This window comes from Desulforapulum autotrophicum HRM2, assembly GCF_000020365.1.
GTDB lineage: Bacteria > Desulfobacterota > Desulfobacteria > Desulfobacterales > Desulfobacteraceae > Desulforapulum > Desulforapulum autotrophicum.
This window is the reverse complement of record NC_012108.1, coordinates 1,556,285-1,786,970: the sequence shown is the minus strand read 5'-3', so window position 1 is coordinate 1,786,970 and position 230,686 is coordinate 1,556,285. Positions and strand designations below refer to the sequence as shown.

Sequence of the window (230,686 nt, the reverse complement as noted above, 5' to 3'; positions counted from 1 at the left end):
GGGCACGGTACAGTCTTACAATCTCACCAAGCTCAAACTGCTTTGCCAGAATCAGTTCGTCCTGGACTTTTATCTGTTCACGCTGGGCATCAATCAGCTCAAAAAGGCTGCCAAGTCCAATCCGGTAAAGCTGATCAGCCAACCTCACTGAACGAATCGCATTCTCCAGGGCAGCCCCCAGGAAACCGACTCGTTCCTGATTATGAACGATGCCAACAACACTATTTTCAACCTCACCAACAGCAGTCAACAGGGTCTTTTCCAATTCCAAACGGGCCTGCTCCGCCTGGGACCCACGAATTTCAACCTTGGTCTGCAGCTTACCTGCGTCAAACAACGGAAAGGAAAGCCTTGGTCCCAGGGAATAAACAATGGATTCGGGCTGGAACAGAATACCCAGGTCGTCGGTCTGAAAATAGATGGAGCCGGTAATGGATAACCGCGGATATTTGTCCGCCTTTGCCGAACCAATCATGGCTACTGCTGCTGCATACTGCCTTTCCAACCGGCGTACATCTGCACGCCTTGTCAAAAGATCCACTGGAAGTCCAATCCCCATCATCTCCGGCACATGCATATGTGTTCCTTCTGCAAGATGATTTTCAGCCGGCACCTGACCCCGAAGAATGGCTATCGTGTTTGCAGCAACGGATCGTGCCCGGCGCAATTCAGGACCCAGGGCACGGGTTTGATTCAACTGGCGCCGGATCTGTTTTACTTCAAGTTCAGTGGATGTTCCCGTTCGATATCTGAGTTCCACCAACTCAAGGGATTTAGTCAACAGTTCAATATTTTTTTCAAGCGCCCCCAGCCGCTCCTCAAGGGTACGTACATCAATATAGGCAAGAACCAGTTCAGCAGTAAGGGAAACAGAGACATAACGATAGGTTTCAAGCTCTGCTTCGTAGCTGCGATTCGCAGCCTCCACAAGTCTTGCAACCCGCCCCCAGAGATCCAGTTCCCACCCGGAAAAACCACCGGCGGAAAAAAGGGTTGCTTCTTCGCCGGGGGACGGGCCCTCACGATTCACCGCTTTTTCACCAGTCCCGGCCTGGACAATTTTTCCATCAAGATTAACGTAGGGCATACGATCTGCACCCGTCAGACGGCGCCTGAGCCCCGCTTCCACAATGCGTTCCCTGGCTTTGGAAAGATCAAGATTTGCCTCAACCACTTCACCCACAAGCCTTGTAAGCTCAGGATCATCAAACTGTTCCCACCACCTTGCAACGGGTGCGTCCATGGAAAATGAAGTACGCTCTCCAGCCCCTGGTTGGCCAAGCCATCCCGCACCATGTGCCTTTGTCAGGTCAGGTGTCTGGTAATCAGGACCCACCACGGAACAGCCGCCCACAAAAAGCAGGACCGGCAACAACATGAGCAGCATGGACCAGCCCGGTCTATTTTTCCTCATCTGCCTTTCCTCCCCCACTTGCAGTGCTGTTCTTTTCCGGCAGGGACTGGGCAAGCCGTTCAAACCCACCAATAATTTTTTCCAAGGAGCCAAACATTTGTGCAACCTCATCCTCCTGTAATCCTGAACTGATTTTTTTGACGTTTTCCACATGGGTGGGAAGAAAATCAATGATAAATTTTCGCCCTTTTTCAGAAAGCCGAATATTTACCCTGCGTCTGTCTTCAGGATTGGCACACCGCTCAACCATGCCGTCCTTTTCCAGGGTATCCAGCACTCCAGACATGGCCGCGTAGGAGATTGGATAAAACGGCCGCAGGTCGGAAATACTATCTCCACTTGACGCGTCTGACAGAAGAAGCCGGGTCAGAATCAGAACCCGCCCCTTTGCAGTACCCATTCTCTGAAAATAGGCATCACTCACCACAACAACCCGGTGCAGCATTAGCATCGTATCGGCAAATTTCATCATGAATTCAACATCCTGCTCGGGCAAAAACGCCTTAAATTTTGGAAGAAAAGCTTTCATTTCCGGCAGGCTATCTGTTCTGTTTTGTTCCATGGCACCATCCTTGGGACTGTTGCACCTAAAAGTTTCGATCTGTGCGGATAACTTTTTTTACATGAAACTCGTATAAGTCCGGCGAACGGGAACAGGTATAACCCTAGGCTCATTCTCGCAGCCCGTCCATGGGCTGCTGCGAGGGAAATGGCAGCTCCTTCAGCGTCCATGCTGACCGCTGCCATTTAACCCGCTTCGGGTAATACCTGTTCCCGTTCACCTCTGTTATCGAATTTTATTTTTTGTCGTACCAGCCGGAAAGCTAACCGCACAGGTCGAAAAGTTTTAGGTTACATTTTATCTAGGCACATAAATAAAATAAAAAGAAAAAGGAACAAATGTCAACGAAAAAAGACCACCGTAATGCGATGCAACGCGATGCAACGCGCTTTCATTGCTACATATTTTTTCATATGAAACACTTGCCAAAGCATTGTCAATGAAGGTGTTTCAAAATTCGTTGAGGCCGGAGCTATACCTCGCTCCGGCCGTGCCGGTTTTATAAGAAACTCGCTTCGACCGGCCGGCGGAAACGGGTGTTGCACTTCACTCATTCTCGCAGGCCGTCCATGGCCTGCTCCGAGGAAAATGGCAACTCCTTGGGCGTCCATGCCCACCGTTGCCATTTAATCCGTTCAGTGCAACACCCGTTCCCACCGGCCTAATACTGTTGAGTTTCATGCTTCGTTGTGTCCGCCAGGACATGTGGGTTTTTATATGAAACACTCGCCAAAGCATTGTCAATGAAGGTGTTTCAAAATTCGTTGAGGCTGGAGCCATACCTCGCTCCGGCCGTACCGGTTTATAAGAAACTCCTGTCGAAACATCATTGTGAAAGTCTCGACTTTCGAGCCCTCTTTGGTTTCCCTGACCGGAACATTGTAAACCAAAGGGGTAGGATTTTTGCCCTTCCAGGCGTTAAAAAGCGCAGGCTGTTTGAGGACTTTAGCCCGCAGTTCCTGCGCTTTAGTCTGGAAGGGCAAAAATCCCCCCGACGTTTACCGTTCCGGTCAGGGTAACCAAAGAGGGCGGAATGGTACTATTGCCTGCCCGGTATTATCGTGTTTCATGCTTCGTTGTGTCGGCAGGCCGACATGGCCGTTTTATATGTAACACTCCCCTCGAAAAAGGGAATAGTATCCTGTTGGTTTTTGGGTCTTGTCCCAAGAACACTTTGATTGACGCTACAGATTGAAAATATCAAATCGATAGAATTCTTCCTGTCGGGTTAATAATTCAGGCACGGAAGACAAGTTTTTAAATCATCAGTAGTGGTCGGTTTATTTTAGATAAGTTTTATATGCGTAGTTCCCCCGATGGAGGACTAACAGTTTGTTGTGCAAAAAACCGACCCGTCATGTTATATTCGCGCTCTAAGGCTTCATTTGATCATCCGACGTTTGTTTACCGAATCAATAATTTCTTTGTCTGCTGTCCTTCTCTAAACAATACCTGTTAAAAACGTGCTGTCAATTCGATTAATTTCCACAAGGCACAAGTTTCATGCCTAATTCATCAGCCTTTTTTGCTAAATTTTTTAATACTCTTTGCTTGTTGGGCTTGCTCAGGTACTCTTCGCCAAGATCTTTATACGTGTCTGCATTTTTAATGATGCTGTAAATGGCTTTTGCAATTCTATGGGCTATAGCAACAATGGCCTTTCTGGCACCTCTCCTGGATTTCAGTTTGTAATATTTGGCCTTGTAATAAGAGCCTTTTTTCTTGATTGCTGCCCATGCAACCTGGACTAAAATCGTTTTGAATGGATGATTTCTAACTGCATTTCTGCCACTTTTCCGTTTTCCTGCACTTTCATTATTCCCGGGGCACAGGCCTGCCCATGAAACAAATGCTGACATAGTTTTGAATTCATTTAGCGTAACCCCGACTTCTCCTATAATGGATTGTGCCGATTTTTTATCAACACCTGGAATTTCGTCTAAACGCTCCAATAAATCTTTGTGCTCACGTGTAAGAGATTCCAATCGAGTATTAACTTGTTCAATCATTTTTTTAAAAATATTGATAATTTCCATCATCTCAACAAGTTGAAAACGATGGTGATCTTTGAAATATCCATTAAGGCTTTTATGCAGTTCCTGCGTTTTTTTCTTAAGGCCGCCTTTGGTGCACTCCTGGACCTTTTCCAAGCTTAGTTCACTATTATTGCATAATAAATTGATCAGGTTCGTGCCTGTCAAACCAAACAAATCCGAAACTATTGAATCAATTTTTATATTTGCAGTAATGAACAGCTTGTGAACACGTCTTTTATAATCGGCAAGGGATTCGGTGTATGTTTTTCTCAATCGGCTTAATTCTCGCCATTCCCGGACATTCCCCGGAGGGATGAAACTACCTCTTACTAAACCGTGTCGAAGCAGTCCGGCAAGCCACTTGCTGTCACAGATATCAGTTTTTCGGCCAGGAACGTTTTTAATATGTCTGGCATTCACCAAAACGACTTCAATTTTATCTTCAATGGTATTATAAACCGGATGCCAGTATACCCCGGTACTTTCCATTGCTATAATTGGGCAATTATTATCAAGCAGCCATTTTTTCATTTCTTGCAGATCGTGAGTGAATGTTGAAAACTCTCGAATCTCATGGTGCTCACCTCCTGCATTATTCAAAGTGATTAAACAAGCTGAAATTTTGTCTTTATGAACATCCAAACCACAACAAATAGGGTGAACGATTTGGATTAATGTGCTATTTGATCTCTTGGTCATGACTATCCTTTCGCTTTTGTTTGGGAAGATAAAAAAAATTGGATAGTTATGACCATTTTTCATTTTTTGCAAGTGTTTCATGCTTCGTTGTGTCCGCTAGGACATGTGGGTTATATGAAACACTCGCCAAAGCATTGTCAATGAAGGTGTTTCAAAATTCGTTGAGGCTGGAGCCATACCTCGCTCCGGCCGTACCGGTTATATGAAACTCTCGTCGGACCGGTAGACGGGAACGGGTATAACCCTCCGCTCATTCTCGCAGCCCGTCCTGGGCTGCTCCGAGGGAAACGGCAGCTCTTTCAGCGTCCATGCTGACCGCTGCCGTTTAATCCGCTGCGGGCAATACCCGTTCCCGCCCACCTCTGCTGTCGAGTTTCTATATTCGTTGTGGCCAGAGCCGATACTTCACTCCGGCCGTACCGGTTTATAAGAAACTCATGTCGAAACATCATTGTGAAAGTCTCGACTTTCGAGCCCTCTTTGGTTTCCCTGATCGGAACATTGTAAACCAAAGGGGATAGGATTTTTGCCCTTCCAGGCGTTAAGAAGCGCAGGCTGTTTGAGGACTTTAGCCCGCAGTTCCTGCGCTTTAGTCTGGAAGGGCAAAAATCCCCCCGACGTTTACCGTTCCGGTCAGGGTAACCAAAGGGGGCGGAATGGTACTATCGCCTGCCCTGTATCATCGTGTTTCATATTTCGTTGTGTCCGCTAGGACATGTGGGTTATATGGGACTGCATCTTTTTTTTAAAAAATCATACCACAAAGTGGCATTCCTGAATTGAAGTCCTATCTTATTATAGTTATGACTCAATTCATTTTTATACAATAAACAAACAAGACCTCAGGAGTTATCACAATGGCACATACTTTATCAGCAGCACCCACAGCCAAAGCTGAGGGCCCATTTTCCCATATTCCCCACCCCGGGACACAGCTCTATGATAAAAATCTGATCCAAAGACTGGAAAACGCCAGAAAAGTCCATGGCCGGACATATCGTCCACGGACAAAACACCTGCATCCGGACGGCTCTGCTAAATATACAAACCGCCTGTTTCTGGAATCCAGTCCTTACCTTCTGCAGCATGCCCATAACCCGGTCAACTGGTATCCATGGGGGGATGAGGCATTTGAAACCGCTAGAAAACTGAATCGACCCGTTTTCTTAAGCGTGGGATACGCCACCTGTCACTGGTGCCACGTCATGGAAGAAGAATCCTTTGAGAATGAAGAAATCGCCCGGTATCTAAATGAGAACTATCTCTGCGTGAAAGTCGATCGGGAAGAACGGCCGGACATTGACTCTATTTATATGAGTGCCGTTCAGGCTCTAACAGGCCGGGGAGGATGGCCCATGAACGTATGGCTGACTTGCGACCGCAAACCTTTCTATGGTGGAACTTATTTTCCGCCCAGAGACGGTGATCGGGGCGCTGATATTGGTTTTCTGACCCTCCTTGAAAAGCTCATCCAAAGCTTCCATGCACAGGATGGGCGGGTGGAAAACGCAGGCAGGCAGATTACCGCTGCCATCCAGCAGATGATGTCTCCCAAACCCGGCACCCGGCTTCCCGGTAAAGAAACGATACAAAATGCAGTATCCTTTTACCGGCAGAGCTATGACTCTCGATTCGGAGGACTTTCCGGCTCCCCAAAATTTCCCAGCAGCCTGCCGGTGCGTTTGCTGCTGCGCCATAACCGCAATACCTTTGAAAAGGTCAAACAGGATACGAACATCCTTGAAATGATTGACCACTCTCTCGCCCAAATGGCCGGCGGCGGAATGTATGATCATGTTGGCGGGGGATTTCACAGGTACTCCACAGATGAACACTGGCTGGTCCCTCATTTTGAAAAGATGCTTTATGATAATGCACTGCTGGCAGTGGTCTATCTTGAGGCCTGGCAGGCAACAGACAACGCGGATTTTAAACGGGTGGTCAATGAAATATTGAGCTATGTTATTCAGGATATGACCTCTGCTGATGGGGCATTTTATTCAGCAACGGATGCCGACAGTATAACGCCCCGGGGCCATATGGAAGAGGGGTGGTATTTTACCTGGACACCGGAAGAACTGGACGCTATTTTAGGTAAAGAAAACAGCAAAATCATAAAGAGATACTACTCCGTGGGAGTGACTCCCAATTTTGAAAAACGCCATATTCTGCATACAACCAAAAGCCGGGCAGAGACAGCATCAGCATTAAATATAACAGAGGAGAAACTGGCAAAGATTATAGAAACATCCAGAGAACTTCTTTACTTGGAAAGAAATAAGCGCCCTGCCCCTTTGCGGGATGAAAAAGTTCTTACCGCGTGGAACGCACTGATGATTTCCGCATTTGCCCGGGCCGGATTTACGCTTAACAATACGGTCTATATTGACCAGGCAGTCAGGGCGGCCCGGTTTATCATGGAAAATTTATACATCGACAACCGACTGTTTCGAAGTTATAAAGATGGAAAAGCCCGTCACAATGCGTATCTCGAGGATTATGCCTTTTTCATCGCAGCACTCATTGATCTTTATGAAGCCACCCATGATATCGAGTGGCTTAAAAAAGCTCTGGAACTCGATGATGTACTGAAAACATTTTATGAGGATCGAAAGAACGGCGCTTTTTTCATGACAAGCTCTGATCATGAGGCTCTGATCTCCCGGGAAAAACCTTATTATGACAATGCCACGCCTTCAGGAAACGCCATTGCCATATTAAACCTGCTGCGACTGCATTCTTTTACCACGGACTACAGATACAAACAACGGGCGGAAAAAGCGCTTAAATTCTTTTCTGAACGTTTGAACACCGCACCTTCAGCCCTATCTGAAATGCTGCTGGCAATTGATTATTATTTTGATAATCCTAAAGAAATTATCGTGATTGCCCCAACAGAAAAACCGGATGCCGGTGATTGTTTACTGGAAACATTCCGGAATCTCTTTATTCCCAACCGGATTCTAATGGTGGCGGATGAAAAACAGGCGGCCGACCACGCAAAGATCATCCCCCTGGCCCAAGGAAAGAAAGCGATAAACGGCAAGGCCACCGCCTATGTGTGCGAAAACGGAACGTGCAAACTGCCGACCAGCGATCCTGAAGTGTTTGACAAACAGCTTCAACCGGACGGTCCAACTTTGTTAAAAGTATCGTAAGATATTGACCATGGGGAAGATATAAGATATTTTGCTTTAAATTAATTTCAGATTAGGATTAGGAACCCATGATGGTATGGGGTCTCCAAAAAACAATTTTTTGTCACTTTTTAATGAGGTCTAATCAAATGAAAAAGAGTCTTAAAACCTTGTTATGGCTTGTAATTGCCCTGGCAGTGATTCCCAATTTTGCCATTGCAGCAGAATGTCCCTCTGACATTAAAGCGATAACAAATGATGATCCAAACATTCCCATCAAAGTGCTGGCACAACGTGTTAAGCCATTGACAAAATGCGAACTTGAAGTTGAGGCCCAGGCCTGGGTATTGTTGCTGCAAAAAAAAATTACAGAAATAAGTAATGCTGAAGTGGCAGCACTCTACAAAAAGGATGAAATCCAAAAGGCCGAAAAAGTTGAGGAGGCGCTGGAAGATGCAAACAAAGTAAAAGAAGGCGGTGACAGTGAAGAGGCTAAAAAGGCGTCCCAGGAAGCAAAAAAAGCTTTGAAAGAAGCTGAAGAAAAATTATCCGAGGATAAAACCCTTCAAAAGGCCGTTGAAATTGCAGCAACCAAGGCAAAGGAAGAGGGAAAATCGGCCACACCATCAGAGACGTCAAAAGAGGGGAAGGCTGAGCTTAAAACAGCATTAATCGAACATATTAATTCGTTAATAGCTGAGCGAACAGCGCTGATAGACAGATTTAATATTGTATTGACTGAATTGACGGCCAAGGGTGGTACAACAGTAGAATATGATGCTTACATTAAAGCAGTTTCAGGCATTAAGGTTGATGTGACTGATGCCGGGGCCACTTGGACGACAATTACCGGCTGGTTGATGTCAGAAGAAGGGGGATTTCGCTGGGCAGTTAACCTGATCCAGTTTTTAGTCATCATTATTTTATTTTATCTGCTCTCGATTATTGCAGGAAAAGCGGCTCAAAAAGCTTTCTCAAAGATGAAACAGTTTTCAACACTACTGCGAGACTTCCTGGTGCTGACTACGCGCCGACTGACATTGCTTGTTGGATTGTTTGTCGGACTGTCGGCACTGGAAATTAATATTGGACCGGTACTCGCCATCATCGGCGCCGCCGGTTTCGTCATTGCCTTTGCATTACAAAACTCCCTGAGTAATTTTGCCAGTGGTATCCTCATGTTGCTGTATCGGCCATTTGATATTGGTGAAGTGGTCAAAGTGGCGGGTACGCTGGGGAGTGTTGAATCGATGAATCTATTGTCCACACAATTGAGAACGCCTGATAACCAGCTTGTTATTGTTCCCAACAATTCAGTCTGGGGCGATGTCATTGTTAATGTTACCGGCATCACGGAACGCCGCATCGACCTGGTGTTTGGCATTGGATATAGCGATGACATTGATAAGGCACAGAGAATTCTGGAAGAAATTGTCAGTGAACATAAATTAATCCTGAAGAATCCTGGAGCAAAAGTAAAACTCCACGAACTCGCAGACTCATCGGTTAATTTTATTTGCCGCCCATGGGTCAGGCCTGATGATTACTGGGATGTTTACTGGGATATTACGCGGGAAGTTAAACGCCGCTTTGATGCTGAAGGGATTTCCATACCCTTCCCGCAGCATGATGTTCACCTTTACCAGGTAGCAAACAGCTAACGGCAGATAAAAAGAGTAAAATAAAATTATGAAAAGGGGGTGCAGATTTACGTTGTTAAATCTGCACCCCCTTATTTTTTGCATACTCCTCGTGCCAGGTTGCCGGTACAGGCATTGCCCCATAGAGGTTTTTTCTTTCGGCTTCCAGGAGCAGACGTTTTCTGCCCATGAAGTCTGCGGCGCAATAGATTTGTCTGCCGACTGCAGCGGAAAGGTCTGCCAGCCATACAGGCCCCTGTTGATCACGCATCAGGTGATGATCAAGAATGAGGGTTTCTACATTTTGAGCCAGACGAAAACCATTTTCCCATGCAACTTGACGCATTGCAGGTGAAAGCCTCTCAAGATATAAAGGTGGCCCTGCTGCAAGAACGATATCCGGTTCCCAGGCAATGATATAATCAATGGTTTCAGCATCGAGTAACTGAATATCCGAGGCATGGACAAAAACGGCATTGCCCACATCAATGCGAGTCATCATAACCATGTCGCTTCCGGAATTTCTACCACCCCCATGGTTCACTGCCTTAGAAAAACAGAGGGGGCCATCCTTGAGATTTTCAGCACTGTGAAAATTGCTGCCTATATATTCCTTTAAATCCTGGGCGCGCTGCTTCATTTTAGTGCCAAGGGCATCCATGGATTTACTCCAGCAGCAAATCTTCTGAAAATTTGGGGGAAGCTGTCGGATTGCCATTTGATATGGATTTGCATCGCGTAACGGAACGTGATCACCATGGAAATGACTGAATACCACATCTGTTGCTGTCGTTAATGCTGTGATAATTCGCTGTCGCAGGTGTTCTCCTTCAGCGATCTGCAATGGATGGGGCAAAAAGCCGTGGCGTAAATACCCCAGAGCAATTCCAGGATCAATGACGATCCGCCGTTCTCCTGCGTGAACCAGGCAACTCAACCCCCTTACCCCCAGCGATTCAGTACCGATTATTTCAATTGATCTGTTCATTATTCACCATCCAAGCGTATATCCGGTGAATCCCGTCAATATTCCCACGGCAAAATTAATTGCCTTTACCTTTAAAAAATCTCGACGAGATTCAGCAAGTAACGGCAACATTCCATGACCATCCTGCACAATGGAACTGGCCATAAAAATGCTGAAGGGGATAGTCCCTTCAACAAACAGCGTAAGAAAGAGAAGGTGGGGCCCTGATTCAGGAATAAGCCCGACAAGGCAGGCGATCATCAGAATAATCAGTTGATTGTTCTGTATCCACCCCTCAAGGTGAAGGGAATCAACCAATATCGACATCAGCAACAGGGCACCAAAAGTCCAGAGAAACACCTTGGGGACATGGTCCTTTACCACATGGTTCCAGAGATGCTCTTCCAAAAAATGATCAGGAACCGTTGCAACAATGAAAAATCCCACAAGGGCAAGGACGACCAATGTTACCCGAAGCCAGTTCCAGTTTGCCGGTCCCAGCTGTCCACAGCACACCGCAAATACGAACAAAAGCAAAGTGCATCCAAGGACACCACGGGCAGAAGAACAGTGTCTCCACTGCCTACGAAGGTTTCCCCAGGGAAAGCAATGACATATCTCCTGCCCATGAACGTTAAAGGTATTGTGGCCAATGACCGGATCCGCTGGTTGTTTGCCAAACAGCGCATCGGTGAAATAGCCAGCAGCAATGCCAACAACAAACAACAGTACAAAAACGATTGCAGCCTTTTGTGGGATCAAAGACAGCATAACAAAGGATTCATCACCACTTGTAGCAACCATCGCCACCACCAGTGCCCCAAGACTGACCTCCCGGTGCAGATACAAAGAGACGACGGCAAAGGCGCCTAAACAACCTGGCGTTGCGCCAAGAAAAGCTGCCAGAAAATATTGCCGCCAGCGGCCACCGCGCAACCCACTTTGCCAGACGCCACGGGACAGGACATTAAGGTATTCAATGATCAACATCATCATGAACACAAAGCCGGTTATCAGTACGGCGTGTGTCATTGTCTGCTGCAGCATATTTATTATGTTTATTTGCGTCGTCCCCCCCCACCTCCCATACCCCGACCCTTGCCGCTTTGGCCGCCCATACCCTGGCCACCGCCACCGCCCATGCCACGGCCACCGCCGGCTATACCCCGCCCTCTTCCGCCACCCTGACCGCGGGGAGAGGGCGTTGGTTCGCCGTTCTGGGTGGTCTTGCCAAAGGCACCTTGTTTAAATTTAGCCAGGGCCTGCTCAACGGTGTCCTGGGAAGACACACCTTCAAAAACGCTGACCCCGGTAGTTTGAAATAACTGGGCGGCATTGGGGCCGACCGTGCCGGTGAGAACCGCATCAATATTTTTAGCTGTCACAAGCTTAGTCGCGGCAATCCCAGCTCCCTGTCCCTGGGCGACAGCCGTATTTTCAACCGCCTCAATAATGGTGCCTGTATCTGTATCGACAATTAGAAACCAGGGTGCCCTGCCAAATCGGGTATCGATATTGGCATCAATGCTTTTTCCTGCTGCTGTTATACAAAGTTTCATGTCCTCCTCCTTTGATTGTTTGATATCAAGAGAGTCTCTTTTATTGTTAGCACCATGAATGATTGACAGCAACAGTAAACTTTTCCAGGGGCCCTTATGCCATCATCTCGTAACTGCTGGCGGTCACCGGTGCCCTTAAGTTTGTGAGCACTCTTTCCAGAAGAACCCCTTCCCGGCTGGGATAATTGTAACCAAAGGTGGACCGTATGGCCATGGATACGAATTGAACGGCCCGGTCCAGGGCAATGGGAAGGCTGTCTCCCTGTAAAAGGCCACCCACAATAACACTGGCAAAGGCATCCCCTGTGCCCGGGTAATGGGCCGGGATATAGGCACAGTCTACCTTCCAGAAGCGGCCATCGTCACGGTCAAAGGCCACCACCCCCGATAAATTTTTTCGCCCTGCAACAGGTACACTGGTTATGATAACCTTTCCTGGTCCTTTCTCGCAAAGCCTTAAAATCCATTCTTTGATCTGCCGCTCATCAAGGTAGTCAGTATAGGGCTCATCCAACAAAAACGCAGCTTCAGTAAAATTTGGGGTAATAATGTCGGCATGGCTCACCAGTGACTGCATCTGCCGGATCATTTCCGGCCCCATTGTTTTATAGGGTTTCCCGTCATCTCCCATTACCGGATCCACAACAACAAACTGTTCGGGGCGGGCAAAGGTGCCAATAAAGTCCATGACGATATCAACCTGCCGGGGGGAACCTAAGAATCCGCTGTAAATCGCATCAAATGCAATATCCAGCGCCTTCCAGTGGTCAATAATTTTGACCATGTCTTCGGTCATGTCTACAAAATGATAATCATTGAAACCGCCGGTATGGCTGGAAAGAACGGCCGTGGGCAGGGGGCAGGTCTGGACTCCCATGGTGGATAAAATTGGAATGATAACCGTCAGTGACGCCCTCCCAAACCCGGAAAGGTCATGGATGGCGGCCACCCGGGGGACTGGATTGTGCATTGATTTACTCCTTGGTTGTGCAACATGAAAATTACAATTTATGGTTTGCACCGAGTAATAGGGAAAACCTGCAGGGTTGTCAATATTTATGAAGACTTAAAAAAAAAGATGTTTTTTATCAAAAAGCATGAAAAATTATTAGCACACCCACACCTGGAGGGCCAGTTTATCCATCGGCTACCTCACTTGTCCCGGCTTGGTTGGCAACGGCTGCTGCGGCCTTCTTTGCAACTTCTGGATCACCCAGGTAGGTCTTGCCAAGGGGTTTAAGATTGTCGTCCAGGTCATAGCTCAGGGGGATTCCGGTGGGTATATTCAATCCCACAATCTCCTCCTCTGAAAGACAATCAAGATGTTTGACTAGTGCACGGAGGCTGTTGCCGTGGGCGACAATGAGTACACGCTTACCACTTTTGATTTGCGGTGCAATCGTGTCCAGCCAGTAGGGAATAAAACGGGCTACAGTATCTTTGAGGCTCTCTGCCAGCGGGATTTCCCCTTGAGAAAGGTCGGCATAGCGTCGATCACGACCGGGATACCTGTCGTCATTTTCCGTAAGCGCAGGGGGTGGGGTCGCGTAAGAGCGGCGCCATATTTTCACCTGTTCTGCACCGTACTTGTTTGCCGTTACCGCCTTTTCGAGCCCCTGCAGCGCGCCGTAATGCCGCTCATTCAAACGCCAATGCCGCACAACCGGCACCCACATCTGGTCCAGCTCATCAAGCACATCCCACATCGTTCGAATCGCACGCTTCAAAAGAGAGGTATAGACCAGGTCGAACTTGTAGCCTCCTTCCTGCAAGAGCTTGCCCGCATTCCTGGCTTCCAGGGTACCTTGTTCACTTAAGTCAACATCTGCCCATCCCGTGAAACGATTCTGCAGGTTCCACTCGCTCTGGCCATGCCGTAGTAAAATTAATTTATACATACGCGGCAAAGTCCAGCATTTGTTCTCCATAGCCAATCCCATTGTCATACCCGACCAGCACCTTGTTGACCACCCGGTTCATGACCACCTTTGTGGAAGGGACATCAACAATACCTGAGTGTGGATTTCCAATAATATCGGCAGATACGATTCCAAGGTCATTATAATCCATGATATCCTTTTTACGCATTTTTTGAAACCACGGGATCCATTGAGCCTGCTTTTGCCAACTGAGAGTAAATCGGTTTACCCCCCAGACGATTTGCCACCAGACTTGCACTGAGGCAGGTCATCATCAGGGGAAGTATCAGTTCATAGCTGCGGGTCATTTCCACAATGAGAATAATACCGGTAATGGGAGCCTGCACAGTGGCTGCAAACAAAGCGCCCATGCCGCCAATGGCGAATATCCCGGAATTTTCAACCAAGGCAGGGAAAAAAACCACGACAAGCTGACCATACCAAAGCCCCAGGAAGGTTCCTATGGCTAACATGGGTGCAAAAATACCACCCGGAGTGCCAACGGCATATGAAACAATTGTAAACAGAAAACGAAGAAAAGATAAAACCAGCAAAATTGTTGTACTGAACTCATGGTGCAAAGCAAGCTCAAGCGCCCCATGACCACCACCTACCGCACTGGGCATTAGACTCCCGACAACGGCAATAATTAAAGCAATACTAAGGGCAAGCATATATGGTTTGCGTCCTTTTTGCTTTTTACTGAACAGAACCCCTTTAAGCATAAGATTATTAAACAAGGTACCAAGCAATCCAAAAATGACTCCAAGAATTACAAATAACGGCAAGGTCACAAGCTTAGGAGCTTGAAAAGCCGCATTCAGGATGTCTGGTTGATGGCCGTTTAAAACTTGCACCACTATGATGGATATACAACTGGCAAAAATCACAGCCATAAGGGACTGGAAATTATATTCAAAACGGTCCCGCATTTCCTCTGTAACAAAAATGAGCCCAGCAAGGGGAGCATTAAAAGCGGCGGCAAGCCCGGCAGCAGCCCCTGCTGCCACTAAAACATGGTGCTGAAAGCTATCATGGGATGTTCCAACCATATCACCAAAGGCACCTCCCATATGAATTGTCGGTCCTTCCCTGCCAAGGACCAGGCCGGAACCGACGGCCAGCACCCCTCCAACAAATTTAACAGGAAGAACGCGTTGCCAATGAATCTTTGTATCTTCTTTTAAAGTAATTTCAACCTGCGGAATCCCTGAACCTGCTGCCTCTGGTGCAAACTTTCGAACCAAAAAAACAGAAAGAACAACGGCAGCACAAGTCAACACGATGAAAAGAAGCCATAAGCCCATGGATCCGTCGATATTATCAACAAAGGTATTTCGCCAGCTATTTGCCTGGTTAAGGCAAGTATGAAACAGCGCCCCGACCAAACCGGAAAGAAGGCCGACCAATCCACTTTTGAGAATTAAAATGTTGAAAAATTTTCTATTTGTATCTAATTTCATCATTCATTGCACCGCGTTCCTGCATATTTCTTAAATCTGCCGTAACAAACAACAGGTCATGGGATCAAACCTTTTACGGAGGTCCCCATTTTTTTCAAAACACCAATTCGTTCTAAAATAGGTGGGTGGGAATAGTTTAAAAAGACATAAAATGGATGGGGGGTAAGGTTAGCCAGATTGTGGACACTTAGTTGTTTCAATGCCGTAACAAGGTGATGGGGGGATCCGGTGGTAATCGCAGCAAATCGATCTGCTTCATATTCATCCCTTCGGGAGTAAAACTGCATGATCAGCGACAGAAACAGATCAATGGGAGAAAAGAGCATGCCAAAAAAGACCAGGCCGGCATAGATGGAAATATTGTCCACAAAAAAGGCATGAAACAGCCCTTCCTGGGAGATGAACAGAGAAATGAGAAAGAAAATGACTCCCATCTGAAGGATACTTACCATAAGGCGCCTGAGAATATGTTTTTTTTTGAAATGCCCCATTTCATGGGCAATAACGGACACCAGTTCTTCAACACTCTGCTGCTTGATCAAGGTATCAAACAGAACGATTCGTTTGTTTTTCCCAAAACCTGTAAAAAAGGCATTTGCTTTGCCGCTTCTTTTGGAACCGTCCATGACAAAAATGTGGGAAAGTGAAAAATCAATGGACCTGGCATAGCGGAAAATGGCATCTTTTAAAGTTCCCTGTTCCAGGGGGATGAATTTGTTGAAAAGCGGCATGATCCAGGTGGGGACCAGGTATTGAATCCCAATGATGAACAGGATGCTTGCCATCCAGCACAGAATCCAGGCCAGGGGTCCGAAGGATTCAAAGAACCAGAGAATCAGGGAGAGTAAAAAACCGCCAAGAATCAGTGACAGAAGAATAGACGTCACAAGGTCTTTAAAAAACAATCCAGGGGTTGTTCGATTAAACCCGAATTTTTCCTCGATGACAAAGGTGGAATACAGACTGAAAGGCAAGGAGATCAGGAGCTTTAAAAGCAGTAAAATCCCAATAAATACAAGACCTGTGACAATTGTGTTTTGTCCAAGTCCTCTGACAAAGGTATCTAAAACACCAAATCCTCCCCCAAACCAAAAGATCAGCAAAATGGTAAGATCAAAACTTGCAGTAATGAATCCAAACCGTGTATTGACCTTCAGGTACTCTTGGGATCTGGCATATTTATCCGTGTCATAAACATCTGAGAACTCATGGGGCAGGTTTGGGTTCAGGTGTCGAATGTTTAAATATTCTGCCAGGCTGTCAATCAAATATCCGCCTATCAGAGTTACCAGGATAAGGGTGGTAATGAAGTGCTCTGAAAAAAACATGAAGTTCAGCTATCCTTTTTAAGAATTGATAAAATTTCTGATGTCCTAGGTATTGATTTTGGGCAAATTCAGATTTTCTTGTATCTTCTCAGCAATGCTATTTTTTGTTAATGTCATAAGATTATTATGGCAAGACATTTGCCTTTTTTATGACTTGATCGCTAAAATACGTTAAACCCCCGGGGGTTGTCAAGGAATCCCGCCCGAACATCCATGGGCAACCTAAACGTTTTTAGGGATCAAGTTTTTTTAGGCTCACTCCAAACCGGCAGGCGAAAACAGGTATTGTCCTTCTCTCATTCCCACAGCCAGTCCATGGACTGCGCAGATCTTGTTTTAAGCCGCTACATATGTTAACTATACAGAAATGTTGACAATATACAGGGAGGAATATTTTTTTCTCCACTAAAGAGGACCGACAACCGCACCAACTCCAGAAGGCATTTATATGGGTATCTTGAAATTCTCTGTTCCGGAAATTTTCTTCGGGTCAGGCAGCTTGAAATATACGGGAATGTGCGCCAGCCATCTGGGGGCAGAAAAAATATTTCTGGTCTCTGACCCGGGCCTGGAAAAATCCGGGTGGGTGAACCAGGTATTTGAAATTTTAGACAAACAACATCTCAAATGGGTTTACTATTCCGAGATATCTGCAAATCCCAGGGACTGGCAGATAGAAAAAGGGGCGCTTTTATACAAAGAACATGGATGTGATGTGGTCATCGCTTTAGGGGGCGGAAGCCCCATGGATGCAGCCAAGGGAATTGCACTTGTTGCCAGCAACGGTGGCCGGGTCAATGACTATGAAGGGGCCAACCGCATAGAGCATCCCCTTCCCCCCATGATCTTCATTCCATCAACGGCAAGCAGTGGATCCGATATTTCACAATTTGCCATTATAACGGACATGGAACGGCAGATTAAGATGTCAATAATCAGCCGGACACTGGTTCCCAATATATCCATCATAGACCCGACACTTCTGACCACTAAATCGCGGGAACTCATGATTGCCGCTGCTGTGGACGCGCTGTCCCATGCCATTGAGGCCCATGTCTCAAAAATTGCCTCTCCCCTGACGGAAGTTCACTCCCTTAAAGCCATTGAACACATAATAAAATATCTGCCCCTGGCCCTGGAGAACGGTTCATTAGAATACCTTGAAAAATTGAGCATGGCCGGAACATCCTCAGCCCTGGCCTTCAGCAATGCAAGCTTAGGGCTTGACCACGCCCTTGCCCACAGTCTCGGGGGAATGCTGGATGCGGTTCACGGCACCATTCACCCCATACTTCTTCCCCAGGTGATGCGGTATAATCTTTGTGAATGTACCGATAAACTAGCTGAAATAGGCCGGGTGGTACTGGGCAGGGATTTGGAATCACCCAGTGCAACAGCCCTTGCCGGCATTGAAAAACTTGAAAGGTATTTTAAAAGCCTCGGGGTGAGCACCCGGTTGCGGGACATTGTACCAGACCAGTCGGTCCTGCCCAGGATCTGCCAGATGGCCACCTTTGATTCTTGTCTTTTGAGCAACCCCAGGACGGCAGGTGTTGAAGATATGATGCAGATATGTAATGGGGTATGGTAATGAACAATCCAACAACCCTGGAAGACATCATTGGCCTTGAATCCACCAAGCTGGGTTTTTTTGGTGAGGTAAAAAACAAGGTTGTCGAACTCCAGACAACAAACCTGAAACTTGAGCGCAAACAGCGTCAACTCCAGGCCATTTTAGATGGGATCTCGGATGTGATGGTCATTGTCTCATTGAACTTCACCATAATATCGGTAAACCGGCTGTTTTCTGAGATTTTCAAATCTGCATCCCCTGAGGGACATTTCTGCTATGAAATTTTTAATAACCAGACGGGTCCCTGCCCTGACTGCCCCATCATCACCGCCAGAAAGACCGCCAGGGTCTGCCGTAAAATGCTTGTGTACCAGATTGACAATAAAAACCATCAATTTGAAGTTGCAGTATCCCCCATGCTGGACTCGAACAAACGAACATTCAGGTTCCTTGTTCTCATGCGGGATGTAACCCGGGAAAAAGAGTACCAGGAGCAATATCAATATTCAAAAAAAATGGCCACCGTCGGACTGCTCGCCGCCGGGGTTGCCCATGAGATAAACAATCCGTTGACCTCCATCAGCGGATTTTCAGAGGGGCTCAAGCGGCGGCTGCCAAGGCTCAAAAGCTGCCTGGAAAACAACCCGGAAAATTTTGAACTCATGGCTGATTTCAATGAATACATTGAAACCATTATTGCCGAATGCAACCGGTGCCATGATATTGTAAAGAGTCTGCTGACATTCAGTCCCAGGAAAAAAATTGTATTTATTCCTGTGGATCTTAAGAACCTGATCAACGATGTTCTCACCCTCCTGCGATACCGCCTGAAAAACTTTCCCCTACTGAGAATTGATCTTGAATTCAATACTGACATCCCAAAGGTTCAAGGCAATGCAGCTGAGCTCAAACAGGTGATGCTCAACATCATATGCAATGCCCTTGATGCCATTGATCCAGACGGCAGGATACAAATTTATGCAAAAAAGGCAAACCAATGGGTGACTCTTTCGGTCAAAGACAACGGCAGCGGCATTACCCCGGAAACGATGGATAGAATGTTTGACCCTTTTTTCACCACAAAACCCGTGGACAAGGGAACCGGTGTAGGCCTGTCCACCTGTTATAATATTATCAAACAGCACAGGGGAGAAATAGTCGTAAACAGCAAGGAAAATATTGGAAGCGTTTTTAAAATAAAATTTCCAAACCCGGAATATGCAAAAAATGAATAAACACTCATGCCCCATCAATATTCTTGTGGTTGACGATGAAAAATCCATCCGCAGGCTGCTTGAAAAAGAGTTGGCCTCTGCGCGGCGATGTATCACAACGGCCGGTAATGGCAGGGAAGCCCTTATTGCCATACGAAAGAATGTATTTGATGTCATTGTCCTGGATATCAGCCTGCCAGATGCCAATGGAATTGAACTGATGTCCCGATTCCATGAAGAAATCCTGGGCGTTCAGATCATTTTAATTACAGGGTATGGCGATGTTGATGATGCTGTTGAAGCCATGAAGACAGGTGCCTGTGACTATATTACAAAGCCCTTTGACCTGGGAAGGTTGGAACAGGTCATTGAAAAGGCCTATCAGATAGGATCTCTTCACAAAAAAAAGTTCTTAAAACAGCAGGGGCTTCACAAGAAGAAGATTTTTCCAGACCAGATCGTGGGACACTCTGCCGCCATGGAAGAGGTCCGATTTCTCATCGGCAAGGTGGCACCGACCTCGGTTCCTGTGCTGGTCACCGGTGAGAGCGGCACCGGTAAGAATGTTGTGGCCAGACAATTGCATGGCCTGAGCCTGCGGGGGGAATACCCGCTGATAACAAAAAACTGTGCCACCCTCCAGGAAGAGCTGATACGAAGCGAACTCTTCGGGTACTGCAAGGGTGCGTTTACAGGGGCTGAGGATTCCAGGGACGGACTCCTTGACCTGGCAGACAAAGGTACCTTGTTCCTGGACGAAATAGGCGAACTTTCCGTGGGGGTACAGGCATCTTTGTTGCGTGTCATGGAGAATCAGACATTTCGCCCGGTGGGGGATAAGCATGAGAGAAAAGTTGATATCCGATTTGTTTTTGCAACCAACCGGGACCTCAAGGAAGAGGTCGCAAAGGGGAGGTTCAGTGAGGCGCTTTTTCACAGACTCAACGTTTTTGCCATAAAGATCCTTCCCCTGCGCAAACGCAAAGAGGAAATCCCTGTACTGATGGAATATTTTCTGGGCCAGATAAGTACCGGCAGCCCCCCCTGCATGGTGTCTAAAAATGCAATGAAACGCCTCATGGCCTATGACTGGCCGGGCAATGTGCGGGAACTTTACAATGTAATGGAGCGCGGTGTCATCCTTGCGGACAACAATATCATCACGGAACGCTGCCTGCCCCTTGAACTTCTTGAGACAACCGAAGGGACAGAAGACAAAAACTCAACCCTGTTCCCCACCCTTGAGGAGTTGGATAAAAACTATATCATGAAGGTGCTGGACCATGTGGATGGCAACAGATCAAAGGCCGCCGAAATCCTTGGTATCAGCCGGAAGACCCTGTACCGAAAATTATTGAACAGTGAAGAATAGCTATGGGAAGGGAGATGGATCTATTATACTGAGATTTCATATTGTCAGGGGGCATGGGAATTTAACTTCCATGCCCCGAAACAGCTATACGTTTACCTTTGGGTCAAGACCCGTTGGATAAACGATTACAATGCATTTGTGTAAATTTGAATAACATCCTCAAGGCTTGGACGTCTCGGATTAGTGGCACCGCAGGCATCTTTCTGGGCATTTTCAGCCATAATCTTGAGATCCTCTTTCTTAACACCCAGTTCTGTGAGATTTGCAGGAATGCCCACATCGGCAGAAAGGGTCTGGATTGCGGTCAAGGCTCGTTCTGCTGCGTCCCTGAGGGACAACCCTGTAATGTTTTCTCCCATGGCAACGGCAATGTCAGCAAATCGCTGGAGCTTGGCAATAAGGTTGAACCTTGAAACATGGGGAAGCAGAATGGCATTGCACACACCATGGGGAAGGTTGTAAAAACCACCCAGCTGATGGGCCATGGCATGGACATGGCCAAGGCTTGCATTGTTAAACGCCATACCTGCAAGATATTCCGCATAGGCCATTTTGTCCCTTGCCGCAAGATCATCACCATTGGCAACAGCCTGCCTCAAATTCTGGGCAACAAGCTCAATGGCCTTGATGGCACAGGCATCGGTTATGGGGGTTGCAATGGTTGAGACATAGGCTTCAACAGAATGGGTCAAAGCGTCCATACCGGTTGCAGCAGTCAGTCCAGCCGGCATGCCCATCATGAGAAGGGGGTCATTGATGGCAATATTGGGCGTGCAGCGCCAGTCAACAATGGCCATTTTAACCTTTCTGCTGGTATCTGTGATGATGCAGAAACGAGTCATCTCACTTCCGGTTCCAGCCGTGGTGTTGATGGCAATAAAGGGAGGCATTGCTTTTGTGGACTGATCAACGCCTTCCAGGTCATGGATGGTTCCGCCATTTGAAGCAACAAGACCAATGCCTTTTCCACAGTCGTGGGAGCTTCCACCACCCAGGGTGATGATCATGTCACAACCGCTCTTCTCATAAATAGCAACACCATCTGCAACATTTTTATCTGTGGGATTGGGAACGGTTTCATCGTATACTACCGCATCAACCCCCATCCCTTCTTTAATGATATCACAAATCTGCTTGGTGAGCCCGGCAGCGGTGATTCCCTTGTCTGCTACAAGAAAAGGTTTAGAGACTCCCAGGCTTTTCATCTGGTTGCAAATCTCTTTGTGTGAACCAATACCCATGAGTGAAACTGTAGGAATAAAAAATCCGTAAACTGCTTCTCCGTTTGACATGCTAGGCTCCTTAGTAAGGTCTGTTTGTTAAATTTAAAACAACAACACTTGTTTGAACTCTGATGCCTTTCATAGCAATAAATCTGCCAGACGGTTTGTTTCTGCCTGCAGTGCGTTCACCCATTCTGCTTTTCCCTGCTAAATGACTTAAATTATAAATTAAAATAAGTTAACATTTAATGAAATAAATTCAGCCGCCAGCAGCAGGGATTTAACTGACCCAGGAATTTCGGGACAATGTGACCCACAGCGCCTGCCGGATGAGTCGATGGGAAACACTGTCTCTTATTTTATCACCAACGGTTCTCCAGCCCTTGACAAACAAGTAGAAAATGCAATCTGGACATACAAAAACACATGGGATAAAGGTAAGGGATCAAGTGAACGGGGTCAGGCGCACCATAATAAGAGGTAGGGTGATGGAACAGACAAGACAACTCAATACAATGAAGCCGGTTAATCTTACAGAACATCCTGAAGGAGGCCGATTCCGGGAGGTATTCAGATCCAATGCAACCATCTCTACATCACAGGGAGAAATCAGATCGGCACTTACCCACATCTACTTTTCTTTAAATCCGGGAGAAACGAGCAATTTTCACAAAGTTTTGTCTGATGAAGTATGGAATCTATACCAGGGTACAGGCCTTCGTTTGTACTCCTGGGATGGATCCAGCACACCTCCCCAGTGCGTCACCCTTTCGGCTGCCGACAATATTTTCTGCCATGTCATTCCTGCAGGGATCTGGCAAGCCGCCGAACCCATATCCGATACAGTCCTGGTCGGGTGCTCCGTGGCTCCGGGATTTGAATTTCCAGATTTCACGCTCATTGATCCAGACTCAGACGACGGCAAACGGCTCGTTTCAATAGCCCCGGAATTTGCCAAGTTTACTATCTCATAGCAGAAACTTTCAGTGCAAGGCCCGCCATCTCCACGTTGACCTTCCACTCCGGTGGGGAGATTCCCCATTTTCTGCAGTCGTCCGGGTCCGCATCTCTGTTAAATGCGGATTTCAGCCATGAAAGATCCCTGTTGTCATAGCACCAGGCAGCAAAGGAGTCGTCCCTGAGAAAAATGGAAGGGGAAGTTCCCGGATTTTGGAGTACCATTTCCCTGAGGTCATCGGCTGTTTTAGCGAACATGATATACCTTTTATTTTACGTGTTAAAAAACAGGCGCTGACTATAATTTAAAAAGAACAATTTTACAATACCGAAGCATCATTTTAATTGACATTCCAATTCCGATTTTTCTGTTTCGCCAGAGATTTTGTAACAGATCCAACTCACACCACAAGTTACGCTTCCAGTTGAATGCAATTGCGGCCGTTAGTTTTAGCGCGATAGAGCGCTGCGTCAGCTTGTCGCACCAGTTCGACAGGAAGAAGCTGGTTTGATGGCTGGAGGATAGCCACACCAATACTCACAGTGACGATACCTAAAAGTGAGTCAGTGTGGGGGATTGCAAGTGACAAGACTCTTTGATGGATCTGTGTTGCAGTTTCCAATACGATTTGCTTGTCCATGTTTGGCAAAAGGATGGCAAATTCTTCACCGCCATAACGAGCTGCTAACTCACCTGCACGACGTCCCGATTCCGCTAACGCCTTGGCCAGTGCCTGCAGGCAAGCATCCCCGGCTAAGTGTCCATAGCGGTCGTTAAATCGTTTGAAGTGGTCAATATCCAGCATGATAAGCGCCAGAGGAGTACCGCCACGTTGGCCTCTACTCCATTCCTGAACAAGCATTTGATCAAAAAAGCGGCGGTTACCTATGTTGGTCAAACTATCTGTGTTTGTCTGTATTTGCAGCAACCTGTTAGCCTCAGCCAATTCTTTGGTCCTGTTTTCGACGACCTGCTCAAGTTCGAGGTTACGTTTCTCCAGTCGAGACACCGGATAGATTTCACTATCATTAGCCAAGCCATAAGGAATCGAGAGCCCGCTGTGCACAATTTTCCAATCGTTATCCTCGCACCGGAACATTAACACTAACCTGACGGTCTCCCGCGAAAGTATGTGCTCGGGTACTGGTAGGTTTATATTGAAAAAAGCAGTGATGGCCACAATGTCTTGAGCAAGGTCTTGTAATGACAAATTCAACATTTTTATATGAAGTCGTCCGGGTATTTGTGCAAAATCTTGCATTGTAATCCGGACCCACTCATCTTTGCTTGTGACGAGAACGTCGCTGCTGCCCGCATAACCACTAAAATTATCACTAAAGCGTGAGGTCAGTCGGTCATCGCGTGAAGCGTACATTTCAATGTACTCGTCAAATAATGAACGGATCAGTTGCTGACGTTCAAGCCGCATAAATCTATTCTCCATATTGGAAAAGTAAAAACGTTACTATAAATTTAAGAGACCTTACCCCACTGACTCTCAGAACCCAAACAATGCGTTTCGCATGTAATTTACTTCAGTCGACTAAAAAGGTCAACAAAATGCCGATTCACCTGATCTGGAACAAAATTGAACTGGCCCTTAAAAATGCCCTGGGAGACCTGCCTGAAAAATGGCATGCTCCCCCTGGCACATGGGGTTCATCAAACGGCCATGTACAGCATTTATCGAAATTGGTTGGAAAAATCGTTTCTTGTTGACATTCCCATTTCGATTTTTCATACTCCCGGGATATTTTGTACGTGCCGAAGGCTGTAAAAGTCTACCCCAAGACCCGGCTTTATTTTAAACCACACACAACCGCCATGGTATTGAAAACTCGAGAAAAGGAGATGTTCATGACAGCAAGATTAAACCCGGGAATCTACGGAATCCTGACAGAAAAATTTTCCAGGGGACGATCCAATATCCAGGTGGCTCAAGAGATGGTAAATGCAGGCGTAACCACCCTCCAGTACCGGGAGAAACCCGCCTCAAAATCCATGGGGGAAATGTACAAGGAGTGTGTTGCCATCAGGCAGATCACCAGGGATGCCGGGGTCACCTTTATCGTTAACGACCATGCCGACCTTGCCCTGATGGTGGAAGCCGACGGCATCCACACGGGCCAGGACGACCTTCCCTTAAGGCCGCTCAGAAAACTTGTGGGGGATATGATCATCGGCCGCTCCACCCATAGTCTGGATCAGGCCCGGCAGGCAGTCCTGGAAGGTGCCGACTACATCGGTGTGGGCCCGATTTTCACCACCCAGACCAAGGAAGGTGTCTGCGATGCCGTGGGACTTGCCTACCTTGACCATGTTGCAGCAAACATCGCCATCCCCTTTGTGGCCATTGGCGGCATCAAGGCGCACAACCTGGGCCAGGTGGTAAGCCACGGGGCCAGGACCGTCTGCATGATCACAGAAATTATCGGCGCCGAAGATATCAAGGCAACCATCCAAGGGCTTCAAACCATTTACAAGGACACTTCAGCCAAATTGTACCAGGCCTTGTGAAGCGTATGATCACCTCAGCAAAAGCGGCCGTACTGTTATTTTAACCTTTCTTCGTATTCTTATTCTTATCCATATCCTTTTTTACCCCACTCGTCTATTGATTGTGTGCCTGTATTTTGATACCCATCTATAGGTTCCTAGGGAACAAATTATGATCGAATACAGGGAAATTTATGAAAAAGACGATTTTCATACTGGTCCTGCTGGGATGTGCCGGACTTTTTTTTGGATATTTTAATAAATTTGACAAACAGGTTCAGGAGCAATTTCAGGGCAGGCTGTGGGAACTGCCGGCCCGGGTTTATGCCCGGCCCCTGGAAGTCTATCCCTCCATGCAACTGGTTCCTGAGTTGTTTGAAAAAGAATTGATCCTCATTGGGTACCGGAAACAGGATAATTCAAATGGGCTGGATACACCGGGTACCTACGCCCGCATGGGAAACACCTTTGACCTGTTTTTGCGGGCCTTTGATTTCGGGGATGAGACACTTCCCCTGCGCCGCACCCGGGTCCGTATCAAAGACAACAGGGTGATCCAGGTAAAAAATATCAAAACCGGCAGAGACAGGGAGATGGATCGGCTGGATCCGGTTATGGTGGGCCGGTTTTACCCGGCATCCATGGAGGATCGAGTTCTGGTAACTCTGGATCAGACGCCGCCCCTGCTGGGAAAATCCATTGTAGCTGTGGAAGACCGAAATTTTTACACCCATTACGGCATTGATCCCAAAGCTATTTTCCGGGCTATTCTGGTAAATATTAAAAATCGGCGGCTTTCCCAGGGGGCCTCCACCCTTACCCAGCAGCTGGCCAAAAATTTTTTTCTGACCCGGGAAAAAACCCTGGTCCGGAAGATCAACGAAACCTTTATGGCAGCGGCCCTGGAACTTCATTTTTCCAAGGATGAAATCCTGGAGGCTTATATAAACGAAGTCTACCTGGGCCAGGACGGCAAACGGTCCATCCATGGATTCGGCCTGGCCGCGGATTTTTATTTCGGTAAGTCCCCGGCCAATCTTGCCCCCCATGAAATCGCCCTGCTGGTGGGCATGCTCAAGGGCCCCTCCGCCTATAATCCCAGGACATATCCGGACCAGGCCAGGCAACGGCGAAATGTGGTCCTTAAATTAATGGCAGACCAGGGGCTGATCTCGCCCTCCCAGTTAAAACAAGGCCTGACAGCTTCCCTGGGAGTGATTCAAAAACCGACCCAGGGACACTCTCCATTTCCCTTTTACCTGGATCTGGTGAAACGGCAGCTGCTCAAAGAATACCGGGAAAACGATTTGAGAACCATGGGGCTGAGAATTTTTACGGCCCTGGATCCCCAGGTTCAGCTGGCTGCAGAACAGGCTGTCTCCGGCTTTTTGAAAAATAAAGACAGCCACCTGGAAGCCGGATTGGTATTTTCGGACACGGCCACCAATGAAATCCACGCCCTGGTGGGGGGCAAAGATTTCAGGTACATGGGGTTCAACCGGGCCTTGGATGCCCGGCGCCCCATAGGGTCCCTGGTCAAGCCGGCGGTATATCTTACGGCCCTGGCCCAGCCAGACACCTACACCCTGGTCTCCCGGGTCAACGACGGCCCCGTAAAAATCAAAAATTATGACGGCACTTTCTGGCAACCCCAAAATTTTGACAGAACATCCCACGGGCAGGTGGGGCTCTTTCAGGCCCTGGTTCATTCTTATAATACCGCAACGGTGAGGCTGGGCCTGGATTTGGGTCTTGAGAATGTCTCAAATACCCTGAAAAAATTAGGTGCAAATCCTGAACCCCCGGTTTTGCCTTCCATACTCCTGGGAAGCATGGATATGTCTCCCATCCAGGTGGCCCAGATGTACCACACCCTGGCATCTGGAGGATTTTACACGCCAGCCCGGGCCATTCGAACGATCTATACCCTTGAAGGGGAAGCCCTCCAGCGGTATGACTTGACCATTGAGCAGCGTATGAATCCAGGAGCGGTTTTTCTGGTAAATAAAATGCTCCAGGGAGTGGTTTCCCGGGGAACGGGAAAATCCTTGAATAAATGGCTGTCCCCGGATTATTCAATTGCCGGGAAAACAGGCACCACCAATGACCTCAAGGACAGCTGGTTTGCAGGATTTTCAGGCAATCATCTGGCTGTAGTATGGATCGGACGGGACGATAACCAGTCTACCGGCCTTACCGGTTCTTCCGGTGCCCTCCAGGTCTTTGGACGACTCATGTCAAAAATTTCCAACTCTCCTCTGGATCTGGCCGTTCCCGAAAATATTGAATGGGGAATCATTGATTCCAAAACCGGATACAGAACCAACGGGGATTGCCCCAATGCCGTGTCTGCTCCGTTCATCCGAGGGTCTGTTCCGGAAGAATTCCAGCCCTGTGAATCTGCTTTTTCACCTATCCAGACAGGTGATCAACCCGTTCCACGGTCTTCATCCAAGGCAGCCCCCCCAAAAAAAGTAAAAACCAAATATCTTATGGATTGGTTTAAAGAGGTCTTTAAATGAAACAGAACCTTTTTGTCCGCTGGGTAACCATTTGTTCAGTTCTATTGTTAATTCCTTTTTTCATGGCCTCCTGCGCCAAAAACAGGATTTCATCCATTCCCCAGACCCATGAGCCCCCCAAACAGGTGCCGGAAATCGGGGCCCCCCCACCGGGAAAGACAATCCAAAAGTCGGGCCAGCCTCAGCCTGAAAGGCTTTCGCGCCTGGTTCCCACAAAAAAGCCGCGACCAGCCATTCTGAACACCATGATCCGAAAGGCTGAAAGGCAGCTTTTCCTTCATAAGCCGGATCCTGCTTTCCAGACCCTGGAACGGGCCCTGACCATTGACGGACGGGATCCTGAAGTCTGGCATCTCATGGCAAAGGCCAGGCTGATGAAGGGTCAATACCGCCAGGCTGAATCCCTGGCCAGAAAGTCCAATACCCTGGCAGGTGATGATCGTTCCCTGAAAAAGAAAAACTGGAAGATAATTATCCACGCCCTTGAGGAGCAGGGCAGGATGGATGAAGCAGACCAGGCCCGGGCAAAGGCCGGAGCCTGAGCCTTGAGACCCCGTCCCCATCCTTTTTCCCCAGATCACCGGTATGGAACCAGCAATATGCCGGTGTGGCATCCCAGAATCAATTTGTTAACCGGGTTTTAGGTCAGCCACCAACGATACGGCCGAGGCAACTGCAATTTCAAAATTATCCTTCAAACGACCCGGATTGTGAGCCCAACTGACTTGACCATGCAAATAATTCCGGAGATCCGCCGGTATGCCAGAACAAGACGGTCTGGCCTTTTTTAAATACCCCTTGTTGGATCAGGTCCATCAGCCCCCCCATGGCACGGGCGGTATACACCGGACCAAGCAGAATGCCCTCGCACCTGGCCAGATCCCGAATGGCATTAAACTCCAGATCTGCCGGCACGGCATAGCCTGCACCCAGGTAATCACAATTAAGAGAAAAATCCTGTTCTGTCAACTCCGTACTGATACCAAGCCTTTGGGCCGTTGCCCTGGCAATTTCAAGGAGAACCGGGGGAAAAGGATTTTTTCCGGTTTTGACCTGATCAATACTGATGCCCAGGACCTGCCCCTTAAACCCTGTTAGCTCTGCACCCAGGGTCAGGCCTGCCTGGGTACCACCGGAACTTGTGGCAAACACAATGGCATCGGGCTGGACCTTCATCTGCGTAAGCTGGGCATGGAGTTCCACCATGGCGTTCACATAACCCACAGACCCCACGCCGTTGGATCCGCCAACGGGAATGACATAGGGACGTTTCCCCTGGTTTTGAAGGGTGTCCGCCACCTGGTAGAGTCGCTGGTCCCTGTCTTTCCTGTCACAATAATGGATCTGGGCCCCGAATATTTTATCCAGCAGCAGATTGCCGCTGGCCGTTTCAGGACAATTGCCGTTTAGAACCAGATGGCAGTCAAGGCCGGCTTTTCCGGCGGCAGCCGCTGTCAGACGGCAGTGGTTGGATTGCAGCCCTCCTGCGGTAACCAGGGTATCTTTACCCTGGTCCAGGGCTTCGCCAACGAGGAATTCAAGCTTCCTTGTTTTATTGCCGCCCATGCCCAGGGAAGTAAGGTCATCCCGCTTCATATATATTTTGGGTCCGTTGTTCAATTTTGAAAACGACTCAAGAAAATCAACCGGGGTTGGAAATTCAGCCAGGACATATCTTGGCAAACGATATAATTTCATGGGGCTTTCCTCCGTAAAGATTAATGGGTCAGTATCATGCTGATAAATCCCCGGGCCCTTTCTGTGGTCGGGTTATCAAAGAAATCAATGGGTTTCCCGGTTTCAATAATTTGCCCTTCATCCATGAACAGCACCCGGTCGGCCACTTTTCTGGCAAACCCCATTTCATGGGTAACCACACACATGGTCATGCCTTCGGATACCAGGTTGACCATGACGTCTAAAACCTCACCGATCATTTCCGGGTCCAGGGCAGAGGTGGGTTCGTCAAACAGCATGATGTCAGGAGACATGGCAAGGCCCCTTGCAATGGCCACCCGCTGCTGCTGGCCACCGGACAGCTGGATGGGGTAGGCATTGGCTTTTTCAGTCAATCCCACCTGGTCGAGTTTTTCCATGGCAATCTTTTCTGCCAGGGATCTGTTGATTTTTTTCACATGCATTGGCGCCAGGATAATGTTCTGCAGAACTGTCATATGGGGATAGAGGTGAAATTGCTGAAACACAAAACCGATATCAGCCCTGAGCTTGGTTAAATTTGCAGACTTGTCATGGACCTGCATCTTGTTTACATGGATCTCACCATCATGGATATTTTCAAGGCGGTTGATACACCGGATCAATGTGGATTTTCCCGATCCGCTGGGGCCACAGATCACCAGGACTTCCCCCCTGGCCACCTGAAGATTGATATTGTTCAATACGTGGAGCTTTCCAAACCATTTATTTACATTTTTAAATTCTATAATATTTTCCATGGATACTTCCTTAAGGTGTTAAACCGCCATTTTTCGTTCCAGATAGTTGGACAGAAGAATCAGGGGATAGGAGATGACAAAGTAGAGAATACCCACCAGGGAAAACACCATCAGCCCTTCGGGGATCCGGATTACGGTGATCCATCCCACCCGGGTCAGATCCATCACCCCGATCACCGATACCACCGAGGTATCTTTTATCAGCAGGACAAACTGCCCCACAAGGGGGGGAAGAATCACCCGCATGGCCTGGGGCAGAATAACCAGGCGCATCTGCTGAATCCGACTCAGGCCGGAAGATTCTGCGGCCTCCCACTGCCCCTTGGAAATGGACGCAATGCCACCGGCCACAATTTCACAGATAAAAGCCGAACCCATGATGGCCATGGCCAGAAGGGCTGCCGAAAAGGCTTCCAATTGAAGTCCCCATTCAGGAAAAATAAAAAAGATAATGAACACCTGGACGACAAAGGGGGTTCCCCTTACAAACGAGACATAGACCCCGATGATCCACTTGAGAATCACACTTTTACCGGACCTCAATATCCCCAGGCTGAATCCGAGCACCGTACAGACCCCCAGACTGATAAAGGCGATCTGTGTGGTCATCCACAGACCCTTTAGAAAAAGGGGCAAAATCTCCACAAGCCGGTTGAAATAAAATCCCATCATGATCAATACACCTCCCTGAAAATCAACTTTTTCTGGGACCAGTCGGCCAGGGATTTAAGCACAAAATAAATGCACATATAAAAAAAGGCAACCGTTAAGAAAGCCTCGGTGGGCATGAAACGTTCCGAAGTCAGGACCTGGCCGCACCGGGTCAATTCTGCCACTGAAATCAAGGAAAGCAGGGCTGAATCCTTGACCAGGACAATGGCCTGGCCCAGCAAAGGAGGAATGGTAGCCCCCAGAGCCTGGGGCAGGATGATAAACCGCATCCGCTGGACGTAATTCAAACCAGATGAAATCCCGGCTTCAATGTGACCTTCATCCACGGAACTGATCCCTGCCCGTATAATTTCAGCAATATAGGCCCCTGAGTTGAGCATCAGAGCAAGGATTCCAGTCTGTATCTCTGGAATTCTGACACCCAGGGTGGGTAACCCGAAATAGAAAAAATAAATCTGAACCAGAAGCGGGGTGGACCTGATCAGCTCAATATAGGCGATGGCGGGATACTTCAGGTATTTAATCTGTGAAATCCGGCATGCGCAGGCAATAACTCCGACGACCAGCGCCAGGAAAATAGACGCCGTGGAAATTAAAAAAGTGGCACCCAGCCCATGTAAAAAAAGCGGCAGGTACTCCATGATAATTCTAAAATTAAAATCAGCCAGCATATTACCATCCATTGGTAAATTCAGTATGCCTTCCCAAACAACTCAGGAAGGCACACCGTAATTATCGGTCTAACCCATGGCCTCAACGATACCCATGTGAAGATGATTTTTCCGGCCTAGTGATCTTTTTTCCAATCAATACCTTCCATCCAATAAGCGATATTTCTGTCATATTCGCCGCTGGAACGAATGGTCTGAAAATAAAGATTAATCCACTGCCACAGGTTCACAGCCTCATGACGGACGGCAAAGGCAAGGGGATCTTTTCCCTGGCCCAGTCGTTTGTCAAGCAAGCGGACTGAATTGGGGGGAAAGTCAGAAAGAACGGTAAGAACCGCCAGGTCATCATTTACACCGGCATCCACATGTCCGGCAACAAGGGCCTGGACAATCATCCGACCGCCGCCTTTGTAGGCCTTGATTTTGGCATTGGGCAGATACGTTCTGGCGATGTTCTCACCTGTGGAGCCCAGAAGAACACCCACCGTGACATCAGATTTATTCACATCTTCCAGGGTCTGGTACGCTTTGTCGGTGCGGGTAAAGATACAGGGCTGAACATAGATCCAGGGGTCGGTAAAGGTAATTTTCAACGACCGCTTCAGGGTCGGGGTCATATCCGCGGCCAGGATATCGGCCTTGCCGGAAAGAAGGGCAGGAATCAGTCCGTCCCAGTCAAAATCCAGTATTTTGAGCTTCACGCCCATGGCATCGGCCATTCCTTTAGTAAACTCAATCATGGATCCTGTGTGGTCACCGTTCTTATCAATAAAGGCATAGGGCGGGTTTCCTGACTGAACGGCGACCCTGAGTTCGCCTCGTTTCACGATATCCGTCAGGTTGTTGGCAAAGCTTAGTCCTGAAAAGGACAGCGCAATGAGAAAAGCAAGGGCCATGGTTAACATCTGTTTCAATTTCATTTTTTCTCCTTATTTTAGAGTCAATGACCTTCCGTCAAAGGCGGAGGCCGGTAATGTGAACCGCGCATATAGGGCCATGAAAATATTAAAACACGCCAATAGAATGCTGGATTTCTGCTTGGTTTTATTATTTCCATGGCCCCTATTCCAGAACAATAAATTCCTCATTAATTTGTATACCTCGATCTTTCAGGCCGGATAGTAATGGGACCACCGGAATATGATGCAGCGGGGAAAGCACACCTTTTTCCTTAATATCCCCCCTGGCGATCATCCGGGCTGTAATGGCGGCAGTATACCCCACACCCTTGCTCATGGCAGTGATTCCCGTTTCCAGGTCCCTTTCAATAAGCATGGTACTGGTGAACCGGGCCTTTTTACCCTCTTTTAGGCCTTCAAAGACGTTGATCATTGTAACCAGGTCTTTTTCATCTTTCTGGTATTCCAATTGGGGACCTAGGAATTTATCCAGAAAATCAATGGGAGAAATTGTTCCGGCAAGGCCTTTTACCGGTTCATCACTTAAGAACCCCAGTTGTTTCAAAGGCCGCCAGAAAGCACTCCAGCCCGGCCATCTCAAGGAATATCGCCCGGTTTCCACAATGGTGTCTGTGACACCCAGAAAATCTGTAAAAATAACAGCATCACCGTTGGGGATGGCCTCCAGGGGCCCCAGTCCCGGAAAATCAATGGTGTGGAGAAATCGTTCATCATGCTGATTCATGGCCGGGATATCGACTATTTTACCATCTTTGATGATTCGTCCCTGGCGCATGGTAGAGTTCAACACCCCTCTCCATATCCAGGATAATTTATAATTCAACGGGTTGGTACAGGCTTTTTTTTCCGGGAATCCACCGCAGTAGGAATTGATCAAATGGAGCTGGTCAAGTCGTCTGGTCGCATCTCCATAGATGACCAGATCAATACCCGGGTCCAGTCCACATTCGGGCATAATTGCAATCCCGGCCTGCTTTGCCTGGCTGTCCAGTTTTCTTAATTCGTGGCCATAGTTGGCATTGACAATGTCAACCTTTGCTTCCAGGGCCGCTTCATACACAGCCTCTTCAAAGGAACTTGGCAAAAGGTCAATGACGATATCCACTTTTCCATAAAGGTCGATCAATTGATCTTTTTGCCGGGCATCCAGGACCACGGTGGTAATTTTGGCCATGTCCACAAACGGTTTGATTTGCTCCAGCGCGTCAAACCGGATATCGGCGCAGATGATTTCACCAATGTCCGGATCTGGGGCCAGATCATACAAAACCGTTCGGCCCTGAATTCCACATCCACCAAGCACAAGAACTTTCATCTTTTCCTCTTTCATAATTCCATGGTTCTCCTGAAAACAATTCAACTTTCAAGTACCTGTCTGGTTGATCTTTTCCAAGGCAAACATCACTTGATTTTTATTTGAGACATTCACCAAAACATCTTCATTGGAAGAACTTCAAATTTCGTTGTGGCCGAGAACAAATCCCCCTGCTCCAGCCGTTCCGATTACTTCCCTTGATCCACCCCTTTAAAAAGAATAAAATGTATACATAAGAATCGTTCCCTTTATTTGTCAACATTTTTTTTGTTTCAATCACCCACGGCAAAGGCGGCCACCAGGACATATTCAGCTATAAAAGGGTTCTAACGCATTTCAATTCGGCAGCATCCAAACACAATGGCCCATCAATCCTCATTCCTCAATGGGTAAGGGCCATGGGTCTATTCAGAATATCAGGGGTGTCATTTATGTGCAGATGGGCTGGCTTAAAGTTTTATGAACAATTGTTCAAAGGTCGTTCTCACGTGTTGCCTCATGAGATGTTCGGCTTTTTCTTCATTCCGGTTTTCAATGGCAGCGGTAATTTCCAGATGCTGCTGGGGCTCTTGAACCTGACTATCCATGGTCAAACTACTGTAATATTTATCAAAAAAAAATATATAGACATTTGAACGGCAAAAAGCATGGCGACAATAGTGTTCAAGGTATTTGTTCTGGCTGAACCTGGCAATACTCAAATGAAAATCCTCATTGATCTCCACATAGAGTAGTTTGGATGCATGGTTGCCGAAATTTTGAACTTTGTTTTCTTTTTCAATCAGGCCGTAGAGATACTGAACCTCCTCATCTGTCGCACACCGCGCTGCTGAGGCTGCAGCAAGACCCTCAATATGCTCCCTGGCATAAAAAATATGACGGGCGTCTTCTGGAGTCGCCAAAGGGATAAAGCACCCTTTTTTCTTTTTTTTATCCAGAAAGCCTTCTGCGATAAGCTGCCCCAATGCATGGCGGACAGGTGTTCTGCTTAACCCAAGGGACTCTGAAAGTTCGGTTTCAAAAAGGAACTCACCGGGTTTAAAATGATTTTTAAAAATCAGGTCGAGAATGGCCTTGTATGCAAATTCATCCAGATTCGTTTTTGCCATTGCTCCTCCTTTTAGAAAATATTGATGTATACATAAATCAGAAAAAACCCCATTGTCAATTGTTTTTAACTCTAGTTTCAGACTTTAACTTTGATGATCAGGTCTTGTGTTATTGTGCTTTTGACAATGTCTTGTCCCTGTTTCCAAGCCGAACAAAAGTGCAAGCCCCATGCAACATGCCCCCATGTAACTGCCAATCCCGAAAATTGCGTTTTAAAAATAACATTAAAAGAAACATTTGCGATCCTTGTCTATCCATTCAGGTTACAAAATCAAAATTTGCGATTTACCATTTGCTTTGTTAAAGCGAAATTGATAAGGAACTAAATATCCTGAGAAATTTTAGCCATTACTGTGTGACAAAACACAATACGTATTTTTATCGTATAACAATTAATAATTCACCGTGTCCTTTGTTCAGGGCCTTGCGCGTATGCTTTTGTTCAACCTTGTCTTTGGTTTGATGCAGGCAGTAATTGATACTGTTTTGCTTTTTATAACAGACCCTTACCTAAAAGGAGAAAAGGATGATGAAAAAAAGCTTGGTATGGCTAATGTGTCTCGCATTTCTAAGTTTTCCCATTGGTGCCGCAGCAAAAATGGGATCCGGTCAGGTCATCACAAAAAGCAAGGATATTGATATCACCATGTTCGGCTCCCTGAAGGTGTTTCCCTTTTTTGTTGATAATGCCGATTTTAACAGCGACGATACGGGATATGATCGCCTTTTGGACGAATCGGGTTGGTTTGAAAATCACAGTGTCAGATCCGAAATCAGGGTCGGCTGGACCGCAAAAGCGGAAAATTGGGATTTTTTAATAATCCTTGAGTCTGATTTCAACATGAACAAGGCAAACGCGGACAGGGGGGCCGATGCTACCAGTCCGGATGACAGCGGCATGACAGGCGAAGACTTTGGTGTTGAAAAACTTAATTTCGGATACAATTTCGGACCCTTCAGGATTGATACCGGTTGGAATACCAAATTTCTGGATCTAAAAACCGGTGGCATCCTCTACGGAGATGACCATCCCTACATTGCCTTCAGCGGCAAGGTAAACGAGGCCATGGGCTGGGAAATCATGTATCTCATGATTCAGGATGAAATCGAGAACAATAACGGTATTTTCGATGGCGACAGCCTGGACTGGCGTGCCTATACATTTCGATTGAATTATGAACTCAACGATTTTACCCTGGCCCCCATTTATGCATTTAGCGATAATGAAGATCATGACGCACAAACCCATTATCTCGGATTTGAGGTTTATGGGAAAATCGGTGCCTTTACCCCCCGGTTTGAATTTGTTTACGCCACAGGCGACATAGGCAATGGGGATTCTGAAGCCGATATATCGGCATTCGGGGCATATGGATCACTGGAGATGGAAGTCAATAAAAAATTCAAGCCATATATCGGCGGTTACTTCATGACCGGTGATGATGACGCCAATGACAAAGATGTGGAAGCCTTTAATGGAATTACCAATATTTCCAGGTATAGCCCGACCTTTGGGATGGAAAATGCCATGATCTATCGATACATCCCTGCCATTGGATCCCACCTTTACAGCAACAACTTTGCCACCCTTGGAAATACGCCAGGGTACGGTGGGATATCAAACTCCTCCAAGGCCGACTCTCCGGGCATGATGATGCTGGGACTTGGGGCAAAAGGTGCCATGGGCGCATGGGGATACCAGGCCCAGGTCATGTATTTTCTTTTTGAGGAAACTGGTGCCCTTGAAGATTCCTACGGGACAGACATTGACAGTGAGGTGGGCACTGAAATGGACCTCCGTGTCACCTATGCGTTTAATGAACATTTCTCCCTTGGAAATGTAATCTCCGTCTTCATCCCGGGCGATGGGGTTCAAGATCTCCGGGGCGATGATTACGATGATACCGCATTTCTCAACACAATTGAAATAACCTGGAACTTTTAAGCAGCTCTTTAAATTGTTTTTTGACCGTCCGGCCCGTTCCCTTGAACGTGGCCGGGCAATTTTTTCCACGACTGGTTAAACCACGGGGGATAAATGAATAATAAAAAATCGTTTGCATGGTTCACTCTCTTCGTTTTGCTGCTCCTGTCCTATCCCAAAGCACCCCAGGCCAATGGGCTGGATTGGAGTGAAACCCTATCATTTCTCCGGGAAAAATTCCCCCGTGCATATGTACATATGGGCGATGTGGTCGAGACCAATGGCAATCGTGTGGTGTTTAATCTGAAAACAGGAACAACAGAACTTCCATCAAGGGGAAGTGAGTTGATGGTCACAAGCCATGAGCCTGGGGTACCGGTTTATTTACAAAAAGAATCCGGAATAATAAAGGTCATCTCTATTCTTGATGATAGGGTTCTTGCCCAGGGGGTGGCCTCCTTCAAAGGCAGTTTTGAAAAAGGAGATAGCATTGTGATGCCGGCATCCCCAACGGTCTATCTCTATACCCAGATAAGGGACAAGGAATCATTTTTGCCCTATAAAAACTTGCTCCAGGGACTCATTGACGAGCATCTGGAGGTCGTTGAAACCCATGATGCCACAATTTCAAACAATGGTGGTCCCTATGGGGTGCTATTGCGGTTGGATGCCGGCAATGGATATCTTGCAACAAAAATTCAGTCCATCTATTCCGGCAACACCTTTTATTCGGGTTCAGTTCCCCTTGAAACAGCCGTGGCCCTTTCAAACCCTGATGAAAACAAAGTCAACGTCAACATTCCGGAAAAGCAGGCGGTCGCGCCCATGGTGCTGGACGGGACCGTCCATCCCCGGAAAACGCAAACCCTGGATGGCGAAGGTTATTTATCCCTGGATGGTGAATATAAACGTCTTGTTTTTGCCGATATGGATGCAGATGGCAAGCAGGAGCTGATTCTGCTCAAAGACCAGGGAATCTTTGGTTTCAAGCCGGTTGATGGCAAATACCTGGCCTGGAAACACTTTTTGTTCAAAGGGTCTGACCTTTTGGGCATCCATCTCCATTGCGGAGACATGGACATGGATGGAAAAGATGAACTCCTTGTAACCCTTGTTGAAGAAACAGAGCACCTGGGGAAAAAAGACTCTATCCTTAAATCATTGATTCTCACATTTGCCAATGACACCCTTACGATTCTGGATGAGCACCTGCCGTTTTACCTTCGCACCATTCAGGACAGGGGTGGGAAAGTGGTCTTCATTGGCCAGGCAGGCGGGCAGTATGAACCCTACGCCGGTCCTATTTTTCAAATCCATTATGACAAAAACCAGAAAAAAGTCGTCAAGGGTCCATTGTACAAGCCTGCAGCCGAGGTTTTTTCATTGTATCAGTTTAACCTGGATCCCTTTGATGAGGATCGTTTGCTGATATTGGAACCCAACAATGACCTTTATGGATACCATGCCTCTTCTGAGAAAATCGGTACGATTTCACCACGGAACTACGGCGCCTATGAAGAGATATCCTATCCTGTAAAACTCAAGAAGGAAGTTTATTCACAAGGTGAATTTTATGGGATTGGATACAAAACCGTTTTTGCGCCAAGACGTTTTGTGTTGAACAAAGAACATGCCAATCTGGTCTTTTTGATCAATAAAGAGAGGGCCTCTAATATCGCAAGGGCTGCTTTCAATAAATTTCTGGGTAAATCCTCGGCAAAAGACCAGATCCTGGGGATCATGTGGCAGGGAGACAGGCTTATTGAACCCTGGAAATCCGAGGCAATGGAAAGGGACATTATCGATTTCTGCTTTGCAGGAGGTTACATCCATATCCTTGGCAGAAACACCAATGGTAATTGCTTTGTTTCGCCCATCCTTTAAAAACCGCAAAGGAGCAATAAATGGCCGAATGGATCGCAGATAAAAAAGAGATCGATTTCATCCTCTATGAAATGTTCGATGCGGAAACGTTGCTGCAGCATGACAAATTCAAAGATTTTTCAAAGAAAATGTTTGATATGGTCATTTCAGAAGCCAGGAAACTGGCCATCAAGGAAATCCTGCCGACCCTGGCGGACAGCGATCAAAACGGTGCCCGGTTTGAAAACGGACAGGTCAAAGCACCCGAGTCTTTTCACCGGGCGCGCAAAGCCGTCATTGAAGCAGAATTCACCTCCCCCACCGAAGACCCTGCCTGGGGCGGTCAGGGCCTGCCCTATCTCATCTCCATTGCCATGATGGAATATGTGATCGGCGCCAACTATGCCCTGAGCAGCTATGTCAACATGGGCCATGGCACAGGAAAAATGATCGAAATCTTTGGAACCGACCGGTTAAAGGCGCTTTTTGTTGAGAACCTCTATACGGCCCACTGGTCAGGAACCATGCTCCTCACAGAGCCTGAAGCAGGTTCGGATGTGGGGGCGCTTACAACGTCCGCAAAAAAGAATCCCGACGGTACCTATTCCATTACCGGTAACAAAATTTTCATAACCGGAGGGGATCATGACCTTGCTGAAAATATTATCCATCCAGTACTGGCACGGGTTGAAGGGGCGCCCAGCGGAAGCAAAGGTATTTCCATTTTTATTGTTCCAAAAATTTGGGTCAACGACGATAAAAGCCTTGGCAAAAACAATGATGTTCAGTGCACGGGTATCGAAGAAAAAATGGGGATGCACGGGTCTGCAACCTGCTCCATGTCCCTGGGTTCAAAAGGCAACTGCCGGGGATTCCTGCTGGGTCAGGAGAACCAGGGACTGGCCATCATGTTCCACATGATGAACGAAGCGCGCCTCAATGTCGGCTTCCAGGGAAGTTCTGCAGCGTCCATGGCCTATCTTTACGCCCTTGACTATGCAAAGCAAAGAATCCAGGGCAAAGCGCTCCATGACATGAAAAACCCTGAAGCCAAATCCGTTCCCATCATCCAGCACCCGGATGTCAGGCGCATGCTCACCTGGATGAAGGCCCATGTGGATGGCATGCGAAGTCTTGTTTTCTATGTGTCAAACCTGTTTGACACCCAGGGACTCTTCCCGGATACACCCGAAGGAGAGCAGGCAGGCAAACTCATTGAACTTCTGACCCCAATTGTTAAGGCCTATTGCGCCCAAAGAGGTTTTGAGGTGTGTGTTCAGGCAGTCCAGGTCCATGGCGGATACGGATATATCAGTGAATTTCCGGTGGAGCAACTGGTCCGGGATGTGAAAATCGCCTCGATCTATGAAGGGACCGATGGTATTCAGGCCATGGATCTTCTGGCCCGCAAACTCGGCATGGACGGCGGAAAAGTATTTACCGGACTGTTGGAAATAATAGGCAAGACCATTAAATCAGCACAGGACAACACAACACTTGCTCCCCTGGCAGACGAGCTCGAAAAAACGGTGAATGCCCTATGCCTTACAGCAATGGTTATCGGCGGTACAGCCAGGTCAAAGAAATATGCAACAGCCTTTGCCCATGCATATCCTTTTCTGGATGTGATCGGGGATGTTTGCCTTGGATGGATGCACCTGTGGCGGGCCAAGGCGGCAGCAGACGCCCTTGGGAACAATACCAAAGGAAAAAGTCGCCTCTTTTATGAAGGCATTATCCACACTGCACGATTTTACATCCAAACGGTTTTACCGGTAACCCTGGGAAAAATGAATTCAGTTCAGGCCCTTTGCGATGCCTCCTTGACCATAGATCAGACGGCCTTTTAATATGTGTCCTTCCCATCCCGGAAGGCTGCCACACAGGATTGATATCAAACGAAATATCATCATTGATTTTGTATTTTTTTATATGAAACACTCACCGAAGCATTGTCAATGAAGGTGTTTCAAAATTCGTTGTGGCCAGAGCAGACACCTCGCTCCGGCCGTGCCGGTTATAGGGTTATTTCCACTCCCTGTTTGCAGGTCATGGCAATATTTTCAGCCAAAGGAACAGATCATCTCACCTGTTGTACCGGATGAGATTCTGAGTGTCTGTCCTTAAAAACGGCAGTTCCATCTATTTTTCTATCCAGGAGCGATACTCCCCGACCTCAGCCACAGTCAAGCCACAGGAGGTCAGAATGGGAACAATGGAATCATGGGTACGTCTGGCATCCTCAATGTCAAGGGAGTTATGGGCCACACCGGCCAGGCCCTTTTGGGGGGGAACAATACTGGTGATGACATTGGCGCCAGCATCCAGTCTGGCTTTGAGCCCATCCAGCCCATCCACATCCAGGGATGCCGGAATTAATCTGTCTGGAAACAATAACCGCATGACGGCAATGATGATCAGCTCTTTCAGGTTCTCACTGGGAGGCACATCCACCATGGGGGTTCCCTTCTGGGGGACAAAGGTCATGACCCGGACCTGATGAGCATCCAAGTCTGCCATCATCTCCATGGAAGTGGCCAGATCATCCACGGATTCACCCACACCGGTGAGGAGCCCCTCTTCGATGAGCATACCAAGCTTCCTGGCCGTGCGTTTTCTGAGCATTCGTTCGTCAAAATCCTGGCCGGGTCGAAGGCGGTTGTAAAGTGACCGGGTGTGCGTCTCCTGGTAACAGGCATACCAGGTGACCCCGGCATCCGCCAGCATTTTAAGGGCATGATCCGGCATCACCCCCGGAGAAATCATCACCGGTAGCCCAGTCTCCTGCTGCACCTTGCGGCAAATGTCAGCAAGTCGTTCAAATCCTCTGTCACCATCGGCAAACAGTTCAGGATCTTCCCCCATTGTAAGATCAATAAGATGCACACCGGTGTCGGCCATTTCTCTTGCAGCGGCCAGAATCTCGGATTCGTTTTTTCGATACCGGGAAAGGGCATGATTCGCTTGTCTGTACTGGCAGAATCGACAATTATTTCGGCAAAAAGTACTGAAATAAAGGAATCCATACAAAAAGACCCTGTCTCCAAAATGCTTTCTACGAACTTCCCTGGCTGTTTTAAACAGCCTTTCAATCTCTTCATCATGGGAAAGGCTGAGCAAGAATTTGATTTGATTTCGGTCGGCCTTGCCACCACCCGCCAGATGATTTAAAAGTTCCGGCAAATAAAGAACTGCTGGCTCTGTCTGCATGATTTCCTCCACTGGTGTAACTTCTGCCAAATAAAAAATCAGGCTTTTTCAGAGTTTCTCGCTGAAAAAGCCTGACAATAACCCACTACCTCTAACCGAATAACCCAAAACACAACTTATGGTTCTATCTTCTATCAGTTGGTTTGTAACACGCTGGTATAAAGTACCGTAGAAAAGCCATCTGATGTTTAAAGTTGAGTATCATTTTGTTTGGGCGACCAAGTATCGTTATCACCTACTGCAAGGTGATATTGCCCTTTGTGTTCAAGAACTTGTTCGTCAAACTGAATGAATCAACCGGCCTAAGCCGGTCATGCATCTTTATCCCCCGTCAGCATGGAACCCTGATGCCGTTTAAACATGGTTGAAGAATATTTTTGAAGTTTCCAGTCAGGCACTCCGCATTTGGGGCAGACCTGGCTGAACCATTTATTCCGCAACCAGCGGGCCGCCCGGCTGTTCTGGGAATTTTTAATCAGAAATTCTTTGTTGCAGTGGGTGATGACACGGGCGGTGTCCCCTGCGATGACCACGGAACGGATACCATGAAGTTGACCGGTTCGAGATGGCCACAACTTGATCTTGTTAACAAGATTTAGCAGAGGGACCCGTTTCCTGTAGAACCGTTTCTTAATGGCCTTGGGTGGCCTTTCTTCCGTTGTCATTTTGCACTATCTCCTTCCATGGACAAAGCATTTTTTGATCTTACGGGATGTTTATACGCTGATTCCACTTGATTTTCAAGGACAAATCCTTTCACTATCTTGAACACCAAACAGGTTCACCCCAAGTATCCATTCAAGGGATTGGCGTAATTGGGCTTTGAGCATCATGGCACTGATGATTTTGAAGGGGCAAGCGGCAACACACCTGTCAATCCCGAAAATCACATCACCATGCACGAATCACAATCGCATCGAATAAGACATTTAAAGTTAATAAAAACTGTAGTACGTGAGTATTTCAGCTTTATGCAGCAACGCGGCAGGTGGGTAAAATTTCGTTCAAACACTAAATACGTGGAGCAACGGGATCATGTGGCCAGTGTTGTTGTCGGGCTTGACGTATGGGCATTTTTTGTGGCGGAGAGCCCGGGAGTCGCACCCGGCTGCATGGATTTAGAGTCCATGTGATCACATCCGATCCACCCTCCACTATTTAAGACTAAGACCGTGTTTAACAAGTATGCACATTAAATACAATACTTTGTTTGACCGATATTGAATTTCAGCATCTTTTACACAATGATTCTTTTTTCCCCACAGCACTGCTAACCGGGATCAGATTTATATGAGTACTGTTATTGACCGGAGCCGGTGCGAATCAAAAAAGACACTGATGATTCCAGTGCACCTATGCGGAGGGATTCAATGGTCTGAACGGCCTGCCTGCCTGGAAACCCATAGGCGTTTTTCGGGAACTGGACCTGTTTTTTGAAATGGAAAAATCCTGAATCGGTTCTAAAACCACACGTCAGTTTTTTTTACACTCTGGTAAATCCACAGCTTATTTCAGAAAAGAAAACCCCCGGTTGAAAAGATAGATTCCAGCCGTCTCCCCCATGGATCAAGGACTTTTATTTTTCAATAACACTGGCACACCACTTGCTACAATATAGAATTGAATAAAATTTAAAAGAATTAAGAGGCAACTATTAATTCTGAACAATCCATCATAGACAAAGGAGAATCCCAAATGAATAGAATAAAAAAGATATTGGCCTGTATTGACCTGTCACCTTATTCCTTGAACACGCTGAAATATGCGATAGAGTTTGCAAAGGACACGGGGGCTAAAGTCGTTGTATTTAACGTGATCAACCAGCATGAGATAAGCAGTATTGAAGCATACAATCTTCACTATCCCAGTTTTGTTGCCGAAAAAATCCCCACAAAAGAATATATAGACGAGATGCGAAAAGTACGGCTTGAAAAAATCGAAGCGCTGTTAAACGAGCATTTTGCGGATCACCGGTCACTGATAGAAGTCAAAATTGAAATAGGGGTTCCCTTTGAGGCTATTTTAGATGCCATTGAGACGGAAAAGGCGGATCTTGTCGTAATGGCCACCCAGGGCCGGGGAAATCTTTCCAGGGTCTTCTTTGGCAGCGTTGCTGAAAAAGTTTTCCGCCACTCCCCTGTTCCCGTGGTCAGTGTAAGGGACAATCAGAAACGCCATTAACAGGAGGGTATGGGTATAGGGCTTCGGCAGCAGTCTTTTAAACCATGATTAAACAGGCACGCCGAAAGCCTTGACCCCCAAAATTTAAAAGAGGTAACACCTGATCATAAAAGAATGAATGGATAAATGCTTTTTGTTAAGAAAAGTCATACTTGATTGGGATTAATGTTCCCATCATCCAGCACCCGGATGTCAGGCGTAGCCCACCTGGGGGCAGTCACACCTGCCCCCCCTGCCCTAAAGCTACACCTGACAGTTATTTTTATTCAGCAATCCATTTATTTTTCAGTTTAATAAATTCGCCTTTCTGGTGCATCTGATACATCCATAGGTTCATCCAATTCAAAAACGCAACGTCATCCCGCGGCAGCATGTAGCCAAAATCATCCTTGGTGAAGGTAATATCGGGTGTAACTGCATACAATTAAAAATAACAGAGACTGTAATTTCATGTCAATTTTTAATAAAAAGCCCAACCCCAAAAAAAATCAAATATTGGCAAGATCCCAAAGACTATGGTATCAGGGAAGGGTATTAACGTCTGAATCGATCCAACAAACAAAACGATTATAACTGGAGGTGTCACCTTGAAAAATGGCAATTGCCCCAAATGTGGTTCTGGTGAAGTCTACTCGGGTGTTGAGCTGATTCTGAAAGGAGGACCCTTTGCCAGTAATTCCATTCCTGTCAGCCTGACCAGCCTGGCCCCCATTGACAATTACGTCTGCGTCACCTGCGGATATGTGGAGCACTACATCTCAGATCCGTCAAAGCTTAAAGAGATCGCTAAGAAATGGGATAAGGCAGGATCTGAAGAAGACGAAGAGCAAGCCAAAGAATGAAACTGCTTAAATTGGGCTTGAATTTAAGGCTCCTCCGGCGATTTTTCACCATCATGGGGGTCCTTGTGTGGTTCGGGATCAAGGACATGGCCTCCCGCCTGGTCAGGCCGTTTCAACATCTCTTCAAACCATCGGATAAAGTCAGGCAGGTGGTTGAAACCGAGTTTCCCTCCCCCGGTATGATCCGTCTTGCCATGGAAAGACTGGGCCCCAGTTTTATCAAGCTCGGGCAGTTGCTCAGCACCCGGGATGATCTTTTACCCCCAGAATATGTCAGTGAGTTTAAAAAACTCCAGGACCAGATCCCCCCCCTGCCCCTGGAGACAATTGCCAGGGTACTGGAACGGGAACTGGATCGCCCCCTGGATCAAATTTTCAAGACATTCACCCCGGAAGCGATTGCAGCAGCCTCTGTGGCCCAGGTTCACGAAGCCTGGCTGTTTTCCGGTGAAAGGGTTGCCGTAAAGGTCATCCGGCCCGACATTGCCCCGATTATCCGCAAAGACATTCGCCTGATGTACTATATGGCCGAAAAACTGGAAAAATGGCTTGAAACCGGTCGAATACTGGGTGCGGTCAATCTGGTCAAAGAATTTGAGCGGACAATCTTTAATGAGCTGGACATGTTCATTGAAGCGGGAAATATCGAAAAATTTGCCGGCAATTTCAAAAACACCCCGACGATTCATATCTGCAGGGTATACCGGAAATTTACGACAAGATCCGTCCTGGTGATGGAATTTATTGACGGGTTCAAGGTGGACCAGGTGGCCGCCATAAAAGCCCACGGCATCGACCCGAAGAAGATTGCCCGGATCGGCCTGCAGTCCTTTTCCCGCCAGCTCATGGAATTTGGTTTCTTCCATGCCGACCCCCATCCCGGCAACACCATAGTCATGTTTGACGGCAGGGTAAGTATTATCGATTTCGGGCTTGTAAGTTATCTCGATGATGAGATGGTGGAGCATCTGGCCAATTTGTGCCTGGGTTTTGCAGACCGCGATTTCGATCTGGTGGTAAAGGCGCTCCAGGAGATGGGATTCCATGGAAAAAGAGGGGTAAACATCAAGGAGTTCCGGTCTGACATCAAGGATATCAGTGAGCCGTTTTATGGACGGGCCCTGACCACCATCTCAGTAAGGGAAGTTTATGACAAGGTGATGGCCCTGGTTCGAAAACACCGGATCACCATCCCCCGGAAAGTCCTTTTGATCTTGAAAACATTTGTTCAGAATGAAGCCATCGGCAAAAAGCTGGGCAGCAACACCAGTATTCTAAAGATTGCCAGACCCTATGCAGAGAAAGTTTTCCAGGAGCGCATTTCGCCTGAACGGCTGTTTAAAGATTTCGGCAATGAAGCAAAAATTGCGGCCGGCTATTTACAGAGTATGCCCAAAAGCCTCAATAAAATCCTTGAGACCGCATCCGGGGGAGATTTTGCCATAAAAGTGAGGCACACGGCGGAAAGCAAGCTTCATCAAACCCTGGAAAAAGGTCTCAACCGCATGATCGTTGGTATCATTGTTGCTGCATCAACCATTGCAGCCTCCCTGGTACTCAACTCCTCCCTGACAGTGATGGAAGTCAATCTGCCTGTTTTTGGGCTCTCCGGGATCCCCCTTACAGCCCTCCTTGGGGTGACGGGATATGTTATTTCGACATTTCTGGGACTCTGGCTGATCCTTTCCATATTGAGATCTGGTCGGCTGTGACAGCTGGTACGGTCAAGCAAAAAAATATTTTCATTTATTACGGCAAGTGCTATGACAACGACATCTTTCACATCACTATCAAATGGACCTGGACAAGAAAATGATCTTAGATTTGGATAAATGGTACAACAGAGAAAAACGACACGAACAGTTAGAAAGGCATGTATCCGAAACCCGGACGGCAACATTCGGGTTTACCGCCTATGCCGAATCCGATAAACGCCACCGGGTCAACCGGCATTTCGATACCATTGCGACAAAATATGATTTTATGAATACCCTCCTGAGCGGCGGGATTCATTATGCCTGGAAACGACGGGCCGTTGAAACACTGATGATCAAGCCCCAGGACAAAATTCTGGATGTATGCGGCGGAACAGGTGATATCGCCAGCTTGTCCGCATCCAGAACAGGCAAAAAGGGGATGTCCGTTGTATACGATATGAACCTTAAAATGATCGAACAGGGAAAACAAAAATCCATAAAAGGGGTAACCTTTGTCCAGGGGGATGCGGAAAGCATCTCTTTTCCAGATGATTCATTTGATGCGGTTTCCATTGGGTTTGGCATCCGAAACGTCACCCACCTTGAAACCGGTTTCCGGGAGATCTTCCGTGTGTTGAAAAAAGGCGGCACCATGTGCTGCCTGGAGTTCTCAAAACCTGACAATTCTGTTTTTAGATTTCTCTACGATCTGTATTCCTTCCGAATCATGCCCTTGATAGGCGGACTCATCACCGGTTCACAAGAGGCCTATACCGCATTCCCGGAATCCATAAGAGCCTTTCCCCTGCCTGAGGAGTTACGCCTGATCTTAAAAGATATCGGTTTTAAGGATATCAAAATCAGGAAACTGACCAACGGAATCGCCGTAATTCATTCAGCAAGGAAATAACGTAGACCTGCTGACCGTTGAAAATTATTGACAATCAAAAACCATTTCTATAGATTTGGACCTATAGCTTTTGGTCGTCAATTTGTGTTTTTTTGCAGACCGATGACCCCTCGATCCAAAACCGGTTTTCTCAACGGTCCTGCTGAACTGGAAAAATGTAAGAAAATTTATCCGAACCATTACCATAAAAGGATGCATAATGGATAGGCGAACATTTCTCAAGACCGCTGGAATCGGAAGCATCTCAGTTGCCTATGGCTGCAAGTCAGACTATGATAAAAACATTTTTTCCCTGGTAACGGCCCCGGAAGATTTTATTACAGGGCAGGCAGTCTGGTATGCCACAACCTGCACGGAATGCCCGGCTGGATGCGGTATCCTTGCAAAAAACCGCGAAGGCCGCGTCATTAAACTCGAAGGTAATCCCGCCCATCCGGTGAACCAGGGAAAGCTGTGCATCCGGGGACAGGCAGCCCTGCAGTCTGTATATGATCCAGACAGGCTGTTGACGCCCCAGCTCAAGACCGGCCAGACATTTAAACCCATCTCTTTTGATCAGGCCGTTGATATCCTCAAACAGCGAATGCAAGCCGCATCAGAGAGAGGAAACAACCGGGTCAAACTGTTGACCGGTATTACCTCTGATCCCCTTTGTGCCCTGCTTTCAACCACCCTGGAAGCATTTGGTGCAGGCCCTGCCGCCGTGTACGAACCCTTCGCCCACGACGCCCTGAGAAAAGCCCACGAGGCCATATTTTCAAAACCCATGCTGCCCTCTTTTCATATGGAAAAGGCCGATTTCATTCTGGGCTTTGGGGCGGATTTTATCGAGACCTGGCTGTCACCGGTTGAATATATCCGCAAATTCAAATCCATGCACAGCCTGGACAACGGTTCAAAGGGGATGTTTGTCCATGCCGGGCCTTACATGTCCCTGACCGCCGCCAATGCCGACAAGTTCATCCCCATCACTGCGGGCACAGAATATATGGTGGCCCTGGGGCTGATCCGCCAGATTCTGGAAACCCGAACCCCTGATCATCAATCTGATCAACGACTTGCCCATCTACCGGCACCGTTCGTAAAAGAACTTGCAGCGGTTGTCAAAACATACAAGGCCGACATTGTTCAAGAGTACACCGGTTTCCCGGCAGCAGACCAAAAACACCTGGCCGAATCCCTGCTCGCATCCCACAGCCCCCTGGTTCTGGGATCAACAGGCACAACGGCAGACACCTCCTTTGCCCTGGAAATGGCCGTGACCCTTTTGAATCTTCTGCTGGACAAGGATCTTTCCCTGTACGATTTTGAACAGAGGCACGCCCTTGAAAAGGTCATGACGGCAAAACAGACAGCAGATCTTTTTAAGACAGCCGTTACAGACCCCACAGATCTTTTTTTGTTCTATAACACCAATCCCCTGTTTACCTTTCCTGAAAACACGGATTTGACCGAAATCTTCAATCGCAAAGAGATCTTCAAGGTCAGTTTCTCAAATTTCATGGACGAGACCTCCCAGAACGCAGACCTTGTCTTCCCGGTCCAGCTGTCCCTGGAAACCTGGGACAGCTATGAGAGCAACACGGCATGCATTTCAACCCTCCAGCCTGCCATGGGACGACTCACCCAGGCGCCCTGCCTTGGCGATGTTTTCCTTGACCTGTCCGACGGAGAACGGAAATTTGAGGATTACTATCAATACCTTGCCGACTACCTGTATACAAATATGGCAGAAAAGAGCAAAGCAGCTTTTATTGAAACCATTCAAGCCGGCGGGATATTTCATTCCAGCAGCAAATCCGGGGCTGGCAGACCACCCCTTGATCCTGGATCGATCCAGGCACTCAAACGAGCACTTGATTCAATCGAACCTTCTGAAGCACCGGAATTAAAATTTCTGGCTGTTCCGTCAATTCGCCTCTATGACGGCCGGGGGGCCAACAAGTCCTGGCTCAATGAGATCCCCGATCCCGTGACCAGCATCGCCTGGGAAACCATGGTCATGATTCATCCGGCAACCCTTGAAGGACATGGCTTCGCCCACGGGGATATCCTGACCATTGAGTCCGGCGACCACGCCATTACAGCCCCGGTCTATTCCTACCAAGGAGTTGCCCCCGGGGTGATGGTCATGCAGACCGGCCAGGGACACAAAGCCTACGGCCGGTATGCCGCAGGATTTGGCAGCAGCCCCATTGATCTTTTGTCTGGCAGCCTTGAAACCTCTGATTTTCTCGCCTATCTAATCACACCCAGTTCGGTGAAACAGACCGGCAGGGTTGAAGCCCTTCCCCAGACAGACGGCAGCCGGTCCCAGTACAAAAGAAAAATCGCCCTGTCCATGACCGTGGGCAACAGCCATGGCGAATCTGCTGGCCATGGTGCATCCGACGGTCATGGGGAATCCGACGGCCATGGTGGAAAAGCGGGCGGGGGCCTGGATATGAACCAGTTCCCCTTAACCCTGCCAACCAAAGAAGGATACGATAAAAAACGGGATGTTTACGCGGCCCACGACCACGTGGGCTACCGGTGGGGAATGATCGTTGATCTGGACAAATGCGTGGGGTGCGGTTCCTGCGTGGCGGCCTGTTATGCGGAAAACAATATCGGCGTTGTGGGAAAAGAGCAGATCATAAACGGCCGGGAAATGGCCTGGCTGCGAATCGAACGATACCAGGACCAGAACATCGAGGACCGGCTGATTTTCCTTCCCATGATGTGCCAGCACTGCGATGATGCACCCTGCGAGTCCGTATGCCCCGTGTATGCCCCCCACCATTCCAAGGAAGGGCTCAACAACCAGGTTTACAACCGTTGTATCGGCACAAGGTTCTGTGCCCAGAACTGCCCGTACAAGGTGAGAAAATTCAACTGGTTTGACTGGGAACGTCCCAAGCCCCTCAACCTTCAGCTCAACCCCGATGTCACGGTCAGAAGCAAAGGGATCATGGAAAAATGCTCGTTCTGCATACAGAGAATAAAAAAAGCCCACGATCATGCCAAGAACGAAAACCGGGAAATCCGGGACGGGGAGATTCAGCCGGCATGCGTGCAGACCTGTCCTGCGGGGGCACTGACCTTTGGCAATTTCCTGGACAAGAACTCGGCTGTTTCCCGCCTTGCCCGGGATTTGCGGGCCTACCAGGTGCTGGGCTACCTGAATACCAAACCTGCCGTTATTTATTTGAAGAAAGTGGTGCAGGAATTATAACCGGCACGGCCGGAGCGAGAGGGGTATTTGGCCACAACGAACAATGAAACACGATAGCAGTAGGCAGGCGGGGACGGGTGTTGGCCTGAACGGGTTAAATGGCAACGGTGGACACGAGGTCCAAGGAGTTGCCATTTCCCTCGGAGCAGGCCATGGACGGCCTGCGAGAATGAGAGAAGGGTAACACCCGTCCCCGTCTGCCGGTCGAAACAAGTTTCTTATAAACCTTCAACCAGAGGTTTTAAACCTATGTCTTCTACGTCTCAATTGACCTTTGAAACAATCAACACCACGGTCCTGAACACGCTGACCCGTCCGGGAAAGGCCTATTGGTGCATCATCGCCCTGATGTTCTGCGGGGCAGTCATGGGCGCGTCCTGCTGGGCCTACCAGATCTTTGTGGGTGTGGGCGTGGCCGGCATGAACACACCGGTCCACTGGGGCACCTATCTGATCAACTTTGTCTTCTGGGTGGGAATTGCCCATTCCGGCACCCTGATTTCCGCCATCTTGTTCCTGTTCAGGGCAGGATGGAGAAACCCCATTGCCAGGGCTGCTGAGACCATGACCGTCTTTGCCGTGTGCATTGCAGGGCTTTTTCCCTTCATCCACCTGGGCCGTGCCTGGCTGGTGTTTTATATGCTGCCCCTTCCCAACCAGCGGACGTTGTGGCCCAACTTTCAATCGCCCCTGATGTTTGACGTTATTGCCATCAGTACCTATCTCACCGTGAGCAGTCTTTTCTGGTATACCGGCCTTATCCCGGATTTGGCCATTATCAGGGACAGGTCTGAAGGGGTACGCAAAAAGATCTTCAAGGTTCTCTCCCTTGGATGGTCCGGGAAAACCGGTCAATGGATGAACTATTCAAGGGCCTATCTGTTGTTTGCAGGCCTTGCCACCCCCCTGGTTATTTCCGTCCACAGTGTGGTGTCCTGGGACTTTGCCCTGAGCGTGATACCCGGCTGGCACACCACCATTTTTGCCCCCTACTTTGTGGCCGGCGCCATCCATTCAGGCCTTGCCATGGTGCTGACCCTGAGCATTCCCCTGAGGAAAATTCTCAAGTACGAAGCGCTGATCACCATGGACGTACTTGAAAGCATCGCAAAAACCATTGTTTTTACCGGCATCATTGTCGGCTTTGCCTATGGCACTGAATTGTTCATCGCCTGGTACAGCCGCAACACCATTGAGATGGAAACCTTCTGGTGGCGCGCCTTTGGCCATTATGCACCCGAATACTGGATCATGGTGGTCTGCAACACCGTCATCCCACTCTTGTATTTATCCAAAAAAATCAGAACCCACGTCATTCCTCTGTTCGTCATCTCGATTTTTGTCAATATCGGCATGTGGTTTGAGCGGTTCGTCATCATCGCCGGCAGCGTTGCCCATGACTTTCTGCCCAATGCCTGGGGGCATTACCGTCCCACATGGGTTGAGGGGGGCATCATGGTGGGGGCTTTCTGCCTTTTCTTTTTCCTGTTTCTGCTGTTTGTCAAGCACCTGCCATCGGTTTCCATGACTGAAATGAAAGAAATGATACATCACAAAACGGAGTAATTCATGAGCGCAGATGCCATCATTGTCACAGGTCTTTATCAAAACCAGGAAGAAACCCTGGCGGCTGTGGAGAAAATACAGGCCGAGGGCTTCACTGTCACCGAAGTGCACAGCCCTATTCCCAGCAACGCCCTTGCCCGGGCCCTGGGCACAAAAAAAAGCAGGATCGGGTGGTTTACCCTGACCGGCGGAATCATTGGATTTATTTCCGGGTTTTCCCTTGCCGTGTTCACGGCCACCCGTTGGAGCCTCATTGTCAGTGGAAAGCCTATTATCTCCTGGATACCGTTTTTTGTCATCGCTTTTGAGCTCACCATTTTGTTTGCCGTGCTGGGCAATGTCCTGGGCATTGTGACCCAGGTGGGGCTTCCTGACCCAGACTATGAAAAAAATTATGACCCGGAATGTTCAGGTTCTCTGTATGGGATTGAAGTGGCTTCAACCCCCGAAAATGCGGAATGCCTGAAAGATCTCCTCGTCCATACAGGGTCTATAAAAAAACAAAGGGAAAACAAATGACGTCCATGGATCCGGCATTACCAGAAGGTACGGCATTAACAGAACCGTCCGCACCTTTGAAAAAGAGTGTGTTCCTCATTCCTGCACTGGTTGCCGGTGGGGGATTTCTATTTTTCATTTTCATGGCTGCAGGCAGTCACCCGGAAAAAGCCTGGCTGGCTTACCTGACAAATTTCATGTTTTTTACCATCCTCTCCTGCGGGGGGCTTTTGTTCTCCACCCTCATGCACGTTACCAAGGCCCGCTGGAGCCACACCTTTGCGGCTGTTGCAGAGGCCTTTTCCGCCTTTTTCCCGGTTTCCTTTTTGCTGTTTCTCTTTCTTTTCATCGGAGAGGACCACGTATTTCCATGGATGGGACAAAATCTCCACGGCAAGGAGGTGTGGCTGAATCCTCAGTTTTTATTTGTCCGGGACGGTGCAGCGTTTCTAATTCTCTACGGCCTTGGGTTTGGTTACCTGTACAACTCACTTAAATTCAGATTAAAGACCGCCCCGAAAGATACCCGGCTGAAGACATTTTTATTCAACCGGTTTGAACAAAGCCTGCATGACACTGAAACCATCCGGCACCGGATGACGGTTTTGGGTGTCTGGTACATGTTTGCCTTTGCAATGTGCCTGTCGCTCGTGGGATTTGATCTGGTCATGAGCGCGGACCCCCACTGGTATTCCACCCTGTTTGGTGCCTACACTTTTATCAAAGCCATCTATGCCGGGTTCGGCGCCATTATCCTTTTAGTATCCATTCTTCACCTGACCCCAAGGGTTCCCTTTACCCTTACCCCGGCCCAGCTGGCCGACATGAGCACGCTTTTTTTCGGCTTCAGCATTGTATGGGGGGACTTTTTCTACTCCCAGTTCGTGGTCATCTGGTACGGAAACATTCCTGAAGAAACCGCCTATATCATTGAACGGACCATGACCCTTCCATGGAGTTATCTTGCCTGGACGGTTTTTATCGGCTGCTTTATCCTGCCGTTTATCATCCTTTTGAGCCGGAAAATCAAACAATCCCCCAGGATCATGATCGTCATCAGTTCCTGCGTACTGGCAGGACTCTGGATCGAACATTTTCTACTTCTCGGCCCCAGTTTCCTTGAACACGATCCAGGTGTATTTCCCATCGGCATCAGTGCAATCATCATTAGCCTTGGATTCTTCGGACTCATGATTATTTCCATTATCGCCTATTTCAAACAATTTCCTGAAGCATTGAAACCCGGTTCAGGGGAGGTGGTTCAATGGAAATAATACTGGCATCCCTGACTTTTCTGACCCTGGTGGTTCTGGTGGTTCTGGTGGGAACCAAGGGCCGCCCCCTGACCCTTGTTTCCCAGTTTAAGTTGTTTTCAGCCCAGGTGCGGGAGAACAAAATCCAGCTGTTTGTTTTAAGCACCCTGGTCATCCTGCTGGCCCTGTTTGCCTATTTTTATTATATCATGCCCAATGTGAATGCCGGGCCGACCCAGCCCATCGCTTTCAGCCACAGGCTCCATGCCGGCAACAAAAAGATTGACTGCCGTTTCTGCCATTCCTATGTGGACCGGTCGCCCCATCCCGGGATTCCGCCCGTGGAAAAATGCCTGTACTGCCACAACTTTATTATTCCCAACCACCCGGAAATAAGAAAAGAGCATGCGTATTTTAATACTCAGACGCCCACACCGTGGGAAAAAGTTTTTTATGTGCCCGAACATGTCATGTTCAACCATGAACGCCATATAAAACGAGAAATCCAGTGTGAAGCCTGCCACGGGGATGTCGCAGGAACCGACCGGCTTAAGCTTCACGAATTTAAAATGGGGTTTTGTATCCAATGTCACAGGAAGGAAAAAGCCAACCTGGACTGCTGGCTGTCCTGTCATAATTAATAGAGGAGTAATTGCTTTGCCCGAGAACCCAATCCAACCCGATACTGCCACCTACCTGACAGCCAGGGGATTTTGTTTGACCTCTGCCGTCTGGATGATGGTGGCCACCCTGGCAGGATTTATTGCGGCCATAGAACTTGTGGCCCCTGATTTAACCGGCAACATTGCCTGGCTTCTCTTTTCACGACTTCGCCCCATGCATGTCAACCTGGTATTGTTCGGGTTTGTAACCCCGGGCCTTTTAGCCAGTTCGTTTTATCTGGTTCCCCGGCTGCTTAGAACCCAACTGTACAGTGAACGGCTGGGGGTCTTCACCGTTGTCCTGTGGAACATTGCCATTGTGGCCCTGGTGGTCAGTCTGGCCGCAGGTTATACCCAGGGCCGGGAATACGCTGAAATGATCTGGCCCATTGATGTGGGTATTGTCATTGCATTCAGTTTGATTTTCTTTAATTTCATGATGACGGTAAAAAACAGGCAGGAAAAAATCCTGTACGTCTCGGTCTGGTATGTGCTGGCCGGGATTCTTCTCACCACCTGTACCTACAGCTTGGGCAACGTTATCTGGCAGCCGGACTCGGGAGCCCTTGTGGGCATTCCCGATGCCATTCTCCTCTGGTTTTACGGGCACAATGTGTTCGGGCTTTTGCTGACGCCCCTGGCTGCGGCCGTTGCCTATTACATCATCCCCCAGGTCTGCCGGGCCCCGCTCTACAGTCACACCCTGTCCCTGCTGGGTTTCTGGGCCCTGATCGTCATTTACACCCATATCGGCACCCATCACCTTTTACAGGTGCCGGTTCCCACCTGGCTCAAGGTGGTCGCCATTGTGGACAGTATTGCCATGGTGATTCCGGTCATGGCCTTTCTCATCAATATCTGGTACACGGCCCGGGGCAAGCTCGGATTGATCAGTGAAGATATTGGTGGCAAATTTGTGTTCACCGGCACCATCATGTATTTCATCGTCAGTATCCGCGGATCCATGATGGCGCTGCCCGATGTCCAGCGGGTGACCCACTTCAGCCACTGGGTGGTCGGCCATGCCCATGTGGGTGTCCTCGGATTTGCCGGAATGATTGCCCTGGGGGGGCTGTATTTCATCCTGCCTAAAATAACGGGCAGACCACTTTTCAGCCCCTTCCTGGCCAATTTCCAATACTGGATGGTATTGATCGGCGTGGTCGGGTTTACCATCGTGTTAACCATTTCCGGACTCATCCAGGGCAATGCCTGGCTCAACGGAGAAACCGTGTACCGCGTACTTCCTGAAATCCACATTTACAATATTGTCCGGGCGTCCCTGGGGCTGTTAATTTTTCTATCTGCCCTGTCAGGGTTTTATAATATTTTCCGATCACTCTTTTCAACCCCCGGAGAAACCCCATGAAAATGACACCTGCAGCCATTGTATTCGGCAGCCTTCTTATCCTCGTTGCCGTGGTATCGGTGGTCATCATTCTTCCCTATGCCAACACCAGCAAAACCATTCCTTCGGATCTGTTCAGAGACCGGACGGCCATGGAAGAAAAAGGGCGGGCCCTCTATATCAGCAACGGGTGCGTTTACTGCCATACCCAGTCCATCCGATCGATTGACTGGGGATTGGGCGCAGAAAGGCTGGCCCAGGCAGGAGACTACCTGAAGGATTACCCCATCCTACTGGGTTCCCAGAGAACAGGTCCGGATCTCTCCCAGGAAGGCGGAGAGCATCCCAATGACTGGCACCAGGCCCACTTTACCAACCCAAGATTTACACGGCCGTTGTCCATCATGCCCCCGTTTCTATTTCTAAAACAGGCCAACCTGGACGTATTGATCCAGTATACACAGAGCCTGGGACTCAAGAATGCAGACCTGAGAATGGAGAGGCAGACGCTCTGGAAAAAACGATCAATTGACGCATACGAGTCGGGTGTGAACGAAAACGTGGCATGGATTCATGCAAATGTCCCCAAGGGCTGGCACGACATCCCCACACCCTATCCCGCCTCGGAGGCGGGCCTTGCAAGGGGTGCAAAAATCTACCAGGATTTCTGTTTTGGCTGCCACGGGCCCGTGGGAGACGGCATGGGTCCGGCCCAGCCCTATCTGTATCCGCCGCCGTTGAACTTCACCATCCTCAAAGGCCGGGGGGTCAGCGGGGGCATTATCTACTATCAGATCATGAACGGCATTACCGGAACGGCCATGCCCTATTTTAAGCGGGAACTGGAATCTGAAAAGATATGGGATGTGGGAAACTATATTGCCAAATATTTCATTGGCGAGATCGATGCCAACAAAGAACCCAGGGGAATTGATGCCGCATATGAATAACCATTTGAATACCTATCGAGGCTGACCCATGTATTATCCATTTTTTGTGGCATATATTCTGACCGGACTGTTCATCGGCGTTGCCGTGTTTGTATGGGCGCTGAAAACCGGACAATTCTCCGACCAGCAGCGGGCAAGATTCCTGGCCATGGAGGAGGACACGACACCGGCAGCAGCAACCTCAGCCAAGGCCGGCCGTGATCTCTATTGTGTCTTTTACCTGGCCCTTGCAGCCATTGGGGCAAGCTTTGCCCTGGTGGGCTATGCTCTTTTTTTCAGATAGCCAGTAATTTGTCCGGGAGACAGACGTAAAACCCGAAACAGAGGGGATTGATAAATGAGATTTTTCGAACTTTTAAATACCCAGCATGTACTTGCCCTGATCATTCTGACCCTTATCTTTGCAGTCCTGTTTGCCGTGACCCTGTGGGTTCTGCCCATGTTCGGGCCCCGATCCAGGGTCTCCAACCTTAAAGCCGTCCAGCTGTTTGCCGACGGCATCGAAAAGGCAGACGGCCCGTTTCCCATGATCATCGCCCTGATCGTTGGCGGTATCGTTCTATGGACGATTTATTATATTCTGTTCTACGGCCTTACGGAGGTAATATTATAAAATGATGGACACACTTAAACCCAAAGAGTCTCTGTTGCGAACCTTTGTGTGGGTCACCACCATGGTGGCCATCATCCTCGGTGTGGGATATTTCTCTTTTGTGGTGGTGGGAGACAAGGGCATTCCGACCTGGGACTACCGGCCCGTGAATAGCCTTCCGTCAGCATCCCCCTATGCAGAATATCAGAAAAACCCCCTGGGCCAGCATGTCAGCGGCAAGGAGGCCAAATAGATGAAAAAGGTACTGATTCTTGCCGTTTTTGTGTCGCTGGTTTTAACCGGAGTCTATACGGTCATTACCCTGTACGATACAAACCTGAAAGCCGGGAGAATGTATCAAACCCCTGCGATCCGGCCCCATGAGGAACCCCAGCTTATAATGGACAAACGAACCATTGCCGACACAAAAAGTGAGGCCCTGATACGGGAACTCTTAAAAACCGATTTTACCCTGACACCCATTGGGCCTGCCCAGGCTGTGCTGGCCAAAGGGGAAAAGGATTACCAGGCCTTCTGTTCCCATTGCCACGGTCCCAAAATGGACGGACTTGGAACCGTGGGCCAGAGCTTTTTCCCCCTGCCTACAGACCTGACCGACGAGAAAACCGTGGCCATGACTGATACGCAATTGTTTGCCTCCATCAGCTATGGAAGCAAAAAGGCGCCAGCCCTGGCAAGCTCCATGTCTGTTGAAAGTCGGGAAGCGGTTATCCAATATATCCGGCACATCCAGCAAACAACCCTTTGATCATCTCCGGTTATAGGATGTATCCCCATCGTATGCCCTGCCTAAAAGGCAGGCAATGAAAACACGCGTTCCATGCACCCTTTGCGGCCTGGGCGTTAAGGTTTCCAAACCGACATCAAAGGACGTCTTCTGCTGCCAGGGCTGCAAAATGGTCCATGCCATGCTCATGGAATCGGACGAGTACAAAGATACCAAAGATTTCAAGGATACCGACCTGTACAAACAATGTGTTGCCGCAGGTATCGTGCCGGACACGACTAAAGAGACTTCGGAATCATGGGAAGCACGCCTTGAACCCCCTGCCCCAGAATTGTCCGGGACAGATAGTGAGGTTCCCATGGATGCCGGCAATTTTCTGACCCTTAATCTCCAGATTCAAAACATGTGGTGCCCGGCCTGTGCATGGCTGATTGAAACCACCCTCACCCGGTCAAAGGGCGTGGTAAACGCCTCGTGCAATTTTTCCAGCGACCGGGGAAGCGTGGTGTATGATCCAGTAAAAACATCCCCGGATAAAATTTATGCCGCCATTGAAAAACTGGGATACCCTGCTGCTGATATTAATCAGAAAGCCTCAAAGAGCAGAGCAGAATTTATCCGGATCTGTGTGACCCTGTTTTTAACCATGAACGTCATGATGCTCAGCTGGTCCATCTATTCGGGGTTCTTCATTGAGCTGTCCCCCCATGCCGTGCAGCTTCTGGCCTGGCCGGTTTTCCTCATGGCCACCGTTGTTGTTTTCTACGGCGGATATCCCATACACAAACGGGCCCTTGCCGGTATCACATCCGGATTTCCGGGAATGGAAACCCTGGTATCCACGGGATCCTTTTCAACCTATACCTACAGCCTGTTTCATTTTTACAGGGGAAGCATCCATCTCTATTTTGATGCCGCATCCATGCTGATCCTGCTGATCCTGACGGGAAAAATGCTCGAACAGACCGCAAAAAACAAAATTTCTGAAGGCCTGTGGAAATTTTTTTCCCTGGTTCCCCAGAAAGTCAGAATCTGTGCAGATCAGTTTCCCAGGGGACGGTATGTTTCCATCAAGCAATTGTCCCAGGGGGACGCGTTCCTGGCCGAAGAAGGAGAGATCCTGGCTGCAGACGGCATTGTCACCCGAGGGTCTGCCGTCATTGACGAGTCTTCCATCACCGGCGAGGCAAAACCGGCCAATGTCCGGCCCCAGGACACGGTCAAGAGCGGCACCCGGATCATTTCCGGCAAGATCCAGATAACAGCCGTAAAAGTGGGGGAAGACTCCATTCTCGGCAGAATGCTTGCCATCATGGAAAACAGTCTGTCCGAAAAAACCGCCCAGACCCAGCGGTTTGAGGACATCTTAAAATTTTTCGTCCCATCGGTCATCGGATTTTCCATTGTGACCTATTTTTTCTGGATGCTGTACGGGCTGACCTCCTACGAAGCCTTTAACCGGGGAATCTCCGTCATGGTCATTTCCTGCCCCTGCGCCCTTGGCATTGCCATTCCCCTTGCCCTTGTGGCCGGCGTGTCTGCCGCCGGGAAAAAAGGTATCCTGGTAAGGGATTTTGAAGCCTTTGAAAAGGTTAATGGACTGGATACCATTGTTTTTGACAAGACCGGCACACTGACCACTGGCAAGCTCAAGGTGCTGGGCATGGACACGGCAAACAATTTCCCAGCCCAAAAGGCCTGGCAGATCGTCCATGCCATGGAACAAGAATCGGACCACTACATTGCCCATACCATATCCGCCTTTGCCATGGCAATGAACCTCCCCCCCCTTGATCTGGAAGACCTCACTTACCATTCCAACGGGATCAGCTGCCAGTATCAGGATAAAATTTACTGCTTCGGCAGCAGGGATTTTGTGAATAAAAGCAATCCGGCAGACCCCTCTTTTATCTCGTTCGCCAGGCAAGGTGCCCAGGTCATATCAACGGTTTTTTTAGCTCAGGATGATACCATTGTAGCAGCTGTCCACCTGGGGGACGCAATGAAAACCGGCGTAAAGACCCTTGTTGCAGATCTTTATAAAAGGGGACTCACCTGTTATCTGATTTCAGGAGATGCTGAACGACCCACCCTCGCCGCCGGAGCCTTTGTGCAGATCCCGGCTGAAAACGCCCATGGGGGATTGCTGCCCCATGAAAAAGCTGAATTCATTAAAACCCTTAAACAATCGGGCAAAAAAGTTGCCATGGTGGGCGACGGCGTAAACGATGCGCCGGCCATGGGCCAGTCCGATATTGCCATGGCCGTTCATTCTGGCCTCAACCCGGGTGAAGGTGTTGCCGCCATTACCCTGATGCAGGAGACCCCGGTCCAGATCATCGATTTTATAGGGCTTGCCACACGCGTCAACCGGAAAGTAAAACAAAACCTCATATTTGCCCTGGTCTATAATATCATCAGCATCCCGGTGGCGGCCGGGGGATTTTTAAATCCCATCATTGCGGCAACGGCCATGCTCTTTAGCAGTCTTTCCGTGACATGCAATACCCTGCTCCTGGTAAAACAAGAATCCAAGAACAAGCCTGTGAGTTAAACATTAGGGAACTTGAATTATTTCAAAAAATCGCTCACCTTGTGGCCACTGAAGCTTTGCCGACAGACTTTACTCGCTTCCGGAGCATGGCAGAACGACGTGGCAGTTTGGGCGAAAGGAGCAAAAACAGGCAGTTTTACTCGGAGCGGTATTAAGGCCCATCGAAATAAAGTAGAGAACAAGCGGGTGATCCTTCCCCCAAGAAATTTGAGTTAGAATCAAACCATTTTCTAAACAGTTCTCAAACAAAAAAATTGGATCAGACAAGCTGGGTATTTTCTTGTTATCCAAACCCAGAGTATTGAGGGGCTCAAATCATTAAGGATACCAAAACAAACCGATAATTGCCTTGATAATAAAACTGTTCATGTTGATGTAAGTTATGGTTAAGTCTTGGACAAACCCAAAAGCGTGTACTGGAAGATGAATTAATGGACCCAAAATCAGATTCGACTACCGACTGATGATACCATTAGTCAACGCCTAAAATGTTATCAAGATTTGATCTGGTATCATTGATACTTTTGATGTTTTGTTGCAGTTATCCTTAGATAATTATCTTTGAGCAGAACCCTTGGCCTCATCCAACACTTTTCGAATTACTTTGGCAAGCTCCTTTATAATCATTGGTTTTTCAACATATTCAGTGATCCCAATTGAAAGCGCTTTTTCTCTGTCTATTGTTTCGCTGTACCCAGTACATAATACGATTGGTTGTTCAGGCCTCAGTTCTAAAATTCTCTGTGAAAGCTCCAATCCCGTCATGCCTGGCATGGTCATATCCGTAACCACAAGATCAAATCGACAAGGATCTTCATTATAGGTTTCGAATGCTTTTGGTCCGCTTGAGAGAGTGTGTACAGTATACCCGAATCCTTTCAAAATATCATGCGTCACCTCTCTCAATGCTTCCTCATCATCAACAAACATAATCGTTTCCTGACCGGATAAAGGGGTTTTTCCTTCATTTTCAGGTATATGGATAGCTAATGGCCCATCTACAATCGGAAGATAAACATGAAATGTCGAACCTTGGCCAGGTTCGCTGTGAACCGTGATATGTCCCTTGGATTCTTTAACAATTCCAAAAATAACAGCCAGGCCCAATCCTGTTCCTTTGCCAGGCTCTTTTGTAGTAAAATAAGGATCAAATATTTTTTGTAAGATCATCGAATCTATACCGTGACCTGTATCAGAAATTTCTAAATCAAGATACTTCCCAGGAACAATATTCAATTCAGGCACACAATCTTTCTTAGAAAACACAATTTCCTTTAAACTAATAAATAGAAAGCCACCGGTTTCACTCATTGCATGATAGGCGTTGGTACATAGGTTCATCACGATTTGATGAATCTGAGTTGGAACTGCCAAAATTTTTGCTTTTGAAACAATATTTTCTTTTATTGCTATGGTCGATGGTATTGTAGAACGAAGTAATTTAAGAGTCTCTTTTATCACGACGGAGGCTTCGAGAGGGTATTTTAAAGATTCAGACTGCCTGCTGAATGCAAGTATTTGCTGAACCAACTCGGTTGCTCTTTGAGCCCCTGTGATTATCTGATCAATATCCTTTTTTGCTTTTTCTGGATGATCTATGTGTGTTTTAGCTAACTGGGAAAATCCAAAAATACCAGATAAAATATTATTAAAATCATGTGCAATACCACCTGACAATGTACCGATGGCCTCCATTTTCTGTGCCTGATGAAGTTGTGCCTCCATTATTTTAAAATCTGTGATATCAGTTGCTATCTGGAGTTTGACCAGACGGCCGTCAGTCCATTCTATGGCCCGGTCATAATTAACATACCATTTTCCGGTTATCGGATTTTTATCTTGCCAGACAATGACACCAGTTGGTTCACCTTTGGCATCAATCAACTGTTCATTCGTACAATGTCTACAGGGCCCTGATTCACCCCTGAATATATCCCAGCATAGTTTACCTGTCATGTCATTGCCAAAACTTTCAATCATATATTTATTCATGAATAGTATTTGGTATGTATCTATATCCAGGACACAAATGGTCGCATCGATCCCGTCCAATACGGTCAGAAATCTTTTGTGAGATTCTTTTAGGGCATCTTCAGCTTTTTTCCTCTCTGTTAAATCCCGAACAACACTTAAAATTGCTTTTTGATCGTCGTATTCAATTGTCCGACTGCTAATCTCGACCGGTATCAAATCACCGGTCTTGGTCCTGTGTAAAGATTCAAAAATCAACTTTTCATCATGATTGACTTTTTCAATCCGAGATTGAACCACGGCAGCGGATTCAGGTGCATCAATGTCTGTAACTTTCATGTTCAGAAGCTCGTCGCGTTCATATCCTGAATAATCAAATGCTTTTTGATTTGCTTCAAGCAAGTTACCCTCTAAATCATGTATGTAAATGGCATCGCTGGCATTGTTAAAAAGTGTTCGGAATTTATTCTCTGACCTGCGGATCAAATCGTTTGTTCGATACAAGTCACTGTATAATCTGCTGTATTGAAAAGCCAACTGGCCGATTTCATCTTTAGGGAAACTTGAGGCCTGATCAGAGGCCATATCGATTTTACCGGATTGGATATGTTTAACCAATTTAAATAAAGGACTGATTGCTTTTTGAACAACAATCGCTGCAATGAAGAGGCTAATGCAAAAGCAACTGAGGATAATAAAAGTGATGAACCTTGCCTCTGCTTTAGCTTCCAGAATAATATTCTTGAGCGGTTGCTGAACAATTAATCCCCAGTTTGTAATATTAATGGGGTAAAATGCGGCAAGCCATAGCTTATCTTCATATGCGTAGCTTGTAATCCCTGATTGTCCTTTTAGTGCGTTTATTACAGGTTTATAACCCATCATGCTATAGGAGTTGAATTCTTTGTAGTTCAACTTTTGATTGCTTTGAGCGATCAGCCAACCGTCCGAAGAAACCAAGTAAGCGTGATATCCTTTTATGGTTTGAGTATTTTCAATCAATCTCACGAGAACGTTATTTTCAGAAATAACAAATACACTTCTTAGAAGGGCGATTGTTTTGTTCTCTTTATTTCTTATCTGTGTTGAAAATCCGCTAACAAGGGTTCCAAGTTTTGATTTTACAACGTCAAGAAAGACTGTTTTCTCGGATTTGAATGTTTTATTAACCCAACCCATATTTTCTGCAGGAATCGTTTTTCCGATCAGTTCTGGATGGGTGGGATAGGACAACCATTTGCCTTGCTTATCCATCACAAAATAATAATTAAAGAAATGGTTGGAATTGTTTATAGCTGTAATTGTTTCGTTCATAGACGTTTTGTATATAGAAACAATCTGTTGCAGCGAGGCGATTTCTTCAAGTTCTTTAATCGCCTCTTCTATTCTTGAGTTTATGTCACTGGCAAGATATTTGGCAAAGTTATCTTGCGATTTTGTAATACCTTCGATTTTTCTTTTTTGAAGTGTTGGAGCTATATAAGCAAATTGGAACAATAGGGCTATGCCCAAAAGAAAAAAGAATGCAAAAAGAAGCTTGCCTTTAATACTATGAAAAAGAAAATTAATCATTGGTTGCACATCAAAATAGTTTTAAGGGAAACATATTGGCTCATGAGATAACTTACATAACAATGCCTCAAATCCTCGATTAAAACAAGTTTTCAATTGTATTGTTGTCTTAAGATTTCCACCTTTTCATAGGCAACCTCAAAGGGCGTATTTGTTGGGATACCCAGATCAATTCCCCCGTAGAGATCATGGTGTCGTCCTTTACACTACTTAAGTCTGAGATGGGGACCGATATAGCCGATGAAAATCGTTTTGGAATGATGATCTGGGAAGAAATGAAGCCGGTAGCCTTTGTTTAATTTAACATGGCTTTGGAAAACTTCTTTCCGGCCCTTAGGCAACCAGAATTCCCGTTCCGCCTTCAACCGCGGATTATCCAGGACAGAGCTTGATTCCCCGCTGACCTCGTGATTTAATCCAAGGTCCCGTAAAACCTCATGCCGGTATTCCGGATACCCTGTTTCACCCCAGACCCCGCAAAATTGATTCAAAACAGTCAACGTCTCTTTGACCTGATCTAGGATGGCGAGCCCTGCAGACCAATGACGCAGCTGCTGGGGTGCTTTCCCACAGAAAATCAAACCGGAAAAAAGCCGTTCTTTTTCATCAAAAAGGGCTCTGCCTGTACGAATTAAATCGTTTCTTTTTTCCAGGAGTTCATTGCTGTGCTGTTCAAAGATTGCCAGGGAGAAAAAATTCATTAAATCAATGGATTTTTGCTTGATCTCACCTGCCTGATCAAGCTCTTCCACGGTCACGGTCAAAGGGGAATCCAGCCATGGTGAGCGGGTGGGAAAACCTGCCAGAGGCGCCTCATGCCAGGCTGCCGCCCGAAGCGCTGGAAAAGAGGCATCACCGTCAAGGCTGACCTCAAACAGGTCAACATGATTCTGAATATCCCTGGTGGAGAAAAAAGGCTGGCGGGTGGCGATGGATCGAAAGGCCCGGATCTGTTTTTCCGCATTCTTATTATTTCCTGACTGAATCTTTTGATACCAGTCCTGCCAGAAATAACTGCCGGACAACTCAAGGCGAAACCATCCCTTGTCAATGGATTCGTCCACCAGGATGGTATCAAGTCCGATATTCTGCGCCCGGAGACACAGCTTTAAGAAATCAGGCAGGGCCTCGTCCGCCATCCCAGGTGAATCAAAGGGAAGGCTGTGGTGGTTAAACACCATACAGGAGGTCATAACAGTTTCTCCAGCAGTATATCCGCTTCATCGAAAAAGCCCTTTGGCCAGATGTCGATCCGGCCCTGTTCATCAATCTGTGGGATGACCACCAGGGATTCGTGGACTGATGCATCATTTCGTTCCAGATAAAACAGGTTCACCTCTGTATTTTTAATTACCCCCTCTTTAACCGCCACCCGGACTCCATTAAGAAAATGGTCGGAATGGGTTTCAATGAACAGCTGCACCCCGTTGGCGGCGGCAATGGCGCAGAGTTTGCCCAAAACCGACTGCCCGCCCGGATGAAGATGGGCCTCGGGATTTTCAATGATGAGCATGTCCCCGGGTTCAGCCCTGAGTACCGAAACCAGAACCGGAAGCACAAAAGTCAGGCCAAAACCCACATTTTCCGGTTTGAACTCTGCCGTCACTTCAGATCCCTGCTCAAATGCGTAGCTTAATGAAACAGAATTGATGTGCGGATGGAGCCGGGCTTTAATCCGGATGCCGGGGGAAATTTCGGACATCCATTTATCCAGGTTGTCCAGCAGAGAAAATGAAGGGGCATTATGGTGTTTTAAGGCCTTAATGGACAGGGGGGTTAATCCGTTTTCCGCAATATAGTGGGCCGTGTACTCCCCGTGGTTGCCGATGGAATTTAAATCCTTGATATAATAATCCGAAGCTTCATAGGCGGCTTTGGGACTGATGCGGTCGGCAGACAGGTATTGAAACGCCTTGGTAAACAAGGCCGGCAGCGGGTCCGGCAGCACCACAGGAGAATCAATGGGTTGTAAATCGGATTTACCAGAGTAATTAAATCTGAAATTGACGGGTTTCGTATTCTGCCAGACCAGGGTAAATTCTATGGTTTCTGTTTCGGCATTTTCCGATAAAATATCCTGCCCGGTCCCCAAAGAGACATATTCCCCCTTGAGAAGCAATCCTTTATTGGTAAGGGTATTTTTCTCCATGGATTGCCGCAGCAACAGCAAAGTTTGTATCAGGGAGGATTTGCCCATGCCGTTCAATCCGCTGAAGATATTGAGCCCTGCCAAAGGAAACCCTGCATCCCCCAATGATTTGAACCGCTGGATTCTTATATACTCAAGCATCAAGCACCTCCTTTATCAAATCTGCCACCCTAGACTTCCTTGTCCGGAAATGGTCTTTTTTCTGTGTCGAATAGGTAATCGACCGAAAATAATCGTTATCATTGGCCATGAGATCCATATGTTTTTGATTCAATATATCCCTATTCTGAATCAATTTGTCTGTTTCGTCTTCTGTCAGTATGGCCATGGCATTGGTCCAGACCTCAAAAAGGGTGGAATTCTTGCGCCGCCGTTTTGCATTCTCACCTGGGACACTTTTTTCAAAAGCCGCTTCCTGGAATATGAGCCAACACCGTTTAACGGCTTTTTGAAATGACTGTTTATACCTTTCCAGTTCATCCGGAGAGGATTTTTCAAGTTTATGGACCATCTCATCCAAAAAGGTGGCAATGTTTTTCTTGCTCTTTTCATAATCCATGAACCGGAAGGCCAGAAAGCGCAAAACCAGCTCCTGGTCTACCATGCGCTTGCTCTGATCGCCGATGGCTTTTTTTAAATATTCGTCAGCAGCCAGATCTTCGAGATATTTCCGAATGCCCGGCTTGGTCATGGCATTTCTTATCTCCTGGTTATTCAAGACCAGGCCCCCTGTATTGATCCGCCTGAAAACCGAGTATTTTACCGGATCAGGGGTGCCGGGCTGGATCAGAAAAAGGGTCACCGGGCATTCATCAATTCGCCGTTGATAGGTTCGGGGCAGATCATCATAGCCTTTTCCCTTGAAATCTTCCAGGTACTCAAGGCCGTTCAGTTTGAGGTTCTTATCCACCACGAACTTTTTAATGGCCGAAAGCCGTTGAAGTCCGTCCACAATGACCCATCTATCCTCGTCCGACGCATCAAAATAAAAGGCCGGCAAAGGAAAGCGTATGAGAATGGATTCAATGAGCCGTGACATCTTAGGATTGTCCCAAAGGTCTGCATGACGTTGAAAATCCGGATTCATGTCAATCTCTTGGTATTTCAACCGTTCAATCAGATTGTGCAGGGTATCCGGTTTAGATATGATGTTTATCTCGGACGGGTTGAACGGATCTTCCATGACAAGATCCACTTCCCCGCCTTCCGGATCAGGGGTTAGATCATGGTTTTCAATTTCTATGAATTCCTGGTCCGTTATGTTTTTTTCAATATCAGGCATGGGATTTTTTCCTTCATTCCATTCAGGCTTTGCAATATACTTTTAATAGCCATCTTTCAGTTCAGCCAAATCATATTCAAACCAGTTGATTGAAGGAAAATTTTTATTCGCCTGAACAAATTTTTCGATTTCAACCAAAGGATTAAATGATTTTTTATGTTTAAGGCCCATGATCGGAATAAAATCTTCCAAAACATGGCGTAGGATTTTAAGTCGCATTCAAGGCGCGTTAATGGGAGCATATTGGAATATGTGCCCATTAAGGCAACGAAGAAGGCGGCTTAAAAGACACGCCATGTGGGAGGTTTTATTTTGATCATGGGCCTAAGATGATCAAGATGCTTTGAAACCAGTTTTTGGTAAAAGACACTGTCCCATTTTTTCCTTTTTTAGCTGTCTCTTAGGTACATGCCTTTATTATCACCTTGGTATGGTTTCTTCAATTTTATTTGTCGACATTTTTTCCAACATCTGCCGCTGATTTTCTATTTGTTCCCGGTTTTTAAGAACGATTTGCTGTCTGATGGGATCATTTTTAGCAAACAGGAGCACGCCTGCCAGATTCAAGAACCCATTTTCGCTGGCCAGATTCATATTTTGGAGCACTTGCCATACGCGTAAACCGGAAAGTCAAACAAAACCTCATATTTGCCCTGGTCTATAATATCATCAGCACCCCGGTGGCGGCCGGGGGATTTTTAAATCCCATCATTGCGGCAACGGCCATGCTCTTTAGCAGTCTTTCCGTAACATGCAATACCCTGCTGCTGGTAAAACGAGAATCCAAGAACAAGCCGGTGAGTTAAACATCAGGGAACTTGAATTGCTGCAACCTACTACTGACTTCAAATTTTCAAGGAAAAGCCCTCACATTCCAAAATGTTTTTTCCCCCAGTCACGCATCATCATCACTACATCCCTTAAGCCTTCTCCAACTTCTGTAAGAGAGTATTCCACTTTGGGGGGTACTTCAGCATATACTTTACGATTGATAATTCCATCACTTTCCAGTTCACGGAGTTGTTTTGTCAGCATGCGCTGTGTGATTCCCGGCATGAGTTTTTTCAGTTCTCCGAACCGGTATGTTCTTTCAAGCAGGTGATATAGGATAACCCCTTTCCATTTTCCACCGATCAATTCTAATGTTGCCTCTACTGGACAACCAAAATTACAATTATATCTGTCGTGACGCATTGATTTTCCTTATTAGTATACTTTTAGGTACTACGTAATTAAATAGTGCCTACTTGATATATTTGACACTACGATCTATATTATATGCTGTCAACATTAAAGACGGTATGATGCATTATGAACATAAGAGTTACAACAACTGAGCAATTAAATGGGAGATAAATAAATGAAAGCAATGATTCTTAATGAGTATGGTGAAAATGCTCAATTTCAATTAACCGAGCTACCCAAGCCCTCTGTAAAGCCTGGACATGTGGTCGTAAAGGTTGCCGCAACCAGTGTGAACACAGTTGACACAATGATCCGGCAACTGGGACAGGAAAACCTGCCAATTTCACCGGACCTGCCCGCAGTGCTTGGGATGGATTTTGCCGGTACCGTAGAAGCCGTCGGAGAGGGCGTAACCAACTTTGCCCCGGGAGATGAAATCTATGGCTGCGCCGGTGGTCTCGCAGGTTTGCAAGGCACACTTGCAGAATATATGCTGGCCGATGCCAGATTAATTGCCCACAAACCCAGGTCTCTCTCCATGCGCCAGGCGGCGGCGCTGCCACTGGTAGGCATTACCGCCTATGAAGGGTTGCAAAGGACGAATATTAAACCGGACCAGAAAGTTCTGGTTCACGGTGGTGCGGGCGGCGTGGGACATGTTGCCGTACAATTGGCCAGGCACTTTGGTGCTCAGGTTTATGCGACATGCAGCGGCGGGAAGCAGGTCGGTATTATTGAACAATATGGTGCCTCGGTCATTAATTACCGAACAGAGAAAGTTTCGGAATATGTGGCAAAACATACCGGTGGAGAAGGTTTCCAAGTCATTTTCGATTCAGTCGGTGGTGCCAATATGATAAAATCCTTTGAAGCAGCCGCATTGAATGCCAACATTGCCACAACTGTTTCCCTGTTGGAGCTGGATCTGACACCGGCTCACTTTAAAGGCCTGTCCATCCATATTGTCTTTATGCTGATCCCAATGCTCCATGATTACAAACGGGATGAACATGGCAAAATTTTATCCAACCTTGCAAAGATTGTTGATTCAGGTGCGCTTAAACCTCTGCTTGATGAAAACCGTTACGGCCTTACAGAGGTTGGAAACGCCTATGCTCGTCTGACAAGCGGCCAGGCCATAGGCAAAGTGGTCGTTGAAATATAGAATAAGCAAAAAGGAATGCTGACCCAAAAGAACCCAAGACCTTGGATATGGCTTCCGATATCGAAGATATCGTTCGGGGGCCAATAATCCAGACATTAAATAAAAATGAGGATTCAAAATATGCAAAAAATCATTTTAATTACAGGAAGTACGGACGGTATCGGAAAACTGGCTGCCATAAAACTTGCTGGTGACGGGCATGCAATTTATCTGCACGGCCGGAATCGTCAAAAATTGGATTCAACCATATCCGAGATAAAATCAATCACTCAGAATGAAAGAATCAGTGGGTTTGTTTCGGATTTGTCCGATCTGGATGCGGTAGAAAAAATGGTAGATCAGATCAATAATGATTTGCCGAAAATAGACATACTTATTAATAATGCAGGAATTTTTAAGAGCTCGGCATCCCATAATCAAAGCGGGCTGGATGTCCGCTTTGCGGTGAACTATCTGGCGCCTTATCTGCTTACCGAAAAATTGATACATTTGATAAAAAAAGGAAACGATCCCCGGATTATCAATCTGAGCTCGGCAGCTCAATCTGCCGTATCCATTGACGCATTATGCGGTAGTATAAATTTGTCCGAGCAGGAGGCATATGCACAGAGCAAACTGGCATTAACCATGTGGAGTTTCCACCTGGCTGAAATACTGCCGGATGTCGCTGTCATAGCTGTCAACCCAGGATCACTGCTCAATACCAAAATGGTGGCAGAAGCCTATGGTCGATCCTGGTCACCTGCTGATAAAGGGGCGAATATCTTGTATGATCTGGCAGTTTCAGAATGTTATAAAGGGATCACGGGTAAATATTTTGATAATGATCAAGGTAATTTTGCCCAAGCCCATCCGGATGCATACAGTGAAATGAAAATAGCTCAACTCATCCAGACAACTCAGAATCTGATTTAAATCAAAAGAGGAACCATGAAATATACAGGCCCTACATACCGGCCGCCCTATGAAGCCAACAGTTTGTTGCTTCAGGTGACCGTCGGTTGCACTCATAACAAATGTACCTTTTGCACCATGTATAAAGATACAAAATTTTCCATTGAATCACTTGAGCAGATTGAAGAAGACCTCAAAGAAGCCAGGGCGCTTTATGGTGATGTTAAAAGAGTATTCCTGGTTAACGGTGATGCTTTTGTTTTGTCTGCAAATCGCTTGAAACCCATTGTCAAATTAATCATTCAATATTTCCCCGATGTTAAAGTGATTACTATGTATGCATCCATCAATAACATCAAAAGCAAGACGGACCAGGAACTTGAAGAACTGCGTGATTTAAGAATCAATGACCTGTGGATCGGAACTGAAACCGGACATGAAGAAACGCTTGAGTATATGAATAAAGGATTTAGCCTCAAGGATTCCTATGAGCAGCTGGAAAGATTGAACAAGGCAGGTATAAAACACATTGATATCCTGATATTCGGTGGTGCCGGCAGAGGGAAAGGGATGGAAAATGCAATGGCCAACGCAAAATTGGTCAATGCATCAAAGCCCATGGGGGTATCCGTAACAACCATGGGCACCTTCGGTGACAGCCAGGTGACAAAAGATGTTGAAAGCGGAAAATTTGTTCCTGCAACTGAACTGGAAGTGCTTGAAGAACAGAAAAAAATGATTAAACTTATAGATGTTGATACCATTTATTTGGGTATCCATGGGATTAACACGGTTACGTTTGATGCAATGCTCCCAAGGGACAGAGAAAAAGCAATTAAGATGGTGGATGATGCCATCGAAAAACTGGATGATGAATTTTTAAATAGTGTACCGGAACGTCATTCAATTTAAAAGTAGCCTGGATAGAACAAATGAAAAAGAACAATCACTATTCTTTCGGCCTCTGAAGATTTATTCAAAGGGTAATTAATTGTGTCATTCAAACAACCAGCTGTATTCTAATCCTGGCCCAACACATTTCCAACCATCATCAAGCAATGAAAGGCCTGTCGATTTGAAACTAATATCAGTTTGACGACCAACGATATTAACATTTTCATTCTGATCTAATTGAAAGGCGACAGCTTTTCCATTTTTGTGCAACAGCAAAAAATTATTGACACCTTTTTGGAAGAGCCTTTGTAGGCCCGCTTTTGAATAATTATCATTCATGATATCCTTACTTTTGTGGGAATATACAGATGGAATCTGCAAATTTATAACGGTATCTATGCAATATCCATACAGCGGTTACAAGGATAATCCTCTCCCCTTTGTACTTCCAAACATCAGTTAACCTGTTTCCCATGGAAGGTCTTCAGGAGAAGCCTTTTTCCATTCCTCAATAATCTTTTTCGCTTTCTGAAAATCAGCTTCAGCAACCCTGATGAAACCCCAGCCGTATTGGGCCTGGAAAAGACCATCATATGCAGTATCGTGAAATGATTTTATTTCCGCAAGGATACCCTGTTCTTTTAAAACCAATTGGATGATATCTGCCTCAGCTTCGTCTTTGGGCTCTATTAGATTTTTCATTTTTTGATATTTCCTTGTTTTAAAACGTGTCAGGATTGATACCTGTGAATGCCTATGATCATCGGCTGGATTTCAAAGCACCATCATTTTTTACAGGTAGAGATACCCAATAGTTGATACGGTGGACACCAGCCAATCAGACCCGTCAGAATTGGCAGAATGCCTACCAGGCCCCATAAAGATTTCGGTCCTACAAAAATCAAAGATAAAATAATGAGCCCCAAAACAACACGAATTACCCTTTCAATATTATGAATGTTTTGTTTCATGACAGCTTCTCCCCCTGTAAAGGTTGTATTTATTAAACCTTTTTTAAAGATAAGGGCTCTTTTGGATTTGAAAAGATCAAGTTTTACCCAAAAATCAGACACGGCAGGGTCTACCGTTGTCCCCTGTGCGAAGACCCTCCTGTCCAGGGCCTTGAAATCAGGGACAACCGGCTGATCCCCACCACCACCCTGAGCGAGACCGCCCTGCTGAACGAGACCGCCCTGCTGAACGAGACCGCCCTGCTGAACGAGACCGCCCTGCTGAACGAGACCGCCCTGCTGAACGAGACCGCCCTGTTCAAACTCACCATTGCTGAAGGTTGTGTCATGAACAGGCTGATTCAGCCCGGCAACATCACCTAGGGACCAGACGGCTTATCCTTCGTGGAAGGCATACTGCACAAAAGGTCTGTTCCGGATCAAAAACCATAAAATTCCACTGATCAGACCAATCATGATCTGGATGCAGCCCAGGGCCAGTATGAGGTCATTGGGGTTGAGTGAAACAAGATGCATTCCAAGACTGCCCAGGAGCATCCCAAAGAAATTAATCAAAGCGGAAGCTGAACCGGTATCGTTTTGTTGTTGTTCAAGCATGAGGTTTACTCCCGGTACCCGCATGCCATCTACAATCAGGGTAGCCAGGGCGGCAGCTAATGCAAATGCCCACACGGAACCATGTCCGACCGTGGCGACTGCGATGCCACACAAAATGAAAATAGGAAATCCAGCCGAGATTATTGCCTGGGATTTAAAATGTTGGGATAATTTCACATACAGCATGGGGCCGATCATGGCGAAAACAGCATTAAAGGCAAGGAAATAGCTGAATTCACGTTCATTCAGGCCAAAGCCATTAATGTAGATAAAGGACGAGGCCGCAAGAAAGGTCATGATGGACATGGATATTGTGGAGAAAATAGCAAGCAAGATTGAAAAATTAGGATTTTTCAAGACGACTGCAAGACGTCCCCAGGAGCGCCATACTGAACCGGTATACCGATTCTCTATGGTTTCTTCCAGCAACGCACCAGCCATCAAGGCGGTTGCCCCAACTCCGGCTAATACAAAGAAAATGATTTCCCATGAAACATACTCAAGTAAGAATGCACCGATAACCGGTGCTACAATCGGGGCGATAATCACCATGGACATGACCATCGCCATAACTTTTTCCCGCTTTCGCCCACTGTATAGATCTTTTACCATGGCTGTAGAGACGGCAGTGGCGGCGCTTCCGCCAATAGCCTGGATGATTCGTCCGACGATCAACTGCTCCACATATTGTGAAAAACCGCAGATGATACTGGAAATAGTGTAGATAACCATACCAATCAGCAATATGGGTTTTCGCCCGTACTTTTCACTTAAGGGCCCCCAGAACAGCAATCCGATTGCATAAAACACAAAGAACATACTCAGTGTGAGATTTACCTGGGATTGTGTTGTGTTCAGGATCTCTTTCATCTGGGGCAACGCCGGCAGGTACAGGTCCGTTGACAGCGGAGGAAAAGCACTGATAAATGCCAGCAGGATGAACATCCCCTTATCTTTGAGATATTTTTGTTTCTGGATCATTCTAAACAGTCTCCAGGTGATGCAGGATTGGTTCCGTGAAAACCATTCAACTCTTTGCCGTCGGCTAGCTTTCAAAGGGCTGTTTTTCGAATTTCATTGAACCGTCACTGCCCTTGTAGATGTTGATCCAGGCATTCCAGTTTTTTGTGTCCATCCCAGGATAATCCAGGCGAAAGTGACTGCAGCGGCTCTCCTTTCGCATGAGTGATGCCTTGAGCTTCATTTCAGCACTGACGATCATGTTAGCGGTTTCAAAAGCCAATCGCAATTCATGCAAATCTGCAGCTCTAAGCATTGGCATGTGATGATCTCTCAACTCTTCAACGTAGGCCAGTGCCGCTTTTAAGAGGTTTTCTTTCTTTATATATATGATGAAATTAGGAATCATGATGCCTTGCAACGTCTGTGTCACCCATGCAGGGCTATAACCGGCCTCTCTCTTTAAAGGTGCAAGGATCTCTTCCTGGACGTCATTCATCTTTGCTTTTGAGATTATGGGCATTTCAACGCCCTGGCAATATTCAGAAGCAGATTTCCCAGCGACAGCGCCCTGTACCGCAGAACCGGCCAATGAGGATCCTACCTGGGTATAAATTGCCCCGGCCATATGGGAACCCAGGGCATCACCGGCAGCGTATAGCCCTGGGATGTTTGATTCACATTTTTCGTTAATGGGGACAAGACCTTCTGATTTGTGTATGGCCATGCCGGCAGAAGAACCGCCAACCGATGTCCCACCCATTCCCGGACCAGGCGCGCCGCCTTCTTTTGGAGGGCCGTCGGCCCCCGGCTTCCCTTCTCTACTCCGATAGTTATCTTCCGCAAATTCCGCCGGCCTGTAAGGTCCGCCTTGAACGGTAACGCCCGATCCCGAAGGTCCGCCTGTCACGGGATTTCCGGTCATATAAGCCTTGTAATTGCCTTCCATCCCTAAATCATGGTGTACGTCAACACCGTTGACGCTGGGTTTTCGATCAAACATACCGCCCACACCACCCCATCCATCATAACACGCCGCAGGATTTTCAGATCTGCCTGGATGCCCGTCGTTCCATTCCTTGCCGGTCACTTTGGCACCTATATTATAGGCCATGACAGTACCGTCGTGGGTGAGGTCGCAAATGGGAAATCCATTGGGCTTGAAACCACCCGCACCGGTACACAGGATCACGCTTTTGGCCTTGAAAAAATGGATCTTTTCTTCATCAAGGTTGAAACCGGCCGCACCTGCAATTCGACCGTCTTCTTTGATCAAATGGGTGATGACGATTCTCTCTTTGACAGGGATATTTCTCTCTTTGACGGGGTTGTTAAAACTCTTGTTATAAAGAGGCGATTCAAAAAAACCCCATTGTTTAAGTTCATTGACACGGGCAAGGGAATGCTCCGCCATTTGCCGGGTATAAATCGGATTATTGGTACCCAATGCAGATCGGGAGACGGTATCTACAAATTCATCAAGGCTCAATTTTTCCCTGGCCGGATCATAGGTAAAGATGCCTTTGGCAAACGGTGTCATCCCGGATGAGCCGAGACGTCCCTTGGAAACCATCATAACTTTGGAACCTGCATCATGTGCCTTGACAGCTGCAAATAATCCTGCCATTCCGCCGCCGATAACCAGCACATCCGCTTCGTTTTCGGCATATGACATTTTGTCGATATCGATTTCAGGGATATTGGCGCCGTAAGCTTCGCGCTCTGGGGAAAAGCCCATGGCGGCCATAGCCGCAAGCCCTGCAGCACCGCCGGCAACTGCCATGAACTTGCGGCGGGACATCTCTTTTGGATTTTGAAGTGTTGTCATTTTATACCTCGCTGGTTTTCTTTGATTTTTTAAACATGTAGGTTTTTAGAAGGAGCATAATCCCGCCTGCCGCAAGCATGGTGATATAGATTGACATGGCAAAATTTGAATGACGACCAAGATCAATGACATGCCACGCAGCAATGGAAATAAACAGCATGGCCAGAATGCCGTGAAAAACCCGCCAGGTTTTGTATTTCATGGGTAACTTATTCCGTACAAGAGCCGTAATTCCCAATGCCAGCATCAAGCACTAAGCCGTGATGCCAAGCACAACCCCCTGGTTCAGGGTAGTGATGGTCGTGATAAAAGCGTCAACAGGGGAAACGCCCGACTCAAAAAACCGTGGGACCACCAGATAAAGTGGATGGAAGACCATAATGGTGACGAATGTATACCCGATGATTTTATGATATTTTACCACTTTGCTCATCCTAAGGCCTGCAACAGCGGATCTATTCGTGCGTGCCCAGAAGAACTGTCCAATCATCTGGCAAAAGGCCAGAATTGTTATGACGAAAAGTGATTCTTTCAATAACGAACGCTCCGGTAAATTACCCATTGCCCAGATCAGCAGAGGCATGCCGGTGAAAGCCAGTATGGATTGTCTAAAAAAACTGGTTTTTATATATTCACTCATTTTTACCCCCATGAAACGACAACCGGAATAGATTTTTCCGGTGAAATGGTTATTGCATCCACAGGGCAATACATCCTGCACAGGTGGCAGATCTGGCAGTCAGCCGGGTATGCGATGAATGCTTTTTTTGTTTTTGGGTCTTTGCGGATGACGTCAGTGGGACATGTTTCTATGCATGTTCCACAACCAATACATCCTTGAATTTTTTCGATGGTCATTGCTGTGCTCCAAAGTTGATAGGACTCTGATTTTAATGTTTAATTTTCGACTTTATTTTTATAAGAAACACTCACAGAAGCATTGCAAACAGGGGCGTTTCATTGTTCGTTGTGGCCGGAGCCATACCACGCTCCGGCCGTTCCGGTTATTGAAAATTCATTCCATTCTGTACTTACCTGATATTATATGCCTGGATCAGATCCACCAAGCGTGTTGCGAATTCTTTCAAGGGGATTGCGCAATTTATCAATTTCTTTTTGGGTAAATTCTGAGCGGATATCATTTTCAATCTGCTCCATCACGTTTATGGCGAAGTTTGCGGCCTCTTTTCCTTTTGAAGTCAGGGTGACGTTTATGATTCTATCATTATTTGCATCTCGTCCGCGCTCAATCAGCCCTGACGCTTCCATTCTTTTCACCATGTTTGTGACCGTCGCAGGTTTGATGTGCAGCTCCTGGCCAATTGTCCTCTGGATCAAATTACCATGCCGCATCAATGAAACAAGAATTCTCGCCTGCCCAAAATGAATTCCGCCCCCACCAAGAGAGCTTCTTAACCTATCATTTAACAATTTCCCTATGTGCATAAAAAGATGCATTAAAGGCTTATCTGAATCTTCATATTTCATAATTTTTCTTTCTCCCTGTTTTTTAAGTAGCAAGATAATAGTTAGCTGGCTAAACGTCAAGTATTTTTTACCTTTCCATGAAAAATTATCAGAGCGCCTATAAGGCCAAACCCTTTGTATTGTAGATATAAGGGCTGAGCAATTGTTATTTTGAAACAGGAAGGGATTGTTGAAATAATAATGAAGAATCTCTGATGTTGCCCAAATTTTTCAATATGTCAGAAGATTTTTGGATGAATTTACAGCTTCGTTGGGATCTGTTTCGTGCAAAGCGTTCAAAAGAAAAAAAATTACAAATGATAAAGCCCTACACCTCTTCTGAATACACAGCTCATCCATAGAGGCTGCGCCAAACGAATCACTAGTCCCAACCCAAAAAGCAGGGCGGTACAGTTCAACAGTTATGTCCTAAGAGGTTATTCATATTGCGAAAAACAAAGATAACATGTATCATTTAAGATATAACCCATATAAGAGAGGTAACAATGCAGCAAGCATTTCTGCCATTAAACAAAATGACCAGCACCGAAAAGATCGTTGTAATGAATCAAATCTGGGATGATCTTATGCGCAATCCAGATGATATTCCATCACCTGAATGGTATAATGAAGTTTTATCTGCTCGTGCCAAGCGAGTTCAAAACGGTGAGGCTCATTTTAAAGACTTTGATACTGTTAAGTCTGAATTGCGTTCAGAGTTTAAATGAATATTCAAATTCTTGATGAAGCTCAAGCTGACCTGCGCGAAGGGACCCAATTTTACGAGCGACAAAATGTAGGTCTTGGAACCTATTTTCTCGATACCATATTTTCTGATATAGATTCTTTAATTCTTTACGCCGGTGCCCATATTAAACTCAATGGCTACCACCGGTTGTTATCAAAAATTTTCCCATATGCAGTCTACTATCAAATAGATGCTCTCAACTGCCATAGAGCTTGCCAAGGAAATAGTTCATCTGCCTGAACCACCAGGGCCAGTCATGGTTAACGTCATAGCCCCAGAGATCGACCCAGGCATCTATCCCCTTGCCTTTTAGTAGTTCATCTACAGCCCTGGTGTCTGCAACCGCCTCATCCTCCCAGGAACCTTGTCCCGCACAGATGATAATGGTCTTCTGACGATATTGCTCTATAATATTCGGATCGTGGAGATTCGGCAGATAGCTTATCGGCGAGTTAAAATAAACACCCTCAACCTGGCCGGGTGCAAGACCAAACTCGGCGCGGTCCAACCGGTACAAACCGCTTAAGGCCAGCACCCCCTGGCAGAGCTCAGGATGTTTCAGAAAGAAATTCAGGCTGTGATAAGCACCCATACTGCAACCGTTGACCATAACCTTCACATCTGCCCGGCAATCCTGTTGGATAAAGGGGAGAACCTCTGTGCAGATATACTGATCATAGGCCTCATGACGGCTGTTGCGCTCCGATGGGGAGACTGAAAAATTATACCATGACTCACTGTCAACGCTGTCCACGGCATAGATTTTAATTTTTCCCGCCTCGATAAACGGCTTTATTGCATCGATCATTCCCATGTTCTCGTAATCGTAGAATCGACCCTTGGAACAGGGAAAAACAATAAAAGGGACTCCCCAGTGGCCGTATACCTTAAGTTCCATATCCCTCCCCAGATGGGGACTGTGCCAGCACTGATATTCTGTCTTCATGCAGTGACTCCATTCTTTTTTCGCATTTTACATTTCATGGATAAAAGCGGTTATTTCAAATAGATCCCGCTCATGTTCAACCCTGAAGATATAACCGATATCGCCCAGGGCTGTGCTGAAGACACCCGGTACTGAAGGAACTTCAAGGATACAGGAACCATAGTGATCCATGATTTCTTCGTGGCTGTGAACATAGTTAAAGCGGTTTTTGCGGCTTGCATAGCAGCAATGGTATTTCCTGTGATAGTCCAGAGGCTCGGTTCGACCATTCACCACTTCGGCCCACAGCTTATAAACGTCGATATCGCTTGCATAGTTGAACATATCAGTGGTGTACCCACCCGGCGGCCGCATATTGACCTCCAGGGCCACATAGTCGGTCGGGCCGGTTTTGAAGAATTCAATATGGAAGAATCTCTCTTTAACTGTAAAGGCGGAGACAGCCTTGCGTCCAACCGCTTCAAGCTCTTTTGGGATACTTCTGAGTGAGTAGTAAAAGAGATGGTCCCCATTGTTGACCACATCCATGATCCCCTGGCTAAACGTATGGGCTGTACAGAAGATGATGTTACCGTCCCGGTCTGTCAGGCCGTCAAAGGAAAAAATGGTGCCTTTGACAAAACCTTCCATTATGTAATCATGATCCGGTTTTTTCTCAATAAATGAGAGGAGCTCTTTTTTATTGTTGATTTTGAAGGTATCGAGGGCACCGACCCCATCGTCTGGTTTGGCAACAACCGGGTAGCCTGTCTCTTTGACCACCCCTTCAGCATCAGCAAGCGTATGAACGACCTTCCCGGGTGCAACCTTGATACCGGCCCTGCGAAAGACCTCCTTCATCCCGGATTTACGTCGAATAAACTGCATATCAGCCGGCTTCAACCCCTGAATATTGAAATCCAGGCGAAGCCCGGCATCGGTTGCCAGCCAATATTCGTTATGGGATTCAAGGCGGTCAATTTTACCGTACTGGTGAATGAAATAGCCACATGCCTTGACCAGGGAGTCGTAATTATGCAGGTCATCGACCATATAGTAGGCGGCCAGGGAATCGCTTATCTCCTGGCTAAGGGATTCAGCAGGTCCGTCGCCGATACCAAGTACCGTTACTCCTAACGCCTTGAGGCGACTGCAAAAAGGTGAGAAATTCGGTGGGAACTGGGGACAGATGTAAACAAGGTTCATAAATTATTCCTTTGGAATCAATGATTTTTTATGGGCCGATAAACACCATCCATATTTCTTGGTTTATATAGCAGGTTTTCAGGAGTAAGACAAAAAAAGTCTGTCAAAGCAACTTGGGGAAAATCAGGTCGGGCCGCCGCAACGCACTAAAATATCTGGGAATGCCAGTTATGTTGAACTGCACATAACTTACAGAGCCATATTGTATGTGATAGCTTTCTAAAACGACTCATGTGTTACTCCCTGCTTGAAATCGTGGGGACGATTTAACTAAGGAGTAACATGGAGTCGTCCAAGCGGCAAAGCCTTTGAACTCTGACCATACCCTGAGGGTATGGATTTCTATACCGGATTAAAATATGAGTCGTTATCACTTTTCAGTTTAATTTCGTTCAGGGCACTTTAGTTCATATTGATCCGACCAACGGCCATTGTTTTTGAACCCTCCCTTCTTCCGATCTTTTGTGTAAAAACGTACGTTGGGTATCTCGTGACTTCTACAAAAGATACCCCACTCAAGCTTACAATCGCTGCGGCTACAAACGGCTTTAAATGCCTGCCCACCTTCCCATGGTGTCAGTTTCGCCTCTTCCTGACAAAAAGGACATCTTGTGATTTGATCCATAAATACCTTAGCTGTTTCAAACTGCGCTCTACTTCCATCAGCATTAGCCGCTTCCAGAGCATTCAATATAAGGCCAGCATCTCTATCAGATATTGGTTCCAGCAAGCGCACCGAATATTCACCCTCCACTTTACAGCTCTTGATATTTTTCAATTGAGGCATGATCGTTCTTGGGAGTTTATTGATCAATTGGCCATATGCCTGAAACGGTTTCAGCAAGATCCAGCTTATAAGAAGGCTTACCAAACGCTCTTGAACATAAAAATCCAGGGGAGAAAGAACAAGTGGGCCGTCATATTTCCCGGTTATCCAATCGGACGGGGTCAAAAAAGTGTTTCCCACGCTATTTAAACAACATGGAATTATGAGTTTGTCACCTTCTTTTATTGTTTTTAATCCTTCAGAATTCCAGGAAGCAATTGGGATAAGAATAAGTTTCTGACCACTTCTTTTATTTTCTATCTCCCAGCTTGCTTTTTTTAAAGTCACTGTTAATTCATGCCCTTTAAATAAAAACCGACAACCGTGGATCCCTTTGCTTTTGGAAAAATAGCCCAACTCTTTTAAAGATCTTACGATCAATAATTTACAATAATTGATATAGGCGAGTTGTAACGCCATATTTTTTTTGTACTTTTCCTCCGGTAATATATTCTTATCATTACCCTCAAGGGATGAATTCCATAGTTTAACAATAAATCGGTAATGCTGATCATGGGCAAGAATGTTTGTAAGTTGAATTTTACTTGCTACCTGCGCATTTCGAGGTACCCGATTATACAAATTCCCCTGAATCAATCCCTTGATGGATTTTGAATATTCTTTAAGGCGCTTTTGAACTCTTTCAATCTTGCACCGGACAAGTGAAACAGATTCCATGGAGGTAAATGTTTCTCCCCATAACGAAAAAAGGCTGTTTCTTAACCGATAATTTAATGAGTCGGCACTCTCTAACTTGAGTCCCTCATCAAAGTTTTCAAGCAGTTCACTTAACTCCTGCAATCTTTTGTTTAATGACCGATCAAGCCGATCCAATAGCCGGGCATACACCCTGTTTTCATAAAGACCATATTCATCTTCACTAATCTGACCCATGATTTTTTTTGGCTGGATTCCGGTCAAAGTTCTTCTCTGCCAGCATTCTGAGTGGGCGGCAAGGTGCCGATGGGCTGATGGTGACAGGCGCTTAGCGCGGCTCACTGGCAACACCCTGTCATCATACCGCATATCAATACGGGGCCGACGGTTTATTTCATGAAGATGGCCCTTTTTCAAGACATGATCAAGTAAGATTTCAAGTGGGTTAAACTCACCATCATCATCAAATACCTGACGAGGGACAAGCGGTGGCGGCAACATGTCGGAAACATCATCAGGCCCAGTCAGTACCTTATCAATTTGGAGCAGCGCTTTAACAACTATTTCAAATTTAACTTGCTCCTCTTTATCTTCCACTGCGTCAAAAAAGGAAACGATATGACCATTAAATGAGAGTTTATGGGTGCCATCCGATACCATGACATCATCGGCACCCATCTGCGTATGCCCATTAATCAATGCCTCTCCGGTCAATAGATATCTTCCGGGCAGAACATGTTCCGGTAATTCCTCAACTGAAATCGTTCTGTTTCTCAAACGGTCATACAATATCATGCGCCACGCTCCATCCTCCTCCGGTCTTTCTCAATACAGGCCAGAGTTTTAACTGGATCATGTGTTAATCCTATATCTGTCCATGTTTCGATCAATGCAGCCTCTACATCATCAAGATCTTTTAAAACAGTATCAAAACGTCCGGTAACTTTCCCATCCCTGAACACCTTTGAAGCCAGTAAGTGGTCCAAGCCTTCTTCAAAAGATCCTCCGGCCTCTTTAACAACCGGAATAAACTTTTTTGCATGTTCCCTGAGCCGGTTCCCCCAGCGCACAGTAAAGTTTTGTTCCAAAACGTCTGCCAGTTTGCTGTCTTCAAAATTTTTGAAGAATGAATTAACTGTATTTCCATGCTTTACGGCAGCTGCGTGAAACTGTTTTGTTAGGGATGAAAAACGATAGGTTGTCTGTTCATAATCATCAGTGCCAATTTCTCCGTCATTCCGGCCCAATTCCATTACATGGGCACGATCATAGGTCTTATCTGCAAATTCATTTGTGGTTTCGTCATGGTTTGCAGTCCCTATGAACCATACATTTTCAGGTATTTTTATTTTACGCCCTTCCTCAAAAAGCCTTGGTGAATTCTGAATTTCACTTTCAAGTAGGACGATCTCACGTTGATCAGGCTGTTTTTCCATGGCGGACAGAAATTCAGCAAAATATTGTTCAGGCCTGGAAAGATTCATTTCGTCCAACAAAATGACATTTATTTTATCCTTGAATTCTGGCAATTGAGCCCTGTAAAGCGCCTGAAGCGCCTCCCGCTCATAAAATTTTTTCTCAAAAGCATTAAAATGCCCCAAAAGATCATCCTTATCACGCCATCCGGCCTGCACGGCAATATCAGTACAATACCCTCCCACAACCTTTGTAAATGCTTTGGCAAGGCTTGTTTTACCCGTTCCGGACATACCATGAAGGATGTGAAGATTACTCATGGCCAGTCCGCCAAGAAACAGACGAATATCCTCACTGCGATAATAAAGCGGCGTATCGGAATAAATACAGGCCATCCCCTTGCGTATCTGATCTGCAAAATTTTTAAGATCTGGAACGACCTGGAGGTTCACACCATCTTGACCATGCTTTTTATCTAACCCGCACAATGCCGGGAACGCGTTATTGCCCTGCTGTTTTTCAACAAGGTCATCTACCTGTACTCGGAGTTCCTTAATTGCGGAATCCAAAATCTTATTATGAAGTTCCAGCACTTTTTTCTCTTTAATCAGATTATGTTTGGCAGCCACACTTAAATTCATTTTATCCAATTCGGTTTTTGCTGACCAAAGCTCACTTTTAAGATCTGTATTTTGCTCGGACATGTCATCTATCTGTTCCAACAGCCTGTCGTTTTCTTGTTCCAAGTCATCCCTGGGGGCCGCAGCAAGCTCGGCTTTTAACTTTTTTATCTCTTTACGGTTTTCTTCCAATTTCACCTGGACATCTTCTATACCGGCTCCGTCCAGAGATTTTGCCAAATCAGCATACTGGATCAATTCCCTATTCAGTTCCTGGATAGTTTCCTGGTCTTTACTACGGTAATTTTTCATCTGCTCCAGTTGACTTCCAAGACTGATAATTTGAGAACTGGATTTTTCTTGCAGGTCATCTTTTATACTTTGCTCCCAGTCATTCTGGGAACGTTTTCGGATCTCAAGTTGATTGACATGCCGTTCAAGCTCTTTTTGTTTAATCTCAAGCTGACAACGTTCGGTTTCCACCAGTGTTCTTTCCAGCTCTAATTTTTCTTGATGCTCATCCCGAACCTTGTTGATCTCCAGGAGAAGCAGTTCCTTATCCATGGAAAGTTTTTCATCGTGCTTGAGTTTTTCCGCCGCCATTGTTTGCTTAAGTTTTCCAAACTGCTCTTGTTTATCATCTATCTGTTTTTGAAACGCTTCTAAAACTTTTCTTTTTTCATCTACAAATCCGGCTTTGGCACTGGCTTCTCGTTGGGATAATTCTAATCCTCTTTCATCCAGTTCTTTTTCTTTTTGAAAAAGTGCATCCCTTTCTTTTTCGAATTTTTCTTTATACTCTTTTTCAAGCAAATCCAAAGCGTCTCTCTTTTCAAGGCAGGCTTTTTGTTTTTCCGACAGGAATCCAGACTTTGCATCAGCCTCACGTCCGCCCAGATCTTCTTCCCATTCTGTAAGCTTTGCTTCTTTCAGATTTAATTGATCCTTTTTTTCAATAACCTGAGCTTCTATCTCTTCCACTTTTTTCTGCTGGGTTGAGAGCGCCTCTTTCTCCTGCCCTATTGATTTATTCAGGACTTCTATACCTTCTTTTGATTTATCAAGATCTTCTGATTTTTGTTTTAGATCATCAGAAAATTGAATAATTTCATCCAGGAGTTTTTCTGCTTTCGGCCGCAGGTCTTCATCCTTTTCAAGCAAACCGATATCAATATTCCCCGGTTTGAAAACAGAATCCGGAGACAAAAAATTATTCACCCCCATGGCTTTGATAATTTTTGACTTGAGAGATTCGTTCTGGGACGAATTGATAGACTCTTTATTATTTTTAATCTTCTGCTTATTTTTTTTCTTATTTTTTCCCATTTTTACTCCTGACTCCCTGCTATAAGCTCAACCCATTGTATGGAAAATTCTGCCCAATCAAGAGCATCTTTTTTTTCTATAAATTTACCCGAGGCATGCGCAACTGAATTGCGGTTATCAGCCAACTGATCAATCCCGGTAACAAAAGACAGTGAAGGGCAATGAAGAATCGGATGATCAGGATGCTCTTCCATGGAAAAAATCACCGTAGAAAAAAGGGCACGAAGGGATTGACGTGCATCTTGTTTCTGCCTCGCAGCCTTCCACATTTCCGATGCCCTTGTTTTATGGGAAAAGGCTTTAATTTCATTTTTTGAAAGGATTCCCTTGAAAATTAGCTCAAAGGCGAAGAACAGATCTTCATTCCCCCATTTTTTATTGATCCGAGACGGATTGCAGGGCCATTCAGCAAGCATCCATTTACAACAGCACTCTAAAACCTTTTGAGCTTGAGTGATCACGTCATCACAATCCTCAAAATTCTCTTTGCCATCTTCGAGTTCTTCCAACTTATATTTACGACGTAACAACGCGCCCAAATAGGCAGGAAGATTTGGAACATTCCCGACATCGGGATAATTTGCAAACACCTCGAATTCGACTTCTGTTTCCAGTCTGGTATTCATCTGTTCAAAGGTTTCCTTCTCATCAGGTTCTCCCAGATAAGAACTTAAGTAGCGGGCAAATCCCGTATTTTTTCGGGCCAGGGAATGCACATTTTTACGCATCCAGTCGGCCGAACGGGTAATTGCACAAGGATCGGAAATAGTCCAAAAATGAACGGGATCAAAAATGATCCAGCAAAAAACATATGCCGGTATCGGCTCCGTATCTATGAGTTCAATTTCACTTATTTGATATTCACGAAGCTCACCCGCCCATAAATCGTCCCTGACCTTTTGATTGTGTATGGTGTTATTGCCCAGTTGGATAGCCTCTCTGAGAATATTGATATTCGGCTGTTTCGGAACAGAACCCCCATATTTGATAATAAACGGCTCTTCCTTCCGATCATGATCCCGGCGCTGCCTGAACAGAAGGCGCCCGTTTCCTGAAACCGAAGAAGGTTCAACATAGGGAAGATGATCAACGACACGGGACCAGAGCGCACCATTGAGTGCATCCTGAAACACATAACCCGATTTTAAATCCTGCCTTGCCTGCACATCATCGTCAAGCCGTTTAAGGCCCTGGGACGTTAATTTCCCCCGGGAATCTACCCAGCCGTTGGGCACCAGTTGGGTGGCAAGAATGTATAGGATCAACTCTTTATCCACCCCCAGCCATTGGGCCATATCCGAAGTGTCTGTCTGGCCCACCTGCATCAAACCGAGAATAGTCCGCTGAAAAACATTCAGTCCGGCGCTATCGATGCCAGGTGCCAGCACCTGCCATATCCAAACCGGCCAGAGAAATGATCGGCTTTTATCAGGAGATCTTCTACCTTCCAGATAATTAAGATAACGGTTATTGTATTGTTCCATCGTTCCCCCCACACATCTGGTAAAATGCAGGCAGGGCAGCTACTGCAGCCTCAGCCCCCTGTGCCGTGGCCATGGCAGCATCCCCAACCAGAATCAGCAAACGCTGCTGGCGGCTCATGGCGACATTCAACCGATTATCCAACCGCAAAAATCCATAGGCCTTTGTCAATGCATCATCGTCTGTCTCGTCCACAGGGCCCTTGCTGGTTCGGACCAGAGAAAGCAGTACTACATCAAATTCCTTTCCTTGAAACGCATCAACGGTTCCGACTCTCAGCCGTTCGCGGGTATGATCCTCACCATTGAGTTTAATCCGTATGCCATCAGGCCCCTTTTCCGTCAGCCCTTCTTTAACCATTGCCTCCATAATGCTATCAACCTGGGCCCTGTAAAACGTGATGACGCCAACACTCAAATCCGGACAGGCCTCCATTATGATCCGGGCTTCCCTTGCAATACGACGCGCTTCAACGTCCCGGACTAAACTGCCGTTTCTCCGATGATGCTCACCTTCTCTGCCGGGCATGTCAATCCAACCGCAGACCTTCCCTTCATAGCCTGGTACCTTATGAGCGAATCGATCATCATTATCAAATCCCGGCTTCACTTCCGGAAGGTTATAAGGCACACGCTCATAAAACAATCTGCTGACAAACCGGCCCAGAGCAGAATGCATGCGAAATTGTTTATCCAGCATCACCACCCGCTTTGGCTGGCCCGGATTTTTTTCCATCTCCTTCAAAATTTCCATCATTCTTTGAAACAGACTGACCTTGAGCATTTCCTGCTGTGTTATCTCAAGCTCAAATTTTTCTACCAATTCATCTTCAACCTCAGGTCCCACTATATGAGGCAGCTGGCGGTGATCCCCAACGAGGACAATACGGCGTTTTGCCATGGCCATGGGCACCATCAAATCCAAAGGATTGGCCCGGGCTGCCTCATCCACGACCACAGTATCAAAACTAATGGAACTCTGGTGCTCCACCTGTTTCAAATCCGTTATCCTGTTGGATGCCGCCCCCTGGCAGGTTGCACCCAAAACGCTGGTATATTCCAACGCAGCTTTTTTAATTACACTGGGTGAACTGTTTAAGGTCGTAAGATAAGCGTCAAGTATAAGCAGGTATCCCAGGCTGCGGGAACTTTTAATCTGCTGCTCAATTTCTTCCTGGATATCGTCCAGCAACTCACAGGCTTTGTCGGGCAAGACCATCCTGATATGGCGGGGCCGATAATCAGGGATAAGCCGATCCAGCATAGCGGCTTTTAGTTTTCCAAGCCCCTGGAGCCGCGCTTGGCATACAGATACCTCACGGGAACAATGATTCAACAGGTCCAACTCAGACCGATCCATTGTTAATTTTTCGAGCTGCACCCAGTCAAGCAGACGCAGGCACTGCTCCGGGCCGTCATCCCCAAAGGCAGTCGGTGTTGTTCTCAACGCCCGAACCCGCTTGATCAGTCTTTCATTTCCCAGGCAGGCCTGTTCACCGTTTGAATCTGTATGGTGCTCATTCAAAAACGCCTGCCAGGCATGTTCTACCTTAGGAGACAGCCGTATTTGAAACGCCGACAATTCTTCCAAACACCTTTTTATTCGGGACAAAAGAGCCTGTTTTTCCTTATAGTCGGGCCGGGTCACCCGCAGCGTGGTCATCTCTTTTTTCAAACTTTTGAGTGTAGTAAAAACCGGTTCCCGGTCTATTTTTTCCTTTAGGCTTACGGACAGAATCTCAGATTTTTCTTTGCACCAATCCTCGATGGGGTCACTGGCCTGTCCCCCCGCTTTCCGATTTTTTCCCCCGACCTTAATCGCCGGCAAACCAAACACACGGGTTCGGGCTGTGACATTATCAACGGCATCATGCTGAAAACTGGAAAGAAGCACCTGGTGCTGTATGGGCATTCCTTTCATGGACAGGGCCAACTCTTTTTGCAGTGCAGTGATCACCTGGGTTTTGCCTGTTCCGGGCGGCCCGATAATAATCGCCACATCCGGTGTTTCAAAGGCCACTTTTATGGCCTGCCGCTGTTTGGGGGTTGGCTCGCCCTTAAATGTTTTACGGGCGGCAGGGCTTAATTTTCGGAGTTTTTTAGGTTGCTCAAAGGGCGTTGTCACCCCTTCAAGCAGGTAATGAAGCTGGGGCATGGGGTTATTGCGCTGCCGAATATTCGTAACCGCCTGATGCCGTCTTTCCCTTATTTTCCTGTAGCCGTGCATGGACATGCAGATAACGCCTTTCCCACAAGGCTTTTTATGCCATTGTGCTTCTATACGAAGAGTGACAATCTCATTGTCCATCTTTACCCACTCGCATAACCAGGGTTTGCCCTTGTCCTCTGCCAATCCGGTATCTTCGATGTTCATACTGCCGTCCAGCCAGTCGGGGATGTTCGGCATGACTTCCAGCAGTCCGTTTCCCGAGCTGTGTGCTCCCTTTTTCTTTAATTCATCTAACTTTTTGGAAAAATCTCTTCCGGAAGCAGGTTCCACCAAAAACTCCCATTCATCGGGTTCACTCCCCTTTTCAACCAGTTTGAACCTCAGCGCTCCAAGTTCCCGGGCCGCATTCAGGCTCAACGCCCACTCCATATTGCTGTACTGCTCCCAAAGCGTCATATATCCACCCTGGCTGCGGATCGCCTCTTCCAGGGCATGCCGATGAACAGGATTGGACAATTGACCGGCCACAGAGATATCAACAAACCGGAGCTCACCCTGGAGCAGCCTCAGGCCTGCCCCGCTGCGCCGGGTCCGGGTCAGTCCACTCATCTGCCAATAGTTGTCTATCTCATTTAAGGAGGCAATCCATTCACGGCCACGAATCTCAAGTGTATCCGTTCGTCCCCCGGCATATGAAGAAACAAACATACAGGGCTGCCCACGGCCTTCCAGAAAAAATTCATCTTCAAACCAACGTCGGGCGGCGTCTATGGAGTCTTCTTTGATTTGAGATGACCCGTAAAGCTGTCGGGCAATTTTATCGCTAAGCCCGATATCAAGATCAATTATGGTAGGTGAATCCGAAACCTCCACGCTTCTGACAAAAAACTGATTTTTCCGAATGGAAGTGAGCGACCAAAGCAAATGGCCCCGCCCTATTTTTAAAGACAGGTTCTGACGGGCTTCATCAGGTTTTACAGATTTTATCACATTGCCCTGTTGGAGATAGAAACCACCGGAATCCTCTATGAGTGTGACTTCTTCGCCAATTTTCCAGTCTTTTTTTTCAATGAATTTCCCTCCAGGGTCTATCAGCCGGACTATTTGCTTTGATAAGCCGTTAAATTTTCCAAGTTTCATAAAAACTCCTACCAGATAAATGTCCAGACAGGGTGAGAAAGAAAATCCGAATGATCTTCCATGCGTAAATGCAGGGCAACGGCATGACCTGATCGACTCTCGGATTTCAAAGTCTGCTGTCTTTTGATCTGGAACGGTTTTTTACCACCAGCCTTTTGAAGCTCGACAATTCCATGCATTGAGGGTTTTATAACCAGCCCTTTGTCTTTCAACTCAAGTGCACAGATTTTCGGGGATTCACGGTAAAGTTCAGTGCCCACAGCACCAATATGAAACGCCACTGTTTGTCCTAAATTTATGACTTGAACTTCATTGGTCTTAATCCAGCGGGGCTCATCAGGCAAAGCAGTGTCATTCATGAGATAATGCTTGAGCAATGCACTATTTTGCTTTGGCTGTATTGTATCGCAAAACGGGCATGCTTGATCTTGATTATAGATAAAGGATATTCCGCAGTCAGGATTGCAGCAGTCATGCATCAAGGCACAGGCGGCATCCAGGGCATCAGCCCAGGCAGCCATTGACGGGCGGGTCGACAGATCGTCACGCCCGGGACCGAAGCATTGATTAAACAACTCTCGGATCTGTTTTGTGGTTATAATATCAAGGGGCAGCCCTGATCCGGCCCAGGCATTGCTCTCATCGCTTTCATCATATATCCAGGGCAGTTCCCCCTCTAAGGCCCGTCTCATTTCAACGTCAGGGTCACCATCCTCCACAGCAATACCGGATTCAAAAGGATGGGTATGGGACAAAAATTTCATTGCAATCACAGCAAAACTCCAGCAATCCGTGGACATGTTGACCCCAGATTCCCCCCGGACAATTTCCGGTGCAGCATATCCTGGTGTATGCACATCTCCGTATCCTGAGCGCTCGCTGATGCAAATGTTATCACAGTCGATCAGCCAGAGCTGATGGTGCTCAACATCCTTGGAAACAAAAATATTTGCCGGAGACAGGTCCCCATAGGCAAGCCCTTTTGCATGAAGTCCTGCCAGGGTCCGGGAAAGTTCCGCCAAAAGTATGAGCCTTCGTTTTAAACCGCCGGTACTTTGATAGCCTTTAAGGGGTTCATCTTCATTCTCTGCCAGTTGAAGAAACGAGTGCTCCAGGGATTTTTCCAGAGATTCGAGCCCATCCATCAGCTCCATGATATATCCGTTCACACTGGCCGGCCGGGCAAGAATTTCAACAGGCCGGGCGATCTTCAATCCGGCAAAGTCCTGCCGCATAAGCCATTTGATATGCCGGGCCCAGTCTTTTCTTTTTGATGGATTTTTATCTGTCTGAATTTTTATCAGCACCCCGGGCAGATCTGTTGAGCAGACCGTTCCCTGCCCCCCTTCTCCCACCTTGCCGGTCAGGGTATAGCCGGTGCCTTTTCTGTCCTGCACCTTTCGGTTTCCTATCTTTTTTTTAGGGGACTCTTTGTTTTCAGCCTCTTCAGTTGCGATCTGTGTCATATTTATTTCCAAAAGATTACTGCTAAGGTTTTATCATCCGTGTGTCCCGGTGTAGGCCAGTTTTCCAATTGCTTCCGGATCCACTTTTTACCCCGCCTGCGGCTCATCCGCCCCATGGTTTTGATCATATAGGGAACAAATAAATCTGGCAGGACCAGGTCTTCACTGATTCCGTCGGTCATCAGCGCCACTCCCTGGCCGTTATTCCCCAGAAGAACTTCTTTGGTGATCCAGTCACTGTATCTGCGGGAAATACCCAGGCCGGTGGTTTCATTGGAAAAAGCGTGGCCATGCCTGCAGGATAGTTGCCCCTGTTCCTGGCCATGAAAGATCAGGGCACCGTCTCCCAGCTGGAACAATCGTGTTTGCCCGGCACTTTGTCCCCAAGCGATAAGGCAGGTGGCCACAGCATCATTGGGGTTTATCGATCCCAAATTATTCAGCCACCGTTGATAGATCATGAGAACAAGATCCCGGTCCGGCGTATCGAATGAAGCGTCTTTTAAGACATTAAGGGCAGCTTTGCACACGCATTGAGAGCCTATATCCGATTTTTTCCTGGACCCCATGCCGTCACTGACCACTGCCAGCCAGCCATGTTCCCACTGCCGGGTCAATACCGCATCCTGGTTGGGGATATTGTCAATGATATGCCCAACTCCCCTTACAGAAGCAGAGAAAATCCGTAACCCCATTTAAAAATCCAGATCCAATTCATCATCAGGGATTTCTTCATATTCGATTTGAATGGGTTGATTCGGAGCCGAGCTGCGCGAACGGCTGGTAACACTCATGCTCACCGCACGGAAAAACCGGATGATGTCCCTTGCACCATTGGCCCTGAAAACAGGTGTTTCAGGATCATTGATAAAATCTTTGAGCATATTTTCATCCGCATCACTGCCGATGGCCATGGCCATCCGGGTCGCTTTCTGCGCCCTTTCAGAGCCGCGAAGGGAAGAAAAAGCGGCCTCCCAGTCATCATTTGGGTAGCCGTCAGATACAAGAACAATTACCGGCCGATACGCCCTGGAAGGAATCTTTTCTTTATCTTCGATCAACTCTTTGGCAATCCTGAACGCACCTCCCATGGGCGTCATTCCATGGGCCTGCAGATCTGAAAACCCGGAAATAGTATGGGCACAGGTCAGCGGTAGATGCTCTTTTGCACCGTCCCCGCCGAATGTAATCACAGACAAATGAATTTCTGCATTCAGCCGGCTTTCACCGGAAAAGGTATCAATCAGATCCCTGAGCGCCTGATTCATGGCATCAATTTTCCCGTCAACACTCATGCTCCCGCTGGTATCCGCAAGAATTATTACCGGAATGGGCCGGGCTGTTCTAGCAGCAAATTTTTTCATTTTTTATCCTTTACCTTTCAATGAAATTTCATTTGGCGTAATGCAGAATATACCGTCAAAGAAATTTGAATTACTAATAGATCGTATGCCACGGCTTTGGCATAACCCCCTTAAAGACAAGGGAGTATGCAGACATAGAATCGTCTTTTATTTCGCCGCGAATACTATGAGGTTAAAAGAACTATGTCAACGATTCTTAAAACATTTATCCCTGTGGGTTGGCCGCTGTGTTGAAGGCTGAAAAATCCATAGGCAGCCGTCTGTGGCAACCGGTTGAAAATACACCAAAGGGCCAATCGATGATTCCCCTTTGGTGCATTCCTTATTCCTACCCTTTGGGCGGAAACGGATCATTTCCATAAGAGTTCTTTTCTCTTATCTGACCGTTTCTGCCATGGATGAGAAGTTCACCCTGCTGGTTCTGGGCAATCTGCCGTCCGGCGTCAATGGCTCCCTGCTGGGTTATGTGTAAAGAAGTGGCCCGGGAATTTCCGGCCCCCTTGACTGCCCATTGATCCCCATGGGGAACGATATGCTGGTTCTTGCTCATGTCCAATCACCTCCTTTCGTAAATTATTAACTAAAAAGGAGATATTGCCAGGAGCGTGCCAGGTTTACTAAAAATCATGAAAGGCGAGAGGAAATCTTCAGAACATCCTGATTATAAAAGAAATAAAAGACAATTCAAGTTATGAAATTCTCATTTTTAGAAAAAAAACAGCAGGTGCAGATATAATATTTTTTATTCAGACATAAACTTTATTACCTACGTTCAATTTCTACGACGAGCATATCGTGAAATCAGTGGTCTTATTTTTACACAGGGACCACCATTCTTTGTAGGTGTCATCAGAAAGCCGGGTTATTAAAATTTTATCAGGTCCGAACCCGAGGCGCTCATCAAGGCCTTGCCCAAAAAGTACACCACCGATGTTTGTTAAAACAAAGCGATCATGAAGTTTATCCTTTGGCCAGACGACTACCTCCAGTCTCATACCAGATGGGATTATCGGTTTGATATGTCTCAAACACTGATTTTCCAGATAGCCCACAGAAACACTATCACCTGTATGATAAACAACCTTTGCGATACTTGGCCCATGAGTTCTCTTTGAGAGCATCTCCATAATTTCTGATAACACATTCTGAAAACGCTGTGTTTCCGGTTTAAAATTTCTGTCAACCAGAATGATTTCAGATGCACAATTCAGCATGGACCTTATTTGCTGCACCATAACTTTGTGTTCTCTATCCACGGATACATCTTTGGGAACTGTCCAGAGAGGCTGATCTGCCAAGTCCAGGTTATTTACCAGAACGAACTTTTCATCACCTTCATATTGATCTGCAATAATCGCCCTGAAAGGCCTTTCACTATGGACATTGATAACAAATTGCAACCATTCACTTCCGTCAAAGGCAGGGTGGTTATTACGCTTGTATAACGCCTTTTTAAAAAGGTTTTTTACGGCATTTTGCATTGTTTTACGCATGACAGGTTTATTTTCAGAAACCTTGATAACTTCGAATACCTGTCGCTGCCAGATTTTTTTGGGGATTTCGGAAAAAAGACGACCTTCCTCTTTGCCGAAAGTATGTTGAAGCGTTTGAATAAACGTAGCACTTGAAAACAACTCAGGAGAAACAGCATACTCATAAATCATTAAAAAAACAACTCCTCGTCTCTTTCTTCAAAAAATCCTTTTGGCCATTCCGTCTCAAAATCACCGGTATCATCGACATCAAGTTTTAGAACTTCAAGCCCGGAATCTTTTTTATCGAGATACAAGACTGATAATTTGTCAGATGTAAATCCATCTACCCCGGGAGGCAATTCATTTTCAGTCGTTTCGCGTATCCGGCGCAGCAATCTAAGAATTAAATGCTCACTATGGGTTTCTATTAAAAAACAAGCATCGTTTTCATTGACCCTGGCAATAAACAGATCCCCCAAAGCCACCTGAAGGGCCGGGTGGATATGCAGTTCCGGCTGTTCCATTGCAATGATTCCCTCACGAGAAGAAAGAGACGCCACAATAACAGGAAGGACCTGGGAAATGCCAACACCAATATCCTGGGGATGAACCTCAATCCGGCTGAATTCTTCTTTCAATACCAGTTGAGTTTTTACAGGGAAACGATTGAGTTCATTGGGTGCAAAATCCTCTTCAATGATATCCCCACTTTGAAGGCTTATTGCAAGGGGACTGTTGACATCCAATTCATATGTTTTTTTTAATTCAACTCGGTAACCGGTATTGAACTTATCTTCCCTTGAAATCCATTTGTTCAGCTCTGCAATAAACGCCTCATCAGATTTATACAAAAAATCCCAGGCAGCAAGGCCGTTTGACCAGCGGGATTCGTCATAGGTTATTGAAGGATGGAAATTTCTTTTTGGGACTTCCCGGATCGGACCGATGTATTTAAATTTTCTTAAAACATCCCTTACCATTTCACCGGGCCCGACGATAAGCGAGCTTGCGATCGCCGTGAATATCGTTTGATCTTCCCAGTCAATATTCAACAAAAGATTATTTGAACTAAATCCCAGAGACCGCCCCCATACCGGCATTGCCGATTGAGTCTGGCTGGTAATCCCAATGGGCTGATGCAGATCATACCCACCCGCTTCATCCCGGCTAAACTCAAGAAAAAGCGGAAACATGGGGCCAAGCTTCTCAACGTCCGGATCACCTTCCCCCTCAAACAATTCTTTTAATGTTCTTATGATTTCATCGTTTGTTGTCTCTGGGTCATGGAACACAGGATGAAGCATATTAAAATTTGAAAGACTAATTTGACGCCCATCTTCCGAAGTTTCTATTTTTGCAAGTTCCTTGCCTGAGATATCGACGCGATAAGACTTCAAGATTGGCCTTTCGGCCACCGCGCTCCATTTAATTACAATTTCCACCCAGCAGCTATTCACCCGGGCCGGAATCTCATAAAAATCAGACTCAAAATAGTGGGCAGCCCCTGTATCATCCTCAACCCAATCCCGATATTCAGGAAGCTGATCCGCTTCAATATCAAGCTCAAACTTCATGATAACAGGACGGGAAAGTTCATGATTGTGCACCAGATTTTTAAATCCCCCGAGATCCAGATTTTCACCGCCGGTCAATGTCCTATCCGGATCGACATTCCCCCGTTCAAAGATTTCCCGTGCGTAATGCAGTGCCTGGACAATTGTGCTTTTACCGGCACTGTTGGGACCAAACAAGAGGGTGACCGGTTTGAAATCAATATGAACAGGCTTACTGATTCCCTTAAAATTTTCGATGGTCATGCCGGTTAATTTCATTTATAGATCTCCACGGAATGCTCTTTGAGTAAGCGAATTGAAAAGATGTTCTTGGTTTGTTAATTTATCAATCATCTTATTTTTTATGGACTCAAGCTTAGCAGCTATTTCACAAAATTCTTTTTGCAGACTCATTGGCGGGACTAACGCACTAAAATTTTTTAATTGCGTCATATTTATTGAGGCTACACCGGTAGTTTGTTTAGCCGAGCTTAAAAAATATCTTTTACCACGCGCACTTCCAATCTGTTTGCTTAAGTATTCAGGAAGAATCCTTTTTTCATCTGGTCTTACTCTGAATATGTGATTCTGATGAATGCAGGGATTAATTTCCCCTTTCCATACTGCTCCTCGGCCTAACTTATCCGGGTCGCCACCCTCTGTAAGCAGAAGATCGCCAACATTCAACTGAAATTTTTCTACATCAGTTTCCAGCACCTCTATTTCTTTTAAATCATCAATAATTATATGGCCATCCTGGACATTTGCGACTCTCATATATGGTACGGCTATTGTTTTTTTGCCATCTAATTTACGTCCTTTAGTTACCCCAGATTTCAACTCAGATATTTCAGACAATTTATATTCTGGCCATCCCTTCGGATTGGTAACCGGATCACCAAACATATATAGAAAGACAGACTTCAAAAACTCATCAGCCAGCTCTATTGCTTTTTCCCGTTTCCGGCGGATGGCATCTGCCTTGTCAAGGATTGCTGCAATGCGCTTTTGCTCTTTTATTGGTGGGAGAGGAATCTTTGTATCTTTTATAATAGTTTGGCTTATATTGGGCTGCCCGCCACCAACTTTTCTGCTCAATAAAACAGGGACAGCGTTTTGAAGAGCATAAAAAAGATAACGATTGTCAGCTCTTTTACTATCTGGAATTATATTACATATAGCTTGATTAGTAGCGGCATCCACACCTAACATAGCAACTCGCCCAATAGTAGCCCCATACATAGCTACTAAAATTGCTTTGTTCGATATGATTTTAGCACTTGAATTTTCTATGGCTTCAGCGCTAATTTTTTCTTCCGAATCATAAATTATATCCTCTTTCAACTCACCCGATTTAATCCATGGGATACTCCCCTTATAAAACTCTAAATTTCTCCTTGATGGGGTTCCACCACTACCTGTTTTACAAAAATCTGAAATTGAGATTTTTTCATAGTTCATCCCAACATCCCCTCCAACTCATCCATATCTGCCAAAATCTCTTTTTCAAGATCCTTCATCCTGGCAAGAATGTCCTTAGGCGGTTCATACTCATCTTCCTCATAAACAATTTCTTTGTACCGGTTTATGGAAAGATCGTATTTATTGGCCTTGATTTCATCCTTTGAAACAAAGAAAAATTTCTGGGTTTTGTCCGTATCTTTTTGGGGATCCTTATTTTTCCACCGTTCAATTACATCGGGAATATCATTTTTTTCAACTTTAACCCTTTTATCATCCAGGGAAAAACCGTCAGCAGTAAGATCATAATAAAAGACATCATCTGTTTTACCGCCTTTGGTAAAAATTAGAATTGCCGTGGAAACTCCGGCATAAGGTTTAAAAACACCTGACGGAAGTGAGATAACGCCTTCCAACTGATTTTCTTCAACAAGAGCTTTTCTTAAGGCCACATGGGCTTTGGACGAGCCAAAAAGGACCCCATCAGGCACAATGGTGGCTGACCGGCCACCCAGCTTCAGCATCTTTAAAATCAGGGTGACAAACAACAGTTCTGTTTTCTTGGTTTTCACCTTTGAAAGAAGGGAGGGATGGACATCCTCAAAATCCAAACTCCCTTTGAACGGAGGATTTGCCAGGATGACATCAAATCCGTCTTCAGCAAAGTTCGGGAATTTTTCAGGAAAATTATTGCTCAGTGTATCCTGGTAATGGATGGTGGGGGAATCAATGCCGTGGAGCAGAAGATTCATAACAGAAATCCGAAGCATGGTGATATCAAAATCAAAGCCATGGAACATGCCATGGGTGATGTGCTTCCACTGGTGTGCTTCAAGCTTATCCCCGGGGAATGTTTTTTCACCGGTATCATGAGTAATGACCGCCTCTTTAGAGGTATAGTTTTCAAGTAGATACTCCATGACGGAGACAAGAAAGCCTGCTGTACCGCAGGCAGGATCGGCAACGGTTTCATCCGGTTTGGGATCAAGGATATCAACCATCATGCGGATGATATGCCGGGGCGTTCTGAACTGTCCGTTTATTCCGGCGGTGGTCAGTTTTCCCAGCAGGTATTCATACAGATCCCCTTTTGTATCTCCCCTGTCCAGGGGGAGGTCACCGATAAGTGTAACCGCGGAAGCCAACAACTGAGGCTTCTGGATCATTAGCTGGGCATCCTTCATATATTCTCCGAATGCCGTATTCTCCATGGCCGCAGTCTTAAAATGTGGGAATACCCTGTCTCGAACAAGGGGCAGCATTTCTTTTGCGCCCAGGTGGAAATAATTTGACCATCGAAGATCCTGTTCATCCGCCTTAAACACGGGCTTAAATTCTTTTTTGGTCCTTTTGGCTTTCTTTTCGTTTCTTCTTTCCGTCTCATCCAGGAGGCGTGAGAACATCAGAAAAGAGATCTGCTCAATTACGGTAAGAGGATTGGTAATACCCCCAGTCCAGAATTCTTCCCACAATTTATCAATTTTACACTTTAAATCACCGGTTATCATATCTTTTCATTCACCTTTACTTCTTTGAATTAACTACGTATTATCAACTCTTTTTATGGTTGTTAATTGGGTCTGTTTTCATCTGTCAAAACATCCTGCACATGGGGCTGAAAGGTTTCAAGAATGCTGATGATGTCATCCACCTGGCTGCCATCTTTAAAAACACCGTCAATACCGTCACTGGCCAGGGTGGTAAACGGCGCTTCATAGAGGTTGTCTATTTCTATGGATCCATATTTTGCAATATGGTTTTGAAGCATTCTTAAAAAACTGACCTGCCGGGCGCTCAATCCGGAATTTTTCACGGCAAACGCTTCAAACCGCTGTTGTACAGCCCCGGCGTCCATACCAATAATTGACCGAATAATAAAATCCAGAGACCTGGCATTTTCAGGATAGAACTCCGCCAGAAGGTTGAAATCCACATCCGGGTTCTGTGTAAGCACCAGAGATACAAGGGAATCAAGGTCTTTCTTGCTGACGGATTGTCCGGTTTTAATTTTCTGCAGGGTATTATTTTTATCGAAGATCCCAAGCAGTGCTTCCTCAACCCGTTTCTTATAGGCTGCCATCTCAACTTCGGCAACATATGGGGTTTTCTCTTCCATGATCTCGTCACTGTCTTCGATATCTATCAGATAAGGTTCGGGGTTGGGCTGAACCGGGCCTTTATCCCGAAACTGCATGATATCCCTAAGATCTATGCGTATCTCTTCAAGTTCCTCCAGGGTTATTGTGTCCCAGAACGCTTTATCCTTTACCCTTTTGATAACTTCGGCTTTTTCCTTCACCTGGTTCAGGTTCATCCGCAGCTGCCCGATCCGATTTAACAACTCTCCTTTTAAATTATCGAACAAGGCGCTTTGTTTAAGTTTTTCAATCTGCAACTGCCCAATGAGCTGATCAAATCGGCAGGCGTCGGCATGCCCCCGGATATCGACCCATTGCATCAGGGGGGCTATGTCCTTTTTTAAGGATGCAAATGTTGCAGGAGAAAAGCCCTTAAGGGTATCCATATTTTCCAGCTTTTTTTTCTCACGCCATTTTTCCCTTACAGCAATTGTTTTTTCAGGCAGGGAAAAAATATCCTTCTGGATCAAATGTATCATATCATCAAAAAATGCGATTTCAGATTCTTTAAGCGCTTTGTCCGCCAGGCTGACCCGGGTTTCAAAAACTTGCTGCATTAAAGATTTAGAAGCCTTTGGTTCCGATTTCTTGAATTTTTCTTCAAAGTATTCAAAATTGCCCCAGTGATCAAAAATCCTGAAGACTGTCTTATCCTTTCCAGGGCCGAAAAGATCCGGGGACAGCCGGGTGCCCCTGCCGATCATCTGCCAGAACTTTACTTTGGACTTGACCGGCTTTGCAAATACAAGGTTGACGATTTGGGGAATATCGATTCCCGTATCCAGCATGTCCACGGATATGGCAATGGTTAAATCGTCTTTTTGACGGGTCCCCTCCTTAAAGTCATCAATCAGCTGCTCTGCTCTTGGATCATAGTTGTCGATGACCTGGCAGAATTTCCCGCCGTATTGGGGATAGATCTCGTCAAACAGTTCAGCTAAAAGAACTGCGTGGTCATGACTTCTGGCAAAAACGATGGTTTTTCCGGGGAATTGCCCGGTCTCTTCCCTGATTCCGTTTTCCATGAGATTTCTCAGGATCATCCGGTTGGTTTCTTTATTAAAAACCTGTTTGTCTACCTGGGCGGCATCAAAATTAAATGCTTTTGGATCCTCACCGTCGTCTTCCAGCTGCTGTCGCTGTTCATCCGTTAAGTCTTTGTATTTTATGCCTGACCTGAGAAACTTTGTTGTATGGGTATACACTTCATAGGGAGCCAGATAGCCCTCCTCTACGCCTTTACCCAGGGAATAGTAAGCCGTGGGGTTCTGTTCACTGCATCCGAACAGCTTGAATGTGTTTCGGCTGATGTAATCGACAGGGGTGGCAGTCAACCCAACCTGAAGGGCATCAAAATAGGTGAATATATCCCTGTAACGGTTATAGATGCTTCGATGGGATTCATCAGCAATGATCAAGTCAAAAAAACCCGTGTCAAAAGTTTGAAAGATCTTGCTGACAGCGGGATAGGTTCCCAGATAGATCCGTTTATTCCTGTCCTTGGCTGTCCGGGCTGAAACGATGGTCATGGGCTCTGATATAAAATCATTAAACGCATTTTTGGCCTGGCGCCGCAACTCTTTGCGGTCACATAGAAAAAGCACCCGCTTTACCCAGCCGGCACGGATCAAAAGGTCGGTCAAGGCAATTGAAACCCTGGTTTTGCCGGTGCCTGTGGCCTGGACTATCAGCGCTTTTCTGTGTTTTTCCGAAAATCTTTCGCTCACACGCTTGATGGCTTCAAGCTGATAAAGCCGTCCTGCAATTTCAGCAGACGAATCCAGGGAGGCCAGATCTTTTTGATATTTCCGCTGAAATATCAAATACTGGAGGCTGTCCTTTGAATAAAAACCGAACAGCTGTCGCGGCGGATAATTCTGGGCATCATCCCAGATAAATATTTCAAATCCGTTTGTGTAAAAAATGACGGGCCGCTGGCCATAGGTTTTTTCCAGGCCGTCGGCATAGAGCTGAGCCTGTTTCCGGCCCTTTTCCGCGCTCACACTGGTCTTTTTAGCCTCAATAATAGCAAGGGGCTTGCCGTTATTATCCCAGAGGACATAATCTGCATATCCCACACCGGTTTTTGTCGGCTGGCCCTGAACTTCTTCTTCCTGGGTCACCTCTTCTGTGTCTTTCCCCTCCGGGGCAACATCCCACCCGGCATCCACCAACTGGCAGTCAATCAGCCGCTGACGTGTCATCTCCTCATCAAACTCAAGGGAATCAGCGGCTTTCTGTCCAGCAGCCTTGAGCTTTTCAAGCTCACCAGCTTTTTTCTCTGCAGCCTCAATTTTAGCTGTTGAAACTTTTAGCTCTTCAAGGACGGCCTGCAACTGGGCCTCCTTTACCGCAAGCTCCTCAAAATCCCGTTTTTTGTTTTTTACAGATATAGTCTCAGGCTTACCAGGCTCCTGAAAGTCATTCCAGTCCTCCTGGGCACCTCCGGTAAAAACATAAAACCACCTTGAGAGGTGATGGGCATCTTTCACCAGCTTCAGCGCTTCATTTTGCGAAATATCAGCACCATGGGCAGCTTTGTTGCCTGATTTTCTTATGATATGCAGGGTGTTTAAGATAACAGGGGGGACAGCCGCCTTGAATACATGGTTATTCAAAAGATCATTGAGCGATGGTTGATAAGGCCTGGGCAATTCGTAAAATCGATAAATCCTGTCAACCAACGATTCAACAAAGGTTCGCAGTTTTACAAGGGCGCTTGAAGGATCCGTATAGGAGTAGTTTTCAGCAAAGCCACCAAGACTTGCCAGTTCCGGCCATATATCACGAAGAACTTCAAAATTTGTCGATTTCATAATCAGATTGTCCATTAAAAGGATTTAACAGCAATACGGATGCCAACATTAGTTAATATTATATTTCTTCATCCAGTTACCAAGGGTTTGATAACTGGAAAGGCCTACCAATTCAGCGGCTTTCCCTTTTTTGCCATTGGCTTCTTTTAATGCTTTTTCAATATAATGTTTTGCCACAACCTCCATCATATCCTCAATTTTAAAATCCCCTCCAACGGGTCTGTTTAAAATGTCTGAAGGGTTTGAAGTGCCCAGTGGAATCAGCGCATCCTCAATATCCTCGCGGTTTATGGTTGAATCAAAAGACCAGATAGCCGCCCTTTGGATTGTATTTAACAATTCCCGGACATTTCCCGGCCATGAATGCTGAAACATAAGATTTTTTGCATCAGGAGAAATTTTTTTATCTTTATATCCGGGTTCATTTTTACTGTCTGTATTCACCTGGGCCACAAAATGATCGACCAGAAAACTTAAATCACCGCTTCTTTCCCTGAGGGGAGGAATTTTTAAAATTGCCACTGCCAATCGATAGAAAAGATCTGACCGGAACCGGCCCTCATGTATTTCATCAATAAGACTCCTGTTGGTTGCCGCAATAATCCTGACATCAATCTTAACAGGCGTTGCCGTTCCGACCCGGACCACCTCACCTTCCTGAAGCGTACGCAGCAGTTTTACCTGGCTCAACAATGGGAGTTCTCCGATTTCATCTAAAAACAGGGAGCCCTTGTCGGCTTCCTCAAAATACCCCTTTTGAGCTTTTTCTGCCCCGGTAAATGCCCCTTTAACATGACCAAAGAGTTGAGACTCAACAAGATCAGCAGGGATTGCACCACAGTTTACAGTGATAAATGGCTTGTCTTTTCTTGGACTTGCATTGTGAATGGCCCGGGCAAACAATTCTTTACCGGTGCCGGATTCGCCTTCTATTAAAACAGGTACCGACCGGACAGCCACATGCTGAGCCTTGGCAATCACACGCTGCATAATAGGGCTCTTATGAATAATTTGTGAAAATTCCGGTGATTCAGGCGGCAGTCCCCTGCTCAGAAGCTCCAAGCGCCTGTCTGCAGGTCTCAGCAAATTAGGTATAAATTCCGCAGATAGTTCAAAGGGGAATGATACCGTGTTTACTCCTTGCTCAATGGAGGATTCAATCAGCTCTGCGTTTGGGAAAAGCGTTTTAGAGAGGATTATCCATACTGCGGCCATCTGGGAAGTCCCAGGACTTATATGAAAGGTAAGATCCGTGTCTTTACCATGCCGATCCAGAATATCGGTTACCACCTTTACCACGGATTCATAAATTTCAGAAAATACAGTAGGTCCGGACAATTTTTTAGGATAAAGCCGAACCGGGATGTTGCCTGCGGTTTCTATCCATTTTTTATAGGCGTTTGTTTTTTCAGGCTTCCAATCGCTGATCAGACATACCTCATCATACGTCCGAGATGCGACTGCTTGGCCGACGGGCCCTGAGCCAGCCCCCTCATTACCCTTACAAGCATTGAGATCGGCAGAGCCGATCCAGCATGTCAAAACATTCTTCATATCCATCCATATAAATTAATTTATGCGCACACAAAATATTTTATCTTCTCCCACTTAACGCATTGGGAATATCTGTTCAACCCCAAAAAAGCACCAAACAAAAAAAATTAATAATTTCAATATGTTAAATTTTACAAACAAAATATTACTGTTATGAATCACCCGTTTGGCATCCTTCATGCTCTATAGGCTGTTGGATTAACCTAAAAACTTAAAAAAAAGGACAAGGAACAATGGCTTCTTACTATGTAAACAAAAACCAGCAACCCAATGGCGATCATGAAGTACATAAACAAGGCTGTACATACATGCCAGATGCCGCAAACAGGATCTATTTAGGAGAACATGTCAGTTGTCATTCTGCAGTACAACAAGCCAAAAGACACTACGCCAGATCTAATGGCTGCTATTTTTGTTCTGATGCTTGCCACACATTTTAACCTGAATCTGTGCCTTGCATAGAGTTGGGGAGAATAAATTCTGAGTGAAAAATTCTCAATTTTTCCAACGCAGCCCGAAAATAAGTGGGGTCATTGTTTTTAAACTGATATTCGCTTGATTATTACCAACTAGGATTGTACGATCTCTACGCCGAGAGTTGGTTTTAATTCTGACTGTTGCCCCCACCCTTCCTTTGGTAGGTTGTATTGTCCAAGTCTACCAGACCTGGACGAGGGGTAATAGTTCAGTATTTAGACTGCTCCTCTAAATTTGTTATAATCATTTTTTTAACCATAGGGAAAGCTGGGTCATGATCAGTGCGGCCCGGTTATAAGCGGACAAAATTCACTCATCTTTAATTCATTTTAAAACAGGAGTCATCAAATATCATATTCTAAATTTCCAATATTCTAAGTAATGAACATTCGAGGAAAAATCCGCCATGAATAAAGGCTTCCAGGATTTTGAAGACAAACTGCTAATCAATATCAAAAACAGTGAGTCCCCCTTTCTAGGACTGTTTGAAAATCAAATTAGCAGTAAAATGCGTCAAAACATTATCTCCTTCATTCAAAAACAATACGATCCTTTTGATAAATTCATTGATCTTCTGGATGATTATCCTGCTGTATTTTCAACTCTACTCGTGGTCCAGTTACTCGAAGATTTCGGAAAACACGGACATTTTGAGGTATACCCGTTCTTTGAAAAGATTTTCGACCAGACCTTAACCCAGCACCAAAAGGAAGTCCTGTGGCAGGCTTTCCGAATTGCCTGTATGTATCATCTCGGCATTTCGGTATCTCCACGGCGATCCGGCCCCCATTACATGGTCAGGGAATATCTTCGCCAGGTCGGCCTGCCGCTTAGGTATGTGGATCAGTTTACAGTAAAAGCACTCCGATATGTTGACAAGACCGGGATTCCAGACCTTGATGACCCGGAACTGCTTAAACTTTGGCAGGAAGGGCTGGTTGACAGGCTGACACCGTTGACAGTCAAAGAGGCCATACAGCGGGATGATATCTGCTATCATTCCCAGTTGTTCATCAGCTGTCTGCAAGGAGGAAAAAATTCCCTTAGAGGCAAATCGAGATTAGAGGCTGCCATACTTAAAGCCATTGAAGCCGGTCCTAAAATCAGAAAAGCCAAGCAGGCCGGCATTCCAAGGGTTATCCTCAGAGAATCTGAATATGGGATTTTACTACCCGGCAGCAAAGAGCCTGTGCAGTGGGAAATCATTACGGGTGATGAAACCAGAAAATTCACCTCCAGGAATGACGACCGCTTCCTCTCTTTTGAGATGTCACTCCCTCCCGATGCCGTTGTCATAAACGACGAAGGCTTCAGATGCAGTTACTCTTTGTGGGAGAATCAAAAAAACAATCGTCTTTTGATCTTCTCCATGCCCGACGGTAGATTTGTAACGGGTTCATCACTTGCCGAAAAAGAAGTTTTCCTCGACCCCGGAAACTATCTATTTCTGACCCGATTCTCCCCGGAAAATGAAGAGGAATATGAATTATTCTCCGACAATCCGGAAGTCTATAGTCAGCGGGTTTCCCTGGCCCCGGGGGAAACATATGTGTTCCAGCGAGGGCCGGCTAAACTTCAGATAAAAGCAGAAGAAAAACCGGCGCTCTATTTCACACAGGAACCATTGCGGGGCGTCAGAGGGAACGAACTCTATCCAGCCGACAATCTTAAACTTGACATCATTATTCCCAAAGAGATGCTGATGTCAGATGAAAAATTTGTTGTCAGAGTCACCTCAAATACTCTTGGAGAAGAAATTGTACTGCCTTTTCCCGCCCAGGAAAACAATCAGTTTGTTTTAAATATCGGAAAATTGATGGAACAATATTGGGTCCCGGGGGTCAGCAGAGTTCTATTTGCTGTCTACCGGGAGGATATTAAACGGGCACTGGTAAGAAAATCCGCCGTGATCTGGAGCGGTCTGCCCCAGATGAAAAACCGGGCCCGGTTCGCCTGCACCCAGCTACCGGCAAACCTTGTTCAAGATGATTGTGAAAACCTTCAAGTTGACCTTGATACCAACTCCATCACATTTAGTGATGAAACAAACCGTTTTTTTAAAATGGCCTTTAAGGATGGCGTCAGAACCCTGTATTTTACCTGGGCAGTCCCCGGAGTCTTCCTTAGTTTAAAAGATTACGGAAGGGCGGATCATGCTGAAAAAGGGCTGAAGCTCGGGGAAACCATCTCAATCAACACCTCAAGCAGAAAAGTACTGACCGTATTTGCCTCAGAACCATGCCTTCTGAAAATCGGCCAATATGAAACCCAGGTTGATTTCAGCCGGGTTGGATCAAAAAGAATACCACTTTCCGGTATGGTTGATTATCTGGAACCTGGACATGACACCTTATTATTATACAGTGAAAAATACCCGTCGGCATTGCCGCTCTTACGCTTTGTATCGCCCTTTGAAGCAAAGTCATACTCAACTGAATCCGGTATTGAATTAAGAAAGATAGAGTTATCAATCCGGTCTCCCATTCAGTCTTTGAGGTTTTCCATAAAAAATCTGATAGACAACATCTCCTATGAAATCAATGTTGATCTTAAGCAAATAGGGCAGACATACCGCCACGAGATCCTGCCGGACATTTACGCCACTTTTTTTAAAGTCGATGAGAATGAATGTACCATTCATTACCCTGAAACTGGATGGCCCTCCGGGCTATGGTTGACCTCGTTTATAATAAAGGCAGAAAACAGATGGGGGGCACTGGCGGATTCAAATGGTGCTGTATTTGCCGATGGCCTTCTTTCAACACCAAGCCAGATAGGCCAGAGTTTTGAGGATTTATGGTGGTGGTTCTCAAACAACCACGATCCAGATACATATGCCCAAATATTCAGCCGCCTGGATGAAGCCTTGAGAATAAAATATGCCTTGGGATGCTGGAAAAACTTGTCATGGCTTGAAAGCTTTTGGATCAAATTGGGGAAAAAAATTTCCTATGATGCGCGAACCGAGGATTGTCTCAAGCTTCTCTCGCTGGTCGGCGATCGCAACTCCATAACAGAGGAAGGGGATGCAATACCCAAACTACATCCCGGTACCGCGGTCCCAGCCATTTTCTGCCAGGGGAAAAACGTATATCCGGAAAAAAGGTTAACTGTTTCCAGCTTTCACAGTTGCCTCAGGTTTATGCCAAAGTTCAATAATCCATGCCATGCCTTCTCACATAGATATCTTGATGTTGCTGCACTGTTCGGTTTTCAAAATGCCATGGCGGTTGTCCAAACTGAATGTGCACCACAAAAATTCACAACATCGGCATACATGGAGTCTCTATCGGCCAGAGATCTGCCTGAAAAATGGCGTTACCTGAATGATGATCAATGGATACCCGCCAAAGGAGATATCCTCGGCCCCATGCACTATCGCTATGCAGTTGATCGCTTCCAGGGTGAATTTTCAAATGCCATGGCCATGGGATCGGAAAGACTGGGGCACGCACTCGCATTGTCAAAACAGATGAAAAATGTATCCATATCAAATTTAGCCGGCGGCGGAGCCATTTCACGGTTGGATACAGACTCGGACCCGGTGATGCTGTTCAACCGATTTCATCCCCAGCCGGAATGGCTGGATGACGAGGCTGCGGTGGCCATTGAAAACCAAAAAAATATTATCAGGTTCATCTCATTGTTTGCACAGGTCTGCCGCTGGGAATCAAGAGAGGCGGGCATCATGGACAATTTCAAAGAAAAAGCAATTAAAACCTGTAGTTTACCCGCAAACGCCATTAATAAGTATTTGGGCTATCTTCTTTACCTGTCAGAGGATCTTTTTTGTTTTTACCTTCTGTTGTGGGAGCTTGTTTTTTCTGTTGATTGCGATCAGCCAAGGAGGCGTTATGTTTGAATCGAATCCAATTCATCTTGTTGAAAATCTGAAGGCAACCCTAAAACGGTATATTTCCACATCTTTACCCATCAATAGCCGGTATCCAGTTCTTAAGCAGGCTTTTTTCAAACTGGTAGAGCAACAGGAATTGGTCAAAGGGCCTTATGTTGAAGCCCTGCCGGACTTTGAAAAGGGAGCGTCCCTCAAGGCACTATTGGAGGTGAATGGTGGGTTTCTCCATAAGGGATTTGCAAATTTTACAGATCAGATACTTGACCGGCCACTACATCTCCATCAGGAAAAAGCCCTGACAGCAGCCTGCCAGAAGGATCAAAGCCTTATCGTGGCAACCGGAACTGGTAGCGGTAAGACCGAAACCTTTCTTTACCCCATTGCCCAAAAACTGCTGATGGAACCCCACCCTGAACAGCCCGGCGTCCGGATACTGCTTATTTATCCCATGAATGCTCTGGCCAACGATCAACTTTTCTACCGCATTGCTCCCATGTTCGGCCGGGAATTAAAAGAATATGGGATTACATTCGGCAGATACACCGGTCAGATCCGAGCCAATGCCGACAAGAACGAAGAGAGGGAAAAGCTCAGGGAAAACGATAAACTTATGGAAACTCTGGGGCATACTATCCCGGAGAACTGGTTGCTTACCCGGGAAGAGATGATAGAAACGCCTCCAAAAATTTTGATTACCAACTATGCAATGCTGGAGCATCTTCTTTTATTGCCCAGGAACGCACCTTTATTTGCCCAAACGACCCTGAACACCTTGGTCTTGGACGAAATTCATACATACAGCGGTGCACAGGCCACAGAAGTGGCTTTTTTGTTAAGAAAACTGAAACACAGGATAGGATTGACAGCGCCGTTGCAGGTTTTCGGCACCAGTGCAAGTCTTGCAGAAGGACCAGGGGCAGATGACGCCCTGTTGAGTTTTGCCGACCAGCTTTTCGGAGAGAAGGTTCATCAAGTCATCCGGGGAAAGCGGATCCCTCATCACACACTTTTGGAAAAAAGAAAGTATTTCACCCTCTCCATTGATACCTGGATCCAAATTGGTAAATTCCTTAATGAGAATGTTGTGGATGACTATGATGTTTTTGACTGGAATGAAATGGTTGAGGAAAAGCTGGACACAAGGGTTAAAGACCCTCTCTTATTGAATGAAAAACAAACATTTTCTTCCGGTTTGGAAAAATTATTTTCTGCAAATAAGGAGATCCGATACATTGCAAAAACATTGGACCAGGAGCCCATCATTGCATTCCAGGATCTGGCCGAGAAATTGTTCCCGGGTGACCAAGTAAAAACAGAAGAAAAACGACAGGCGTTGAGCTCCGTTGTACATATGGGGATTATTTCAAGGAAATCCATGAATGTCTTCCCCCTATTGCCCAGCCGGTATCACATTGCCACAAACAGCATTGAAGGTGCCTGCATCCGCCTGACAGGAGGGACCAAAGAAGGATGGTCTGATATCAAGTCGTTCCGCAACTTCACAGATACAGAAGGACGACCATATTATCCGCTCTTTGTTTGTCGACGGTGCGGCCAGCCATACATTGAAGGGTTTACCGATGGTTCAAAACTACTAAATTCCCTCAAAGGGATTGATCAGTCTGACAAGCAATACATCCGAAAAGTATTTTGGCTAGGTCAACCAACCAAATCCAGTGCACTGGATGAATTAGACGACGAAACTCCTGTGAAAGTCCAAAAAGACAAAAATAAAAGCCCCACCTATCTGAATCCCGAAAACGGTGACTTGAAACATGAAGATGAGGGTGGGCAGTATATTCGGCTATATGAAGTCGAAACTACCCGGGATGAAATTGAAAAAAATGATTATGTCCGGAAATGCAACGCCTGTGGCAGCAGGGCATCAGGAGCGTCTGCTGAAATAATATCCCCAATGAATTCAGGCAACGAGGCATTTGGTGCCGTGGTCTGCCAGAAGGTACTTGAAAACCTTCCTCCGGCAAAGAACATTGATCATGTCACACCGATGCAAGGTCGGTCTCTGCTGACATTTTCAGATAATCGACAAAATGCAGCCTATTTTGCACCTTATTTTGAACGAACCAGTGGAGAACTTGCGCTCAGAACAGCCATTTATCAAGTATTAAAAAAAGAAGATGAATTGATGTCGATAGACGACCTTGCCTACCTAATCTTTAAATTTTGGAAAAAAAACGGAGAACCAATCGTTATTGACAGCGCAGGTAAGCTGATAGAAAACAGGGAGCGTAGAACAGACCATATCATGGGTAAGGTAGCGGCCGAATTTTGTACGCCTGGGGGACGGAGGAATTCTCTTGAGGCTCTGGGTCTTGTCCATGTTACATATGAGTCAAAACGATTTAAAAGGCTGGTAAAAACGATTACACCTTTTATTCCGGAACACGATAGAAAAGAGGCAAAGAGTGTTGCCCTTTTTTTATTGGAAACCATCCGCCGGGGTAAAGCCATTGTCAATCTTTATGATATTGATCTTACCGATCCATTTATCTGGGGAGAAATATACTCCCAAAAAAGATCTTTTGAACTTCATAAAACCAGTCCTGGATATACAACAGGCTGGATCCCTGCCGAGGGTAGAAAGCAAAACAACAGAAGAACATGGCTGATAGTTGAACGCCTTGGATGGTCTTGGGAGCAAACCCGAACTTTTCTTTCAAATTTTTGGGAAAGCCTGATATCTCTGAAATTTCTGAGGCCCGCCAGGCCTGGATACGGACTGGACGCCAAGCTGATTCGGTTTGAAAACGGTAACGACCATACCCTTCACCGTTGTGAAGATTGCGGACTATCAACATTCGATACGGTTTCTTCTTGCTGCTCATCATTTTTATGTAAAGGCAAGACCAAGCCGGTTTCCGAAAAAGAAAGAAAAAAAAGAATTGAGTACAATCATTATGTTTCCATCTACGATCAGGGGACTGCGCTAACCACAAAAGCCAACGAGCACACAGCGTCATTGTCCACAGAACTTCGCCAACAGATAGAACAGGATTTCAGTATACGTAAGATAAATCTACTGAGCTGTACAACAACCATGGAAATGGGGGTAGACTTAGGGGATCTTGAGGCTGTGGTTTGCTTGAATATACCTCCTGGAATATCAAATTATCAACAGAGAACAGGGCGGGCAGGCCGCCGGGCCCAGGCCGCCCCTTTTTGTGTTACCGTTGCAAGGAACAGCCAATATGATCAAATGGTCTTTTCAAATTTTCGAGAATATCTTATGCAGCCTGCACCCATCCCAAGAATACATCTTGAAAACGCGAAACTGTTTCAAAGGCATCAGAATTCCGTTGTTCTATCCGGCTTTTTAAGAAATCGCATTCCAGACACGTCAATAAACGCTCCTTCACTTTCAGATTTTTTTGGAGACAGATTTGATGATGAAGCGTTAAATGAATTTAAGGACGACCTTAACGCTTGGCTTGAAAGTGAAGAAGGCGCAGCCTCTGAAAATGAGGCCTCACGGCTTGTGGCATCTCTGCCAAAAGACCTTCAGAGTTTTATCGGCCTGTCCGGAAAGGCATTGACCGGAAAATTCACTGAGTTGATCTTGAAACTTGCCCAGGATGTTAATGGGCGCTGGCGGGTCTACAGCGAAAAAAGAAAAGCACTGCTTAAAGAAGACAAACTCAACAAAGCATTGCATTGGGAAAATTTAAGAAAATCATACATGACCCAATTTTTGGTAACTCAATTATCGTTGCATGGCATGATCCCGACCTACAGTTTTCCAGTAAATTCTCTAAGTCTTGATGTAACCAAAGAATACGGCAAAAAAGCACGGTTTTCATGGGACAAAGATATTTCTCTGAACCGGGATGCTCTTTTAGGAATTTCAGAATATGCGCCAGGGGCCGAGGTCGTAGCGAATGGACGAATTTGGACCAGCCAGGGACTGGCTTATTACCCGAAAGACTTCATGCCGACTAATTACTATACCTTGTGCCGGGAGTGCCACCATGTCGAAGTGCAGGTTGATAGAGAGGACCTGTCTGGCACCTGTATGTTCTGCGGGAGTAAAAGTATAGGACTGAAAAGAAATTTCATAGAGCCAAAGGGATTTGTCACAGCATATAAAGACCGGAAAGGTAAAGATCTTTCTTTGCATAGAATCCGGAAACAATATGCCGATGAAGCTCGATTAATCTCCATGGCAAGGGAAGAACAGTTTAAGCCCTCCGACAATCCGGTGATTACCAAAGCATTGTTGCGAAGCCATGCCATCAATAAAAATGACCCCGTCGGCACTCTTTTTATTGTAAACCGAGGCCCTTTTGGTATGGGGTATCACAGGTGTAATTTATGTAACCATATGGTTCCGGCAAAAAAAGCGGAAACCAAAAAATTAAAACATACCGACCTGCTTGGAGACCAGCGGTGTATAAATGATAACTTGTCCTGGCCAGTGGATATATCACACATTTTCAACACTGATGTGACCATTTTGCGGTTTTCTAATCCTATCCCGGAACCCGAGAAGCCGTTAAGCACTTCAGAGAGAAGGCGACACATAGATTCTTTTGCTGCGACCTTAAGCGAGGCCATTCGTTTTGCAGCGGTCGCGGTAATGGATTTGCAGATTAATGCCGTTCGAACAACCTATAAAATAAGTGCAAAAAAAATATCCGTTATTATTTATGATTCTGTGCCAGGCGGTGCCGGATACTCGGTGAGATTATTCCGGGAAATTAAAATGGATCAACTGTTGAGTGCTGCCATTGACAGACTCGATTGTCCCAATGAATGCTCTTCGGGATGCCGCAGATGCTTATGTGATTATTCAAATCAAAGGATTTGGGATTATTTTGACCGAATTTCGGTCATTCCATGGCTGAAAGCCATAAACAAAGGAGAAGTTGACCATCCTATAATCAAGGCTGGCGGCCTGATATGGAAAAAACCAAGTTTGAAGGCGCTTTCTGAAAAATTAGCCCCATATCAGAGTATCGCTTTAATTGGGCAGAATTTTTACAGTTCAAAAACAAATTTTGAAAACCCTTGCGTCAAATGGATCTTGGAACAAATGAATACTGGAAAGAAGATCAAAATTTTCTTTACCAATGCCTCAAATATTCAGGAGAAGAAAGTATTCAGGCAAAGAGAAGTTATGAACTACCTGAAACCATATATAGAAAGTGGACAGCTAAGCCTGTACGGCATTCGTTCAAATGAAAAAATTTTGCTGCCCAGCATTGCTGCGGGCCCGATTAAAGATGGGCCCGCCTGGTACTCAGATTTCCAGCTCCCGTCAGTTATGGATGAAATTGTACCCCATCCGGCATATGAATTAACTATAAATGAAGAAAGGGCTGCGAAACTTCAAGAGACATTAGAGGCCGGACAGCACTATTCAGCGAACAAATTGTTCCCTCCTCAACGAAAATTTGAACGTTGGGAATTGGCTTCAGGGCAAAAAAGGAATTTGAACAAATATTTTAACCATGTTCATGATGCTTATGTCGAGACGATTGAGATCAAAGACCCTTATTGCGGCGCTGATAACAGGCAAATCAACCTCCTAACAACATTTTTACAATTCTTGAATAAATATACTAACTCAATAAAAAAAGTACATATAAAATGTAAGGAGCAAAGTTTTAAAGCCTATAATTATAAAGCCCCCAATTTAATGAGAAACGCTGTGATTGAAAAAATATCGCAGGCAATTGAAATGAAGCCAATTGTCCAGGTAATCCCGTTTCCCCAAGGCAAAGCATTCCATGACAGGAGTGTCATCATTACTACGATTGACGAACAAGGAGAGTCCGCCAAACATATTTATGATCTTTCCGGCGGGATAGATTGGCTAATGGATGACCAGAAGAATACTTTGCTGTTTTACTCTACAGAAAAATGATTTACCGTGCAGCCATATGGATTCAAATGATTGCCGCTGTTACTCCTAACATCTGATTGTGCTCGGATGGCAAGGAGTAACAGAAAACTGAATAAATATTCAGTTTCCATAGAGACTTACGCTCTTGAAAATTTTTTCAAGATGATTGCGGAATGATTACGAGAATTAATTTCCAAACATATCGGGTCAGAGCCAGCTTTTTCATTACCATTGCAAGTATTGAGAGCAACAGAGCCGATCCAGCATGTCAAAAAATTCTTCACCTCAGACCATATAAAATTATTTATATATATACAAAATGTTTTATCCTTTCCCTTTTGACGCATTGAGAACATCTGTTCAACCCCAAAAAACACCAAGTAAAAAACCCTATAATTTCAGAATATTAAATTTTAAAAACCAAATATCCCTATCATGAATTTCCCGTTTGGCACCCTTCATGCTTTATAGGCTGCTGTATTTAAACAAACCCAAATTCAACCAGGAGGAAAATGAGTAACCTGTATTCAAATCTTAAAGGAAAAGCCTATGGCTTGGCATGTATTACAAGCTCAAGAGATAACCGGTCTGCAAAACAAGAAGGGTATGCTGATGTCTATGATCTAATCATGTCAGATTCGAATCATAATCGACAGGCATTTTTCCTAATGATGCTCCCGCACCAACAAAGCGAAAAACAACGCCAGATACTTTTAGATGGTATGGCAAAGGAATACCAGAATTGCAGTAGTTGGCTCGAATATGTTGACCGTGAATGTGAATAGTGAATCAGCAAATTTAGGGGGGATATGATGAAATACATTGCAAACTTCAGCGTTAACGAAAGCGGCGACAATACGTTCGGATCTTTTTCGGTAATCTTGTCAGCAGAAGATCCAGGAGAGGCAATTGAAAACCTTAAAAAAAAGATCATTGAAGAGTCAAAAACTGGCCAATATGGCATGTTTAAAGGTATTGATGAAATCTATTTCGATTCACTCATAGAAATGGAAAAAATCCCCAGAGAACCCGTCATCATAAATTTCAAATCCGGCAGTGTAGATGGCATGGGCTGGGGAGAAGTCCGGCTGGATCTGGCAGATGCTCCAGAAGATTTCAACAGTTATGGGTGGACAGATGATGAGAATGATGAGGGACCTGAATCCGGAACTGTTGAGCCATTCATAAAATTTAGCGAAATCAAAAAAAATAACAAATAAGGAGAAGTAAAATGTCAAAAACTTACAACCTTTTTATCAGCCATTCATGGGCTTACTCCGATGCCTACGACAAGTTTGTATCCCTGTTGGATAACCGACCTTATTTTCACTATAAAAATCATTCAGTTCCTCAAAATAACCCGATTCATTCATGTGGAACCGATGCACAACTTTATCAGGCAATTAAAAATAAAATACAGGGCTGCCATATAATTATTATCATGGCAGGCGTTTACTCCAGCTATAGCAAGTGGATAAACAAAGAAATCAAAATTGCAAAAGAAGAATTTTACAGCCCAAAGCCAATTATAGCGGTAAAACCATGGGCTCAAACAAAGATGTCGTCTGTAGTTCGTGACAATGCCAACGCAATTGTTGCCTGGAATACAGAATCCATCATTTCAAAAATAAGGTTGCTTGGATGATTGAAGACAAATCGATATTAATCGAACAATACAAACTATATACAGAAGTTACCGACCGTGTCAGTGCAAGGCGGGCGGCAACTAACAGATACTATATTTCTCTGTTGTCCGCTCTTTTTGCTTTTATTACTTTTGTGATCAACAAAAAAATATGTTCAGATTATTCGGAAATTGTACTTTGCTGCTTCACTCTCCTGGGGGTTCTGTTATGTGGTGTATGGTTCATCAATATTAAATCATACAAACAGCTTAATTCCGGTAAATTTAAGGTTATACATTTGATGGAAAAACAATTGCCGTTCAGGTGTTTCGATGAGGAATGGAAAATCCTTGGATCTGGAAAAGATTCAAAGAAATATAGGAAGCTGACGAAAATTGAATTGGCAATACCCGCTATTCTTGCTGTACCCTATTTAATATTATTTTTTTACTACGCCAGATCTCATATTCAAATCATTTTAAACTTCTTACTATTATTTTTTAATTTTCAGTAAAATAATCGGAATCCATTCATGTCAAACCGGTATGATGCGGCAACAGCATCCATGATCGATGAAATTGAAGATCTGATAACAATGTCCGGTATGCAATTTTTAAAAACGTTGAAAAGATTGGCATCTGTCTTGATCAATCCGTTTTACAAAAACAAACTCATCAACACCACACACAAAAGAAAAAACGGATAATAACTTGCCTTGTTAAAAAGGGCCATTGCAGCTTGATTTTCACCGGTTTTCCGAAGCTTTTGTGCCGGCAGAAGCAACAGGAACAAAGAGCCTGCCCCGAAAACCAGATATGAGAACCATCTGAAATCAACCGGAGATAAAAGGAACACGGCTGCCATGACACAGAAAGCGGCAGCCAGCAGCCCCACGATCAGAAAACTTGCCATATCACGTCCAAACACAAGGGGGAGGGTTTTTGCATTTATCTGCCGGTCTTCCTCTATATCGGTATAATCGTTGGGGATATTCTGACCCCCGGCTTCCCACAGGAAAAAGAAGACAAAAATCAAACAGACAAACAGGGCATCGGGACTTTTGTCCACGGCAAAGACACCGGCAACAGGACCGGCGGCTTTTACAAACCCGTTGACGACAATCCTGAGATAGGTGATTTTCAACAAAAAGCAGTAAATAACTTCGAGCAGGGCGCCACCCAGAAAGATCAGAATGCAGGCCGGGTTTAAATAATAGGCTCCCAGCACCGCCACAACAGACCAGAAACCGGCCCATAGCGCAGCGGATTTCAGGCTGATTACGCCCTGGGCAAGGGGATGGCGAATCAGGATCGAGTCCAGGTCGGTTCCTTTTTTGTCCGCAGGGTGGATGTTTTTTTTATCGTCCCTGTATCCGGCAATGTCATTGAGTGCATAAACAGCGGTATACCCGGAAAAAACAGTGATAATCCCTGCCAGGACAATCCCGGGAGCAGGAAAATGCCCAAGGTAAACCAGGGCCGCAAAAACAGGTGCCATCATATCGAGCACGCCATGATGGGTCCGTGAAAGCGCAAAAAAGAATTGAAGTTTTTCCGGAATCAGTGCGTCATAAAAGGACATTACATATTTCAATCGCCACCCCGCCAAAAGGAGAACAAAACATTAAACATTGTCTTGGAACCAGGTCTCTATCCTGTGGAACAACCGCACACCCATGCAGTGATTGTTTGAGATTATTGTTGTAGACGACCCGATCTTTATAGTAAAAAGCCAGAGACAGACCATGTCTGCATCAACGTAGTGAAAGAACCGTTGCAATAATCACGCATGGAAAAAAAGTATAAACGGATCAGGTGAAAACTTCAAGAAATTATTGACCCAGGCGCCTGGCACAAAACAATAGACAGGGATTCCCAAGGAACCGGATGACAAACAATATCTCTTTGAGTGAAATTGAAAAATTCGATGATTTTGCAACTGACTGGTGGGATGCCAACGGCAGGATGAAATCCCTCCATGATATCAATCCCCTGAGGCTTGAATACATCATGCAGCAAACAGATCTTACGGGGAAACGGGTGCTGGATGTGGGGTGCGGCGGCGGGATACTCACCGAAAAAATTGCCCAGCAGGCTGGGGCCACCATCGGCATTGACGCATCCGCCGAGATGACGGCCATTGCCCGGACCCACGCCAAACAGTCAAACCTTGATATCCTGTATATTGACACGGACATCGAACATCTCACCCGGTTCACCCAGACCGGTTTTGACGTCATTCTCTGCATGGAATTGTTGGAGCATGTGCCAAGCTATGCGTCGGTCATTGCTGCATGCAAAAAGGCCTTGAACCCCGGGGGGATCGTTATTTTTGCAACCATCAACCGAAACCTGATGTCCTTTGTTCTGGCTGTGGTGTGTGCGGAATATGTTCTGGGGCTTCTGCCGAAAGGAACCCATGACTGGGCATCATTGATCAAGCCTGAAGAACTGAAACAGGCCTGTTCTGAGGCAGGATTAAAACAGAAGAATATCACCGGGTTTTCATACAACCCCATTACCCGGAATTACTATTTGTGCAAAAATACCATGGTCAACTACCTGGCAAGTTTCACCGCTGTGTGACCGCTCGGGTGATCGGGCGGTTCGATCCTGCATCACTGTAAGTGTTCTTGAGAAATGCAACCCCCTGCCTGATAATGTCAAAATCCATTGCATGGCGCTCACATTTCTGCCCGATGCCATCGGGCATGGTAAAGGTCAACCTTCCCCCCAGGTGCAGCCGGAATTCCTCAAGTCCGTTTTCTATTTCAAGATGGCCTGAACTGTCCGTGGTCTCCAGATAGGGGCTCCAGACCGGGAGACCGCAGTTGATCAGGGCTGTGATGATACGATCCAGCTCGGCCCGGGCGATCAGGGACTGCTGGCATGCATAATAGGAATCCAGGGCAATGCCGATTGAAACGGCCTGGCCGTGCCCCATGGCAAACCCGGACAGCATTTCAAGTTTGTGGGCAGACCAGTGTCCATAATCAAGGGGCCGGGATGACCCTGTTTCAAAGGCGTCACCGCTGTGGGCGATATGCTCAATGTGAAGCCGGGCGCAACGTTCAATGGTTTCTTCTATTGCCTTTGGGTCCCTTTGTTTCAGGAGTGCGCTGTTTTTCTCAAGAAATAGAAAAAACGACCGGTCCCGGATCAGAGCAATTTTAAAGGCTTCGGCCACCCCCCCGATGAAATGGTCAAACGGCAGGGTCTCAAGGAAGCGATAATCATTGATCACTGCCACAGGCAGATAAAAGGTGCCGAGACAATTTTTTTTGCCATACTGGTTTATCCCGTTTTTAACCCCGATGCCGGCATCGTTCTGGGCCAGGGTTGTGGTGGGAAGCCGGACCAGTTGTATGCCCCTGTGGAACATGGAAGCGCTGAACCCGACCATGTCCAGGAGGGCGCCCCCGCCCAGGGCAATGACCACGCCGTGCCGGTCTATGCCGGAATCGTCCATGGCCTTTGTTGCCCGGTGCACATGGTCCCAGGCGTTTTTCACCTGTTCACCGCCGGGAAACACCACAGGTTCCCAGGCCAGGCAGACACGGTCCCTGTGGTGTTCAAACCACAGGGATATATCATTCAAGAGCTGGGGGTTCCGGCGGGTCACCCCGTCATCGATCATCACCATTATTTTCCTGGGCTGGGCCTGGTTTTTGACGGCAAGGGTATTGATCAGCACAGGATTTGTGATGCTGAACACATCCCGGGTAAAACAGACCGGGTAATGATACGCCTGATCAAATTTCAGGGGGACGACGGTCGCTTGGGTATGGCCTTGTGGAAACGGTATGTTATTGATCATAATTAAACCGGGAATCCATATTTTTCCATTACAGGTTTTAACGTCTCAATACTTTTCACCCCGGCTTCGCAGGGCGCTTCGGTGTAGGTGTAAAGTTCAAGACAGATATCTTTGTTGTAATTGAGTTCCCTGAGCCGTTTAAAAAACGCGTCATAGTCTATGGCACCCAGGCCGGGAATGAGATGGTGGTGTTTCCGTGTGGGCGCAATATCTTCAATGTGGATATGGCCGATTTTATCAAACAGGGTTTCAAGGGCAACTTCCGGTGCCTCATTCACACAGTAAAAATGCCCCACATCAAAGTTGACCCCCAGGTTTGGGGATGAAAAATCCTTGATAAACGAACTCATCTGACGGCTGTTTTCAATTAAAAGATCGGGTTCGGGCTCAATCAGGATGGTTACACCCAGATTCTCTGCCTTGGGGATTACCTGTTCAAGGCCCTGGCGAAACAGTTTTAATGATGCGTCCCGGCCCATTTCAACCGGCGGCCCGCCAGGGGGTACCGAGATGCACGGGCTTCCCAGGAAATGGGCAATATCCAGGCAGTTCAGTGTATGGTCAATTCTTTCCCGGCGCCTTGATTCATCCGGCTCTATCCAGGACGGCAGCCAGGTATTGCCCACGGCAAAAAGAGTGAAACAATTAAGATTGGTAATCGTCAAGTCCAGCGTTTCGAGTAATTGCTTGAACGTTTCAAGATCCTGGGGATTGGCATCCGGGGGATAGAGGTGGGGTCTGTCGCACATGATCTCCACTCCCTTAAATCCTGTCTGGGCGATCATTTTAACCGCATCAGCGAGGGAATATTCAACAAACGCATTGGAGCTGTAAGAAAATACCATGAATTTCACATCCTTTTTTTATCATTCCTTGACGACTTGCCCTTCCTAAATACGTTTCAGGCCATATCCTGTCAAGGAAATTAACCCTTTTTAAGGGGCGCCATGGACGATGCCCCGGGCCTGGGTTTTCACCCGTGGGTCCATGAAGGGTTTGACAGATTGAAATTCAGATTGTATGGTTTTCTACAATATATCCAGTTAATTTGGTCAAGCAAAGGAAACCGTCATGATACTTCACTTGGACCCAGCCCTGCTGGCAAGACTTCAGTTTGCTTTTACCATATCGTTTCACATCCTGTTTCCCGCGTTCACCATAGGGCTTGCAAGCTGGCTTGCCGTGGTGGAATGGCGCTGGCTTAAAACCGGCGATGAGACATACAGGGATGTCTACCAGATGTGGGTGAAGATATTTGCCGTGACCTTTGGCATGGGGGTTGTGTCCGGGGTGGTGCTCTCCTACCAGTTCGGCACCAACTGGTCGGTTTTTTCCGACAAGGTCGGCAATGTTCTGGGCCCCCTTCTGGGGTTTGAAGTGCTGACCGCCTTTTTCCTGGAAGCCTCTTTTCTGGGAATCATGCTGTTTGGGTGGAACCGGGTCAGTCCCAAAATGCATTTTGCCGCCACGGTGACGGTGGCCTCAGGCACCCTGGTCTCTGCCTTCTGGATCCTGTCAGCCAATTCCTGGATGCAGACCCCCCAGGGGTTTATGATAGGCGATGACGGCCTGTATTATCCCACCAACTGGCTGGCCATTATTTTTAATTCCTCGTTTCCCTATCGCATGGTCCATATGGTCGTTGCGGCATACCTGACAACGGCCTTTGCCGTGAGCGGGGTGGGCGCCTTTTATCTGTTTCGCAAAAAATTCACCCGCCAGGCAAAGGTCATGTTTGCCATGGCCATGCTCATGGCCGTGTTTGTTGCACCGCTCCAGCTGCTGTTCGGCGATCTCCACGGCTTGAATACGTTCAAGGAACAGCCGGTCAAGGTGGCTGCCATGGAAGGGCTGTGGGAGACCCAGAAAGGTGCGCCCCTGGTGTTGTTTGGCTGGCCGGATGAAGGTCTGGAAACCACACGGTTTGCCATTGAAATCCCTAAAATATCCAGTCTTATTCTCACCCATAGCCTGGACGGAGAAGTCCGGGGTTTGAAAGAGTGGCCAGCGGACCGTCGACCGCCGGTTGCCCCGGTTTTCTGGTCGTTCCGGATCATGGTGGGGGTGGGCATGATGATGATTCTCACCGGGGTGTTTGCCGTTTTTCTGTATTGGAAAAAGCGCCTGTTTGATTCGCCCTGGTTTCTTCGCTGGTGCATGGCCATGACGCCGGCCGGGTTCGTTGCGGTCCTGTCCGGATGGTTTGTAACGGAAATCGGGCGCCAGCCGTATATCGTGTTTAATTCGCTTTTAACCGCTGAATCCATATCCCCGGTGGCCGGTATCCATGTGGGGCTTTCCCTGGTTGCCTTTATGATCATCTATGGTTTAGTGTTTGGTGCCGGCATTTATTATATCGTCCGCCTTGTGGCAAAAGGGCCGGTGCCTGAAGCAGACACCCCCTACGGCGGCCATGGGATTACAAAGCCCCCCATTGTTTCGGATGCTGTAAAGGCATCAGGAGGAGACCATGTTTAGTTTTCAAGGATTCATTGATCTGCCCCTTGTCTGGTATGCATTGATCGCTACGGCTGTTTTCCTGTATGTGCTGCTGGACGGCTTTGACCTGGGGCTCGGCATCCTGTTTCCCTTTGCCCCGTCTGAAAAATGCCAGGACCGCATGATGACATCCATTGCACCGTTCTGGGACGGAAATGAAACCTGGCTGGTGATGGGCGGCGGCGGACTTTTTGCCGCCTTTCCCCTGGCCTATGCCATTTTGATGCCGGCGTTCTATATTCCCATCATCCTGATGCTCCTGGGTCTGATTTTAAGGGGAGTCTCCTTTGAATTCAGGTTCAAGGCCCACGACCGGTCCAAGAAACGCTGGGGCTACGTGTTCCATCTGGGATCACTGGTTGCCACCATGACCCAGGGAATGATCCTGGGCGCCTTTGTCCAGGGGATCAGCGTCACCGGAAGATCCTTCAGCGGCGGGCCCTTTGACTGGCTCAACGCCTTCAGTGTCATGACAGGGGTGGCCCTGGTGGCCGGTTATGCCCTCCTGGGGGCGACCTGGCTGATCATGAAAACCGAAGATGTAACCCAGGCCTGGGCCCGCAAGTGCACCGGTTATCTGTTCTGGCATGTGGCCTTTTTCATGGGACTGGTAAGCCTTTGCATGCCCATCATGGATCCGAGGATCCGGGAATTGTGGTTCAGTCTGCCCCATTTTGCTTATCTCGGGATCATGCCGATCTCGTGCATAATCCTGTTCTGGTTATTGTGGCGGGATCTTCGCCACCAGAATGAATACCGGCCCTTTTTCCTGATCCAGGGGATTTTCCTGATGAACTACATCGGCATCGGCATCAGTACCTGGCCCTGGCTGGTACCCTACCAGGTGACCTTCAGCCAGGCCGCGGCCGCACCGGAATCACAGTCCCTCCTGCTGGTGGGGGCGGTGATCATGCTGCCGGTTGTGCTGGCCTATACCGGCTATTGTTACTGGTTATTCCGGGGCAAGAGTTCCCATGAAAGCGCCTACTGACAAAATCAAACAATGGCTCTGGTTTGCGGCCCTCTGGTGCGGCGGTCTGATTTCGGTTGCCCTGGTGGCCGCCATTACCCGCTGGATCGTCCGGCTGGGATAAACAACCTGAAAAAACGTCAGGGACTTGGCAATTATCTGTTTTCAAGTTTCTTACCCTGGAGCAAAAAAAATGAACATACTCATTACCGGCGGCACCGGATTTATCGGCTCAGCCCTTTGTTCCCGGCTGGTGGAAGATCAGCATCACCTGGTGGTGGTGAGCCGGCACCCTGAACGAATAAAACCGCCCGTCCAGGGGATTGATTCCCTGGCCAACCTGGATATGGTTTTTGATGCCGTGATCAACCTGGCCGGTGAACCCATTGTAAATAAACGGTGGACCGATCAACAGAAACAACGCATCCTCAGCAGCCGCCTGGACACCACCCAGGCCCTGATCGACTACTTTGCCAGGATAGAGACAAAACCCCACGTGTTCATCAGCGGCTCAGCCATTGGGTATTATGGGACGGGCAGAACCAACGATCCCATTGACGAAACAGGGGCCGGTGACGACAGCTTTTCCAGCCAGATCTGCCGACAATGGGAAGCCATTGCGCTCAAGGCAGAGCCGATGGGCATTCGGACCTGTTTATTGCGGACGGGTGTTGTCCTTGGAAACGGCGGGGCCTTGGCCAAGATGTTAACCCCGTTTAAACTGGGCGCCGGGGGACGCATGGGCTCGGGGACCCAATGGATGTCCTGGATTCATATCCGTGATTTGATCGGCATTATTCTCTATTGTATTGAACACGACGGCATTCAGGGCCCGGTTAACGGCACCGCCCCCGGCCCTGTAACCAACCAGCAGTTCACAAAGGCATTGGGCCGGGTGCTGAACCGGCCGACTATTTTCCCAATGCCGGCGGCAGCCATCAAGCTGTTGATGGGGCAGATGGGCGAAGAACTGCTGCTGGCCGGGAAAAAGATCCTGCCCCGGAAAATCCAGGATGCAGGGTATGCGTTCCTGTTTGAGGACCTGGAGGAAGCCCTGGCTGATGTTGTATAGCGGCCATGACGGGCTGTTGGCACAACGAATAATGAATAATGAAAATGGTATAATCCCGCCCCCGACGGGCGATGGGACCGGCCCGGGACCGTCGGCGGCCCTTTTGCCCTGCCGGTCTAAAGCGCAGGAACTGCGGGCTAAAGTCCTCAAACAGCCTGCGCTTCTTAACGCCCGCCAGGGCAAAAGGGCTGATCGCCTTTGGGTTCCAATGGGCCGATCCCATCGCCCGCCGGGGGCCTCTGCTGTAACGGATGGGGTCAGGCTTGGCTTATTGGCGTTATTGACCACGATCTATTCAAGGCCAGAACTCCCAACAACAATGCCAATAAGCCAAGCCTGACCCCATATAATTTTTGATAAGGATATGAAATGAAACCGATCAAACGCCGCCAGTTTTTAAAAACCATCTCATTAACTCCCCTGTCCCTGGCCGTATTTCTCCCTGGTGTGAATGCAATGGACTGCAAGGTGCTCCATCCTTTGATGCCGCCGCAAAATGAATTCCAGGGGCAATGCCCGATTTGCGGCATGGTCCGGCCAATGTGGGCGCGAACCTGGATTACGTTTAAACCTTACCAGGGGGTGGATCAGGTCTGTTCGTTCCATTGCCTGGCCGACTGGATTATTAAAACAGGTGAAAGTCCTACTGATGTTATGCTCTCGGTCTACCACGAACCCGGCAAGATGATACCGGCAGGCGAGGCGTTTATCGTCATGGGGTCGACCGCAGCAGGCACCATGAGCCCGGTATCAAAAATCGTGTTTGACGATAAGGCCAAAGCGGTCGAATTTGCCAAACAATGCGGCGGTGAGGTCCTTGATTTTCCAAACGCCCTTGCAGCGGCCAAATCCAGCGTTCTAAAAGAGAACAAGATGGTCAAGGAACGGCAGATTAAAAAGGGTAAAATCGTTGAACCCTCCCCAACCGACCGATGCCCGGTCTGCAATATGTTTCCGGCCCGCTATCCCCATGGTAAATCCCAACTGCAATTAAAGAACGGAAAAACCTTTCACTTCTGCTCGACCCAGTGTCTGTTCGCCTTTCTGGGCAATCAGTCCCTGTATTTAGAAAAGCCTGTGGAACCCTTCCTGATCTGGGTGGTGGATCGCAATTCCGGCATATGGACCAGTGGGCGGACCGCATTTTATGTGATCGGATCTTCAAAGATCTTCGGCCCCATGGGGTATGAGGCGTTTCCCTTTAACTCAATGGGCGAAGCAACACAATTTGCGGCTGAAAACGGCGGCATGGTTGCAGGCTATGGTGAGGTCACCATTGAAAAGATTGTCCCGGGGTGGCGGTATCCCCTTGAGGTCATCAAAATAGCGGAATGATTAAAATAGGGCTGCAACCCCGTCCAGGATGAGGGATGCGGCCATGCCGATCATGAGCATGCCCGAAAGAAGATCAAAGTGCCGACGATAGCGGCGGGCCATGACCGAGGCCCCCGTACCCAGCAGCAGCAGACCCGGAAGTGTGCCCAGGCCAAAGGCAAAAAGAAACGCGCCGCCCTCCATTGGCCGGCTGGCAGCCAATGCCCTTGAAAAGGCTGCAAAGGAAAGGCCGCAGGGTATGAAGCCCATGAACATCCCGGTAACCACCATTAACCAGCGGTCGGATCGTTTAAAGGCCGAACGTACAATAAAGCGGTAACCGGGTATGATCTGGGGATTTGATATGATCAGCCATTCAGACTGACCCAGGATGCCCAGCTGGCCAAGGCCAAAGATCGCCAGAAAAATGCCTGCCAGCAAAGAAAAGACCAATTGGATGCGGGCCAGGGTTGCCAGGTAGTCAAGTCCTGTAACCGAGACAAGCTTTGCCAGTGCCAGGCCAAGACTTCCCATGAGGACACCAATGACCGTGTAGGTGAAAATCCGGCCGGCGTGGTAACATAGATGGGAATCAAATTTTCCGGACTTTCCGGGAAAGGCAAGTACAAGGGGACCACACATGCCAAGGCAATGGCCGGTTCCGGACAGGCCCAGAAGAAATAAGGACAACAGGGAGGATGTTTCCATAGACAAGGGGTTCCAATTAATTGGGTTGATTATGGCCTGGGCGTATAGTACAGACTGTGGGGTATTGCGTCAACACAAGGAAGCCTCTGCCCAAAAGCGAGCAGGGTTCGAGATGATCCTGCACCCGAAAAAAAGGAGAAAATTTGTTAAAGCATTTTACTAAACGAGCAAAGGGTACCAGGGCAATTTTATTTGCAGTTGTCCTGGTGCTGCTGTGGGTGGGGGTGGCTGCGGCTTCCGACGGAAAACATCCCAAAGCCGGCCTCAAGCCCCTGGACGAAAACAGGCAGATGCAGGTAAGCCACGGGGACCATTGCCCGGTTTGTGGAATGAATTCGATCCAGTACCCGAAATTTAATTGTGCCATCCAGTTGAAAAACACGGACACTTATTATTTCTGCAGTGTCGGCTGCATGATTCGGTCCTGGATGCACCCTGAAATATACCTGGGAACGCCAGGGGATATGCTTGAACGACCCATTGTCAGGGAATACTTTTCCGGCCGGCAGATGGACGCCCGTGACACGATCTTTGTATATGGGTCGGATGTCATTGGCCCCATGGGACCCGCCCTTGTGCCCGTTCTGGATGAACGTCACCTCAAGGTGTTTAAAAAACGCCATGGCGGTAAAACCCAGGTGCTGTTAGAGGATCTCAATGATGCCAAATGGTATGAAATGACCGGCAGGAAAATGGCTGAATAAATGAAGCGTGCATCCAGGGATCGATTGGACACAGCCGGACAGGGCCTTGTGGTGATAGCCCTGGTAAGCGTCATGGCCATGGCTGTTATTGCCATACTCAGTCTCGATATCCATGGCCATTGTCGGCAGAAAACCCATATGTGGATCAAATCTTTAACCCTCCAGACCCCTGCCGTTGTTCCATCAGGACATGTATTACGAAACAACGGTTATGCCGGTGTGATCATCGACCGGCGTCAGAGCCCCTACCTGCCATTGATGGACGCGTCCCTGGAAAACATGGTGGTCGGCAGCCTCAACCCGGCAAGGGGAGGAATGCCATCAAAGGACTGATGTTTAATACCATGCAGATCTGGGCCTTCAGGGATCTTTTGCGGCGGCCCTTTGAATCCCTTCTCCTTGGCATCACCTTGACATTGACGGTTGCAATCCTGGGAACCCTGCTGCTGTTTCCCCGGGCCCTGCACGATACCCTGAACACCCTGTTAACGTCCACGCCTTCCATTGTCCTGAGACGCCTTGATCCCACAGGCTTTTGTCCCCTGCCGGTTCAGTCGTCGGTACAGGCTGCAGAAAATGTTATCGGGGTTGTTTCTGTCAGGCCTAGAATATGGGGCCTGGTCAGCGGCCCCCAGGGACCGTTGACCATGGTGGGCATATTAGATGACCGACTGCCCGAAGCCCTTGCCGGCCAGGTGACCCGGTTGCCGGGCCCGGGTGAGGTGATCATCGGGTTCGGGGTTTTGGCCGGTCAATCTGCCGACACCCTTCAACTGGAAGGGAAAATCAGCCGACAATACCAGATCATTGACCGGCTGCCTCAAGGAACCAGCCTGTTTACCCACGACCTGGTACTGATGAATCCCGAAGATGCCGGGCAGCTCATCGGTCTTGACCGGGGTTATGCCTGTGATCTGGCCATTGACGTTTTCCATGAGAGTGAGCAGGGTGCCATATTGTCAGACCTGACCGCTGCCTTTGCCTGGCCCGTGGCATGTGTCACAAGGCTCCAGAGCCAGGGGCTTAGTGCCGGCCGTTTGAATCGCCTCAGAACCCTGGTGGCCATCGCCGTGATTCCTGCGGTGCTGGCCCTGTGCCTTCTGGTTGCGGTAAACACCCGGAAATCAATGGGCCGGCAATCGGACCTTGGCATTATGAAGGCAATGGGCTGGACCACCGGCGACATTGTCTGGTTTCAAATGTATCGGGAATTATTTGTCTGCCTGCCTTCGGCCGCTGCCGGCATCTGTCTGGCCTTTGTTCTGGTTTACGGGCCCGGCGCAGGATTGCTGGCGGATTTTTTCCTTGGCTGGACCACCCTGCCTCCCTCCCTTTACCTGGAACCCACCGGAGCTGCCACCGTTGTGCTGGAAGTGACCGCCCTGATGCTGGTACCGGTGATTGTGTCTGCTTTTTTGCCGGCATTAAAGGGCGCCACCGCCGATGTCCATGATATGATCAACGATGCAGGCAGCCGATGAATGCCACAATTACCTGCCGGGATTTGTGCGTTTCCTTCCCCATGGGCAACGGGAAAAACCGCACAATCCTGGACAAACTCAATGGCAATTTCCAGGCGGGACGAATAAACATCATCACCGGCCCGGTGGGTGCCGGCAAAACCACCCTGCTCAGCACCCTTTCAGGGCTCAGCCGTCCGACATCCGGTGAGGTGATCGTAAACGACCAGGCAATTTCCCGGTGGACCGGCCCCCACAGGGACCGATGGCGGCGCCAGGCGGGCATTGTGTTCCAGCACGATCATCTTCTCCATGACCTGACCGTGCTGGAAAATGTCATGCTGCCGTTGATTCCCCTGGGTCGCACCCTGTCCACATGCCGCAGCCAGAGCATGGAAGCCCTTGAAAAGGTGGGCATCCTGAACCATGCCACAAGTTTAGCCAGCTCCCTTTCAGGGGGGGAACGCCAGAAAACATCCATGGCAAGGGCCATTGTCAACCACCCGGACTTTATATTTGCCGACGAACCCTTTGCCCATCTGGATGAAGAGAGCAGCCGACAGATGATGGACCTGCTGTACCACCATGCCTGCCAGAATGCCGTTGTGATCGTTGCCGCCCATGGTTTAACCCTGGACACGCTCCCGGAACAGATCGTGGGTTACCGGCTGGAAAACGGTGTCCTGAATCAGATGGATTCCTGAGGCCCACCATGTTCTGGCATCCCCTGCTGCTGGCCGTCATATCTGCACAGCTCATGGCGCTGATTCTATTGCTAGTGGCCTGCCCCACATGGGTGAACACGGCATTGAACTGGCATCCCCTTGTGGCAGACCGCCGGCAGCTGACCCTGGAAACACAGGCGGAAGGCGCCTCCATCCTGGGAAGGGCGGCTTTTTTCTTATGGTTGTTCGCCGGGGTTGTCCTTGTGTTTGGGATTGCCAATATTTTCCATGAGGATATTCCCGGCGCCATGTGCGGTACCGGTGTGTGCCAGGCAATGTCTGCCGACGGCAGCAACCGGTTGCTGCTGTATACCGGTCTTTTGCTGTTGTTGATGAAGCTGTGGTATGAACTGGACAAGCTTAATCGAGCGCTCCCGGAGATGCCGTTAACCCAGATTTCCGCCCGCCTGTTCCTCGTTATTCCCGTTCTGGCGGTGTTAACCTTAAAACAGACCTATGAAGCGTTTGCAGGTATCCGGCCCAACCAGCCCGTGGACTGCTGTGCCGTTGTTTACGATCAGTTTTCAACCGTGGAACAGGCAACAACTCTTTTCGGGCTGGGGGACAATGTGTGGCTCACGGCTTTTATTGTGCTGAACATTCTGCTTTTCATTCTGTCCGTGACTTTAAGCGTTTCACGGATTGACCGCCCCCGAACAAGATCCCTGCTTGCCCTTGTCACCGGGCTGTGGCTGCCGGTTTCGGCCCTGGTACTGGTCAATGTCCTGTCCGCCTATCACTATGAAGTGCTGCATCACCATTGCCCGTGGTGCCTGTTTCTTCCGGTGCATCACCTGGTGGGTTATCCCCTGTATGGCGCCATGGCCATCATCGGCATGGAGGGGATTACGATCTTCATGCTTCCTGTTTTGGTGAAGCACGACACCGGCGTTTACCGAAGATCATTGAATCGTTGCCGGCAGGCAGCAACGAAAATCACCCTGGCACAGCTTGTTTTTCTGGCCCTGGCCGTTGTGCCGGCCATTGTCTGGCGGCTGCGCTATGGCGTGTGGATGTCCGGATAACCGGCATGGCCGGAGCAGGGTATGGATGGGGTCTCAACAAACGATAAAACACGATGATACCGGGCAGGCGATAGTACCATCCCCCTTGGGTTCCCCTGACCGGAATGGTAAACGTCGGGGGGCTCGAAAGTGTTCAGGAGTTATTGACAAAAGGCAGGTTACTCTCTAATCTTAAGGGTATAGGTGTTATCCCAAGAGCGCACAAAAGGATTCACCATATTTGATATTATTATTGAAGCGTCGGAAAGCTGAAGAGATTCAGCATCCCTGAAATGGCATTCTCCGTTTTTGTAAGTTAAATTTTATTCCTGTGAGATGTCCGTCCCCGAAGCATAGGAAAGGGGATCTGCTAACCCCCTTGTGAGGAGCCATGTTAACACATTACCCCATTAATTTGCAGATTCAACAGATCGTTGCATCCCTTGAAACCAACATCCAGCGGTTTCATGATACCTTAAACGAACTGAGAAGGCTTTCCCTTGCACTGTTCCAGGAAACCCGGGTCAGTGATTCAGACATTGAAAACTGGTTCCAGGAAGAAGAATTTGCAGTTGATGAAGACGGTTTCTGGCTCAGTATCCCACTCTTAAAGGCATTTCGGAAAAATAAAGCCCCCAAAAATGCAATTTCCTACTCCTGGCATCCGGACCTTGTCCAAAACGGGGAAGCCTGTTCACGTATGTACTGCCTGAGAAATATAGGGCCTTTTCTCGACGAAATTCGTTCCAGGTTGCCCCATGCCGCATGGGTTTATTACCAGGACATTACTAATACCTCAATTCAATTTCCCTATATTGACCAGATCACAGCCATTACCCCGGATTTTGACTGGACAACCTACCACACATTTCAATCCGTGACCCCGGAAAATAATCCAGGGGGCCGGATCCAATGGACACGTCCCACCATTGACTATGCCGGGGAAGGGCTTATCCTGTCGGTGTCCATTCCCCTGGAACTTAAGGGCAATTTTATCGGACTGTGGAGCATTGACCTTCCCATGGCAAGTCTTTACCCCGATTTTATCTTTGACACCCTTTTACAGGGCCAGGTCAACTTTATAATCGACCAGGGGGGCCGTCTTGTGGCCCACCCCTCCATTGAAGCCTCCATTGACCTGGAAAAGGGGAGCATTTTTCAACAGCATTTTCATGACTTGGGGCCTGAATTCAAGGGTTTGAATCCGGATGAACTACTGGAACAAAAGAAAGGGCAGTTTCCCCTGACTTCGACCAAGGGGGGAACCGATTTAATTGCCTATTTTGAAGTTATTCCCGGCATCCAGTGGATCTTTTTTTCAACCTTTCCCCGACAATCCATGGAAGATGCCGTTAACCAGAGAATAAGGATGGCCCTTGACCGGGTCAGATCTGGAGACTTTTCCTACCGGCTTGACAACGTATCCAGCATTGAAGAGGTCAAGTTGATCACCAATGCCTATAACGAAATGGCCCTGGCCCTTGAAAATCAGGAAAAAATAAGAGAACAGGTCCAATCGGAAAAGGAAAGGCTTGAGGTAAGACTCCAGCATTTTCAGAAAATGGAATCCATGGGTACCCTGGCAGGGGGGATAGCCCATGATTTCAACAATATTCTCTCTCCAATCATGGGGTATTCCGAGCTTTTATTGATGGATCTTCCAAAGGAGGGCCCCAACCATGAAATGGTGCAGCAGATCCATCTGGCCGCATCCAGGGCAAAGGATTTAACCCGGCAGATTCTCACCTTCAGCCGCCAGGGTGAATTGAACAACCAGGTGGTGCGGTTCCAGATAATAATCAACGAAGCCCTTAAGCTTCTGCGATCGTCCATTCCCAGGGATATTGAAATTCTTAATAATATCCAGCCTGACTGTGCCAAGGTTTTTGCCGATCCCACCAAACTTCACCAGATTCTTATGAATCTTTGTACCAATGCCTTCCATGCGGTCCAGAAGAACAGCGGAAAATTTGAAGTATGCCTGGAAGAGATAATAATTATTAATAAGGATGAACCGGGCATGGAGGGACTTGTCCCGGGTCGCTATGCCCGTCTCACTGTTTCTGATTCGGGCTGCGGCATGGATGCCAGTACCCTGGCGCAGATCTTTGATCCCTATTTCACAACTAAAGAGGAGGGAAAGGGTACCGGACTGGGCCTTTCGGTCACCTACGGCATCGTCAGAAAACTCAACGGAGATATCAAGGTATATTCCGAGCCTGGCAAGGGCACAACTTTCCATGTTTTTCTGCCCACAGTAGACGTTCCGGAAGAATCGAAAAAAGCCCTGGAGGCGTCGGTTGCTGAAGGAACCGAACGTATTCTTTTCATTGATGATGAGGAAAGCGTTGCCATGATGGGTCAGAAAATTCTCCAGAAATACGGGTACCATGTTTCGATTTACAAAGACAGTATTCAGGCCCTTAAGGCATTTAAGGAATCCCCGGAAGCCTTTGATCTTGTGGTCACGGACATGGCCATGCCCGGGATGACCGGTGACATTCTGGCAAGACATTTAAAGGCCTGTAAAAAAGATATCCCCGTCATCCTCTGCACCGGGTTCAGCGAGAAAATATCACAGGGAACTTACCATGAAAGTGATATTGATGAATTTCTCATGAAGCCCTTCAGTATTGCAAAATTTATAGGCACAGTCAGAAAAATCCTGGACAACCGGGGCTAAAGCTTTGAGGTACTCAATTAGGGCCATGGGAATAATGGAAACGGTTTGGGTCTCTTAAGTATCCGGGGCACTGGTATGGAATCGTCGGGAAAAATTGCAGCCTCTGCGCCTGCATACGGCCCGGGACTTCCTGGGTGAACAGCACTTTAGAAACGACTATTGTCTATTATCGCTTTGGAATCTGAATTAAGTAAGGTGTCCCCGGAATTCTGTCCCCGGAATTCAATGTTTCGATTTACAAAGACAGTATTCAGGCCCTTAAGGCATTTAAGGAATCCCCGGAAGCCTTTGATCTTGTGGTCACGGACATGGCCATGCCCGGGATGACCGGTGACATTCTGGCAAGACATTTAAAGGCCTGTAAAAAAGATATCCCCGTCATCCTCTGCACCGGGTTCAGCGAGAAAATATCACAGGGAACTTACCATGAAAGTGATATTGATGAATTTCTCATGAAGCCCTTCAGTATTGCAAAATTTATAGGCACAGTCAGAAAAATCCTGGACAACCGGGGCTAAAGCTTTGAGGTACTCAATTAGGGCCATGGGAATAATGGAAACGGTTTGGGTCTCTTAAGTATCCGGGGCACTGGTATGGAATCGTCGGGAAAAATTGCAGCCTCTGCGCCTGCATACGGCCCGGGACTTCCTGGGTGAACAGCACTTTAGAAACGACTATTGTCTATTATCGCTTTGGAATCTGAATTAAGTAAGGTGTCCCCGGAATTGAATAAAAGTGGGCAGGGATCCGACTACCTGCTTGGAAGGGATGATACGGACTGGACCGTCGGAGTTCAGGCCAGTGTTCCCCTTTACAGCGGCGGCAAAAAAAATGCCACACTAAACCGGTCCCGGGAAGAGCTGTTACAGCTGCACCATCAGCGAGACAGCCTGGCAAACCACATTGAAAAACAAATTCTCAATGCGGTCCACCTGATCCGCGCCTCCTATCCTGGCATCCGGCTGTCAAGGGATGCAGCCAAAGCAGCCCAACGCAACCTTTCCCTGGTAACCGATTCCTATGAACGCGGCATAAAATCCATCATCGACCTCATCGATGCACAAAACCAGTCCCTGGTGGCTGACCAGCGCTCAGCCAATGCGGTTTATGATTTCCTCATCGATATCATGGAGATCCAGCGCAGCGCCGGCAATTTTTTCCTCTTTGCACCAAAAAAAGAGTTAAATGCCTGGATGACCAGGCTTAACCAGTATATGAATTCATCATTGTAGGGGGGACAGAAAAATCAAACCATGTGTAAAAAACCCTAGAACAGGCTCAGCTGTTTTCCCCCCATGATGTCGGCAACGCTCAGGTCAAAGAAAAGGAGCACCGCATCTGCAATGGGCTTGAGCTGTTTTTCAATATAGTGGTTATAATCCAGGTCGTCATGGGGCAGTGCCGTGGGAACAGGCCCCCTCAGGGTCATGACATAGGCGATTTCCCTGGGATTCTCCTGTCGGCCCTTGAGGAGCCGGGCCGCTTTCACGTGGGGGGGAACCATTTTAACATACTCCCGGACCGGCTTGGTCAGCCGCTTTCGATAGACCAGATCCGGGTCATGGACATGCTTTTTCAAATCCATTATCTTCTGCCGGATCCAAACGGCTACCTCCTGGTCCTGGAAGACCCGGTGGAATAAATCATATTGGAATTGCCGGGCAAAGCGGGTCCAGTCGGACCGGACAAACTCCAGGCCCGTAAAGACCAGTTCCTGTTTATCCCCTTTTTGTAAAAGGCCTGCGTATCTTTTTTTAGCGCTTTTCCCGCCGCCCCTCAGGGCCGGAAGAAAAAAACGGGCAAACAGCTTTTCAAATTCAATTTCCAGATGGGATTCAAGGTTAAATTCGGATTTCAGGGTCCGGGTCAGATAGTCGTTCATCTGCCGGGCAAGCTTTTCGCCGGCCTGTCTGCCGTCTTTAAATTCATTCGCCTTTAATTGAACGAACACGGAATCTGTGTCTCCGTAGAGAACCGAGTAGCCTTTTTGTTCCAGAAAGTCCCGGGTCCTTTTCAGCAGCCACCGCCCGGACCCGGTAATGGATCGGGATAAATCCGGATTGTAAAACCGGCTCCGGGTGGTTCCCATGACCCCGTAGAAGCTGTTCATCAGAATCTTAACAGCCTGGGACAGATGGGGATCCCTTGCTTTTTTGGCCCTGTCCCGGTTTTCCATGAGGGTGGTGATGAATTCGGGAAGCACATGGACATCCCGGGAAAAAGTGGTGTTTACCGGGGTGGTCAGGGGATGGACATGGGCATTTAACCGGGACAACGGATCAATCTTAAAGGTTCGAATAATCGAAGGGTACAGGCTTTTAAAATCAAACACCGCGATCTGCTCAAAAAAACCCGGTAATTTGGTAAAAACCCAGCCCCCCGGGGCATTGCCGATATCCTTGATATCCTTTACATTGGGGGCCACCAGGCCGTTGCGGTGGATTTTGGGCAGCATGAAATGATCAAAGGCGGCCACAGACCGGCCCACCTGGTCCATGGCAAGGCCTGAAAGCTGGGCCCGTTTCAGGATCAGGTCAATGAGGCCGATTTTTTTAAAAATCTCCCAGACCAGGGTGCAGTCCAGCAGATTGTACCGGGCAAGACCTGTTTTATCCTGCCTGAACCGTCTTTCGATCTCCGGGACCTTGTCCTGATCGTCACCGATGTCCTTGCCTTTTCGCAGGATTTCAGAGGCCACGGTTTCCAGGCGAAAATTATCAAACGAATAAAAGGCGGCCCGGAGGGATGGGGGGCCGTCAATGACGATGCGTCCGCAGATATCCGTGGTATAGGTGCCTTTCCGGATCTCCCGGATCTCCGGCACAAGCTGGTTCCGGCCCAGGGTAAATTTTATTGCGTGTTCCCGGTATTTTTTTTCAAGGAACATCAGGTCAAACCCGATAACGTGCCAGCCGATGAGGATATCCGGATCCAGGGTGTTCATGATTTTCAGAAAGGCGTTGAGGATCTCTTTTTCACCGGGCAGGCGGATCATCCAACCGGTATCGGTCAAGGGCTCGACATTCTCCCGGAAAAGTCCCATGTCCATGGGCAGGTTTGTATCGGTCAAGTCAAGGTGGGGGGCGGAGCTGTCGTTCATCAGAACAATGCCCATGGTGCCGGTGCCGGGGTGTTCAAGTTCTCTTTTGGGATCTTTAAAATGGCAGGCAATGGAATAGAGCTGTCCTGCCTGGCCGGTTTCAATATCCAGGGACATCACTGAAAACCGGGGCTGCCAGTCAACCGGGCTAAGGGTCGGATCTGTAAATGTCACCAGGCCGGCCCTGGAACGCCAGGTCCCCATGATTTCAACGCTTCCATGGATAAACCGTTCCATGAGATAGCGATCTTCAGGAAGGATGTCTGCCTCAAAGGTTGTGACCCCCAGATCCTGCAATAGCTTTCGAGCCCTGTATAACTGGGATTGGGTTTTAAAATAAAGGACATCCACTGATGTCCCGTCAAAGGCGGCAAGGTCCACCGGCCGCCGCTGGTCAAGGGGGATATGGCCGGGCAGTTCGGCATTGTGTTCAATGAAAAAAAGGGGCCGGTCCCGGGTGATGATGATTTCAAAGGGACCCTGGTCTCCGGCTCCGGTGTAGCGCAGCAGTTGCCGGCCCCGGTTGTCCAGGTGTTCCCGTGTGAGTATGTAGCCCCTGTATCCATCCATAGGGGGTATCATCTCATATCAATCGGGCCGGGGAAAGCCTATTCCGGTTGGTGCCCAGGGGTCAGTCCCTTGACACAGTCCCTGGGTATGTTTCGATCATGATTATTCCTTAAGGCCCATGATCAAATTTTCCCATTGTGCTATTCGTTCTTGGGAACCCAATGAGTTGGTAATATCTCTATGTATGGGCCTGTATTTTTCCAGGCTTTTTAAAGAAAAAAGGTTGATTTTTTACCTGATCCTTCTATCCTGATAGGTATTGATTCGTCTGTACCGGAATCCAAATTGGATGCGCACCCGGTTTAATTAAAAATCCACCTGAATCAACGGGCACGATTTCCAAACGGCAGGCCAGAACAGAGTGCAATCATAACTAATAATTAAAGGAGTAAGGTATGAAAAAATGGTTATTGTCTACAATTTTTGGTCTCTCTATCCTTTTGATTTCTATCATTCCCGCCCTTGCAGATGGTCCTGTTAAAACTTTGCCAGGGGATATCACCCTTGCCCAGGCACAAAAGATTTTAACGGCAGCAGTCAAGAAAGCCGAAGAAATTAAGGTACCAATGAATATTGCCATTGTCGATGCCGGTGGCAATCTTAAGGCTTTTTATCGCCAGGAAGATGCCTTCATTGGCAGTATCGACATCTCCATCAAAAAAGCAGTGACGGCCCGTTATTTCAATATGTCAACCCGTGCCCTGGGGGCCGCTTCACAGGTGGGTAAGTCTCTATACGGGATTGAAGTCAGCAATAACGGTTTAATCCTCTTTGCAGGCGGTGTACTGCTGGTGGATGGAAACAATGTAATTATCGGCGCTATCGGCGTCAGCGGCGGCAGTGTGGACGAGGATGAAAGTGTGGCCATGGCCGGTGCTGCGGTCATCAAATAACCACCCGCTTATTGTTAAAGCATTCCCGGTCGTCCTGACCGGGAATGCAGCGGAGAACTTTTTCAATACTTTTTTCAAGACAGCGGTAAAAGAGTTTAACCTGGTCTTGATCCCGGGTGATAAAGGGCATGAATGCAGAAGATGACATGGCCGGAAAAAGCAGTTGTGGAATGGGGCAGACGCCAACAATCATGGCAAAGGCCACTTGCTCCTCCCAGGTACTGAAAGATTTCTTTGTGTTTGGAGGAATAATTTGCGGCAGTGCACCGCCAAAACGGTGGTAAGCTTCAATGGATATACCAGGAGGCAATTGTGACGTTGCCTTTTTTTCAATTCCAGGTTCAGCCTTGTTTTCCATTTGTGCCAGGGCCTGTTCAAACCCTGTTCGCTCATCCATCTCCCCGGCTAAAGCCAATGGATCCAGACCCATGGCCAAGGCTTTTTCCATAAGGATGTGGGCATCTTTTGGACGGGTTTTGGACAGGGCAGCAAAGCCCTGATGATCAAGGATAAAAATACCCCGGGTATCAACTTGTTCTGTACGGGTTTGCATGCCAGAAAATTTCAAAAAATTAATACATCCCACAGGGCAATGAAAACAGGCATGGGAATGATTGAAATATTTTTTCACCAGTTTTCTGGCAGGATTGCTGCCCGTAATTTTACCCAATACCGTCATGGGCCTGGATCTGGGCAATTGTTTGTGAACCTGGCCGTTTAAAACACGACTCGTCTCAAGATCCTTGTCATTAAAGTCAATTTCGCCCCCACCGTTGAGAACAATGGCCCGAATATTTTTGGATGCCATATAACCGGCCAGCCCACACCGATCAAAACCACCGAACACAGACGTGGAAGCAGAATGATGTCTGCTGGAAGAATGGACATCAGGGCCGGTCACCAGGGCAACTTCCTTTATGCCCCTGGACTTCAATCGTTTCACCGTTGCTGGGATACTCATTCCTGCAAGATCATCTGCTGTTTCAATATGGATGTTATCCTTTGAAATAACCACCACACAGGGCCTGGGAGCCTGGCCTGTAAAGACAACAAAATCTATTCCGGAAAGCTTTAACATCGGCCCGGAGTTAATGACCACCGGGACATGGCAAATCCCCCTGTCGCTTGAACAAAAAGATGCGGCCATCAGACAGGATGCCGGTGCAAACCCGCCAGTAAGGGGCCCGGTTCCCAGAACCAGGGGCACCTGCTGACTGTATTTTTCCAGTAAGAGGGTATTCACCGCTGCCCCACCAATGGATTCGACCATTTCTGCTGTTGGCAATGTCTGTATCATGGATGATTTTTCAAGGTCCACGACAGCGATAACCCTGTTTGCAGATCTGCCTGGAAGATTCATATTTTCCCTCCCAGGGGAGCAGTTTTCTGCCACCTGAACCTGATTTTGGCTCCCCCGTATCTGCAGGCATCAATGCATCGCATGCACATGATGCATTCGGACATGGGAATTTCAGGTGAAATCCCCTGTCTTAAAGCATCTTTGTCGATAATTCCCATGGGGCAGACATCGGCACACTGCATGCAGGAAAATTTTTTACACTGCTGTGCGCCAATCACGATTTTAACAACCCCTATTTTTGCGGCCAGGGCCAGGACCGCCCCCACCGGACAAAAATATCGGCACCAGGACCTTTTTTCTCCCATTTCAAGGGCGGCAACAACCGGAAATACACCCAGCTGAAATCCGTTGAGAATGCCATTGGGACCATAGGACCGGCAAAGACTTCCAATGGGACAGACCGTACAGAATGCCTGGCAACCCAGGCCTGCACTGGTACCCACTGCCCCGGCCAGGATCCCGTACTTGATCAGCCGTCCTTTTAAAAATCCGGGCAGTCCGAACTTTGGGACAATCTTTCCCACAAGATCCAGGAAAAACCCAAACGGGCAGATAAACCCGCAAAAGATCCGGCCCAGAAAAAGGGTCAGCACCAGAAGAACAGATGCTGAAACAAGACCGGTCAGCACCAGAATCTTTGTTGAAGCAAGATTTTGTAAAAAGCCTGCCGGACATGCCAGGGACACAGACCCGGCTTTGAAATAGCAGAAGGTGCCGGCCAGCACCATCACCAGCATAAAAAACGCCAGGACCTGAACCGGCCATCGAATCCATCGAATCCAGCCCAGCCGTTTCCCCCGGGTAAAGGTAAGTGCTCCTTCCGGGCAGCATTTTACACAGGCCGGATCCCCGTCACACAGGTCACATTTTCTGACGGTTCCGTCAGGGGTGATCATTGGAGCAGCCTCGGGGCAAGCAAGGGCACAAATACCGCACCCCGTGCACAGGGCAGGGTTGATCCGGACAATCCCGTCTTTGCCCTTTTCAATGGCACGGACGGGACAGGCGGGAATACACAGAGGTTCCTGACAATGGAGACACAGCACGGTAAAATTATTACCCCGCTCTTCTGAACGAAGATTTTTAACAGCAGCAAACGAGGGTGCAATGGCATTAACCTGTCGTGCTGAACAGACCATTTCACAGGTACCGCATCCTGTGCATCTGGAAGGATCAAAAACAATTGTTGGCGGATGTTTTATGGATTTTCCCTTGCCAGGCAAAGGCCGTATGTCATCCATACCCAGCTGAATAGATTCCGGCATGTTAAATTCCAACTTCCATTATGGTAAAGGGATTGCTTGGGGGCAGGCAACATCCCCCTGCATTATCCCAGGGTATTTCTTTCCATATAGACCTGCTGCCGACAGGCCGGACAAAGGTTCAGGTACGCTATTTTCTCCCGGTTCAGCTTTTTTTGAATATAATCAGACACAGGCAGTGTGGTCACCATGGCGCCACAGCGAATGCACGACTGAATCTTTCCATTCAAATTTTGCTGTATCGCTACATTTCGAAGGCCTTTGATCAATTCTCTGCAATTGACTCCTTCTGGACAGACCTGGGCACCGGCATTACACCCAACACAGCACCACAGGCCCGCATCCTCAAGGATATTCTCCTGCCTGAGCGCCCGTTGAATAATTCCCCGGGGGGAAATATCTGCGGAAAAATCCTGATACATTTCAGCCATGGGACAGACAGCCACACATTTCCCGCAGTCCACACAAAAAACAGCTCTGGATTGTTCAAGCACCTTGTTTATCATATTTATCTTCCCTTTCAAGCCTTGCCGCACATGCCTTGAACTCTGGAATCTTAGAGACAGGATCCAGTGCTTCATGGGTCAGCGCATTGGCCGGGGCCTCTGCAAAATGAAACGGCACAAACAAGGAACCCGGTTTGACATCCCGGGTCAGCCGTGCAGACAGAACAATGCTGCCCCTCCGGGTGGACACCCGGACACCATCACCCTGTACTATCCCTGACACCTGTGCATCCTGTGGATGAATCTGTACAAACGGGGTTGAAGACTCCTGGCTGAGGGTCGGTGAACGGCGGGTCATTGTTCCGGTATGGTAATGGCAGAATATCCGCCCTGTTACCAGGGTAAACGGATAGTCTGGATCAGGTATCTCCATGGGCGGGGTGTAATCCGGTACCACAAAAAGCCCCCTACCCCGGGAAAAGGTCTGATGATGCAAATAGGGGGTACCCGGATCATCCTGGGATACGCAGGGCCATTGCAGGCCATGGGGGGCTAACCGGGAAAACCCTATCCCCCCGTAAATGGGGGTCAAACCGGCAATCTCATCCATGACCTGACCCGGGTCTGTATAATTAAAATCAAGTCCCAGCTCTTTGCCCAGGCAACAGAGGATGGAAAAATCATCCATGGCCTCCCCAGGGGGAGAAACCGCCTTTCTCAAAAGCTGAACCCTGCGTTCTGTACTGGTAAATGTTCCGGTTTTTTCGGCAAAACAGGCACCGGGTAAAACCAGGTCGGCCAACCGGGCGGTCTCGGTCATAAAAATATCCTGAACCATGAGAAAATCAAGCTTTCCCAGACGATTTTTCACAGAATGAATATCCGGGTCACTCATCATGGGATTTTCCGCCATGATGTAAAGCGCCCGTACTGTTTCTCCTGCGCCGGCAGTCATTTCTGTAACGGTCAAGCCTGGCGTGACAGGCAATGGAGTCCCCCATGCCGCCTGAAATTTGGACCGGACGTCAGGACTTGTCACCCCCTGGTAGCCTGGCAAGAAATCCGGCAAAGCACCCATATCACAGGCACCCTGGACATTGTTCTGTCCCCTCAAGGGATTGATCCCGGTAAATGGTCGGCCCAATTGACCACAGAGCATGGCCAGGTTGCACACGGCATGAACATTGGCCGTGCCGCAGGTGTGCTGGGTAATTCCCATACAAAAGACAATCGAGGCATTTTGGGCCCTTGCATAGCATTCTGCCACCTGTGCTATTTTTTCCGGCGAAATACCCGAAATCTGGGCGGCCCGTTCCATGGGCCATAATTCAAGCGCTTGTTCCATGGCCTCAAACCCTTCAGTACGCTGGGAAACAAATGAACGGTCTTCAAGACCGCAGTCCAGAATATGACGCATCATTCCATTGATCAGGGGAATATCTGCACCAAAATTTACAGGCAGATGAAACTTGGCATTTTTTGCAGGCTCCGTGGTCCTGGGGTCGACCACGATGAGCGTTGCACCCTTTGCACAGGCTTCATAAATCTGCCCCATGATGATGGGATGGGTTTCGGCTGCATTTGAGCCAAACATGATGATGCAGTCCGCCCCTGCAAAATCATCAATGGAATTGGTCATGGCACCGCTTCCAAGTGCCCGGGTCATGGCCGCGGCCGTGGGCCCGTGGCAGAGCCGGGCACAATGGTCGACATTATTGGTATGGAATCCCGCCCTGATTAATTTTTGGAAAAGATAATTTTCTTCATTACTGCACCTTGCCGAACTCAATCCTGCCACAGCATCTGGACCATGGGTATCAGCTGCCGCTTTAAATTTTTCCATGGCAAGGGTTATGGCCTCATCCCAGGAAATTTTTTGAAACTGGTTGTTTATCTTTAAAAGCGGTGAGGTAAGCCGTTTTGGATGGTGAACAAATTCATGGGCGTTCCAGCCTTTCATACAAAGATGACCCTTGGAAACAGGATGATCCATGTCCTGACGTGTATTTACGATAATTCCATCCGCCACCTCAAGGATAAGGCCGCAGCCGCAGCCGCAATAGGGGCAAATGGTTTTTATATAATCAATCTTCATGGTCTGTATCCAGTGAATCTGTCCAGGCTGGCAGGGTTGAACCAACAGGCCGCCCCTGGGTCAGGTTGGAAAATAAAGGGGATCGCTGCACCTTGTCTGAACCGGCACAATACCCGTAATCCTCGTCAAGGGCCCTGCGCATGGGCAATTGCAGCAGTGTCAGAGGGATACCCACGGGACAGGCATCCTGGCAGGCCCCGCAGCCCACGCAGGTATCAGCAAGATGAAACGCACGGATCAGGTGAAAAGAAACTGGATCGGCGGGTATCTGACCCTGGCTGCCCCAGAGGTTGTCCGCCAGTTTACAGGCAGAACAATTGCACAAAGGGCAGGCATTACGGCAGCCATAGCACTTGATGCATTTTTCAAATTCTCTCTGCCAAAGCGTTCTTCGAACCTGAATATCTCCATCAATAAAGGCTCTGGCATCTGGATCCGCCCAGGGATCAACCCCTTTGACAGGGGTTCCGATATCCACACGAGAGGGCGCAGGGGCATTGCACAGGCAGGCCTTTGCCTGGTCTTCGTCACAGGCCAGACCGATGATGTTCAACCGTGTTCCATCCACCTGGTTTCTCTTGATCAGCTCGTTGAGTGCCCGCTCATCACATCCCCGGCAAATTACCGAAAGGCGATAATCCTCCGGCAGTCGATCAAGAATCGAGGATGCAATTTTGGCCAGAACCCACTTTGGAGAAAGAACAAGCCCGTCCACATCTTTTTCATCTTCAAAGACATGGGGACTCACCCCGCTTTCCGACTGGATCAGGCCAAGAATGCCATGGCTTTTACCCGATTTAATAAGGTTTGTTACAATATTTTTGGCATGTTCAAGCATAGTTATACCCGTTGCCCGGCGTGACCGGTTTCATATCGTTGACCGAACCGGCCGTTTGTCCCTGCCCTTCGAGCAGATGAAAGGTTTGGCAGTTTTTCCAGCACACCTGCAAACCCATGGATCAGACCGGCAAATTGATGTGCCTCGTGGGCCGTACCATAGCTGGTCAAAAGCCGCCTGGAATCAATGCCGGTTGTGTCAAGGAGAATGGCAAGCAGTTTCATCTGTTTTACGCTTCTGTGATTGGCCTCGTGATATCTGCATCCGCCCAGGTGGCAACCCAGCACAGCCACCCCGTCGATCCCCAGGGAAAATGCCCGGACCACTGCATCCGGTTCCACCCGGGAAATACATTCCACTGAAATCACCCTGAAATTTTCCTGGATGTCAAGTCGTTGCCGACCGGCTTCTTCTGCGCCAATCAAGGGACAGTACCGGCAGGCAAAAACCAGGATCTTCGGATCTTGATTTTCTTTTGTAACCTTTTCTGCTGTTCGTTCCGGCGCTTGGCTGTTCATTGTTCAATTCCCCTGGCAGCTCTTTTCTGTTTTTTGACCCGGTCAGGGCTGTTTTCTTCAACCCCGGTGTTCTGTTCGCCAAATGCCGTCAGGAGCATGGCCCCAATGGCACGGGAGGTCTGCTCGGGCAATTGAATGCTGTTGTTTGGACACACAGCCACACAGGTGCCACACCCTGTACAGCGAAATGGATTGACCCGGCAGTGGTACCGGCCGTTGCCGGGCTCAAGACGGCAGGCCTCAAACGGACAGGCTGCAACGCAGTTCCCGCACCCTGAACATCTGTCCGCGTTTACCCTGGCAATGGCGAATTTGGATTCCCGAAACTGGCTCAACCCCTGGGAATCCAACCCTTTATCGCCTAAAAATATCAATGCTTTCATGGCTGCAGCTTCCCCCTGGGTTGCTGCCCCGTCAGCCAGCACCGGCCAACGTGCAGACCCACAGATCAGAACCCCCGGCACATCTGTCTGCACAGGGTTCATAAGGGGTTTAACACTGAAAAAATCTTGAAATGCCCCATCCTTTTGAGTTTCCCCGGCAAGGGTGATCTGATCAAACACCCCATTGGTATTCGGGTGCGGGGCAAGACCGGTGCTCAGTACCAGGGTTTTCACCGGATAACTTATTTCCCGGCCCATGCTGGTATCAAGGCATTGAATTTTTTCAATTGATTCTTTTCCCAGGACAACAGGCGGTGTAGCTGCATCAAACCGGATAAAAACAATCCCAAGGCCCCTTGCCCGACGATAATACCGCTCCAGTTCAACCCCGGGACACATCATGTCCCTGTGGAAAACGATTACCCGGGTTTCAGGATGGTCTGTTTTAATTTGAATGGCGTTTTTCAAGGTCACCGGACAACAGATGGCCGAACAATACGGCCGATTTTCATCCCTGACCCCCACGCATTGAATAAAAGCCACGGGCCCCTGTATGGCCATACCCTTGTTCAGGTTACGCTCAAGTTCCATGGCTGAGATAACACCTGAAAGTTCCCGGTATCCATACACATCCCGGGGCAGAACAGCCCTTGCACCCATGGCCAGAATCACAGCGCCTGCTTTGACATCAATTTTTTTCTGGCCAACGATCATACGTGCGGTAAAGCACCCTGGATCGCCATGAATGGACATCAGCTTTGCAGACAGGTATGCAGTAACCAAAGGATTCTTTTCAATGGCTTCAACATAACTTGCAAGGTAGGCTTTTGGGGTATCATTTCCCGGTCCCACCGTGTGAAGCAACCTGAGCATTCCCCCGGGTTGTTCGGCCTTTTCAACCAGATGCACCCGAATCCCTGCCCTGGCCAGGGCAGCTGCCGCAGCAAGCCCGGCAGGCCCTGCCCCAACCACAAGCACCGAAGGTTGTATGCCTGGGTCAGGAAAAGACGAGACCCCTTGTTCAGCCAGGGACACAATTGCCATTTTGACCAGGTCACAGGCTTTTTCAGTGGCAAATCCGTGGCGTCCCTGGTGAATCCATGCACACCCCTCCCGGACATCTGCAAACTCAACCATTGCATCCATATCCTGTTTTTTCAGTCCAAGCCTGATCTCGTCAATCTTTGATGCACACGCGCAGATCAAAACCCTTGATGCACAGCAGTCTCGAATATGCCTGGCCATCTCAGAAAAATCTTGATCCATGCAGAGGGAATCAAAAATTTTCACTTGTTTAACAAAGGAATATGCGGCCATAACCCTTGCCCTTACAAATTCAAGATCAATCCTTTTTTCCGTTTGACCCAGATCTTGATGCCCGGAATCAACCTCTCCATGGCAACGGCATAAAAAGCATATCATCTGTTCAGTCTTTTCCATTGATCCCCTTTCCCATATATGCCCCCATGGCTGCAGATGAGGCCTGGACCACCGACACTTCCACATCCGCCGGAGCCCTGCAGAATCCACAGGCCAGGGCCGGGTTCGAGGGTTTGCCGATAAATCCGTCATCGTCCGTCAATGGCAAAGGGGCAGATCCTTTGTCCGCCTTTTGACAGGGCTCCAGGGCCCCGTTCAAGACAACCAGATCAAATCGCTCTGTCTTCACCTGTCCGGTACGGGTATTTTCATACCGCACAGCAAGGCCGTCCCCGGACGGCAGTGGACAGATCAGCCCCGGCCTGCTCCGGACCAGAACAATGGAATATTCCTGGACTGCCTGTCGGTAATAATTGTAGTAATGACGGCCTTCCGTACGCATGTCTGTGAAAAAGATCACACAATCCATTCCAGGATCTCGTTGTTTGACCCAACGGGCCTGTTTAAGGGCATGCATGCAGCAGACAGCAGAACAATAAGCAAATTTTCTTTGATCCCGTGCGCCGGCACACTGAACAAATGCAATGCGGCGGGGAACCTTTCCTCCAGGTGTTAAAACATGTCCCCTGCCCGGGCCTGATTCAGACAGCAGGGCTTCAAATGCCAGGGATGTCATGATATTGGGATGACTGCCATACCCAAGTTCCGGCAGGACTGAGACTTCAGATTCAGCAAATCCTGTTGCCCAGATAATGTTCTCGGCCAGAATCTTTATTCTATCTTGTTTTCTCTCCAAATCAATGGCATGGGTGGGGCAGACAGCCACACATTTACCGCATCCTGTGCAGGCATTGATATCCACAAGAAACGTTCTTGGCAGGGCATGGCAAATTGTGGGAGAAACAGCATTTTCAGGACATACTTTTTCACACCGGCCACACAAGATACAACGCCCTGGATCAATCCGGTTCAAATCACGGCAAATAATAATTTGAATCAAGCCTTGTTCCTGTTTTTTTCCCATTTCTTTGCCCTGGGTCACATCCTCGATACAAGAATGGGTATGGACGGTAATCAAGGGATGTCCAAGGCACAGCCTTGCCTGGGTCCATACCGGGCAAAAGGCACAATGATCCGTGGGATACAATTTATCAAGCCTTGTCACCTGACCGCCCAAGACCGCACTTTTCTCGATCAGATGGACCGGGCGACCGGCCCGGGCAAGATCAAGGGCTGCGGTAAGGCCTGCAACGCCTCCCCCCACAACGATTACAGGAAATCGTTTGTCTGCTTCACCCTTCATCAATCTTCCCCTGTCCCGATTGCCAGGCCATGATTTTTACCAATTTTTTCAATCCGTTTTTTCAGCCAGGTGCCAAAATCATCCGGCGGAAATTCATAGGGTGCTACCCGATCTTCCAGACAAAGGGCAAAATGAGCATCCCCGGCAGGATACCTTTCGGCTGCTTCATATTTTATGTCAATTGTTCCAGCCACAGCCGGGCACCGTTGAACACAAAGCCCGCAGCCGTTGCATTTATCTGCTATAATCTCAGGATAACGTCGTTTTTTCAATTCAATGGCTTTGAACTTGCAGGCACGATAACAGTCCTTGCACCGTTTTTTCTTCTGCCAGGCCAGGCAGGTGTCCTCATTGATAACCGCCTTGCCCAGCACAACTTCCTGTTTAGGAATTTTCTTAATGGCAGGGGTCGGACATATCCTGACACACTCCATGCACATAATACATTTGGGTCCGTCCAGAACCGGTGTTCCAATGTTGATAATGCCGTCCAGGATTGACGCAGGGAAAAGGGCATCGGCCGGACAGACATCAATACATTGATGACACCGTGTGCAGAACCTTAAGAAATCATCCTCCACAAGGGCTGCCGGTGGTCTTGCTAGGGCCCTGGCCGGACTGACCTTGAACAGTGTAAACACGGAGCCTGACACAACAGCACCAGCCAGAAATTGAATAAAATTCCTTCGGGAATTTTCCATTGGGATTCTCCAGGATATCGCAGATATGCAGGCATTAACCATCAGACGAAAACTAAATCCCGGCTGATAGTTAATGTCTGTTTGATCCTTTTTCTATCTGTCAGGCCATTGATTTTTTAACCGAGTCAATGGCAAACTCAAGCCCCAGGGATTTAAGTGTTGCTTCAGTGGGGATACCATTTGCATCCCACCCGAAATAGGCATAATACTCATCCTGCACCTTTTTTATTTCTTCAGGTGAAAATAAAACCCCTTTTTTCGGTCCCTCAGGCAGTTTTTCCGTCAGCATCCGTTTGGGAAGCGTATCATCCTTACGGCTGATTCCTTCCCGGACGTTAAAACATCGCTCTATCGTCCGGATTCGCTTGCCCGTGGCCCAGAAATCCGCCTCGGACATATTCCACCCGCACAGGGGATTGAGCAGATCCGTGAACATTTTCGGAGACCAGTATCCGCCCACAAAAGAACAGATAACAAGGGAATTGTGCATACATCTTGCCGCCTGACCTTTCGGACTGTTGCCCTCATGGTGATCCCCGCCACAGGTTCCCATGGCATAACTGACCCCCCGGGGCTTGTCTCCTCGAGGATCATGGGCGGCCATTTCCTTGCCCTTGACAATGCAGGCATAATCCATGGCTTCACCGCCGATTTCTTCGGCCATCTGTTTGACACCCTTGGATAGCAGTTGACCAACCTTGCCTTCTTTATAAGCAATCTTTTTGATGACTTCCACAACCGCTTCACCATCTCCCCATTCAAGGGTCATTCCATCCAAATCCTTGGCTGTGAGGATTTCCCGCTGAAAAAGCTCCATGACAAACCCAATGGACCCGCCAGTGGATATGGCATCCAGTCCCATGGCGTCACACATTTCTATGGCGCCCATCATCAGGTCAAAATCAGCAATTCCCAGGTTACTTCCCAAAAGGCCACCGGTTTCATATTCAGGGCCTTCAGCAATGAGGCCGTCATACTTCCCGCCGCGGATCACCCCGAGTTTCATACAATGGTTCGGACAATTGTAACAGGCCGTGTGCCTTTTCCAGAACCGACGGTTAGCCTCTTCGGCACCGATTTCTTCGATGTCCGGATACCAGGTGGTTTGAAAATTTTTGGTGATCAAAGAGCCGGTTACATGGTGTTTAAGTTCAAGTAGGCCTGCCGTGCCCCAGCGTTTGATGCCCTGCCAACCTTCATGGTCAATTGAAAACTGCTTATTGGCTGCAGCATTCTTGTGAAAAAGTTCCCGGTCCGCAACGGGTACGAATTTGGTCCCCCGGACTGCAATGGCTTTGAGCTTTTTATTTCCCATGAGAGCCCCGGTGCCGGTCCGGGCAGCCGCGCGGAACCGCTCGACCTGTACACAGGCATAGGGGACCTCATTTTCACCACCCGGCCCGATGCAGGCCACCTTGGTGCCGGAATCATGACTGTCTTCAATAATGGTTTCCTCGGTTACATGGGTATCTTTTCCCCACAGGTTACCTGCATCTTTAAACGTGACCCTGTCATCTTGAATCAGCAGGTAAACCGGTTTTTTGGATTTACCCGTGATCAGAATCCCATCCCATCCGGCCCATTTGATTTCATTACCAAAAAAACCGCCGACTTCGGCATGGCTTAATAAACCCGTATAGGGACTTTTATTAACAAAACTGCACCGGGTGGAAGCACAGGCCGTACCGGTAAGAGGACCCACTCCGACAAAAACAGGGCTGTTTTCAGCAGTGGGGTCCTGTTTTGTCTCGAGCCGATTAAAAAGTAAGTGTGTTCCCAGACCACAACCGCCCATATATTGTTTACAGGTATCTGAATCAATATTTACCGTTTTGGTTTTCTGATGGGTCAGGTCGATCTCCAGTATTCTTCCGAAATGTCCGCCTTTTGAATTGGCCATGATTATTCCCTCCTTTCTCCGTCTTCATTGGGGTAAAACATACTCTGGAGCAAATCAGCCCCGGCATCCTCCGGGGTGACATTTCGATATGCCAGGTTTACGCCGAATCCAACCTTTCCCGTCATCAGGCAGGGTCCCAGTGGATTGCCGGCCTGTGCTTTGCAGGCCTTTACACATTCAGGATCTCCGTCGCACAGATCGCACATGAGCGGCATACCGTTATCCGGACTTCGCCGAATAAAATTACTCGGGCAGGCTTCAATGCATTTGTTGCACTTGGCACCAATACAGAGCTTTTCGTTGAGCTTGATTCCATTAGTTTTCGGATCTTTCTCAATGGCTTTGGGTGTGGTGGGACAGGCTTTGATGCAGGGGGCATCATCACAATGCCAGCAAATCACCGGAACATCCACGACCCCCTTGTACCGGAGCACATGAATACGGGAAACAGACGGTCGGACCACGCCTTCATGGTGAAGGCTGCAGGCATATTCACACGCCCTGCACCCGGTGCAGTTCATCCGTTCTGCAAACAGATATTTCATCACAGGTTTGGCCGCAGGCTCTTCAGCTGCCTGTGCAGGCACCGTCATTTTCCCGGTGGCAGCCACCACAGCCACCCCAGCAGCTGCCGTACCCATTTTTTTTAAAAAACTGCGGCGAGACGTTTTCTGCTCCAACATATCTTGACTGATATCATGATCTTTTTTCATCATTGATTTTCTCCTCGATTAAATCATGGCAAGCATTAAACATGGTTTGATTCTCCCTGGTTAAATCTTCAGCAATTGTTATGCCATTTTCCTAAACCCCCTTAACCACAGGGCCATTGTCATTCTTACCCCCTTGAAGAACCAAACAATATTTACACTTTGTAAACATACCTGACACGTTGAGAACCATTTCCACCAGACCCTGGGCCGGGAGATCAGGCCATCATCTCGATTCCCGTGCCGGTCATCCAAAGAGGATTGATAATCCATGGCATTTTTCCCCTTTACTAAAGATTTTCTAACAGAATAAAAATCATTAAACAATTGTGGGATATACCCAATTTGATATAGGTATTTCTACATAGTGTTTGAACGAAAAATCACCCATCTGCGACGTTGCTGCATAACTCTGCCAATTTATAAGATTGGCCTCACGGACAGTAGTACGCTTTGGTTTCAGAAAGTTTTATTCAATTAGGATCGAAAATTATTCGTCTGAGGTATATCCATGGCGAATGGCATATTTGATCAGATCTGCAAGAGTTCGCAAATCAAGCCGTTTCATGATGCTTGCCCTGTGATGCTCAACTGTTCGGGTACTGATACACAGAATGTCGGCAATTTTCTTATTGGATTTACCTTCGGCCAGAAGTGTGAGCACCTCCTCTTCCCGGGGAGAAAGTGTTCCACCTGGAAAGCTGGAACCATTTTTGACCATATCGGTCAGGATATCAGGCATATCCTTTGTAAAAATGGAAGAAAGAAATGCCTTGCCCTCCAGAATGGTATCCATGGCCGTCAAAATTTCAGTGTCGGTATCTTCCTTGAGCAGATACCCGTTGGCTCCGGCGGAAAAGGCATGGTAGAGATATTCGTTTCTTTTGTGCATGGAAAGAAATAAAATCTTGATACCTGGATAGGTCGCCCGTATCTTCTTTGCGGCCTCAATTCCACTCATTTTCGGCATGGAAATATCCAGAATCACAAGATCCGCCGGCTGGGTACTCAAAAGATTCAGCAACTCAATTCCGTCACCGACCTCCCCCACCACAGAAACGCCTTCTTGGGTTTCAATGACCTGGCAAATTCCCCTGCGAAGCATGGCATGATCATCAGCGATCACCACCCGGCAGGCTTTCATGGTTCAACCTCCCCGGGAGAATCCGGGATTTCAAACCAAAGCCGTGTGCCGCCGCACATGCGATTTTCAATTCGCAGTTGTCCGCCCAGCATCCTGACCCGTTCATTCATGGTGGTGAGCCCCATGCCAGAATCCTTAAGGCTGTTACCCTGCAGGCCATTGAGGTCAAATCCGATTCCATTGTCTTGTATGTCAAACCGATACCTGTTGTTGTACCTGTCAACACAAACCCGTATCTGATCGGCCTTGGCATGCCGGACAATATTGGTAAACGCTTCCTGAAAAATCCGGTAAACAAGAATTTTTGACTGTTGGGTAAGCTGGTTGTCCATATCGGTCATATCCAGGTGACGGTGAACATTGAAATATCGGCCAAAATATTCGAACAGGCTGTGCAGTGCAGCCGACAACCCCAGGTCCTTAAGTATCGACGGGGTAAGGCTGTGGGAAATCTCTCGGACATTTTCAATGGTTTTTGAAATATTTTTCATGGCAAGGCAACAGTCAGCCTTTGCACCTTTACCATCCTTTTCAATTTTCATTTCAATGGCTCTGATTTGCAGTTTCAAAAGAGTCAGGGATTGCCCAAGATCGTCATGGAGCATATAGGCTATTTTTTTACGCTCCTCTTCCTGGGCAGTTAAAAGATGGGAGGATAAAAATTGCAGCCTTTTTTCAGAATTTTTCAGCACTGTTCTTGCTGTTTCCTGTTTTACAGCAGAAGCAAGTATATGTGCCACTGACTGGAGAAAAATAATATCATTTTTCTTAAACTTACGTTTCTTTGGTGAATGCACACCCAAGACACCAAAGGCCTTATCGGATTTGCCAATCAAAACACTCACCCCGCTGACGACACAACGATTACTAAGTTCGGGTAAAGGGCTTTTAAACCGGGTTTCCGTCTGCAGGTCCGCTACCAGCACTGGTCCTCCTGAAATCAGAGTAAAACCAGACTGGGATGCCGTCCCCCCCATGATCCGTTTTCGGCCAACCATACCTTTTTTCCAACCCTGGGCAGCCCGGATCAAAAATTGGCCACAGTCGGGAAGCCATTCAAGCACCTCTCCTGTCTCCAGTCTCAAGGTATCTAATACTTTTGCCAGGGCCTCATTCAACAAAGATGTGAATTTTATACCCGTCAGTGACAGTTGACCCAATTCAGTCACAACCTGCTGCTGGGATTCACTGATTTCCAGGGCAGATTCCGCCCTCCGTCTTTGGGTAATATCCAACAGAGTGGTTCGAATCAGCCTGCCCCTATTGACCATTCCCAGCTCAGCTACACTTTCCAGCCGGCCGAAAAAACATTGTTTTTGAGTGGGTAAAAACTTCAAATCACAGGTCTGGCGTGTTCCTTTTTCAAGGACTTGTTTGCAGTGATTCAAAAAAACAGATTTAAAATCCGACATGACAAATTTTACAAATTGCATCCCCGGCAGCGCCTTGATGCAGGTATTCAACAAATTCGCACCTGTGATATTGGACTCGCAGATCACCCCTTTTTCCGACAGGGTAAAATAGCCCATTGGCCCATTTTCATAAATCTGGATATACCGTTCCATGGACATCCGGCCATGGGCGGTCAAATTTTGCGGTAAAGAGGGGTCTATCCCTGGATTCAAAAGGGCCCTGAACCCGATGTCAAAGTCGGTTAACGAACCTGGCAATCGCTATCCCCCAATGGCAGACATCCTGCCGTTAAGCCTGTGGGCATTTTTATCCCCAAGGTGGTGCCGCCTCTTTTTTGTGCGGGCCGCCTCGATAAATAACCCGGCCAGTTCTTCATCTGTGCAGCCGTTTCTCATAGGACCTTTTAAATCAATCTGTTCATCCGACAACAGACAGGGCCGAATCTGGCCGCTGGCGGTCAGCCTCAGACGATTACAGGCGCTGCAAAAAGGGTTGCTCATGGCAAAAATCAACCCGATCTCACCGGGTGCGCCCTTGTACCGATATCGCCGGGCAGGACCGTCCGTTCGTATATTTTCAATGGGTAATAACTCGCCCAGTACAGACAGGCGTTTAAGAATTCCCTCTCCAGAAAGAATCCTGCCGGATTCTATTGATTCCGGACCAATGGGCATATATTCAATAAATCTTACATGAAAGGGATACGTGAACGTCAGGCGGGCAAGATCTTCTATTTCATCGTCATTGATCCCCTTCATGACCACCACATTGAGTTTTATGGGTGAAAACCCGGCAGCATGGGCCGCCATTATGCCATCCCAGACGCGTTTAAACATATTCATCCGGGTGATCTGCTTATACTTTTTGGGTTGCAGGGTATCAAGACTGACGTTAATTCGGTGTATCCCTGCAGCCTTTATCTGTTCAATGTTTTTTTCAAGCAGCACCCCATTGGTGGTGAGGGAAATATCCAAAAGGCCTTTGATTTTTGAAAGCCGGCTTAAAAAATCACACGCCCCTTTTCTCACCAGGGGTTCACCCCCGGTTATCCGCACCTTGGAGATACCCATTTTCGACCCTGTTTTTACAATTCGCAAAATCTCCTCATAGGTAAGGATTTCCTCATGGGAAAGCATGGGGAAAATTCCGTCTGGGATACAATATAAACATCTCAAATTACAACGATCTGTAATGGAAACCCGCAGGTAATTGAGGTGGCGATGATAACGATCCATCAGTTTTGAGTCCATTTTTTTCGCCTTTCAGGCGGCAAATCCTCTGCCACCTTCTTTGTTCAGTTTAGCTGTAAATTCAGCATTTCGGGTCTAAAACAAGAATCGTTCTTTGTCAAGGACAGATACAAAAGAACAAACGAAAGGATGGGAATGTGATCGCAGTTTTTCTTACTGACATCCATACACGGCGTCTGATTTTGTTAGACTTTTATCCATCTGCCTGATAAAAAATTTGACCAACCTTAATTTCCCCGGAAATTTTGGGGATATTTATGAAAAATTTGAGTAACCGGCATGGCCGGAACAGGGTATCTGAGCTGGCCACAACAAATAATGAAACGCCTTTAAATTGTTGTGCTTTTATGACCGTTTCATACAAAACTGATACAGGGAAAAATGAAAATTTCAATTCGATGGGCAATGGTTCTTGGTTGTCTTGGTCTTATTTGGGGCATGCAGATTCTGATCACTTCATCTACCTACATTTCATCCCAGCGGATGTTGGTCGGGCATGCACGTGACGTGATGCAGAACATTGCGGATCTGACCATGACCCAATCCCAAAACCATCTACAGGTGGCCCAGAGAGCGGCCCATCTGACCAAACGCCTTCTCGCCTCAGAGGTGGTTGGCAGTGGCAACCAGCAGGATACCGTTCTGGAACAGTATTTTCTGGATCAATTATCTTTATATGCACATTTCGCCGGCATTTATATCGGTATGCCCAATGGAAATTTTTATTATGTCAGTCGCAATGATGCCCATTCTCCCAAAGGGTATCGAACCAAGGTGATCGATCATCCCAATGGTGTGAAAAGAACCCGGCTGATATGGCGGAATCATGAAGGCAGCATCATTGAAACGTCTGAAGCGCCCGCTGACACCTATGATCCCCGACAGCGGCCCTGGTATCAAAAGGCCCTTGCCGACCGGGCAATTATCTGGACAGACCCCTACATTCATTTTACATCTCAAAAACCCGGTATAACGGTGGCCGGCCCTATTTTTCGGGGAAATGGCCAACTACAGAGCATCGTTGGCGTGGACATTGAAATCGATGAACTGTCCACCTTCATCAGCAAACTGCGTATCGGCAAGCACGGCCGTGCATTTATGCTCAACAACAACGGTGATGTTGTGGCTTTTCCCGACATTTCAAAAATTAAACAGGAAGACGGCACCCCAGATCACTCTTTTAGAATGGTAAAAATCGATGAACTCGACGATGAATTGAGTCGTAAGGCCTTTCATGCCATCAAATGGCAGCGCACAGAAAACGGTTTGCTTAAACTCAACAGCTCCCAGTTTGCCAAATTCTCCCATAATGGCAAGGTGTACAACACCATGTTCACCCAATTTACCGATTCACACTGGCCCTGGATGATCGGGGTTTATATACCGGAAAACGACTATCTCGGGGCGCTCAAGGAAAATCGTTTGTTTAATTACTGGATCACTTTGATCCTTTCGGTGATTACCACCCTGGTCGGTCTGCAATTATCTCGCAGTATCACACACCCATTGATGGGACTGGAGGAAGAAGCCCTTGCCATCAAGCAGCATGATTTAACCACCAGCTTCAAAACCCGCTCAATATTTAAAGAGATAGACGAAACCTCCGCTGCCTTTTCACAAATGAAGGCTTCGCTGCAGACCAGTGAAGAGAAGTATCGCAGGATCTTTGAAAATATTCAGGACATCTATTTTGAATGCTCCATTGAAGGCGACATCCTCGAAGTAAGCCCCTCTGTAGAAAAATTGATCCACCTGGGCCGCAAGGAGATTATCGGAACCAGACTCATGGGGTTTTTGAAAGATTTTAATGATTACGAACTTTTTTTATCCAAGCTCTTTGCTGACGGTTCAGTCAGTGACCATGAGGTTACGCTGGTTAACAAAAACGGCAAAATCGGTTACGGCTCGGTTACGGCCACGTTGAAATGCAATGATGCCGGTGATGGGGAAAAAATCATCGGTTCCCTGCGCATTATCACCCTTAGAAAAAAAGCCGACCTCAAGCTGCGCCGTTACCAGGATCAGCTGGAGGATCTTGTCGAAGAACGCACAGCGGATCTGCAGAAAAGCAATGGACAACTACGCAATGAAATTGAAGTGCGCAGGGAAAAAGAAGAGGCACTCAGGCGAAGTGAAGAAAAGTACCGATCAATCATAGAGAATACCAGCAACGGCTATTATGAAGTGGATCTTGACAATCGTCTGACCTTTTTCAACGATTCTCTGGCCCAGATTCTGGGATATCCAGCTGAAGAACTTAACGGTATTGATTATTCCATTCTGCTTGATGCAGATTCCTTACGGCGGATGGCTGAAAAGCCATCCAGCATGTATCAATCCGGGGAAAACGGGAACCTGTCCCGTTTGACGATTATTCGCAAGGATGGTGGACTGCGGACCGTAGATGTTTCAACCGCGTGCATTCTTGATAAGAATGGCAAGAGAATCGGCTCTCGTGGTGTTGTCCTGGATATCAGCGAACGGTTGAATGCTGAAAAAGAGAAGAAAAAGTTAGAAGAACGATTGCATCAGATCCAGCGTCTCGAGGGTATCGGAACCCTTGCCGGCGGTGTGGCCCACGACTTCAACAATTTGTTGATGGGTATTCAGGGCAATATATCGTTGATGATGCTCAAGGTCGATCCTTCAGGTTATAATTATAAAAAACTGAAAAGTATCGAGTCCTGTGTCATTTCCGGAACCAAACTCACCCAACAGCTGCTCGGGTTTGCACGTGGGGGCAAGTACATGGCCAAGGCGCTGGATTTTAATCAGATCATCATGGACACCGCCCGTATGTTCGGCCGCACGCGTAAAGAGCTCCAGATCGAGGAAAAGATAGAGAATGATTTGTGGACAGTCATAGCCGATAAAAACCAGATTGAGCAGGTCCTGCTCAACATCTACATTAACGCCTGGCAGGCGATGCAAGGCGGGGGTACGGTGTTGATCAATGCGAAAAACATGGTTCTGGAGGCCGCTTTTTCGCAGCCTCTGGATATTAAACCGGGGCGGTATTTATGTATTTCAATCTCCGATACCGGCACCGGTATTGATCCTGCAATTCAGGCACGCATATTCGAACCGTTTTTTACAACCAAAGGAATGGGCCGCGGCACCGGGCTGGGCCTGGCTTCCGCCTATGGTATTATCAAAAATCATGATGGCGCCATCGATTTTGTCAGCCAGCCGGGCAAAGGTACCACCTTTTACATTTATCTTCCAGCATCAGATGATGATGTAACACATGAATCCGCACAGACCACAACAATATCAAAAGGGTCTGAAACCGTGCTTCTCATCGATGATGAAGAGGTCATCCTCCAAGTCGGAGAACCCATGCTTGAATCCCTGGGGTACAATGTGATGACCGCCTCAGACGGTAAAATGGCCGTTGAGATCTTTCGCCAATTGTCCCATGAGATTGACCTGGTGATCCTGGATGTGATTATGCCTGGTATGGGTGGCGGTGAGGTTTTAGACATGTTGAAGGCCATCAGCCCGCAATCCCGGGTGCTGTTGTCCAGTGGATACAGCATCAGCGAGCAGGTCGAAGAGATTCTGTCACGCGGATGCATAGGCTTCATCCAGAAACCGTTCTCTCTGGAAGAACTCAGCACCAGACTGCGCTGCATATTCGACAGTTAACAATTTTTCCCCGGCTGAATGTAGTTCACGTCCGGGGAGGGACCGTTATTAGACCCCCTAGGTTCTCCAAACAATCGTGGTTGACATAATTTTTTTTGTCGATATAGTTAACTGAACGATCAGTTAATTATATTTGTTTCATTTTACTTTAACAAAATGAATTAACGGAGAATACACCATGATTTCAAAAGAAGATATCGTAATAAAATCCAAGGAATTCGGGTTTGAGGATGTGGGGTTCACCACAGCCGAGCCCTTTGAGACCCACCGAAAATTTCTAGCCGATCGTCAGGAGGAATATGGCTGGGCCGAGGCCGTTGGCCTGGACTTGATAAAAGGAACAGACCCCAGGGCCATCATGGCAGATGCCCAGACCGTTATTGTGCTTATGGAAGTATATTTTCGCAAGGCCTATCCCCGGCATATGGAAGGGCATTTCGGGCGATGTTATCTGGACGATGACCGGGTGACCAAAGATGGCCTTAGCCAGCGGATCAAAGCATTCCGAAGCTTTTTACGCGACAACGGAATTGACTCCAAAGTGCCGTTTAACCTGCCCCACCGGGTGGCGGCAGCACGTGCAGGCATGGGCACGTTTGGGAAAAACTGCCTATTCTATTCCAATACCGTTGCCCGGCAGGGCTCCTGGGTCTTGCCCATAGCTGTGGTCATCAACCATACCTTTGAACCCGGAAAACCCACCGTTGAAATGGGATGCCCGGACTGGTGTAAAAATGCCTGTATTGCCGCCTGTCCCACCCGGGCATTAAAAGGCAACGGGACCATTGATCCCAGAAAGTGTATTTCTTATCTGACCTATTTTGGACAGGGCCTGACCCCGAAAGAACTCAGAGAACCCATGGGGCTATACGTTTACGGGTGTGACCGGTGTCAGAATGTCTGTCCGAGAAATGCGGCCTGGCTGGCCAACGATCTTTTGCCCAACGAAAAGGTTGAGGCAAAGGCATCGGCATTTGAGCTTTCTGCCCTGCTCCACATGGACAAGCCCTATTTTGAATCCAAAATATGGCCCCACATGTTTTACATGTCTTCCGATGACCTGTGGCGATGGCGCATGAACGTAGCCCGCGCCATGGGCAATACCCGTGATTCCATGTATACCGACGACCTGATCCGTGCATTCAGGGAAAATAAAGATGACCGGGTCCGGGCCATGTCCGCATGGGCCCTGGGTCGAATTGGGTGCAAAAAGGACAAAGCCGCCCTGGAAGATTTTTTAACCGACAGTTCAGGCCAGGTCCATGGTGAAGTTCAAGATGCCCTGGAGCAATGCAATTAAAATCACCGGAATTTTCAATTTCCACAAATCTTGGACCCCAGGGGCCATGATGAAAATCAATACACAAAGGGAAAAATGAAACGAAGACTCAACGCAGACATACAAAAGCCTAAAATTGTCAAACATTTCTATAAAACCATTCTTGCCGAAGGCTTTGAAGGAGCATCCATTGCCAAGGTGGCCAAGCGCATGGAAATCCATCCCAGCCTGATTCTCTATTATTTCAACAACAAGGAAAACCTCACCCTTGCCCTGGTTGATTTTGTGATTGATGAATATGGCAGGCTGCTCAAGACGTTCAGGTCAAAGGACCTTACACCCGAAGATCGCCTGACCCAGCTGCTTGAATCCATCTGGAACCGGGATTTCTACGAACGAATTAAAATTGCAGGATCTTTTGCCGTGCTTGCAGTCAGTTTTCGTAATCCTGTAATTCACGAAAAAATCAGGGAACTCTACCGGATGTTTAAAACCTTTCTGGTCCGGGAGTTTACATTTTTGATGGATCACCAGGTGATTTCCATTAATGAACCAGCCCATGCCGCCGAGGTTATCATGACCATGATCGAAGGATCCCGGCATTTCAGGATGTTTATCATAGATGACGATCAGATGAACCGCTACAATCAGGATATGATCGGTGCAGCCCGTCATTTTCTAACCGCCATGGCCGGAGCAGGGGTATCGGCCCACGGCCGCAATGAACGATGAAACGCCTATGATTGCAATGCTTCAGTGGGCGTTTCATATAACCCACATGTCCTAGCGGACACAACGAAGCATAAAACTTGAACCTTCGACAGCAGAGGCGACCGGGGGGAGGTTTTGCCCGTAGCGGATTAAACGGCAGCGGTCAGCATGGACGCTGAAGGAGCTGCCGTTTCCCTCGGAGCAGCCCAGGACGGGCTGCGAGAATGAGCGGAGGGCAATACCTTCTTCCGGTCGCCGGAATGATACGAGATTTTATAAGAAACTCTTGTCGAAACATCATTGTGAAAGTCTCGACTTTAGAGCCCTCTTTGGTTTCCCTGACTGGAACATTGTAAACCAAAGGGGTTAGGATTTTTGCCCTTCCAGGCGTTAAGAAGCGCAGGCTGTTTGAGGACTTTAGCCCGCAGTTCCTGCGCTTTAGTCTGGAAGGGCAGAAATTCCCCCGACGTTTACCGTTCCGGTCAGGGTAACCAAAGAGGGCGGAATGGTACTATCGCCTGCCCGGTATTATCGTGTTTCATGCTTCGTTGTGTCGACAGGCCGACATGGCCGTTATATAAAAAGAGAAAGGATTACAAATGAACGATAGGACAAGAACCATTCCAAGTATCTGTTTTGAATGTCATTCCCGGTGTGGGGTTCTGCTTGAAGTCAAGGACGGAAAGCTCGTGGGCGTCAAAGGCGACAGGACCCATCCCTTCAGCAATGGTTATACCTGCCCCAAGGGCCGGGCAGCCATGGAAATTATTTATCACACGGACCGGATCACCCGCCCCCTGGTCAATATCGGCAAAAAAGGTGCACCCCGGTTTGAAGAAACCTCATGGGACAATGCCCTGTCCGTGATTGCCGAAAAGCTCCTGGATGCACGGGAACACTGGGGAGCGGAGTCTGTGGTTCTCGGGTCGGGCACAACCCGGGGAATGGCTCCTTATCTCAACCGTTTTCTGTCGGTTTTCGGATCGCCCAATTTCATGGCGCCATCAAATATGAGCGGCGGCCCCATTGTCGTGGGCAGTTCCGCCACATGCGGTTTTGCCCTCATAGATCCGGACTACGCCGCAACATCCTGCATGATCCTCTGGGCCCATAACCCAGAGGCCTCCTGGCCGGGTCTGTATATGCATGATATCCGGCAGGGGCTTAAAAACAGTGCCAAACTCATTGTTATTGATCCCCGGGGTACCCATCTTGCAAAAAAAGCCGACCACTGGCTGCAGATCAGGCCGGGAACCGATGTTGCCCTGGCCCTGTGTTTCATTAACTATATCATTGAAAACAACCTGTATGATAAGGCTTTTGTGGAACAATGGACTGTTGGGTTTGAACAGCTCAAGGCCCATGTTGCACCCTTTACCATTGAAAGATGTGCTCAGATTACCTGGATCCCGCCAGAACAGATTAAAGCGGCAGCCAGCACATTTGCCTCAGCGCCACGGGCCTGCATTGGTCCTGGCATGGGAGGGGTATGCCAGGCCAACGACGCCTTTGACCTGAACCGGTCTTTGACAATTTTAAGCGCCATTACCGGGAATCTGGATACCCGAGGCGGGAATCTGAACTGCCGGCCGCCCACTGGGAAACGCAGCTGTTACGGGCCCGATTACAGTGCTTTCAACAATCTGCCCAAAGAGCAGGCCCAAAAGAAACTGGGCCTTGATACCTATCCCCTGCTTGAGTTCATCCCCATCCCCTCCCCGCCCCAGGCAATCTGGACCGCAGTTCTCGACGAAAAACCCTATCCAGTGAAAGCCCTGGGTTTGTTTGCCAACAACAGCGTATGCGCATATCCAAACTCCGCCCGTGTGGTCCGGGTCATGGAAAAACTCGATTTTATGTTTGCGGTGGATTACTTTCATACACCCACAACGGCTTTAGCAGATGTGATCCTGCCCGCGGCCCACTGGACTGAAAGGGACGATGTTGAAGACCTGCTCATGAAAAATCATGTATTCTGCCAGCAAAAAGCACTGGATCCGGTTCCTGAATGCAGGGATGAAAAACAAATTTTAATAGACCTGGCTCAAAAAATGGGTCTGGATTCGTACTGGCAGTCAGTCACAGAAATCCTGGACCACCGGTTGGAACCCGTGGGCATGACATTTGAAGCATTCAAGGTGAAAAAAAAGGTTGCGACACCGATCATCTACAAGGGTTATGAACAAAAAGGACGGTTTCGCACCCCCACCGGAAAGGTGGAACTATATGCTGAGTATCTTAATTCAATGGGAATCTCCCCCCTCCCGATATTCCGGGAACCAGCGGAAAGCCCGGTTTCCAGCCCGGATTTAAGTCAGGATTACCCACTGATACTGACCACCGGAGGCCGGAACCTGGTATATTACCATTCCTCCCACCGCAATATTGAATCTTTGCATAAAAAATCTCCAGACCCCGAACTTCAGATTTATCCGCAAACAGCTGAACGATTGGGTATGCACGAAGGGGAATGGGTGTTTCTGGCATCTCCCAGGGGCAAAATCAAAATTAAAATCCAATATGATCGAGATCTCCATCCCCAGGTGGTGCATTCTCCCCATGGATACTGGTATGGGGTGGACAATGGATGGCAGCGGGTGAATATCAACATGCTCACCGATGATCAGCAGTTGTGTCCGGTCACGGCATCCGTGCCCATCAAGGCTTTGCTATGCCGTGTGGAAAAAATAAACCAGTTAATAAATCAGGGACAACCCATATGAAAGCGTTAAAACTCACAGGCTCCAGGCACCTGGAACTGGTGGAAATCCAAGCACCTGAGCCGGATGGCAGAAACGTTATCATACGAGTGTCCGCCTGCGGTATCTGCGGGTCAGATCTGCATTACTGGCATACCGGGCTAGGAATGGGCGGCGTCCATGACCTGATCATGGGCCACGAATTTGCCGGCATTGTCACTGACCCCGGGAACCGGGACGACCTGGTCAAAGGAGACCGGGTCACGGCATTACCATTGGATCCCTGCGGGGGGTGCACCGCCTGCCAGGCGGGCCATGTCAATATCTGCTCAAAGGCATTGAAACGATCCATTCCCGGCAACAACGGTCCAGGCGGGTTTGCTGAATTTGTCAAAATCCGTCCGGATATGGTAAGAAAATTGCCGGCCAGCATCAACGATGTCCAGGCCGCAATGATTGAACCAGCGGCTGTGGCCCTTCATTGCATTCGCACGGCCGGCATCGGTCCCGGGGACAAGGTCATGATCAGCGGGGGCGGCCCCATCGGCCTGCTGTGCGCAGCCTGGACAAAGATCAGCGGTGTTTCCTTTGTCGCCTTGACAGAAATCAATGGGTTCCGTCAAGACTTCGCAAGGCAGACAGGCCATGTAGACGAGGTTTTTGATCCATCAGATCCGAATTTCGCCGCTCAAACAATGAAAACGACCCAAGGCGGGTTTGATGTCGTCATTGAAACATCTGCTTCAGATGCAGGTATCAATCTGGGTCTGAGGATGTTAAGACCCAAGGGTCGACTGGTGCTTGCCGGGATTAATGCCCATACCCAGGCTATATTGACGATCATGGCGGCTGTCCGGGAAATCACCCAGACATCTGTAATGGGATACCTTCCCGAAGAATTCGACACGGCCATGGATTATATTGCCCAAAAAAGGATCAAGGTGGAAAAACTGGTGACCGGCACAACAAATTTAGCCAGTCTGGGTTCTGCCTTTGAAAAACTGGCATCTGGAACGTCCAGGGAGATGAAGATCGTTTACAGGGCAGAGACATAACATACGGCGTATTCATGGGAAATTGGGAAGAGTAAGGTTTTCATTGTGAGATAGGCCCAGAGGACAAAAAAACCTCCGGGCTTTATGCCCTTGAACGTTCAAGTCTCTCCTCCGGAACCATCGATATAAAAGGCCTTGAGAATTTTCAATCAAATCTCAAGGCCCTTTTCTATTCTCTGGGGTAACATTTGCCAGAGATCTCTCGATTGCTTACAAGAAAAGACCAGAAGATACTTGAGACCGTTTTTTATGCTGTCCGTCTCATTTGGCATGTTTCCAAACGGCAGAGGGAACAGGGATTTGTATCCAGGGGGAAAGGCCCTGTTGCCATGATAAAACTGATTGTCTTTACCGGGGTCATCATAAACGAAACTGGATGATAGCGGATGCCAAGGGGGGCGTCCCCAAAGGGCTTGAAAATCATCTCCTGTTCCGTGAGGGGATAGTCGCAATACCCCGGACTGAAAGGCAAGGAAACGTACTGCCCCAAGGCCTCAGCCACTATGTTCCTCAATATTTCCACCCCCTGTTCCACCACGATGGAACCAATGGAGTCGACAACCATGGCGTCCACCGTGTCCCTGCAGTCGGCGAGGAACTGGTCCATTTCCGGCCCTGCCGTAACCAGGCCGAAAATCACCTTTTCAGCCTGAGTTGCCAGACTACCGAAGCAGGGGCTGGCAATGGTTCCCACATCCGTTCTGACCAAACCCTTTTCCATGGCCTTTATTTTTCTATCCACATAGCCGGAATAAACATGTTTAGGTGCGGCCTCAATGAGTTTCTCCACCCTCTGGAGAAACCCTTTTGAGGGAGGATTTTTTTTGCCGTATCCCAGTGCTTTAGTAACTTGCCGACAATCAATTTCCTCTATAGCAATTTGCTGTTCTTTCATTGCATAACCCGCTCGATCTCCGACATGATGACGGAGGCATCTTTAGCATAGCCATGGGCATTTAATTTACCGGCCAGATCCGTGTTCATAAAAGCACCACCAAGAAGAATACGGATGCTGGGCCGGGCAGATTTCAGCCGGTCAACGGTATTCTCCACGGCCTTTAAAGTGGTGCTCATCATGGTCGAAAGGCAAGCCACATCCGCATTTTGTTCCAGGGCAACTGCTGCGAACGATTCGGCAGAAACGTCTTTACCCAGATCAAAAACCTCATGCCCGTATCCTTTGCAGATATCCCGGATTATATTTTTCCCCATGTCATGAATATCACCTTCAACAACGCCAATAATAATTTTCCTGCGTTTGCCCGCTCCCCTTTGGATGTCAACGATTTTAGCAATACGGTTCACCTGGGTTAGGCCCATCAGTAACTCCGGCACAGCTCCTTTCTTGAGCCGGATATTGGCACAGAGCGCGTTCAGGGATGGTTCAATACAATTGTCAAATAGCATACGGCCGTCAACGTCTCCGTTCAATTGTTCCATCAGTTCATCCACTTTGTGACTGTCTGCAGAAACAATGGCCTCGTGAAGTTGGCTCAGCGTCTGTTTCATTATGATTTCCTCAATGATATAATTTTTATTAATCGTTTCAATTTCAGGCAATAACTTGAGCTTGCTGTTGTTTTTTCCACACAGGATACATCTGGGCCGCCGTCACCATTGCCCTTGCATTCAGGATATTTCCGTTCGGCGGGAATTCACAGGTCGGGGCCAGGATAAAATTGCCGTTCCGGCCCAGGGTATCGATTTCATGAAGGGATTCTTCAATCACATCCGAAGGAGTCCCGGTGTACAGCAGACCTGTGGGAACATACCCCATGAGTATGGCATCATGGCCGTATTCTTCCTTTGCTTCGGCCATGTCCTTACACCCTTCGGGAACCTCTGCAAAACTGAGAACTGCAGGGTCAAGCCACTTGCGGACCTCCCTAAAATACGGAGAAAATCCGCATCCGTGATGGGCGTTAAGCACGCCATGGGCAACAATTTCGTCTCTGATCTTTTTGGCGTAGATCCCCTCGAATTCTTCCCATATCCTAGGCGAAACACCCGACCTCGACGCCGGCAGGGTATCAATACAGACCCCGGCCACCCCACGGCGGAACTGGCAGCGGACAAAGTCTACTAAAACTTCTGTTATCGTTTCCAATGCGACTTTCACCTTTTCCGGATACTCCAGCAGGTCGAGATAGAGGTTTTCCATGCCGCGCAGCATTCCGAGAACACCAAGGGGGCCGTAGACAAATCCTAGAATAGGAACCTCACTGCCCAACCGGGTCACCAGTTTATCGCAAAGATCAAGAAAGGTACCCATTCTCTGCCCCTGGTCAGCACTGAAAATTTCCAGTCGCTCATAATCTTCCGGTCCTTTTATCAGCATATCCCCATAGTCAGGGTATGCCGTGGTGTGGTTGGGGTAGATAATTTTCTGGCCGAAATCAGCCGCCTCCACGGAAAGATCGGTAAAGCAGAGGATAATATCGTCGCCGATCAGTCTGTTGGCAAGAATCATTGACTCAGCTGCAGCTTCGCTGTCCATTGAAAACTCGGGAAAGCTGTACCCTCCGGTCATCCGGGTGACGCCTACAGCCAAGCTGCATACGGGTACCCTGTCCGTTTCCTCTCCGCTAATGGTTGCCAAAACCCGTTCCATTGAGGACATTTGTTCCATTTGATTCTCCAGTTTTTATGTTTTGTAAGATCCGGTGCTTCAGTATTTTCTGGTCAAAATAAACTCGAGCAACAATTACTCGGACGACCCTATGAAGTCAAATTGTTAGAAAAAATGAAAAATATACATTGCATAGAGAATCTCTATTGAAGATATTTACATTTTGTTTTTGAAATGTCTTGGAAGTGGGTTGTGCCGGGACGCGTTGCCCCGGAAAGATCAGGCGATTGTTATTAAAGTCCACAGGGTCACGGGTCAGAGCAGCTTATGCTTTTGCAATTTTCTTGCAATGTTTGACTGATTCAGGCCAAGCACCTTTGCAGCCTTTGACTGGGTTAAATGCTCAGTCATGGTGTTTTTGAGAATCTGGCATTCAAATGCATCCATCATTTCCCGTAAAGAGCTGCCCTTGGTTTGCATATCCATGATCAAGCCGTCATGCTTTGTCGACGCCACAACATTACTGGGAAGGTCTTTATAATGGATGGTATTGCTTTCGTTCATCACCACCAGGCGTTCACAAATATTAATGAGCTCCCTGACATTTCCTGGATAGGCATAGTTTTCCAAAGTACCTTTAGCATGACTGTCCAGGAAGATGCGGCCTTTGATTCCATGTTTCTTACAAAAATGATTCATATAATGTGAGATCAGGGGCAAAATACACGCCCTGCGCATCCTCAGGGGAGGCAAATTAATGGGAATAACATTAAGCCGGTAATAAAGGTCTTTTCTAAATTTCTTCTCAGCCACCATCTCTTCCAGATCCTGGTTGGTGGCGGCAATGATACGGACATCTACCCGTTTACTGACGGTATCTCCAATCCTGCTCAGGTAACCGTCTTCAAGAAATCTCAGGATCTTTACCTGGGAAGCCAGGGGAAGCTCTCCAATTTCATCCAAAAAAAGAATGCCCTTGTCAGCCATCTCAAAACGGCCTGCCTTGTTTCTGTCGGCTCCTGTAAACGCTCCTTTTTTATAGCCAAAAAGCTCACTTTCCACCAGGGCATCCGGGATGGTGCCGCAGTTGAGCTTGATCATGGGGGTATTGCATTGTTTTGAATGGTAATGAATCATCTCTGCAATGACACCCTTTCCAGTACCCGACTCACCAAGAATGAGAACATTTGAGTTAACCCGCCCGATTTTAATCGCCTTTTCAAGAACAAGTTTGTAATCAAGGCTTTTGGCAATGATTCTTTTGGACTTGACCGCCTCAAGCTGCATTTCAAGAAGATCATCTGCAAACTCCTCTTTCAGGGCTTGCTTTTCATCAATTTTTTGTCTCAGATCCTGAATTTCCGTGATATCCCGTTCATTGACGACCACCCTGAACAGACGCCCGTCTTTGTCAAACACAGGGGTACCTGTCAATAAGAGTTTGTTTCCGCTTTTGGTGTCCTGGACGATGGTCTCTTTTTTTTGAGAGTTTAACACTTTCAGTGAGACAGACCGGGCAACAACCCTTTTGTCAACCAGTTCCTGCATGGCCAGTCCAATCACGTTCTCACGTTTGATACCCGAGAGGTGTTCAGAGGCAGGATTTAGCTGTATCACCTTTCCCTGACCGTCACAGATCAAGATACCGTCATGGCTTGAGTTGATTATGGTATCAAGCTCCATGGACAACTCCTGGTAGGAGCGCATCTTCTGACTAACCTTTTCCAGCGCGGTTATATTTTCAAAAACGTAAAGAAGCCCAAGGGTGAAACCGTTCCAGATAATGGGGCTGATTCTTGTCATAAATTTCTGATTGTTCCGGCGGATTTCAATATCCCCCATGGCAATGTTATTTTTTAATACCGCTGCAGAAGACCGGGTCAGTTCCTGCAGGGTGGTCTGGAGCAAAGTCCCGGTGAAGATCTCCAGAGAGTCCTGGGCTTTTTCGTTTGAGAGAATCGCTTTAGAAGAGCGGTCTGTAACCACAATGGCATTGGGGGAGGCATTCAGAAACGCTTTGCTGAATTGTTTCCAGTTCAGCTTTAATTCATTGATCGGAACCAGGGGTTTTTCATTGAGCAGCATTGGGATCTCCAGAATTAGCGGCAGCAGTAGCAGCACACCCCATGCGACTCCGCATGGATTATGCAAAAATGCATCATTTTATGCAGCTATTTTTCCCCTGTCAAGGAGAAAGATGGCGCAAAATGGAGCTGGCACATTAATTGCTTTGTTGTATTGATCGCCAATGCAAAGCTGTTGAACACAAAATCAGTTTAAGGGTAGGGCCATGAAAGGCTGTTTTTTTAAATTATTAAAAATTGATGCAACAACAAAAACATCCCATGTTGAGGGTATTGACCGGGAGATGATGGCCCTATGCCTTGGCGGTAAAGGTCTTGCAACCCAGCTGCTTCTGGAAAACAATCGTGCAGGGGTTGACCCCCTGGGCCCTGATAACCACCTGATCATTGCTTCAGGCCCCCTTGCAGGAAGTTCGCTGTACGGATCATCCAGATATGGGATCTTTGCAAAATCGCCTTTGACCGGATTTTATGGTGAATCCTATTCAGGGGGAAATTTTGCAAGGCCCTTGAGTCGTACGGGGGTTGATGCTGTCATGATCAAGGGAATATCCGACACCCCCGTGTGGATTGAAATTAACCCCAACAGGGTTCTCTTCCACGACGCCTCAAACATATGGGGCCAAAACACCTTTGAAACAGAAGCGTATCTGAAACAGAATGCCGGGGGAAAAGCCCCTGGTATCATGGTGATCGGGCCGGGTGGAGAGAAACTGGTCCGTTTTGCCGTCATAAAAAACAACCACCACCAAATAGCCGGAAGAACCGGTATGGGCGCAGTTCTAGGATCAAAAAAAATCAAGGGAATTGTCTATTACGGGGATCGAAGAAAAACTTTCCATGATCCTGACGGTATTGACCGATACAACAGGGCAATGCTCACCCGTTTCAAGGATGACAAGGGGGGCCAGGCCTATGGAACCATGGGGCCCCCCATGATGTATTCCTTTGGCGGCCTGTGCATGATTGATGAAATTGAAGAGATTGTCTATTTAAACTGGCTGTGCGACAGCCTTGGCATTGACACCATCTCCGCAGGAAACCTGGCAGCCTTTGCCATTGAGGCCTCTAAAAAAGGAAAAATCAACGAACGATTGAGCTATGGGTCTGCCGAGGATGTGGCTAAAATCATTAAGAAAATCGCCCGGCGGCAGGGGGTGGGGGGCGTCCTTGCCGAAGGAATCAAACCCGCAGCAGAAGAATTTGGCATGCAGGAGACCTGCATTCATGCCAGGGGAATGGAGGCCGGCGGTTATGACCCAAGGATTCTAAAGAGAATGGGCCTTGCCTATGCCGTCAGCGAAAGGGACGCATGCCATCTCAGAACCACCTTTTACAAGGCTGAACGGTCAGGAATGATGCCCCCTGAAGCAACGGACAGCAAGATTGAACTGTTCAAGGATTTTGAAGACCGCTGCACCCTTTTTGACTCTTTTATTCTCTGCCGGTTTTTCAAGGATTTATATCCATGGGAAGAACTGTCAAAGGTTTTGTTCCTTGCCACCGGCCTCACCTGTAATCCTGGGGATCTGTCAACAATTGCAGCAGGAATTAAGGATAACACCCGGCGTTTCAACCTCAGGGAAGGCCTGACATCAGCCGATGACACCCTTCCCCCCAGGCTCTTTGGCCATAATCTTGAAGGTGGTGGAGGCATTACACAAGAAGAGTTAGAAATACTTGTGTCAGATTACTATAGAATAAGGGGCTGGGATGCCAAGGGGATACCCCTGGACCCTTGAGAACCAACAGATAACAACCAACAAAAAACCCTATGCATTTTTGCATAGGCTGTCACCCGTTGAATCAGACAATCAAAAACCCATTTTCCTGGACAGTTTGTTGTGAAAAAGGGCTGGCAGATGATTCAAACCAACCATATAAGGAGTTTCACACAAAATGATCGATATAGAAGAATATCATCCCGATGATTATAAACTCAGGGATATCAAAGCGGCAAAAAAAGAGGCGGATGAAATCGTTGAAATCATCCTGAAACCCACCCGGGAAATTACCCTTAAGGCCAGAGAAGAGATTTCGAGAAAAACAGTTCGAAACTTCAGGGACCATATCAACAAGGGGTTTCTTGAGTATCGAAAATCAGTTACAGAGGCAACCGGGTTTGCCGTAACAGAATGGACCGGCCAGGGATCCATCCTTGTGGATGCCCTTGACAGGGAATTTCTCGATCTTCTAGGGGGATTTGGTCTTTACTCCTATGGTATCCGCCACCCGAAAATTGTGGCCGCCGTAAAGGCACAACTGGACCGCTCACCCCAGTACAGTCAGGAAATGCTCGACCCTTTGCGTGCACAGCTTGCAAAGGTGCTGGCCCTGCTCACCCCGGGTAAAATCCAATATGGGTTCTTTGGCAATTCAGGCACAGAGGCCGTGGAAGGGGCAATGAAGCTTGCCAAACTCTACACGGGCCGAAAGGGATTTATCTCCATGCTCAAGGGATTCCACGGAAAAACCCTGGGGGCTCTCTCCCTGATGGGCAAAAGATCGTACCGTCAACCATTGCTGCCCCTGCTTGACGGGGTCCGCCAGGCCCCTTTTGGGGACCTTGTGGCATTGGAGCATGAGCTTGCATCAGCCAGGGCCGTGGGGGATGATATCGCAGCGGTTGTCATCGAACCCATCCAGGGTGAAGCCGGTGCCATTGTACCGCCGGATGATTTCCTGCCAGGGGTTCGGGCCCTTTGCGATCACTATGACATCCTTATGATTGCCGATGAAGTGCAGACCGGATTTGGCCGGACAGGGGAACTCTTTGGCGTTGATCACTGGAATGTTCAGCCTGACATCATGTGCTTTGGCAAGGCCCTGGGTGGTGGCGTCGTACCCATGTCAGCATTCATGTCAACCCCTGAAATATGGAAATGCATGGAGCCTAACCCGTTCATTCACACCACCACAACCGGCGGGAACCCCCTTGCCTGTGCCTCAGCCCTTGCAGCCATATCTGTACTTCTGGAAGAAGACCTGACGGGCCAGGCAAAGAAAAAAGGAGCGTATGTCCTTGAAAAATTAGGGGATCTCCAGCAACGATATCCGGGAATCCTGGCCCATAAAAGGGGACTGGGGCTTCTCCTTGGCATGGAATTTCACACGGACGGTATCGGATACAAGGTGGCCTCAGGATTGTTTTCAAGGGGGGTGATCACTGCCGGCACCCTGACCAATGCAAAAAATATCCGGTTTGAGCCGGCATTAAACGTGCCCTGGACGATCCTTGATGAGTGTTTGAACAGGATAGAGGATGTCTTTAAATCCATTGAGCTTCCAAAGGGCAAACCCAATGAGTACCTGTACACGGGCCAGCTCCTCCATGTGGATCTGACAAACAAAAAGATCCATTCAACGACCATTCCCCAGACCCTTCGCAAAAAATATATCGGCGGATGGGGAATGGCAGTCAAGTATATCACCGACCTGGTTGATCCCAAGGTTGACCCCCTGTCTGCGGACAATGCCTTTGTTGTCATGACAGGTCCCTTGTGCGGCACCCTTGTTCCCACATCTTCAAGAACCTGCCTGGTCTCAAAATCACCCAAAACCGGTACCATATTCGAATCCAATATCGGGGGTTCATTCGGGCCTGAACTTAAATTTGCAGGATATGACGGCATTGTTGTGACAGGAAAATCCGACACCCCTGTTTACCTTAAAATTGTAAACAGCAAGGTTACCCTGGAGGATGCTTCTCCTGTCATGGGCAAGGGAATTTTTCAAACAGAAAACTGGCTGAAAAAGCAGGTGGATTACGAAGCCAAGACCCTTGCCATCGGTCCTGCCGGTGAAAATCTGATTGAGTTTGCCTGCGTGGGTTCTGAATCCTACCGGCACATGGGCCGGGGAGGGGCCGGTGCAATCTTCGGATCTAAAAATTTAAAGGCCATTGTTGTCAGGGGAACAGGCGGTGTTCAGGTCAACGAGATCGGATCATTCTATGAAAAGGTTGTTGAGCATACAAGCAACAATCTTCTCACCGACGAAAACCTCTGGGCCTATAAACACGGTACGGCCATGCTCGTGGATGTGACCAATGAAATGGGCATCCACCCCACCCGGAATTTTTCAAAGGGGGTGAGCAACGGCCGCCAGAAATTAAACAGCGAGGCCATAGATGACATTAAAATCGGTGACAGATCCTGTGCCTCATGCCCCCTGGGGTGCGGAAAATTTACTTCCCTCAACGGCACCCAGATCGAAGGCCCTGAATATGAAACCCTGTGCCTTGGCGGAGCAAACTGTGAAATCGATGACCTTGAATCGGTCATGAAGTTCAACAGGCTTTGCGACGATTACGGCCTTGACACCATGTCAACGGGAAACATCATCGGTCTTGCCATGGATATCACGGAATCAGGGCTCCATGACTACGGTGTCCGGTTCGGGGACAAGGAACACTACCTCGAACTGATAGAAGAGATCGCCACCCGGTCCACCCAACGGGGACGGGACATGGCCATGGGAGCCCAGAAACTTGGGGAAAAGAACGGTGCAGCAGACAAGGCGGCCCATTCCAAGAACCTTGAAATGCCGGCCTATGATCCCCGGGGAAATTATGGAATGGCTCTTGGCTATGCCACATCCGAACGGGGTGCCTGCCATTTAAGATCCTTTACCCTGTTTGAAGATCAGCCGTTTAATGTGAAAGAGATGACCCGGGCCGTCATCAATAATCAGAACACCAATGCCGTGAAATGGTCCATGGGCCTCTGTGACTTCTGGGGAACGGTCAACACCACCATCATGGCCGATTTCATGACCAAGGGACTGGGTAAAAAAGTCTCAGCCCAGGATCTTGAAAAGGCCGGGGAAAGAATATGGAATCTTGCCCGGCTATTCAACCAGAAGGCCGGATTCTCAGCCAAAGATGACGTCCTTTCCGATAAATTATTAAACAAGGCCCTTGAAAATGGCCCCTATGAAGGCAAAAAAATTGACCAGGCTGCTTTGACCCAGATGAAGAGTCTTTTATACCATCTCAGGGGATGGGACACGGACGGTCAGCCATCTGAAGAAAAACTCGAAGAACTGGATCTTCTCTAAAGAAACACGCCATTTTCATGGAAAGAACACCATAAGGAGTCAGTAAATGGAAAAAGTACTTATCGCCATTCCCAACAAATGCACAGGGTGCAATAGGTGTACCTATGTCTGTTCAGCCGTTAAAGAGGGGATGTTCATCCCCTCAAAGGCCAGGATAAAAATTAATAATTTCCCCCACCAGGGATATTCAGTTCAAAGCATCTGTTTTCAGTGCCCCAATGCTGCCTGTATGAACGCCTGCCCTGAAGGGGCCATAATCAAAAATGAACGGGGCGTCATTGCCATTGATATCAACAAATGCACAGAGTGCGGAGAGTGTGTGGAGGCATGCCCCTACGGAATGATGGAACAGTATGAATCAGGGGTTCCCTATAAATGTGACCTCTGCGGCGGAAGCCCTGCCTGCGTTGCCGAATGTAACTTTGGAGCGCTTTTGTTCAAGGAAATCGATACCATTTCCCAAAAACAGCGAAACCAGCAGATGAAGCAGCGGAGCAAGAAAGTTTCCCCCGAGTCCAAACGCCATGAACTTGCCGGCAATATTCTTGAGCTGGCCGTCAGAATTCCACGCACACCAGGCTATCTGGGATAGGAGCGAACAGATGTTGACAAACATTCTGGAAATGATTTAAACGACCGGATTTTAATTACTGGAAAAACATATGATAAAAGACAAAAAGGGGCTCTACCTCAGGGGGATCAATAAGACCTATGGTAAGGTAAAAGCCGTTAATGACATTAACCTTGAAATAAAATCAGGGGAGTTTTTTACCCTGCTCGGCCCTTCAGGGTGTGGCAAAACAACCTTACTGCGCATGATAGCAGGCCTTGCACTCCAGGATTCGGGCAGCATCATCCTTGAGGGGGAGGATATCACAAGGCTGCCTGCCATTAAACGGCAGATCAATACGGTCTTCCAGAGCTATGCCCTTTTCCCCCATCTCACTATTTTTGAGAATGTTGCCTTTGGCCTTCGTTCAAGAAAGGTTGCCGAGCAAGCGGTCAAAACCCGGGTTCAACGTGCCGTGGAAATGCTTGAAATCGGCAATATGCTCAGCCGCTATCCCCACCAGCTGTCCGGGGGTCAGAACCAGCGGGTGGCCCTTGCCAGGGCCCTGGTCAACGAACCCAAGGTGCTGTTGCTGGATGAGCCCATGTCAGCCCTGGATGCCAAATTAAGGGCCCAGGTTCAGGTGGAACTGCGGCGCTTACAGCAAAAACTGGGCCAGACCTTTATCCTGGTGACCCATGATCAGGATGAAGCCCTGGTGGTGTCCGATCGAATTGCCGTGATGAAGGACGGTGAGATTGCCCAGTTTGGCACCTCTGAAGAGGTGTATGATGCACCCAGAAACCGGTTTGTTGCAGAATTTCTGGGGGCAGCCAATCTGCTCACGGGAAAATTCCATGACGGAATCTTCCATACGGATATCGGCAACCTTGAGCTGGAAAAAGAACCGCCCTGGAACGAGGGTGTTGTCGCCATCAGGCCGGAATGGATAAAAGTTTCTGATACCCAACCTGAAAAAAACGGCATCCGGGCAAAGGTCAGTGAAATTATCTACCGGGGGACCAACAGGGACCTGTTTTTTGAACCCGGATCCATACGGGTCCGGAGCAGTACCTATAAAAATTTCAACATCGGAGATGAACTCTGGCTTGACATGGCACCCTCGGACCTGGTGGTGCTCCATGAATAGGCTCATGGTCTGGTATGGGGAACTTGTCGTCCAGAAAGATCTGATTAAAAGGGGGGCATTGTTTCTAAGCCCCGGCATGCTGTGGCTGATGATTTTCCTGGTGCTTCCCGGTTTAATACTGGTGGTGATCAGCTTTGCCGGCAGAGGGGACTATGGTGAACTGGTATGGGATTTCAGTCTGGAAAATTATCGACGACTCATGGGGTATGGTATCTTTGGGTGGGCCCCGGACTATATCCTGATTTTGTTACGATCGGTGTGGGTGGCCATCTTTACTACGGGCCTGTCCGTAATTCTCTCCTATCCCCTCTGTTTTTTTATTGCAAGAAAGCCCGTGAGAACCCGGTACCTCTGGCTCATGGTGGTGATCATCCCCTTTTGGACCAATATGGTCATCAGAACCTATTCATGGTTTCTGATCCTGGCGCCGGAACTGCCCTTTGCAAAACTTGCAGCATACCTGAAGCTCGTTTCACCGGGCATGGCCCTTTACCCCAGCGCCTTTGCCGTTTATCTGGGCATGATTTCCATGTTTCTTCCCTTTGTGGCCCTGCCTCTTTTTTCAAGTGTTGAACGTCTGGACTGGACCCTGGTTGAAGCGGCACAGGATCTGTATGCGTCAAACCTGCGAATCTTCATGCATGCCATTCTGCCCCAGACCCTTCCCGGGCTTTCCGTGGGAATCATTCTAACCCTTGTGCCTGCCATGGGTATGTTTGTCGTGCCGGACCTTCTGGGGGGGGCGAAGTACATGCTTGTGGGCAATCTGATTCAGCAGCAGTTCGGGGCAAGCCGGGACTGGGCCTTTGGTGCGGCAATCAGCATGGGACTGATGGTATTGACCATGTTCAGCCTCTATCTCTACAGAAGAAAAAACAAGGGGATTGAACTATTATGAAACGAATCAATCTGCTGGTGAACACCATGGCCCTTGGAACCATCTGTTTTCTGTATCTTCCGTTGATGGCTGTGGCATTTTTCTCGGTGAACAATACAAAATACGGACTGGCATGGAAGGGATTTACCCTTGACTGGTATCTCAAGCTCTTTCAAAACGAAGTGATCCTCCATGCCGCCTGGAACACCCTTGTCCTGGCCGTTGTGTCCACCCTTGTTTCAACCGTTCTCGGTACAGTGCTGGCCATAGGGATGGATCGATTTCCCTGGCCCAAAAGAATGAACACCATTCTGGACCTGACCCTGCACCTGCCCGTGGTCATACCCGACATCATCCTTGCCGCAGCCCTGGTGGTTGCCTTTGGCTTCCTTCGCCAGGTTTCATCCTGGTTTGAACCGGGTCTGTTCAGCATGATCATCGGCCACATCACCTTTCAGGTGGCATTTGTTGCCCTGGTGGTCAGAAGCCGGCTGATCAGCATTGGAAAAGACGTTGAAGAGGCGGCAAGGGATCTGTATGCAAGCAACGCATACCTGCTGTGGAAAATCACCCTGCCTCTGCTGATCCCTGGCATCATTGCCGGTGCCATGCTTGCATTTACCCTTTCCCTTGACGATTTTGTCATCAGTTTTTTTACGGCAGGACCCGACTCCGTCACCCTGCCCCTGTATATCTTTGCTGCGGTCCGAAGGGTGGTCACCCCCCAGATCCACGCCCTGTCAACCCTGGTGCTGCTTGTCACCATCGTTCTGGTGGCTTTAATGGAACGTTTTTCAAGAAAAACGAACACAAAATAACGTTTAAGACATTTCGTTAACCAACAATAAAAATGAACCAAGGAGCTGAAAAAATGATAAAAAAAACGATGTTGATGGTGATATTGATCTTTGTATTTCTTTCACCCAATGCATGGTCAGGAACCAATGTGTTAAAAATCTTCACCTGGTCCGAGTACATGGATGAGGTCAATTTCCCCAAAGAATTTGAAGCAGCAACAGGCATCAAAGTATACCTGGACATGTATGAATCAAATGAGGAGATGATGGCAAAGCTGCAGTCAGGCGGCCTGGGACAATACGATATTATCATTCCATCCGATTATATCGTGCCAAGCCTGATCCATCTGAACCTGTTGACACCCCTTGACCATTCCAAACTACCCAATTTAAAAAACCTGAGTGAGAAATTTACCAGCCCGGACTTTGATCCCGGCAACAAATACTCGGCAGGATGGCAGTGGGGAACCGTTGGACTGTTCTACAACAAGAAAAAAATGAGCCAGGCAGATGTTCAGTCCTGGTCCGTTATTTTTGATCCACAAAAAAAATCCGGTACCTTTTATCTCATGGACTCGGTGAGGGATATGCTGGGGATAACCCTGTTATACCTTGGATACGATTTTAACTCCACCAACCCCAAGGAGCTGAAAGCTGCGGCAGATCTTCTTGTGAGCACAAAAAAGAGAGAGGCCTGTCTTGGATTTAAAGGCGGTGTGGGTGGCAAAAACGATGTGATTTCAGGAACCGCTGCTGCTGCCGTGGTTTACAATGGCGATGCCATTCAAACGGTTGCTGAAGACCCGGACACCTATGGATTCCTTGTTCCCAAGGAGGGCAGTACCATTTGGATCGACTCCATGTGCATCCCGGCCAAGGCCCCGAATCTTGATTCTGCACATAAATGGATTAACTGGGTTCTTGAACCCAAGGTGGGTGCATCCCTGTCCAACTACAACCATTATGCAACACCCAATGAGGCTGCCAAAGCCTATGTTTCCAAGGAAGACCTGAACAATTCAGGCGTCTGGCCTACACCGGAAATCATCAAAACCCTTATATTTGTAAAAGATCTCGGCAAGGACAACAAAATTGTTGACCAGGCATGGACAAGGGCAAAATCCCATTAAACGAAGTCACCCTGGCATGGGGGACAGGAGCAAATTGTCTCCCCATGCCAAACCCTTTTAAACCTAAAAGTTGCATTCCTGGTTTTTATTGCGGCAGGCGGCGACAGTCCCATGCCCGGCGTCTTGCCTATCCAGCCAACTACCGTTTGCAACTTTTAGGTTAAACAAGAAAATCAATATTTACTCATACTCAATCATCAAGTTTTTTAGATTCACTTCGAATCGGCAGACGGGAACGGGTGTTGCCCTTCTCTCATTCTCGCAGCCCGTCCATGGGCTGCTCCGAGGGAAATGGCAACTCTTTCGGCGTCCATGCCGACCGTTGCCATTTAATCCGTTCAGGGCAACACCCGTTCCCGCCTGCCTACTGCTATCGTGTTCCATGGGTTGTTGTGTCCGCAAACATGGGGATTGAATATAACTTGATAATCGAGTTATACGACTGGAGAATTGAAAAGTTCTACTCGGTTTCGTCCATTTTCCTTGGCTTTGTATAATGCCATATCCGCATTTTTCAATAATTCGTCACTGGACAAGAACGCAGCCCCATCTAATGTTGAGACACCGAGACTTATGGTGACAGCCTTAAACGGCAACGAACGTTCATGGGCAATATTCATCCCGTGAATGGACAGACAGATTTTTTCCGCAACATGTCCTGCTCCTTTCATGGATGTGTCCGGCAAGAGAACAACAAACTCTTCACCCCCATATCGTGCGCAGAAATCCACAGGTCGTGTGAGCGTATTTTTTATTCCCAGGGCAATGCGTTTAAGGCAGCGGTCACCACGGCTATGGCCATAGGTATCATTGTACAGTTTAAAATTATCGATGTCGCACAATATTATGGACAGGGGCTTTTTGAGTCTATGACTGCGTTTCAATTCCCTTGATATGGTTTCCATGAAGCTGCGCCGGTTTGGGATTTCTGTTAAGGCATCGATTAGAGCTTGCTGTTGAATTGTGGTATATGCTTTTCCCAATCGTGATCCGAAAATGATACTGCAACACAATCCTGCAGCACCGATCATCAGATGACCCATCAGTAAAAAAAAGATTGGCGGATCCATGGTAAAGGGGAATGTAATACTGATGCCACCTCGGATATCCCCCTGCTTATATCCTTGTTCTGCGTGGCATCCCAGGCATGTTTTTTCAGTTGTGAGTGCCCCCATATAAAAAAAAGAAGACCCCCTGTCAGTCGAGATCCCAACTTCTTTTATACCTTTCTCAAACGCCTTTAAATATTGTTTTTCTCTCTCACTTGGGCTGTTTTCCGGACGAATTGGATTAAGACTGGTGATGTGAAATTGAATACGTCTTTTTTCAATGGCTATCTCTGATAGTTGCCTTGTCATAAATGCCGGATTTATCATGGTAAGCGTCAGGTCTTTGTTGACATGAATATCCCTCATTGGCGTTTTAAGATATGGATTGGGTTTCAATTTTTCCGTGACAGGCGCATACACCCCCCCATGAAGGGAATTCCACATGCGTGAGATTAATATTAATTCAAAGAAACTTTTTCCAGTCTCAAGGGCAACTCTTTTTTGTTCCTTAATTGCCTGGGTGTAATTCATAAAAAAAGAGAGGGTGACAAACATGATCCATATGGCACAAATAGATAGTAAAAATTTTTTCATTTCACACGTTTCAACCTAAATGTTCTATCTGTAAACCCTGGGGAATCGGGCTGGTCCTATTTTTTTGACATTGGTATATAAAGGGATGGGGGGGTATGGGTAATTGCATCCCCCATCCTGGTTGAATAGTTGATGTCCACGGTACCAGCCACCCTGAACTGATCAAGATCGCAAGCTGATGGTTTCCCATTGCCCAGGCATTTGCCGGCGTGTCCCAGGACCCGCCTGGGCCGGGAATTCAAAGGATTAACGATGACGATTACAGCAATTCAAGGGGATGAAAAACCTTCCTGGCAAGCATCTGCTCGAACTGTATTTTACAGCTAAGACAGTCTGTAATGATCATCCTGTTCTTTTCAGACAAAAACCTTTTAAAAAGGGGCTGGCCGATTTCAAGGGTGTGGGCATGGAAAGATTTTTTGTAGCCAAGATGCCCCCCCATACCGCAACATTCCATGGCCTCCCCGATCTGGATTATATCCGAACCTTCAAGTGATTTCAGAAGGCTGTAATAGGGTTGCCCGATTTTTTGTTCCCTCAGGTGACAGGGGGCATAATAGACCATGGGAACGTCCTGGTAAACCCGGTTGATGTTTAAATCACCCTTGAGATAGATGGAGAGAAGGTATTCTCCCAGATCCGTTACGCTGTTCGATAGTTTTATCCTTTTTAAAGGATCAAGTGAGGAAAAGTATCCATCATCCTTTAACAGTTTCCGATAGCTTCCCCTGGACACCAGGGTAAAACGTTGCCCCCCAAGGGGAACTTTCATGGCCTTGCTGCCAGCCCCTGACTGCTCCTGAAAGGCTTCTGAATAGTAGGCATTTTCCAACAGCAGTTTTTTAAAGAAATATCCGCAGGTGGGACAGGAACAGACAATGTCGTAGCCATCTTGAACACACTGCAAAAGACGCTCCATATTTGCAGCTATTTTTTTTAACGACGTTGTTTTATCGCCTTCCATGATCAATGGCATGGAGCAGCACTCCTGGGTTGGGACATAAACAGCGATGCCATTTCGTTCCAGGAGCCTTACAGCCGCTTTTCCGACTTCCGGAAAGAGATACCCGGCACTGCAGCCTGCAAAATAGGCAACTTTTGATGTGCACCCACGATTGCCCGGGTTCGGGATATCCAGACCTTTTTTCTTTGCCCAGAGGAAAAAACTTTGTTTGGGAAAACCAGGCAAATCCCTCTGGGGATGTATTTTCAGGGCCTTTTTCACGAGGGGGACCACTGGCTTCAACCCCTTCAATGGGTTAATGACTTGTGAAAAAGTCGTTCCCCAGCGACCGATTGTTTCGATATCTGAAAGCATCCGACTGGACAGCGGAATCCCCTTTTCATCACTGAAAGCCGCCTTTGCCTGGAGAATAAGCATCTTTATATCCTGGCAGGGGCATAGTCCACACAGGGTACAAAGGTCAATCAGATTGCGAAGCTCACGGGTGTTCGGTGGCAGCCCGGATTCGTCTGCCTGGTCCTGCAGGCGATAGAGTTCAGGAAAAAAAAGACAATCATCTTCCATGTGAAGCCTGCACACCCCACAGCCGGAATCTCCGGCGCACTTTACAAAAACTTTGTGTATCAGGTCTTTCCCTGATTTCCCCATACCCTATTTCCTTCCCCTGCAATCATTAACATCTGGTTATTCTAACCTGATCCTTTGAATCAAGGTTAAAAGAACCAATAATTATAGATTGTTCCCTGAAAATTGCAAGCCTGCAATCGAGACAGGACACTGCTGCCCATGAAAAGCCCATAGGATTCGGTGAATTCTCTATCCTGGGGCCTCCCGTTGCATTGCAAATCTAACATCATCGGAATCAGGGCCAAACCCGGTGAATCTGGATAATCTCCTTGTTTCGGAATCGTACCCCATGGATATCATACCCATGGGGCACCACCAACCCACGGCCCGAAAAAGAAATGGATGGGGAGTGATTCTTCTCCCCGGATCAGTGCATTTAAAGGGGATACGGCATCTACCGGCAAAATGGGGACTAAAAGGCACCTGTTCTTTTAACCTGTTTAAGCTGAAAAAGGGAAAGTTTTCTTAAAAATTATTTTACCGGTACATATCATTTAACGAACTAAAATAATTTGACTTTCATTTTTAATCATATGAACTTTCGGCCAAAAACCACCATGGGACATACTCAAGAAGAGCGCCTGAACAATTTCGAGCCATTACCTATTACAAAATAACAATTGACTTACCCATGCAACTGTTATTTTATTCAGCTTTAGATGCTGGATTTTTTAGAGCTTTCTATGGGCTTATTACGTTTTTGTTGATTCTTTTAATCGAGTAAAAGGAGAGAGTATGTTTGAGTTTAGAAAACAGATTCTGGGAGCGGTATTTCTTTTTGCAGTATTTTTTTTGAGCAGTCTTGCCTCAGCAGATGAGGTTCCGGTTTACAAACTGGGCATTGATGCGGCCTTTCCACCCTGGACATGGGCTGAAAAAGGCGAAATAAAGGGGTTTGACTGGGAACTTTTCCAGTACATCGGTGAGGTTGAAGGATTCAAGGTCGAGGCGGCAGACATTCCATGGTCAGCCATTATCGCAGCCCTTTCAAAGGGAAAAATTGATATTCTAGCTGGCGGTCTTTCCTATACCTGCAAACGTGCCCAAGTCATTGACTTTGCACTGCCCCACTGGAAAACAGATTACTGGACACTGGTTAAATCAGATTCAAAATTAAATTGTATTACAGCAATGAGCAAGGGAGCCAACGTGGGTGCCCAGGCCGGAACAACCGGATACAGATGGCTCAAGGAGGAACTCAAGGATAAGGGGGTTGATATTAATATCAAGCCCTATGAATCCGTTGAGCTGGGGATCAAGGAACTAGAAATTGGCAGAATTGATGCCTTCCATGTGGATTCCCCAACGGCCAGAGGGTTTATTGATGCCAAAAGAGGCGTAAAACCGGTGTGTACAGGGTTGCATTTTGATTATAGTGCCTATGCTGTCACCCCCGGGGACCCCCATCACTTGATTGAAAAAATAAATTCCGGACTCAAAAAGGCATATGAATCGGGTAAGATTGAAGAACTGGTTCGAAAATACCTGCCCTGGGCATCCGTGGAAGCCGTTCCCTACCTGGTTGACTATAAAAAGCTCTGCAGCGAATCCAATTGATGGGTTTGACCATGTCGAGCATTTTTTATCTTTTAATCTCAGGGTAATTGTCCCCCGGGTCCAGACCAAAAAATCCAGACCCGGATGGCACGGAATCAGCGCCACCCGCGTTGTGCTCAGGAATAGAATGCATGGAAATTATTAAAATACTTATTTCAGAGCTTCCCCAGTTTGCAAAGGGAACTCTGGTTGCCCTGGAGGTTCTTGGGGGGCTGTTGACTGTGGGGATGGTGCTTGGGCTTGCCATTGCCCTGGCTGAAATTTTCGGCAACGCCTGGGTGAAATTCCTGGCAACCACCCTGCGCAAATTTTTATGGGCCATTCCCCAGCTGGTTCTTCTGTTTCTTGTGTTTTATCTCCCGTTTGATCTCAATCGCATGGTGGCTGCCATCCTTGCCCTGGGGCTATGTTCCTCAGCGTTTCAATCCCAGATATTCCGGGGTGCAATCCTCTCGATCCAGTCGGGACAGCTTGAGGCGGCAAAGGCAATGGGGTTGAGTCTGCCCGGTACTATTTTCCATGTTGTCATTCCCCAGATGATCCGTTTGTCCATCGGGCCCTGGACCAATGAATTCTCCTCAGAACTCAAAGATACCTCCCTTGCCTATGTGGTGGGGGTGGTGGAAATTATGCGGAACGCAAAGTATGTCATTGCGTATACCTATGGCAATACAGCTGCTGTTTATCTGTTTGTGGGAATCCTTTATTTTACGTTGACCAGAATAGGAACATATTTCTTCTATAAACTGGAAGAGAAACTCTGGGTTCCTGGCTTTGGGAAAAGGAGCTGATATCGTCATGTCCACCATACTTGAAGTTAAAAATCTCACCAAAAAATTTGTCGACAATGAGGTGCTCAAAAATGTCTCATTTGAATTGGAAAAAGGAGAAACACTTGCAGTAATCGGATCGTCAGGATCGGGAAAAAGCACATTGCTCAGGTGCCTGAACCATCTGTCAGCACCGGATTCAGGACAGATCCTGCTGGAAGGCGTCGACATCACAACGCCTGGGACGGATATCAATAAGGTTCGGGCGGATATGGGGTTTGTCTTCCAGGATTTTAATCTCTTTACCCATTTGACCATTCTGGAAAATGTAATGTTCGGCCCCCTGAGGGTCCGGAAACTGTCGAAAAATGAGGCCAGGCAGATTGCCATGGAAGAGATCCGGAAAGTGGGCATGGCCGATAAAATCGGTGCCTACCCGGCCCAGCTTTCAGGTGGACAGCAGCAGCGGATTTCCATTGCCCGGGCCCTGGCATTAAGGCCTAAGCTGATTTTGTTTGACGAACCCACCTCCGCCCTTGATCCAGAGTTGACAGGAGAGGTGCTGAGTGTCATGACTGCCCTTGCAAAAGAGGGTATGACGGCCATTGTGGTCACCCATGAAATGGGGTTTGCCCGGTCCGTTGCCGACAAGGTCATTTTCATCGATCAGGGGCTTATTGTTGAGCAGGGGTGTCCGAAAAAAATGTTCGCCGCTCCCCAGCATGAAAGAACCCGACTCTTTCTGAATAATTTTGGCGGCCTTGAATAGCCGATCCCCAGTGAACCGGAGGTGTGGAACAAATGGTCAGTTTTTTTAATTACGCCATTGAAATTTTGCCCGACATGCTGTCGGGTGCCTGGGTCACCATTGAGCTGTCTTTTGTCTGTATAACCGTTGGCATTATCTTTGGTTTGATACTCGGGGTGGCAAGGGTATATTCCAGTAAATTTATTTACTGGATCGTCACCGCCTATGTTGAATTCCTGCGGGGGACCCCCTGCCTGCTTCAACTTTTTTTCATCTACTACGGACTGGGGGATATGGGACTTCTGCTCAAGCCGGTTCTTGCCGCAGGTCTTGCCCTGGGTATCAACACCTCTGTCTATCAGGCCGAGTATTTCAGGGGGGCCATAAAATCCATTAAACCCGGGCAGATGACCGCCGCAAGGGCCATGGGGCTTGGCAAGTGGAAGGCCATAAGGTATATCATCCTGCCCCAGGCCCTGAGGCTTGTAATTCCGTCGTCTTCCAACGAAATCATCTATATGTTCAAATACACCTCGGTTGCCTTTGCCGTAGGGGTACCCGAGCTTCTTTCCCAGGCAGATCTCACCGGGGCCATGAATTTTCGATATTTTGAGTCCTATGTGGTAGCGGCCATCCTTTACACGATAATGGTATTTGTGGTGGCTAAAATCATGGCAATGATCGAAAAAAAGGTTTACATTCCAGGACTGCAGCTTTCCCAATAGCGTGTGAAGAGTGAATTGACCCGCATATCTTTTTTCTATTTTTGAAACCTGGGCGAGATACCGCCCACAACCGGCTCATAATAGCGATAATGGGTTTTATCCCCAAGCAGTTCATCCACATTTTTCTGGATGACCATGCGCTCGTCACTGTTCATCCATCGATTCCAGTCTTCCAGGGTATGCCAGTTGCTGATGACCAGATATTCTCCTTCACAATCCAGACAACTGAAGGTCTGGCTGGACAGAAAACCCGGCTGAGCGGCTGCCCGGGACCTGAGCTGAACAATGAACGGAGCCAGTTGGGCGGCCATGGTGTCATCTTTTACAATGCGCTTAATAATAATGGAAACAGTCATGCGAACCTCCTCATTAAATGGTTAAAAATAATTACATGGGGTCCATGGAACACAAAGGTAAGAAAATGAACATTACGAATTATTTTAGAATAAAAATGAGAATGAGTGGTAATGAATAGTTGATTCTACCAATTTGTACGATTTATTGTCAAACGGTAATTCAACATAATCTCCAGGGATACGGCTTTAGCAAATCGCCTGACGCAAAGCAATTCTAATTATGGATCTATACTGTATGTGTCAGTCAGTGTCCGTTAGCTGAACCAAGAAAGTCCGGGATAAACGCTAACGACCAGGGATTGGGTGATGAGATCACTCTCATCACCCGCAACCACAATGGTTTACCGCCACAACTATCGGCCAGACAATTAATCCGCGGCAATGATAAAAAGGTGGAGTTCCCTCGGGCCGTGGGCACCATGAACCATGACAAGTTCAATGTCCGCGGTTTTGCTCGGTCCTGAAATCAGCGTCAGATTGCGCGTCAGTCCCTCTTTACGCTCTGCTTCATCCCATTTTAAAAGGGTATAGAGTTCCCTGAGGTCGGCCAGGAGCTGTTCCTCCCTGACCACCGCCACATGAATGGAGGGCACCAGGGACACGGATCTGGCATGTCCGGGACGGGTCTTCATGGCCAGGGTGGCAGTGGCGGCAATGCAATAGTCAGCAGAGGTAATGCCGATAAACGAAGCTTCCACCTGACTGCGGATCTCTTTTTTCCGCTGGGGATCGGTCCCGTCATATCCCGTATTATGGATGGGGATCTGTCCTAGTTCAGCAACCTCGGAAAGTTTCAGCTGATTGATCAGGGGATGGTCCCAGCAGACAACGCTCTTGCTGGTTCCCCATTCCGGTTCTTTTTCCAGGATCAGCCGCCCAATGGCCCGGGCTGCTTCTTCGATGCCTGCTTCAAGATGCAGATCCATATGAAGGGAGGGAACGGTCTGCCGGAGTTGCTCGATCAAGGGCACTCTCTCCTGGTGGGTCCGGGTTCTGATCTTTTCAAGAAGGGTTTTCTCCTCCTGGGAGGGCGAGGTGGTAAAAAGATCGGCTGGCGGCTGGTTACCGGGTCGGCCCAGGGCGGTTTTGATGGTATTGATAAATTGTTTTTCCGGGTCCATTAGGATCTTCCTCCCTGGTGTTCTTTCCATAGTTCCATAAAGGTTTTTCCGGCCAGGGGTTTCATATCCCGGCTCTGGGTCCATCCGCTAAAGGGCCAGGGAAGTCGCCTGATCATATGATTGCTGGAGGGCATGATCTTTTGGATCAACCGACCGAGTTTCAGTAAGATATCGTAAACTTTGCGATTTTGGTTGATCCGGCTCCAGACCTGAAAGAGCATTTTTTCAGGACGGCTTTTGGGCTTTACGTTCCAGCGGGGATCTCCTTCGGAAAGTTTGGCACGAAGGGCAAGGAGCATCCTGGGCAGGTTGAGATTCAGGGGACAGGCAACCCGGCAGGCACCGCAGAGGCTTTCGCCCTGGCAGAGGTGACTGGCCTCGTTGATTCCACCCAGCAGAGGGGTTACAACGGCCCCCACAGGCCCTGTATAGGCTGATCCATAGGAGTGCCCGCCGATCTTACCGTAAACCGGGCACACGTTAAGGCAGGCACCGCACCGGATGCAGCAGAGCATTTCACGGAACTCCTCGTCGGCCAGGATTCTGGATCGGCCATTGTCCACAATCACCAGATGAAAGGCCTGGGGGCCATCGGCGTGATCCACTGCGGCCGGGCCGCCGATATAGCTCACATACCCTCCGATCTGCTGGGCTGCCGCTCCCATGGACATGAGCCTTAAAATGGCCTGGTGTTCTTCCAGGTTGGCTGCGATCCTTTCCATGCCCATGAAGGCCACATGAACCCTGGGCAGGGTGGTGGCCATGCGGATGTTTCCCTCATTGGACACCGTTGTGATGTGGCCGGTTTCCGCACAGGCAAGGTTGCATCCGGAAATGCCCATGTCCGCCGCCATGAATTTCTTCCTGAGGGCCTGCCGGGCATCCCGGGTCAAGGTAGGTGGATCGTCCGTGTAAGGGGTTCCGAGTTTTTCAGTGAAGAGTTCGCCCACCTCCTTCCGGGTTTTATGAACGGCCGGGGCAACAATGTGGGAGGGTTTTTCACCGGCCAACTGGATGATATATTCCCCGAGATCGGTTTCATTGACTTCGATCCCTTTGTCCATGAGGGCACGGTTCAGCCCGATCTCCTCGGTGACCATGGATTTTCCCTTGACCACATGTTTAACATTATTTTTTTCGGCAATATCAAGGCAGATGTCCACGGCATCCTTAGCTGTGGCTGCAAAATGCACCTCTCCGCCATTTTCCCTTATCTTCCCAGCCAGGGTGACAAGCATGATGTCCAGATTGTCCACGGCCTTTCTGCGATAGGCATGGGCTTTAGCCCGCAGATCCGGGCCTTCTGGCAGATTTTCATAAAGGGATGCCGTGGCAGGCCCCAGGCGGCTTTGTAATCCGGCAAGGGCAGATTGCAGAATCGGGTCGGCAATGGCTTTTTTCGCCGTTTGCTTGTATGCTTTTGTTGTTAATTCCATATTTCACACCTGTTATTTTGCCGAAAGAAGTTGGGCGATGTGCATCACCTTGACCTGAGCCTTCGTCCGGCTCAGCATACCCTGGATGTTCATCAGGCAGCTCATATCACAGCCAGTGACCACAGTGGCACCCGAATCAACGATATTTTGAACCTTTTCCTCGAGCATGGCCGAAGAGATATCAGCATATTTCACGGCAAAGGTACCACCAAACCCACAGCATTTATCCGAATCCTTCATCTCAATAAATTCAAGTTCCCGGATGTTAGCCAATAATTTACGGGGCTGAAGGTGGATGCCAAGACAGTGATTAAGGTGACAGGAATCATGGTAGGTGACCTTGGCTGGAAATCGTGCATCAAGGTTTTCAACCTTGAGGATATCCACCAGGAATTCTGTAAACTCAAATGTTTTTGCAGCAACGGCCCGGGCACGTTCCAGCATGGAAGAATCCGCACTGAAAAGATCAGGATAGTGGTTTTTCACCATGTTGACGCAGGATCCCGATGGTGACACAATAACTTCGGCATCTTCAAAAAGTTCAATAAATTTCTTTGCGGCAGAGCGGGCCTCGCTTTGGTGGCCTGCGTTAAAGGCCGGCTGGCCGCAGCAGGTCTGTTCTGTGGGACAGTCAAGTTCCAGGCCCAGGTCTTCCAGCACCGAGACCATTGCCTCTGCCACTTCAGGGTAGAGGGTGTCGACAAGACACTGGATAAAAAGAGTTACTTTTTTTTTCTTGTACATCATTAACCTCTGTTTTTTTTTATATGAAACACTCGCCAAAGCATGTCAATGAAGGTGTTTCAAAATTCGTTGAGGCCAGAGCCATACCTCGCTCCGGCCATGCCGGTTTATAAGAAACACACTTCAAACCGGTAGGCGGAAACGGGTGTTACCCTTCTCTCATTCTCGCAGCCCGTCCGTGGGCTGCTCCGAGGAAAATGGCAACTCCTTGGGCGTCCATGCCCACCGTTGCCATTTAACCCGTTCAGGGTAACACCCGTTCCCGCCTACCTACTGCTATATAGTTTCATGCTTCGTTGTGTCCACCAGGACATGTGGGTTATATGAAACTCGTATCATTCCGGCGACAGGAGCAAGGAATTACCCTCCCCCCGGTCGCCTCAGCTGTCAAAAAGTCAAGTTTCATGTTTTGTTGTGGCCAAAGCAAATACCCTGCTCCGGCCATGCCGGTTAGTTGATAAAGTGCGACGGCAGCCAGGTGATAATCTCAGGAATTAAAACACAGAGAAAAATAGTCAACACCTGCAGCCCCACAAAGGGCATAACTCCGCGGTAGATATCCGTTGTCTGTACCTCGGGCGGGGTGATTCCCTTAAGATAAAATATAGAATAGGCAAAGGGCGGCGTGAGAAACGAGATCTGGAGATTCACCATGACCAGGACTGCAAACCAGATCGGATCAAATCCCAGTTCTGCCGCAATGGGGGTGATCAAGGGCACGATAATAAAAAGAATACCCATCCAGTCAATGAACATGCCGCACAATACCAGGAGCAACATAATGGCTGCCAGGATTCCCCATTTACCCATGGGAAGATTCAAAAACAACCTGGTGATCACTTCATCCCCCCCAAGGGTGACAAATACCGTGGAAAAGAAAGTGGCACCAATGGCGATCATCATGATCATGCAGGTAATGCTCATGGTCTGCGTGCAGGCTTCCCGGATGACACCCATATTAAGGCGCCCATATCCTGCTGCAAGCAGGATGCTGGCAAAGGCACCTACGGCTGCGGCTTCTGTTACGGCTGCAATGCCAAAAAAGATGCTGCCCAGTACGGAAAAGATGATCAGCCCCGGAGGAATCACCGAGGTCAGCATGATCATCATTTTTTCCTTCAGGGTTACCTGGCTTTCTGCCAGGGGTATGGGGGGACCGTCCTGGGGATTGAGGTAACATCGTATACCGATATAAAGCATATAGAGCAGTGTAAGCAGCAGGCCCGGCACCAGGGTTCCCAGGAAGAGCTTCCCGACGGATATATTAGCAATGGGCCCATAGACGATGATCATTACACTGGGGGGAATGAGAATCCCCAATGTTCCGCCGGCGCAGATGGATCCGCAGGCCATGGACTTGTTATATTTTTTTTCCAGCATGATGGGCAACGCCATGAGACCAATGGTTATTTCAGAGGCGCCCACCACTCCGGTGGCCGCAGCAAAGACGGCAGAGATGGCAATCGTTGAAATACCCAACCCCCCCCTCATGCGACCCCAGAGTAGATGCATGGCGTTGAAAAGCCGTTCAGCCATGCCTGATTTCTCCATGAATACCCCCATGAACAGAAAAAGGGGAACAGCAAGGAGGGTGTAATTTTTCATAAGGCCGAAGAGCCGGGCAATGAAAAGCCCGTAAATATCAGCCCCCATTAAACTGCCGCCAAAAAGAACCGACACCCCCCCCAGTACAAAGGCGGTTGGAAATCCCAGGAAAATCCCGGCTAAAAGGGACACAAACATCAGAAAAACGGTTAATTCAGGACTCATTGGATTTCTTCTCCCCCAAAGGCGATAACTGCACTCCTCAAAAACTCGGCAACCCCCTGGAGCAGCAGAAGGAAGACCCCAATGGGCATCACTGTTTTAAATGGGTAAATAATGGGTCGCCAGTACCCCTGCATGGATCGCTCGCCAAGTTCCCAGGAGAACTGCACATAGGGAATCAACGCCCAGAACAGCCCTGCCCACAGGGGAAAAAAGAAAATAAGGTAAAAAAAGATATCGATGACGGCCCTTCCACGGGGGGAAAAACGGTTATAAAAGATATCGATTCTCACATGCTGCTGTTTCCTTAAGGTCCACGCTTCTCCCATGAGGAAAAAAGTACCTCCGATCATATAGCTCAAGTCAAAGGCCCACCTGGTGGGTGCATTTAAAAAATAGCGGGAGAAAATTTCATAACCGATAATTACAGTCAGAACCACCACAAGCCAAATCATCACCTTTCCCGTGATTTCACTGACCGCATCTATACCTTTTATTACAGCCTGTATCTGTTTCATTTTTATAGCCTGGTCTGAAATAGAATATAAAAAAGCCGCCTGTTTGTTCAGGCAGCTTTTATGAACGCAACCTTTGGACCTCAACCTTAAAGGCAAGGGCCGGTCTTTTTCCCTCGCTGGGATAAAAAAAGACTGGCACCAAGGTCAGAACAGTCAACTCCAAAAGTTGAATTATTGAATCATCAAATGGAACAATCAATCAAATTAAACGATCAATAGGATGGGGTCATCAGCTTCTTATAGCTGTCATACTCGGTTCTGAATTTTTTCTGGGACTCCCACACCTCTTTAAAAAAGGGATCCGTGGCAGCTTTCTGCGCCATAAGCGCTTCGGCTTTGATTGACAATTCCTTCTGGATTTTGGGATCAAGATACTGGATCTTCACCCCTTTTTCCCTGAAGAACTCCAGGGCAGGCACATCCCTGCTGATGCACCGGGTTAAAAGCCGCATGGTGGAAGCTTCGCTGGCAACCCGGACAATTTCCTTGAGATCTTCGGAAAGCTTGTTCCACGAGCGCTTATTTATTTTGATGTCAAGGAAGGTACTGGTCTGGTGAATGCCGGGAACCAGAAGGTAATCGGCAATTTCATAAAAGGCCAGATCCTTATCAATACTGGGAATGCTGAACTCACCTGCATCAAGCACATTTCTCTGGAGGGCTTCATACACTTCACCGGCAGGAAGCATCATCACCGATGCGCCAGCGGCGCTGAGAATCTCGCCCCAGTACCCGGATGTCCTGAATTTAAGCCCTTTAAAGTCTTCCATGGTGGTGATGGGCTTGTTGGACCACGCCAGGTCCTCGCTGGGAATAATGCCGCAGGGAGCCACATAGCCAAAGTCAAATTTTTCGTAGAGTTTGCTGAAGAGGGCCTTACCTTCACCTTCATACATCCAGGTCAAATAGGGAATGGTTTCCATGCCAAAGGGAATATATCCAAAAAGAGGGGCTGCCGGAAGCTGTCCAACCGAGTAAGTGGGAGAACTGTGGGCTGCGTCGATGGTCCCCATGCGCGCCGCGTCAGTCACCTCCAGGGCGCCCATGAGAACGCCTGCAGGATAACTTTTGATGGTAAGTCGGCCGTTGCTCATTGTTGTGATCCGTGCTGCAAAATCGTCGGCAATTTCCTGAAGGACCGTCCCCTTTGGCCAGGAACTGGCCATTTTCCAGACAATCTTGTCCGCACCCAGGGCACTTCCGGCCATGGTGAGCAGAAAAAACGTTGTTACAACAAAAATCGAAGTTCTAAGTTTCATAGAAGCACCCTTTTTATACAAAAATTAAAAACAATAAATCGTGTATAATAGGATAGAAGTCTGATTCTTGTCAAGGACAAGTTAAAGTTTTGGATGGAATATCAACGTTTTTTAAAACACAAAGATTTCGTAAAATAAAAATTTAACAGTTCCTTTTTTATGGTTGACAATCTCAAAAGTCAGGCATATAGAACTATATTAGTTGTACAAAGAAATTTCTTATTATTAGAACATTGCCCTGACTCCATTCTCTACCGACTTTGCGTTGATAACGCCAACAATGCAAACCAGCCTAGCTTTTCTACCGACTTTGCTCGATAACGCCAATAATGCAAGCCCCCCATTACAAAGTGACCTAAACGATAATTAAGGTCGATTTTCATCTTTTCGTATGCCCGTGGATTGACATGACAAATATTGAGAAAAGCAGGATATTCCACCAACAAGCAAGGAGGGATAAATTAGATGAAAAACCATTTATTTTCAGCATGTTACACCTGTATTGTATTTATTGTTTTGTGTTTCGCCGGGTGCGTTTCAAAACATCTATCGCAGGAATCCGCCACGATCCCTGTCATTGCCGATGCGAATTATATTGGCGATGCAGCCTGTTTTGACTGCCATTGCGAAATGCAGAAAAATTTTAAAAAAACCATCCACGGACGAATTGCAGACTTTGAGGTGGTCAAGTCAAAAAAGGGTTGCGAATCCTGCCATGGACAGGGTAGTCGTCATGCAGAGAGCGAAGATCCGGCTGATATCATCGTTTTTAGCAACATCTCAAAAGCACAGGCTGCTGCTGTATGTCTGAAATGCCATACATCCGGTTCACTCATGGAATGGCCGGGCAGCAACCATGCACTGAACGATCTGGCCTGTACCGACTGCCACCAGGCACATTCTCCAAAAAACAGCCTTCTGGCCCAGCCACCTCCAGATCTTTGTTACACCTGCCATCAACGTATCCGTGCCAAAACCTTCTATCCATCCCACCACCCCATTCGAGAGGGAAAAATGGCATGCAATGACTGCCACCAACCCCATGGGGGAACAGGTGCCCATCTGAAAACAGCGGAAAGAGCAAACGACCTTTGTCTGGACTGCCATGCCGCAAAACAAGGCCCGTTTGTTTTTGAACATCCCCCGGTTCTGGAGGACTGCAGCATCTGTCATGATGCCCACGGGACCATTGCAAACAATCTTTTGATACAAAACGAACCGTTTCTCTGCCTGCAATGCCACCAGTTTCACTTTCATCCCGGAAAAATCGCCAGTGAAGAAGAAGGAACAGATGTATACGGCCGGGTCACCACTTCCTGCACGGAAGGGATGACCATGTCCTACACAACCAAATGTACCCAGTGCCACTCAAGGATCCATGGGTCGGATTTGCCCTCTCAGTCTGTTTCCGGCCAGGGAAAAGCGCTGACACGATAGCCTTTTTTAAACAACATTCGTGACTACCGTATATCGCGGAATATGTTGTGCGTTGTGATAATGATCATTTTTTTACTGTTTTTCACAAAAACGGCCATCAGGATAAACGCAAAAGGGGGTTAACTATGATTTGCAAGAAAATGTTTTCAAGATTTGTAATCCTCACATTCATGTGCGGACTATCTTTTTATAGCTGGGCAGAAGACAGTGAGGACGCAGTGTATGACTTCAAGATTGATGTCGGATATCATTATGCCAATGATGATGAAAGCATCAGCAAAGTTGGTGAATACAACATACTTGATCACACGTCATCAGGACCGGACATGGATATTTCTGGAAAAGTACTGAAAAATGACTTGTTCGTAGATTTTAGTAGCCGATATTACCATGATAGCGATTTTAACGGACGAATCAAGGGAGATTATAAACGAATTATAGAGGAAGACTTTAGTTATTCAAGTTTTGAACATTTCCTGGATCATGATAACATGAGTAATCTTTGCGGAAAAACCGGGGCCGTGGTGGTGAACCATGAAGATTTCAACGCCGGGAAAGACTATATCATCCGGCGTTCAGAGGAGAAAAGCGACACCACGATCAACCTGCCGTTCAGCCCGGGTACAGATATTCATTTCAGCTACCGCAGACAGAGACGGGAGGGACTCCGCCAGGCCATGACCATGAGCCACTGCGGCACCTGTCATGTGACCAGCAATTCCAGGGAGATAAATGAAGAAACAGAGGATTACAAGGCAGGTTTCTCCAAAAAGTTCAGCATCTTTACCCTGGCATACGATTATTTCCACCGGGAATTCACAGAACACGGTGCTCCTCCCACAAATACCTATGATGATCCAACACATCCGGGAGGCAGCGGTGACATTTTCGATGACCGCATCCAGTACGGAGACGACACCCTGGTTTATGATCTGGTTCCCAGTATGAAAAAAAACATGCACACGGCCAAGCTCAATGCTTTACTTCCGGCGAACACGAATTTTTTCGCTTCCTATGTATTTTCCAACACGGAAAACAAAGATGCAGATCTGGAAACGGATACCACCACGGCAACCATCAAAGTGACTAACCAGTTCTTCCCCGGATGGCGCCTTTCCGGTCATTTTAAATACCAGGATATCGACAACGATGATGTGTTCGTGGATGTCACAGAGCCTGTTTCCACAGAAGGTCTCAACAGCGGTTATACCTGGTATCTCCATAACCCCACCCTGGATTACAACAGCTTTGATCCAGATTACATCCGGGAATCCGCATTATCCCGGAAAGTCACAACCCTTGGATTTGATGCACGGTATCAGGTCCTTAAAAAAACATCCCTTATTTTTGGCTATGAACGGGAAACAGTGGATCGCAAATATTATGCAGTGACAGAAGACGGAGACACCGAAAGCACCACAGACACCTACAAATTGAGCATGACAACCCGGCCGTGTCGGGGTGTCAAATTGCGGCTGGGGTATCAACGGGCAGACACGGACAACCCCTTTAACCTTGTAAACGGCGCCTGCGAATCCGATTTCATTACCGATAGCGGTGGTGCTTTCAACGGCACCCAATACTGGGAAAGGCAGAATGAACGGATTGGAGATTTGAGTAATCAACCGACACTGGCACAGGAAATATCAGGTGATATGACCTGGTCGGCCTTCCGAAATTTTTCCGTTACCGCGAATTACCGCTTTATAGACAAAGAAAATGATGAAACCGATGTATCGGACTGGCAGTCACAATCCCATATCCCATCCATCAGTATCACCTACGTTCCGCTGCCAAAGATCGATTTTAATGTATCCTATATCTTTGACCGCACAAAAACCGAAACCCTGGCGAATATCCCTGTTTTTGACGGGTGAGCGGGCGGTATCACATCGAGCCAGGTTTGCTCGTACTGCGAAGTTTCGGAATATGAATCAAAAACACACACGGTAATGGGCGTCATCAATTACCGCCCACTGGAAGAATTAAACCTGACCCTGAGCGGTTCCTATACGACCTCAGATGGCGGCATGGATGCCCTTTCCGATTATTCCGCCCTGTGTAATCAATTGACGGATATGGTGAGTTACAGTTATGACCTGAGCACCGTCCATACCTATTCAGATCTGGATATTACCCAGAAAGAGGTATCTTTCCAGGCAGCCTATCGCCTGGATGACAACTTTACCCTGGGGGCCGGAATCAGTTATATGAGATACGATGATTCCGAACCCTACCTGTATGACGGGTCTGGAGATGTCTATTATGTAAGTTTCGGCCTATCATATACGCCCTAGTGGTCAATTGCCTGAACATCAAACGGGCGCCGGGTAATGCTTCAGTTATAGTTCCTATCGCATGAATTGATACCATCTAACGATTAATCGTGATAAAACAAGTATCAATTCATGTGCATAAATCTATTAGGTCAATGATCGGAATAGAATCGTCCAAAATATGGACAGGAACCCTAGGTCGTTTTCAAGGTGTTTTAATTGAAAAACGCTGGTTTCACAATAACTCCTGGTCCAACAGATTGCTTTCCCATTCTTTTCCCCAAAGATCTGGAACAGTTTCTTCAACCTGAAGGATAGACTCATAGTTCACATTAACCCCATTGAAAATTTTGATCAATGCCTCTTTGTCATGTGCAAGCCAGATACAATATCGAATCCCTTGATTTTTATTAAAATACGTCCGCACCCAGGTTGCGTCGTCCATATTTGCCATTTTCTGCCAATTAGACTGCACCAATTTGAAATCAATACCCGGATTTTTATGGACAGTCATGAATTGCATCATCTTAGCCATGTTAAACCTCCTTCATCGTTTCAAAGGTTAGTGGTGCTACCCTATAAAGATAATTATGATTTATTATCCCGCAACCTGAATCGGTATTTTTTTTAAATCGTACACAGGATTTTTGCTGCCTGCTCAAGGGTTTCGTCCTTTTTGGCAAAGCAGAATCTCAACACCCGGTGATCATCGTTACCATGGTAAAAAAACGAGGGGGGAATAGCTGCCACCCCATGTTCAACCGTCATTCGCCTTGAAAAATCAATATCATTTTCGTCTGATATTTCCGAATAATCCATCATCTGAAAATAGGTACCGCAACAGGCCATGGCCCTGAATCTGGACCCGGTCAGCAGGTCCAGAAAATAGTCCCGTTTTTTCTGATAGAAATCAGCAAGGTCAAGGTAGAGATTGGGTTTATCCATGATGTCGGCCAGGGCGTACTGTACAGGCGTCATGGTGGAAAAGGTCAGATATTGATGAATCCGCTGAAATTGCTTTGACAGGGGTCTGGGTGCCAGGCAATAGCCGATTTTCCATCCCGTATTATGGTAGGTCTTGCCAAAGGAGCTCACCACAAACGACCGCTCCTTGAGTTCAGGATACCGGGACATGCTTTGGTGTTCTACTCCGTCGAACACAATATGTTCATACACTTCATCACTCAGGATCATGATGGGGGTATCGGCAACAATATTTGCCAGGGCTTTCATATCCTGGGGACTTAAAACAGCGCCTGTGGGGTTATGGGGCGAGTTCAATATAATGAGCCGGGTTTTGTCTGTGACAACATCTTTGACCTCATCCCAGTCGATGCGATAGTCGGGAAACTTCATCTTCACGAACACGGGAATGCCTTTGTTTAAAAGAATTGCGGGTACATAGGAGTCATAGGCCGGTTCCATGACGATCACCTCATCCCCGGGATTTACCACGGCTGTAATGGCGGCAAAAAGCGCTTCCGTACCTCCAGAGGTGACCGTTATTTCACTGTCCGGGTCATACACGGCCCCGTAGAGATTGAAAACCTTCTTTTGGATACTTTGCCTGAGCCCCGGGATCCCCTGCATGGGCGCATATTGATTAAATCCTTTGTCCATGTAAGCCTTGACAAGGGCTGTAAGTTCGGGGTTAACATCAAAATCAGGGAATCCCTGGGACAGGTTCACAGCATTATGTTCCATGGCAAGTTGTGACATCTGGGTAAATATGGTTACCGAGACATTGGGAAGTTTTGATTTGATTTCCATGCAATCATCCTTTTTATAGATTATCTGGATTGACGCCGTTTAAAAAATGGCCCCGGATTTTCTTGGTTGCCTTTTTAACACAATTCCTGCCATACTTTCCCCTATTTTTTTGCAAATTTGCTTAATGGGGTCAAAGGTTCCCTGGTAACCGGCGTTTGAAATCTGAATATTTAATATTGAAACCTCCAGAAATATGATAAATAGAAACCGGGCAAAAGAACCTTAATTTTTTTAAGAGGAGATGTCAGAGACCATGGGAATTGCTGGGGATATAGTTATCATTGTAATGGCTGCCTTTATCGGGGCACTCTTGGCCCAACGGCTCAGGCAGCCCCTTATTCTGGGGTATATCCTGGCCGGTGTAGCCGTCGGTCCCCATACGGGAGGAGTGACCGTATCGGGTATCCATGAAATCGAAATGCTTGCTGAAATAGGGATTGCTTTGCTGCTCTTTGCCCTGGGACTTGAGTTTTCCTTCAAGGAGTTAAAGCCCATCCGCAGGATTGCCCTCATCGGCACCCCCATTCAGATCTTCTTGACCATGGTCTTTGGATTCTGCACCGGCCAGGCCTTTGGATGGCCATGGATGCAGTCCCTCTGGTTCGGTGCCCTGATCTCATTGTCCAGTACGATGGTGCTGTTAAAAACCCTTGAAAATCAAGGACGAATGGGCACCCTGTCCAGCCGGGTGATGATCGGAATGCTGATTGTCCAGGACCTGACCATCGTACCGATGATGATCATCCTTCCCCAGCTGAACCACCCCAGGGCAGGGTTACCCCTGCTGGCCATGGCAGCGGTTAAAGCCGTCTGCTTTCTGCTGGTGATGATTATAGCCGGCACCCGGGTTATCCCGCTGGTCATGAAACGGGTTGCCCATTGGAATTCTAGGGAATTATTTCTGCTGTCAACCGTTGCCATGGGACTGGGCATCGGCTACGGCACTTACCTCTTTGGTCTTTCCTTTGCCTTTGGAGCCTTTGTGGCAGGTATGCTGCTCAGTGAATCCGATTACGGCTACCAGGCCCTCAGCGACATCATCCCCCTAAGGGACATATTCAGTCTTCTGTTTTTCACGTCGGTGGGAATGTTGTTTGACCCTCGATACCTGATCAATCATCTGGGAACGGTTATGCTGCTGGTATTGATCATCATGGTTGGCAAGGGACTGATCTTCGGCTTTTTAAGCAAAGCCTTTGGTTACCGGAATGTCATCCCCCTTGCAATGGCTCTGGGACTTTCCCAGGTCGGCGAATTTTCATTTGTTCTGGCAAGGGTGGGGGTCAGTACCCACTCTATTTCAGCAGATTTTTATTCCCTGATCCTGACCACGACCATCATAACCATGTTTCTAACCCCCTTTGTTTCCGGATGGACAACACCGCTGTATGCCCTTCGCAATAAATGGGGTAAGGCCTATACTTTCCAGACGATAAATCTGCCGGAACAAGGTCTGAAAGACCACCTGGTCATTGCCGGCGGCGGAAGGGTCGGGCAATATATCGCAGATGTGCTTCAAAAGATCGGGGTCTGTTTTGTTATTATCGAATTTGATTGCAGGCGCGTTGAACAGTTAAAGTCCTTTGGATTTCCCCTCATTTACGGGGACGCAAGTCAACCGGTTATTCTGGAAGCAGCCAACATCGAACGATCAAAACTCTTATTGGTTACCACCCCTGCTGCCGTTGTTGCCCGGGCAATCACCCTGCTGGTAAAAAAAATACAACCGGATCTGCATGTGGTCACACGGGCCGACTCCCTTGATCAGATGAAAGAGTTCCAGAACAATGGCGTATATCATATTGTGCAGCCAGAGCTGGAAACCGGGCTTGAATTTACCCGGCAGGCACTGCTCCACCTGGACCTGCCCATTGAAAGGATTCAGCAATTTACAGATGAAATCCGTCACAATCTCTACCAGCCCCTGTATGACTCCCAGACTGAATACAAATCCATTGCCCAGCTTGAAAACAGTTCACGATTGTTCCAGTTGACCTGGATCACCATCCAACCTGGCAGCCCATTAGCCGGAATGTCCATCGGACAGTCAAAAATCCGGACACTGACAGGTGTGACCATTGCCGGCATTTTACGAGAGGGGCTCCTCAATTCCAATCCAGACCCAGATTTTAATTTAGAAGAACAGGATACACTGGGCGTACTGGGAACCACCGAACAGCTGACAGCTTTTCGAAATTTATCAAAATCACCCGAGCTGGAAAAGGCCTGAACCATATATGGATATCAACATGGTAGTGTCCATCGGCCATTTACAGATACAGCCATAATTACGGGTCTGATGAGCCCTCTCATTTGTCCCATCCAATGGCGGCATTCCGGATCCTGGGGCAGACAGATTTATATGAAACACTCACCGAAGTATTGTAAACAGAGGCGTTTCATCATTCGTTGTGGCCGGTGAAGATACCTCGCTCCGGCCGTGCCGGTTATAAAAAAGCGCTTGGGTGAAATCAGCCGGTTCAGCCAGGGGGTTTTCCATAGTAACGCTCATAAAAAAAGGTTGTATCCGGTTGGCCCCATGGACGCTGTATCAGGTAGAGGAAAAAAAGAGCGATAACGAGAAGGGCATTCCCAGATCCTCGGGTTTCCCATCGCCTGGCTGATACCACTACCTTTTCATTCAGGTAAACAAGGTCTCCCAGGGAACGCATTCGAATGGCAAATTCAACATCCTCCATAAGGGGGATATCTGGAAACAGATCCCTTGAAAAAACAGGTTCCCGCCGGAAAAACTGTACCTGGTCACCAAAACTGATGCCAAAGACCATGGCCCGGACATGGTTTAAAAATTCGATGAGTTTAATTCGAATCTGCCATGCTCTGCCTGGAGACCGGATCTGGAATCGGCACCCTGCTGATCCGCCAATAACAAGTCTTCTGGCATTTAACACACGGATCATTCGGGTGAAGGTCCTGGGGGGAACCAGGGTATCGGCATGGACAATGGCCACCACATCTGCCCGGGCCTCGTTAATGCCGGCTCGGATCTGCCCTCCCCGGCCCCTGCCGTCTCCCTGGCAGGGGTTATGGAGAAGAACCTTTGCCCCTGCCGCTTCGGCTATGGACCGGGTTTTATCCTGTGATCCTGCATCCACCACAATTACTTCAACAACATGGGGAGCATTGAGGATGATTTTTATACACCGACCGATAACCAACGCTTCGTTTCTGGTGGGAATCACAACGGAGATGGTATGGCAGATTGGAACAACAGGGGCGGCCCCGCCCTTTTTTCTATTCATGGGATAAAACCGTTCAGGGATAAACCACCTCCCATTCTGCTGTTCCACCTTCGAAATTCAAGGATTCAGGCAAACCTGCAAGTTCATGGACCAGCCAGGAATAACCAGAACGGATACCACCGGAGCAGTAATAAACGATCGGTTTATCAGGATTCAGGTCGTTTTTTTTCAACAATTTCTTGAGCTGAACTACATCCAGGGGAATTCGGTCCGGTCCAGTGAAAAAACGGGTCCACGAAATATGAACAGCCCCGGGGAGATGACCCATGAACCATTCCCGGATGGAACGGGTATCCACCAGCTGAAATTCATGGAGCCTTTGCTTGAGTTCCCTGGCTGAGATAAGCATGGCAGCGTCGGGCTTTGGGATATAAGACACCGGGACAGGTGTTGGTTGAGATGACCTGCCCTGGGCAAGTTCAAACCCATTGCGTTTCCATGCCTGAATGCCCCCCTTCAAGAGTCGAACCTCTCCTTGATGGCCCAGCCATTCAAGAGCCCAGCAAAGCCAGCCTTCTCCACCCCAGCTTTCTCCGGCATCCGCATATACAACCACCTTTGTGACCGGGGTGATGCCAAGGTCACCAAGGGCCTGACCAAGTATTTTTGAATCTTTAATCCGATAGGCAATTTGATCCTTGTCAACGGTTGTATATTGTTCCCAGCTAAAGGAAAATGCACCTTTAATGTGTTCTTCTTCCCATGCCTTGACAGGTCGGGCATCCAAAATCACCCAGGCGGTTTTGTCATTATTGAGGGCCTGAACATCCAGAAGTGCCAGGTCAGCGCCTTGACATGGATTTGGCATTCTGATAACAGCTGCCCATATCATGATCAAAAAAAACATCACCCTGGGGCCCCTGTCCAACCCTCTTGTCCTGATCGGGGCAGGGGTTGCCATCCTTTTTGGGCGCCTTGCCCTGGTGCCGGATTTATCGGCTTCAATCCCCCTGGTTGTAGGAATTTCAGGTATCATTGTTATTCTCCTTGCATTGGGACAGTATTGGGGCACCCATGGAAAACGTGCCGAATCCCCGATTTTTATTATTACCATGGCAGCCCTGTTCCGGATCATGTTTTTGTGGCAACCCCCGGTTCTTTCCGATGATATTTACCGGTATCTGTTTGACGGCCTGATGATGATCCAAGGCAACAATCCCTATGCAATCGCCCCCCTGGATGCCCAGAATATAGGCCCGGTAATGAAGGCATTGGTTCCCCTTATCAACCACAATCATATCCCAACCATCTATCCTCCCGGGGCCCAGGTAGTATTTGCCGCTGGTGCGGCCCTGGGGAGTGTTACAGGACCTGTTCTCGGAATGAAGCTGATGCTTTTTTCCATGGACATGGGCACCTGTGTCCTGATTCTAATTCTGCTGAGGACACTGGGTCGTCCCCTGTATCCGCTGATTCTCTATGCCTGGAATCCGCTGCCCGTTCTTGAAATTGCAGGTTCAGGTCACATTGATGGTGCGGCCCTTTTATTTTTTCTTGCATCCCTTGTCCTATCCATTCAAAACCGTTCCAGCTTTCTTTGCGGCCTCTTTATGGGGTTTTCCGTGGTGACCAAATGGGTGCCCCTGATTTTCTTTCCCACCTGGTTGCTCATGGTGGGCAAGGAACGAAGACTGACTGCCCTATTGTCTTTTTCTATCACCATTCTGGCCCTTAGTCTTCCCTTTTTTCCGGAAATGATCAATGGTTTCGTGACCCTGGGCAACTACCTCAGGCATTGGGAATTTTCAGGCTTTATCTTCAGAAGTATCAGGGAATTAACCGGATCAGGAATGGTCTCAAGACTTTTGGTTGCAACAGTATTTGCCGGAATTATTGGAACCCTTTTCATCAGACAGTCAGCAACAAAACGATCTTCTGAAGATGCCATGATTTTTCTGTTGATTATCTCTTCTGCCTACCTGGTGCTCAGCCCCACCGTATATCCCTGGTATGCGATCTATCTTGCAGGTTTTCTGCCATTTACTCCAACCCCTGGGGGCCTGGTTTTCACCTGGTCTTTGATGCTTTCCTATGGTGTTCTCATTACCCTTGCTGCCACGGGCCAGTGGGCTGAAAATGGGATGACCAGCCTGATGATCATTTCAGCTCCCGGGGCAGCAGTGCTGGCAACCACCCTTCTGGGAATGCTCAAAAGAACACCCCAAAGGTAAACCTTTTTAAAATTTCATCAGTATTCGAAAATCACTGCCAGACTTATATTTTTTCCAGCCGCGGTATTCTCGCCGTAGATTTCAGCCCGGTATCCCAGCTCAAAACACCATTTGGGTGATACATGAAGCCCCAGGGCCAGGTCCAGCTTTCCAAGATCATAATCCAGGGAAGTCGTTGGGTTGTTCGAAACATCCTGGGACAAGTCCCCATTACCCATTCCGATAATCCCATCAAGTTTTGCCCGGCCATAGACAGTTTTAGTCAAATCCATTCCAAATTCCACCAGATAACGGAACTCATCTGCAGGCGATTCAGCCCGGAATCGGTATCCAGCCTCCAGGTTAAAATAGCCCGGAATAAAGGGATACAGGGAATGGCCGTAGAGCAGTCTGAATTCAGTGTCGTATTGGCCATTGCCCAGGGGCACAGCATCGTCTGTGTCGTACATCTCCGGAATTTTGATAAGGCCCTGGATGGACATGACACCTGCCCTGTTTGAAAAAAGGCGATATTTCAACCCTAAATCCACATCGGAAAAGCCATCTGTCTTGGAAACGCTATAAAGGTCTTCTGATTCCAGCCATTTATAGGATAAAGAAGTAAGAACAGTCAAGGTGTCGGTGATCCCGTACTCCATATAATAATTTATGTTGGTATCGGAAAAATCACCATCATTGGCAAAGCCCGTCTTGTTTCCTGAATCATTATACTGCTGGTCTGCCGTATATATATTAACGCTTAATTTATTGTACATGCGACCTTTGGGCGCAGTCCATGCGCCTGCAAAACAGGTGGATGCAGAAACAACGACAGTAATCAGGCCCACAAGTATCCATTTGGCAGTACGTTCCATGGTCTCTCCTTTACTTTTGATAAATTAGAGCAATGTATGGGTTTTATTTCCTAGTGTCCAATTGATTGTCCATATCTGTTTGCCGTTAGATATCGACAATTACAATGGGCCACATTTCATTGATTTTACCACCCTTCCCATGGTATTGACCCTGTCATTATGGATAAATTCTTCTTTATTTTGACGGTGGCTCATTTTATGAGCATGGGTGGAATAGCCCTGTATGGGGTCCACAGATTATGGCTTCTGACCTGCTGGCACAGGCATGGGCAAAACAAACGATTCATGGTTAATCCTCCTGAATTGCCCCCAATGACCAGGATCCCCCGGGTAACGGTTCAGGTTCCCCTGTACAACGAACCCATGGTGGCTGCCCGCATCATTGATGCAGTTGCCGTACTTGCCTGGCCCCGGGAAAAACTGGATATCCAGATACTTGATGATTCCACGGACCAGACCCGGGAAATTGTTCAACAAAGGATTGATTATTGGGTATCCAGAAAGATTCCCATCTCAGCAATAACAAGGCGTTCCAGAACAGGTTATAAGGCTGGCGCACTTAAAAATGGAATGGCTGTGTGCAAGGGTGAATTTATTGCTCTCTTTGATGCCGATTTTATTCCTGATCCGGATTTTCTTGAGAAAACCATTCCCTGGTTCAATCATTCCAATATCGGCATGGTCCAGGCACGGTGGACCTTTCTCAATAAGGGTTACTCCTGGCTTACCCGACTCCAGGCCCTGCTTCTGACCCCCCATTTCAGAATTGAACATCAAATTCGATCGGCCCGGGGACTTTTCTTTAACTTTAACGGCACAGCAGGGGTCTGGCGGCGACGGGCCATTGAAACATCCGGGGGATGGCAGGATGATACTGTCACCGAAGATCTTGACCTGAGTTACCGTGCCCAGATGGCTGGCTGGAAATTCACCTACCTGGACCAGGTTGAAGTTCTGTCGGAACTTCCCGTGACACTTGCGGATTTCAGGACCCAGCAGGAACGCTGGGCAAAGGGCTCGATCCAGACAGCCAGAAAAATTCTTCCCCGGCTGATCGCCTCGCCCCTTCCCCTTGCCGTTAAGATCGAAGGTGTTGCCCACCTGATGACAAATCTATGCTGGGTATTTGGATTTATTCTGACCGTGACCCTCTATCCGGTTCTCATTTATCGCATGCACATTGGCATCTACCAGGTGATCTGGTTTGATCTGCCCCTGTTCTGCATCTCCACCGGAGCTATTCTTATCTATTACCTGATCCATGGCCTTAGATCAGGAAAGAAACGTTTTCCCTGGTCGCTTTTTGTGCTTCCAGCCTTAAGCATCGGTCTTGCGCCCTGCCTGGCCCTGTCCGTGTTAAAGGGGATGTGCCAGAAAGGCGGGGTCTTTGACCGAACACCCAAGTCTGGTGTTTCAGATCTCCGCAAACTCAAACCTGCCTTACAGGGTTCCCAACCCAGAAGCATCAGAGCATTGATGCTCAACCTGCCGATCATGCTCTATTCTCTGCTTCCTCTCTGGCTTACCTGGCACCAGGAAACCTGGGCAGCCCTTCCCCTTGTCTTTGTCTTCCCCCTGGGTTTCATGGTTGTGATAGGCACTGATCTCCATGGGTTGATGCAGGGGTACCTGTCAAGGCACCCCTGGATGAATAAACGCTTAAACTCGTAATTTATGGAAGGGTTAAATCATCGTCCACGATGGGGTTCAGCACCGGATCCGCTCCGGCATAGGCAGACCCTTCACCCATGCTCCACTCAAACCAGCCACTGTCAAAATTGCTGACCTGGGGATACCCCATCAGGTATGCATAGAACCATGCCAGGCTCGATCTCCAGCCCGTTCCGCAATAAAAACTAAGATGCTTGTCCGGGGTGAGCCCCTGGGAGACCCAGAATGTTTTGATCTCCTCATAAGATCTCAGGGTGGTGTCCTGATCATCGGTGTAGTCTTCCATGGTCCAGGGACTGGATCCTGCCAGCCCCCACACAGCCCCGGGGATACGGCCGTCCGTGGGGATATAGCCGTAGGGAGCACTTTTCCCCAGGTATTCATCCATACTACGGACATCAACGATGACGGCATCAGTAACATCACCGTTGACCACCTCCCGGACATGGGGAATCTCAGATTTGTATTCAGGATAAATGGCCGTTGTCCGGCCAGGGGTATCCGGATCAAATTCTTCCAGGGAAACCCTCTGGGCCGGTTCCGTTGAAAGGGAAAATCCCGCCGTAGTCCATGCTGTCTTTCCACCGTTGAGAAGCCTTACATCTTCCACACCGGCATACATCAGCGTCGAGATAATTCTGGCTGCAGCAGTAACATCCTCTCCGTAAACAATAACAGGGGTATCCTTCTGGATGCCCATGTAGGCAATGGCCGGCAACAGATACTGATCCGGATAGATGTTCCACCAGTTGCGCGGCAGGGCATCCCCAGGGGTCAGCCCCTTGGCAAGGTCCTCTTCCATGGTGGTGCTTCGATCCCAGCAGGGAGGATCACCGGCATCAACGGGCCAGTTGTCCCGGGGATTGAAACAGTCGTATTCAATTTCATCGGTGTTGACCCACACAGCTCCGGGAAGATGACCGCTGTTGTAATTATCACCCACAGGTCCCCAACCGGTTTCCACAATGACCAGGTCAGGCTCTTCTGCCATCATTTGGTTAACCAGGGCCGGATAAACAAGGCGTTCATAGTGGGCAAGTGCCTCCATGGGATAAACCGCAGAATTTGCAGCGGCCCAGTCCCACATGGAGGCGTCATAGTTGCTTACCCGGTCATACCCCATCAACCTGGCAAGGTAATAGAAAAAACCACTTCTGATACCAGCGGTGCAATAGGGAACAATCTCTTTATCATCGGAGATACCGTGGGAGTCAAAAAGATCCTGTAAATCAGCATAGCCAAGGATTGAATGATCACTGTTGAAATACCACTCATAGGGCAGATGAACCGCTCCAGAGATGTGTCCCCCCCGGGCTTCACCGTAGAGAGTCCACCCGTTGAACTCTGCATCTGTACGGGTATCCACCGTCACAAAATCACTGTCTCCCATTCGATCCAGAATGTGATCCTTATCCGGATTAATGTCGGTATTGAGTACGGCTGTAAAAACAGCCGGCGCCAAAACGTTTACAGATGTCTGGGCCGGCAGTTTATCTGCCTCCCATTTGTCCCATCCCCCGTTGAGGATTTTAACATGGGTACAGCCCAAATATTCAAGCATCCAGAAGATTCGGCCGGATGACCCCCAGGAGGCAAGGGTATCATCGTAGATAACAATGGTGGCTTCCCGGGTCAAACCAAGGCTTCCCAGGGTGGTTTCAAGATCCGCCACTGGTTGGAGAACGGCTTTTTCCGGCGGCTCATTCCAAACAACAAAATTTCCCCATTCGGTATTGATGGCTCCAGGGATGTGCCCCAGGGCATAGGCTGCAGCGGAACGGGTATCAATGATAATCGGTGTTGAATTTGCAGACGCATTCACATTGCTGGCACCATTGTCCAACAGATACTGGGCCGAGGCGATGAGATCATTGTTGGGAAACATTGAAGTGTCCCCGGTTAAATTATCGCTGGGGACTGCTTTGGAAGTAGTGCTGGAACTCCCGCACCCCCAAAGAGATATCATTAAAACCATACTGGTAACAATGACCAGACCATTAAAAATGCCTTTTTTCATGGCAATATTCTCCTGAGCTTAAGATTAAATTGGGGAATATTGCATACTCACGTTTTAAAGGCCAATCGGTAATTCTGATGGCGGATTTTATGTCCATAGAGCATCTATATACTCCCCCACCATCCGCCAGGGAGAGCCACCGGGGGTATCACATGGGCTCAGGTCCCCGGTCTGACATCCACCGATACGGAAAGCTGATGGGTACCCCCTCCCAGCACGGTGCCCTTCACCGGGGTCACATCACTGTAGTCCCGTCCCCATGCCAGGGTCAGGTGCTGATCCGTTGGGATAACATTGTTGGTGGGGTCCAGATCCACCCACCCCATGCCCGGAATATAAATGGAAAGCCAGGCGTGGGAGGCATCTGCACCAACAAGCTTTTCCTTGCCCGGAGGCGGCAAGGTGTGAAGATACCCGCTGACATAGCGGGCACAAAGCCCCAATGACCGCAGGCAGGCAATCTCAATGTGGGCAAAATCCTGGCACACACCCCGTTTCATTTCAAAGGAGGTATCCACCGCTGTGGTGGTGGTGGTTGCCCCGGGATCATATTTAAACTGGGTAAAAACCCGCTCAGTCAATGCCAGGGCCGCCTTTAAAATGGGTTCCCCGGGTTGAAAAAGATCCCGTGCCCATGCGGCAAATTTTTCACCCACCGGTATCATGGAAGAGGCAAACACAAATTGAAAGGCCTCCATGGTTTCGGGGGTGGCATGCTGCCACACCATCTTCTTTACCTGGTCCCAGGCCGGCGTCTGCTCCGGGGGTATGGGGTTTGCCGGAGTAAGAATGACTTGGCTTCCAGCGGTTATTTCCAGGGTTCTGTGGGGCCTCTGGATAGTAGTGGTGGTAACGGTGTTGCCAAAAAAGTCCATTCGCTGGGAAAAGGTGGATGGCTCCGGTGACAGGGTGATGGTATTTTTCACACAGTTCTGGGTGGGTGTCTGGCGGGGCGTCAAAAACAGCTCATTGTGGGATAAAGAGGCCACATCACCATGGTGATACCGGGTGATATGGGAAATATTATACTGCATAGGGCGCTCCGGTCAGTGAGAAATCATTTTTTAAGACAGAGGGCTTTCCGAGATTTCCCAGCTGTTTTTCCGTTTCAATGCGACTTAAATAGTGCTGGGAGATGTGGTTGGCAAGGGTGATAATTCCCTTATCCAGATGATCCAGCAGTTGGGTCAGTCGGTTCAGCTCCCCCTGTTCATTCTTTTCCAGGAGTTCCCGGATATCGATAAGGCGCAGCTGGGTGGTAAGATCCAGGGTGATCTTCTCCTCCCGGGTTTTAAAGGCCTTTGCTTCACTGCCGGGAAGGGTCTCCACATGGTCAAACAGGGCTGCCATCTGAAACCCTACGGCCCGGGGATTGAGTTCATCCAGCAGCAGCAGATCCACAATGGGTTCCACCTGGAGGGTGGTGCGATACCGGGTGTGGTAGGTGATGGTGCTGTCTGCCACCTCCAGCAGGGCCTCCAGTTCCTGGTTGATGGGTTCCCGGTCCGATGCAAACAGCGTCTGGAGCAGGGAAATCATATACGTCGCCCGTTCCAGCCGGCGTCCCATGTCCATGAACCGCCATCCCATGGCCCGGGTCATGCTTTCCAATGCCAGACCGGCAAAGGCAGACATGGTGAGAATCATTTCGTTGACCAGCTCCTGGGCCTCACTGATGCGGCTGTGACGGTGGGGAGAAAACAGTGCCATCTCCTTTTCCATGCGTCCCAGAACATGCCAGGAATCAATGGAAAGTCTGTCCCGGACACTGGCAGCCACCCGTTTGACATTGTAAAGGGAGCTGATGATGCTGCCGGGTCGCTTTACATCAAACAGACAGGCCAGAATTTCGGTTTCAATAATCTGCATGGAATAGGCATCACCAGGGGGAGAAAAATGGGCCCCTGTGATCTCAAGTGCGGCCATGGCCCGCAGCAGAAAGGGAAATTCTTCCATGATATCCAGACGGGTTTCACTGTTCAATCTTGTCAGCACACTGCGAATCACCCGGAGCATACCTTCAGTGCGCTCCACATAGCGACCCAGCCAGAGCATGTTGTCCGCCACCCGGCTTGGCAGATCACTTCCCCTGTGGATCTCCAGGGGTTCTGTGAACTGGGTCATCATGGTCTGATGGGCCACTATGCCATCGGTGAAACACCAGGTGTCCTTGCTTCCTCCCTGGAGGGTGCCTTCATGACTTTTCCTTCCGGCATCCCGGGCTACCCGGGTCAGAGCTCCCGGCATCACAACAACCCTGTCTTCCACAGACAACACCGTTTCAGGACCTGTGATGGCTCCACCGCCATGGGTGACCAGGCTGGAGAACAGCCGCATTGTGACACTGCCGTTTACCAGGGATCCCTTTTCCCAGACCGGAAAAGAGCATGGCGTCATGGGTTCCCGGGCCACATAGGCATAGGGCATGGCCTTTATTTTTGCCCCAAGATCTGCAATTTTTTCAGGCGTCATTTCCCGGGTATCAACCACAGGAACTTCCGGAGATGCAAAGGCCGAAGAAATGATCATGGAATGACCGGGATCCGTTATCCGGGAAAGGACCTTGTTCAAGGCATCTGGTTGACCACACCACAGCGTGGGTGCATCTTCAAGCACAAGATCCTCCCCCAGAAGCAGGCGGCACAGCCTCGGCAGAAAAGGAACCAGGGCCGGTGTCTCAAGAATCCCGCTGCCCAGTGGATTGGCCACGGCCACATTCCCCGACCGAACGGCCTGGACAAGGCCCGGCACACCGGTGAGCGAAGAATTGCCGAAGACCAGGGGATCACAGGCAGTATCCTGGAGACGCCGTAGGATCACATCCACCGGATGCAGTCCCTTCAGGGTCTTTAAAAACACCACATCATTGCGCACGGTAAGGTCACTGCATTCCACCAGGGTAAAGCCCATATACCGGGAGAGAAAGACATGCTCAAAATAGGTAGAACTGGAAGGGCCGGATGAGAGCATTACAATGCTGGGTTCCCGCTTCTTCAGACCTGAAATTTCCATGAGGGAATGGTTAAAAGATTTGAAAAATGGTGCCAGACGCATCACCTTGCCCGAATGAAACATCCGGGGCAGAATCCGGGAAAGAATAATTCGGTTTTCAAGGGCATATCCTGCACCTGAAGGCGACTGGGTCCGCTGGCCAACCACCCGCCATACATCGTCTGAAAAACGGCACAGGTCTGTTGCATGGAAGTGAAAGGCCGGAATTTCTTCCCGGTAAAGACCCTGGCACTGGCGCAAAAATTTCGGATTGGCAAAAAAAAGTTCCGGCGGCAGATGATTTTTATAAATCAAGGTCTGGGATCCATAGATATCTGCATGGATGGCACCCAGAAGCCGGGTTCTCTGGGCCACGCCCTTTTCCAGGGCCAACCATGTTTGGGCCGCTATGGGAAGGGGAATGGGGTCCAGCTCCCAGGGACGCTCCTGACGGGCATCATCTTTGAACATATTATAGGCTACCCCATGCTCATGCATGATCTGGCGGGCCTTTTTCCACCGGCGTTCCAGCTCCTGGTTGCCCAGACTGTTCAAATAGCTGAGTACCCCCTGCCAATGGGACTGGGGGGTACCGTCCGGGGTCAGGATTCCGCTGCAGCTGCCTGACATGGGAAACGACCCGGGAAATACCGGATCTGCAATAACGGTATCGTCCTCCATGGTTGCCTTGGCTAAAGAACTTCCGGTCTGTTGCTGAAAAAGTCCAGGGGCTTGCCGGAGAGGTTTTTCCAGAGAATCGGGGGGATCTGATGTCATGATGTTATCTTGAGTGTACCATAATTATAGTTAGTGGTTGACCGAAAACCTGTGTTTGATGAAAACTTGCCCATATGCAAGGCGCAAGCAAAGCTGAAACCGGAGTGTACTGGAGTACATGAGGATTTCAGGTTTGTGCAGCAACGCGTCAGATGGGTGAGTTTTCGTTCAAACACTAGTTATCTTTTTGCCTGGGTCCGCAGATCAAGGGTGTGGGGAAACGCGCTGTTCGGCGCTTCAGTGGGTATCTGATCCAGGGGCCCCGGGGTATGGCCGAAGCTGACAAACCGGGAAACACGACGGCCTTCGGCCTCATAGGCATTAACGGGGAACACCTCATAGCTGCGCCCCCCGGGGTGGGCCACGTGGTAAGTGCATCCGCCGATGGATCGTTTACTCCAGGTATCCACCAGATCAAAGGTAAGTGGCGCATGGCTGCCGATGGTGGGATGCAGACACGACGGAGGCTGCCAGGCCCGGTACCGGACTGCGGCCACAAATTCCCCCTTTGTACCCGTGGGCTGCAGGGGCAAGGGTCGTCCATTGCAGAGCACCTTATGCCGGGAATCGGTCATATTTTTCACCAGCACCTGCATTTTTTCCAGGGAAGAATCCACGTATCGAGCCGTGCCGCCACCGCCCGGCTCTTCACCCAGCACATGCCAGGGCTCCATGGCCACCCTCAATTCCATCTCGATCCCGGCATGGGTCACCTGGCCCACAAAGGGAAAGCGGAACTCAAAATGGGGATGAAAATGGTCAGCCGTCATGGGGTAACCATCCCGGGCAAGTTCATCAAGCACCTCACAAAAATCCTGCCATACATAATGGGGCAGCATGAACCGGTCGTGGAGGCTGGTGCCCCAGTGCACCAGTTTTTCTTCATAGGGCTTTTTCCAGAATTTCACCATACAGATGCGAAGCAGCAGCTGCTGGGCAAGGCTCATCCGGGCATGGGGGGGCATTTCAAACGATCGAAACTCCACAAGTCCCAGCCGGCCTGTGGCACTGTCCGGCGAATACAGTTTGTCAATGCAGAACTCGGCCCTATGGGTATTACCGGTAAGATCGGTGAGCAGATGCCTGAACAGCCGGTCCACCAGCCAGGGCGGACAGGGCAGCTCCGAATTCCCGGTCTGGGCCTTTAATTCATCAAAGGCGATCTCCAGCTCATACAGCGTATCATGACGGGCCTCATCAATACGGGGAGCCTGGCTGGTGGGCCCCATGAACAACCCTGAAAAGAGAAAGGAAAGACTGGGGTGGTTGTTCCAATAGGTCAGAAAACTTCTCAGCAGATCCGGGCGTTTCAACCAGGGACTCTCTGCAGGGGTGGCGCCTCCCATGATGATGTGATTGCCGCCACCGGTACCGCTGTGACGGCCGTCCAGCATGAACTTTTCCGTTCCAAGCCCCGTCAGCCGGGCGGCTTCATAAAGTTCCGTGGTGGTGTCCACCATCTCCTTCCAGGTGTGGGCCGGATGGATATTAACCTCCATGACCCCGGGGTCCGGGGTAATGCTGAACCGATTAAAACGATGATCAAAGGGAGGCGTATATCCTTCAATGATCACCGGCATTTTTGTGATGGCTGCGGCATCTTCAATGGCGGTGATGAGTTCAAAATAATCCACGGCCCGCTCCATGGGGGGCATGAACACATAAAGCCGTCCCCCCCGGGGCTGGATGCAAAGGGCCGTTCTGATAACCCAGGCCGCGGACTCTCCAACAACGGGTTTGGGCTCGGCAAAGGGCCGGGGCTGGGACACCACATCGGCCCGTATCTGAACTTCGGGTTCCCCTTCAAGGTGGGACTGGGATTGCCGTTCCGCAAGCAATTCCTTGATTTTTTCTTTGTCGGCATCCGAGGTCAACGGGTCCGGCAGGGGTTCTTTTCCCCCCATGGGATCTTCTTCCACCACATGGGGGTATTCCTTTTCCGCCACCCAGGGCAAGGAGTCCAGGGGCAGACGAAGCCCCATGGGGGAATCACCGGGAATGAGAAAAAGGGTGTCATTTCTCAGGTGCCAGGGACCGCTCTTCCACGAACCTTTTTGCAGGGGCAGAACAAAACCCGTAACCTCACCAATGCCCTTTTCAAACACCAGGGCCATGCGGGCACGGTCTTCGGCGTTTTTCAATTTCGAATCCCCTGGGGTTACATTGACGGGCAGGCGCTGCTCCTTCCACAGCCAGTGAAAGATATCCTCGTAGGCCGGCATGATATGTCGTGTGTTCACCCCCAGCACTCCGGCAATGGTCTTCATTAATTTTTGGGCCTGGTCCGGCCCAAACCCATAGTCTTTTTCTTCGTTGCCAACAAGGGCCTCATCCCGCCACACCGGTTTTCCATCCCTTCTCCACAGGCAGGTCAGGGCCCATCTGGGCAAAGATTCGCCAGGATACCACTTGCCCTGGCCAAAGTGGAGCAAACTGCCCGGAGCCCACTGGGAACGCAGTCGTTTGAGAAGGGCCACGGACAGGGGCTTTTTGGTGGGCCCCACGGCACCGGTGTTCCACTCATCGCCCTCCATATCCGTTACAGAGACAAAGGTGGGCTCCCCCCCCATGGTCAGGGTAATGTTTTCTCGAGCAATCTCCTCATCCACCCGGTATCCCAGGCTTTCAATCTGTTCCCAGATCTCCTCTGGATAGGGTTTGGTGGAACGGGGATCTTCGTGTATCCGGGTGATGTTCATGGTGTGGTTGAACGTCACCTCACATTCTTCAAGGCCACCGGTGACCGGGGCGGCCCCCCGGGGGTCAGGGGTACAGGCCAGGGGGATGTGCCCCTCTCCGGTGAGAAGACCAGATGTGGCATCAAGCCCTATCCATCCGGCTCCAGGCAGATACACCTCGGTCCAGGCATGGAGATCGGTGAAGTCTTTTTCCGGCCCGGACGGCCCTTCCAGGGATTTCACGTCCGGGGCCAGTTGAATGAGGTAGCCAGATACAAACCGGGCAGCAAGTCCCATGTGTCGGAGAACCTGAACCAGAAGCCAGGCCGAGTCCCGGCAGGAACCACTCAATTTGGTCAGGGTCTCTTCACTGCTCTGAACATTGGGTTCCATACGGATATTGTACCGAATGATCTTTTCCAGGCCCTGATTCACCATAACCAGGAAATCGTTGGTATCCATTTTACGACGGTCAATGGATGCCAGATACGCCTTTAATTTTTTTCCGGGGGGGGCCACCTCCAGAAAGGGCTTCAGATCCTTTGCCAGTTCTGGTTTGTAGGTAAAGGGAAATTGTTCCGCATGGGGTTCCAGGAAAAAATCAAATGGGTTGATGATGATCATCTCCGCCACCAGATCCACCTCAATGGAAAAATGATCGGTCTTTTCCTGAAAATTCAACCGGGAAAGGTAGTTGCTGAAGGGATCCTGCTGCCAGTTGATGAAATGATCGGCAGGTTTGATAATCTGGGAATAACTCAGAATAGGGGTGCGGCAGTGGGGGGCTGGTCTAAGCCTTACCACCTGGGGTCCCAGTTGAATTTTCCGGTCATAGATATAATCAGTTTTATGGTGTAACGCCACTTTAATGGCCATAGGAGGTTCTCCATGTTTACTTGCATTTTTTTATATAACGGCCATGTCGGCCTGCCGACACAACGAATAATGAAAATGATATTATGCCGCCCCCACCGGGCGATGGGACCGGCCCGGGACCGTCGGCGGCCCTTTTGCCCTGCCGGTCTAAAGCGCAGGAACTGCGGACAGGTGTGTCCTCAAACAGCCTGCGCTTCTTAACGCCCGGCAGGGCAAAAGGGCTCATCGCCTTTGGCTCCCAATGGGCCGGTCCCATCGCCCGCCGGGGGCTCTGCTGTCGACAATTTGAGGCTGCATTTTCTTATAAACCGGCACGGCCGGAGCGAGGTATCTTCACCGGCCACAACGAATGATGAAACGCCTCTGTTTACAGTGCTTCGGTGAGTGTTTCATATAAAAAACACCCACCAAGGCATCACCAGTGAAGATGTTTCAAATTTTGTTGTGACCAGGGCAAATATCATACTCCTGCCATGCCGGTCAATTACTGTGATGCCCCGCCATTGGTGGGGGATGCATTAACCTTAAAGAATGCCTCGTGAATATGGACTCCCACGGTGTTGATCTTGACCTGAAGATCATCCAGGTACTCGTGCATGCCCATGGCAATGGTTTCATCAATATCGGAATAATCCAGATCCGCGCACAACCGCCCCAGACTTTTTTCCGCCGGGTTGGACACCGTTCCCACCGGGGTGCCGGAAATTTTATGCAACGCCTGCTCCCCTTTTTTAAGGCAATAACGGATGGACCGGGGAAACTCACTGTCAAAGATCAGAAAATCACACACCTGTTTGGGGATAATTTGGTGGAAGCGCTTGCGGTACATTTCCAGGGCACTGGCGGATTTTAAGACCGCGGCCCACTGAATGGAATCATAGGGGGTGTTAACCTCCCCGGCCCGGGGCAGCAGCATGAAATACTTCACATCCAGGATTCGGGATGTCTTGTCCGCCCGTTCCAGCAAAAGCCCTGTGAGGGCAAACTGAAAGGCCTCACCATGGGACATGGTGGAATATAAAAGCCCGGTGAACATGTGACCACGCATGGTGATGATCTTGAAAAATTTGTGGGGATTTCGGCTGGCATAATCAGTGGTGCTGGCCTCCTTGAGTTCAAGGTAAAAACGGTTTACCTGCTCCCACATTTCAGACGAAATGATCTCCCTCACGGATCGGGCATTTTCCCTTGCCGCTCGAAGAGAAGAGATAATGGAGTTGCTGTACTCCTGATCCAGGGCAAGGAAATGAATCACGTTTTCTGACGAATAATCCTCTCCATATTTTTTTTCAAACAGCAGATGATCACCGGTGGCCATAACGATGGGCTGCCACTGCCGGGTGACTTCGGCAGGAAAATCAAGGGTCAGATTCAGGTTCACGGTAATAAACCTGGCAATATTTTCGGCCCGTTCTATGTACCTTGTCATCCAGTAAACAGAACTTGCAACACGACTAAGCATGGGGTCCTCCTGTGGTGTCACCGGGGGTTGAATCCTGAAATTGAGATTGAAAAACCTGGGTCGGTTGCGATGACGGGGATGACAGTTCATTTTCTTCGAAGCCCATGTCCGTAATCCAGGTATCCTTGGTGCCGCCTCCCTGGGAAGAGTTCACCACCAGAGACCCTTTTTTCAATGCCACCCGGGTGAGCCCCCCCGGCATCACATAGATCTCCTTACCATAGAGGATGTAGGGTCTTAAATCCACATGACGACCTTCAAAATGATCATCAACAATGGTGGGTACCCGGGAAAGTGAAAGGGTGGGCTGGGCAATGTAGTTCCGGGGATTTTTCTGAATCAACTCTGCAAATTTTTCCCGCTCCGCCTTACTGGCATGGGGCCCGATCATCATGCCATACCCCCCGGATTCGTTTGCCGCCTTGACCACCAGTTTATCCAGATTTTCAAGGACATGGGCCCTTTCCTTATCCTCCCGGCAGATGAAAGTGGGCACGTTGGGCAGAATGGCATCTTCACCCAGGTAGTATTTTATGATCTTTGGAACATAGGCATACACGGCCTTGTCATCGGCAATACCCGTCCCCGGGGCATTGGCCATGGCCACCCGGCCTGCACGATAGACATCCATGATGCCTGGAACCCCCAGCATGGAGTCGGCCCGGAAGGCTTTGGGATCTAGGAAATCATCATCCAGACGGCGATAAATCACATCGATTCTCTGGAGTCCCTTGGTGGTTTGCATATATACAAATCCGTCGGACACCACCAGATCCTGACCTTCCACCAGCTCCACCCCCATCTGCTGGGCCAGAAACGAATGCTCAAAATATGCGGAGTTGTACATGCCCGGGGTCAGCACACCGATCTTGGGTTGTGAAATACGCTGGGGTGCCAGGTTCTCCAGGGTGGCCAGAAGTTTGTTGGGATACTCATCCACCGGCCGGACTCTGGAATCGGTAAACACATGGGAAAAGGTACGTTTTAAGACCTGGCGGTTCTCCAGCACATAGGAAACCCCCGATGGACAGCGCATATTGTCTTCCAGAACATAAAACCGACCATCCTGGTCACGGACAAGATCCGTACCAGTGATGTGGCACCAGATGGATTTAGGAGGAGTCAGTCCCTCACACTGCTTCCGATAGGCGGCACAGGTCATGATGAGATCTTCTGGAACCACCTTGTCCTTTAAAATCTTGCGATCATGGTAAATGTCATTGATGAATTTATTCATGGCATAGATACGCTGTTTCAGGCCCAGTTCAATCTCTATCCAGTCTTTGTTTTCAATGATGCGGGGAATCACATCAAAGGGGAGTATTTTTTCAGTGCCTTCCTCACTGCCATAAACGGCAAAGGTGTTCCCCAGCTGGATCAGGGCTGTTTCAGCAGAACGCTGTTTGTGCATCAGATCATTTTCGGGCAGGGATTCAATCTTGTCTATGAGCAGCTTTGCACCTGGACGTGGGAGATTGTTTTCATCGAACAACTCATCATAAAAACCCTCGGTGTCATAGTTGGAAAATTTCATGTAAAAATCCTCTGGTGTGATGATTGATCATGTGTCGTGCCATGGCCCTGTTCTTTCCCTTGGCCTGTATCCGCTGTATCCAACAGGAGAAAAGACATGTATGCCGACATCTTTGTTGAATAGGACCCTCGGGACACACGCATAATACCATAAACCGGATTGTATCACAACAAGGGCATCTTCAACTATGGATGGATCAGGACTGCCTTCCTGGCATTATATTTATTGTTTGTTGAATTCCATTGTTTGTCAATTTCACCACACCCTGGTGGAGAACACCCGACTAAGGGCCATGGAAACAATAAAACCCACCATACAATTAGTCTTTTAATATTTCCATGGCCCTAACCAGAGGTGACCCTCAGGACCTCCTGAAAGGTTGTCTGGCCTGCAAGCATGGCCCTGACAGCATTCTCCTGCAGGGAGACCAGCCCCTCCATTCTGGCCCGCTTCCTCAACGAGGGGATATTGGCATCCTGGGCTGTCATTTTCTTCAATGCCTCTGAATAGGGCAGCACCTCAAAAACAGCCTGACGCCCCCTGTAACCGGTCTGGCGACATTTGGTACACCCCTTACCATACTTCAAAACAACCTCACCCTCAAGATTGACGGGCAGGCCCATCTCTTTTAGCTCCGCGGCATCCATGGTCAGATCACTGCTGCAATCGGGACAGATGCGTCGTACGAGTCTCTGGGCTGCCACGCCCACAAGGGATGACTGAATCAGAAAAGGCGGAATACCAAGGTCAAGGAGCCGGGTGACCGAGGTGACGGCATCATTGGTATGCAGGGTTGAGAGCACCAGATGGCCCGTGAGGGCGGCCTGGACGGCACTCTGGGCGGTTTCAAGATCCCGGATCTCACCCACCATGATGATATCAGGGTCCTGGCGGAGAATATTTCTCAAAATCGAGTCAAAGGTGACACCAATGGCGGGCTGGACCGAAATCTGGTTAAAATCCTCGTGGATCATCTCAATGGGTTCTTCAATGGTGACAATGTTAACCGCAGGGGTTGAGAGCATCCTCAGGGTCGAATAGAGAGTGGTGGACTTTCCACTTCCAGTGGGGCCGGTTACCAGCACAATGCCGTGGGGCCGGGAAACGATCCCCTTGAATCTTTCAAGGTCTTCGGGGAAAAACCCGAGCATGGAAAGGTCCTGGAACAGAACGTCCGGATCCATGATCCTCATGACCACCTTTTCGCCAAATGCCACGGGAATAGTGGAAACCCGGATCTCAACCTCCTTGCCCCCTTTTTCCGTTTTAATCCGTCCGTCCTGGGGTCTTCGTTTCTCGGCCATGTTGAGCCGGGACAGGGTCTTGATTCTTGAGATCACGGCATTGTGAACCTTTTTGGGAAGTTTGAACGCCGTGTGGAGCATGCCGTCAATGCGCATCCTCACAAGGCTTGTCTCCCTTTTGGGTTCGATGTGAATGTCGCTTGCCCGCTGGTCAAAGGCGTAGGAAAAAAGATGGTTGACCGCGTTAACGATATGCTGGTCGGTTGCAGGCAGTTCATCCATGGTCTGGAGGCGAACATACTGCTCAAGGTTTCCAAGATCCACCCCACTTCCTGTAAACTGGTGCTCTGCAGCAGTAATAGAATGGCGAAACCCGAAGAACTCGTCAATCAGACGAATGATGTCCGATTTTGAACTGATAACAGGTACTACCTTAAAATCAGAAACCCGCTCCACATCGTCGATGGCTTCATGGTTAAAAAAATCCGAGGTGGCCACCACAAGTCTTCCCTCATCCATCCCAAGGGGCAGAAGCAGATGTTTCATGGCAAAGGAACGTGGTATGGTCCGGGTCACAAGGTTGAGATCAAGGTTTAACGGATCTATTTTTTTGTAAACCAGGCCAAGCCCCCTGGAAATGGCCTCGTACAGTGTATCCTCATCAAGCTTCCTGTCTGGATCATCCCTTCGAGAGATCTTGAAGGCTACCAGAATATCAACAAAGCTGATGGGCGCCTCAATCAAGGTTTCGGAACGGTTTTTTTTCCTTTTTTCAGCCCTTTTTGCCTCAAGGGCAGCCGTGGCTGAAGCCTCCCGGGCAAGAATGCCTGTTGCCTGCTCCGAGGATATAAGCCGCTGGTCAACAAGAATCTTGCAGATCTGCCGGGAATCACCTTCGGGTCCATGAGCTATCATATGTCGTCCACCCTTAAAGTTCTGTTTTCAGTTGCTCCCAATAGCGCTCATAAATAAGAATGGCGTCACCCACATCTGTCTGAAATTCACCTTTTTCCACAATTGCAGGGTCAGGAAAGATCATGGGATTGTTCGTGAGTCCTTTGTCCATGAGCCCCATTGCCGTGCGATTGGCAGGAGCATACCCCACATATTCGCAGATAAGCTTTGCCATTTCAGGCTTGAGAATAAAATCCATAAATGTATGGGCCTCACCCTTGTTTTTGGAACCTTTGGGAATGCACATGGAATCGACCCAGAAGATGGCGCCCTCCTTTGGATACACATACTGGATAGCGGGAAACTCCTGGGATGCCATGTATGCCTCCCCATTCCAGATCATGCCGGCATAGGTCTCAAGGTTTAACAGCGGCTGTTTGGGGGAATCCCCGGAAAAAACCCGGATGTTGGGCATGAGCGTCTTAATCGACTCAAAGGCCGTCTTGATATGGGCAGGATCCGTATCGTTAACGGAAAAACCGTTGACAATAAGTCCAACGCCGAACACCTCCCTCAGGTCATCGTTCATCACCAGACGATTTTTAAACTCCGGCCGCCACAAATCCTTCCATGAGGTCATGTTCCCCGGATTCACATGGTCACGATTAAAGGCCATGGCCGTTGATCCCCACACATAGGGAATGCTGTAAAGATTGCCTGGATCATAGGCTTTGTCCAGGAGAAGGGGGTCAAGGTGGTTGAAATGGGTCAGCTTTGACCGGTCAATGGGGGCCAGCAGACCTTCTTTTCTCATTCGGTGGACAAAATAGGTGGAGGGAAACACCAGGTCATACCCCTTGCCCTTTAGCAGCTTAACCCTGGCATACATGGATTCGTTACTCTCATAGGTGGAGTACACCACCTTGATACCCGTTTCCTTTTGAAAGGCCGAGATCACCTCGTCGGGCATATATTCCGTCCAGTTGTACACATATACGCTTGGCCTTGCAGCAGACACAAGGGCCGGCACCAGAACTGCCAGTACAACAACCATCCATTTTTTCATTTTAACGCTCTCTCCTTTGTCAGAAGATGGGCCAAAGCCAGGGCCGCCAGGGTTATTAAAAAAAGAATGGAGCAAAGGGCGTTGACTTCCGGCTTTACCCCCAGACGCACCATGGAGTATATTTTCAGGGGAAGAATTTCAAATTCAGGCCCTGTCACAAAAAAACTGATGATAACATCATCCAGGGAAAGGGTAAAGCTCAACAGCCAGCCGGCCAGTACCGCAGGCAGGATCATGGGCAGAATGATCCTGAAAAAAGTCTCAAACTCCCCGGCACCCAGGTCCCGGGCCGCATCGACCACCGCGGGATCAAACCCGCTGATGCGGGCATGGACCGTTACAATGACAAAGGGAAGACAAAAGGTGACATGGGCCAGGAGCAGGGTCAAAAAACCGGTCTCTACCCCCATGAGTACAAAGAGCATAAGCAGGGAGATCCCCATGACAATGTCCGGGCTCATCATCACTGAATGGACCAACCCGAAAAAAACCTTACGCCCCACAAACCGATAGCGGTTCACGGCAAAAGCCCCAAGGGTGCCGATGGCTGTTGCAATGATGCTTGAAACCACAGCCACGGTCATTGAATTGAAAAAAGCGTCCAGAAGCTGTTGGTTTTCAAAGAGTTTAACATACCACTTAAGGGTAAACCCTTTCCACACGGTTGTGAACTTTGCACTGTTGAAAGAATAAACCATGAGGGTAAAAAGCGGGATATAGAGAAAGGCGTAAACAGCCGTCAGCCAGGATACCCCGATAAAACGCTTCATAATATTACCGAACGGTTAAAACGTTTCATAATTAGCAGATAGATGCTGATCATGAAAATCATGGCAACAATCAGAAACACGCTTGCCGCTGACCCAAAGGGCCAGTTGCCCGCTGTCAAAAACTGGTTTTTGATGAAATTCCCAACCAGCATGGATTTGGCACCACCCAGAAGATCGGGAATATAAAAAAGCCCCATGGAGGGAAGGAACACCATGATGCATCCGGCCATAACCCCGGGAATGGAGAGGGGCAGAACCACCCCCATGAAGGTTTGAAAATTATTGGCACCAAGATCGTGGGCCGCTTCAATCAGTCCGTGGTCAAGTTTTTCAAGGACCGCATAAAGGGGCAGGATCATGAACGGCAGCAGAGAATACACCAACCCCACATAAACGGCAACGTCCGTGTAAAGAATCGATACCGGTCCCTCTACCATGCCAAGGGCGATCAGCATCGAGTTGATCACGCCATTGGCCTTCATGAGAATAACAAGGGCGTAGGTCCTGATGAGTGAACTTGTCCAGAAGGGAACCATCACCATCATGAGCAGGAGCGAACGCCTGTGTGCACTGACCCGGGTGAGAAACCAGGCAAATGGGTAACCAACGGCAAGGGTCAGAATTGTGGTGACCGTGGAGTATTCAACGGAATTGACAAAGACCTTGACCGTTATGGGGTCAAACAGGCTGCGGTAGTTGGAAAGTGTCGGCACCCACCGGAAAAAAGAGACAGGGTCCCTCTCCACAAGGCTGATGGCAACCACCATGAGGTTGGGGACAAGCACAAAGAAAAAGATCCAGAGCATATTGACACTGATGGCCGTATGCTTAAAGCGCTTGGTTTCATTCATGGGCAAGTACTACCTCCCAGCCGTCGATCCACGACACAAAGACCTTTTCGCCCACATCGTAAAAGATGGTCTCGGCATCTTCGTTGAAAAATTCGAGAACAAACACCTTTTTGCCGCCATCAAGGACAATGATCAGGTCCACGGTGGTTCCCTTGTAGATCATCTCCTCAACCCTGCCGGGAAAAAAGCCGTCCGGGCAGATCGCTTCGCCCCTTTCAACGATCATGTCTTCAGGCCGGAGCAGGACCATGATGCCATCATCCTTGCCATGATTTTTTCTATTCCTGACCGTCTTTACAATCCCCTGGACCTCGATGTCCATGGTCTCCTCCCTGGCTGCGACCACCCGGGCATCAAACAGATTGCTCTCACCGACAAATTCTGCAACAAATCGGTTCACCGGCTCCTCATAAATATCCTTGGGCGGACCCTGCTGTTCAATAACCCCGTTGTTCATCACCACCACCCGGTCAGAAAGGATCAGGGCCTCTTCCTGGTCATGGGTGACAAAGATAAAGGTGATGCCAAGCTTTCTGTGAAGCTGCCGCAATTCAAGGCGCATCTCCTTTCTAAGCTTATAATCAAGGGCGCTCAAGGGTTCGTCCAGGAGCAGGATCAGGGGTTCGTTGACAATGGCACGGGCGATGGCCACCCGTTGCTGCTGGCCGCCGGAAAGATTTTGAATCCGCCGGTTGCCAAGCCCTGAAAGTTTTACAAGGGCCAGGGTCTCCTCGACCCGGGTCTTGATTTCCAGGAACGGTACTTTTTTAAGCTTCAACCCAAAGGCGATATTGTCAAACACCGTCATATGGGGGAAAAGAGCATAGCTCTGGAACACGGTGTTGACGTCCCGGTCACAGGCCGGGACATGGGTATGATCGCACCCGTCAATATAAATTTCACCCCGGGTACAGGTTTCAAGACCTGCAATGAGCCGTAAAACCGTTGTCTTTCCACAACCGGAAGGGCCGAGAAGGGTTAGAAATTCACCTTTGACAACATCCAGGGACAAATTATTTAATACCGTATGGGTATCATAGGTTTTGGAAATGTTTTGTAATGACACGACCGACATGGCAGGGGTACCTCCCGTATGAAAACTGAAGCTGGGAAATAAACAAAATAGGTTGGAAAGTCAATAATTTTTCACAGGGCCCGGGTACGGATGCCGGTGCCCACGAAATAGAAAAGGCCCCTTACCGGAAAAATCCGGCAAGGAGCCCTGGTATGTAAAATTCATTTAAATGATGGGAAGATACTCGGGATTCCAGCACATTTTTTCGATAAGCGTATTCAACCGTTCCAGATCATTATTGTGCTGATACCTGCTGTAAGCGCAATTACTTGAAACGCCTCCCCGGATCGATTCAGCACCCACAAACCGTGCCACCTTAAGGGAAACCTTTCTGAACTCATCCACGGGAGGAAACAATATCCCATCCTTGAGGTTCTCCTCTGTAACAGACTCAGCAACGGCATGGGCAGCAGCCGAAAAAAAGGTGGGAAGCACCTCCAGGGCACCTGAAGCCAGAATTCCCAGTCCCACGCCAGGAAAGATAAATGCGTTGTTCATCTGGCCGACCCGAATCTGCTTACCGCCATGGGTTACCGGTGCAAAGGGGCTTCCCGTGGCAACAAGGGCCTTGCCATCTGTCCAGTCGTAAACATCCTGGGGCAGGGCTTCGGCCTTTGTGGTGGGATTACTCAAGGGCAGAATAACAGGTTGGTCTGTATTGGCAGCCACAGCCAGGACCACCTCCCGGGTAAAGGTTCCGGGCTGGCCTGAAGTGCCGATGAGAACGGTCACCTTTTCATTTTTAATGACGTTGATAAGGGTATTGTCCCCGGGAGATGAAAGCCATGCAAGGCTGAGTGGATTCTTTGCAAACTTCTCCTTGTAGGGTTCAAGGGTGCGATCCGTGGTGACCACCCCTTTGCTGTCCATGGTAAAAATCCGTTTTCTTGCCTCGATCCCGTCAAGCCCCTCTTCAATGAGCTCAGTTTCGATCTGTTCGGCAATGCCAATACCACCTGCACCTGCGCCATTGATAAGGAACACCTGATCAACGAGCTTCTCTTTTTTAATCTTCATGGCAGCAAGAATACCCGCCAGGGCAACAGCGCCTGTGCCCTGGATATCATCGTTGAACGAAATGAGATCATTGAGGTAAACGTCCCGGATGGTAAAGGCATTCTGCTTTGAAAAATCCTCCCACTGGCACAGGGCCTTTGGGAAAACAGCCTTGAACGCCCGTGCAAACTTCTTAATAAAATCCAGGTAATCTTCCCCCTTTAAACGGGGCTTTCGCCAGCCAAGGTAGGTAACATCATCCAGAAGCGCCTTGTTGTCTGTCCCCACATCAAGGGAGATGGGTAGACAGTGCCAGGGTGCAATTCCTGCTCCCTGGGTGTAAAGCATCAGCTTGCCAAGGCAGATGGCAATTCCGCCTGCGCCCTGGTCACCGATACCGAGGATGCCCTGGTTGTCAGTGACAACTGCAACCCGTATGTCCCGGTCACTGTAACGTTTTAATATCTCCTCAGCCTGGTCAATGTTGCCCGGGTAGAGGTGAATCCCATTGGCCCTCCTAAACATGGACGAATAGTGTTGACAGGCCAGACCCACGGTGGGCGTGTAGATGATGCTCAAAAATCTTGAGATATCGCTTGCAATGACTGCATGGGCAAGGGTGACGTTTCTGTCATAAAGGCTTCGGATATAAACGAATCGTTCAAGGTCACTCTCTTTTTCGTCAATCACCTTAAGGGATGAGATGACCTGATCCTCGAGACTCTTTACCCGGGGGGGAAGGTATCCGCACAGATGGAGCTTTTGCCTCTCTTGTTCGGTAAAGGCTGTTCCCTTGCTGATGTTTTTGTATTGAAGGACATCGGAGCCGCTGGTGTGAATTCTAACCCCCGTGGTCTCACCATAATCGCCAAATTCAAAGGTGTAATTTGTCTCTTCCATGTTGATTTTCTAAATACCTTTCATTAAGTGTTGCAAGAAAATAGAAAACGGGCCATTTACCAATTAAATAAAAAACATAACACACCCGTTAATCAGACACAAAGCTAAACATTGTTTTTTTATGCATCTACAGTTCAACGATCCTGTTTTTAATGGCAAACCTGGAAAGATCTGCATTGTTTCTGAGGTTAAGTTTTTTCAAAACCCTTGCCCGATAGGTGTCAACGGTCTTGACACTGATGTTGTAACTTGCCGCAATTTCATGGTTGGTATGACCCAGGGCCAATTTTCGGAGCACCTGGAGTTCACGCATGGACAATGAATCCGTAGCTGAACGAAATTTATCTCCCCTGACCACCCGGAGGGCCAGGGCTTCGCTTGCCTTTTCAGTAAGATACCTCCCCCCTGAATGAAGTTTTTTAATGGCATCCACCAGTTGCTCCGGGGCAGACTGTTTTGTCACATATCCCATGGCGCCGGTTTCCACGGCCTTGATGACGTACTGATCTTCATCGTGCATTGTCAGGATCAACACGGGCAAGTCAGGCGCATTTCGCTTGAGGATATCGGTCACCTCCAGACCGTCAAGTCCTGGCATGGAGATATCAATGACGGCAACGTCTGGTTTTGCCTCCAGGGCCCCCTTGATGGCACCGGTACCGTCTTCAGCCTCAGCCACCACCTCCATCTCACCGCTCTCTTCAATGATCCGTCGAAGTCCCTCCCTTACAATCTTATGATCATCAGCCAGTAATACCCTGATCATGGTCTTCCTCCGTGGACCTGAACAAAGCAGCACACACTTGTACCCTGTTCCGGGCCTGATACAATCTCAAGGACGCCGCCGGCCAGGGTGGCCCTCTCCTGCATGCCAGCAAGCCCGAATCCCTGATTTTCATTAATGTCGTCAAAGGCAAAGCCCACACCATTGTCCTTGATTTTCAGCACAAGTTTTCCTTGATCCATGGCAAGGGTGAGTGCCACAATGGATGCCCTTGAATGTCGAATGGCATTGGTCAGGGCCTCCTGGGCAATCCTGTAAAGGGCCGTGGCAAGGGTTGAATCAATGTCCGGAAGGGCCGCAGCCTGGAACAAACAGGTGATATCCGAACGCTCTTCAAAATCCCCGGTAAGGGATTCCAGGGCTTCCACAAGCCCGAGATCATCGAGCACGCCAGGTCTCAAGCGAAAGGCCATTTTCCTGACATCCCCGATGGTGTCGTCAATCAGGGAAGAGATACGACCGGCCCTTACAGCGGCATCCGGGTCCCTTGGGGAGAGGAAGCGCTCGATCCACACGGCGTCAATTTTAAGGGCTGTCAGCACCTGCCCCAGGTGATCGTGGAGTTCCCGGGCAAGGGCGCCCCGTTCAATCTCATGGGCCTCCATGATACTTCCCGAGAGTTTTCGAAGTTTGTCCTGGACCTTTTCAAGTTCAACCGTCCGCTTCTGAACCTGCTGTTCAAGGTCCATGGAGTAGGTGGATAATTTACGGGTGGCCGCTTCAAGGGCTGTTTGCACCTCGTTCTTTTCCGTCACATCCACACTTACGGCAAGGGAACGAACCACCCGATCGCTGTCATCCCTGACCCCATGGCAGGAGAGCAGGATGTCAATCCTTCCGCCGTTTTTCTTTAAATAGGTATAGGGAACGTCCTTGCACACCCCGGTCCTAAAAAACTCAGGAAAGACAACCCCAAGGGCATGGCTCCGGGATTCCTTTGTATAAAATCGCGTAAGATCCCGGCCAATCACCTCGTTGCGGGTGTAGCCCATTTTTTCAAGCCAGTAGTCACTGACCCGGATGATCCTGCCCGTGGTGTCGATGGAGTGGAGCATGACAGGGGTCTTGTGATAGATGTCCCGGTAACGTTCTTCACTGAAGCGCAACTCCCTTTCCACCCGCTTTCGCCTCAGTATCTCCTGGAGTGCGATCCGGTACAAAATCAGTACTGAAATCCCGATGAGAATGGAAACAATCAAGGCTGCAGGTCCAACCGCCCTTAAAAAGGGATCGGCAAGTTGACGCCCAATCTCCCTGTAATCCCGGAGATGGATCACCTTCCATCCCGGGTAACTGTCAAGGTCAAGGGCTGAAAAAAGATAATCCACTCCATTGATGTCTGACACGTGGCCGTTTTCCCCGGGCCGGAAACCCGCCCAGAACCAGGGACCGTTGCCAAACTGCTTTGTCTCTTTAAATCCCTGAACAATTCTGGGATCAAGGGGCCACAGGAATTTGAAACAAAAGTCCTCCCTGTTCGAGATAAAAACCATACCGTCTGGATTTGTCACAAGAAGGATATCCTCAGATTTTGTAAAAAGTTCTGACTCGGCAGGCCCCACCGAGGATTTAATGACGGCCACACCAAGAATGTTTTTTTTTGCCCGGTCATACACGGGGTGGCTGTAGTACACCCCCCGTTTATTGGAGGTTGCGCCAAGGGCAAGATAGGTTGCAGGCCGGCCCAAAACGGCCTCCTTGAAATAGGGACGAAACGAAAAATCCTGACCCACAAAACTGTCTGCCCGGTTCCGGTTGGAACTGGCCACGGTTTTACCGTAACGATCCATGAGGTAGCAGGTATCAAGGCCCAGGGAAAAGGCAAAGTTATCCAGGATGGGGTTGAGCAGGGCCATGGAATGGTCATCTTTCATTTCAAGTGCCATTCTCAATTCCTTGAGGCCTGCCAGGGCCTTAACAGGTCGAATGTGCTCAGACAGAAAAAGGTTGACCTGCCGCCTCAAAAGCTCAAGCCTTGTTTCAGCATAATTTTCTGCGTCGTGGAAGACACTCTGCTTTAACGAGTAATAGTAGAGCCACCCCCCCGTTGATGCCGAAAGAAAGGCAAGAAGTGCAAGCACCAGGATGATCAGTCTCAATTTCATCCCATATACCTATCCCCGGGTTGTTTCTTTGTCAATGGGTTAGGTTTCAGACCCAATCAGGGCCTGGGCCAGTGAAGTCCTTGCAATTGATTCCAATCCGGTTTATTGTTTTAAGGGATTCAACACCATTGACAACCCAGAACGGCCCTGACCCCCTGTGATAACAAAATGGTGAAATTTATTTTAAAAAACACAATACTTACACTGATCTTTCTTGCAGCAATCACCGTCCCTGCAGGTGCAAACGAAAAACAGAAAATTAAACACCTGCCCCACCCCAACTGGGTCCATCCGGCAAAGAGAAATACCTATCCGGGTTATGAGCAACTGAAACAAAACAAAAAGACAGGCAACGACTGGCAATATTCAACAAACAGGGCTACGGGTAATATCAGGGGAGGAGGAACCACTGCTTATAAGGATTACCGGCCCCTTTACACCCCCCTGGTACCTCAACGAAAAAGATAGAGGCCATGGGAAAAAACGACCTTATTTTCGCAAAAGAAACGATAGGGCACAGATTCCACCACCCGTTGGGAATCCGTGAAGAATCATGACCATTATCAAAAAAAAGGGAAACCCGCACCCTGTTGATCAGAAGGAAAACACTCCTGACCGCATTTTTGACCCCAAAAAGATTAAAATCCTCGTTGCTGAGGACAATCTGGTAAACCAGAAGGTTTTCCAAATGATGCTCAACCGCCACGGCTTTTCAGCAACGATTGCAGACAACGGTACCCAATTGATCCAACGACTTAAACAGGCCCCCTATGATCTGATCCTCATGGACATCCAGATGCCGGAAATGGATGGAATTCAGGCAACACGAATCATCCGGAACGCTGAATCGGAAACCCGGTGTAAACAGGTTGCCATCATAGCCATGACAGCCCATGCCACCCACGAGGATGAACAGCGCTGCCTTAACGCCGGTATGGACGCCTACCTTGCCAAACCCGTTACAGACAAAGAACTCATCGCCATGATCAGGAAAGTCCTGGAGAACAAAGAAGAAACAACTGCCTGAATCTTCCTATTTTCTGAGATCTTTTTTCAAGACCTTGCCAACCGCAGATTTGGGAAGATCACTCCGGATCTCAACCTCCACAGGCCACTTGTACTTTGCAAGCCTTGTTGAACAAAAATCAAGGATTTCATCCCGAGTGGCGGTTTCGCCAGACTTTAACACGATGAACACCTTGGCCGCCTCCCCCCTTTTAGGATGGGGGATGCCGACACAGCAAGCCTCTTGAACCTTGGGATGCTCGTAAAGCACCTCTTCAATATCCCTTGGATAGACATTGTAACCGCCAGAAATAATCATATCCTTGATCCGGTCCACAATGTAAAAATAGCCATCCGCATCCATGGTCGCCACATCCCCGGTGTGGAGCCAGCCGTCATCGGTCAGGGTTTTTCGGGTTTCGTCGGGCCGGTTAAGGTACCCCTTCATCACCTGGGGGCCCCGGATGAACAGCTCGCCTGGTTTGCCTTGCTCAACGTCTGTCACGCCATCGTCCATGCTGACGATCCTGCACTCCACGTTGGGTAACGGAAGACCGATACTGCCGGGTTTCCTCGTCCCCTGAAAGGGATTGACATGGGTCACAGGAGAAGACTCTGTAAGGCCGAATCCTTCCACAATGACCGCCCCGGTCATTTTCTCAAAATCGTTGATAATCTCCACGGGAAGGGGAGCGCTTCCAGAAAAACAGCCCTCGATACTCGTCAAATCGCTTGTGCCGATATTCGGGTGGTTAAGCATGCCGATATACATGGTCGGGACAAGGGGTGCAAAGGTCGGTTTGAACCTTGAAATCGCTTC

Annotated in this window: 184 protein-coding genes and 2 pseudogenes (2 of these 186 cut by a window edge); 78 read left to right on the top strand and 108 right to left on the bottom strand. The window is 48.1% G+C overall.

All coding sequences use genetic code 11. The annotated features are described in order from the left end of the window. From HRM2_RS07755 to HRM2_RS07735, 3 genes are all read right to left on the bottom strand, one after another. Positions 1-1,414 carry the 5' portion of an efflux transporter outer membrane subunit gene (locus HRM2_RS07755; RefSeq protein ID WP_041273138.1) on the bottom strand. It extends 74 nt beyond the left edge of the window, so 1,414 of the gene's 1,488 nt are visible here — the first part of the coding sequence; it begins with the start codon at positions 1,412-1,414; the stop codon falls past the left edge of the window. Continuing rightward, positions 1,401-1,976 (bottom strand): MarR family winged helix-turn-helix transcriptional regulator, encoded by a 576-nt coding sequence (locus HRM2_RS07750; protein ID WP_041273137.1) that lies wholly within the window; start codon positions 1,974-1,976, stop codon positions 1,401-1,403. Before HRM2_RS07750 ends, HRM2_RS07755 begins: the two co-directional genes overlap by 14 nt. A gap of 1,478 nt (positions 1,977-3,454) precedes the next feature. Beyond that, the gene (locus tag HRM2_RS07735; RefSeq protein WP_015903451.1) at positions 3,455-4,711 is read right to left on the bottom strand and encodes an IS110 family RNA-guided transposase; all 1,257 of its coding nucleotides are present in this window, start codon (positions 4,709-4,711) and stop codon (positions 3,455-3,457) included. 857 nt (positions 4,712-5,568) lie between these two features. Between HRM2_RS07735 and HRM2_RS07730 the strand changes: the two genes are divergently transcribed. Both HRM2_RS07730 and HRM2_RS07725 read left to right on the top strand, forming a co-directional pair. Continuing rightward, entirely contained in the window at positions 5,569-7,869 is a 2,301-nt protein-coding gene (locus tag HRM2_RS07730) for a thioredoxin domain-containing protein (protein WP_015903450.1), read from the top strand. 128 nt (positions 7,870-7,997) lie between these two features. Next, the gene (locus HRM2_RS07725) at positions 7,998-9,509 is read left to right on the top strand and encodes a mechanosensitive ion channel family protein (protein ID WP_187149347.1); all 1,512 of its coding nucleotides are present in this window, start codon (positions 7,998-8,000) and stop codon (positions 9,507-9,509) included. Between the two features lie 55 nt (positions 9,510-9,564). Here the strand turns inward: HRM2_RS07725 and HRM2_RS26555 are convergent, their stop codons facing one another. From HRM2_RS26555 to HRM2_RS07685, 8 genes are all read right to left on the bottom strand, one after another. Next, positions 9,565-10,476, bottom strand: coding sequence for an MBL fold metallo-hydrolase (locus tag HRM2_RS26555; RefSeq protein WP_041273135.1), 912 nt, complete (start codon positions 10,474-10,476; stop codon positions 9,565-9,567). Positions 10,477-10,479: 3 nt separating this feature from the next. Further along, on the bottom strand, positions 10,480-11,502 hold the full coding sequence (locus HRM2_RS07715; RefSeq protein WP_041273134.1) for a putative manganese transporter: 1,023 nt from the start codon (positions 11,500-11,502) through the stop codon (positions 10,480-10,482). 11 nt (positions 11,503-11,513) lie between these two features. After that, the gene (locus HRM2_RS07710) at positions 11,514-12,014 is read right to left on the bottom strand and encodes a NifB/NifX family molybdenum-iron cluster-binding protein (RefSeq protein ID WP_015903447.1); all 501 of its coding nucleotides are present in this window, start codon (positions 12,012-12,014) and stop codon (positions 11,514-11,516) included. A 94-nt stretch (positions 12,015-12,108) separates the two neighbouring features. Continuing rightward, a complete protein-coding gene (locus HRM2_RS07705) occupies positions 12,109-12,984 on the bottom strand; it encodes a pyridoxamine kinase (RefSeq protein WP_015903446.1) in 876 nt (291 codons plus the stop codon). A gap of 166 nt (positions 12,985-13,150) precedes the next feature. Then, positions 13,151-13,912, bottom strand: a complete 762-nt coding sequence (gpmA, locus tag HRM2_RS07700; protein ID WP_041273133.1) for a 2,3-diphosphoglycerate-dependent phosphoglycerate mutase — start codon at positions 13,910-13,912, stop codon at positions 13,151-13,153. Next, positions 13,905-14,102 (bottom strand): glyceraldehyde-3-phosphate dehydrogenase, encoded by a 198-nt coding sequence (locus HRM2_RS07695; RefSeq protein ID WP_041273132.1) that lies wholly within the window; start codon positions 14,100-14,102, stop codon positions 13,905-13,907. Before HRM2_RS07695 ends, gpmA begins: the two co-directional genes overlap by 8 nt. Then, the gene (clcA, locus tag HRM2_RS07690) at positions 14,095-15,399 is read right to left on the bottom strand and encodes a H(+)/Cl(-) exchange transporter ClcA (protein ID WP_049770415.1); all 1,305 of its coding nucleotides are present in this window, start codon (positions 15,397-15,399) and stop codon (positions 14,095-14,097) included. The genes HRM2_RS07695 and clcA overlap by 8 nt, the downstream gene beginning before the upstream one ends. Before the next feature lie 53 nt (positions 15,400-15,452). After that, the gene (locus HRM2_RS07685) at positions 15,453-16,724 is read right to left on the bottom strand and encodes a M48 family metallopeptidase (protein ID WP_015903442.1); all 1,272 of its coding nucleotides are present in this window, start codon (positions 16,722-16,724) and stop codon (positions 15,453-15,455) included. Between the two features lie 448 nt (positions 16,725-17,172). On the opposite strand from HRM2_RS07685, the gene HRM2_RS07680 reads away from it, so the two are divergent. The 3 genes from HRM2_RS07680 to HRM2_RS07670 are packed head-to-tail and all read left to right on the top strand — an operon-like array spanning position 17,173 to position 20,883. Continuing rightward, positions 17,173-18,315 (top strand): iron-containing alcohol dehydrogenase, encoded by a 1,143-nt coding sequence (locus tag HRM2_RS07680; protein ID WP_015903441.1) that lies wholly within the window; start codon positions 17,173-17,175, stop codon positions 18,313-18,315. Then, positions 18,315-19,532 (top strand): two-component system sensor histidine kinase NtrB, encoded by a 1,218-nt coding sequence (locus HRM2_RS07675; protein WP_015903440.1) that lies wholly within the window; start codon positions 18,315-18,317, stop codon positions 19,530-19,532. The genes HRM2_RS07680 and HRM2_RS07675 overlap by 1 nt, the downstream gene beginning before the upstream one ends. Beyond that, positions 19,516-20,883, top strand: a complete 1,368-nt coding sequence (locus tag HRM2_RS07670) for a sigma-54-dependent transcriptional regulator (RefSeq protein ID WP_015903439.1) — start codon at positions 19,516-19,518, stop codon at positions 20,881-20,883. Before HRM2_RS07675 ends, HRM2_RS07670 begins: the two co-directional genes overlap by 17 nt. A gap of 125 nt (positions 20,884-21,008) precedes the next feature. On the opposite strand, the gene HRM2_RS07665 is transcribed toward HRM2_RS07670, so the two are convergent. Next, a complete protein-coding gene (locus HRM2_RS07665; RefSeq protein WP_015903438.1) occupies positions 21,009-22,175 on the bottom strand; it encodes an iron-containing alcohol dehydrogenase in 1,167 nt (388 codons plus the stop codon). A 419-nt stretch (positions 22,176-22,594) separates the two neighbouring features. Between HRM2_RS07665 and HRM2_RS07660 the strand changes: the two genes are divergently transcribed. Continuing rightward, positions 22,595-23,080 carry a cupin domain-containing protein gene (locus HRM2_RS07660; protein WP_232364222.1) on the top strand — a complete coding sequence of 162 codons (486 nt, stop codon included), beginning with the start codon at positions 22,595-22,597 and terminating at the stop codon, positions 23,078-23,080. Here the strand turns inward: HRM2_RS07660 and HRM2_RS07655 are convergent. Beyond that, on the bottom strand, positions 23,070-23,321 hold the full coding sequence (locus HRM2_RS07655) for a hypothetical protein (protein WP_015903436.1): 252 nt from the start codon (positions 23,319-23,321) through the stop codon (positions 23,070-23,072). The genes HRM2_RS07660 and HRM2_RS07655 overlap by 11 nt on opposite strands. Before the next feature lie 155 nt (positions 23,322-23,476). After that, positions 23,477-24,493: a GGDEF domain-containing protein gene (locus HRM2_RS07650; protein WP_015903435.1), complete on the bottom strand. Its 1,017-nt coding sequence runs from the start codon at positions 24,491-24,493 to the stop codon at positions 23,477-23,479. Between the two features lie 428 nt (positions 24,494-24,921). Between HRM2_RS07650 and thiE the strand changes: the two genes are divergently transcribed. The 3 genes from thiE to HRM2_RS25045 all read left to right on the top strand — a co-directional run bounded on the left by thiE (position 24,922) and on the right by HRM2_RS25045 (position 28,624). Continuing rightward, positions 24,922-25,581 carry a thiamine phosphate synthase gene (gene thiE / locus HRM2_RS07645; RefSeq protein ID WP_015903433.1) on the top strand — a complete coding sequence of 220 codons (660 nt, stop codon included), beginning with the start codon at positions 24,922-24,924 and terminating at the stop codon, positions 25,579-25,581. A gap of 173 nt (positions 25,582-25,754) precedes the next feature. Further along, positions 25,755-28,082 carry a penicillin-binding protein 1B gene (mrcB, locus tag HRM2_RS07640; protein WP_015903432.1) on the top strand — a complete coding sequence of 776 codons (2,328 nt, stop codon included), beginning with the start codon at positions 25,755-25,757 and terminating at the stop codon, positions 28,080-28,082. Beyond that, positions 28,079-28,624: a tetratricopeptide repeat protein gene (locus HRM2_RS25045; protein ID WP_015903431.1), complete on the top strand. Its 546-nt coding sequence runs from the start codon at positions 28,079-28,081 to the stop codon at positions 28,622-28,624. The genes mrcB and HRM2_RS25045 overlap by 4 nt, the downstream gene beginning before the upstream one ends. A gap of 145 nt (positions 28,625-28,769) precedes the next feature. Here the strand turns inward: HRM2_RS25045 and HRM2_RS07630 are convergent, their stop codons facing one another. From HRM2_RS07630 to HRM2_RS07600, 7 genes are all read right to left on the bottom strand, one after another. Then, positions 28,770-29,780 carry a D-cysteine desulfhydrase family protein gene (locus HRM2_RS07630; RefSeq protein ID WP_015903430.1) on the bottom strand — a complete coding sequence of 337 codons (1,011 nt, stop codon included), beginning with the start codon at positions 29,778-29,780 and terminating at the stop codon, positions 28,770-28,772. Between the two features lie 20 nt (positions 29,781-29,800). Then, entirely contained in the window at positions 29,801-30,538 is a 738-nt protein-coding gene (locus HRM2_RS07625; protein ID WP_015903429.1) for an amino acid ABC transporter ATP-binding protein, read from the bottom strand. An 18-nt stretch (positions 30,539-30,556) separates the two neighbouring features. Further along, positions 30,557-31,210: an amino acid ABC transporter permease gene (locus tag HRM2_RS07620; RefSeq protein WP_015903428.1), complete on the bottom strand. Its 654-nt coding sequence runs from the start codon at positions 31,208-31,210 to the stop codon at positions 30,557-30,559. 2 nt (positions 31,211-31,212) lie between these two features. Beyond that, positions 31,213-31,893 (bottom strand): amino acid ABC transporter permease, encoded by a 681-nt coding sequence (locus HRM2_RS07615; RefSeq protein ID WP_015903427.1) that lies wholly within the window; start codon positions 31,891-31,893, stop codon positions 31,213-31,215. Positions 31,894-31,997: 104 nt separating this feature from the next. Beyond that, complete coding sequence (locus HRM2_RS07610) at positions 31,998-32,801, bottom strand: ABC transporter substrate-binding protein (protein ID WP_015903426.1); 804 nt, start codon at positions 32,799-32,801, stop codon at positions 31,998-32,000. 142 nt (positions 32,802-32,943) lie between these two features. Beyond that, positions 32,944-34,131: a saccharopine dehydrogenase family protein gene (locus HRM2_RS07605; RefSeq protein WP_015903425.1), complete on the bottom strand. Its 1,188-nt coding sequence runs from the start codon at positions 34,129-34,131 to the stop codon at positions 32,944-32,946. 434 nt (positions 34,132-34,565) lie between these two features. Further along, complete coding sequence (locus tag HRM2_RS07600; protein ID WP_015903424.1) at positions 34,566-35,225, bottom strand: GntR family transcriptional regulator; 660 nt, start codon at positions 35,223-35,225, stop codon at positions 34,566-34,568. 527 nt (positions 35,226-35,752) lie between these two features. On the opposite strand from HRM2_RS07600, the gene HRM2_RS07595 reads away from it, so the two are divergent. From HRM2_RS07595 to HRM2_RS07585, 3 genes are all read left to right on the top strand, one after another. Continuing rightward, positions 35,753-37,171 carry a hypothetical protein gene (locus HRM2_RS07595; protein ID WP_015903423.1) on the top strand — a complete coding sequence of 473 codons (1,419 nt, stop codon included), beginning with the start codon at positions 35,753-35,755 and terminating at the stop codon, positions 37,169-37,171. Positions 37,172-37,264: 93 nt separating this feature from the next. Continuing rightward, positions 37,265-39,034 (top strand): FG-GAP repeat domain-containing protein, encoded by a 1,770-nt coding sequence (locus tag HRM2_RS07590; RefSeq protein WP_015903422.1) that lies wholly within the window; start codon positions 37,265-37,267, stop codon positions 39,032-39,034. A gap of 20 nt (positions 39,035-39,054) precedes the next feature. Further along, positions 39,055-40,863 carry an acyl-CoA dehydrogenase gene (locus tag HRM2_RS07585; protein ID WP_015903421.1) on the top strand — a complete coding sequence of 603 codons (1,809 nt, stop codon included), beginning with the start codon at positions 39,055-39,057 and terminating at the stop codon, positions 40,861-40,863. 292 nt (positions 40,864-41,155) lie between these two features. On the opposite strand, the gene pylB is transcribed toward HRM2_RS07585, so the two are convergent. Continuing rightward, positions 41,156-42,223: a methylornithine synthase PylB gene (pylB, locus tag HRM2_RS07580; RefSeq protein WP_015903420.1), complete on the bottom strand. Its 1,068-nt coding sequence runs from the start codon at positions 42,221-42,223 to the stop codon at positions 41,156-41,158. Positions 42,224-42,407: 184 nt separating this feature from the next. Between pylB and HRM2_RS25925 the strand changes: the two are divergent. Next, positions 42,408-42,509: pseudogene (locus tag HRM2_RS25925) on the top strand (transposase); the annotation flags it as partial. Positions 42,510-42,534: 25 nt separating this feature from the next. Here HRM2_RS25925 and pylSn read toward each other — a convergent pair. After that, on the bottom strand, positions 42,535-42,888 hold the full coding sequence (gene pylSn, locus HRM2_RS07575) for a pyrrolysine--tRNA(Pyl) ligase small subunit (protein WP_015903419.1): 354 nt from the start codon (positions 42,886-42,888) through the stop codon (positions 42,535-42,537). A 150-nt stretch (positions 42,889-43,038) separates the two neighbouring features. Here pylSn and HRM2_RS07570 point away from each other — a divergent pair, with 150 nt between their 5' ends. The 17 genes from HRM2_RS07570 (at position 43,039) to HRM2_RS07490 (ending at position 61,238) form a co-directional block, all read left to right on the top strand. Beyond that, entirely contained in the window at positions 43,039-43,356 is a 318-nt protein-coding gene (locus HRM2_RS07570) for a hypothetical protein (RefSeq protein WP_015903418.1), read from the top strand. Between the two features lie 562 nt (positions 43,357-43,918). Beyond that, a complete protein-coding gene (locus tag HRM2_RS07565) occupies positions 43,919-44,404 on the top strand; it encodes a universal stress protein (protein WP_015903417.1) in 486 nt (161 codons plus the stop codon). A gap of 587 nt (positions 44,405-44,991) precedes the next feature. After that, on the top strand, positions 44,992-45,246 hold the full coding sequence (locus HRM2_RS07560) for a hypothetical protein (RefSeq protein WP_015903415.1): 255 nt from the start codon (positions 44,992-44,994) through the stop codon (positions 45,244-45,246). Beyond that, positions 45,243-46,958 (top strand): ABC1 kinase family protein, encoded by a 1,716-nt coding sequence (locus HRM2_RS07555; protein ID WP_015903414.1) that lies wholly within the window; start codon positions 45,243-45,245, stop codon positions 46,956-46,958. Before HRM2_RS07560 ends, HRM2_RS07555 begins: the two co-directional genes overlap by 4 nt. 100 nt (positions 46,959-47,058) lie before the next feature. Beyond that, positions 47,059-47,853, top strand: coding sequence for a bifunctional demethylmenaquinone methyltransferase/2-methoxy-6-polyprenyl-1,4-benzoquinol methylase UbiE (gene ubiE / locus HRM2_RS07550; protein WP_148214580.1), 795 nt, complete (start codon positions 47,059-47,061; stop codon positions 47,851-47,853). 199 nt (positions 47,854-48,052) lie between these two features. Further along, on the top strand, positions 48,053-51,067 hold the full coding sequence (locus HRM2_RS07545; protein WP_015903412.1) for a 4Fe-4S dicluster domain-containing protein: 3,015 nt from the start codon (positions 48,053-48,055) through the stop codon (positions 51,065-51,067). Positions 51,068-51,316: 249 nt separating this feature from the next. Beyond that, positions 51,317-52,633, top strand: coding sequence for an NrfD/PsrC family molybdoenzyme membrane anchor subunit (gene nrfD / locus HRM2_RS07540; RefSeq protein ID WP_015903411.1), 1,317 nt, complete (start codon positions 51,317-51,319; stop codon positions 52,631-52,633). A gap of 3 nt (positions 52,634-52,636) precedes the next feature. Further along, positions 52,637-53,152 (top strand): DUF3341 domain-containing protein, encoded by a 516-nt coding sequence (locus HRM2_RS07535; RefSeq protein ID WP_015903410.1) that lies wholly within the window; start codon positions 52,637-52,639, stop codon positions 53,150-53,152. Continuing rightward, positions 53,149-54,405: a polysulfide reductase NrfD gene (locus HRM2_RS07530; protein ID WP_015903409.1), complete on the top strand. Its 1,257-nt coding sequence runs from the start codon at positions 53,149-53,151 to the stop codon at positions 54,403-54,405. Before HRM2_RS07535 ends, HRM2_RS07530 begins: the two co-directional genes overlap by 4 nt. Beyond that, a complete protein-coding gene (locus HRM2_RS07525; RefSeq protein ID WP_015903408.1) occupies positions 54,396-55,025 on the top strand; it encodes a cytochrome c3 family protein in 630 nt (209 codons plus the stop codon). The genes HRM2_RS07530 and HRM2_RS07525 overlap by 10 nt, the downstream gene beginning before the upstream one ends. 16 nt (positions 55,026-55,041) lie before the next feature. Then, positions 55,042-56,415, top strand: coding sequence for a cbb3-type cytochrome c oxidase subunit I (locus HRM2_RS07520; RefSeq protein ID WP_049770414.1), 1,374 nt, complete (start codon positions 55,042-55,044; stop codon positions 56,413-56,415). Then, positions 56,412-57,344 (top strand): cbb3-type cytochrome c oxidase subunit II, encoded by a 933-nt coding sequence (locus HRM2_RS07515; RefSeq protein ID WP_015903406.1) that lies wholly within the window; start codon positions 56,412-56,414, stop codon positions 57,342-57,344. Before HRM2_RS07520 ends, HRM2_RS07515 begins: the two co-directional genes overlap by 4 nt. A gap of 28 nt (positions 57,345-57,372) precedes the next feature. Then, positions 57,373-57,627: a cbb3-type cytochrome oxidase assembly protein gene (locus tag HRM2_RS07510; RefSeq protein WP_015903405.1), complete on the top strand. Its 255-nt coding sequence runs from the start codon at positions 57,373-57,375 to the stop codon at positions 57,625-57,627. A gap of 54 nt (positions 57,628-57,681) precedes the next feature. Next, positions 57,682-57,957 carry a hypothetical protein gene (locus HRM2_RS07505; RefSeq protein ID WP_015903404.1) on the top strand — a complete coding sequence of 92 codons (276 nt, stop codon included), beginning with the start codon at positions 57,682-57,684 and terminating at the stop codon, positions 57,955-57,957. Between the two features lies 1 nt (position 57,958). Beyond that, on the top strand, positions 57,959-58,189 hold the full coding sequence (locus HRM2_RS07500; protein WP_015903403.1) for a hypothetical protein: 231 nt from the start codon (positions 57,959-57,961) through the stop codon (positions 58,187-58,189). Continuing rightward, positions 58,190-58,705 carry a c-type cytochrome gene (locus HRM2_RS07495; protein WP_015903402.1) on the top strand — a complete coding sequence of 172 codons (516 nt, stop codon included), beginning with the start codon at positions 58,190-58,192 and terminating at the stop codon, positions 58,703-58,705. It abuts the gene before it with no gap. Between the two features lie 55 nt (positions 58,706-58,760). Next, a complete protein-coding gene (locus HRM2_RS07490; protein WP_041273127.1) occupies positions 58,761-61,238 on the top strand; it encodes a heavy metal translocating P-type ATPase in 2,478 nt (825 codons plus the stop codon). 555 nt (positions 61,239-61,793) lie between these two features. Here HRM2_RS07490 and HRM2_RS25040 read toward each other — a convergent pair. The 6 genes from HRM2_RS25040 to HRM2_RS07465 all read right to left on the bottom strand — a co-directional run bounded on the left by HRM2_RS25040 (position 61,794) and on the right by HRM2_RS07465 (position 69,406). After that, entirely contained in the window at positions 61,794-64,781 is a 2,988-nt protein-coding gene (locus tag HRM2_RS25040) for a PAS domain S-box protein (protein WP_015903400.1), read from the bottom strand. Between the two features lie 206 nt (positions 64,782-64,987). Next, a complete protein-coding gene (locus HRM2_RS07480; RefSeq protein WP_015903399.1) occupies positions 64,988-65,974 on the bottom strand; it encodes a hypothetical protein in 987 nt (328 codons plus the stop codon). Continuing rightward, positions 65,971-67,071 (bottom strand): AAA family ATPase, encoded by a 1,101-nt coding sequence (locus tag HRM2_RS07475; RefSeq protein ID WP_015903398.1) that lies wholly within the window; start codon positions 67,069-67,071, stop codon positions 65,971-65,973. The genes HRM2_RS07480 and HRM2_RS07475 overlap by 4 nt, the downstream gene beginning before the upstream one ends. Next, positions 67,064-68,212, bottom strand: a complete 1,149-nt coding sequence (locus HRM2_RS07470) for a DUF262 domain-containing protein (protein WP_015903397.1) — start codon at positions 68,210-68,212, stop codon at positions 67,064-67,066. The genes HRM2_RS07475 and HRM2_RS07470 overlap by 8 nt, the downstream gene beginning before the upstream one ends. A 42-nt stretch (positions 68,213-68,254) precedes the next feature. Continuing rightward, on the bottom strand, positions 68,255-68,431 hold the full coding sequence (locus HRM2_RS27580) for a hypothetical protein (RefSeq protein ID WP_015903396.1): 177 nt from the start codon (positions 68,429-68,431) through the stop codon (positions 68,255-68,257). 648 nt (positions 68,432-69,079) lie between these two features. Next, positions 69,080-69,406, bottom strand: a complete 327-nt coding sequence (locus tag HRM2_RS07465; RefSeq protein WP_015903394.1) for a winged helix-turn-helix transcriptional regulator — start codon at positions 69,404-69,406, stop codon at positions 69,080-69,082. 166 nt (positions 69,407-69,572) lie between these two features. Between HRM2_RS07465 and HRM2_RS07460 the strand changes: the two genes are divergently transcribed. From HRM2_RS07460 to HRM2_RS07450, 3 genes are all read left to right on the top strand, one after another. Further along, the gene (locus HRM2_RS07460) at positions 69,573-70,562 is read left to right on the top strand and encodes a zinc-dependent alcohol dehydrogenase family protein (protein WP_015903393.1); all 990 of its coding nucleotides are present in this window, start codon (positions 69,573-69,575) and stop codon (positions 70,560-70,562) included. 120 nt (positions 70,563-70,682) lie between these two features. Beyond that, positions 70,683-71,477 (top strand): SDR family NAD(P)-dependent oxidoreductase, encoded by a 795-nt coding sequence (locus tag HRM2_RS07455; RefSeq protein ID WP_015903392.1) that lies wholly within the window; start codon positions 70,683-70,685, stop codon positions 71,475-71,477. Between the two features lie 15 nt (positions 71,478-71,492). After that, entirely contained in the window at positions 71,493-72,368 is an 876-nt protein-coding gene (locus HRM2_RS07450; RefSeq protein WP_015903391.1) for a radical SAM protein, read from the top strand. Positions 72,369-72,452: 84 nt separating this feature from the next. Here the strand turns inward: HRM2_RS07450 and HRM2_RS07445 are convergent, their stop codons facing one another. The 10 genes from HRM2_RS07445 to HRM2_RS07405 all read right to left on the bottom strand — a co-directional run bounded on the left by HRM2_RS07445 (position 72,453) and on the right by HRM2_RS07405 (position 78,194). Beyond that, on the bottom strand, positions 72,453-72,689 hold the full coding sequence (locus HRM2_RS07445; protein WP_015903390.1) for a hypothetical protein: 237 nt from the start codon (positions 72,687-72,689) through the stop codon (positions 72,453-72,455). A 120-nt stretch (positions 72,690-72,809) separates the two neighbouring features. Next, positions 72,810-73,052, bottom strand: coding sequence for a putative signal transducing protein (locus tag HRM2_RS07440; protein WP_015903389.1), 243 nt, complete (start codon positions 73,050-73,052; stop codon positions 72,810-72,812). An 83-nt stretch (positions 73,053-73,135) separates the two neighbouring features. Beyond that, the gene (locus HRM2_RS07435; RefSeq protein WP_015903388.1) at positions 73,136-73,321 is read right to left on the bottom strand and encodes a YgaP family membrane protein; all 186 of its coding nucleotides are present in this window, start codon (positions 73,319-73,321) and stop codon (positions 73,136-73,138) included. 110 nt (positions 73,322-73,431) lie between these two features. After that, a complete protein-coding gene (locus HRM2_RS27000; protein ID WP_187149346.1) occupies positions 73,432-73,650 on the bottom strand; it encodes a hypothetical protein in 219 nt (72 codons plus the stop codon). A 46-nt stretch (positions 73,651-73,696) separates the two neighbouring features. Next, the gene (locus HRM2_RS07430) at positions 73,697-74,899 is read right to left on the bottom strand and encodes a multidrug effflux MFS transporter (RefSeq protein WP_015903387.1); all 1,203 of its coding nucleotides are present in this window, start codon (positions 74,897-74,899) and stop codon (positions 73,697-73,699) included. Positions 74,900-74,963: 64 nt separating this feature from the next. Beyond that, positions 74,964-76,706, bottom strand: coding sequence for an FAD-dependent oxidoreductase (locus HRM2_RS07425; RefSeq protein WP_015903386.1), 1,743 nt, complete (start codon positions 76,704-76,706; stop codon positions 74,964-74,966). Position 76,707: 1 nt separating this feature from the next. After that, entirely contained in the window at positions 76,708-76,908 is a 201-nt protein-coding gene (locus tag HRM2_RS27575) for a hypothetical protein (protein ID WP_015903385.1), read from the bottom strand. 51 nt (positions 76,909-76,959) lie between these two features. Then, a complete protein-coding gene (locus HRM2_RS27570; RefSeq protein WP_015903384.1) occupies positions 76,960-77,346 on the bottom strand; it encodes a hypothetical protein in 387 nt (128 codons plus the stop codon). A 2-nt stretch (positions 77,347-77,348) separates the two neighbouring features. Further along, positions 77,349-77,564 (bottom strand): 4Fe-4S dicluster domain-containing protein, encoded by a 216-nt coding sequence (locus HRM2_RS07410; RefSeq protein ID WP_015903383.1) that lies wholly within the window; start codon positions 77,562-77,564, stop codon positions 77,349-77,351. Between the two features lie 183 nt (positions 77,565-77,747). Further along, complete coding sequence (locus HRM2_RS07405; protein ID WP_015903382.1) at positions 77,748-78,194, bottom strand: MarR family winged helix-turn-helix transcriptional regulator; 447 nt, start codon at positions 78,192-78,194, stop codon at positions 77,748-77,750. A gap of 485 nt (positions 78,195-78,679) precedes the next feature. Between HRM2_RS07405 and HRM2_RS07400 the strand changes: the two genes are divergently transcribed. Then, a complete protein-coding gene (locus HRM2_RS07400; protein WP_015903380.1) occupies positions 78,680-78,901 on the top strand; it encodes an addiction module protein in 222 nt (73 codons plus the stop codon). Positions 78,902-79,117: 216 nt separating this feature from the next. Here HRM2_RS07400 and HRM2_RS07395 read toward each other — a convergent pair whose 3' ends face one another. The 17 genes and pseudogenes from HRM2_RS07395 to HRM2_RS07320 all read right to left on the bottom strand — a co-directional run bounded on the left by HRM2_RS07395 (position 79,118) and on the right by HRM2_RS07320 (position 104,260). Beyond that, positions 79,118-79,819, bottom strand: a complete 702-nt coding sequence (locus HRM2_RS07395; protein WP_232364220.1) for an esterase family protein — start codon at positions 79,817-79,819, stop codon at positions 79,118-79,120. Positions 79,820-79,894: 75 nt separating this feature from the next. Then, positions 79,895-81,052: an ATP-grasp domain-containing protein gene (locus tag HRM2_RS07390; protein WP_015903377.1), complete on the bottom strand. Its 1,158-nt coding sequence runs from the start codon at positions 81,050-81,052 to the stop codon at positions 79,895-79,897. Positions 81,053-81,434: 382 nt separating this feature from the next. Further along, positions 81,435-83,330: an Rcat domain-containing protein gene (locus tag HRM2_RS25035; protein ID WP_049770413.1), complete on the bottom strand. Its 1,896-nt coding sequence runs from the start codon at positions 83,328-83,330 to the stop codon at positions 81,435-81,437. After that, positions 83,327-85,897 carry an AAA family ATPase gene (locus HRM2_RS07380; RefSeq protein WP_015903375.1) on the bottom strand — a complete coding sequence of 857 codons (2,571 nt, stop codon included), beginning with the start codon at positions 85,895-85,897 and terminating at the stop codon, positions 83,327-83,329. The genes HRM2_RS25035 and HRM2_RS07380 overlap by 4 nt, the downstream gene beginning before the upstream one ends. 2 nt (positions 85,898-85,899) lie before the next feature. Then, positions 85,900-87,381: a hypothetical protein gene (locus tag HRM2_RS07375; protein WP_015903374.1), complete on the bottom strand. Its 1,482-nt coding sequence runs from the start codon at positions 87,379-87,381 to the stop codon at positions 85,900-85,902. Beyond that, positions 87,365-90,688, bottom strand: coding sequence for a DEAD/DEAH box helicase (locus tag HRM2_RS07370; protein WP_015903373.1), 3,324 nt, complete (start codon positions 90,686-90,688; stop codon positions 87,365-87,367). Before HRM2_RS07370 ends, HRM2_RS07375 begins: the two co-directional genes overlap by 17 nt. Positions 90,689-90,696: 8 nt before the next feature. Then, on the bottom strand, positions 90,697-92,154 hold the full coding sequence (locus tag HRM2_RS07365) for a serine/threonine protein kinase (protein WP_015903372.1): 1,458 nt from the start codon (positions 92,152-92,154) through the stop codon (positions 90,697-90,699). A gap of 2 nt (positions 92,155-92,156) precedes the next feature. Further along, entirely contained in the window at positions 92,157-92,849 is a 693-nt protein-coding gene (locus HRM2_RS07360) for a PP2C family serine/threonine-protein phosphatase (protein WP_015903371.1), read from the bottom strand. Beyond that, positions 92,850-93,518, bottom strand: a complete 669-nt coding sequence (locus HRM2_RS07355) for a vWA domain-containing protein (RefSeq protein WP_015903370.1) — start codon at positions 93,516-93,518, stop codon at positions 92,850-92,852. A gap of 328 nt (positions 93,519-93,846) precedes the next feature. Continuing rightward, positions 93,847-94,068 carry a DUF2188 domain-containing protein gene (locus HRM2_RS07350; RefSeq protein ID WP_041273125.1) on the bottom strand — a complete coding sequence of 74 codons (222 nt, stop codon included), beginning with the start codon at positions 94,066-94,068 and terminating at the stop codon, positions 93,847-93,849. 229 nt (positions 94,069-94,297) lie between these two features. After that, positions 94,298-95,182: a hypothetical protein gene (locus HRM2_RS07345; protein ID WP_015903368.1), complete on the bottom strand. Its 885-nt coding sequence runs from the start codon at positions 95,180-95,182 to the stop codon at positions 94,298-94,300. Beyond that, the gene (locus HRM2_RS07340; RefSeq protein WP_232364219.1) at positions 95,182-96,435 is read right to left on the bottom strand and encodes an AAA family ATPase; all 1,254 of its coding nucleotides are present in this window, start codon (positions 96,433-96,435) and stop codon (positions 95,182-95,184) included. Before HRM2_RS07340 ends, HRM2_RS07345 begins: the two co-directional genes overlap by 1 nt. A 309-nt stretch (positions 96,436-96,744) precedes the next feature. After that, a pseudogene (locus HRM2_RS28290) lies at positions 96,745-96,810 on the bottom strand (hypothetical protein); the annotation flags it as partial. 15 nt (positions 96,811-96,825) lie between these two features. Further along, a complete protein-coding gene (locus HRM2_RS07335; RefSeq protein WP_015903366.1) occupies positions 96,826-98,007 on the bottom strand; it encodes a restriction endonuclease subunit S in 1,182 nt (393 codons plus the stop codon). Beyond that, entirely contained in the window at positions 98,004-99,515 is a 1,512-nt protein-coding gene (locus HRM2_RS07330) for a type I restriction-modification system subunit M (protein ID WP_015903365.1), read from the bottom strand. The genes HRM2_RS07335 and HRM2_RS07330 overlap by 4 nt, the downstream gene beginning before the upstream one ends. Positions 99,516-99,577: 62 nt before the next feature. Then, entirely contained in the window at positions 99,578-102,961 is a 3,384-nt protein-coding gene (locus HRM2_RS07325) for a DEAD/DEAH box helicase family protein (RefSeq protein ID WP_041273124.1), read from the bottom strand. A gap of 48 nt (positions 102,962-103,009) precedes the next feature. Further along, on the bottom strand, positions 103,010-104,260 hold the full coding sequence (locus tag HRM2_RS07320; protein WP_232364217.1) for a sigma-54 interaction domain-containing protein: 1,251 nt from the start codon (positions 104,258-104,260) through the stop codon (positions 103,010-103,012). Positions 104,261-105,398: 1,138 nt separating this feature from the next. On the opposite strand from HRM2_RS07320, the gene HRM2_RS26995 reads away from it, so the two are divergent. The 6 genes from HRM2_RS26995 to HRM2_RS07285 all read left to right on the top strand — a co-directional run bounded on the left by HRM2_RS26995 (position 105,399) and on the right by HRM2_RS07285 (position 116,850). Next, entirely contained in the window at positions 105,399-108,854 is a 3,456-nt protein-coding gene (locus tag HRM2_RS26995) for a hypothetical protein (protein WP_015903362.1), read from the top strand. After that, positions 108,847-114,732, top strand: a complete 5,886-nt coding sequence (locus HRM2_RS07305; RefSeq protein ID WP_015903361.1) for a DEAD/DEAH box helicase — start codon at positions 108,847-108,849, stop codon at positions 114,730-114,732. The genes HRM2_RS26995 and HRM2_RS07305 overlap by 8 nt, the downstream gene beginning before the upstream one ends. A gap of 491 nt (positions 114,733-115,223) precedes the next feature. Then, positions 115,224-115,496, top strand: a complete 273-nt coding sequence (locus HRM2_RS07300) for a hypothetical protein (protein WP_015903359.1) — start codon at positions 115,224-115,226, stop codon at positions 115,494-115,496. 24 nt (positions 115,497-115,520) lie between these two features. Next, the gene (locus HRM2_RS07295) at positions 115,521-115,931 is read left to right on the top strand and encodes a hypothetical protein (protein ID WP_015903358.1); all 411 of its coding nucleotides are present in this window, start codon (positions 115,521-115,523) and stop codon (positions 115,929-115,931) included. A gap of 11 nt (positions 115,932-115,942) precedes the next feature. Next, a complete protein-coding gene (locus tag HRM2_RS07290) occupies positions 115,943-116,356 on the top strand; it encodes a TIR domain-containing protein (protein ID WP_015903357.1) in 414 nt (137 codons plus the stop codon). Further along, on the top strand, positions 116,353-116,850 hold the full coding sequence (locus HRM2_RS07285; RefSeq protein ID WP_015903356.1) for a RipA family octameric membrane protein: 498 nt from the start codon (positions 116,353-116,355) through the stop codon (positions 116,848-116,850). The genes HRM2_RS07290 and HRM2_RS07285 overlap by 4 nt, the downstream gene beginning before the upstream one ends. A 143-nt stretch (positions 116,851-116,993) precedes the next feature. Here HRM2_RS07285 and HRM2_RS07280 read toward each other — a convergent pair whose 3' ends face one another. Next, a complete protein-coding gene (locus HRM2_RS07280; protein ID WP_015903354.1) occupies positions 116,994-117,917 on the bottom strand; it encodes a UbiA family prenyltransferase in 924 nt (307 codons plus the stop codon). 305 nt (positions 117,918-118,222) lie between these two features. Here HRM2_RS07280 and ubiG point away from each other — a divergent pair, with 305 nt between their 5' ends. Further along, on the top strand, positions 118,223-118,921 hold the full coding sequence (gene ubiG, locus HRM2_RS07275; protein ID WP_015903353.1) for a bifunctional 2-polyprenyl-6-hydroxyphenol methylase/3-demethylubiquinol 3-O-methyltransferase UbiG: 699 nt from the start codon (positions 118,223-118,225) through the stop codon (positions 118,919-118,921). Here the strand turns inward: ubiG and HRM2_RS07270 are convergent. Then, positions 118,908-120,152: a 3-dehydroquinate synthase gene (locus HRM2_RS07270; RefSeq protein ID WP_015903352.1), complete on the bottom strand. Its 1,245-nt coding sequence runs from the start codon at positions 120,150-120,152 to the stop codon at positions 118,908-118,910. The genes ubiG and HRM2_RS07270 overlap by 14 nt on opposite strands. Positions 120,153-120,154: 2 nt before the next feature. Further along, on the bottom strand, positions 120,155-120,997 hold the full coding sequence (locus HRM2_RS07265) for a sugar phosphate isomerase/epimerase family protein (RefSeq protein WP_041273120.1): 843 nt from the start codon (positions 120,995-120,997) through the stop codon (positions 120,155-120,157). A gap of 226 nt (positions 120,998-121,223) precedes the next feature. On the opposite strand from HRM2_RS07265, the gene HRM2_RS07260 reads away from it, so the two are divergent. The 4 genes from HRM2_RS07260 to HRM2_RS25030 all read left to right on the top strand — a co-directional run bounded on the left by HRM2_RS07260 (position 121,224) and on the right by HRM2_RS25030 (position 126,028). Next, the gene (locus HRM2_RS07260) at positions 121,224-122,630 is read left to right on the top strand and encodes a cytochrome ubiquinol oxidase subunit I (protein WP_015903350.1); all 1,407 of its coding nucleotides are present in this window, start codon (positions 121,224-121,226) and stop codon (positions 122,628-122,630) included. Continuing rightward, entirely contained in the window at positions 122,623-123,642 is a 1,020-nt protein-coding gene (cydB, locus tag HRM2_RS07255) for a cytochrome d ubiquinol oxidase subunit II (protein WP_015903349.1), read from the top strand. Before HRM2_RS07260 ends, cydB begins: the two co-directional genes overlap by 8 nt. Before the next feature lie 172 nt (positions 123,643-123,814). Continuing rightward, complete coding sequence (locus HRM2_RS07250) at positions 123,815-124,693, top strand: TIGR01777 family oxidoreductase (RefSeq protein WP_041273119.1); 879 nt, start codon at positions 123,815-123,817, stop codon at positions 124,691-124,693. Between the two features lie 369 nt (positions 124,694-125,062). Next, positions 125,063-126,028, top strand: coding sequence for a nitrous oxide reductase accessory protein NosL (locus tag HRM2_RS25030; protein WP_015903347.1), 966 nt, complete (start codon positions 125,063-125,065; stop codon positions 126,026-126,028). Here the strand turns inward: HRM2_RS25030 and HRM2_RS07235 are convergent, their stop codons facing one another. After that, positions 126,029-126,697, bottom strand: a complete 669-nt coding sequence (locus tag HRM2_RS07235) for a sulfite exporter TauE/SafE family protein (protein WP_232364216.1) — start codon at positions 126,695-126,697, stop codon at positions 126,029-126,031. Between the two features lie 161 nt (positions 126,698-126,858). Between HRM2_RS07235 and HRM2_RS07225 the strand changes: the two genes are divergently transcribed. The 8 genes from HRM2_RS07225 to HRM2_RS07190 all read left to right on the top strand — a co-directional run bounded on the left by HRM2_RS07225 (position 126,859) and on the right by HRM2_RS07190 (position 134,523). Then, positions 126,859-127,419, top strand: a complete 561-nt coding sequence (locus HRM2_RS07225) for a nitrous oxide reductase accessory protein NosL (protein ID WP_015903345.1) — start codon at positions 126,859-126,861, stop codon at positions 127,417-127,419. Next, positions 127,420-127,752 carry a hypothetical protein gene (locus HRM2_RS07220; RefSeq protein ID WP_041273115.1) on the top strand — a complete coding sequence of 111 codons (333 nt, stop codon included), beginning with the start codon at positions 127,420-127,422 and terminating at the stop codon, positions 127,750-127,752. It begins immediately after the preceding gene. Positions 127,753-127,763: 11 nt separating this feature from the next. After that, complete coding sequence (locus HRM2_RS07215) at positions 127,764-128,900, top strand: ABC transporter permease (RefSeq protein WP_187149345.1); 1,137 nt, start codon at positions 127,764-127,766, stop codon at positions 128,898-128,900. After that, positions 128,897-129,583, top strand: a complete 687-nt coding sequence (locus HRM2_RS07210; RefSeq protein WP_015903343.1) for an ABC transporter ATP-binding protein — start codon at positions 128,897-128,899, stop codon at positions 129,581-129,583. The genes HRM2_RS07215 and HRM2_RS07210 overlap by 4 nt, the downstream gene beginning before the upstream one ends. An 8-nt stretch (positions 129,584-129,591) precedes the next feature. After that, complete coding sequence (locus HRM2_RS07205) at positions 129,592-130,629, top strand: hypothetical protein (protein WP_015903342.1); 1,038 nt, start codon at positions 129,592-129,594, stop codon at positions 130,627-130,629. A gap of 370 nt (positions 130,630-130,999) precedes the next feature. Then, positions 131,000-133,291 (top strand): ATP-binding protein, encoded by a 2,292-nt coding sequence (locus HRM2_RS25025; protein WP_015903341.1) that lies wholly within the window; start codon positions 131,000-131,002, stop codon positions 133,289-133,291. 206 nt (positions 133,292-133,497) lie between these two features. Further along, positions 133,498-133,809, top strand: coding sequence for a response regulator (locus tag HRM2_RS07195; RefSeq protein WP_083776539.1), 312 nt, complete (start codon positions 133,498-133,500; stop codon positions 133,807-133,809). A gap of 207 nt (positions 133,810-134,016) precedes the next feature. Beyond that, positions 134,017-134,523, top strand: a complete 507-nt coding sequence (locus tag HRM2_RS07190; RefSeq protein ID WP_015903339.1) for a TolC family protein — start codon at positions 134,017-134,019, stop codon at positions 134,521-134,523. A gap of 35 nt (positions 134,524-134,558) precedes the next feature. On the opposite strand, the gene HRM2_RS07185 is transcribed toward HRM2_RS07190, so the two are convergent. Continuing rightward, a complete protein-coding gene (locus HRM2_RS07185) occupies positions 134,559-136,961 on the bottom strand; it encodes a DNA polymerase II (protein WP_049770412.1) in 2,403 nt (800 codons plus the stop codon). A gap of 395 nt (positions 136,962-137,356) precedes the next feature. Here HRM2_RS07185 and HRM2_RS07180 point away from each other — a divergent pair, with 395 nt between their 5' ends. Next, complete coding sequence (locus HRM2_RS07180) at positions 137,357-137,854, top strand: GlcG/HbpS family heme-binding protein (RefSeq protein ID WP_015903337.1); 498 nt, start codon at positions 137,357-137,359, stop codon at positions 137,852-137,854. Here HRM2_RS07180 and HRM2_RS07175 read toward each other — a convergent pair. The 14 genes from HRM2_RS07175 to moaA form a co-directional block, all read right to left on the bottom strand. Beyond that, positions 137,847-139,214, bottom strand: a complete 1,368-nt coding sequence (locus tag HRM2_RS07175) for an aldehyde ferredoxin oxidoreductase N-terminal domain-containing protein (RefSeq protein WP_015903336.1) — start codon at positions 139,212-139,214, stop codon at positions 137,847-137,849. The genes HRM2_RS07180 and HRM2_RS07175 overlap by 8 nt on opposite strands. Continuing rightward, entirely contained in the window at positions 139,211-140,479 is a 1,269-nt protein-coding gene (locus HRM2_RS25020) for a 4Fe-4S dicluster domain-containing protein (RefSeq protein WP_015903335.1), read from the bottom strand. Before HRM2_RS25020 ends, HRM2_RS07175 begins: the two co-directional genes overlap by 4 nt. Before the next feature lie 62 nt (positions 140,480-140,541). Continuing rightward, entirely contained in the window at positions 140,542-140,982 is a 441-nt protein-coding gene (locus tag HRM2_RS07165; RefSeq protein ID WP_015903334.1) for a 4Fe-4S dicluster domain-containing protein, read from the bottom strand. Beyond that, entirely contained in the window at positions 140,963-143,017 is a 2,055-nt protein-coding gene (gene fdhF, locus HRM2_RS07160) for a formate dehydrogenase subunit alpha (RefSeq protein WP_041273112.1), read from the bottom strand. The genes HRM2_RS07165 and fdhF overlap by 20 nt, the downstream gene beginning before the upstream one ends. Then, positions 143,007-143,855 carry a 4Fe-4S binding protein gene (locus tag HRM2_RS07155; RefSeq protein ID WP_015903332.1) on the bottom strand — a complete coding sequence of 283 codons (849 nt, stop codon included), beginning with the start codon at positions 143,853-143,855 and terminating at the stop codon, positions 143,007-143,009. Before HRM2_RS07155 ends, fdhF begins: the two co-directional genes overlap by 11 nt. Before the next feature lie 2 nt (positions 143,856-143,857). Further along, complete coding sequence (locus tag HRM2_RS07150) at positions 143,858-144,373, bottom strand: hydrogenase iron-sulfur subunit (protein ID WP_015903331.1); 516 nt, start codon at positions 144,371-144,373, stop codon at positions 143,858-143,860. Continuing rightward, positions 144,370-146,196 (bottom strand): CoB--CoM heterodisulfide reductase iron-sulfur subunit A family protein, encoded by a 1,827-nt coding sequence (locus HRM2_RS07145; RefSeq protein ID WP_015903330.1) that lies wholly within the window; start codon positions 146,194-146,196, stop codon positions 144,370-144,372. Before HRM2_RS07145 ends, HRM2_RS07150 begins: the two co-directional genes overlap by 4 nt. Then, positions 146,183-147,439, bottom strand: a complete 1,257-nt coding sequence (locus tag HRM2_RS07140; protein WP_015903329.1) for an FAD-dependent oxidoreductase — start codon at positions 147,437-147,439, stop codon at positions 146,183-146,185. The genes HRM2_RS07145 and HRM2_RS07140 overlap by 14 nt, the downstream gene beginning before the upstream one ends. Next, positions 147,439-148,140, bottom strand: a complete 702-nt coding sequence (locus HRM2_RS25015) for a 4Fe-4S dicluster domain-containing protein (RefSeq protein ID WP_015903328.1) — start codon at positions 148,138-148,140, stop codon at positions 147,439-147,441. Before HRM2_RS25015 ends, HRM2_RS07140 begins: the two co-directional genes overlap by 1 nt. A gap of 100 nt (positions 148,141-148,240) precedes the next feature. Continuing rightward, on the bottom strand, positions 148,241-150,040 hold the full coding sequence (locus HRM2_RS07130) for an aldehyde ferredoxin oxidoreductase family protein (protein WP_015903327.1): 1,800 nt from the start codon (positions 150,038-150,040) through the stop codon (positions 148,241-148,243). A 2-nt stretch (positions 150,041-150,042) separates the two neighbouring features. Next, positions 150,043-150,756 carry a 4Fe-4S dicluster domain-containing protein gene (locus HRM2_RS25010; protein WP_015903326.1) on the bottom strand — a complete coding sequence of 238 codons (714 nt, stop codon included), beginning with the start codon at positions 150,754-150,756 and terminating at the stop codon, positions 150,043-150,045. Between the two features lie 484 nt (positions 150,757-151,240). After that, on the bottom strand, positions 151,241-151,894 hold the full coding sequence (locus tag HRM2_RS07115; protein ID WP_015903325.1) for a response regulator: 654 nt from the start codon (positions 151,892-151,894) through the stop codon (positions 151,241-151,243). Beyond that, positions 151,891-153,564: a GAF domain-containing sensor histidine kinase gene (locus HRM2_RS07110; protein ID WP_015903324.1), complete on the bottom strand. Its 1,674-nt coding sequence runs from the start codon at positions 153,562-153,564 to the stop codon at positions 151,891-151,893. Before HRM2_RS07110 ends, HRM2_RS07115 begins: the two co-directional genes overlap by 4 nt. Positions 153,565-153,567: 3 nt before the next feature. Beyond that, entirely contained in the window at positions 153,568-154,542 is a 975-nt protein-coding gene (moaA, locus tag HRM2_RS07105) for a GTP 3',8-cyclase MoaA (protein ID WP_041273727.1), read from the bottom strand. Positions 154,543-154,938: 396 nt separating this feature from the next. Here moaA and HRM2_RS07100 point away from each other — a divergent pair, with 396 nt between their 5' ends. The 5 genes from HRM2_RS07100 to HRM2_RS07080 all read left to right on the top strand — a co-directional run bounded on the left by HRM2_RS07100 (position 154,939) and on the right by HRM2_RS07080 (position 163,949). After that, complete coding sequence (locus HRM2_RS07100; protein ID WP_015903322.1) at positions 154,939-158,205, top strand: PAS domain S-box protein; 3,267 nt, start codon at positions 154,939-154,941, stop codon at positions 158,203-158,205. 178 nt (positions 158,206-158,383) lie between these two features. Then, positions 158,384-159,505: an epoxyqueuosine reductase gene (locus tag HRM2_RS07095; RefSeq protein WP_015903321.1), complete on the top strand. Its 1,122-nt coding sequence runs from the start codon at positions 158,384-158,386 to the stop codon at positions 159,503-159,505. 30 nt (positions 159,506-159,535) lie between these two features. Then, positions 159,536-160,216, top strand: coding sequence for a TetR/AcrR family transcriptional regulator (locus tag HRM2_RS07090; protein ID WP_232364215.1), 681 nt, complete (start codon positions 159,536-159,538; stop codon positions 160,214-160,216). Positions 160,217-160,794: 578 nt separating this feature from the next. Continuing rightward, positions 160,795-162,918, top strand: a complete 2,124-nt coding sequence (locus tag HRM2_RS07085) for a molybdopterin-containing oxidoreductase family protein (RefSeq protein WP_015903319.1) — start codon at positions 160,795-160,797, stop codon at positions 162,916-162,918. Further along, positions 162,915-163,949, top strand: coding sequence for a zinc-dependent alcohol dehydrogenase (locus tag HRM2_RS07080; protein ID WP_015903318.1), 1,035 nt, complete (start codon positions 162,915-162,917; stop codon positions 163,947-163,949). The genes HRM2_RS07085 and HRM2_RS07080 overlap by 4 nt, the downstream gene beginning before the upstream one ends. Positions 163,950-164,196: 247 nt before the next feature. Here HRM2_RS07080 and HRM2_RS07075 read toward each other — a convergent pair whose 3' ends face one another. From HRM2_RS07075 to HRM2_RS07060, 4 genes are all read right to left on the bottom strand, one after another. Next, positions 164,197-164,844 carry a hypothetical protein gene (locus HRM2_RS07075; RefSeq protein ID WP_015903317.1) on the bottom strand — a complete coding sequence of 216 codons (648 nt, stop codon included), beginning with the start codon at positions 164,842-164,844 and terminating at the stop codon, positions 164,197-164,199. After that, positions 164,841-165,458 carry a cobalamin B12-binding domain-containing protein gene (locus HRM2_RS07070; RefSeq protein ID WP_015903316.1) on the bottom strand — a complete coding sequence of 206 codons (618 nt, stop codon included), beginning with the start codon at positions 165,456-165,458 and terminating at the stop codon, positions 164,841-164,843. The genes HRM2_RS07075 and HRM2_RS07070 overlap by 4 nt, the downstream gene beginning before the upstream one ends. Before the next feature lie 43 nt (positions 165,459-165,501). Next, positions 165,502-166,578, bottom strand: coding sequence for a uroporphyrinogen decarboxylase family protein (locus HRM2_RS07065; RefSeq protein ID WP_015903315.1), 1,077 nt, complete (start codon positions 166,576-166,578; stop codon positions 165,502-165,504). A gap of 255 nt (positions 166,579-166,833) precedes the next feature. Then, positions 166,834-168,603 (bottom strand): sigma 54-interacting transcriptional regulator, encoded by a 1,770-nt coding sequence (locus tag HRM2_RS07060; RefSeq protein ID WP_015903314.1) that lies wholly within the window; start codon positions 168,601-168,603, stop codon positions 166,834-166,836. 205 nt (positions 168,604-168,808) lie between these two features. Between HRM2_RS07060 and HRM2_RS07055 the strand changes: the two genes are divergently transcribed. From HRM2_RS07055 to HRM2_RS07020, 7 genes are all read left to right on the top strand, one after another. Next, positions 168,809-170,344 (top strand): aldehyde ferredoxin oxidoreductase family protein, encoded by a 1,536-nt coding sequence (locus tag HRM2_RS07055; RefSeq protein ID WP_015903313.1) that lies wholly within the window; start codon positions 168,809-168,811, stop codon positions 170,342-170,344. A gap of 157 nt (positions 170,345-170,501) precedes the next feature. Then, entirely contained in the window at positions 170,502-173,660 is a 3,159-nt protein-coding gene (locus tag HRM2_RS25905; protein ID WP_015903312.1) for a putrescine aminotransferase, read from the top strand. 46 nt (positions 173,661-173,706) lie between these two features. Beyond that, positions 173,707-174,252 (top strand): 4Fe-4S dicluster domain-containing protein, encoded by a 546-nt coding sequence (locus HRM2_RS07040; RefSeq protein WP_015903311.1) that lies wholly within the window; start codon positions 173,707-173,709, stop codon positions 174,250-174,252. A 70-nt stretch (positions 174,253-174,322) separates the two neighbouring features. Further along, the gene (locus HRM2_RS07035; RefSeq protein WP_015903310.1) at positions 174,323-175,360 is read left to right on the top strand and encodes an ABC transporter ATP-binding protein; all 1,038 of its coding nucleotides are present in this window, start codon (positions 174,323-174,325) and stop codon (positions 175,358-175,360) included. Next, positions 175,353-176,258 (top strand): ABC transporter permease, encoded by a 906-nt coding sequence (locus HRM2_RS07030; RefSeq protein WP_015903309.1) that lies wholly within the window; start codon positions 175,353-175,355, stop codon positions 176,256-176,258. Before HRM2_RS07035 ends, HRM2_RS07030 begins: the two co-directional genes overlap by 8 nt. Next, positions 176,255-177,055 carry an ABC transporter permease gene (locus HRM2_RS07025; protein ID WP_015903308.1) on the top strand — a complete coding sequence of 267 codons (801 nt, stop codon included), beginning with the start codon at positions 176,255-176,257 and terminating at the stop codon, positions 177,053-177,055. Before HRM2_RS07030 ends, HRM2_RS07025 begins: the two co-directional genes overlap by 4 nt. 53 nt (positions 177,056-177,108) lie before the next feature. Then, positions 177,109-178,164, top strand: coding sequence for a polyamine ABC transporter substrate-binding protein (locus HRM2_RS07020; protein WP_015903307.1), 1,056 nt, complete (start codon positions 177,109-177,111; stop codon positions 178,162-178,164). 434 nt (positions 178,165-178,598) lie between these two features. On the opposite strand, the gene HRM2_RS07015 is transcribed toward HRM2_RS07020, so the two are convergent. Continuing rightward, positions 178,599-179,807, bottom strand: coding sequence for a diguanylate cyclase (locus tag HRM2_RS07015; protein WP_041273109.1), 1,209 nt, complete (start codon positions 179,805-179,807; stop codon positions 178,599-178,601). A gap of 259 nt (positions 179,808-180,066) precedes the next feature. After that, a complete protein-coding gene (locus tag HRM2_RS07005; RefSeq protein WP_041273107.1) occupies positions 180,067-181,419 on the bottom strand; it encodes a heterodisulfide reductase-related iron-sulfur binding cluster in 1,353 nt (450 codons plus the stop codon). Between the two features lie 714 nt (positions 181,420-182,133). Here HRM2_RS07005 and HRM2_RS06995 point away from each other — a divergent pair. From HRM2_RS06995 to HRM2_RS06980, 4 genes are all read left to right on the top strand, one after another. Continuing rightward, entirely contained in the window at positions 182,134-182,955 is an 822-nt protein-coding gene (locus HRM2_RS06995) for an ABC transporter substrate-binding protein (RefSeq protein WP_015903303.1), read from the top strand. Between the two features lie 131 nt (positions 182,956-183,086). Beyond that, complete coding sequence (locus HRM2_RS06990; protein ID WP_015903302.1) at positions 183,087-183,746, top strand: amino acid ABC transporter permease; 660 nt, start codon at positions 183,087-183,089, stop codon at positions 183,744-183,746. Between the two features lie 7 nt (positions 183,747-183,753). After that, complete coding sequence (locus tag HRM2_RS06985; protein WP_015903301.1) at positions 183,754-184,494, top strand: amino acid ABC transporter ATP-binding protein; 741 nt, start codon at positions 183,754-183,756, stop codon at positions 184,492-184,494. Between the two features lie 32 nt (positions 184,495-184,526). After that, positions 184,527-185,198 carry an amino acid ABC transporter permease gene (locus HRM2_RS06980; protein WP_015903300.1) on the top strand — a complete coding sequence of 224 codons (672 nt, stop codon included), beginning with the start codon at positions 184,527-184,529 and terminating at the stop codon, positions 185,196-185,198. Positions 185,199-185,233: 35 nt separating this feature from the next. On the opposite strand, the gene HRM2_RS06975 is transcribed toward HRM2_RS06980, so the two are convergent. The 7 genes from HRM2_RS06975 to dctP all read right to left on the bottom strand — a co-directional run bounded on the left by HRM2_RS06975 (position 185,234) and on the right by dctP (position 192,399). Then, positions 185,234-185,554, bottom strand: a complete 321-nt coding sequence (locus tag HRM2_RS06975) for an antibiotic biosynthesis monooxygenase family protein (protein WP_015903299.1) — start codon at positions 185,552-185,554, stop codon at positions 185,234-185,236. A 368-nt stretch (positions 185,555-185,922) separates the two neighbouring features. Continuing rightward, the gene (locus HRM2_RS06970) at positions 185,923-186,675 is read right to left on the bottom strand and encodes a LutC/YkgG family protein (RefSeq protein ID WP_015903298.1); all 753 of its coding nucleotides are present in this window, start codon (positions 186,673-186,675) and stop codon (positions 185,923-185,925) included. Next, positions 186,675-188,111, bottom strand: coding sequence for a LutB/LldF family L-lactate oxidation iron-sulfur protein (locus tag HRM2_RS06965; protein WP_015903297.1), 1,437 nt, complete (start codon positions 188,109-188,111; stop codon positions 186,675-186,677). Before HRM2_RS06965 ends, HRM2_RS06970 begins: the two co-directional genes overlap by 1 nt. Positions 188,112-188,123: 12 nt before the next feature. Continuing rightward, positions 188,124-188,858, bottom strand: a complete 735-nt coding sequence (locus tag HRM2_RS06960; RefSeq protein ID WP_202944692.1) for a (Fe-S)-binding protein — start codon at positions 188,856-188,858, stop codon at positions 188,124-188,126. Positions 188,859-189,305: 447 nt separating this feature from the next. Beyond that, positions 189,306-190,625 carry a TRAP transporter large permease gene (locus HRM2_RS06955; RefSeq protein WP_015903295.1) on the bottom strand — a complete coding sequence of 440 codons (1,320 nt, stop codon included), beginning with the start codon at positions 190,623-190,625 and terminating at the stop codon, positions 189,306-189,308. Then, positions 190,622-191,140: a TRAP transporter small permease subunit gene (locus tag HRM2_RS06950; protein ID WP_049770411.1), complete on the bottom strand. Its 519-nt coding sequence runs from the start codon at positions 191,138-191,140 to the stop codon at positions 190,622-190,624. Before HRM2_RS06950 ends, HRM2_RS06955 begins: the two co-directional genes overlap by 4 nt. A gap of 212 nt (positions 191,141-191,352) precedes the next feature. Beyond that, entirely contained in the window at positions 191,353-192,399 is a 1,047-nt protein-coding gene (dctP, locus tag HRM2_RS06945; RefSeq protein ID WP_015903293.1) for a TRAP transporter substrate-binding protein DctP, read from the bottom strand. Positions 192,400-192,864: 465 nt separating this feature from the next. Here dctP and HRM2_RS06940 point away from each other — a divergent pair, with 465 nt between their 5' ends. Both HRM2_RS06940 and HRM2_RS06935 read left to right on the top strand, forming a co-directional pair. Next, positions 192,865-193,836 (top strand): GSU2203 family decaheme c-type cytochrome, encoded by a 972-nt coding sequence (locus HRM2_RS06940; RefSeq protein ID WP_015903292.1) that lies wholly within the window; start codon positions 192,865-192,867, stop codon positions 193,834-193,836. 125 nt (positions 193,837-193,961) lie between these two features. Then, complete coding sequence (locus tag HRM2_RS06935; RefSeq protein ID WP_254884775.1) at positions 193,962-196,133, top strand: GSU2204 family CXXCH-containing (seleno)protein; 2,172 nt, start codon at positions 193,962-193,964, stop codon at positions 196,131-196,133. Positions 196,134-196,347: 214 nt separating this feature from the next. On the opposite strand, the gene HRM2_RS06925 is transcribed toward HRM2_RS06935, so the two are convergent. Both HRM2_RS06925 and HRM2_RS06920 read right to left on the bottom strand, forming a co-directional pair. After that, complete coding sequence (locus HRM2_RS06925; protein ID WP_015903289.1) at positions 196,348-196,647, bottom strand: DUF4242 domain-containing protein; 300 nt, start codon at positions 196,645-196,647, stop codon at positions 196,348-196,350. A gap of 92 nt (positions 196,648-196,739) precedes the next feature. Next, complete coding sequence (locus HRM2_RS06920; RefSeq protein ID WP_015903288.1) at positions 196,740-197,882, bottom strand: methionine aminotransferase; 1,143 nt, start codon at positions 197,880-197,882, stop codon at positions 196,740-196,742. Between the two features lie 253 nt (positions 197,883-198,135). On the opposite strand from HRM2_RS06920, the gene HRM2_RS06915 reads away from it, so the two are divergent. Then, positions 198,136-200,112 carry a cation:proton antiporter domain-containing protein gene (locus HRM2_RS06915; RefSeq protein WP_015903287.1) on the top strand — a complete coding sequence of 659 codons (1,977 nt, stop codon included), beginning with the start codon at positions 198,136-198,138 and terminating at the stop codon, positions 200,110-200,112. A 250-nt stretch (positions 200,113-200,362) separates the two neighbouring features. Here the strand turns inward: HRM2_RS06915 and HRM2_RS06910 are convergent, their stop codons facing one another. Beyond that, entirely contained in the window at positions 200,363-201,145 is a 783-nt protein-coding gene (locus tag HRM2_RS06910; RefSeq protein ID WP_015903286.1) for a glycosyltransferase, read from the bottom strand. A gap of 13 nt (positions 201,146-201,158) precedes the next feature. Then, positions 201,159-201,953 (bottom strand): sulfurtransferase, encoded by a 795-nt coding sequence (locus HRM2_RS06905; RefSeq protein WP_187149344.1) that lies wholly within the window; start codon positions 201,951-201,953, stop codon positions 201,159-201,161. A gap of 22 nt (positions 201,954-201,975) precedes the next feature. On the opposite strand from HRM2_RS06905, the gene HRM2_RS06900 reads away from it, so the two are divergent. After that, on the top strand, positions 201,976-203,316 hold the full coding sequence (locus HRM2_RS06900) for a hypothetical protein (RefSeq protein WP_015903284.1): 1,341 nt from the start codon (positions 201,976-201,978) through the stop codon (positions 203,314-203,316). A gap of 17 nt (positions 203,317-203,333) precedes the next feature. On the opposite strand, the gene HRM2_RS06895 is transcribed toward HRM2_RS06900, so the two are convergent. Then, entirely contained in the window at positions 203,334-204,170 is an 837-nt protein-coding gene (locus HRM2_RS06895; protein WP_015903283.1) for a hypothetical protein, read from the bottom strand. Positions 204,171-204,329: 159 nt separating this feature from the next. Between HRM2_RS06895 and HRM2_RS06890 the strand changes: the two genes are divergently transcribed. Beyond that, complete coding sequence (locus HRM2_RS06890) at positions 204,330-205,841, top strand: glycosyltransferase family 2 protein (protein ID WP_041273106.1); 1,512 nt, start codon at positions 204,330-204,332, stop codon at positions 205,839-205,841. A 1-nt stretch (position 205,842) separates the two neighbouring features. On the opposite strand, the gene HRM2_RS25005 is transcribed toward HRM2_RS06890, so the two are convergent. The 4 genes from HRM2_RS25005 to HRM2_RS06870 all read right to left on the bottom strand — a co-directional run bounded on the left by HRM2_RS25005 (position 205,843) and on the right by HRM2_RS06870 (position 215,180). Then, positions 205,843-207,858, bottom strand: coding sequence for a sulfurtransferase (locus HRM2_RS25005; RefSeq protein ID WP_015903281.1), 2,016 nt, complete (start codon positions 207,856-207,858; stop codon positions 205,843-205,845). 158 nt (positions 207,859-208,016) lie between these two features. After that, positions 208,017-208,892: a transglutaminase family protein gene (locus HRM2_RS06880; protein ID WP_015903280.1), complete on the bottom strand. Its 876-nt coding sequence runs from the start codon at positions 208,890-208,892 to the stop codon at positions 208,017-208,019. Further along, positions 208,882-211,626 carry a circularly permuted type 2 ATP-grasp protein gene (locus tag HRM2_RS06875; protein ID WP_015903279.1) on the bottom strand — a complete coding sequence of 915 codons (2,745 nt, stop codon included), beginning with the start codon at positions 211,624-211,626 and terminating at the stop codon, positions 208,882-208,884. Before HRM2_RS06875 ends, HRM2_RS06880 begins: the two co-directional genes overlap by 11 nt. Positions 211,627-211,805: 179 nt before the next feature. After that, positions 211,806-215,180 carry a transglutaminase family protein gene (locus tag HRM2_RS06870; RefSeq protein ID WP_015903278.1) on the bottom strand — a complete coding sequence of 1,125 codons (3,375 nt, stop codon included), beginning with the start codon at positions 215,178-215,180 and terminating at the stop codon, positions 211,806-211,808. An 83-nt stretch (positions 215,181-215,263) separates the two neighbouring features. Here HRM2_RS06870 and HRM2_RS06865 point away from each other — a divergent pair, with 83 nt between their 5' ends. Continuing rightward, on the top strand, positions 215,264-215,533 hold the full coding sequence (locus tag HRM2_RS06865; protein WP_015903277.1) for a hypothetical protein: 270 nt from the start codon (positions 215,264-215,266) through the stop codon (positions 215,531-215,533). Between the two features lie 131 nt (positions 215,534-215,664). Here HRM2_RS06865 and HRM2_RS06860 read toward each other — a convergent pair whose 3' ends face one another. The 10 genes from HRM2_RS06860 to HRM2_RS06815 all read right to left on the bottom strand — a co-directional run bounded on the left by HRM2_RS06860 (position 215,665) and on the right by HRM2_RS06815 (position 228,861). Beyond that, the gene (locus tag HRM2_RS06860; RefSeq protein WP_015903276.1) at positions 215,665-216,642 is read right to left on the bottom strand and encodes an alpha-E domain-containing protein; all 978 of its coding nucleotides are present in this window, start codon (positions 216,640-216,642) and stop codon (positions 215,665-215,667) included. After that, positions 216,635-218,176, bottom strand: a complete 1,542-nt coding sequence (locus HRM2_RS06855) for a circularly permuted type 2 ATP-grasp protein (RefSeq protein WP_015903275.1) — start codon at positions 218,174-218,176, stop codon at positions 216,635-216,637. The genes HRM2_RS06860 and HRM2_RS06855 overlap by 8 nt, the downstream gene beginning before the upstream one ends. Positions 218,177-218,520: 344 nt before the next feature. Further along, positions 218,521-220,335, bottom strand: coding sequence for a GspE/PulE family protein (locus tag HRM2_RS06850; protein WP_015903274.1), 1,815 nt, complete (start codon positions 220,333-220,335; stop codon positions 218,521-218,523). 13 nt (positions 220,336-220,348) lie between these two features. Then, positions 220,349-221,380 (bottom strand): extracellular solute-binding protein, encoded by a 1,032-nt coding sequence (locus HRM2_RS06845; protein WP_015903273.1) that lies wholly within the window; start codon positions 221,378-221,380, stop codon positions 220,349-220,351. Beyond that, positions 221,377-222,150 (bottom strand): spermidine/putrescine ABC transporter permease PotC, encoded by a 774-nt coding sequence (potC, locus tag HRM2_RS06840; RefSeq protein WP_015903272.1) that lies wholly within the window; start codon positions 222,148-222,150, stop codon positions 221,377-221,379. Before potC ends, HRM2_RS06845 begins: the two co-directional genes overlap by 4 nt. Continuing rightward, entirely contained in the window at positions 222,147-223,001 is an 855-nt protein-coding gene (locus HRM2_RS06835) for an ABC transporter permease (protein ID WP_015903271.1), read from the bottom strand. Before HRM2_RS06835 ends, potC begins: the two co-directional genes overlap by 4 nt. Further along, positions 222,994-224,076, bottom strand: coding sequence for a spermidine/putrescine ABC transporter ATP-binding protein PotA (potA, locus tag HRM2_RS06830; protein ID WP_015903270.1), 1,083 nt, complete (start codon positions 224,074-224,076; stop codon positions 222,994-222,996). Before potA ends, HRM2_RS06835 begins: the two co-directional genes overlap by 8 nt. Positions 224,077-224,241: 165 nt before the next feature. Next, the gene (locus tag HRM2_RS06825; protein WP_015903269.1) at positions 224,242-225,972 is read right to left on the bottom strand and encodes an NAD-dependent malic enzyme; all 1,731 of its coding nucleotides are present in this window, start codon (positions 225,970-225,972) and stop codon (positions 224,242-224,244) included. Positions 225,973-226,099: 127 nt separating this feature from the next. Further along, positions 226,100-226,738 (bottom strand): response regulator, encoded by a 639-nt coding sequence (locus HRM2_RS06820; protein WP_015903268.1) that lies wholly within the window; start codon positions 226,736-226,738, stop codon positions 226,100-226,102. After that, on the bottom strand, positions 226,735-228,861 hold the full coding sequence (locus tag HRM2_RS06815; protein ID WP_015903267.1) for a sensor histidine kinase: 2,127 nt from the start codon (positions 228,859-228,861) through the stop codon (positions 226,735-226,737). Before HRM2_RS06815 ends, HRM2_RS06820 begins: the two co-directional genes overlap by 4 nt. Before the next feature lie 168 nt (positions 228,862-229,029). Here HRM2_RS06815 and HRM2_RS06810 point away from each other — a divergent pair, with 168 nt between their 5' ends. Together HRM2_RS06810 and HRM2_RS06805 are read left to right on the top strand one after the other, a co-directional pair. Continuing rightward, positions 229,030-229,329 carry a hypothetical protein gene (locus tag HRM2_RS06810; protein WP_041273105.1) on the top strand — a complete coding sequence of 100 codons (300 nt, stop codon included), beginning with the start codon at positions 229,030-229,032 and terminating at the stop codon, positions 229,327-229,329. Between the two features lie 85 nt (positions 229,330-229,414). Beyond that, positions 229,415-229,888: a response regulator gene (locus HRM2_RS06805; RefSeq protein WP_015903265.1), complete on the top strand. Its 474-nt coding sequence runs from the start codon at positions 229,415-229,417 to the stop codon at positions 229,886-229,888. A gap of 6 nt (positions 229,889-229,894) precedes the next feature. Here HRM2_RS06805 and HRM2_RS06800 read toward each other — a convergent pair whose 3' ends face one another. Next, positions 229,895-230,686: the 3' end of a long-chain-fatty-acid--CoA ligase gene (locus tag HRM2_RS06800; RefSeq protein WP_015903264.1), read on the bottom strand. 882 nt of this gene lie beyond the right edge of the window; 792 of the gene's 1,674 nt are visible here — the last part of the coding sequence; its start codon lies beyond the right edge, outside the window; it ends in the stop codon at positions 229,895-229,897.

Excerpts from the sequence above, each read along its gene's own strand:
- HRM2_RS07445 (WP_015903390.1), bottom strand. The coding sequence starts at position 72,689 with ATGAATGATAATTATTCAAAAGCGGGCCTACAAAGGCTCTTCCAAAAA.
- HRM2_RS07175 (WP_015903336.1), bottom strand. The coding sequence starts at position 139,214 with ATGAATCTTCCAGGCAGATCTGCAAACAGGGTTATCGCTGTCGTGGAC.
- HRM2_RS06810 (WP_041273105.1), top strand. The coding sequence starts at position 229,030 with ATGGTGAAATTTATTTTAAAAAACACAATACTTACACTGATCTTTCTT.
- HRM2_RS07565 (WP_015903417.1), top strand. The coding sequence starts at position 43,919 with ATGAATAGAATAAAAAAGATATTGGCCTGTATTGACCTGTCACCTTAT.
- HRM2_RS07705 (WP_015903446.1), bottom strand. The coding sequence starts at position 12,984 with ATGCACAATCCAGTCCCCCGGGTGGCCGCCATCCATGACCTTTCCGGG.
- HRM2_RS07620 (WP_015903428.1), bottom strand. The coding sequence starts at position 31,210 with ATGATGGGATTTTATTTCAACCGGCTTGTGGAGATTTTGCCCCTTTTT.
- HRM2_RS06915 (WP_015903287.1), top strand. The coding sequence starts at position 198,136 with ATGGGAATTGCTGGGGATATAGTTATCATTGTAATGGCTGCCTTTATC.
- HRM2_RS07430 (WP_015903387.1), bottom strand. The coding sequence starts at position 74,899 with ATGATCCAGAAACAAAAATATCTCAAAGATAAGGGGATGTTCATCCTG.
- HRM2_RS07650 (WP_015903435.1), bottom strand. The coding sequence starts at position 24,493 with ATGCGGCTTGAACGTCAGCAACTGATCCGTTCATTATTTGACGAGTAC.
- HRM2_RS07450 (WP_015903391.1), top strand. The coding sequence starts at position 71,493 with ATGAAATATACAGGCCCTACATACCGGCCGCCCTATGAAGCCAACAGT.
- HRM2_RS06910 (WP_015903286.1), bottom strand. The coding sequence starts at position 201,145 with ATGAATAGAAAAAAGGGCGGGGCCGCCCCTGTTGTTCCAATCTGCCAT.
- HRM2_RS07405 (WP_015903382.1), bottom strand. The coding sequence starts at position 78,194 with ATGAAATATGAAGATTCAGATAAGCCTTTAATGCATCTTTTTATGCAC.
- HRM2_RS07465 (WP_015903394.1), bottom strand. The coding sequence starts at position 69,406 with ATGCGTCACGACAGATATAATTGTAATTTTGGTTGTCCAGTAGAGGCA.
- HRM2_RS06940 (WP_015903292.1), top strand. The coding sequence starts at position 192,865 with ATGAAAAACCATTTATTTTCAGCATGTTACACCTGTATTGTATTTATT.
- HRM2_RS07725 (WP_187149347.1), top strand. The coding sequence starts at position 7,998 with ATGAAAAAGAGTCTTAAAACCTTGTTATGGCTTGTAATTGCCCTGGCA.
- HRM2_RS07040 (WP_015903311.1), top strand. The coding sequence starts at position 173,707 with ATGGAAAAAGTACTTATCGCCATTCCCAACAAATGCACAGGGTGCAAT.
- HRM2_RS07695 (WP_041273132.1), bottom strand. The coding sequence starts at position 14,102 with ATGCGTAAAAAGGATATCATGGATTATAATGACCTTGGAATCGTATCT.
- HRM2_RS07025 (WP_015903308.1), top strand. The coding sequence starts at position 176,255 with ATGAAACGAATCAATCTGCTGGTGAACACCATGGCCCTTGGAACCATC.
- HRM2_RS25905 (WP_015903312.1), top strand. The coding sequence starts at position 170,502 with ATGATCGATATAGAAGAATATCATCCCGATGATTATAAACTCAGGGAT.
- HRM2_RS07410 (WP_015903383.1), bottom strand. The coding sequence starts at position 77,564 with ATGACCATCGAAAAAATTCAAGGATGTATTGGTTGTGGAACATGCATA.
- HRM2_RS07400 (WP_015903380.1), top strand. The coding sequence starts at position 78,680 with ATGCAGCAAGCATTTCTGCCATTAAACAAAATGACCAGCACCGAAAAG.
- HRM2_RS25030 (WP_015903347.1), top strand. The coding sequence starts at position 125,063 with ATGAAACCGATCAAACGCCGCCAGTTTTTAAAAACCATCTCATTAACT.
- HRM2_RS07155 (WP_015903332.1), bottom strand. The coding sequence starts at position 143,855 with ATGCTTGAACATGCCAAAAATATTGTAACAAACCTTATTAAATCGGGT.
- HRM2_RS07535 (WP_015903410.1), top strand. The coding sequence starts at position 52,637 with ATGAGCGCAGATGCCATCATTGTCACAGGTCTTTATCAAAACCAGGAA.
- HRM2_RS06835 (WP_015903271.1), bottom strand. The coding sequence starts at position 223,001 with ATGAATGAAACCAAGCGCTTTAAGCATACGGCCATCAGTGTCAATATG.
- HRM2_RS06875 (WP_015903279.1), bottom strand. The coding sequence starts at position 211,626 with ATGACATCAGATCCCCCCGATTCTCTGGAAAAACCTCTCCGGCAAGCC.
- HRM2_RS07510 (WP_015903405.1), top strand. The coding sequence starts at position 57,373 with ATGTATTATCCATTTTTTGTGGCATATATTCTGACCGGACTGTTCATC.
- HRM2_RS07165 (WP_015903334.1), bottom strand. The coding sequence starts at position 140,982 with ATGATAAACAAGGTGCTTGAACAATCCAGAGCTGTTTTTTGTGTGGAC.
- HRM2_RS06960 (WP_202944692.1), bottom strand. The coding sequence starts at position 188,858 with ATGATGTACAAGAAAAAAAAAGTAACTCTTTTTATCCAGTGTCTTGTC.
- thiE (WP_015903433.1), top strand. The coding sequence starts at position 24,922 with ATGACAGCAAGATTAAACCCGGGAATCTACGGAATCCTGACAGAAAAA.
- HRM2_RS25005 (WP_015903281.1), bottom strand. The coding sequence starts at position 207,858 with ATGAAAAAAGGCATTTTTAATGGTCTGGTCATTGTTACCAGTATGGTT.
- HRM2_RS25025 (WP_015903341.1), top strand. The coding sequence starts at position 131,000 with ATGTTAACACATTACCCCATTAATTTGCAGATTCAACAGATCGTTGCA.
- HRM2_RS07605 (WP_015903425.1), bottom strand. The coding sequence starts at position 34,131 with ATGAAAGAGGAAAAGATGAAAGTTCTTGTGCTTGGTGGATGTGGAATT.
- HRM2_RS06815 (WP_015903267.1), bottom strand. The coding sequence starts at position 228,861 with ATGAAATTGAGACTGATCATCCTGGTGCTTGCACTTCTTGCCTTTCTT.
- HRM2_RS06975 (WP_015903299.1), bottom strand. The coding sequence starts at position 185,554 with ATGACTGTTTCCATTATTATTAAGCGCATTGTAAAAGATGACACCATG.
- HRM2_RS07215 (WP_187149345.1), top strand. The coding sequence starts at position 127,764 with ATGCAGATCTGGGCCTTCAGGGATCTTTTGCGGCGGCCCTTTGAATCC.
- HRM2_RS07220 (WP_041273115.1), top strand. The coding sequence starts at position 127,420 with ATGAAGCGTGCATCCAGGGATCGATTGGACACAGCCGGACAGGGCCTT.
- HRM2_RS07115 (WP_015903325.1), bottom strand. The coding sequence starts at position 151,894 with ATGAAAGCCTGCCGGGTGGTGATCGCTGATGATCATGCCATGCTTCGC.
- HRM2_RS07005 (WP_041273107.1), bottom strand. The coding sequence starts at position 181,419 with ATGGGGAAATCAGGGAAAGACCTGATACACAAAGTTTTTGTAAAGTGC.
- HRM2_RS07500 (WP_015903403.1), top strand. The coding sequence starts at position 57,959 with ATGATGGACACACTTAAACCCAAAGAGTCTCTGTTGCGAACCTTTGTG.
- HRM2_RS07345 (WP_015903368.1), bottom strand. The coding sequence starts at position 95,182 with ATGATTTATGAGTATGCTGTTTCTCCTGAGTTGTTTTCAAGTGCTACG.
- HRM2_RS06870 (WP_015903278.1), bottom strand. The coding sequence starts at position 215,180 with ATGGCCATTAAAGTGGCGTTACACCATAAAACTGATTATATCTATGAC.
- HRM2_RS07380 (WP_015903375.1), bottom strand. The coding sequence starts at position 85,897 with ATGGGAAAAAATAAGAAAAAAAATAAGCAGAAGATTAAAAATAATAAA.
- HRM2_RS07035 (WP_015903310.1), top strand. The coding sequence starts at position 174,323 with ATGATAAAAGACAAAAAGGGGCTCTACCTCAGGGGGATCAATAAGACC.
- HRM2_RS07460 (WP_015903393.1), top strand. The coding sequence starts at position 69,573 with ATGAAAGCAATGATTCTTAATGAGTATGGTGAAAATGCTCAATTTCAA.
- HRM2_RS26555 (WP_041273135.1), bottom strand. The coding sequence starts at position 10,476 with ATGAACAGATCAATTGAAATAATCGGTACTGAATCGCTGGGGGTAAGG.
- HRM2_RS06845 (WP_015903273.1), bottom strand. The coding sequence starts at position 221,380 with ATGAAAAAATGGATGGTTGTTGTACTGGCAGTTCTGGTGCCGGCCCTT.
- HRM2_RS27575 (WP_015903385.1), bottom strand. The coding sequence starts at position 76,908 with ATGAAATACAAAACCTGGCGGGTTTTTCACGGCATTCTGGCCATGCTG.
- HRM2_RS07440 (WP_015903389.1), bottom strand. The coding sequence starts at position 73,052 with ATGAAAAATCTAATAGAGCCCAAAGACGAAGCTGAGGCAGATATCATC.
- HRM2_RS07140 (WP_015903329.1), bottom strand. The coding sequence starts at position 147,439 with ATGAAGGGTGAAGCAGACAAACGATTTCCTGTAATCGTTGTGGGGGGA.
- HRM2_RS26995 (WP_015903362.1), top strand. The coding sequence starts at position 105,399 with ATGAATAAAGGCTTCCAGGATTTTGAAGACAAACTGCTAATCAATATC.
- HRM2_RS06860 (WP_015903276.1), bottom strand. The coding sequence starts at position 216,642 with ATGCTTAGTCGTGTTGCAAGTTCTGTTTACTGGATGACAAGGTACATA.
- HRM2_RS07515 (WP_015903406.1), top strand. The coding sequence starts at position 56,412 with ATGAAAATGACACCTGCAGCCATTGTATTCGGCAGCCTTCTTATCCTC.
- HRM2_RS25040 (WP_015903400.1), bottom strand. The coding sequence starts at position 64,781 with ATGATTAATTTTCTTTTTCATAGTATTAAAGGCAAGCTTCTTTTTGCA.
- HRM2_RS07290 (WP_015903357.1), top strand. The coding sequence starts at position 115,943 with ATGTCAAAAACTTACAACCTTTTTATCAGCCATTCATGGGCTTACTCC.
- potC (WP_015903272.1), bottom strand. The coding sequence starts at position 222,150 with ATGAAGCGTTTTATCGGGGTATCCTGGCTGACGGCTGTTTACGCCTTT.
- mrcB (WP_015903432.1), top strand. The coding sequence starts at position 25,755 with ATGAAAAAGACGATTTTCATACTGGTCCTGCTGGGATGTGCCGGACTT.
- HRM2_RS07305 (WP_015903361.1), top strand. The coding sequence starts at position 108,847 with ATGTTTGAATCGAATCCAATTCATCTTGTTGAAAATCTGAAGGCAACC.
- fdhF (WP_041273112.1), bottom strand. The coding sequence starts at position 143,017 with ATGAAGATTGATTATATAAAAACCATTTGCCCCTATTGCGGCTGCGGC.
- HRM2_RS06955 (WP_015903295.1), bottom strand. The coding sequence starts at position 190,625 with ATGAGTCCTGAATTAACCGTTTTTCTGATGTTTGTGTCCCTTTTAGCC.
- HRM2_RS07280 (WP_015903354.1), bottom strand. The coding sequence starts at position 117,917 with ATGTCCTTTTATGACGCACTGATTCCGGAAAAACTTCAATTCTTTTTT.
- HRM2_RS25010 (WP_015903326.1), bottom strand. The coding sequence starts at position 150,756 with ATGATGAAAAAAGATCATGATATCAGTCAAGATATGTTGGAGCAGAAA.
- HRM2_RS06970 (WP_015903298.1), bottom strand. The coding sequence starts at position 186,675 with ATGGACCCGGAAAAACAATTTATCAATACCATCAAAACCGCCCTGGGC.
- HRM2_RS07585 (WP_015903421.1), top strand. The coding sequence starts at position 39,055 with ATGGCCGAATGGATCGCAGATAAAAAAGAGATCGATTTCATCCTCTAT.
- HRM2_RS07555 (WP_015903414.1), top strand. The coding sequence starts at position 45,243 with ATGAAACTGCTTAAATTGGGCTTGAATTTAAGGCTCCTCCGGCGATTT.
- HRM2_RS06950 (WP_049770411.1), bottom strand. The coding sequence starts at position 191,140 with ATGAAACAGATACAGGCTGTAATAAAAGGTATAGATGCGGTCAGTGAA.
- HRM2_RS07630 (WP_015903430.1), bottom strand. The coding sequence starts at position 29,780 with ATGAAATTATATCGTTTGCCAAGATATGTCCTGGCTGAATTTCCAACC.
- HRM2_RS07600 (WP_015903424.1), bottom strand. The coding sequence starts at position 35,225 with ATGGCAAAAACGAATCTGGATGAATTTGCATACAAGGCCATTCTCGAC.
- HRM2_RS07325 (WP_041273124.1), bottom strand. The coding sequence starts at position 102,961 with ATGAAATCGACAAATTTTGAAGTTCTTCGTGATATATGGCCGGAACTG.
- potA (WP_015903270.1), bottom strand. The coding sequence starts at position 224,076 with ATGTCGGTCGTGTCATTACAAAACATTTCCAAAACCTATGATACCCAT.
- HRM2_RS07295 (WP_015903358.1), top strand. The coding sequence starts at position 115,521 with ATGATGAAATACATTGCAAACTTCAGCGTTAACGAAAGCGGCGACAAT.
- HRM2_RS07685 (WP_015903442.1), bottom strand. The coding sequence starts at position 16,724 with ATGTTTTTTTCAGAGCACTTCATTACCACCCTTATCCTGGTAACTCTG.
- HRM2_RS07610 (WP_015903426.1), bottom strand. The coding sequence starts at position 32,801 with ATGAAATTGAAACAGATGTTAACCATGGCCCTTGCTTTTCTCATTGCG.
- HRM2_RS06850 (WP_015903274.1), bottom strand. The coding sequence starts at position 220,335 with ATGATAGCTCATGGACCCGAAGGTGATTCCCGGCAGATCTGCAAGATT.
- HRM2_RS07065 (WP_015903315.1), bottom strand. The coding sequence starts at position 166,578 with ATGGAACAAATGTCCTCAATGGAACGGGTTTTGGCAACCATTAGCGGA.
- HRM2_RS07205 (WP_015903342.1), top strand. The coding sequence starts at position 129,592 with ATGTTCTGGCATCCCCTGCTGCTGGCCGTCATATCTGCACAGCTCATG.
- HRM2_RS07015 (WP_041273109.1), bottom strand. The coding sequence starts at position 179,807 with ATGAAAAAATTTTTACTATCTATTTGTGCCATATGGATCATGTTTGTC.
- HRM2_RS07285 (WP_015903356.1), top strand. The coding sequence starts at position 116,353 with ATGATTGAAGACAAATCGATATTAATCGAACAATACAAACTATATACA.
- HRM2_RS07150 (WP_015903331.1), bottom strand. The coding sequence starts at position 144,373 with ATGAACAGCCAAGCGCCGGAACGAACAGCAGAAAAGGTTACAAAAGAA.
- HRM2_RS07490 (WP_041273127.1), top strand. The coding sequence starts at position 58,761 with ATGAAAACACGCGTTCCATGCACCCTTTGCGGCCTGGGCGTTAAGGTT.
- HRM2_RS07665 (WP_015903438.1), bottom strand. The coding sequence starts at position 22,175 with ATGTCAAACGGAGAAGCAGTTTACGGATTTTTTATTCCTACAGTTTCA.
- HRM2_RS07075 (WP_015903317.1), bottom strand. The coding sequence starts at position 164,844 with ATGAAAGAACAGCAAATTGCTATAGAGGAAATTGATTGTCGGCAAGTT.
- HRM2_RS07080 (WP_015903318.1), top strand. The coding sequence starts at position 162,915 with ATGAAAGCGTTAAAACTCACAGGCTCCAGGCACCTGGAACTGGTGGAA.
- HRM2_RS07475 (WP_015903398.1), bottom strand. The coding sequence starts at position 67,071 with ATGCTTGAGTATATAAGAATCCAGCGGTTCAAATCATTGGGGGATGCA.
- HRM2_RS07370 (WP_015903373.1), bottom strand. The coding sequence starts at position 90,688 with ATGAAACTTGGAAAATTTAACGGCTTATCAAAGCAAATAGTCCGGCTG.
- HRM2_RS07355 (WP_015903370.1), bottom strand. The coding sequence starts at position 93,518 with ATGAAAAAATTTGCTGCTAGAACAGCCCGGCCCATTCCGGTAATAATT.
- HRM2_RS07130 (WP_015903327.1), bottom strand. The coding sequence starts at position 150,040 with ATGGCCAATTCAAAAGGCGGACATTTCGGAAGAATACTGGAGATCGAC.
- HRM2_RS06895 (WP_015903283.1), bottom strand. The coding sequence starts at position 204,170 with ATGGAACGTACTGCCAAATGGATACTTGTGGGCCTGATTACTGTCGTT.
- HRM2_RS07480 (WP_015903399.1), bottom strand. The coding sequence starts at position 65,974 with ATGACCTCCTGTATGGTGTTTAACCACCACAGCCTTCCCTTTGATTCA.
- HRM2_RS07625 (WP_015903429.1), bottom strand. The coding sequence starts at position 30,538 with ATGGAAAATATTATAGAATTTAAAAATGTAAATAAATGGTTTGGAAAG.
- HRM2_RS06985 (WP_015903301.1), top strand. The coding sequence starts at position 183,754 with ATGTCCACCATACTTGAAGTTAAAAATCTCACCAAAAAATTTGTCGAC.
- HRM2_RS25045 (WP_015903431.1), top strand. The coding sequence starts at position 28,079 with ATGAAACAGAACCTTTTTGTCCGCTGGGTAACCATTTGTTCAGTTCTA.
- HRM2_RS07655 (WP_015903436.1), bottom strand. The coding sequence starts at position 23,321 with ATGTTCGCTAAAACAGCCGATGACCTCAGGGAAATGGTACTCCAAAAT.
- clcA (WP_049770415.1), bottom strand. The coding sequence starts at position 15,399 with ATGATGAAATTAGATACAAATAGAAAATTTTTCAACATTTTAATTCTC.
- pylB (WP_015903420.1), bottom strand. The coding sequence starts at position 42,223 with ATGCAGACAGAGCCAGCAGTTCTTTATTTGCCGGAACTTTTAAATCAT.
- HRM2_RS06965 (WP_015903297.1), bottom strand. The coding sequence starts at position 188,111 with ATGGAATTAACAACAAAAGCATACAAGCAAACGGCGAAAAAAGCCATT.
- HRM2_RS07020 (WP_015903307.1), top strand. The coding sequence starts at position 177,109 with ATGATAAAAAAAACGATGTTGATGGTGATATTGATCTTTGTATTTCTT.
- HRM2_RS07095 (WP_015903321.1), top strand. The coding sequence starts at position 158,384 with ATGATTTCAAAAGAAGATATCGTAATAAAATCCAAGGAATTCGGGTTT.
- HRM2_RS07055 (WP_015903313.1), top strand. The coding sequence starts at position 168,809 with ATGAAAGGCTGTTTTTTTAAATTATTAAAAATTGATGCAACAACAAAA.
- HRM2_RS07350 (WP_041273125.1), bottom strand. The coding sequence starts at position 94,068 with ATGAGCAAGAACCAGCATATCGTTCCCCATGGGGATCAATGGGCAGTC.
- HRM2_RS27000 (WP_187149346.1), bottom strand. The coding sequence starts at position 73,650 with ATGACACAACCTTCAGCAATGGTGAGTTTGAACAGGGCGGTCTCGTTC.
- ubiG (WP_015903353.1), top strand. The coding sequence starts at position 118,223 with ATGACAAACAATATCTCTTTGAGTGAAATTGAAAAATTCGATGATTTT.
- HRM2_RS06920 (WP_015903288.1), bottom strand. The coding sequence starts at position 197,882 with ATGGAAATCAAATCAAAACTTCCCAATGTCTCGGTAACCATATTTACC.
- HRM2_RS06825 (WP_015903269.1), bottom strand. The coding sequence starts at position 225,972 with ATGGAAGAGACAAATTACACCTTTGAATTTGGCGATTATGGTGAGACC.
- HRM2_RS06925 (WP_015903289.1), bottom strand. The coding sequence starts at position 196,647 with ATGGCTAAGATGATGCAATTCATGACTGTCCATAAAAATCCGGGTATT.
- HRM2_RS07060 (WP_015903314.1), bottom strand. The coding sequence starts at position 168,603 with ATGCTGCTCAATGAAAAACCCCTGGTTCCGATCAATGAATTAAAGCTG.
- HRM2_RS07070 (WP_015903316.1), bottom strand. The coding sequence starts at position 165,458 with ATGAAACAGACGCTGAGCCAACTTCACGAGGCCATTGTTTCTGCAGAC.
- HRM2_RS07185 (WP_049770412.1), bottom strand. The coding sequence starts at position 136,961 with ATGGATGGATACAGGGGCTACATACTCACACGGGAACACCTGGACAAC.
- HRM2_RS07425 (WP_015903386.1), bottom strand. The coding sequence starts at position 76,706 with ATGACAACACTTCAAAATCCAAAAGAGATGTCCCGCCGCAAGTTCATG.
- HRM2_RS06890 (WP_041273106.1), top strand. The coding sequence starts at position 204,330 with ATGGATAAATTCTTCTTTATTTTGACGGTGGCTCATTTTATGAGCATG.
- nrfD (WP_015903411.1), top strand. The coding sequence starts at position 51,317 with ATGTCTTCTACGTCTCAATTGACCTTTGAAACAATCAACACCACGGTC.
- HRM2_RS07530 (WP_015903409.1), top strand. The coding sequence starts at position 53,149 with ATGACGTCCATGGATCCGGCATTACCAGAAGGTACGGCATTAACAGAA.
- HRM2_RS06865 (WP_015903277.1), top strand. The coding sequence starts at position 215,264 with ATGCCGCCCCCACCGGGCGATGGGACCGGCCCGGGACCGTCGGCGGCC.
- moaA (WP_041273727.1), bottom strand. The coding sequence starts at position 154,542 with ATGGATCGTTATCATCGCCACCTCAATTACCTGCGGGTTTCCATTACA.
- HRM2_RS06805 (WP_015903265.1), top strand. The coding sequence starts at position 229,415 with ATGACCATTATCAAAAAAAAGGGAAACCCGCACCCTGTTGATCAGAAG.
- cydB (WP_015903349.1), top strand. The coding sequence starts at position 122,623 with ATGTTTAGTTTTCAAGGATTCATTGATCTGCCCCTTGTCTGGTATGCA.
- pylSn (WP_015903419.1), bottom strand. The coding sequence starts at position 42,888 with ATGACAACGGAAGAAAGGCCACCCAAGGCCATTAAGAAACGGTTCTAC.
- HRM2_RS25020 (WP_015903335.1), bottom strand. The coding sequence starts at position 140,479 with ATGCCGGAATCTATTCAGCTGGGTATGGATGACATACGGCCTTTGCCT.
- HRM2_RS07030 (WP_015903309.1), top strand. The coding sequence starts at position 175,353 with ATGAATAGGCTCATGGTCTGGTATGGGGAACTTGTCGTCCAGAAAGAT.
- HRM2_RS07270 (WP_015903352.1), bottom strand. The coding sequence starts at position 120,152 with ATGATCAATAACATACCGTTTCCACAAGGCCATACCCAAGCGACCGTC.
- HRM2_RS07495 (WP_015903402.1), top strand. The coding sequence starts at position 58,190 with ATGAAAAAGGTACTGATTCTTGCCGTTTTTGTGTCGCTGGTTTTAACC.
- HRM2_RS06820 (WP_015903268.1), bottom strand. The coding sequence starts at position 226,738 with ATGATCAGGGTATTACTGGCTGATGATCATAAGATTGTAAGGGAGGGA.
- HRM2_RS07360 (WP_015903371.1), bottom strand. The coding sequence starts at position 92,849 with ATGGGGTTACGGATTTTCTCTGCTTCTGTAAGGGGAGTTGGGCATATC.
- HRM2_RS07395 (WP_232364220.1), bottom strand. The coding sequence starts at position 79,819 with ATGGAACTTAAGGTATACGGCCACTGGGGAGTCCCTTTTATTGTTTTT.
- HRM2_RS07265 (WP_041273120.1), bottom strand. The coding sequence starts at position 120,997 with ATGGTATTTTCTTACAGCTCCAATGCGTTTGTTGAATATTCCCTCGCT.
- HRM2_RS27570 (WP_015903384.1), bottom strand. The coding sequence starts at position 77,346 with ATGAGTGAATATATAAAAACCAGTTTTTTTAGACAATCCATACTGGCT.
- HRM2_RS07375 (WP_015903374.1), bottom strand. The coding sequence starts at position 87,381 with ATGGAACAATACAATAACCGTTATCTTAATTATCTGGAAGGTAGAAGA.
- HRM2_RS07210 (WP_015903343.1), top strand. The coding sequence starts at position 128,897 with ATGAATGCCACAATTACCTGCCGGGATTTGTGCGTTTCCTTCCCCATG.
- HRM2_RS07365 (WP_015903372.1), bottom strand. The coding sequence starts at position 92,154 with ATGACACAGATCGCAACTGAAGAGGCTGAAAACAAAGAGTCCCCTAAA.
- HRM2_RS27580 (WP_015903396.1), bottom strand. The coding sequence starts at position 68,431 with ATGCGACTTAAAATCCTACGCCATGTTTTGGAAGATTTTATTCCGATC.
- HRM2_RS07260 (WP_015903350.1), top strand. The coding sequence starts at position 121,224 with ATGATACTTCACTTGGACCCAGCCCTGCTGGCAAGACTTCAGTTTGCT.
- gpmA (WP_041273133.1), bottom strand. The coding sequence starts at position 13,912 with ATGTATAAATTAATTTTACTACGGCATGGCCAGAGCGAGTGGAACCTG.
- HRM2_RS07735 (WP_015903451.1), bottom strand. The coding sequence starts at position 4,711 with ATGACCAAGAGATCAAATAGCACATTAATCCAAATCGTTCACCCTATT.
- HRM2_RS07660 (WP_232364222.1), top strand. The coding sequence starts at position 22,595 with ATGGAACAGACAAGACAACTCAATACAATGAAGCCGGTTAATCTTACA.
- HRM2_RS06880 (WP_015903280.1), bottom strand. The coding sequence starts at position 208,892 with ATGCAGTATAATATTTCCCATATCACCCGGTATCACCATGGTGATGTG.
- HRM2_RS07180 (WP_015903337.1), top strand. The coding sequence starts at position 137,357 with ATGAAAAAATGGTTATTGTCTACAATTTTTGGTCTCTCTATCCTTTTG.
- HRM2_RS07300 (WP_015903359.1), top strand. The coding sequence starts at position 115,224 with ATGAGTAACCTGTATTCAAATCTTAAAGGAAAAGCCTATGGCTTGGCA.
- HRM2_RS07145 (WP_015903330.1), bottom strand. The coding sequence starts at position 146,196 with ATGGAAAAGACTGAACAGATGATATGCTTTTTATGCCGTTGCCATGGA.
- HRM2_RS06995 (WP_015903303.1), top strand. The coding sequence starts at position 182,134 with ATGTTTGAGTTTAGAAAACAGATTCTGGGAGCGGTATTTCTTTTTGCA.
- HRM2_RS07680 (WP_015903441.1), top strand. The coding sequence starts at position 17,173 with ATGGGTATCTTGAAATTCTCTGTTCCGGAAATTTTCTTCGGGTCAGGC.
- HRM2_RS07750 (WP_041273137.1), bottom strand. The coding sequence starts at position 1,976 with ATGGAACAAAACAGAACAGATAGCCTGCCGGAAATGAAAGCTTTTCTT.
- HRM2_RS07085 (WP_015903319.1), top strand. The coding sequence starts at position 160,795 with ATGAACGATAGGACAAGAACCATTCCAAGTATCTGTTTTGAATGTCAT.
- HRM2_RS07525 (WP_015903408.1), top strand. The coding sequence starts at position 54,396 with ATGGAAATAATACTGGCATCCCTGACTTTTCTGACCCTGGTGGTTCTG.
- HRM2_RS07710 (WP_015903447.1), bottom strand. The coding sequence starts at position 12,014 with ATGAAACTTTGTATAACAGCAGCAGGAAAAAGCATTGATGCCAATATC.
- dctP (WP_015903293.1), bottom strand. The coding sequence starts at position 192,399 with ATGAAACTTAGAACTTCGATTTTTGTTGTAACAACGTTTTTTCTGCTC.
- HRM2_RS07675 (WP_015903440.1), top strand. The coding sequence starts at position 18,315 with ATGAACAATCCAACAACCCTGGAAGACATCATTGGCCTTGAATCCACC.
- ubiE (WP_148214580.1), top strand. The coding sequence starts at position 47,059 with ATGATCTTAGATTTGGATAAATGGTACAACAGAGAAAAACGACACGAA.
- HRM2_RS07335 (WP_015903366.1), bottom strand. The coding sequence starts at position 98,007 with ATGAACTATGAAAAAATCTCAATTTCAGATTTTTGTAAAACAGGTAGT.
- HRM2_RS06900 (WP_015903284.1), top strand. The coding sequence starts at position 201,976 with ATGATCAAAAAAAACATCACCCTGGGGCCCCTGTCCAACCCTCTTGTC.
- HRM2_RS06905 (WP_187149344.1), bottom strand. The coding sequence starts at position 201,953 with ATGCCAAATCCATGTCAAGGCGCTGACCTGGCACTTCTGGATGTTCAG.
- HRM2_RS06990 (WP_015903302.1), top strand. The coding sequence starts at position 183,087 with ATGGAAATTATTAAAATACTTATTTCAGAGCTTCCCCAGTTTGCAAAG.
- HRM2_RS07455 (WP_015903392.1), top strand. The coding sequence starts at position 70,683 with ATGCAAAAAATCATTTTAATTACAGGAAGTACGGACGGTATCGGAAAA.
- HRM2_RS07615 (WP_015903427.1), bottom strand. The coding sequence starts at position 31,893 with ATGGATGGTAATATGCTGGCTGATTTTAATTTTAGAATTATCATGGAG.
- HRM2_RS07590 (WP_015903422.1), top strand. The coding sequence starts at position 37,265 with ATGAATAATAAAAAATCGTTTGCATGGTTCACTCTCTTCGTTTTGCTG.
- HRM2_RS07715 (WP_041273134.1), bottom strand. The coding sequence starts at position 11,502 with ATGCTGCAGCAGACAATGACACACGCCGTACTGATAACCGGCTTTGTG.
- HRM2_RS25035 (WP_049770413.1), bottom strand. The coding sequence starts at position 83,330 with ATGATATTGTATGACCGTTTGAGAAACAGAACGATTTCAGTTGAGGAA.
- HRM2_RS06980 (WP_015903300.1), top strand. The coding sequence starts at position 184,527 with ATGGTCAGTTTTTTTAATTACGCCATTGAAATTTTGCCCGACATGCTG.
- HRM2_RS07505 (WP_015903404.1), top strand. The coding sequence starts at position 57,682 with ATGAGATTTTTCGAACTTTTAAATACCCAGCATGTACTTGCCCTGATC.
- HRM2_RS07250 (WP_041273119.1), top strand. The coding sequence starts at position 123,815 with ATGAACATACTCATTACCGGCGGCACCGGATTTATCGGCTCAGCCCTT.
- HRM2_RS07545 (WP_015903412.1), top strand. The coding sequence starts at position 48,053 with ATGGATAGGCGAACATTTCTCAAGACCGCTGGAATCGGAAGCATCTCA.
- HRM2_RS07100 (WP_015903322.1), top strand. The coding sequence starts at position 154,939 with ATGAAAATTTCAATTCGATGGGCAATGGTTCTTGGTTGTCTTGGTCTT.
- HRM2_RS07670 (WP_015903439.1), top strand. The coding sequence starts at position 19,516 with ATGCAAAAAATGAATAAACACTCATGCCCCATCAATATTCTTGTGGTT.
- HRM2_RS07595 (WP_015903423.1), top strand. The coding sequence starts at position 35,753 with ATGATGAAAAAAAGCTTGGTATGGCTAATGTGTCTCGCATTTCTAAGT.
- HRM2_RS07470 (WP_015903397.1), bottom strand. The coding sequence starts at position 68,212 with ATGCCTGATATTGAAAAAAACATAACGGACCAGGAATTCATAGAAATT.
- HRM2_RS07390 (WP_015903377.1), bottom strand. The coding sequence starts at position 81,052 with ATGAACCTTGTTTACATCTGTCCCCAGTTCCCACCGAATTTCTCACCT.
- HRM2_RS07330 (WP_015903365.1), bottom strand. The coding sequence starts at position 99,515 with ATGATAACCGGTGATTTAAAGTGTAAAATTGATAAATTGTGGGAAGAA.
- HRM2_RS07730 (WP_015903450.1), top strand. The coding sequence starts at position 5,569 with ATGGCACATACTTTATCAGCAGCACCCACAGCCAAAGCTGAGGGCCCA.
- HRM2_RS25015 (WP_015903328.1), bottom strand. The coding sequence starts at position 148,140 with ATGGAAAATTCCCGAAGGAATTTTATTCAATTTCTGGCTGGTGCTGTT.
- HRM2_RS07435 (WP_015903388.1), bottom strand. The coding sequence starts at position 73,321 with ATGAAACAAAACATTCATAATATTGAAAGGGTAATTCGTGTTGTTTTG.
- HRM2_RS06855 (WP_015903275.1), bottom strand. The coding sequence starts at position 218,176 with ATGAAATTTTCCAACTATGACACCGAGGGTTTTTATGATGAGTTGTTC.